The 228,570-nt window shown below is 71.2% G+C and carries 209 protein-coding genes, 1 pseudogene and 2 riboswitches (2 of these 212 cut by a window edge); of the genes and pseudogenes, 106 read left to right on the forward strand and 104 right to left on the reverse strand.

Going from position 1 to position 228,570, the window contains the following annotated elements; all coding sequences use genetic code 11:
• Positions 1-1,058: the end of an excinuclease ABC subunit UvrA gene (locus AB0A90_RS00840; protein ID WP_357239460.1), read on the forward strand. 1,237 nt of this gene lie to the left of the window's left edge; the window shows 1,058 of its 2,295 coding nt (coding positions 1,238-2,295); its start codon lies off the left edge, out of view; the stop codon is at positions 1,056-1,058.
• 24 nt (positions 1,059-1,082) lie between these two features.
• Here the strand turns inward: AB0A90_RS00840 and AB0A90_RS00845 are convergent, their stop codons facing one another.
• The 3 genes from AB0A90_RS00845 to AB0A90_RS00855 form a co-directional block, all read right to left on the reverse strand.
• Entirely contained in the window at positions 1,083-1,502 is a 420-nt protein-coding gene (locus AB0A90_RS00845) for a protein-tyrosine phosphatase family protein (RefSeq protein ID WP_357239463.1), read from the reverse strand.
• Positions 1,503-2,338: 836 nt separating this feature from the next.
• Complete coding sequence (locus AB0A90_RS00850; RefSeq protein WP_357239466.1) at positions 2,339-2,902, reverse strand: hypothetical protein; 564 nt, start codon at positions 2,900-2,902, stop codon at positions 2,339-2,341.
• 582 nt (positions 2,903-3,484) lie between these two features.
• Positions 3,485-4,279, reverse strand: coding sequence for a DedA family protein (locus tag AB0A90_RS00855; RefSeq protein WP_357239469.1), 795 nt, complete (start codon positions 4,277-4,279; stop codon positions 3,485-3,487).
• A gap of 112 nt (positions 4,280-4,391) precedes the next feature.
• On the opposite strand from AB0A90_RS00855, the gene AB0A90_RS00860 reads away from it, so the two are divergent.
• The 4 genes from AB0A90_RS00860 (at position 4,392) to AB0A90_RS00875 (ending at position 6,955) form a co-directional block, all read left to right on the forward strand.
• Complete coding sequence (locus tag AB0A90_RS00860) at positions 4,392-5,060, forward strand: carbon-nitrogen hydrolase family protein (protein WP_357239472.1); 669 nt, start codon at positions 4,392-4,394, stop codon at positions 5,058-5,060.
• A gap of 65 nt (positions 5,061-5,125) precedes the next feature.
• Positions 5,126-5,929 carry an alpha/beta hydrolase gene (locus tag AB0A90_RS00865; protein WP_357239475.1) on the forward strand — a complete coding sequence of 268 codons (804 nt, stop codon included), beginning with the start codon at positions 5,126-5,128 and terminating at the stop codon, positions 5,927-5,929.
• Between the two features lie 39 nt (positions 5,930-5,968).
• The gene (locus tag AB0A90_RS00870) at positions 5,969-6,409 is read left to right on the forward strand and encodes a VOC family protein (protein WP_357239478.1); all 441 of its coding nucleotides are present in this window, start codon (positions 5,969-5,971) and stop codon (positions 6,407-6,409) included.
• 45 nt (positions 6,410-6,454) lie between these two features.
• Positions 6,455-6,955: a DinB family protein gene (locus AB0A90_RS00875; protein ID WP_357239480.1), complete on the forward strand. Its 501-nt coding sequence runs from the start codon at positions 6,455-6,457 to the stop codon at positions 6,953-6,955.
• A gap of 9 nt (positions 6,956-6,964) precedes the next feature.
• Here the strand turns inward: AB0A90_RS00875 and AB0A90_RS00880 are convergent, their stop codons facing one another.
• The 8 genes from AB0A90_RS00880 to AB0A90_RS00915 all read right to left on the reverse strand — a co-directional run bounded on the left by AB0A90_RS00880 (position 6,965) and on the right by AB0A90_RS00915 (position 13,864).
• The gene (locus AB0A90_RS00880) at positions 6,965-7,840 is read right to left on the reverse strand and encodes an alpha/beta hydrolase (RefSeq protein WP_357239483.1); all 876 of its coding nucleotides are present in this window, start codon (positions 7,838-7,840) and stop codon (positions 6,965-6,967) included.
• Positions 7,841-7,945: 105 nt separating this feature from the next.
• Positions 7,946-8,587, reverse strand: coding sequence for a histidine phosphatase family protein (locus AB0A90_RS00885; RefSeq protein WP_357239486.1), 642 nt, complete (start codon positions 8,585-8,587; stop codon positions 7,946-7,948).
• Positions 8,588-8,620: 33 nt separating this feature from the next.
• Positions 8,621-10,075 (reverse strand): serine/threonine-protein kinase, encoded by a 1,455-nt coding sequence (locus AB0A90_RS00890; RefSeq protein ID WP_357239489.1) that lies wholly within the window; start codon positions 10,073-10,075, stop codon positions 8,621-8,623.
• A gap of 99 nt (positions 10,076-10,174) precedes the next feature.
• The gene (locus AB0A90_RS00895) at positions 10,175-10,378 is read right to left on the reverse strand and encodes a hypothetical protein (RefSeq protein ID WP_357239492.1); all 204 of its coding nucleotides are present in this window, start codon (positions 10,376-10,378) and stop codon (positions 10,175-10,177) included.
• A gap of 2 nt (positions 10,379-10,380) precedes the next feature.
• The gene (locus AB0A90_RS00900) at positions 10,381-11,424 is read right to left on the reverse strand and encodes a substrate-binding domain-containing protein (protein ID WP_357239495.1); all 1,044 of its coding nucleotides are present in this window, start codon (positions 11,422-11,424) and stop codon (positions 10,381-10,383) included.
• Positions 11,425-11,646: 222 nt separating this feature from the next.
• Complete coding sequence (locus tag AB0A90_RS00905; RefSeq protein ID WP_357239498.1) at positions 11,647-12,507, reverse strand: SAM-dependent methyltransferase; 861 nt, start codon at positions 12,505-12,507, stop codon at positions 11,647-11,649.
• An 86-nt stretch (positions 12,508-12,593) separates the two neighbouring features.
• Complete coding sequence (locus AB0A90_RS00910) at positions 12,594-13,481, reverse strand: helix-turn-helix transcriptional regulator (RefSeq protein WP_357239501.1); 888 nt, start codon at positions 13,479-13,481, stop codon at positions 12,594-12,596.
• A 143-nt stretch (positions 13,482-13,624) separates the two neighbouring features.
• Complete coding sequence (locus AB0A90_RS00915; protein WP_355031495.1) at positions 13,625-13,864, reverse strand: DUF397 domain-containing protein; 240 nt, start codon at positions 13,862-13,864, stop codon at positions 13,625-13,627.
• Positions 13,865-14,130: 266 nt separating this feature from the next.
• Between AB0A90_RS00915 and AB0A90_RS00920 the strand changes: the two are divergent.
• A pseudogene (locus tag AB0A90_RS00920) lies at positions 14,131-14,763 on the forward strand (GGDEF domain-containing protein); the annotation flags it as partial.
• A gap of 6 nt (positions 14,764-14,769) precedes the next feature.
• On the opposite strand, the gene AB0A90_RS00925 reads toward AB0A90_RS00920, so the two are convergent.
• From AB0A90_RS00925 to AB0A90_RS00935, 3 genes are read right to left on the reverse strand one after another with little or no spacing between them, the layout of a single operon-like run.
• The gene (locus tag AB0A90_RS00925) at positions 14,770-15,813 is read right to left on the reverse strand and encodes a phosphotransferase (RefSeq protein ID WP_357239505.1); all 1,044 of its coding nucleotides are present in this window, start codon (positions 15,811-15,813) and stop codon (positions 14,770-14,772) included.
• A gap of 55 nt (positions 15,814-15,868) precedes the next feature.
• Positions 15,869-16,342 carry an SRPBCC family protein gene (locus AB0A90_RS00930; protein WP_357239508.1) on the reverse strand — a complete coding sequence of 158 codons (474 nt, stop codon included), beginning with the start codon at positions 16,340-16,342 and terminating at the stop codon, positions 15,869-15,871.
• Complete coding sequence (locus AB0A90_RS00935; RefSeq protein WP_357239511.1) at positions 16,326-16,670, reverse strand: metalloregulator ArsR/SmtB family transcription factor; 345 nt, start codon at positions 16,668-16,670, stop codon at positions 16,326-16,328. The genes AB0A90_RS00930 and AB0A90_RS00935 overlap by 17 nt, the downstream gene beginning before the upstream one ends.
• 158 nt (positions 16,671-16,828) lie before the next feature.
• Between AB0A90_RS00935 and AB0A90_RS00940 the strand changes: the two genes are divergently transcribed.
• Positions 16,829-17,479 carry an NAD(P)H-dependent oxidoreductase gene (locus AB0A90_RS00940; RefSeq protein ID WP_357239514.1) on the forward strand — a complete coding sequence of 217 codons (651 nt, stop codon included), beginning with the start codon at positions 16,829-16,831 and terminating at the stop codon, positions 17,477-17,479.
• A gap of 57 nt (positions 17,480-17,536) precedes the next feature.
• Here AB0A90_RS00940 and AB0A90_RS00945 read toward each other — a convergent pair whose 3' ends face one another.
• A complete protein-coding gene (locus AB0A90_RS00945; RefSeq protein ID WP_357239517.1) occupies positions 17,537-18,028 on the reverse strand; it encodes a type II toxin-antitoxin system PemK/MazF family toxin in 492 nt (163 codons plus the stop codon).
• 65 nt (positions 18,029-18,093) lie between these two features.
• Here AB0A90_RS00945 and AB0A90_RS00950 point away from each other — a divergent pair, with 65 nt between their 5' ends.
• Both AB0A90_RS00950 and AB0A90_RS00955 read left to right on the forward strand, forming a co-directional pair.
• A complete protein-coding gene (locus tag AB0A90_RS00950; protein WP_357239520.1) occupies positions 18,094-18,609 on the forward strand; it encodes an NUDIX domain-containing protein in 516 nt (171 codons plus the stop codon).
• Positions 18,610-18,635: 26 nt separating this feature from the next.
• A complete protein-coding gene (locus AB0A90_RS00955) occupies positions 18,636-19,865 on the forward strand; it encodes a hypothetical protein (RefSeq protein ID WP_357239523.1) in 1,230 nt (409 codons plus the stop codon).
• 9 nt (positions 19,866-19,874) lie between these two features.
• Here the strand turns inward: AB0A90_RS00955 and AB0A90_RS00960 are convergent, their stop codons facing one another.
• Entirely contained in the window at positions 19,875-20,639 is a 765-nt protein-coding gene (locus tag AB0A90_RS00960) for an SDR family oxidoreductase (protein ID WP_357239526.1), read from the reverse strand.
• A 68-nt stretch (positions 20,640-20,707) separates the two neighbouring features.
• Between AB0A90_RS00960 and AB0A90_RS00965 the strand changes: the two genes are divergently transcribed.
• Complete coding sequence (locus tag AB0A90_RS00965) at positions 20,708-21,358, forward strand: helix-turn-helix domain-containing protein (protein WP_357239529.1); 651 nt, start codon at positions 20,708-20,710, stop codon at positions 21,356-21,358.
• On the opposite strand, the gene AB0A90_RS00970 is transcribed toward AB0A90_RS00965, so the two are convergent.
• The 6 genes from AB0A90_RS00970 to AB0A90_RS00995 all read right to left on the reverse strand — a co-directional run bounded on the left by AB0A90_RS00970 (position 21,359) and on the right by AB0A90_RS00995 (position 26,962).
• Positions 21,359-22,558, reverse strand: a complete 1,200-nt coding sequence (locus AB0A90_RS00970; protein WP_357239532.1) for an FUSC family protein — start codon at positions 22,556-22,558, stop codon at positions 21,359-21,361. It abuts the gene before it with no gap.
• 180 nt (positions 22,559-22,738) lie between these two features.
• Positions 22,739-23,254 carry a DUF2267 domain-containing protein gene (locus tag AB0A90_RS00975; RefSeq protein ID WP_357239535.1) on the reverse strand — a complete coding sequence of 172 codons (516 nt, stop codon included), beginning with the start codon at positions 23,252-23,254 and terminating at the stop codon, positions 22,739-22,741.
• Between the two features lie 42 nt (positions 23,255-23,296).
• The gene (locus AB0A90_RS00980) at positions 23,297-23,695 is read right to left on the reverse strand and encodes an NUDIX domain-containing protein (protein ID WP_357239538.1); all 399 of its coding nucleotides are present in this window, start codon (positions 23,693-23,695) and stop codon (positions 23,297-23,299) included.
• Between the two features lie 55 nt (positions 23,696-23,750).
• Positions 23,751-25,037 (reverse strand): hypothetical protein, encoded by a 1,287-nt coding sequence (locus AB0A90_RS00985; RefSeq protein WP_357240645.1) that lies wholly within the window; start codon positions 25,035-25,037, stop codon positions 23,751-23,753.
• A gap of 65 nt (positions 25,038-25,102) precedes the next feature.
• Positions 25,103-25,924 (reverse strand): sugar phosphate isomerase/epimerase family protein, encoded by an 822-nt coding sequence (locus tag AB0A90_RS00990; protein WP_357239541.1) that lies wholly within the window; start codon positions 25,922-25,924, stop codon positions 25,103-25,105.
• Complete coding sequence (locus tag AB0A90_RS00995) at positions 25,925-26,962, reverse strand: zinc-binding dehydrogenase (protein WP_357239544.1); 1,038 nt, start codon at positions 26,960-26,962, stop codon at positions 25,925-25,927.
• A gap of 115 nt (positions 26,963-27,077) precedes the next feature.
• Between AB0A90_RS00995 and AB0A90_RS01000 the strand changes: the two genes are divergently transcribed.
• Genes AB0A90_RS01000 through AB0A90_RS01015 form a run of 4 tightly spaced genes read left to right on the forward strand, consistent with a single transcriptional unit; the run spans position 27,078 to position 30,954 of the window.
• Positions 27,078-28,472 carry an extracellular solute-binding protein gene (locus AB0A90_RS01000; RefSeq protein WP_357239547.1) on the forward strand — a complete coding sequence of 465 codons (1,395 nt, stop codon included), beginning with the start codon at positions 27,078-27,080 and terminating at the stop codon, positions 28,470-28,472.
• On the forward strand, positions 28,469-29,428 hold the full coding sequence (locus AB0A90_RS01005) for a sugar ABC transporter permease (RefSeq protein ID WP_357239549.1): 960 nt from the start codon (positions 28,469-28,471) through the stop codon (positions 29,426-29,428). The genes AB0A90_RS01000 and AB0A90_RS01005 overlap by 4 nt, the downstream gene beginning before the upstream one ends.
• Positions 29,428-30,294 (forward strand): carbohydrate ABC transporter permease, encoded by an 867-nt coding sequence (locus AB0A90_RS01010; protein WP_357239552.1) that lies wholly within the window; start codon positions 29,428-29,430, stop codon positions 30,292-30,294. Before AB0A90_RS01005 ends, AB0A90_RS01010 begins: the two co-directional genes overlap by 1 nt.
• A 54-nt stretch (positions 30,295-30,348) precedes the next feature.
• Entirely contained in the window at positions 30,349-30,954 is a 606-nt protein-coding gene (locus tag AB0A90_RS01015) for a class I SAM-dependent methyltransferase (protein WP_357239555.1), read from the forward strand.
• Between the two features lie 124 nt (positions 30,955-31,078).
• On the opposite strand, the gene eccB is transcribed toward AB0A90_RS01015, so the two are convergent.
• Positions 31,079-32,455: a type VII secretion protein EccB gene (gene eccB, locus AB0A90_RS01020; protein WP_357239558.1), complete on the reverse strand. Its 1,377-nt coding sequence runs from the start codon at positions 32,453-32,455 to the stop codon at positions 31,079-31,081.
• A gap of 126 nt (positions 32,456-32,581) precedes the next feature.
• Between eccB and AB0A90_RS01025 the strand changes: the two genes are divergently transcribed.
• The gene (locus AB0A90_RS01025) at positions 32,582-33,301 is read left to right on the forward strand and encodes a spermidine synthase (protein ID WP_357239561.1); all 720 of its coding nucleotides are present in this window, start codon (positions 32,582-32,584) and stop codon (positions 33,299-33,301) included.
• A gap of 216 nt (positions 33,302-33,517) precedes the next feature.
• Positions 33,518-33,694, forward strand: coding sequence for a hypothetical protein (locus AB0A90_RS01030; RefSeq protein ID WP_238644885.1), 177 nt, complete (start codon positions 33,518-33,520; stop codon positions 33,692-33,694).
• A gap of 12 nt (positions 33,695-33,706) precedes the next feature.
• Here AB0A90_RS01030 and AB0A90_RS01035 read toward each other — a convergent pair whose 3' ends face one another.
• Positions 33,707-35,509 carry an acyl-CoA dehydrogenase gene (locus AB0A90_RS01035; RefSeq protein WP_357239564.1) on the reverse strand — a complete coding sequence of 601 codons (1,803 nt, stop codon included), beginning with the start codon at positions 35,507-35,509 and terminating at the stop codon, positions 33,707-33,709.
• Positions 35,510-35,663: 154 nt separating this feature from the next.
• Here AB0A90_RS01035 and AB0A90_RS01040 point away from each other — a divergent pair, with 154 nt between their 5' ends.
• From AB0A90_RS01040 to AB0A90_RS01055, 4 genes are all read left to right on the forward strand, one after another.
• Complete coding sequence (locus AB0A90_RS01040) at positions 35,664-36,086, forward strand: MmcQ/YjbR family DNA-binding protein (RefSeq protein ID WP_357239567.1); 423 nt, start codon at positions 35,664-35,666, stop codon at positions 36,084-36,086.
• 136 nt (positions 36,087-36,222) lie between these two features.
• Entirely contained in the window at positions 36,223-36,822 is a 600-nt protein-coding gene (locus AB0A90_RS01045; RefSeq protein ID WP_357239570.1) for a DUF4291 domain-containing protein, read from the forward strand.
• 78 nt (positions 36,823-36,900) lie between these two features.
• Positions 36,901-37,281, forward strand: coding sequence for a VOC family protein (locus AB0A90_RS01050; protein ID WP_357239573.1), 381 nt, complete (start codon positions 36,901-36,903; stop codon positions 37,279-37,281).
• Positions 37,282-37,318: 37 nt separating this feature from the next.
• Positions 37,319-38,014, forward strand: coding sequence for an alpha/beta hydrolase (locus AB0A90_RS01055; protein WP_357239577.1), 696 nt, complete (start codon positions 37,319-37,321; stop codon positions 38,012-38,014).
• Between the two features lie 69 nt (positions 38,015-38,083).
• Here the strand turns inward: AB0A90_RS01055 and AB0A90_RS01060 are convergent, their stop codons facing one another.
• From AB0A90_RS01060 to AB0A90_RS01070, 3 genes are all read right to left on the reverse strand, one after another.
• Positions 38,084-39,436: an MFS transporter gene (locus tag AB0A90_RS01060; RefSeq protein ID WP_357239580.1), complete on the reverse strand. Its 1,353-nt coding sequence runs from the start codon at positions 39,434-39,436 to the stop codon at positions 38,084-38,086.
• On the reverse strand, positions 39,433-40,050 hold the full coding sequence (locus AB0A90_RS01065; protein ID WP_357239583.1) for a helix-turn-helix domain-containing protein: 618 nt from the start codon (positions 40,048-40,050) through the stop codon (positions 39,433-39,435). Before AB0A90_RS01065 ends, AB0A90_RS01060 begins: the two co-directional genes overlap by 4 nt.
• A gap of 79 nt (positions 40,051-40,129) precedes the next feature.
• Entirely contained in the window at positions 40,130-41,779 is a 1,650-nt protein-coding gene (locus AB0A90_RS01070; RefSeq protein ID WP_357239586.1) for an LLM class flavin-dependent oxidoreductase, read from the reverse strand.
• 114 nt (positions 41,780-41,893) lie between these two features.
• Between AB0A90_RS01070 and AB0A90_RS01075 the strand changes: the two genes are divergently transcribed.
• Positions 41,894-42,478, forward strand: a complete 585-nt coding sequence (locus AB0A90_RS01075) for a MarR family winged helix-turn-helix transcriptional regulator (RefSeq protein WP_357239589.1) — start codon at positions 41,894-41,896, stop codon at positions 42,476-42,478.
• Positions 42,479-42,586: 108 nt separating this feature from the next.
• On the opposite strand, the gene AB0A90_RS01080 is transcribed toward AB0A90_RS01075, so the two are convergent.
• The 3 genes from AB0A90_RS01080 to AB0A90_RS01090 all read right to left on the reverse strand — a co-directional run bounded on the left by AB0A90_RS01080 (position 42,587) and on the right by AB0A90_RS01090 (position 47,068).
• On the reverse strand, positions 42,587-44,095 hold the full coding sequence (locus AB0A90_RS01080) for a phosphoesterase (RefSeq protein WP_357239592.1): 1,509 nt from the start codon (positions 44,093-44,095) through the stop codon (positions 42,587-42,589).
• 184 nt (positions 44,096-44,279) lie between these two features.
• The gene (locus AB0A90_RS01085) at positions 44,280-46,316 is read right to left on the reverse strand and encodes a Xaa-Pro dipeptidyl-peptidase (protein WP_357239595.1); all 2,037 of its coding nucleotides are present in this window, start codon (positions 46,314-46,316) and stop codon (positions 44,280-44,282) included.
• An 89-nt stretch (positions 46,317-46,405) separates the two neighbouring features.
• The gene (locus tag AB0A90_RS01090; RefSeq protein WP_357239598.1) at positions 46,406-47,068 is read right to left on the reverse strand and encodes a hypothetical protein; all 663 of its coding nucleotides are present in this window, start codon (positions 47,066-47,068) and stop codon (positions 46,406-46,408) included.
• A 429-nt stretch (positions 47,069-47,497) separates the two neighbouring features.
• Between AB0A90_RS01090 and AB0A90_RS01095 the strand changes: the two genes are divergently transcribed.
• The gene (locus AB0A90_RS01095) at positions 47,498-48,460 is read left to right on the forward strand and encodes a helix-turn-helix transcriptional regulator (protein WP_357239601.1); all 963 of its coding nucleotides are present in this window, start codon (positions 47,498-47,500) and stop codon (positions 48,458-48,460) included.
• Positions 48,461-48,511: 51 nt separating this feature from the next.
• Positions 48,512-49,171 (forward strand): DUF6624 domain-containing protein, encoded by a 660-nt coding sequence (locus tag AB0A90_RS01100; protein ID WP_357239604.1) that lies wholly within the window; start codon positions 48,512-48,514, stop codon positions 49,169-49,171.
• Positions 49,172-49,237: 66 nt separating this feature from the next.
• Here AB0A90_RS01100 and AB0A90_RS01105 read toward each other — a convergent pair whose 3' ends face one another.
• Positions 49,238-49,597, reverse strand: coding sequence for a hypothetical protein (locus AB0A90_RS01105; RefSeq protein WP_357239607.1), 360 nt, complete (start codon positions 49,595-49,597; stop codon positions 49,238-49,240).
• Positions 49,598-49,853: 256 nt separating this feature from the next.
• Between AB0A90_RS01105 and AB0A90_RS01110 the strand changes: the two genes are divergently transcribed.
• From AB0A90_RS01110 to AB0A90_RS01125, 4 genes are all read left to right on the forward strand, one after another.
• Positions 49,854-50,801, forward strand: coding sequence for an ion transporter (locus AB0A90_RS01110; protein ID WP_357239610.1), 948 nt, complete (start codon positions 49,854-49,856; stop codon positions 50,799-50,801).
• 77 nt (positions 50,802-50,878) lie between these two features.
• Positions 50,879-52,048: an acyl-CoA dehydrogenase gene (locus tag AB0A90_RS01115; protein WP_357239613.1), complete on the forward strand. Its 1,170-nt coding sequence runs from the start codon at positions 50,879-50,881 to the stop codon at positions 52,046-52,048.
• Complete coding sequence (locus AB0A90_RS01120) at positions 52,048-52,893, forward strand: PhnD/SsuA/transferrin family substrate-binding protein (RefSeq protein ID WP_357239616.1); 846 nt, start codon at positions 52,048-52,050, stop codon at positions 52,891-52,893. The genes AB0A90_RS01115 and AB0A90_RS01120 overlap by 1 nt, the downstream gene beginning before the upstream one ends.
• Positions 52,890-54,107 (forward strand): ferritin-like domain-containing protein, encoded by a 1,218-nt coding sequence (locus AB0A90_RS01125; protein WP_357239619.1) that lies wholly within the window; start codon positions 52,890-52,892, stop codon positions 54,105-54,107. The genes AB0A90_RS01120 and AB0A90_RS01125 overlap by 4 nt, the downstream gene beginning before the upstream one ends.
• Before the next feature lie 64 nt (positions 54,108-54,171).
• Here the strand turns inward: AB0A90_RS01125 and AB0A90_RS01130 are convergent, their stop codons facing one another.
• Together AB0A90_RS01130 and AB0A90_RS01135 are read right to left on the reverse strand one after the other, a co-directional pair.
• Complete coding sequence (locus AB0A90_RS01130; protein ID WP_357239622.1) at positions 54,172-54,522, reverse strand: DUF1330 domain-containing protein; 351 nt, start codon at positions 54,520-54,522, stop codon at positions 54,172-54,174.
• A gap of 126 nt (positions 54,523-54,648) precedes the next feature.
• Positions 54,649-55,239 (reverse strand): TetR family transcriptional regulator, encoded by a 591-nt coding sequence (locus AB0A90_RS01135; protein WP_357239625.1) that lies wholly within the window; start codon positions 55,237-55,239, stop codon positions 54,649-54,651.
• A 111-nt stretch (positions 55,240-55,350) separates the two neighbouring features.
• Between AB0A90_RS01135 and AB0A90_RS01140 the strand changes: the two genes are divergently transcribed.
• Positions 55,351-55,704 (forward strand): TraR/DksA C4-type zinc finger protein, encoded by a 354-nt coding sequence (locus tag AB0A90_RS01140; RefSeq protein ID WP_357239628.1) that lies wholly within the window; start codon positions 55,351-55,353, stop codon positions 55,702-55,704.
• Between the two features lie 152 nt (positions 55,705-55,856).
• Here AB0A90_RS01140 and AB0A90_RS01145 read toward each other — a convergent pair whose 3' ends face one another.
• Both AB0A90_RS01145 and AB0A90_RS01150 read right to left on the reverse strand, forming a co-directional pair.
• Positions 55,857-57,248 carry an FAD-dependent oxidoreductase gene (locus tag AB0A90_RS01145; protein WP_357239631.1) on the reverse strand — a complete coding sequence of 464 codons (1,392 nt, stop codon included), beginning with the start codon at positions 57,246-57,248 and terminating at the stop codon, positions 55,857-55,859.
• A 47-nt stretch (positions 57,249-57,295) separates the two neighbouring features.
• On the reverse strand, positions 57,296-57,793 hold the full coding sequence (locus tag AB0A90_RS01150) for an N-acetyltransferase family protein (protein WP_357239633.1): 498 nt from the start codon (positions 57,791-57,793) through the stop codon (positions 57,296-57,298).
• A gap of 94 nt (positions 57,794-57,887) precedes the next feature.
• Between AB0A90_RS01150 and AB0A90_RS01155 the strand changes: the two genes are divergently transcribed.
• The 3 genes from AB0A90_RS01155 to AB0A90_RS01165 are packed head-to-tail and all read left to right on the forward strand — an operon-like array spanning position 57,888 to position 59,738.
• Positions 57,888-58,229 carry a metalloregulator ArsR/SmtB family transcription factor gene (locus AB0A90_RS01155; RefSeq protein ID WP_357239636.1) on the forward strand — a complete coding sequence of 114 codons (342 nt, stop codon included), beginning with the start codon at positions 57,888-57,890 and terminating at the stop codon, positions 58,227-58,229.
• The gene (gene arsB / locus AB0A90_RS01160; RefSeq protein ID WP_357239639.1) at positions 58,226-59,338 is read left to right on the forward strand and encodes an ACR3 family arsenite efflux transporter; all 1,113 of its coding nucleotides are present in this window, start codon (positions 58,226-58,228) and stop codon (positions 59,336-59,338) included. Before AB0A90_RS01155 ends, arsB begins: the two co-directional genes overlap by 4 nt.
• Entirely contained in the window at positions 59,331-59,738 is a 408-nt protein-coding gene (locus AB0A90_RS01165; protein ID WP_357239642.1) for an arsenate reductase ArsC, read from the forward strand. The genes arsB and AB0A90_RS01165 overlap by 8 nt, the downstream gene beginning before the upstream one ends.
• 77 nt (positions 59,739-59,815) lie before the next feature.
• On the opposite strand, the gene AB0A90_RS01170 is transcribed toward AB0A90_RS01165, so the two are convergent.
• Both AB0A90_RS01170 and eno read right to left on the reverse strand, forming a co-directional pair.
• Positions 59,816-60,853, reverse strand: coding sequence for a hypothetical protein (locus AB0A90_RS01170; protein WP_357239645.1), 1,038 nt, complete (start codon positions 60,851-60,853; stop codon positions 59,816-59,818).
• A 111-nt stretch (positions 60,854-60,964) separates the two neighbouring features.
• Positions 60,965-62,230: a phosphopyruvate hydratase gene (eno, locus tag AB0A90_RS01175; protein ID WP_357239648.1), complete on the reverse strand. Its 1,266-nt coding sequence runs from the start codon at positions 62,228-62,230 to the stop codon at positions 60,965-60,967.
• Positions 62,231-62,348: 118 nt separating this feature from the next.
• Here eno and AB0A90_RS01180 point away from each other — a divergent pair, with 118 nt between their 5' ends.
• Positions 62,349-63,263, forward strand: coding sequence for a MerR family transcriptional regulator (locus tag AB0A90_RS01180; RefSeq protein ID WP_357239650.1), 915 nt, complete (start codon positions 62,349-62,351; stop codon positions 63,261-63,263).
• Positions 63,264-63,638: 375 nt separating this feature from the next.
• On the opposite strand, the gene AB0A90_RS01185 is transcribed toward AB0A90_RS01180, so the two are convergent.
• A complete protein-coding gene (locus AB0A90_RS01185) occupies positions 63,639-64,634 on the reverse strand; it encodes a ribonucleotide-diphosphate reductase subunit beta (protein WP_357240648.1) in 996 nt (331 codons plus the stop codon).
• Positions 64,635-64,681: 47 nt separating this feature from the next.
• A complete protein-coding gene (locus AB0A90_RS01190; RefSeq protein ID WP_357240651.1) occupies positions 64,682-67,006 on the reverse strand; it encodes a ribonucleoside-diphosphate reductase subunit alpha in 2,325 nt (774 codons plus the stop codon).
• Between the two features lie 195 nt (positions 67,007-67,201).
• A riboswitch (cobalamin riboswitch) is annotated at positions 67,202-67,419 on the reverse strand.
• A 564-nt stretch (positions 67,420-67,983) separates the two neighbouring features.
• On the opposite strand from AB0A90_RS01190, the gene AB0A90_RS01195 reads away from it, so the two are divergent.
• Together AB0A90_RS01195 and AB0A90_RS01200 are read left to right on the forward strand one after the other, a co-directional pair.
• A complete protein-coding gene (locus AB0A90_RS01195; protein ID WP_357239652.1) occupies positions 67,984-69,378 on the forward strand; it encodes an L-fuconate dehydratase in 1,395 nt (464 codons plus the stop codon).
• A gap of 9 nt (positions 69,379-69,387) precedes the next feature.
• Positions 69,388-70,110, forward strand: a complete 723-nt coding sequence (locus tag AB0A90_RS01200) for a FadR/GntR family transcriptional regulator (RefSeq protein WP_357239655.1) — start codon at positions 69,388-69,390, stop codon at positions 70,108-70,110.
• A 104-nt stretch (positions 70,111-70,214) separates the two neighbouring features.
• Here the strand turns inward: AB0A90_RS01200 and AB0A90_RS01205 are convergent, their stop codons facing one another.
• From AB0A90_RS01205 to AB0A90_RS01220, 4 genes are all read right to left on the reverse strand, one after another.
• Positions 70,215-71,033, reverse strand: coding sequence for an ATP-binding cassette domain-containing protein (locus AB0A90_RS01205; protein WP_357239658.1), 819 nt, complete (start codon positions 71,031-71,033; stop codon positions 70,215-70,217).
• Positions 71,033-72,085 (reverse strand): ABC transporter substrate-binding protein, encoded by a 1,053-nt coding sequence (locus tag AB0A90_RS01210; RefSeq protein WP_357239660.1) that lies wholly within the window; start codon positions 72,083-72,085, stop codon positions 71,033-71,035. Before AB0A90_RS01210 ends, AB0A90_RS01205 begins: the two co-directional genes overlap by 1 nt.
• A 40-nt stretch (positions 72,086-72,125) precedes the next feature.
• The gene (locus AB0A90_RS01215) at positions 72,126-73,133 is read right to left on the reverse strand and encodes an ABC transporter permease (RefSeq protein WP_357239663.1); all 1,008 of its coding nucleotides are present in this window, start codon (positions 73,131-73,133) and stop codon (positions 72,126-72,128) included.
• A gap of 319 nt (positions 73,134-73,452) precedes the next feature.
• Entirely contained in the window at positions 73,453-74,331 is an 879-nt protein-coding gene (locus tag AB0A90_RS01220) for an amidohydrolase family protein (protein ID WP_357239666.1), read from the reverse strand.
• Between the two features lie 290 nt (positions 74,332-74,621).
• A riboswitch (cobalamin riboswitch) is annotated at positions 74,622-74,696 on the forward strand.
• A 58-nt stretch (positions 74,697-74,754) separates the two neighbouring features.
• Here AB0A90_RS01220 and AB0A90_RS01225 point away from each other — a divergent pair.
• From AB0A90_RS01225 to AB0A90_RS01265, 9 genes are all read left to right on the forward strand, one after another.
• Positions 74,755-74,958 carry a CbtB domain-containing protein gene (locus tag AB0A90_RS01225; RefSeq protein ID WP_357239669.1) on the forward strand — a complete coding sequence of 68 codons (204 nt, stop codon included), beginning with the start codon at positions 74,755-74,757 and terminating at the stop codon, positions 74,956-74,958.
• Positions 74,949-75,719, forward strand: a complete 771-nt coding sequence (locus AB0A90_RS01230) for a CbtA family protein (RefSeq protein ID WP_357239672.1) — start codon at positions 74,949-74,951, stop codon at positions 75,717-75,719. Before AB0A90_RS01225 ends, AB0A90_RS01230 begins: the two co-directional genes overlap by 10 nt.
• Positions 75,716-76,321 carry a histidine phosphatase family protein gene (locus tag AB0A90_RS01235; RefSeq protein ID WP_357239675.1) on the forward strand — a complete coding sequence of 202 codons (606 nt, stop codon included), beginning with the start codon at positions 75,716-75,718 and terminating at the stop codon, positions 76,319-76,321. Before AB0A90_RS01230 ends, AB0A90_RS01235 begins: the two co-directional genes overlap by 4 nt.
• A 593-nt stretch (positions 76,322-76,914) precedes the next feature.
• A complete protein-coding gene (locus AB0A90_RS01240; protein WP_357239678.1) occupies positions 76,915-77,961 on the forward strand; it encodes a polysaccharide deacetylase family protein in 1,047 nt (348 codons plus the stop codon).
• A gap of 269 nt (positions 77,962-78,230) precedes the next feature.
• Complete coding sequence (locus tag AB0A90_RS01245; protein WP_357239681.1) at positions 78,231-79,649, forward strand: PQQ-binding-like beta-propeller repeat protein; 1,419 nt, start codon at positions 78,231-78,233, stop codon at positions 79,647-79,649.
• A 73-nt stretch (positions 79,650-79,722) separates the two neighbouring features.
• Entirely contained in the window at positions 79,723-80,826 is a 1,104-nt protein-coding gene (locus AB0A90_RS01250) for a DUF559 domain-containing protein (RefSeq protein ID WP_357239684.1), read from the forward strand.
• Positions 80,823-81,557, forward strand: coding sequence for a hypothetical protein (locus AB0A90_RS01255; protein ID WP_357239687.1), 735 nt, complete (start codon positions 80,823-80,825; stop codon positions 81,555-81,557). The genes AB0A90_RS01250 and AB0A90_RS01255 overlap by 4 nt, the downstream gene beginning before the upstream one ends.
• Complete coding sequence (locus tag AB0A90_RS01260) at positions 81,554-84,883, forward strand: DUF87 domain-containing protein (protein WP_357239690.1); 3,330 nt, start codon at positions 81,554-81,556, stop codon at positions 84,881-84,883. Before AB0A90_RS01255 ends, AB0A90_RS01260 begins: the two co-directional genes overlap by 4 nt.
• Before the next feature lie 9 nt (positions 84,884-84,892).
• Entirely contained in the window at positions 84,893-85,225 is a 333-nt protein-coding gene (locus AB0A90_RS01265; RefSeq protein ID WP_357239693.1) for a putative quinol monooxygenase, read from the forward strand.
• An 80-nt stretch (positions 85,226-85,305) separates the two neighbouring features.
• Here the strand turns inward: AB0A90_RS01265 and pdxY are convergent, their stop codons facing one another.
• On the reverse strand, positions 85,306-86,157 hold the full coding sequence (gene pdxY, locus AB0A90_RS01270) for a pyridoxal kinase PdxY (protein ID WP_357239696.1): 852 nt from the start codon (positions 86,155-86,157) through the stop codon (positions 85,306-85,308).
• Positions 86,158-86,294: 137 nt separating this feature from the next.
• Positions 86,295-87,089 (reverse strand): serine protease, encoded by a 795-nt coding sequence (locus AB0A90_RS01275; RefSeq protein ID WP_357239699.1) that lies wholly within the window; start codon positions 87,087-87,089, stop codon positions 86,295-86,297.
• Between the two features lie 343 nt (positions 87,090-87,432).
• On the opposite strand from AB0A90_RS01275, the gene AB0A90_RS01280 reads away from it, so the two are divergent.
• The 11 genes from AB0A90_RS01280 (at position 87,433) to AB0A90_RS01330 (ending at position 100,770) form a co-directional block, all read left to right on the forward strand.
• The gene (locus tag AB0A90_RS01280; protein ID WP_357239702.1) at positions 87,433-89,790 is read left to right on the forward strand and encodes an AbfB domain-containing protein; all 2,358 of its coding nucleotides are present in this window, start codon (positions 87,433-87,435) and stop codon (positions 89,788-89,790) included.
• A gap of 410 nt (positions 89,791-90,200) precedes the next feature.
• Positions 90,201-91,493 carry a cytochrome P450 gene (locus tag AB0A90_RS01285; protein ID WP_357239705.1) on the forward strand — a complete coding sequence of 431 codons (1,293 nt, stop codon included), beginning with the start codon at positions 90,201-90,203 and terminating at the stop codon, positions 91,491-91,493.
• Positions 91,494-91,741: 248 nt separating this feature from the next.
• A complete protein-coding gene (locus AB0A90_RS01290; protein WP_357239708.1) occupies positions 91,742-92,224 on the forward strand; it encodes a helix-turn-helix transcriptional regulator in 483 nt (160 codons plus the stop codon).
• Between the two features lie 252 nt (positions 92,225-92,476).
• Complete coding sequence (locus tag AB0A90_RS01295) at positions 92,477-94,867, forward strand: nitrate- and nitrite sensing domain-containing protein (protein ID WP_357239711.1); 2,391 nt, start codon at positions 92,477-92,479, stop codon at positions 94,865-94,867.
• 16 nt (positions 94,868-94,883) lie between these two features.
• A complete protein-coding gene (locus AB0A90_RS01300; protein WP_357239714.1) occupies positions 94,884-95,288 on the forward strand; it encodes a roadblock/LC7 domain-containing protein in 405 nt (134 codons plus the stop codon).
• 47 nt (positions 95,289-95,335) lie between these two features.
• Entirely contained in the window at positions 95,336-96,529 is a 1,194-nt protein-coding gene (locus tag AB0A90_RS01305) for an ABC transporter substrate-binding protein (protein WP_357239717.1), read from the forward strand.
• Entirely contained in the window at positions 96,526-97,422 is an 897-nt protein-coding gene (locus tag AB0A90_RS01310; protein WP_357239720.1) for a branched-chain amino acid ABC transporter permease, read from the forward strand. The genes AB0A90_RS01305 and AB0A90_RS01310 overlap by 4 nt, the downstream gene beginning before the upstream one ends.
• Positions 97,419-98,429, forward strand: a complete 1,011-nt coding sequence (locus AB0A90_RS01315) for a branched-chain amino acid ABC transporter permease (RefSeq protein WP_357239723.1) — start codon at positions 97,419-97,421, stop codon at positions 98,427-98,429. Before AB0A90_RS01310 ends, AB0A90_RS01315 begins: the two co-directional genes overlap by 4 nt.
• Positions 98,426-99,169 carry an ABC transporter ATP-binding protein gene (locus AB0A90_RS01320; RefSeq protein ID WP_357239726.1) on the forward strand — a complete coding sequence of 248 codons (744 nt, stop codon included), beginning with the start codon at positions 98,426-98,428 and terminating at the stop codon, positions 99,167-99,169. Before AB0A90_RS01315 ends, AB0A90_RS01320 begins: the two co-directional genes overlap by 4 nt.
• Positions 99,169-99,939 carry an ABC transporter ATP-binding protein gene (locus AB0A90_RS01325; RefSeq protein WP_357239729.1) on the forward strand — a complete coding sequence of 257 codons (771 nt, stop codon included), beginning with the start codon at positions 99,169-99,171 and terminating at the stop codon, positions 99,937-99,939. Before AB0A90_RS01320 ends, AB0A90_RS01325 begins: the two co-directional genes overlap by 1 nt.
• Before the next feature lie 27 nt (positions 99,940-99,966).
• Positions 99,967-100,770: a methyltransferase domain-containing protein gene (locus AB0A90_RS01330; RefSeq protein ID WP_357239732.1), complete on the forward strand. Its 804-nt coding sequence runs from the start codon at positions 99,967-99,969 to the stop codon at positions 100,768-100,770.
• 260 nt (positions 100,771-101,030) lie between these two features.
• Here the strand turns inward: AB0A90_RS01330 and AB0A90_RS01335 are convergent, their stop codons facing one another.
• The 3 genes from AB0A90_RS01335 to AB0A90_RS01345 all read right to left on the reverse strand — a co-directional run bounded on the left by AB0A90_RS01335 (position 101,031) and on the right by AB0A90_RS01345 (position 103,424).
• Positions 101,031-101,972 (reverse strand): hypothetical protein, encoded by a 942-nt coding sequence (locus tag AB0A90_RS01335; protein WP_357239735.1) that lies wholly within the window; start codon positions 101,970-101,972, stop codon positions 101,031-101,033.
• A gap of 257 nt (positions 101,973-102,229) precedes the next feature.
• On the reverse strand, positions 102,230-102,841 hold the full coding sequence (locus tag AB0A90_RS01340; protein ID WP_357239737.1) for a dihydrofolate reductase family protein: 612 nt from the start codon (positions 102,839-102,841) through the stop codon (positions 102,230-102,232).
• 40 nt (positions 102,842-102,881) lie between these two features.
• Positions 102,882-103,424: a DinB family protein gene (locus AB0A90_RS01345; protein WP_357239740.1), complete on the reverse strand. Its 543-nt coding sequence runs from the start codon at positions 103,422-103,424 to the stop codon at positions 102,882-102,884.
• A gap of 116 nt (positions 103,425-103,540) precedes the next feature.
• Between AB0A90_RS01345 and AB0A90_RS01350 the strand changes: the two genes are divergently transcribed.
• The 3 genes from AB0A90_RS01350 (at position 103,541) to AB0A90_RS01360 (ending at position 106,006) form a co-directional block, all read left to right on the forward strand.
• Positions 103,541-104,008 carry a MarR family winged helix-turn-helix transcriptional regulator gene (locus tag AB0A90_RS01350; protein WP_357239743.1) on the forward strand — a complete coding sequence of 156 codons (468 nt, stop codon included), beginning with the start codon at positions 103,541-103,543 and terminating at the stop codon, positions 104,006-104,008.
• A gap of 193 nt (positions 104,009-104,201) precedes the next feature.
• Positions 104,202-105,182 (forward strand): ATP-binding cassette domain-containing protein, encoded by a 981-nt coding sequence (locus AB0A90_RS01355; RefSeq protein WP_357239746.1) that lies wholly within the window; start codon positions 104,202-104,204, stop codon positions 105,180-105,182.
• On the forward strand, positions 105,179-106,006 hold the full coding sequence (locus AB0A90_RS01360; RefSeq protein ID WP_357239750.1) for an ABC transporter permease: 828 nt from the start codon (positions 105,179-105,181) through the stop codon (positions 106,004-106,006). Before AB0A90_RS01355 ends, AB0A90_RS01360 begins: the two co-directional genes overlap by 4 nt.
• 1 nt (position 106,007) lies before the next feature.
• Here the strand turns inward: AB0A90_RS01360 and AB0A90_RS01365 are convergent, their stop codons facing one another.
• Positions 106,008-109,187 (reverse strand): BTAD domain-containing putative transcriptional regulator, encoded by a 3,180-nt coding sequence (locus AB0A90_RS01365; RefSeq protein ID WP_357239753.1) that lies wholly within the window; start codon positions 109,185-109,187, stop codon positions 106,008-106,010.
• 113 nt (positions 109,188-109,300) lie between these two features.
• On the opposite strand from AB0A90_RS01365, the gene AB0A90_RS01370 reads away from it, so the two are divergent.
• The 6 genes from AB0A90_RS01370 to AB0A90_RS01395 all read left to right on the forward strand — a co-directional run bounded on the left by AB0A90_RS01370 (position 109,301) and on the right by AB0A90_RS01395 (position 116,306).
• Complete coding sequence (locus AB0A90_RS01370) at positions 109,301-110,134, forward strand: ABC transporter ATP-binding protein (protein ID WP_357239756.1); 834 nt, start codon at positions 109,301-109,303, stop codon at positions 110,132-110,134.
• 32 nt (positions 110,135-110,166) lie between these two features.
• Positions 110,167-111,150, forward strand: a complete 984-nt coding sequence (locus tag AB0A90_RS01375) for an iron-siderophore ABC transporter substrate-binding protein (protein ID WP_357239759.1) — start codon at positions 110,167-110,169, stop codon at positions 111,148-111,150.
• Positions 111,151-111,152: 2 nt separating this feature from the next.
• Positions 111,153-113,255, forward strand: a complete 2,103-nt coding sequence (locus AB0A90_RS01380) for an iron ABC transporter permease (protein ID WP_357239762.1) — start codon at positions 111,153-111,155, stop codon at positions 113,253-113,255.
• A 27-nt stretch (positions 113,256-113,282) separates the two neighbouring features.
• The gene (locus AB0A90_RS01385; RefSeq protein ID WP_357239765.1) at positions 113,283-114,188 is read left to right on the forward strand and encodes a siderophore-interacting protein; all 906 of its coding nucleotides are present in this window, start codon (positions 113,283-113,285) and stop codon (positions 114,186-114,188) included.
• A gap of 153 nt (positions 114,189-114,341) precedes the next feature.
• Complete coding sequence (locus AB0A90_RS01390) at positions 114,342-115,802, forward strand: SDR family NAD(P)-dependent oxidoreductase (RefSeq protein ID WP_357239768.1); 1,461 nt, start codon at positions 114,342-114,344, stop codon at positions 115,800-115,802.
• A 27-nt stretch (positions 115,803-115,829) separates the two neighbouring features.
• On the forward strand, positions 115,830-116,306 hold the full coding sequence (locus AB0A90_RS01395; RefSeq protein ID WP_357239770.1) for a heme-degrading domain-containing protein: 477 nt from the start codon (positions 115,830-115,832) through the stop codon (positions 116,304-116,306).
• 12 nt (positions 116,307-116,318) lie between these two features.
• Here AB0A90_RS01395 and AB0A90_RS01400 read toward each other — a convergent pair whose 3' ends face one another.
• Positions 116,319-117,695, reverse strand: a complete 1,377-nt coding sequence (locus AB0A90_RS01400; RefSeq protein WP_357239773.1) for an FAD-dependent oxidoreductase — start codon at positions 117,693-117,695, stop codon at positions 116,319-116,321.
• A gap of 177 nt (positions 117,696-117,872) precedes the next feature.
• Between AB0A90_RS01400 and AB0A90_RS01405 the strand changes: the two genes are divergently transcribed.
• The gene (locus tag AB0A90_RS01405) at positions 117,873-119,258 is read left to right on the forward strand and encodes a serine hydrolase domain-containing protein (RefSeq protein WP_357239776.1); all 1,386 of its coding nucleotides are present in this window, start codon (positions 117,873-117,875) and stop codon (positions 119,256-119,258) included.
• 92 nt (positions 119,259-119,350) lie between these two features.
• Complete coding sequence (locus AB0A90_RS01410; RefSeq protein WP_357239779.1) at positions 119,351-120,679, forward strand: alpha/beta hydrolase; 1,329 nt, start codon at positions 119,351-119,353, stop codon at positions 120,677-120,679.
• Positions 120,680-120,706: 27 nt separating this feature from the next.
• On the opposite strand, the gene AB0A90_RS01415 is transcribed toward AB0A90_RS01410, so the two are convergent.
• The gene (locus AB0A90_RS01415; protein WP_357239782.1) at positions 120,707-121,927 is read right to left on the reverse strand and encodes an MFS transporter; all 1,221 of its coding nucleotides are present in this window, start codon (positions 121,925-121,927) and stop codon (positions 120,707-120,709) included.
• Positions 121,928-121,968: 41 nt separating this feature from the next.
• Between AB0A90_RS01415 and AB0A90_RS01420 the strand changes: the two genes are divergently transcribed.
• The gene (locus AB0A90_RS01420) at positions 121,969-123,063 is read left to right on the forward strand and encodes an ROK family protein (protein WP_357239785.1); all 1,095 of its coding nucleotides are present in this window, start codon (positions 121,969-121,971) and stop codon (positions 123,061-123,063) included.
• A 36-nt stretch (positions 123,064-123,099) separates the two neighbouring features.
• Here the strand turns inward: AB0A90_RS01420 and AB0A90_RS01425 are convergent, their stop codons facing one another.
• Entirely contained in the window at positions 123,100-123,498 is a 399-nt protein-coding gene (locus AB0A90_RS01425; protein ID WP_357239788.1) for a MerR family transcriptional regulator, read from the reverse strand.
• A gap of 90 nt (positions 123,499-123,588) precedes the next feature.
• Here AB0A90_RS01425 and AB0A90_RS01430 point away from each other — a divergent pair, with 90 nt between their 5' ends.
• On the forward strand, positions 123,589-123,723 hold the full coding sequence (locus AB0A90_RS01430; protein WP_357239791.1) for a hypothetical protein: 135 nt from the start codon (positions 123,589-123,591) through the stop codon (positions 123,721-123,723).
• Between the two features lie 8 nt (positions 123,724-123,731).
• On the opposite strand, the gene AB0A90_RS01435 is transcribed toward AB0A90_RS01430, so the two are convergent.
• From AB0A90_RS01435 to AB0A90_RS01485, 11 genes are all read right to left on the reverse strand, one after another.
• Entirely contained in the window at positions 123,732-124,184 is a 453-nt protein-coding gene (locus AB0A90_RS01435; RefSeq protein WP_357239793.1) for a hypothetical protein, read from the reverse strand.
• Between the two features lie 85 nt (positions 124,185-124,269).
• Complete coding sequence (locus AB0A90_RS01440) at positions 124,270-125,247, reverse strand: hypothetical protein (RefSeq protein WP_357239796.1); 978 nt, start codon at positions 125,245-125,247, stop codon at positions 124,270-124,272.
• 32 nt (positions 125,248-125,279) lie between these two features.
• Positions 125,280-126,809 (reverse strand): plastocyanin/azurin family copper-binding protein, encoded by a 1,530-nt coding sequence (locus AB0A90_RS01445; RefSeq protein ID WP_357239798.1) that lies wholly within the window; start codon positions 126,807-126,809, stop codon positions 125,280-125,282.
• An 8-nt stretch (positions 126,810-126,817) separates the two neighbouring features.
• Positions 126,818-130,765 (reverse strand): ThuA domain-containing protein, encoded by a 3,948-nt coding sequence (locus tag AB0A90_RS01450; RefSeq protein WP_357239801.1) that lies wholly within the window; start codon positions 130,763-130,765, stop codon positions 126,818-126,820.
• Between the two features lie 23 nt (positions 130,766-130,788).
• Positions 130,789-131,793: a multicopper oxidase domain-containing protein gene (locus AB0A90_RS01455; protein WP_357239804.1), complete on the reverse strand. Its 1,005-nt coding sequence runs from the start codon at positions 131,791-131,793 to the stop codon at positions 130,789-130,791.
• A 318-nt stretch (positions 131,794-132,111) separates the two neighbouring features.
• Positions 132,112-132,951 carry an amino acid ABC transporter ATP-binding protein gene (locus AB0A90_RS01460; protein WP_357239807.1) on the reverse strand — a complete coding sequence of 280 codons (840 nt, stop codon included), beginning with the start codon at positions 132,949-132,951 and terminating at the stop codon, positions 132,112-132,114.
• A 5-nt stretch (positions 132,952-132,956) separates the two neighbouring features.
• A complete protein-coding gene (locus AB0A90_RS01465) occupies positions 132,957-133,751 on the reverse strand; it encodes an amino acid ABC transporter permease (RefSeq protein ID WP_357239810.1) in 795 nt (264 codons plus the stop codon).
• A gap of 77 nt (positions 133,752-133,828) precedes the next feature.
• Positions 133,829-134,647: a basic amino acid ABC transporter substrate-binding protein gene (locus AB0A90_RS01470; RefSeq protein WP_357239813.1), complete on the reverse strand. Its 819-nt coding sequence runs from the start codon at positions 134,645-134,647 to the stop codon at positions 133,829-133,831.
• A 175-nt stretch (positions 134,648-134,822) separates the two neighbouring features.
• Entirely contained in the window at positions 134,823-135,500 is a 678-nt protein-coding gene (locus tag AB0A90_RS01475) for a hypothetical protein (RefSeq protein ID WP_357239816.1), read from the reverse strand.
• Between the two features lie 157 nt (positions 135,501-135,657).
• Positions 135,658-137,934, reverse strand: a complete 2,277-nt coding sequence (gene katG / locus AB0A90_RS01480; protein ID WP_357239819.1) for a catalase/peroxidase HPI — start codon at positions 137,932-137,934, stop codon at positions 135,658-135,660.
• A complete protein-coding gene (locus AB0A90_RS01485) occupies positions 137,931-138,386 on the reverse strand; it encodes a Fur family transcriptional regulator (protein ID WP_357239822.1) in 456 nt (151 codons plus the stop codon). Before AB0A90_RS01485 ends, katG begins: the two co-directional genes overlap by 4 nt.
• 201 nt (positions 138,387-138,587) lie before the next feature.
• On the opposite strand from AB0A90_RS01485, the gene AB0A90_RS01490 reads away from it, so the two are divergent.
• The 3 genes from AB0A90_RS01490 (at position 138,588) to AB0A90_RS01500 (ending at position 141,586) form a co-directional block, all read left to right on the forward strand.
• A complete protein-coding gene (locus tag AB0A90_RS01490) occupies positions 138,588-138,995 on the forward strand; it encodes a YciI family protein (RefSeq protein ID WP_357240653.1) in 408 nt (135 codons plus the stop codon).
• Positions 138,992-140,134, forward strand: coding sequence for a sigma-70 family RNA polymerase sigma factor (locus AB0A90_RS01495; RefSeq protein ID WP_357239825.1), 1,143 nt, complete (start codon positions 138,992-138,994; stop codon positions 140,132-140,134). The genes AB0A90_RS01490 and AB0A90_RS01495 overlap by 4 nt, the downstream gene beginning before the upstream one ends.
• A 429-nt stretch (positions 140,135-140,563) precedes the next feature.
• The gene (locus tag AB0A90_RS01500) at positions 140,564-141,586 is read left to right on the forward strand and encodes a glycoside hydrolase family 11 protein (RefSeq protein ID WP_357239828.1); all 1,023 of its coding nucleotides are present in this window, start codon (positions 140,564-140,566) and stop codon (positions 141,584-141,586) included.
• A 111-nt stretch (positions 141,587-141,697) separates the two neighbouring features.
• Here the strand turns inward: AB0A90_RS01500 and AB0A90_RS01505 are convergent, their stop codons facing one another.
• From AB0A90_RS01505 to AB0A90_RS01545, 9 genes are all read right to left on the reverse strand, one after another.
• Positions 141,698-143,188, reverse strand: coding sequence for a protein kinase (locus tag AB0A90_RS01505; RefSeq protein WP_357239831.1), 1,491 nt, complete (start codon positions 143,186-143,188; stop codon positions 141,698-141,700).
• Positions 143,189-143,287: 99 nt separating this feature from the next.
• Positions 143,288-144,181 (reverse strand): SGNH/GDSL hydrolase family protein, encoded by an 894-nt coding sequence (locus tag AB0A90_RS01510; protein WP_357239834.1) that lies wholly within the window; start codon positions 144,179-144,181, stop codon positions 143,288-143,290.
• 122 nt (positions 144,182-144,303) lie between these two features.
• The gene (locus tag AB0A90_RS01515; RefSeq protein WP_357239837.1) at positions 144,304-144,978 is read right to left on the reverse strand and encodes a hypothetical protein; all 675 of its coding nucleotides are present in this window, start codon (positions 144,976-144,978) and stop codon (positions 144,304-144,306) included.
• Positions 144,979-145,022: 44 nt separating this feature from the next.
• Positions 145,023-145,637, reverse strand: coding sequence for a dihydrofolate reductase family protein (locus AB0A90_RS01520; RefSeq protein ID WP_357239840.1), 615 nt, complete (start codon positions 145,635-145,637; stop codon positions 145,023-145,025).
• Positions 145,638-145,804: 167 nt separating this feature from the next.
• A complete protein-coding gene (locus AB0A90_RS01525) occupies positions 145,805-147,250 on the reverse strand; it encodes a non-reducing end alpha-L-arabinofuranosidase family hydrolase (protein WP_357239843.1) in 1,446 nt (481 codons plus the stop codon).
• A gap of 160 nt (positions 147,251-147,410) precedes the next feature.
• Entirely contained in the window at positions 147,411-147,518 is a 108-nt protein-coding gene (locus AB0A90_RS01530) for a multicopper oxidase domain-containing protein (RefSeq protein WP_357239846.1), read from the reverse strand.
• Positions 147,493-147,648 carry a hypothetical protein gene (locus AB0A90_RS01535; protein ID WP_357240679.1) on the reverse strand — a complete coding sequence of 52 codons (156 nt, stop codon included), beginning with the start codon at positions 147,646-147,648 and terminating at the stop codon, positions 147,493-147,495. The genes AB0A90_RS01530 and AB0A90_RS01535 overlap by 26 nt, the downstream gene beginning before the upstream one ends.
• Positions 147,645-148,097 (reverse strand): DUF6220 domain-containing protein, encoded by a 453-nt coding sequence (locus AB0A90_RS01540; RefSeq protein ID WP_357239850.1) that lies wholly within the window; start codon positions 148,095-148,097, stop codon positions 147,645-147,647. Before AB0A90_RS01540 ends, AB0A90_RS01535 begins: the two co-directional genes overlap by 4 nt.
• Complete coding sequence (locus AB0A90_RS01545) at positions 148,090-149,097, reverse strand: carboxymuconolactone decarboxylase family protein (protein ID WP_357239853.1); 1,008 nt, start codon at positions 149,095-149,097, stop codon at positions 148,090-148,092. The genes AB0A90_RS01540 and AB0A90_RS01545 overlap by 8 nt, the downstream gene beginning before the upstream one ends.
• Positions 149,098-149,240: 143 nt before the next feature.
• Here AB0A90_RS01545 and AB0A90_RS01550 point away from each other — a divergent pair, with 143 nt between their 5' ends.
• The 3 genes from AB0A90_RS01550 to AB0A90_RS01560 all read left to right on the forward strand — a co-directional run bounded on the left by AB0A90_RS01550 (position 149,241) and on the right by AB0A90_RS01560 (position 151,833).
• Positions 149,241-150,362 carry a sensor histidine kinase gene (locus AB0A90_RS01550; RefSeq protein ID WP_357239856.1) on the forward strand — a complete coding sequence of 374 codons (1,122 nt, stop codon included), beginning with the start codon at positions 149,241-149,243 and terminating at the stop codon, positions 150,360-150,362.
• Positions 150,359-151,021, forward strand: coding sequence for a response regulator transcription factor (locus AB0A90_RS01555; RefSeq protein WP_357239859.1), 663 nt, complete (start codon positions 150,359-150,361; stop codon positions 151,019-151,021). The genes AB0A90_RS01550 and AB0A90_RS01555 overlap by 4 nt, the downstream gene beginning before the upstream one ends.
• 98 nt (positions 151,022-151,119) lie before the next feature.
• Positions 151,120-151,833 (forward strand): hypothetical protein, encoded by a 714-nt coding sequence (locus AB0A90_RS01560; protein WP_357239862.1) that lies wholly within the window; start codon positions 151,120-151,122, stop codon positions 151,831-151,833.
• A gap of 118 nt (positions 151,834-151,951) precedes the next feature.
• On the opposite strand, the gene AB0A90_RS01565 is transcribed toward AB0A90_RS01560, so the two are convergent.
• From AB0A90_RS01565 to AB0A90_RS01580, 4 genes are all read right to left on the reverse strand, one after another.
• Positions 151,952-155,731, reverse strand: coding sequence for a S8 family serine peptidase (locus AB0A90_RS01565; RefSeq protein ID WP_357239865.1), 3,780 nt, complete (start codon positions 155,729-155,731; stop codon positions 151,952-151,954).
• Entirely contained in the window at positions 155,728-156,915 is a 1,188-nt protein-coding gene (locus AB0A90_RS01570; RefSeq protein WP_357239868.1) for a CU044_5270 family protein, read from the reverse strand. Before AB0A90_RS01570 ends, AB0A90_RS01565 begins: the two co-directional genes overlap by 4 nt.
• A complete protein-coding gene (locus AB0A90_RS01575) occupies positions 156,915-157,526 on the reverse strand; it encodes an RNA polymerase sigma factor (RefSeq protein WP_357240656.1) in 612 nt (203 codons plus the stop codon). Before AB0A90_RS01575 ends, AB0A90_RS01570 begins: the two co-directional genes overlap by 1 nt.
• A gap of 277 nt (positions 157,527-157,803) precedes the next feature.
• Complete coding sequence (locus tag AB0A90_RS01580; RefSeq protein ID WP_357239871.1) at positions 157,804-157,974, reverse strand: hypothetical protein; 171 nt, start codon at positions 157,972-157,974, stop codon at positions 157,804-157,806.
• Positions 157,975-158,191: 217 nt separating this feature from the next.
• Here AB0A90_RS01580 and AB0A90_RS01585 point away from each other — a divergent pair, with 217 nt between their 5' ends.
• The 3 genes from AB0A90_RS01585 to AB0A90_RS01595 all read left to right on the forward strand — a co-directional run bounded on the left by AB0A90_RS01585 (position 158,192) and on the right by AB0A90_RS01595 (position 161,915).
• Positions 158,192-159,010 (forward strand): MOSC N-terminal beta barrel domain-containing protein, encoded by an 819-nt coding sequence (locus tag AB0A90_RS01585; RefSeq protein WP_357239874.1) that lies wholly within the window; start codon positions 158,192-158,194, stop codon positions 159,008-159,010.
• A gap of 63 nt (positions 159,011-159,073) precedes the next feature.
• The gene (locus tag AB0A90_RS01590; RefSeq protein ID WP_357239876.1) at positions 159,074-160,174 is read left to right on the forward strand and encodes a beta-eliminating lyase-related protein; all 1,101 of its coding nucleotides are present in this window, start codon (positions 159,074-159,076) and stop codon (positions 160,172-160,174) included.
• A gap of 157 nt (positions 160,175-160,331) precedes the next feature.
• Positions 160,332-161,915, forward strand: coding sequence for a gluconokinase (locus tag AB0A90_RS01595; protein ID WP_357239879.1), 1,584 nt, complete (start codon positions 160,332-160,334; stop codon positions 161,913-161,915).
• A 19-nt stretch (positions 161,916-161,934) separates the two neighbouring features.
• On the opposite strand, the gene AB0A90_RS01600 is transcribed toward AB0A90_RS01595, so the two are convergent.
• The 4 genes from AB0A90_RS01600 to AB0A90_RS01615 are packed head-to-tail and all read right to left on the reverse strand — an operon-like array spanning position 161,935 to position 166,050.
• Entirely contained in the window at positions 161,935-162,825 is an 891-nt protein-coding gene (locus tag AB0A90_RS01600; RefSeq protein ID WP_357239882.1) for an ABC transporter permease, read from the reverse strand.
• Positions 162,825-163,724: an ABC transporter permease gene (locus AB0A90_RS01605; protein WP_357239885.1), complete on the reverse strand. Its 900-nt coding sequence runs from the start codon at positions 163,722-163,724 to the stop codon at positions 162,825-162,827. The genes AB0A90_RS01600 and AB0A90_RS01605 overlap by 1 nt, the downstream gene beginning before the upstream one ends.
• Positions 163,721-164,833: an ABC transporter ATP-binding protein gene (locus AB0A90_RS01610; RefSeq protein WP_357239888.1), complete on the reverse strand. Its 1,113-nt coding sequence runs from the start codon at positions 164,831-164,833 to the stop codon at positions 163,721-163,723. Before AB0A90_RS01610 ends, AB0A90_RS01605 begins: the two co-directional genes overlap by 4 nt.
• Entirely contained in the window at positions 164,830-166,050 is a 1,221-nt protein-coding gene (locus AB0A90_RS01615; protein WP_357239891.1) for an extracellular solute-binding protein, read from the reverse strand. The genes AB0A90_RS01610 and AB0A90_RS01615 overlap by 4 nt, the downstream gene beginning before the upstream one ends.
• A gap of 185 nt (positions 166,051-166,235) precedes the next feature.
• On the opposite strand from AB0A90_RS01615, the gene AB0A90_RS01620 reads away from it, so the two are divergent.
• The 3 genes from AB0A90_RS01620 to AB0A90_RS01630 all read left to right on the forward strand — a co-directional run bounded on the left by AB0A90_RS01620 (position 166,236) and on the right by AB0A90_RS01630 (position 172,246).
• Positions 166,236-167,318, forward strand: coding sequence for a LacI family DNA-binding transcriptional regulator (locus tag AB0A90_RS01620; protein WP_357239894.1), 1,083 nt, complete (start codon positions 166,236-166,238; stop codon positions 167,316-167,318).
• 143 nt (positions 167,319-167,461) lie between these two features.
• On the forward strand, positions 167,462-170,920 hold the full coding sequence (locus AB0A90_RS01625) for an alpha-glucuronidase family glycosyl hydrolase (protein ID WP_357239897.1): 3,459 nt from the start codon (positions 167,462-167,464) through the stop codon (positions 170,918-170,920).
• 207 nt (positions 170,921-171,127) lie between these two features.
• Complete coding sequence (locus AB0A90_RS01630) at positions 171,128-172,246, forward strand: hypothetical protein (RefSeq protein WP_357239900.1); 1,119 nt, start codon at positions 171,128-171,130, stop codon at positions 172,244-172,246.
• Between the two features lie 100 nt (positions 172,247-172,346).
• Here the strand turns inward: AB0A90_RS01630 and AB0A90_RS01635 are convergent, their stop codons facing one another.
• The 6 genes from AB0A90_RS01635 to AB0A90_RS01660 form a co-directional block, all read right to left on the reverse strand.
• The gene (locus AB0A90_RS01635; protein ID WP_357239903.1) at positions 172,347-175,346 is read right to left on the reverse strand and encodes a glycoside hydrolase family 95 protein; all 3,000 of its coding nucleotides are present in this window, start codon (positions 175,344-175,346) and stop codon (positions 172,347-172,349) included.
• 522 nt (positions 175,347-175,868) lie between these two features.
• Positions 175,869-177,509: a lectin gene (locus tag AB0A90_RS01640; RefSeq protein ID WP_357239906.1), complete on the reverse strand. Its 1,641-nt coding sequence runs from the start codon at positions 177,507-177,509 to the stop codon at positions 175,869-175,871.
• Between the two features lie 307 nt (positions 177,510-177,816).
• Positions 177,817-178,824, reverse strand: coding sequence for a hypothetical protein (locus AB0A90_RS01645; RefSeq protein ID WP_357239909.1), 1,008 nt, complete (start codon positions 178,822-178,824; stop codon positions 177,817-177,819).
• A gap of 52 nt (positions 178,825-178,876) precedes the next feature.
• Positions 178,877-179,662: a tryptophan synthase subunit alpha gene (gene trpA, locus AB0A90_RS01650; protein WP_357239912.1), complete on the reverse strand. Its 786-nt coding sequence runs from the start codon at positions 179,660-179,662 to the stop codon at positions 178,877-178,879.
• Positions 179,659-180,849 carry a tryptophan synthase subunit beta gene (trpB, locus tag AB0A90_RS01655; protein ID WP_357240659.1) on the reverse strand — a complete coding sequence of 397 codons (1,191 nt, stop codon included), beginning with the start codon at positions 180,847-180,849 and terminating at the stop codon, positions 179,659-179,661. The genes trpA and trpB overlap by 4 nt, the downstream gene beginning before the upstream one ends.
• 141 nt (positions 180,850-180,990) lie before the next feature.
• Positions 180,991-181,788: a GntR family transcriptional regulator gene (locus tag AB0A90_RS01660; RefSeq protein WP_357239914.1), complete on the reverse strand. Its 798-nt coding sequence runs from the start codon at positions 181,786-181,788 to the stop codon at positions 180,991-180,993.
• A gap of 277 nt (positions 181,789-182,065) precedes the next feature.
• Between AB0A90_RS01660 and AB0A90_RS01665 the strand changes: the two genes are divergently transcribed.
• Positions 182,066-182,491 (forward strand): hypothetical protein, encoded by a 426-nt coding sequence (locus AB0A90_RS01665; protein WP_357239917.1) that lies wholly within the window; start codon positions 182,066-182,068, stop codon positions 182,489-182,491.
• Positions 182,492-182,560: 69 nt separating this feature from the next.
• Here AB0A90_RS01665 and AB0A90_RS01670 read toward each other — a convergent pair whose 3' ends face one another.
• The 5 genes from AB0A90_RS01670 to AB0A90_RS01690 all read right to left on the reverse strand — a co-directional run bounded on the left by AB0A90_RS01670 (position 182,561) and on the right by AB0A90_RS01690 (position 186,901).
• Positions 182,561-183,565 (reverse strand): hypothetical protein, encoded by a 1,005-nt coding sequence (locus AB0A90_RS01670; RefSeq protein ID WP_357239920.1) that lies wholly within the window; start codon positions 183,563-183,565, stop codon positions 182,561-182,563.
• A 103-nt stretch (positions 183,566-183,668) separates the two neighbouring features.
• Positions 183,669-184,556, reverse strand: coding sequence for a helix-turn-helix transcriptional regulator (locus AB0A90_RS01675; RefSeq protein ID WP_357239921.1), 888 nt, complete (start codon positions 184,554-184,556; stop codon positions 183,669-183,671).
• Between the two features lie 64 nt (positions 184,557-184,620).
• Positions 184,621-185,637 (reverse strand): ABC transporter permease subunit, encoded by a 1,017-nt coding sequence (locus tag AB0A90_RS01680; protein ID WP_357239924.1) that lies wholly within the window; start codon positions 185,635-185,637, stop codon positions 184,621-184,623.
• Entirely contained in the window at positions 185,634-186,515 is an 882-nt protein-coding gene (locus AB0A90_RS01685) for an ABC transporter ATP-binding protein (protein ID WP_357239926.1), read from the reverse strand. Before AB0A90_RS01685 ends, AB0A90_RS01680 begins: the two co-directional genes overlap by 4 nt.
• Complete coding sequence (locus tag AB0A90_RS01690) at positions 186,512-186,901, reverse strand: GntR family transcriptional regulator (RefSeq protein WP_357239929.1); 390 nt, start codon at positions 186,899-186,901, stop codon at positions 186,512-186,514. Before AB0A90_RS01690 ends, AB0A90_RS01685 begins: the two co-directional genes overlap by 4 nt.
• A gap of 290 nt (positions 186,902-187,191) precedes the next feature.
• On the opposite strand from AB0A90_RS01690, the gene AB0A90_RS01695 reads away from it, so the two are divergent.
• From AB0A90_RS01695 to AB0A90_RS01715, 5 genes are all read left to right on the forward strand, one after another.
• Complete coding sequence (locus tag AB0A90_RS01695) at positions 187,192-188,943, forward strand: hypothetical protein (protein ID WP_357240661.1); 1,752 nt, start codon at positions 187,192-187,194, stop codon at positions 188,941-188,943.
• A gap of 54 nt (positions 188,944-188,997) precedes the next feature.
• On the forward strand, positions 188,998-190,083 hold the full coding sequence (locus tag AB0A90_RS01700) for a glycosyltransferase family 2 protein (RefSeq protein ID WP_357240664.1): 1,086 nt from the start codon (positions 188,998-189,000) through the stop codon (positions 190,081-190,083).
• Positions 190,084-190,235: 152 nt separating this feature from the next.
• Positions 190,236-191,009, forward strand: a complete 774-nt coding sequence (locus AB0A90_RS01705) for a hypothetical protein (protein WP_357239932.1) — start codon at positions 190,236-190,238, stop codon at positions 191,007-191,009.
• Between the two features lies 1 nt (position 191,010).
• Positions 191,011-192,129 (forward strand): histidine kinase, encoded by a 1,119-nt coding sequence (locus AB0A90_RS01710; RefSeq protein WP_357239935.1) that lies wholly within the window; start codon positions 191,011-191,013, stop codon positions 192,127-192,129.
• Between the two features lie 51 nt (positions 192,130-192,180).
• Positions 192,181-192,825: a response regulator transcription factor gene (locus AB0A90_RS01715; RefSeq protein WP_357239938.1), complete on the forward strand. Its 645-nt coding sequence runs from the start codon at positions 192,181-192,183 to the stop codon at positions 192,823-192,825.
• 69 nt (positions 192,826-192,894) lie between these two features.
• On the opposite strand, the gene AB0A90_RS01720 is transcribed toward AB0A90_RS01715, so the two are convergent.
• A complete protein-coding gene (locus tag AB0A90_RS01720; RefSeq protein WP_357240667.1) occupies positions 192,895-193,278 on the reverse strand; it encodes a hypothetical protein in 384 nt (127 codons plus the stop codon).
• 319 nt (positions 193,279-193,597) lie between these two features.
• Between AB0A90_RS01720 and AB0A90_RS01725 the strand changes: the two genes are divergently transcribed.
• Positions 193,598-194,662, forward strand: a complete 1,065-nt coding sequence (locus tag AB0A90_RS01725; protein ID WP_357239941.1) for an SMP-30/gluconolactonase/LRE family protein — start codon at positions 193,598-193,600, stop codon at positions 194,660-194,662.
• A 41-nt stretch (positions 194,663-194,703) separates the two neighbouring features.
• Here the strand turns inward: AB0A90_RS01725 and sigJ are convergent, their stop codons facing one another.
• The 4 genes from sigJ to AB0A90_RS01745 all read right to left on the reverse strand — a co-directional run bounded on the left by sigJ (position 194,704) and on the right by AB0A90_RS01745 (position 199,436).
• Positions 194,704-195,624 carry an RNA polymerase sigma factor SigJ gene (sigJ, locus tag AB0A90_RS01730; protein WP_357239944.1) on the reverse strand — a complete coding sequence of 307 codons (921 nt, stop codon included), beginning with the start codon at positions 195,622-195,624 and terminating at the stop codon, positions 194,704-194,706.
• Between the two features lie 3 nt (positions 195,625-195,627).
• Positions 195,628-196,572: an NAD(P)-dependent oxidoreductase gene (locus AB0A90_RS01735; RefSeq protein WP_357239946.1), complete on the reverse strand. Its 945-nt coding sequence runs from the start codon at positions 196,570-196,572 to the stop codon at positions 195,628-195,630.
• A 120-nt stretch (positions 196,573-196,692) separates the two neighbouring features.
• Entirely contained in the window at positions 196,693-197,583 is an 891-nt protein-coding gene (locus AB0A90_RS01740; RefSeq protein ID WP_357239949.1) for an S-4TM family putative pore-forming effector, read from the reverse strand.
• 272 nt (positions 197,584-197,855) lie between these two features.
• The gene (locus AB0A90_RS01745) at positions 197,856-199,436 is read right to left on the reverse strand and encodes a right-handed parallel beta-helix repeat-containing protein (protein WP_357239952.1); all 1,581 of its coding nucleotides are present in this window, start codon (positions 199,434-199,436) and stop codon (positions 197,856-197,858) included.
• Positions 199,437-200,174: 738 nt separating this feature from the next.
• Here AB0A90_RS01745 and AB0A90_RS01750 point away from each other — a divergent pair.
• Both AB0A90_RS01750 and AB0A90_RS01755 read left to right on the forward strand, forming a co-directional pair.
• On the forward strand, positions 200,175-201,308 hold the full coding sequence (locus AB0A90_RS01750) for a pyridoxal-phosphate dependent enzyme (RefSeq protein ID WP_357239955.1): 1,134 nt from the start codon (positions 200,175-200,177) through the stop codon (positions 201,306-201,308).
• A gap of 193 nt (positions 201,309-201,501) precedes the next feature.
• Positions 201,502-202,644 (forward strand): hypothetical protein, encoded by a 1,143-nt coding sequence (locus AB0A90_RS01755; protein WP_357239958.1) that lies wholly within the window; start codon positions 201,502-201,504, stop codon positions 202,642-202,644.
• A gap of 63 nt (positions 202,645-202,707) precedes the next feature.
• On the opposite strand, the gene AB0A90_RS01760 is transcribed toward AB0A90_RS01755, so the two are convergent.
• Positions 202,708-204,081 carry a serine hydrolase domain-containing protein gene (locus AB0A90_RS01760; protein WP_357239961.1) on the reverse strand — a complete coding sequence of 458 codons (1,374 nt, stop codon included), beginning with the start codon at positions 204,079-204,081 and terminating at the stop codon, positions 202,708-202,710.
• Between the two features lie 185 nt (positions 204,082-204,266).
• Between AB0A90_RS01760 and AB0A90_RS01765 the strand changes: the two genes are divergently transcribed.
• Genes AB0A90_RS01765 through AB0A90_RS01775 form a run of 3 tightly spaced genes read left to right on the forward strand, consistent with a single transcriptional unit; the run spans position 204,267 to position 206,495 of the window.
• Positions 204,267-204,605, forward strand: a complete 339-nt coding sequence (locus tag AB0A90_RS01765) for a winged helix-turn-helix domain-containing protein (protein WP_357239964.1) — start codon at positions 204,267-204,269, stop codon at positions 204,603-204,605.
• Positions 204,606-204,608: 3 nt separating this feature from the next.
• Positions 204,609-204,884 (forward strand): hypothetical protein, encoded by a 276-nt coding sequence (locus AB0A90_RS01770; protein ID WP_357239967.1) that lies wholly within the window; start codon positions 204,609-204,611, stop codon positions 204,882-204,884.
• Positions 204,885-204,902: 18 nt separating this feature from the next.
• Positions 204,903-206,495, forward strand: coding sequence for a serine hydrolase domain-containing protein (locus tag AB0A90_RS01775; protein ID WP_357239970.1), 1,593 nt, complete (start codon positions 204,903-204,905; stop codon positions 206,493-206,495).
• Positions 206,496-206,532: 37 nt separating this feature from the next.
• Here AB0A90_RS01775 and AB0A90_RS01780 read toward each other — a convergent pair whose 3' ends face one another.
• Positions 206,533-207,483 (reverse strand): hypothetical protein, encoded by a 951-nt coding sequence (locus AB0A90_RS01780; RefSeq protein ID WP_357239973.1) that lies wholly within the window; start codon positions 207,481-207,483, stop codon positions 206,533-206,535.
• Between the two features lie 175 nt (positions 207,484-207,658).
• On the opposite strand from AB0A90_RS01780, the gene AB0A90_RS01785 reads away from it, so the two are divergent.
• On the forward strand, positions 207,659-209,938 hold the full coding sequence (locus AB0A90_RS01785; protein WP_357239976.1) for a UvrD-helicase domain-containing protein: 2,280 nt from the start codon (positions 207,659-207,661) through the stop codon (positions 209,936-209,938).
• Between the two features lie 6 nt (positions 209,939-209,944).
• Here the strand turns inward: AB0A90_RS01785 and AB0A90_RS01790 are convergent, their stop codons facing one another.
• Positions 209,945-210,610, reverse strand: a complete 666-nt coding sequence (locus AB0A90_RS01790) for a response regulator transcription factor (protein WP_357239979.1) — start codon at positions 210,608-210,610, stop codon at positions 209,945-209,947.
• Entirely contained in the window at positions 210,607-211,455 is an 849-nt protein-coding gene (locus tag AB0A90_RS01795; protein WP_357239982.1) for a histidine kinase, read from the reverse strand. Before AB0A90_RS01795 ends, AB0A90_RS01790 begins: the two co-directional genes overlap by 4 nt.
• Before the next feature lie 112 nt (positions 211,456-211,567).
• On the opposite strand from AB0A90_RS01795, the gene AB0A90_RS01800 reads away from it, so the two are divergent.
• Genes AB0A90_RS01800 through AB0A90_RS01810 form a run of 3 tightly spaced genes read left to right on the forward strand, consistent with a single transcriptional unit; the run spans position 211,568 to position 213,662 of the window.
• Positions 211,568-212,281 carry an ATP-binding cassette domain-containing protein gene (locus AB0A90_RS01800; RefSeq protein WP_357239985.1) on the forward strand — a complete coding sequence of 238 codons (714 nt, stop codon included), beginning with the start codon at positions 211,568-211,570 and terminating at the stop codon, positions 212,279-212,281.
• Positions 212,278-213,027: a hypothetical protein gene (locus AB0A90_RS01805; RefSeq protein WP_357239988.1), complete on the forward strand. Its 750-nt coding sequence runs from the start codon at positions 212,278-212,280 to the stop codon at positions 213,025-213,027. The genes AB0A90_RS01800 and AB0A90_RS01805 overlap by 4 nt, the downstream gene beginning before the upstream one ends.
• Positions 213,024-213,662, forward strand: coding sequence for a hypothetical protein (locus AB0A90_RS01810; RefSeq protein WP_357239990.1), 639 nt, complete (start codon positions 213,024-213,026; stop codon positions 213,660-213,662). Before AB0A90_RS01805 ends, AB0A90_RS01810 begins: the two co-directional genes overlap by 4 nt.
• Positions 213,663-213,784: 122 nt before the next feature.
• On the opposite strand, the gene AB0A90_RS01815 is transcribed toward AB0A90_RS01810, so the two are convergent.
• The gene (locus AB0A90_RS01815; protein ID WP_357239993.1) at positions 213,785-214,381 is read right to left on the reverse strand and encodes an XRE family transcriptional regulator; all 597 of its coding nucleotides are present in this window, start codon (positions 214,379-214,381) and stop codon (positions 213,785-213,787) included.
• A gap of 104 nt (positions 214,382-214,485) precedes the next feature.
• Here AB0A90_RS01815 and AB0A90_RS01820 point away from each other — a divergent pair, with 104 nt between their 5' ends.
• Positions 214,486-215,130 (forward strand): class I SAM-dependent methyltransferase, encoded by a 645-nt coding sequence (locus tag AB0A90_RS01820; protein ID WP_357239996.1) that lies wholly within the window; start codon positions 214,486-214,488, stop codon positions 215,128-215,130.
• Positions 215,131-215,164: 34 nt separating this feature from the next.
• Here AB0A90_RS01820 and AB0A90_RS01825 read toward each other — a convergent pair whose 3' ends face one another.
• A complete protein-coding gene (locus AB0A90_RS01825; protein WP_357239998.1) occupies positions 215,165-215,431 on the reverse strand; it encodes a hypothetical protein in 267 nt (88 codons plus the stop codon).
• A 116-nt stretch (positions 215,432-215,547) separates the two neighbouring features.
• Here AB0A90_RS01825 and AB0A90_RS01830 point away from each other — a divergent pair, with 116 nt between their 5' ends.
• Both AB0A90_RS01830 and AB0A90_RS01835 read left to right on the forward strand, forming a co-directional pair.
• Positions 215,548-216,408 carry an ATP-grasp domain-containing protein gene (locus AB0A90_RS01830; protein ID WP_357240001.1) on the forward strand — a complete coding sequence of 287 codons (861 nt, stop codon included), beginning with the start codon at positions 215,548-215,550 and terminating at the stop codon, positions 216,406-216,408.
• Between the two features lie 97 nt (positions 216,409-216,505).
• Positions 216,506-217,666, forward strand: coding sequence for a toprim domain-containing protein (locus AB0A90_RS01835; RefSeq protein ID WP_357240004.1), 1,161 nt, complete (start codon positions 216,506-216,508; stop codon positions 217,664-217,666).
• A 24-nt stretch (positions 217,667-217,690) separates the two neighbouring features.
• On the opposite strand, the gene AB0A90_RS01840 is transcribed toward AB0A90_RS01835, so the two are convergent.
• Positions 217,691-218,506, reverse strand: coding sequence for an NAD(P)-dependent oxidoreductase (locus AB0A90_RS01840; protein ID WP_357240007.1), 816 nt, complete (start codon positions 218,504-218,506; stop codon positions 217,691-217,693).
• A 125-nt stretch (positions 218,507-218,631) separates the two neighbouring features.
• Between AB0A90_RS01840 and AB0A90_RS01845 the strand changes: the two genes are divergently transcribed.
• The 5 genes from AB0A90_RS01845 to AB0A90_RS01865 all read left to right on the forward strand — a co-directional run bounded on the left by AB0A90_RS01845 (position 218,632) and on the right by AB0A90_RS01865 (position 222,555).
• A complete protein-coding gene (locus AB0A90_RS01845; RefSeq protein ID WP_357240010.1) occupies positions 218,632-219,042 on the forward strand; it encodes a hypothetical protein in 411 nt (136 codons plus the stop codon).
• 341 nt (positions 219,043-219,383) lie between these two features.
• On the forward strand, positions 219,384-219,899 hold the full coding sequence (locus AB0A90_RS01850) for a hypothetical protein (protein ID WP_357240013.1): 516 nt from the start codon (positions 219,384-219,386) through the stop codon (positions 219,897-219,899).
• Positions 219,900-219,949: 50 nt separating this feature from the next.
• Positions 219,950-220,474 carry a hypothetical protein gene (locus AB0A90_RS01855; protein ID WP_357240016.1) on the forward strand — a complete coding sequence of 175 codons (525 nt, stop codon included), beginning with the start codon at positions 219,950-219,952 and terminating at the stop codon, positions 220,472-220,474.
• 9 nt (positions 220,475-220,483) lie between these two features.
• Entirely contained in the window at positions 220,484-221,698 is a 1,215-nt protein-coding gene (locus AB0A90_RS01860) for an MAB_1171c family putative transporter (RefSeq protein WP_357240019.1), read from the forward strand.
• Positions 221,695-222,555: an oxygenase MpaB family protein gene (locus AB0A90_RS01865; protein WP_357240022.1), complete on the forward strand. Its 861-nt coding sequence runs from the start codon at positions 221,695-221,697 to the stop codon at positions 222,553-222,555. Before AB0A90_RS01860 ends, AB0A90_RS01865 begins: the two co-directional genes overlap by 4 nt.
• A 52-nt stretch (positions 222,556-222,607) precedes the next feature.
• Here the strand turns inward: AB0A90_RS01865 and AB0A90_RS01870 are convergent, their stop codons facing one another.
• Positions 222,608-225,244 (reverse strand): tetratricopeptide repeat protein, encoded by a 2,637-nt coding sequence (locus AB0A90_RS01870; protein ID WP_357240025.1) that lies wholly within the window; start codon positions 225,242-225,244, stop codon positions 222,608-222,610.
• A 410-nt stretch (positions 225,245-225,654) separates the two neighbouring features.
• Between AB0A90_RS01870 and AB0A90_RS01875 the strand changes: the two genes are divergently transcribed.
• The 3 genes in view from AB0A90_RS01875 to AB0A90_RS01885 are tightly spaced (at most 35 nt apart) and all read left to right on the forward strand, a layout consistent with a single transcriptional unit that may run on beyond the window.
• Positions 225,655-226,815: a ThiF family adenylyltransferase gene (locus AB0A90_RS01875; protein WP_357240028.1), complete on the forward strand. Its 1,161-nt coding sequence runs from the start codon at positions 225,655-225,657 to the stop codon at positions 226,813-226,815.
• The gene (locus AB0A90_RS01880) at positions 226,812-228,014 is read left to right on the forward strand and encodes a hypothetical protein (RefSeq protein WP_357240031.1); all 1,203 of its coding nucleotides are present in this window, start codon (positions 226,812-226,814) and stop codon (positions 228,012-228,014) included. The genes AB0A90_RS01875 and AB0A90_RS01880 overlap by 4 nt, the downstream gene beginning before the upstream one ends.
• Positions 228,015-228,049: 35 nt before the next feature.
• Positions 228,050-228,570, forward strand: the 5' portion of a protein-coding gene (locus tag AB0A90_RS01885; RefSeq protein ID WP_357240034.1) for a S8 family serine peptidase. Its footprint extends 2,878 nt past the window's final position; 521 of the gene's 3,399 nt are visible here — the first part of the coding sequence; it begins with the start codon at positions 228,050-228,052; its stop codon lies off the right edge, out of view.

Genomic DNA, 228,570 nt, shown 5'->3' on the forward strand with positions numbered 1-228,570 from the left:
TCGACCTCGGGCCGGGTGCCGGCACCGACGGCGGCCGGATCTGCTTCACCGGCGACGTGCCCGCGCTGCGCCGCTCCGACACCCTCACCGGTCGGCACCTGGACCACCGGGTGACCCTGCGCGGCCAGGTACGCCAACCCACCGGGCAGCTCGCCATCCGCCAGGCCGACCTGCACAACCTGCGCGACGTGGACGTGGACCTCCCGCTCGGCGTGCTCACCGTGGTCACCGGCGTGGCCGGCTCCGGCAAGAGTTCACTGATCCACGGGTCGCTGCGCGGCCGGTCCGGGGTGGTCATCGTCGACCAGTCCCCCATCCGCGGGTCCCGGCGCAGCAACCCGGCCACCTACAGCGGGCTACTCGACCCGATCCGTACCGCCTTCGCCAAGGCCAACGGCGTCAAGGCGGCCCTGTTCAGCGCCAACTCCGAGGGTGCCTGCCCGGCCTGCAAGGGAATCGGGCTGATCTACACGGACCTGGCGATGATGGCCGGCGTCGCCAGCGTCTGCGAACGCTGCGAGGGTCGACGCTTCACCGACGAGGTGCTCACGTACACGTTGCGCGGCAAGAACATCAGCGAGGTGCTGGCCATGTCGGTCACCGAGGCGTACGCGTTCTTCCCGGGTGGTCCGGCGCACCTCATCCTCGGCCGGCTGGTCGACGTCGGGCTGGGCTACCTCAGCCTCGGCCAACCGTTGACCACCCTGTCCGGCGGGGAACGGCAGCGACTCAAGCTCGCCATCCACCTGGCGGAGAAGACCACCACCTACGTGCTGGACGAACCCACCACCGGCCTGCACCTGGCCGACGTGGACCAACTGCTCGCCCTGCTCGATCGGATGGTCGACGCCGGCAACACCGTGATCGTCATCGAGCACCACCAGGCCGTCATGGCCCACGCCGACTGGCTCATCGACCTGGGGCCGGGCGCCGGCCACGACGGCGGCCGGATCGTCTTCACCGGCACGCCCGCCGACCTGGTCGCCCGTGGGGACACGCTGACCGCCACCCACCTGCGCGAGTACGTCAACGAACCGGCGGTGACCCGACAGGGGTAGGCGCCCAGGGGCGGGCGGTGCAGGTCAGGCCACGCGGCGCAGCCAGCGCCGCTGCCAGGGCGTCTCCACCGCCTTGGGGTGGTAACCCTCCCGGACCCACGACACCGCCCGCTCGGCCGGCAGGCCGTCGAGAATCGCCAACGCGGCCAGCGCGGTACCGGTCCGCCCCACCCCACCCCGACAGGCCACCTCGACGCGCGCACCGTCATGGGCGCGCCGCAACGCCGCCCGCAGCGCATCGAGGGCATCCGCCCGATCCGTCGGCACCCAGAAATCGGGCCACCGGATCCGCCGGTACGGCCACGCCGGAGCCGGACCGGGCGCCAACAGCAGGGCGAAGTCGGCGGGCGACGTCACCGTGGCGACGCGGCGCCCGCGTACCGTCACCCCGCTGGGGAGTACGAGCAAACCAGACTGCTCGGGCCAGGGCTGAGAACCGGTCACCCGAGCGATTATGCCGCTGCCGGACCGACAGGTGGGCACAGACAGCGCCGCCCCCGGCCCTGTGGACCGGGGGCGGCGCTGGTGTCGGTGTGCAGGTCGCCTCGCGGCGAGTGGCGCGACGCGGCTCCAGCCGAACGGTATTCCGCGAAGGCGATATTAGGTGAGGCCCGGGGACACTGAGTCACACCGACACCCTGCACAACCAACCGGATCCCCACGATGTTCCCCACGCCCATACCCACCGCCAAGCCGCCACACGACGGTGACGGCGGCGGAGCGGACGCGACGGTGCGTGGGGGGGTAACGGTCGCGGTGGCAGTCGCGGTCACGGCGGGCGGTCGCGCGGCGGTAGTCGCGTGCCCCTTGCCCTTGCCCTTGCCCTTGCCCTTGCCCTTGCCCTTGCCCTTGCCCTTGCCCTTGCCCTTGCCCTTGCCCTTGCCCTTGCCCTTGCTTACAAGATCGTGCTCGATCCTGGTTGTAGTGGCCACCGTTGCCGACCGAGGGGACTACAACCAGGATCGAGCACGATCGGTGGACGGTCGCGCAGTGGCGGTCGGCGGTCGGCGAGATCTTGGACAGTTACCGTTTCGCGCGAACGGAAACTGTCCAAGATCTCCGGACAACCACCGATCAGGCCGGGCAATCAACTCCCTGGCACGCCCGAGAGGTGCGTCGGGCACCTCACCGCTCAGCCGCGTTCGATCTCGGCGGAGCGGGACGCGGCCAGTGCGGTGGTCAGCGCGGAGCACCGACCGGGCGGCGGATACGCCGCTGGCCGGCACCCCGAATTGCGGGGCGCCGGCCAGCGGTCCGTGTCATGCGGCAGTGCGGTGGTGTCAGCTGTTCCAGTACTGGGCGACCATGTCAGTGGCCTGCTGCTCCCACTGGGCGTAGGCGTCCGGGTACGCCGACACCTGCACGGTCTGCGCGGCCTCGGTCAGCGGCATGTCCTGCCACCCGTCGACCTGCTTGAGGCCCTTGAGGAACGCGGTGGTGGAGTAGGCCGGGTCGGTGATCTGCTCCGGCGTACCCCAACCCGAACTCGGGCGCTGCTGGAACAGACCCAACGAGTCGTGGTCGTTCATGTCACCCAGGTGGCCGAGGTTGTCCAGCTTCGACTCCTGCAGGCTCGTCGCGATCGAGATCACCGCAGCCCGCTCGGGCAGGCCGGCCTTCTTCGTGGCGGCGATGATCGCCTTGACGTTGGCGGTCTTCTCCTCGTTGAGGTCGATGTGCGACTGGGCGCCCTGCGGCTTCGGGGCGGTGGTCTGCACGGCGGCCGCGACGGGCTTGCCCTCAACCGGGGTGGCGGCGTGGGCGGCGATCGGGCCGGCGAACACACCACCGGCGAACGCCAGACCAGCAACGGACAGCACACTCTTACGCATGATCGTGTTCATGGGGGTAGCTCCTTCGGGGGTAGGACACCCCGACCGCCAAAAGGGGGGAACGGCGGCAGGGTGTGAGCACCTCGTCCGGCGCTGCACGTTCACAAGGGGGAAGTCTGAGGGGTGACACCGTGTCGGGCGTCGGAGTCGGCGACCTACCGAGCGGAGGGCTCAGGGCGCCGGGGTCCAGATGTAACGACCGGCAGGCCAGGGTCATTCCGGGGGCGGCCCATCCATCGGCACCCACGTGAAGGCGATGCCCGCGGTCGTTCGTGGGGACTGCAACGACCCGACCGGGTCCCGCATTCCCACCCCCGGCGTGCCGGGCGGCGGGGCGGTGGTCCTGCGATCGTCAGGGTATGTAACGACCCCGACCCCGCCATGATTCCGGCCCACGGGTGCGCCCGACCACAGCCAGATACCACCCATAAGCGGACATTCAGCCCGAGCGCGCCCGGCACACCTGGACCGAACGCCCCCGTTAGCGATGATCAGCCAGGAATCGGCCAAACCGCGGCCAAGGGATATGAAGCCCAACGTTGAGCATCTTGTACGCCGGAGGGTGCGAGACGGCACCGATCGCGGCGGGCTGGGTCAGCGCGCGTTCGAGGTCCACGAACCGCTTCGGTACAGAGTGCCGCGCCCACCCGGATCAGGCACTCCGAGGACCGCCTCGTCACTCGCGGGGGCACCGGGACCGGCCGGTTCGGGGTTGCGGGCGGCACGGCGGGCGCGCAGCACGCGGGACCCGACGAACCAGGCGGCCACCGCCACGCAAACCACGATCACCACTTTCTGGAGTGTGCTCGCGTACCCCTCGACGAGGTGCCAGTTGTCGCCGAGCAGATAACCGGCGAGGACGAATGTGGTGTTCCAGATCAGGCTGCCCAGCGTGGTGTAGAGCAGGAACGTGCCCACCGGCATGCGCTCCACCCCGGCCGGGATGGAGATCAGGCTCCGGAAGATCGGGATCATCCGGCCGAAGAAGACCGCCTTCACACCGTGCCGGAGGAACCACGCCTCGGTCCGGTCCACGTCGCTGAGCTTCACCAGCGGCAGCCGAGCCACGATGGCGCGCATCCGGTCGCGGCCCAGCGCTGCGCCGACCAGGTAGAGCGCCAGCGCGCCCACCGCCGAGCCCAGCGTGGTCCAGAAGATCGCACCGACCAGACTCATCCGGCCCTGCGCCGCGACGAACCCGGCCAGCGGCAGGATCACCTCGCTGGGGATCGGCGGGAACAGGTTCTCCAGCGCCACCGCCAGACCGGCGCCCGGCCCACCGAGTCGTTCCACCAGGTCACTGACGTAACCGACGAGGCCGCCCTGCGGTGGTTCCGCTGCGGCGGTGGGGGTTCCGGTGGCGAGCAGGGCGTGGGACGTTCGAATCATGCGCCCACCGTACGAAGTAAACCTGAGAGCCGACCATGCGGTTGACCGCCCGGCTGCGCGAATCGACCACACCGGTGGAGGTGGGGAAAACCGCACCCCGCTACGGCTCGCGGTGGCGCAGCCGCTGTGCGTACCCCTGGATGTCGCGCAGAACGCGCGGACGCACGCCGCCGCGGTCCGCGCGGCGGGTGCCCGGGTGGTGGTCTTTCCCGAACTGTCCCTGACGGGGTACGAGTTGGAGGCGCCGGTCGTGCCGGTCGACGACCCGCGGTTGGCGCCTCTGGTCGAGGCGTGCGCCGAGACGGGCACGTTGGCCCTGGCCGGCGCACCGGTCGCCGGCGACCACATCGCGGTGCTGGCGGTGACCGGCGCCGGGGTGACACTGGCGTACCGGAAGATGTGCCTGGGTGCCGCCGAGGCCCGCCGGTTCCGGCCGGGCGACGCGCCGGCCGTGCTCGATGTGGACGGCTGGCGGGTGGGGTTGGCGGTCTGCAAGGACACCGGCGTCACCGCGCACGCGGAGCGGACCGCGGCGCTCGGGATCGACGTCTACGCGGCGGGTGTCGCGGAGTCCGCACGCGACGCCGCCGTGATGGAGCAGCGGGCGCACCGGATCGCCACCGCGCATCGGGTCTGGGTGGCGGTGGCGAGTTTCGCCGGCTCGACCGGCGGTGGTTTCACCGAGGCGGCCGGACGGTCCGGGGTGTGGACGCCGGAGGGCGAGGTCGTCGCGCGCGCGGGCACCGAGCCGGGAGAGTCGGTCGGCGCGAGCCTCGGTTGAACGGGCCGCCGACGTCGGACCCACCGCCTACCGTGGGGGCCACGTCATCGACACGAGGAGGCCCCATGGGCGAGGCCGTGATGACCGGCACGGTCCGCTCGGCGGACGGCACCAGCATCGCGTACGAGCGCAGCGGCACCGGCCCGCCGGTGATCCTGGTGGACGCGGCGGGCGGATTCCGCGAAATGGGTCCGATGAGGTCACTGGCCGCTCACCTGGCCAAGGAGTTCACCGTGCTGACCTATGACCGGCGGGGCCGGGGGCAGAGCACCGACACCTCGCCGTATGCCCCGCAGCGGGAGGTCGAGGATCTGCGGGCTCTGATCGACGACGCGGCCGGCGGGTCTGCCGCCCTGTACGGCTTCTCCTCCGGCGCGGTGCTGGCGTTGCTCGCCGCGACCGGTGGCCTGCCGGTCACCCGGCTGGCCGTGCTGGAGCCGCCGTTCGAGCAGCAGGAGCAGTCGCCCGACGAGCCGGACCTGGCCGCGGACATCACCGGGTTGATAGCCGACGGGCGACGCGGCGACGCGGTGCTGCACTTCCAGCGCAGCATCGGAGTGCCGGCGGAGATGATCGACGGCATGCGCGACGGGCCGGGATGGTCGGCCATGGAAGCCCTGGCACACACTCTGGTCTACGACCTCACCCTGCTCACGGCCCTGCCGGCCGAGGCACTGACCACACTCACGATCCCGACGTTGGTGCTCGACAGTGAGCAGAGCGACGCCCGGCTGCGGGGTTGGGCGCGGGGGGTGGCCGAGGCGCTGCCCGCCGGGCGCCACCGCACGCTGCCCGGCGAGTGGCACGGCGTGTCGGACGAGGTGCTGGCGCCGGTGCTTGCCGAGCACTTCGCCGGCCGCGCCGACTGAACGACGACGGGTGTCGTACGCCTCGGGCAGGATCAGCTGATGAGCACCGTCCCCTCCCGCCTGTCCGTGGTTACGCTGGGAGCACGCGACATCGGCGCGCTGCGGTCCTTCTACCGGTCCCTGGGGTGGCCCGAGCTGCCGGCCAGCGACGACGGCTGGGCGGCCTTCCTGCTCGGTGGCGTCCTGTTCGCGCTCTTCCCGTTGCCCGAGTTGGCCGCCGAGGCGGCGCCGGACGTGCCCGATCCGGCGGGACGTTGGTCCGGCGTCACCCTGGCGTGCAACGTCGACAGCCGCGACGAGGTCGACACGGCCTTCGCCGCGGCCGTCGAGGCGGGCGCGACGGTGGTGGCGGCGCCGACCGACCGGCCCTGGGGTGGGCGCTCCGGTTACATCGCCGACCCGGAGGGCAACCGCTGGGAGATCGCCTGGGCGGGCACGGCCCGCTTCGACGAGCGTGGTGCTCTTCTCTCCTTTGGCTGAGTGGCTGTGTTTGCGCCTCGACCCTGACCTTGGAATGCTCCGCGGGTGACTTCCTTACCGGAGACCTTCGCCGACGATGTCATCGACCAGCCGGCGCGGACGCAGATCGAGACATTTATCGACGAGCATCGCCGAGCGCTCAACGGCTGTCTGGACGGGCTGACCGAGGAGCAGGCGCGCCGCTCGCTGGTGCCGTCCCGGACCACGCTGCTGGGCCTGGTGAAGCACGCCACCGTCGTGGAGAAGGTCTGGTTCGACGAGGCCATCACGTGCCGGTCCCGCGCCGAGATCGGCATCCCCGCCACACCGGACGAGTCGTTCATCCTCGACGACGACGACACGATCGCGTCGATCCAGCGCGCACACCGCGAGGCATGCGTTGCCTCCCGCCGCGCGACGTCCTCGCTGGGCCTGGACGACATCCTGCGCGGCAACCGGCGCGGTCCGCTGCCGTTGCGCTGGGTGTACCTGCACGTGCTGCGCGAGCTGGCCCAGCACTGCGGGCACGCCGACATCCTGCGCGAGCAACTCCTGGCCGAGGAGTAGTACGGGCGGTCAGCCGGCGTCCAACACCTCCCGCAACCGTGCCGCGAACTCCTCCGGCTTGCCCGCGTAGCCGAACTCGCCACCGAGGAAGCCGCCGTGGTGACTCGGGAACACCACGGCCTCCTGGCCGAGCAGAGCCGCCAGGGCGAGGGCCGTCCGCGCGGTGTACGTGCCCGCCGACTCCTCGCCGACGGCGACCACGATCCGGGTCGGCGCCGAGGTGAGCCGGCTCGCGTCGGGACGATAGTCGCTGATCGCCCAGGACAGGTCCGACAGCAGCGGGTCGTCGCGGCTGCCGTCGTCCTCGGTGGACAGTCCGAACATCGCCGGGTCGGGGGCGGACTGGGCGAAGTAGGCGTCGGTGAACTCGCCCTGCCACGACGTCATCGCGATGAAAGCGGCCATGCCCGCACCGGCGCCCTTCGTCTGGTACGCCTGGTAGAAGTCGGCCCGAGCGCGTTCGGCAGCCCCGGCGTCGGGGAGCACGGCGTTGATCGGCGGCTCGTGCGCCACCAGTGTGACGACGTCGCCCGGGTAGGCCGCGACGAGTTCGAGGGCCGTCACCGCACCGCCGCTGCTGGCGAACAGGTCGACCGGACCGGCGCCGAGCACCTCGATCAGGTGGTGCAGGTCGGCCGCCTGCTGCTGCGGTGTGTGGTCGGTGCGGCCGTCCGTGCGGACGCTGCGGCCGAGGCCGCGCGGGTCGTAGGTGACGACGGTACGGTCCGTGAAGTGCGGGGCGAGCGCGGTGAAGCCCTCCGCCGTCATCGGTTGACCGATCATGAGCAGCACGGGGTGCCCGCCGGACGGCGGCAGCGGACCGCGGACGTCGTAGACCAGGTCGACGCCGGGCGCGGCGAGGGTGTGTGTCTGCGTTGTCGTCATGCCGGTGAGACTACGGCCGGCGCAAACCGGTGGGCGAGTACGCCGTGCCGGCGCGTCCTGGAGGACATCCAGGGCACGCGCCTCCCCCGGCACGGCGGTGCTGGATCACGCCTTGGCCCACCCGCCGGTGTCAGCGAAGCGGCGCAGCGTCCACCGGGCCGGCGGCCAACCGCCGGGGTCGTGATCGGTGGTCCATTCGGTGATCGAGGCCGGGGCGACGTCCAGGTCGAACGCCCGGAAGATCGGCTGCGCGGCGAGCGCGTGGAAAGCGCCCTCGACGGTCTCGCTGTGGCCGACCAGCACCGCGGTGCCGCCCCGGTGTCGATGCGCGATCTCCATGATCGCGCGGCTGACCCGGACCACCAGTTCGGCCCAGCTCTCGTTGCCTTCCTCGAACGGCCGGAACACACCCCCACCGGCCACCGCGTGTTCGGTGCGGAAGCGGGCGGTCGGCAGACCGTCGGCGTACGGGGGTGTGTGCCAGGTGCACAGACCGCAGTCGGCCACCGGTCGGACGCCGAGCGCCGCGCCGATGGGTTGCGCGGTCTCGACGGCTCGGCGCAGGACGGACGAGTAGACCGCGACCGGCCCGTCGGCAGCAACGTCACGGGTGAGCCTGTTGGCGAGGTCGTGTGCCTGCTCGTGGCCGAGGGCGGTGAGGCCGCGGCAGCCACGCGGTCCGCCCACGATTCCTTCGACCTGGTGAAGCGACTCGCCGTGTCGCACGAAGATCAGACGTGTCCGCATCGGCACATCATGCCAGCGGGTTCGTCAGCGGTATCAGTCGTCCGTACGGCCCATGGAGAAGCTGCTGGCCCGGGTCAGCAGCGCGTCCAGTTGGGCGCCCGTCTGCGCTGGCAGCCGGTCGCGTTCCACCAGCTCGGAGAGGTGTTCGCGCAGTTCGGCGACCCGCTTGGCCCGGTCCCTGGTGCGCCGGTTCAGGTCGTCGAGGTCGTCGCGCAGATCGTCGGCGGTCCTGGGGTCGACGTCGCCGCGGGCGACCGCCCCGGCGAGGACGGCGGCGAACTCGCTTGTCACCTCCCGAAAGCTGACCGGCACCTGCCCGGTGGTCGGGGGCGCGGTGCTGGCGCTGGGTCGGGGCGAGGAGGGTGCCGCCGGTGACGGCGAGTGCGTCGTGGGTGCGGGCTTCGGAGCGGAGGACGACGGCGGGGCGGCGGCCACCTGGGGCGAGGTGGGCGCACTCGGAGTGCCCCACGGACCCTCGGCGAGCAGGGCACCGACGCCGACCAGCACGGCGAGGCCGGCGGCGACCAGCACGACGAGGGGCCGACGCGACCGGCGGCGGGCCGGGGCGGCGGCGACCGGGGCAGGGCGGGCCGCCGAGCGGTCGATCAGGGTGGGAGGGTGCGCCACCGGCCGGACGCGCAGCAGTTCGGTGGGCGGCTCGACCGGCTGGCCGGCGCCGAAGCGGCGCGCCAGGTGCGCGGCACTCGGCCGGTCGGCGGGGTTGGCGGCCAGGCAGGCGAGGGTCAGCTCGGCGATGTCGGCGGGCAGGCCGGACACCCGCAGCGGCGGCACCGGAGTGCCGCGTCGGTGCACCTCGAGGGCGTCCTCCCAGCTCTGCACGGGCAGCGGCGCCTGGCCGGTGAGGGTGCGGTAGAGCAGCGCCCCGAGGGCGTACACGTCGCTGGCCGGATCGGGCGGGCCGGCGGTCAGCCGCTCCGGGGCGAAGTAGGCGGGGGTGCCCATCAACGGCTCGCCGGACTGGCCGTCGAGCCCGCCGAGCGCGGCGATACCGAAGTCGAGCACCTTGGCCCCGGTGTCCGTGAGCATCACGTTGCCCGGCTTGACGTCGCGGTGCACGACGCCGATGCGGTGCGCGGCGGCGAGCGCGGCGGCGATCTGCCCGGCCACCCGGACCGCCTCCGGCCAGGGCAGTGGCCCGCCCCGCAGGCGGTCGGCCAGGTTGTGACCGTCAACGAGTTCCATCACCAGGTACGGGACCACGACACCGCCGGCCAGTGTCGCCTCGGCGTAGTCGTACACCTGGGTCACGTGTGGGTGGGTCAGCCGGGCGGCCGCGCGGGCCTCGCGTTGGATGGTGGCCCGCAGTTGCGGGTCGGCGGCGAGTTGCCCGGCGAGGACCTTGATCGCGACCGGTCGGCCGAGCACGTCGTCGTCGGCCCGCCACACCTCGGACATGCCACCGAGCCCGATCCGCTCGTGCAGCACGTAGCGGTCGTGGAGACGGAGGGTGGGCGTGAAAGGTGACATGGCCTCACCAGTCTGCCTGGCCGAGCCTCACTCGACCACCCTCCGTGCCCGGACCCACACTGTTCGTCCCGTGCGTACCGGAAATGAGTTTCGGTCGGGTCAGGAGCAGCGCGGCGCGGCGGGCAGCGGTCGCGGCTGGATGCGGTCGGCGAGCCGGCGCAGGGCGACGGCGACGACGTGCCGGGTCGGGGCGAGCACGGCCGGACGGACGCGTTCGACCTGGACCGGGGCATCCGGTCGGGCCGAGTTGACGTGCCGGTTCATGGCGTCGAGCGCGGTGACGTATCCGGTGGGAAGTTCCATGGTCAACTCCTCGGGACAGGTCCGGTGGAGGTCCGGACGACGAGTGCGGTGGGCAACAACACATGGCCGGCCGCGGCGTCCGCGGGCGGGTCGAGCAGGAGTTCGGCGGCGATCCGGCCCTTCTCCTCGGCGGGCTGCCGGACCGTGGTGAGGCCAGCGGCGGCGGCCTCGGGGACATCGTCGAAACCGGTCACCGAGACGGCCGAGCGGGTGCCGTCCGGCCGCTGCTCCAGGGCGTCCAGCACACCGAGGGCCAGCACGTCCGAGCCGGCCAGCACGGCGGTCGGCGGCGTCGGTGAGTCGAACAGGCCGGCGACGGCGGCGGCTGCCGCCTGGCGGCTGTTGCCCGGGGCGTTGACCAGGGTCAGCTCGGCCCACTCGACGCCGACCTCGGCGAACGCGTCGGCGAATCCGGCGAGCCGGCCCCGGGTGGTGGGGTGCCCCACCTCGTGCACGCCGGTCAGGCGCAGCGGGCCGGCGGGGGCGTCGGGGACGACGGAATCGGCGAGCAGCGCCACCCGGCGATGGCCGAGGCCGGCCACGTGTGCGGCGACGCCATGCGCCGCGGCACGCTCGTCGATGCCGACGAACCGCTCGTCCGGGCCGGCGTCGTCGCGGGCGGCGGTGCTGACGTACGGCAGTCCGCGGGCGCGGATCACGTCCAACGCCCATTCCTCGTCGGCCACGCAGTAGACGCAGAATCCGTCGACCGCGGCGTTCTCCACCGCCCGCCGGGCGTCGGTCACGGCCGGCGGCAGCGGCACCAGCAGCATGCTGGTGCCGTGCCGCTCGGCGGCCACGCCGACCCCGGCGAGGAAGCGGACCGCGAACGGGTCGGTGAAGGCGTACGACAGGTGCGAGGTGAACAGCACGCCGATCGACCCGACGAAGCCCCGGCGCAGGGACCGGGCGGTGGGGTTGGGGCCGGGGTAGCCGAGTTGCCGGGCGGCGTCCAGGATCCGCTCGCGCAGGGTGGCGGAGAGCTGGTCGGGGCGGCTGTAGGCGTTGGACACGGTGCTGCGCGAGACGCCCACGGCGTCGGCCACGGCTTGCAGGGTCGGCTTCACCGGCACCTCTCTGTATCGATCCAGTCTGTATCGATACAGAGACTAGCTCGACCAGTCGGCGTCGGTCAATAGATGGATGCGACTCGGAGGTCGGCGATGCCTCTCAGGGCTGCCGCAACCCCCGGCGGCCAGCCGCTGAGTGCTGCCGCCACGTCGCTCAGCGGCAGCCGTCCGGCCAGCCGCAGGGTTGAGCCAGCCGGTTCAGGACAGGCGGGCGACCGCGCCCAACACGCTCACCTCGACGGGCGAGGGACGGGGCGGCGGTTCGCTCTCCGCCCGCCACTCGGCGACCGAGGTGATGCCCGGCTCGACCATGTCGAGATCGGCGAAGAAGCGGGCGAACTCGTCACGGCCGCGTAGGTTGATCAGCCCGTGCGGGCCACCTTCTCGGGCCTTCGCCCGGAAGTCCGCGGCGACCGCCGGCGGAAGGTAGTCGTGGGTGCCGTGCGAGGCGGCCAGGTAGCTGCCGGCCGGCAGCGCGTCGAGCAACTGCCGCACCAACGCGTACGGCTCGTCCTCGTCGGGCAGGAAGTGCAGGACCGCGACCAGCATGAGCGCGACCGGCTGGGACAGGTCGATGGTGCGGCTCAACTCCGGGTGCGCGAGGATCCGCTGCGGGTCGCGCAGGTCGGCGTCGATGTAGGCGGTGGCGCCCGCCGTCGAGCTGCTCAACAGCGCGCGGGCGTGGGCCAGCACGATCGGGTCGTTGTCCACGTAGACCACCCGGGTTTCCGGAGCGATGGCCTGGGCGACCTCGTGGGTGTTGTTGGCGGTCGGGATGCCGGTGCCGATGTCGAGGAACTGCCGGATGCCCGCCTCACGGGCCAGGTATCCCACCGCCCGCTGCAGGAAGCGGCGGTTTTCCAGGGCCGCGGTGCGGACGGTCGGAAAGGCGGCGGTTATCGCGTCGCCGGACTCCCGGTCGGCCTGGAAGTTGTCCTTGCCGCCCAGCCAGTAGTTGTAGCGGCGGGCCGGGTGCGGCACCGAGGTGTCGATCCGGTCGCTCGGCGACCCGGCCGTCGTGCCCGCAGCATCTGTCGTGCCCGCAGCATCTGTGGTCAAGGCAGCCCCCGCATGATCTGTCCACTGTCGCCGTTCGTCGACCATGGTAGTGCCAGGGCGGGTGGCCCCGTGGCCCCGCTCGACGATCAGGCGGGATAGAGGTCGTCCAGCAGTTGGCCGAGAATCTCCGCCGTACGCTCGGGTGGCTCGGCCTCGACACAGAGCCGTTCCATGGCCACCGCGTAGTAGTCCAGGTCGTCGCGTTTGTCGAGGTAGATCGCGCTGGTCAGTTGTTCGATGTAGACGATGTCGGGCAGCTCCTGGTCACCGAAGCGCAGGATGGTGAAGGCGCCCCCGGCGGCGGCGTGACCCCCTGCGGCGAACGGGATGACCTGGAGCCGGATGTTCGGTGACTTGGTCGCCTCGATGAGGGCGGTGAGCTGGGCGCGCATGACCTCGGGGCCACCGATCGGCCGACGCAGCGCCGCCTCGTCCACCACGGCCCAGAACTGTGGCGGGCTCTCCCGGTGCAGCAACTGCTGACGCTGCATCCGCAGGGCGACGCGTCGGTCGATCTCGCCCGGCCCGGCCGTGCCGTGTCCGAGCAGCACGACCGCCCTGGCGTACTCCCGGGTCTGCAGGAGGCCGGGCACGAACTGCACCTCGTAGCTGCGGATCAGTGCGGCCGCGGCCTCCAGGCCGAGGTACGACTGGAACCAGGTCGGCAACACGTCGCCGTAGCGGTGCCACCAGCCGGGGCTGTTGGCGTCCCGCGCGAGCTTGAGCAGGGCGTCACGCTCGTGTTCCTCCGTGACGCCGTACAGCGTCAGCAGGTCGGAGACGTCACGCTCCTTGAAACCGACCCGGCCCAGCTCCATACGGCTGATCTTGGATTCGGAGGAGCGGATCTCCCAGCCGGCGCCCTCCCGGGTCACCCCGCTGGACTCCCGCAGGCGGCGCAACTGGGCGCCGAGCAGCATCCGGAGCACCGTCGGCCCGGTCGTCGGACCACCCTCGGCAGGAACCATCGTCACGTGCAGACCTCCGGACACCAACCCGTGATGGCCAGACACCCCAGCCCGGCCGACGAGTAAGCATGCCATGGACCGACAGTGAGGTGAACTCATCCGGACCGGTGTTTCGGTCCCGTCGCCGGGACGCTCCCACTGGCGAACGGTCAGTTGATGAGGTGGTCGAAGTCGCCGTCGCGCGCGCCGAGCACGAAGGCGGTGATCTCGTCCACCGTGTAGATCAGTGCCGGCCCCTCGGGATGCCGCGAGTTGCGGACCGCGATGCCCGCCCCTTCGGGCAGTTCGGCGAGTTCGACACAGTTGCCGCTGGGGTTGCTGCGGCGGCTCTTCTGCCAGCTCAACGGAGGCAACTGGTGGATCGGTACGCCATTGGGTGGCTGCTGCATGGAGGCGTCTTTCTGCTCACGAGCCCGCCGGTGGCCGTGGGAGGAGCGGTGACGGCGAGAGGGGTGTCATATCGACGGTGGACGGTCATGCACGTGCATCTGCTATTGCATCTGCACCGGACGGCGAGCATGATAACGCACGTGACCGGTGGCCATCCGTTCACTTTGAGTTACCCCCACAGGGGCAACCATCAGGCAAAACGTGGCCCCGACGCGGCACGCCGCGTCGACCGAGGCAGGGGGCGGTCGAGGCGATGGGAGGGATCGTGCCCGATCCGATGAGTGTCGCGTCCGGCATCTGTGCCGCTGGTGCGCTGCTCTCCTCCTGGCAACTACGCCGGCGGGCGTTGCGCGCCGAGACCGAGATCGGGCACCTCCACGCCGAGCTGGCCGCCGAACGGCACGCCGCGAGTCACGACCCCCTCACCGGGCTGCCCAACCGCCGCGCCTTCTACCGCCTCGCGGCCACCCTGCTCACCGACGCGGCCGGCGAGCCGTTGATCGCCGTGGTCCTCGACCTGAACGACTTCAAACAGATCAACGACCAGTACGGGCACGCCGCCGGCGACCAGGTGCTGATCAGCGTGGCGGAGCGGCTCGCCGGCTTCGCCGGGGACAACCTCGTCGCCCGCCTCGGCGGCGACGAGTTCGCCGGGCTGCTCTCCACTCCCACCGTCGACCGGCGCTGGATCGAGCACGCCACCCGCCGCCTCAGTGAGACAGTCGCCGCGCCGATCCGGCTGAGCGGATGCAGCGTCCGGGTCACCGCGTCCGTCGGGCTCGCCCCGGTGACCGGTCCGGCCCAGCTCACCGACGCGCTCAGCCGTGCCGACGCGCTCATGTACCAGGCGAAGAGCCTCGGCGGCGCCCGGTCGCCCCGACAACTGGTGGAGAGCGCCGCGTGGTCAGGCGTCGGTCCAGCGCGGCGTACGGCTCGGTGGCGCGAGGTCACGCATCGCCGCGTCGGCGAGGGTGACCAGGCCGACCGGTGACACCAGCCCCCGCACGATCGCCGCGGCTCGATCCCGCTCGGCCGGGTCGGCGCCCGGGTCCAACGCCTGGCGGGTCCAGTCGCTGAGGTCGTCGAGCGCGCGGACCGCGAGGAACCACGCCAGGCGAGCCGGGTCGATGTCCGCCGGACCGTAACCGGCGAGCACGGCCCTCTGCTGCCCGGGAGTGACCGGCGCGAAGGCGAGCACCCCACCCCGGACGAACATCAGGTCACACTCGGGCGGCGCGAGCACGGCGTCGTCCCAGTCGATCAGCCACACCTGCCCGTCCGCGCCGAGCAACAGGTTGCCCAGGTGCGGGTCGCCGTGACAGACGACCGGCGCGGGGCGATCGCGCAGGTCGGCAGCCATGCGCTCCACCCCGCCGGTCAGTGTGCGCACCCGGTCGGCCACCGTGGACCACACCGCCGCGAGGTCGGCGAGCACCGGACCGGCGGGGTCGGACCGGTCCGGGTCGCGCAGCCGCTCGGCCATCGCGCGGGTCGCGGCGACGATCGAGGGGTACGCCGCTCCGCCCGGCGGCAGCAGCCGGCTCAGCTCGTCGGTCACCGGCACCGCGTGCACGGCCGCCAGCACCTCGCCGTACGCGTACCAGTGCGCCTCGGTCATCGCCCCGTCGAGCGCCCGCTGGTCGGAGACCCACGGCACCACCGAGAGGCGGTGACCGCCGTGGTCGACGGACAGCTGTCCGTCGTGGGTGCGCAGCGGCGCGGCGATGCCCGGCACGCCCTGTCGGGCCAGGTACGCCGTCACGGCCAGACCGGCCGCGGTGCCGCCGCCGCTCAGCTTGACCGCGTACCGAGTGCCGTCGACGGTGGACGCCAGCCACAGTCGGGCGCGCTCGTCCGCGCCGTGGGTCACCTGCTCCATCGTGGACAGTGGCAGGCCGAAGGCGGCCCGGACCTGCTCGGCCACCTGCCGCGGGACGTCCTCGGTCATGCGGACAGCATGCCAGCCCTCCCGGTCCACCGATGTGTGCCGGCCGCGCCCACGTTCAGCGCAGGGTGGCCAGGTGCCGGTCCAGCGCGGCATACGACTCGGCGGCGCCCTTCGACATGCCGGAGTCGACCACGCCGTCGCGCTCCTTCGTGGTGTCGTACCGAACGGTGACGGTGACGGTGGTGCGTCCCTCGTGCTCGGTGAAGACCAGTGTCTCCACCGCCACGTGGCCGGGCATGCCCTCGAACTCGAAGGTCTGCACGATCCGCTCCGGCACGACGATCTCCCGGAACTCACCGCGGAAGGCGTAGTCGTTGCCGTCCGTGGCGTGCTCGACGTAGCGGTAGTGCCCGCCCGTGCGGAAGTCGATGTCGACATCCAGCGGGTTGCCCCGTCCCCACCACTGCGTCAGGTGCTCGGCCTGGGTGTGCGCGGCGTAGACCACCTCGCGCGGGGCGTCGAAGGACCGGGTGAGGGTGACCTCCCGGTCGGACGGCAGGTCGACCGTCAGGTCAGGGAGCGTGCTCATGGTGGGTCTCCTTCAGGTCGCGGAGGTAGGTGTCCAGGGTGTCGTAACGGTCGTCCCAGAGCCGGCGGTACTGGTCGAGCCACTCGGCGAGCGTCCGCAGCGGCGCCGGGTCCAGCCGGCAGCGACGCCACTGTGCCTCGCGGGTCCGCACGATCAGGCCCGCCCGCTCCAACACGGCGAGGTGCTTGGAGACCGCCTGGACGCTGATCGGGAACGGTGCCGCCAGTTCGTTGACCGTCGCCGCACCGGTCGCCAGCCGGGCCAGGATGGCGCGGCGGGTCGGGTCGGCGAGCGCGGCGAACACGGCGTCGACAGGATCTGCTGTCATCTGTCGCTTTCCACCAGAGAGTTAATCAACCTGCCGGTTGAATATACAGCTCAGCGACCTCTCGTCAATGGTTTCGCCGCCTGCTGCGAGAGGAATGTCGGGGCCACTGTCCGGGTATGGGACAGCCACATCCCCGCCGACCACCCGGAGGAACCGACGTGGCGACCATTCGCGCCCTCGTGCTCAACTGCACCCTCAAGCCCTCACCGGCGCCGTCGAGCTCCGAGCAACTCGGTCGGGAGGTGCTCGCCGAGTTGGCCGCACAGGGCGTCGAGGGCGAACTCGTCCGGGTCGTCGACCACGGCGTGCGCTTCGGGGTGTCCACGGACGAGGGCAGCGGCGACGGCTGGCCGGCGATCCGCGCCAAGCTGCTGGCCGCCCAGGTGCTCATCATCGCCACGCCGATCTGGCTCGGTCAGCCGGCCAGCGTCTGCAAGATGGTCCTCGAACGCCTGGACGCCGAGTTGTCCGAGACCGACGCCGAGGGTCGGCTCCTGACCTACGGCAAGGTTGCCGGCGTCGCCGTCGTCGGCAACGAGGACGGTGCGCACCACACCATCGGCCAGGTGCAGCAGGCGCTCAACGAGGTCGGGTTCACCCTCGCCGCCGCCGCCGCGACCTACTGGGTGGGCGAGGCACTGCACACGGTGGACTACCGCGACGTCGGCCCCAAGCCCGACACGACCGGTCGTACCACGAAGGCCCTGGCGCTCAACACCGCACACCTGGCCCGGCTGCTCGCCGACCAGCCGTACCCGCCGCCGGACGCGCGGGGCGCGGCGGTCGGGCCGAGCCGCGAGCAGGCATGAGCACCGGGTGCGTCACTCCCGGTCCGCCTCGACAGGGGCAGCCCGCCGGGCGCGCGGTCAGCGCCAGCCGTAGCCGGCGCGCAGCGCCTGCCCGACCCGGTCGAACCGGGGCCGATCCAACACGGCGCCCTCGCGGCGGATGCTGTCCTCGCGCATGGTGAGCACCCGGTCCAGGCGGACCCAGCTCGGCCGGTTGTCCCGGTCCCACTCACCCGGCCCGAGCGCGAACCAGTGCCGCTGCCCGTCCCGCTCGCTCTGACTGGACAGCATCAGCCCGAACAGCGTCCGGCTGTGCCGTCCGACGACGAGCACCGGCCGGTCCTTGCCCTGCCGGGGGTCGTCCTCGTACGGCACCCACGTCCAGACGATCTCGCCCGGGTCGGCCTGACCGTCCCGCTCCGGGGCGTAGGTCAGCTCCCGCCGTTGCAGGGCGCTCACCTGACGGCGACGGGCCACCTGCGCGGGTGCCGGCCCGGTACGTCGGGGCGACGGGAGCACCGCGCCCACCCGGGAGATACGAGCCGCGACATTCCTCAACAGACCAGCCACGGCGGGCAGCCTACCCGCCACCGCACCAGCCACCGGCGTGGGAGTTGCTGCGGCAGACTGGGCCGATGAGTGCCATACCCGACGACCTGCCGATCCTCGAACGGCGTGCGGTACGGGTGGTGGTCATCGACCACGCCGACCGGGTGTTGCTGTTCCACACCCACGACCCGGACCATCCCCGGCTGGGCACCTGGTGGGAGCTGCCGGGCGGCGGCATGGACCCCGGAGAGGCCTACCGCGACACGGCCGTGCGCGAGCTGCGCGAGGAGACCGGCATCGTGGTCGCCGCCGACCAGGTGGGCGCGCCGATCTGGCGTCGGCGGGCAAGCTTCCTGCACCGTCAGGTGCGCCACATGCAGGACGAGGTGGTCGTCACGGTACGACTCGCGGGCCCCGGCCCGGACGTGGACGAGGCGCACCGCCTCGACTACGAGCGCGAGGACTACTTCGACTTCCGCTGGTGGCCGCTGCCGGAGGTGGTGGCCAGCCCGGAGCGGTTCTACCCCGGGCAACTCCCCCGGCTGATCACGCCCTTCCTGGCCGGCGAGGAGATCGACGAGCCGTTCGAGTTGTGGTCGTGAGCCGGGCCGGCGGGCAGAGTGGGGGCATGACGACCGATCTGCACGGGCCACTCGCCGCGTACGCCGCGCGGTTGCACGCCACGATCGGCGACCGGCACCACGTCGCCTCCCCGCTCGGCGCCTGGCTGCTGCTCGCGGTCTGCGCCACCGCGGCCGACTCCGACCCGGCCGCCGAGGACCTGGTCCGTGCTCTGGGCACCGACCTGGCCAGCGCGGCGGAGGTCGCCCGAACGCTCCTGGACGCGCCGCATCCGCTTGTCGCCTCCGCCACCGCGCTCTGGCACCGGGCGGGCCAGGGCGGCGGCGGGTCGCCTGGTTGGCGGGCCACGCTGCCCGCGACGACCGAGGTCGGCGCGCTGCCCGACCAGGCCGGGTTGGACGCCTGGGCGCGCGAGCACACCGACGGCCTGATCGACACGTTCCCCCTGAAGGTCGGCCCGGACGTGGTCTTCGCCCTGGCCAGCGCGCTGGCCACCCGCATCTCCTGGGCGACTCCGTTCGACCGCGCCGACGCCCGCGCGCTCGGTGCCGGCAGCGCCTGGGCGCGCCGGCTACGCCAGGTGCTGCGCAGTCCGAGCCAGGGCCACCGGTGCGCCATCGTGTCCGGCACACGGGTCGGTGACGTGATCGTGCACGCCGCACCGGCCCCGAGCAGCGACGGTGCGGGGCTGGTCGTCCTGTCGGTGGCCGCCGCACCGCAGGTGCCGCCCGCCGAGGTGTTGGCCGTTGCGTACGACCTCAGCGCCGGTGCGGCCGACGGCACACCACCGGCCGGCGGCCGATCGCTGTTCGACCTGCCGCTGGGCGAGACCCCACTGTGGATGCTGACGGAGGAACGGGTCCGGACCCGGGCCCGCGACGGCCGCGAGGAGCGGCACACCGCGGTGCTCCCCTGCTGGTCGGCCCGCAGCGAGCACGACCTGACCGCTCCGGCGCTGGGTTTTCCGGCGGCCACGGTGGCGCTGGCGAAGGCGCTGGACCAACCGGTGCGGAGCTTCGAGGCACGACAGACGGCGCTGGCCCGCTACGGCCGGTACGGCTTCGAGGCAGCCGCGGTGACCGGGATGTTCGGGGTGGTCAGCCTGCCGCCGGAGGGCGTGGCCCGCACCGCGGAGTTACGCTTCGGCCACCCGTACGCCGTGGTGGCCGTGGCCAGCGACGCCCGGCCGGACGGGACCGCCGGGCCGTGGCACGGGGTGCCGGTGTTCTCCGCCTGGATCGCCGACCCGGAGGAGCTGTCCGACTCCGCGACGTGAGCCTCGCGATCAGAGGCGCGGTCCGAGGAACAGGCCGCCACTCGCGTCGATGACCTGACCGGTGATCCAGCGCGCCCGGTCGGAAGCGAGGAACGCGACCACCTCGGCGACGTCGTCGGGCTCGCCCAGGCGGTCGAGCGCGGTCGTCCCACGGATGAGGTCGGTCAGGCCCGGCGTGTCGAAGACCGACCCGTTGGTCGCCGTCCGGGTGGCGCCGGGAGCGACCGCGTTCACCGTGATGCCCCGGACACCGACCTGGTTGGCCAGGGTCATGCTCATCGTCTCGACCGCGCCCTTCGTCATGGCGAAGGAGGTCTGCGCGGGGTTGGCCATCCGGGTCGCCACGGACGAGATCGTGATGATGCGGCCGCCGTCGCGCAGCAGCGACAGCGCCCGCTGGGTGATGAAGTACGGCGCTCGCACGTTCACCGCGAAGAGGTGGTCGAACTCCGCCCGCGAGGTGACGCCGAGCGGACCGGCCGGCGCGGTCGCCGCGTTGTTGACGAGGATGTCGAGTGGTCGCCCGGCCAGACCGGCCTCGACCCCCGCGAAGAGCGTCTCGACGTCGTCGTCCACCCCCAACTCCGCGCGGACGGCGAGCGCGGTGCCGCCGGCACGTCCGATCTCGTCGACCGTCGCCGTCGCACCGTCCTGGTCGGTGCCGAAGTGCACGAAGACCATCGCCCCCCGCGCCGCCAGCAGTGCCGCGATCGCCTGGCCGATGCCGCGCGATGCCCCGGTCACGAGAGCAGTCCGGCCGGTCAGATCACCCATGTCGCCACCTCAGATCTGGTAGTCGCCACCAATCTGGTAGTGACTATCACCGAGGTAGTGTCTAACACGTGCCCGACCAACGTTCAAGACTGCGAGACCAACGACGAGCTGACACGCAGCGCGCGATCCAGGCGCAGGCGGTACGGCTGTTCAGCGAGCGCGGCTACGACGCCACGACCGTGCACGACGTCGCCGAGGCCGCAGGGGTCTCCCCGATGACCGTCTACCGGCACTTCCCCACGAAGGAGGACCTCGTCCTCCTCGATGATCGCGGCCAACTCGTCGCCGAACGGATCGCCGCGGCACCGACCGCCCAGCCTCTGGTCCGGCGCATCGGCGGCGCCCTCATCGAATCGGCCGCGGCGTTGACCGGTGGGAGCCACCGGGACTTCCTGCTGGCCCGACTCCGCCTCATGATCTCCACTCCGGCGCTGCGGGCAAAACACCTGGACAACCAGTACGCCCTCCAGCAGGCCATCGTCGCCGCCGTCGGGGACGGTGCCGCCGACCCCGACGCGGCGTTCCGGGTCCAGGCGGCGGCGAGCGCCTGTCTCGCCGCCCTGCACACGGCGGTGGTGCGCTGGGCCGAGGACGACGGACGAACCGATCTGCCCGCACTGATCTCGACGGCACTCACCGCCGCCTTCGGCGACGACGTCGGGGGGCGCGCCGACCCATCGCACGGACGGCCCGACGACCAGTTCGAGACAGGGGCCTGATCATCCCGCGCTGACCGAGTTTTCGCCTTCCTCCGCCGCCTTGCGTACCGCGTCGTTGGCCGAGGTCGGGTCGTAGCCGGTGGCGCGCAGCAGGTCGCTGGCGGCAGTACGCAACTGGGTCACCACCGCGTCGCCGAACTCGTCGACCCCCAGCGCGCGGGCGCGACCAGCCTTGTAGACGGCCTCGCGTACCGCGTGGCGGGTCTTCTCGGTGGGACGCCCAGCGCGATGCTCGCGGCGCAGCAGCTCGACCGAGTCGGCGAACCGTCCGATGCCGGCGGGCAGGTCGGGGGGTACCGGCTCGTTGTACTGCAACGCCATCGCCGATCGGCGCGCAACTCCCCGGCTGTGCTCGATGACGCGTTCCACGTGCTGACTGGCGCTGGCGAACCGCTCCACATCCTGCCGGCGCAGCCAGCGGGCAGGGGCGAGGCTCACCACCTCCTCGGCGCCGCTGAGGGCCTCGTGCATCCGGTCCAGGGCCGGGCCCATCCCGCGCAGCGCGTCCAGGGCCCGAACGGCCCGTTGCTGGTCGCCGGTGGCCAGCGCTGCGGACACCTCCCGCAGTTGACCGGCGAGCCGCTGGTAGATCGGGGCCGCGTCCCGATCGAGGATGCGCATCGGGTTCAGCGGCACCAGCAACGCGACCACCACGAGGCCCACGGCGCCGCCGACCATCGCCTCGACGATCCGCGGCCATTCCAGGTCGTGCTGAGCCGGAGCCAGTGTCGCCAGCAGCACCGCCGTACCGCCGGCCTGGCCAACGGCCGCTCCGCTGCGCCCGAACAGCACGAGCGTGGCGAGGACCGCGCACCCGACGACGAATCCGGTCTGCCAGAACCCGGTGCCCAGGAAGCTCAGCAGGAGGTCGGTGGTGGCGATGCCGAGGCCCACTCCGACCAGCAGTTCGATGGTCCGGTGTGCACGTTGGCCAAGCGCGGCCACAATCGTGCCCACGGCGGCGGACGGGGCGAAGATCGGCGCCGGGTTGCCCAGCAGATCGTGCCCGATCGACCAGGCCAGAGCCGCGGCGAGTCCCGCCTGCACCGAGATCACCAGGGCGGCTTCCAGTTGACTCAGCCGCAGCCGACCCGCCCGGCCACCTCGACCACGGACCCGGGCAGCGGCGACCCTGACCCGTTCCCCCACACGATCGCGCCGTGGGCGGACGTCGTGCCGGCGGCGGCCATCGGGATCCACCGAGCACTCGTACCACGCGGCGGCCCGGCCGGTCCGGACATTCCCGACACCGGCGGCGCTGGCGGAGCCGTGATCGACTCGGGTTACCGGAAGCCGGGGTGTCCCGGTCGTCGCGATACCCCGACTTCAAGGAACGCGAGTGGATCTCGCCGCACCGGACCGGCCGGGCGGCGGTCCCGTTCAGGGCCGGGAGGGGTCGGACGCGAGTCCGCCTTCACCACCGCGTGGCAGTCGCGCCACCAGTTGCCGGAACTCCCGGACGGTCATCGCCGACCGCAACGTGCCGAAGACGGCGCCGGTGCCCGCTCGGGCGGTGGCCGGGTCCACCCCGGCGCGCTCACCCACCCGGCGCAGGAACTCCACCGGACCGGCGTCCGGCGGCGCAACCGCGGCGGTCCCACCGACATCCAGGCCCACCCCGGTGTCCAACCCGTCCACGCCACCATCCGGTCCGCCGAGCCCGGCCGGATCCAGGACAGGGCCGACCGTCCCCGCCGGGTCCGGGGCCGGGCCGGTCAGGTAGCCGTCGACCTCGTTCGGCAGGTGCCCGACGAGGTCGTCGGTCGCGCCGCCGGTCACCCGCTCGGCCAACGTCTGGAGTACGGCGCGGGCGAGGGCGGCGGCCTGCTCGGGCGGCAGGCCGGACCGGCGGGACACCGCGTCGGTGAAGTACGGGAACCCGTCGGGGTCGGTCACGTCCGGGCGGTTACCCCCGGCCGGCCGGGACAAACGGCGCCGTCAGCGGAGGAGGCCCTCCGCCAGCAGGTGGTCGAAGATGAGGTGGTCGACCGGCGAGGTGCGGTGCCGGTCGACGTAGCCGAGCCAGGCCATCTCGGCGATCTCGCTGGCCGGCCTCAGCTGTCCCTGGTAACCGGCCCGGTAGCAGGTCATCCGCACGGTGACACCACCCGCGTGCCCGTGCGCCTGAGCGGTGAAGGTACCCAGGTGCACCGCGTGGCGCACGTCCACCTCGACGCTCAACTCCTCGTCGATCTCCCGGCGCAGGGTCTCCAGGTCGCTCTCTCCCGGTTCCCGCTTGCCGCCCGGCAGGTACCAGACGTCCTTGCCCGCCGACCGGGTGCTCAGTACCCGCCCGTCCTCGATGAGGATCCAGGCCACCTTGTCGATCTCGCGCACGCCACCCCTCCCGGTCGAAGATCGGGCACGCTACCAGCAGGTGGCCGCCGTGCGATCACTCGGCCAGCAGGTCGAGCAGCAGCGCGGCGGTCCAGCTGAACGCCGGCGAGCCCAGCCCGGCGCCGGTGTCCGGGTGGAAGTACTCGTGGCAGCCCGCCCCGCCGACCAGGTCGATCATCGAGCGACGCAGCCCGGCGGCCAGCTCCGGGTGCCCGTGCGCGAGCAGCCCGCGCCGGACCAGCCAGCCGATGTTCAGCCAACTCGGCCCGCGCCAGTAGCGCAGGGGCTCGAAGTCACGCGCGGTGCGGTCGTAGGTGGGCAACGGCCGGTCCATGCGCTGGGCAACCCCGAACCGCGCCGACCGGGCCTCGACGACCAACGCGTCGGCCTGCCGCGCGGGCAGGTCCGGCAGGATCAGCGGCGTCAACCCGAGCACGGTACGGGCGCCGACCAACCGGTCGGTGCGCAGGTCACGGGGCTGGAACGTCCCGGTGCCGTGGTCGTAGAGCCGTCGGAGCAGCGCCTCGGTGATCTGGGCCGCGCGGGACCGGTGCGGCCCCGGGTCGGCGCCGACGAGCACGGCGATCTCGGCGAGGGCATGCTCGGCGGACCCGAACGCCGCGTTGAACAGCGGGCACTCCACCAGGAACGGGTGGTCGTCGGCCAGCCGGCGGTCGGCGTACCCGTGGTCCCGGTAGGCCGCGACGATCGCCAGGTAGCGCGCGTAGTCCAGGTCCGTGGGGCGGTGCGCGGCGTCGGCGTGCGCGGTGTCGTGCCGACGGTACGCCCGCATGACTGCCGCCTCCGCCGCGACCGCGGCCATTGGCTCGTCCCAGGCCGGGCTGTTGTCCAACCCGGACTCCCACGGGTGCACGATGCAGACCAGCCCGTCACCGGCCACGTCCCGTCGCGTCGCCAGGTAACGCTGTTGGGCGACAAGCGCGGGATAGAGCCGGCGCAGCGCGGCCAGGCCGGTGGGGTCGGGCGCCCGCTGGTACGCCAGCCACGCCGCGAGCGCGTGCACCGGTGGCTGGACCAGACCGGAGGTGTCCACGGTGGGCGTGCCCTCGACACTCGCCGAGCGCCACAGCTCCGGGCCGGGGAAGTACGTGCCGACACGCATCGCCGGGTTGAACACGATGTGCGGCACCCTCCCGTCGACCCACTGCGCTCGGAAGAGGCTCGTCAGCTCCCGCCAGGCGCGCTCGGGGCGCACCTGGGCCAGCCCGATCGCGATGAACGCGGAGTCCCAGCTCCACTGGTGCGGGTAGAGGGTGCGTGAGGGCACGGTGTGGTCCCGTTCCCAGTTGGCGTCGAGGGTGTCGACGGCGAGTTGGCGCAGCCCGGCGACGTCGGCCGGCCCACCGGTGCGGGCGGGGTCGGCATCGGCCGTCACACCTCCGGCGGTCACGCGGCGGCCTCGCGGGGCAGCGCGTGTCGCAGGACCGTCGCGGCCTGTTGCAGGGCACGGACCGGGTCGCCGCGCAGCCGACACTCCAACGCCAGCCAGCCCCGGTAGTCCAGCTCCAGCAGGGTCCGCACCAGTGCCGGCCAGTCCAGGTGCCCGGCGCCGGGCTGGAACCTGTTCGAGTCGCTGACCTGCACGTGCCCGAGGTACGGCGCGGCGCCCCGCAGCGCGCGGTGCATGTCGTCCTCCTCGATGTTCATGTGGAAGGTGTCGGCGACCACCCGGACCGACGGCATCCCGACGGCGGCGCAGAGCGCGACCGCCTCGTCGAGACGGTTGACCATGTGGTCCTCGTACCGGTTGAGGGGTTCGAGGAAGAGGGTGACCCCCTCGGCCCTGGCGTGCTCGCCCAACTGGCCGAGGGTGTCGAGGAGGACCTGCCGGTCGCCGGCGCGCGGACGCGGTGGCTCGAACGGTGGCAGCCGTCGGGAGAACATCCCCCAGGCCGCCGGGGTCATCACCCCGACGCCGCCCAGCTCGGCGATCACCGAGAGCTGCGAGCGCAGGTTACGGACGGCGTCGGCGGAACGGGCCGGGTCGAAGTCGCCGATGAAGTGATCCATCTCGACGCAGACGGTGGGCAGCACGACCCCGTCGGCGCGGGCCCGGCGCAGCTCCGGCAGCCGGTGGGCGAACGCGAGGTCTCCGCGTCCGCGTAGCTCGATGCCCTGGTAACCGAGGGCGGTCGCGAGCGCGAACTTCTGGGTCAGGTCGGTGCCCGGCAGGAGTTGTTCCTGACAGGCCAGCGCGATGGCGGTCATTTAGAACCTCAGCACCACTTGGAGGACGTCACCGGCGCCGCGATCGAGCAGCGCGAGGGCGTCGGCGACGGCGCTGGCGTCGACGATGTGGCTGACCAGCGGCATCGGGTCGAGGCTGTGCTCAGCCACCAGATCCATGAAGGTCTGCGCGACCCGGTCACCGGTCCACCGGCCGGCCATGCTCGGCGCGGGGGTGGGACCGGAGACCTGGGCGGCCACCAACTGGATGCGGTTGTGGTGGAACTCCTCGCCGAGGCCGAGCGCGTCGGCCTGGCCCTGGTAGAAGCCGGCGGCCACCACCCGGCCGGCGTGCGCGGTGGACCGGATCGCCTCGTGCAACGCCGGGTACGCGCCGGACAACTCCAGGCAGACGTCCGCGCCCCGACCGTCGGTGGCCAGACGTAGCACTGCCGCCGCGGATTCGGTGCGGGCGTCCACCGTGGATCGCGCCCCGTAGTCGGTGGCGTGTGTCAGCCGGCTGGGCACCGGGTCGACGGCCACCACCCGGGCGCCGGAGAGCACGGCGAGTCGGGTGGCGAGCAGCCCGATGACACCCTGCCCGAAGACGCCGACCCAGTCGCCGAGGTGCAGGTCACCGGCGAGTACGGCGGTCAGCGCGATGGCGCCGGGCCGGGCGAAGACGGCGGCGAGCGGGTCCAGCCCGGTGGGGAGTGGACGGACCGCGCCGGCGGCGAGCACCGCCTCGGCCCGGTGACCCCAGATGCCCCACACGAGTTGCCCCGGGCGCCGGTCGGTGACCTCCGGGGCGACCTCGACGATCTCGCCGACCTCTTCGTAGCCGAAGCCGATCAGCGGGTAGGGAACCGGGGTCTGCCGGGGGACGAACATCCGGGCGGTGTCGTCCCAGTCCTTGCTGAGCCGGGGATTGCTGCCCCGGTAGAGGGTCAGCTCGGTGCCGGCGGAGATGCCCGAGTAGCGGGTGCGGACCCGGACCTGACCGGGGCCGAGCGGATCTGGTGGGCAGGGCTCGAGGCTGATCCGTCGAGGCCCGGCGAGTGAGACGACCCAGTTGCCCATGTGTCACATCCCGGTTGCACTGGGCTCCAGGATAGCAAAAAATCGCCATATGTCTTGTCATTAATCTATCGATCGTGTTGAATCAGTCATGTACCCTTCGAGAGGAGTGCCACCGATGTCAGCACCTCCGAGGCGGATACTCGCCACCACCCTGATCATGGCACTGACTGCGTCCACCCTGCTGGCCTGCGGCGACGACCAATCAGACAGCAACAGCAAAAAGATCACCGTCTGGAGCCTGGAAGACGTCGCCGACCGGGTCACCGCCACCAAGGCGATCATCGCCGACTTCACCGCCAAGACCGGGATCCAGGTCGACCTCGTGACCGTCAACGAGGACCAGTTCCCCTCCCTGATCGCCGCCAACGCCGCCGCCGGCGACCTGCCCGACGTGGTCGGGTCGGTCTCCCTGGCCGGCATCCGTACGCTCGCCGGCAACGAGCTGCTGCACGCCTCGGCGAACGCGGAGGTCGTCGACAAGCTGGGCAAGCAGACGTTCTCCCCCCGGGCGTTGGAGCTGACCTCCGACGACGGCAAGCAGCTCTCCGTCCCCAGTGACGGGTGGGGTCAGCTGCTCGTCTACCGCAAGGACCTGTTCGCCGCCGCCGGCCTGCCCGCCCCGGACACGTACGAGCGGATCACCGACGCCGCGACGAAACTCAACACCGGCGGCGTCGCCGGGATCACCGCGGCGACCTCCGCCAGCGAGGTGTTCACCCAGCAGACCTTCGAGCACCTGGCACTGGCCAACGGCTGCCAGCTCACCGACGACTCCGGAAAGGTCACCCTCGACTCGCCCCAGTGCGTCGAGGCGATCCGCTTCTACGGCGACCTGATCCGCACCAGCTCGGTGAAGGGCGCCCAGGACGTGGACACCACCCGGGCCACCTACTTCGCCGGTAAGGCGGCCATGGTCATCTGGTCGCCCTTCATCCTCGACGAGTTGGCCGGGCTGCGCAACGACGCCAAGCCGACCTGCCCACAGTGTCAGACCGACCCTGCGTTCCTCGCGAAGAACAGCGGGTTCGTGACCGCGATCAAGGGTCCGAACGGCACCGAGCCGGCGCAGTACGGCGAGATCAGCTCGTGGGCGGTGCTCGACGGCGCGGTGACCGACCCGGCGAAATCCTTCGTGGAGTACATGCTCAGCGACGGCTACCCGCGATGGTTCGGCATGTCCCCCGAGGGGCGCTTCCCGGTGCGCAAGGGCACCACGGCCGAGCCCGAGGCGTACCTGACGGCCTGGAACACCAGCCAGGCCGGTGTGGACGCGAAGAAGCCCCTCGCCGACGTCTTCGGCGAGGAGGTGCTCGCCACCCTGCGCCGCAGTCCGGACACCTTCCAGCGGTGGGGGCTCACCCAGGGGCAGGGCAAGCTGGTCGGCGCCATGCTCGGTGAGCTACCGGTGCCCAAGGCGCTGACCGACGTCTACTCCGGCAAGTCCGACGCCGCGGCCGCCGCCGGCCGGGCCAAGAAGGACGTGGAAGCCATCAAGGCGGGCGTCAATTGACCACCACCGCGCCCGAGACCGGCCGCTCCCCCAACCGGGAGCGGCCGGGACGGGCCGGCCGCCGTCGCCCACTGACCCTGCGCCGCCGCGAGTCCCGTGCCGGGCTCGCGCTCGTCGCACCGACACTGCTCGTCACCCTCGCGGTCATCGGTATCCCGATCGTGTGGACCGTGGTGCTCGCCTTCCAGCGGGTCCGGCTCGCCACGTTGCGCAAGACCGGCCTGTTCGGCGAGTTCACCGTGGACAACTTCGACCGGGTGCTGCACACCCCCGGCTTCGCCGAGACGCTGTGGGTCACGCTGATCTACAGCATCGGCGGCACCGTCGGGTCGATCCTGCTCGGACTGGTGGCCGCGCTTGTCGTCCGCCGACCGTTCCGGGGCCGCACGCTGGTCCGGGCATCCATGCTGCTGCCGTACGTGGCACCGGTCGTCGCGGTGACGTTCGTGTGGCAGGTGATGCTCGACCCGCAGCTCGGCATCGTCAACGCGTGGGGCCAACGCCTGCTGGGCTGGGACACTCCGGTTCCGTTCCTGTCGCAGGAGTCGACCGCCCTGACCACCGTCATCGCCTTCGAGGCGTGGCGGTACTTCCCGTTCGCGTTCCTGTTCCTGCTGGCCCGGCTCCAGGCGGTGCCCGGTGAGTTGGAGGAGGCCGCCCGGGTCGACGGCGCGACCCCCACCCAGCGGTTCCGCCACATCCTGCTGCCCCAACTGCTGCCGGTGATCGCCCTGCTGGGCGTGCTGCGTTTCATCATGACGTTCAACAAGTTCGACGACGTCTACCTGCTCACCGGTGGCGCCGCCGGCACCGAGGTGGTCAGCGTCCGGGTGTACGAGTTCCTCACCGCGCGCACCGACATCGGCGCGGCCTCCGCGCAGGCGGTCGTGCTGGCCGTGGTGCTCATCGTGTTCGTGGTGATCTATCTGCGCTTCTTCGGACGGAGGGTGAGTTGATGGACCGGGACATGGTCGAGACGGTCAGCCTGCGTTGGCTTCGCCGCCTGGTGATCGCCGTGTTCCTGGTGGTCACCGTCTTCCCCTTCTACTACATGCTGGTGCTCTCGGTACGCCCCATCGAGCAGTTGCTGCTCGACCCCGGCGCGCTGCTCGTCGGCTTCGGTGAACTGACCGTGGCCACGTACGCCGAGGTCCTCAAGGCCACCGCCGACGGGGGCCAGGGGTTCCTCACCTTCATCCGCAACAGCGGACTGGTCGCGGTCGCGGCGACCGTGCTCACCCTGCTGGTGGCGATCCCCGGCGCGTACGCGGTGGCCCGGCTGCGGTTCTTCGGCCGGCGGCAGGTCGACTTCCTGTTCCTGGCGGTCTACCTGTTCCCGTCGATCGTCATCGCGATTCCCCTGTTCGTGGCGTTCAGCCTCGTCGACCTGCGCGGCTCGCTGTTCGGCCTGGTGCTGGTCTACATCTCGCAGACGCTGCCGGTGTCGGTCTACATGCTGCGCAACTACTTCGAGACGATCCCGGTCAGTCTGGAGGAGTCCGCCGCCATCGACGGTGCCGGTCGACTCGGCATCATCCGCCGCGTCAGCCTGCCCCTCGCGATGCCGTCGATCATGGCGGTCGCGCTCTACGACTTCATGATCGCCTGGAACGAGTTTCTCTTCGCCCTGCTGTTCCTGATCGACAAACCCAACCGGTGGACGGTGTCGCTGGGGCTGTCGCTGCTCTCCGACGGGGTGGAGGTGCCCAAGACGGTGCTGATGGCCGGGTCCGTCGTCCTCACCCTGCCCATCGTGATCCTCTTCTTCGCCAGCGAGCGGCTGCTCACCGAGGGCCTGACCAGCGGCGCGGAGAAGGGATGACCGTCTCCCCCGGGTCACCGGCCGCGCCCCCACCGGCCCGGATACGGTGGCCTCATGGCCAACCCGACCCGCTGGGCGACCGACACCGGCCCCGAGCACTCGCAGTGGTACATCGACCGGTTTCGGAAACTCGCGGCCGAGGGCGCGGACCTGGCCGGCGAGGCCCGACTGGTGGACACCCTCGTCGCGCCCGGCTCCCGGATCCTCGACGCCGGCAGCGGCACGGGCCGGGTCGGTGCCGCGCTGGCCCAGCGCGGACACACCGTGGTCGGGGTGGACGCCGACCCCGCCCTGGTGGCTGCCGCCCGCGCCGACTATCCCGGCCCGACCTGGCTGGTCGCCGACCTGGCCGAGCTGGACCTGCCGGCGATGGGTGAGGCGGAGCCGTTCGACGCGGCGGTGCTGGCCGGCAACGTCCTCGCCTTCGTCGCCGTCGGCACCGAACCGGAGGTGCTGCGCCGGGTCGCCCTGCACCTGCGGCCCGACGGTGTGCTGACCGTCGGCTTCGGCACCGAGCGTGGCTACCCCCTCACCGCCTTCGACGCCGACGCGGTGGCCGCCGGCCTGCGGGTGGAGCAGCGCTTCGCCACCTGGGACCTGCGCCCGTGGCGCGACGACGCGCCGTTCGCGGTCAGCATCCTGCGCCGTCCGGCCGACTGACACCCGACCGCCGCACGCTGCTTTCCGGTGATCAAGAGGTTTGCGTCAGGCTCACGCTCGGTTCTGACGCAAACCTCTTGATCACCGCCGCCACGCCGCCACGCCGCCGGCAGGCTTGGGGTTTTCAGGCGGGGGCGGCGACGGCCCGAGCGGCGGCCGGGTCCAGGGTGGCGCCGGCGGGCACCAGGCTGACCAGCCCCGCGGGCAGCCGCACCGGGCGCACCCCGCGATAGCCGAGCATCGGCAGCACCTCCCGGTCGGCCAGCACGTACCGTCGGCCCAGGTCGGTGACCACGGACACCGCGCCGCCGGACGCGCCGGGCGCCGCGGCGGCCTCGACCACCGCGCCGCGACCCGGCTCCACCACCACGTGGTCGGCCAGGACCGCGCCGTCGACGGGCGCGGTCCGCGGCGTGGCCGCCAGGTCCCGCAGCGGTACGCCCCAGCGCACCTCGGCAACCCCGCCGTCGTCGGCGACCCGGGCGCAGAGGTCCCCCCCGTCGCCGGCCGCGAGCCGGGGCGGGGTCGGCGGCGGGGCGTACGCGCCACTCGGTGCGAGGTCGGGCACCGTGGGCAGCGCGGCGAAACGACCCAACGTCATCGGCACCGGCTCACCCTGCCCGGTGCGCGCCAGCAACAGCCCGGCCTGCAACTCGGTGATGCCGGCCAGGCCGGCGTCGACGGCCACCGCGTACTGCCGACCGCCACCGGAGTTGCTCACCAGGTAGACCGTGCCGATCGCGGCGTCCGGCACCTGGGTGGCCGGCTGGCCCAGCCCGGGCAGTTCGAGCGGGGCGAGGTCGCTGCCGGCGGGCAGGGAGTTGAGCAGGGCGGGTGCCACCGCCACCGCCTGCGCGCGGGTGGTGGCGAGCGCCGCCAGCACCCGGCTGGGATCGCGGACGAGGTAGCGCCGCTGGTGCCAGACCAGGTGCAGCCCGCCGTCGGGGTGCCGCAGCAGCAACGCCTCGTCGCCCAGCAGTCGGCCGCCGTCGGGCTCGGTGCCGATCAGCAGAGCGGAGCGGGGCGCCTCGCCCGCCGGGGCCGTCGAGCAGACGGTCCACGCCGCCGTGGCCAGCCGACCGGGTGCGGGCAGCGAGTCCGGCGCGTCGGCGATACCCAGCGGCAGCCCGCGCGGGACGCCGTCGATCGTGCGTCGGGAGACCAGCACGGTCTTGGACTGGTCCGCGCCGACGATCAGCAGCGCTGAGGCGTAGTTGAGCACCGGGTGCAGCTTCTGCTCGCGGTAGACGAACCGCGCGCCGGACTCCTTCTCCACGATCACCGCACCCGGGTCGCGCCAACCCTTGCCGCCCCCGGCGAACAGGCCGTAGAGCGCGAAGCCGCCGAGCCCGATCGCCGCGACCAGGACGCTGGCCAGGCCGGCGCCGGCCAGCCGCCGAAACGGCGACTGCGCGGGATCGGTCTCGCGCATGACCAGAGCGGCGACCGCCCGCTGGACGCTGAACTGGTAGGAGTGCAGCTGGTCCTGCCGCGACGGCATGAGGTCCCTTCCGGTGGGTCGGCCGGGGCACAGAATATGCGGTGCGTCGATGTCTCGGGACCCTGCGTGTCCGGCTCGGGGCAACCGGTACCATCCGGGGACGAATCCGGCGGCGAGAGGGCACCCGTGGGCGCGCGTTTCGAGGAGCTGGCCTGGCGGGAGACCCCGATCGGCGCGATCAGCCTGCGCCGACGCCGGGATCCGGCCCTCCAGGTCGAGGTGTACGAGGTCAAACTCGACGACGAGTACCTGATGTCCAGCCTGTTCCCGGTCGCGGAGATCGAGCTGGCCCGGCTGGGTCTCGCCGCGGTGGCCGGCGACTCGCTCGACGTGGTGGTCGGTGGTCTCGGGCTGGGCTACACCGCCTGCGCGGCGCTGGGCGACCCACGGGTGCGTTCGCTGCTGGTGGTGGAGGCGATCGAGGACGTGATCGACTGGCACCGTCGGGGTCTGCTGCCGTTCGCGGCGGGGCTCGCCGAGGACCCCCGGACCCGGTTCGTGCAGGCCGACTTCTTCGCCGCGGTGGCCGGTGACGTCGGCTTCGACGCCGAGGCACCCGGGCGGCGGTTCGACGCCGTGCTGCTCGACGTCGACCACTCCCCGCGCAACGTCCTGCACCCCAGTCACGCGGCGTTCTACCCGCCGGCCGGGCTGCGTCGGCTGGCCGCCCTGCTGCGGCCCGAGGGGATTTTCTCGCTCTGGTCGGACGACCCGCCGGACACCGAGTTCACCGCGGCGCTCGCCGAGGTGTTCGTGGACGTGCGGGCGCACGTCGTGCCGTTCGCCAACCCGCTGACCGGCGGCGAGTCCGCGAACACGGTCTACGTGGCGCGCACCGAGGGCTGAACCGGCCGGGCCGACATGCCCACCGGCCCAGCCCCCCTTGATCGACTCGGTTTTCCGGCGATCGGGCCATCCCTGCGTCCTGGACACCCCGACAGCACGGAACCCGAGTCGATCGGCAGCAACGCATCGCACCTCGCGTGGGCATGGTGGCGGCCAGATCGGGAAAGGTCACACCGTGCCCGCCGCACCAGGCGCGGCCGGTTACCGGAGGTAGACATGCGTGCGCTGCTCTGGGTCGTCGGCGTGGTCGCCGGCGTGCTGATCCTGCTCGGGCTGATCCTCGAGGCCGTCCGCTGGCTGATCATCATCGGTCTGATCGCGCTGGTGATCGTGATCATCCTGGGTGTGGTCAAGGGCCGGCAGGCGATGCAGCACCAGAACCGCCGACGCTGACAGCTGACCCGGTCAGAACCAGTCCGGGCGCATGTCGAGGGTGGTGCGGTCCCGGCTGTCCAGCAGGTCGAACTGCGGACCGGTGCGGGGCAACTCGACCCGGAAGAAGTAGCGCGCCGCCTGGCGCTTGCCGGCGTGGAACGCGTCGCCGGCCTCCTCCGGCGGCAGCGCCAGCACCTGCTCCAACCACATCCACGCGATCACGACGTGCCCGACCGCCTCCAGGTAGGCGGTGGCGTTGGCCAGGGCGGACACCGGGTCACCGTCGGCCCACAGCCGACGGGTGACCGCGGTTGTCCGGTCCACCGCGGCGGCCAGCCGGTCCGCCAGATCGGCCGCCTCGCCGCCGACCTTTCGGCCCCGCTCGACCGTGTCGCCGATCGTCGCGGTCAGCTCGGCGAGGCCGGCACCGCCCCGCATGGTCATCTTGCGGCCCAGCAGATCCAACGCCTGGATGCCGTGGGTGCCCTCGTGGATCGGGTTGAGCCGGTTGTCCCGGTAGTGCTGCTCCACGTCGTGATCACGGGTGTACCCGGCGCCCCCGAGCACCTGGATCGCCAGGTCGTTGGCATGCAGGCACCACTGAGACGGCCAACTCTTCGTGATCGGGGTGAGCACGTCCAGCAGCAGGTGCGCGCGCTCGCGGTCCGCCTCGGCGGGGGCGGTGTGCTGCTCGTCGAGCAGCCGCGCGCAGTAGAGCACCAGCGCCAGCGCTCCCTCCACGTAGCTCTTCTGCGCCAGCAGCATCCGTCGTACGTCGGGGTGGTCGATGATCGGTACCTGCGCCGTGGCCGGGTCCTTCGCGCCGACCGGGCGGCCCTGCGGTCGCTCCCTGGCGTACGCCAGGCTCTTGAGATACCCGGTGTAACCCAGCGCGGTGGCGCCGGCCCCGACCCCGATCCGGGCCTCGTTCATCATGTGGAACATCTGGGCCAGCCCCTGGTGCGGCGGACCGACCAGGTGGCCGACCGCACCGGCGCGGCCGCCCGGGGTGTGCCCGCCGTCGCCGAAGTTGAGCAGGGTGTTCGTGGTGCCCCGGAAACCCATCTTGTGGTTGAGCCCGGCCAACACGACGTCGTTGCGGTCGCCGAGCGACCCGTCCGCGCCGACCAGCACCTTGGGCACGATGAACAGCGAGATGCCCTTGACGCCGGGTGGGCCGCCGGGGATCCGCGCCAGCACCAGGTGCACGATGTTCTCGGCCAGCTCGTGATCGCCACCGGAGATCCACATCTTGGTGCCGAACACTCGGTACGTGCCGTCCGCCTGGGGCTCCGCCCGGGTGGTGATGTCGGCCAGTGAGCTGCCCGCGTGCGGCTCGGACAGGCACATGGTGCCGAAGAACCGGCCGTCGAGCATGGGCCGGACGTACGTGTCCACCTGGTCGGCACTGCCGTGCGCCAGCAGCAGGTTGGCGTTGCCCAGGGTGAGGAACGGGTACGCGGAGGTGGCCACGTTGGCCGCCTGGAACCAGGTGAAGCAGGCCGCCGCGACGGCGTGCGGCAGTTGCAGGCCGCCGACCGAGGCGTCCAGCCCGGCGGTGAGCAGGCCGGTCTCGGCGAAACTGTCAAGGGCCGCGCGCACCTGCGGGATCAGCCGCACCCGCTGCCCGTCGAAGGTGGGTTCGGTGAGGTCGGCGGCGCGGTTGTGCGGGGCGAACTGCTCGGTGGCCACCCGCTCGGCGAGGTCGAGGGCGTCGTCGAAGGTCTCCCGGGAGTGCTCGGCGTAGCGGGGACGCTCCACGAGTTCGGACACCCGCAGCCACTCGTGCAGCAGGAAGTCGAGGTCACGGCGGGAGAGCAGGGTGGACGGCACGGCACTCCTCAGCGGGCACGGGGGCGGGTCGGGCCGGGGCGACGGCCCACGGTCGCCCCGGCCCATCCTGGCCGATCGACCGGGCGCGCACCACCGGCGCGGGTGGGGTTCCACGAGCGGAACTTGTCACACCGACCGCCTAGTGTCGGTGCCCGTGACCGCACCTGGAGACGTCCCACCCGAGGTCCTCGACCGGCTGCGGCCGATCTGCCTGGGGCTGCCGGAGACCTACGAGGAGCCCGCCTGGGTGGGTATCCGCTGGCGGATCCGCAAGCGGACCATCGCCCACGTGCGCAGCATCGACCCCGATCGCCAGCCGGTCCACGCACCTGCCGCCGCACTCGACGAGCCCGCCTGCCTGCTGACCTTCCGGTCACCACTCGACGAGATCGCCGGGCTCCTCGGCGCCGGGCACCCCTTCTACAAACCGGAGTGGAGTCCGAACGTGATGGGCATGATCCTGGGCGACGACACCGACTGGGAGGAGGTGGGCGAGTTGCTCACCGAGAGCTACCGCATCATGGCCCCGAAGCGGCTCGCCGCCCAGGTCGGTCCCCCGGTGCCGCCGGTCGGCTGAGCGCCGGCAGCACCCGGTGGCGAGCGGTTTCGCCGATCGGGGCCGGCCGGTCGAGGCGCTGCCGCCGGACCGGGATCCCCGCCCTGACGACGAAATCAGGTGGAGCGGGTGCGGTCCGAGGGACGACGATCGCGGCGTGTCCATTCCCATCCGCGAGATCCGTGCCCGTTACTCGGCCGACACGATCACCGTGTACCAGGCGTACCCACCGGAGATCGCGCTGCCGGCGGTGGCGGCCGGTCGGCTCGTGGCCCCCTTCAAGCGGGAGCGGATGACCTGGATCAAGCCCTCCTTCCGGTGGATGATGTACCGGTGCGGCTGGGCCACCAAGCCCGGCCAGGAACGCGTGCTGTCCATCGACATCACCCGAGAGGGCTTCGAGTGGGCGCTGGCGCGGGCCTGTCTGAGTCACTACGACCGGGGCCTGCACGGTGACCGGACGGCGTGGTCGCGACACCTCAGGACCAGCCCGGTACGCGTGCAGTGGGATCCGGAACGGACACTGCACCTGAGCGCGTTGCCGTACCGGTCGTTGCAGGTGGGACTCTCCGGCGAAGCTGTCGCCCGCTACGTCGACGACTGGACGGTCAGCGTCACGGACATCACCGCCACCGTCCACCGTGTACGGGACCTGGTTCGGGCAGCTGACGTCCGCGCGGCGACAGAGCACCTGCCGGTCGAACGGAGCTATCCACTGCCGACGCCGATCGCGGCCCACCTCGGTGCCAGCGGGTGATCGCCCGGTGGTCGCCGGCAGTCGGGTGCCAGGTGCCGCGTCGCGCGGCACGCGGGAGTCCTCGATATCCTGTCCGCCATGCATCGAAGCCGCGTGTACGCACTGCTGATCGACGCCCCCGAGGCGGAGGCGACCCAGGCGGCGGAGTTCTGGTCGGCGGCACTCGGCGTCAGCACCCGGTCCGATCCGGCGGAACCACAGTTCGTCGACCTGCACGAGGCCCTGCCGGGGCTGGTCACCGCCGTGCAGGCGGTGGACGACGCGCCGCGCTTCCACCTCGACATCGAGACCGACGACGTGTCGGCCGAGACCGCACGGTTGATCGGTCTGGGCGCCACCGAGGTGTCGCAGTGGCTTGAGTGTCGGGTCCTGCGGGCACCCGGTGGGCACCTCCTGTGCGTGCTGCCGGTGGCGAGTCCGCCGGAGGTCTTCGCGGCAGAGTCCCGCACCTGGCCCTGAAGCCGGGCTGTCACAGGGCGACGTTAGGGTCCCGGCCATGGCTGATTTCGTGTTGGTGGCAGGGGCGTGGCTGGGGTCGTGGGCATGGGACGAGGTGGTGCCACCACTGCGTGCGGCCGGGCACGACACCTACCCGTTGACGCTCTCCGGCCTCGCCGAGCGGCAGGGTGTGGCCGCTGGCCAGCAGACCCACGTACGCGACATCGTCGACGAGGTCGAGCGCCGCGACCTGCGCGACGTGGTGCTGGTCGGGCACAGCTACTCGGGCATCCCGGTTGGTCAGGCCGCCGGGCGGATCGGCGACCGGCTGACCAGGGTGGTCTTCGTCGACTCGGAGGTGCCGGTCGACGGCGCGTCGTTCGTGTCCGAGTGGTGGCAGGGGCCGGCGGCGCTGGAGTCGGTGCTCGCCGACAACGGCGGCAGTTGGCCGCCGCTCGGTGCGGCCGACTTCGACGGTCAGGGGCTCACCGACGAGCAGGTCACCCGCCTGGTCGACGGCTCCACGCCGCACCCGGGCGCCACGCTGAGCGAGCCGGCCGTGCTGACCCGGCCGCTGGGCGAGCTTCCGGCGACGTACATCAAGTGCCTGCTCGACGGGCCCGAGCCCAACGAGACCGTGGCCAAGCTGCTGACCAGCGACCAGTGGCGACTCGCCACGATGGCCACCGGTCACTGGCCGATGATCTCCCAGCCCACCGAGTTGGCCGAGCTGTTGCTGGCACAAACCAGCTGACCGGCGCACCGGACGTCCGCCCCCGCAGCGATTACGGCCCCGGCGGTCCGGGCGAGCCAGCCGGGCCGGTCAGGCCGTCTGGTCGTCGAGTGTCCTGATGTGGCGCACCGGCGACGCGAGCAGCCAGAGCACGGCGAGCACACCACCCAGGCCCGCGACGACCAGGGTCGGTCGAAGTCCGATGGTGGTGCCCAACGCGCCACCGACAAGCGCGCCGAGCGGTCGGATGCCGTAGTTGACCGCGCTGTACGCACCGGCGCGGCGTCCTCGCGCGTCGTCGGGAGTCACGGCGGTGAGGAGGGCGTTGAGGTTGACGTCCATCAGCATCACCCCAAAGCTGGAGACCAACTCGATGGCCGCCAGCATGGCGACCTTCGTCCACGTGGAGCCGGACACCAGCGCGGTCAGCGCCAGCGGCACGGGGAAGAGCACGACGCCGATCATGGCGGTACGCCCCAGTCCGATGGCACGCGAGATCCGTGGTGCGAGTGCCGCGCCCGCGAGCCCTCCGACCGCCCCGAATCCGAGGGCGACGCCGATCGCGCCGGCCGACAGGTCAAGTTCACGGCTGGCGTAGAGCACCAGCAACGCGCCGGAGATGAAGGTGAAGAAGTTGACGGTGCTGGTGCAGCCGAGCGCGGCCCGCAGCACCGGATGCCGCACCACCAGCACGAGCCCCTCGCGGACCAGGCCGAGAGTGGACGTCCGACGCGGCGGCGGAGGTGGCTCGGTCACCGGAATGCGGCTGAGCAGCAGCGCGGAGCCGAGGAACGACGCCGCGTCGACGACTATCGCGGCCGGTGCGCTCAGCGCCTGGACCAGTCCACCGCCGACGGCCGGACCGGCGAGGAACGAGAGTGACCGGCTCATGCTCAGCTTGCTGTTCGCGTCCACGTACGCCGATCGCGGCACCAGGGCCACGAAGAACGCCTGACGCGCCATGGCGAACAGCACCGCGCCGGTACCGGTGAGCAGTGCCACCAGGTAGAGCTGGGCGAGGGTCACCGCACCGAACAGGTAGGCCACCGGCAGGCTGAGCAGGACGGCGCCCCGGATCAGGTCCGCGATGATCAGGAGTCGCCGCTTGTGGGTGCGCTGGTCCACCCAGGCGCCGAGGAACAGGCCCAGCAGGTTGGGCAGCCAGATCAACGCGGTGAGGACGCTGACCTGCACGGGCGTCGCGGTGAGCAGGGTGACGGCGATCAGTGGCAGGGCCAGTTCGCTGATCCGGTCACCGAAATCGGAGATCGTCTGACCGATCCAGAAGGTACGGAAGCGCCGGTCCCGTCGCAGCACCGGCGGGGACACCGCGCCGGCGGCACACTCGGTGTCCGCGCCGGCGGCACACTCGGTGTCCGCGCCGGCGGCGCGCTCGGTCTCGGGGCCGGCGGCGCGCTCGGTGTCGGCGCCGGTGGTGTTCACGACGCGGCCGGGTCGTCGCCGGCCTGGGCCGGGTCGTCGTCGCCGGCCTCGGGCAGGAGGTAGCGCAGCATCCGGACGATCCGCGCGCCGTCCGGGGCGGATTCCTCCTTGCGCCGGACGTACGGGGCGATCAGCTCCTCGATCGACTCCTCAAGCTGTCGCAACTCGTCGGCGGTGGCCACGAACCGGGTGTCGGCGATGCCGGCCAGAGCACGCCACTCGGGGTCCAGCCGGGCTTCCTCGCGCAACAGCCACTGCTGTGGCGCGTCGGCGTTGCGGGCGAACATCTCGCCGCGCAGCTGGTGACTGGCGGACTGCCCCTCGACGCTGTCGGGCACGGTGAAACGGAAGCCCCGGGCGACGGCCTGCCACCAGCGTTCCCGTTTGCTGGTGGCGCCGTCCCAGTCGGTGACCAGCCCGAACGTCGCGAGGTGCCGCAGGTGCCAACTGACCACCGACGGTGTCGCGCCGACGTGCGGCGACAGCCCGGTCGCCGTGGCCGGGCCGTGCCGCTGAAGGTGTTCGAGGATCGCCAGCCGCACCGGATGGGCCAGTGCCCGCAACGCCTGCGGCTCGGTGATCTCGAAATCCCCGTACGGGTTCGTGAGAGACATGTTTCGAAAGTAGTCTCTCACGTCAGACTCGGCAACCCCGGACCCCGGCCACGGGCCGGGGCCACGGGACCAGTGACGATCAGGCGATGCCCAACCGCGCCAACGGCTCGACCAGCTCCCGCTCCTCGTAGCTCAGGTGCGACAGCAGGGCGTCGGTCAGCAGGTCCACCGCCGCCCGCAGCTCGGCGAGACCGTCCGGGGACCCGACGTACGCGACCAGGGCCTGGTCCACGCCCTCCAACACGTCGTGGATGACGTGGTGCTCCCGCTCCAGCCGGTCGACGACCGGGCCGAGTCGGGGGTCGCGTGCCCGCAACCGAGGAAACAACGACTGGTCCTCGATGGTGTGGTGGGTGGTGACGATCCGGCAGTACGACTCGCAGTAGACGCCGAGCGTCCAGCGGTTCTGGCGCATGGTCATGGTGTTGATGTGGGAGCGGGCCGCGCCGGCGTCGATCTCACCGGCCGCCACCTGCTCGATCAGATCGTGAATCTGGGCCAGCTCCGCACGCAGGCCGTCGTGGACCTGCACCAGGTGCGCCCCGGTGGCCTGCTCGTGCGGGGTGTAGGTGCGGTCCGGGTCGGGCGTGGGTCCGGTCGGCCGGGTCGACTCGTCCCAGACCTGCTGGTCGCTGCGCCGCACGCCGTCGTCAGGGGTCGGCACCACGGCGAACGCTCCCCCGGTCACGGTCGCCCGGCTCGGCCGCACCGCCGGCTCCGGCGCGCGCTCCGGCTCCGACGCACGCGAAGACTCCGACGCACGCGATGACTCCGACGCGGACGAGGACCCCGGCGCACGCGAGGACTCCGGCGCGCGCTCCGACTCCGGTGCCGCACCGCGATCACGCTCGGCCGCGACCAGTTCACGAACCGCCGGAGCCACCTCGCCGGCGAACCGGCGCAGGTCGTCGGGATCGTCGCTGCCGAGGATGAAGGTGCTGACACCCTCTTCCAGCGCCAACTCGGCCAGTTCCCGCGCCCACTGCTCGGCGGGTCCGTTCAGTGCTCCGCGCCCGACGGCCGAGAACTGTCCCGAGATGTTGAGCAACCGGCGGACGTCCTGCGGTGACCGGCCGGCCTCCCGGGCGGCGTCGTCGATCGTCGCGTTGCCCTTGGTCAGGTCGCCCGGCTGGAGATAGGTCAGCGACGGCAGCCATCCGTCTGCCCGGCGACCGGTGAGCTGGAGCATCCGGGGCTTGTACGCGCCCAGCCAGATCGGCACCGCGTGGGCCGGCGCCGGCCCGCGCTTGGCGCCTCGCACCCGGTAGAACTCACCATCGACACGGACGCCGCCGCGCGCCTCGGCGTCCCAGACCTGGCGGATGATCTCGATGGCCTCCTCCAACGCGCGTACGCCCTGGCCGGGGGTCAGGCGTCGTCCGCCCATCGCCTCGATGGCGTCCCAGAACGCTCCCGCGCCGAGGCCCAGACCGACCCGGCCGCCGCTGAGCAGGTCCAGGCTGGCCACACTGCGGGCGAGCACCGCCGGTGGGCGCAGGGGCAGGTTTGTCACGTTCGCCGCCACGTGCACGCGGCTGGTCCGGGCCGCGACGAAGCTCAGCAGGGTCCAGGTGTCGAGGAACGCGGGCTGGTACGGGTGGTCCTGGAAGGTGACCAGGTCCAGCCCGACCTGCTCGGTCAGGACGGCGAGGTCGACCGTGCGGGCCGGGTTGTCACCGCTGGGGGTGACGAACGATCCGAAGACCAGGTCATGGCCGTAGTCGCTCATCTGCGAGCCTCCCGATTCACGCGACGCCTCGAACGATGCGTCGTGACAACAACCTTATGTCACACAGAACATCTCCTGCCAACAAGATCTGTGTCACTGCGCTATTGTCGGGGAATGACGGGTGCCCCTCACCGGCCGGACCGGCCCGATCCGCTCGACGACGACCTGGGCTGGATGCTCGGGATCGTCTTCCGCGGCTACGTCCGGGCGGCCGAGCACGCGCTCACCGACTTCCCCGGCGGTCCCCGCGGCTACCAGGTGCTCACTGCGGCGATCACCGGGCCGGCCCGAAACCAGGGTGCGATCGCGGAGGAGCTTGGCATCGACCGCACCGTCCTCACGTACCTGATCGACGACCTGGAACGGCCCGGGTTCGTCGCCCGTCGGGCGGACCCGGCAGACCGACGTAACCGGCTCGTCGACGTCACCGACGTCGGCCGCGGCGCCTGGGAGCAACGGCGTCTGGCGCTACGACACGTCGAGTCGCACCTGCTGGGGACGCTCACGCCGGCCGAGTCGGCGACGCTGCGGGCACTGCTCCAGCGGGTCGCCTGCTCGGCCCAGGCGATGGACCCGCTGCGTGACCTCTGCGAGGCGGTGTCGCAGGTGCAACCCACGCCAGCGTCGAACCAGACCGAGGCCCCGGCCGGCCGCGGGCGCGGCGCCGCCCTCCGGGGCCGGCGCCGCAGCACCGACTGACCCCGACAACGGCCGCCGGCTGGAAACGCGACGCGGGCCCGCCCGGCTCCCCCGACGTGGTACGTCGAGCGCAGCCGGACGGACCCGCGGTGCCGCTGGCGGGTGGGATCAGCGCACGTGCACGAACACCGGGTTCGAGTAGAACCACAGGTCTTCCCACGGGCTCTCCAGCCCGTCGGCGAGCGGCTCGGCCTCGTCGGTGCTGGTGCCCCGCACCCGCGCGTAGGTGTCGGCCTCGACGTTGCGCAGCGTGTGCCGGATGACGTAGTCCTCGCCCTTCCGACGCCAGTCGCGCGGGCCGAACCGGGCCACCACCTTCGTGGTGGGGTTGGTGTCGGCGTCCAGGTTGGCGCTCGGGCCGGTGATCTGACCGACGATCAGGTCGACCCGACGGACCTCGGGGTGGTCCCCGTTCGCGTTCACGCCGCCCAACGGACGGAACGTGATCTCGATCTCGACATCGGTGCGGCTACGACGGCTGACCGTGATGGTCTCGCCCACCTCGGCGGTCCTGCCCTGGGACCTGGCGGTGACGTCGAGACTGCGGATCAGGTCGCCGGTGGTCACCCAGATCCGGCCGTTGCGCAGACCGTCCATGATGTCGCCGTAGTCCTGGCGGGCGTGGACGTAGGTCTTGCTGTACTCGCCCGGCCAGAAGTCGGAGCCGCCGCGGGTCCAGTGCACGTGCGAGTCGGAGGTCGCGGTGATCCACCAGCGCCGGCCCTCGCCGAGCAGGGAGTCCCACAGGCCGCCGACGCGAGCGGTCATCTGGTCGAAGCCGCCGTAGGTGGGGTGGTTGCCGTACCCGCCCCGCTTACCGCCGTTGAGCGGACCGGCCTGGTGCCCGGGCGCTCCCTCGAAGCCGATGTAGACGTCCGGCGCGGCGTTGTTGCCGTTGCGGAACTCGCGCGGGGTGTCCTGACCGTAGACGCCGAGACCGGGCGCCGAACGCGACGCGTGGTGGGCGATCACCAGCGGCTTGTGCGGCATGCCCCGGGCGACCTTGAGGAACTCCACCATCTTGGCCTCGGTGTCCCGTGCCGGGTCGGTGGGGAACGCGTCGTACTTGGCGAATCGGCTCTCCAGCTCGAAGAGCTGCTTCGCCTCGTCGTCGTGGCGCGGGATCATCAGCGTGTGGTGGTCCAGCGAGGGCGCGTCGAACTCCATGCCCCAGAACTGGAGCACCTCGGGGACCAGCTTGCGGGACCTCAGCAGGTCGGGGTACGCCTGCTCGATGTTCACCTTCGAGTGGGTCGGTCCACCGTGGTCGGTGCACATCGCCCAGGTCAGACCGAAGTTCTTCGCCATGATGGCGTTGGTGACGATCGGGTAGACCGCGTCCGCGCCCTTGTGGAAGACGATCGGGGACTTGGTGGTGTCGAACTCGCCGCTGTACTCCGAGTGGATGTGGTGGTCGCCGGCACGCCACACGCGGTTCTTGGAGTTGCTGCGGTCGCCCGTGTCGTCGCCCGGCCGACGGTCCTCGTCAGCCCACGCCGCGCTGGCGCCGACCAGCGGGCTGGCCGCGGCCAGCGTCGCGCCGACGCCCGCGTACTTGACCAGCTTGCGCCGGGAAAGCTGCGCGTGTTCGGTCTCTTCGGGTTGCTTGTCTCGCACTGCGGGCCTCTCCTCGATCAAGCGAATGCTCTTTCGATCAAGGAGCCTTGAAGAACGTGGTGAACATCCGTCGTACGGAGTGCGGGTCCACGATGAACACCGAGGCGTGACCTGCCAAAAGACCTGTTGACGATAGCAGCGGGTCACACCTCGACCGCACGTAGTGCCCGGCTCGGCCGGCCGGTCAGGGCACCTGCCGGGTGTTCCGGGGCGTCCGCGCGGTCGAAGGGTCGGTCGGCGCGGTGACCACCGGCGGCGCGACATCGACGGCGGGCAGCCCGGCAGAACCGGTGACCGGAAGGAGCAGCGCGCTGCGACCGAGGTCGACCTGCACGGTGGCGTTCCGGTCGGCGGACTCGGTGAACTGCGGGTCGCTCTGGCCGAGCACCAGCCCGAGCACGTGCCCGGCGGGCACCACCGCGTCGTACGCGTTCATCGGGACGGTCACCGTGTACCAGCGGTCGGGTCGCAGCGGCGTGGTGAACCGCAGTGAGCGGTGATGCGCGGCGTCGAGCCACCCTCGGGTCAGCACGGCGTGGTCGGAGACCGCGGTGACCTCCTCGGTGTCCCGGTAACAGGCGTCGTCGACGTCGGTGGAGGCGCCCCAGCAGGACTCGGTGTCCAGTGTCCGCACTCCCCCCGCACCGCTGAGCAGGATCCGCTCGGCGGTCCCGTAGTCGACGAGCCGGGCGGTCAGCTGGGTGGTCGGCCGATCCACGCGGATCCGCAGCCGCACCGACGGGCTGCCGGAGATCCGCAGCGCGCTGGGCAGCGCGCCGGAGAGGAAGACCAACCGTCCTGCGGTCGCGGTGTTCGGCGTGGCGACCAATTCGTCCTCGAACAACGACTCGTCGACGTACTCCTGTTCCTGACCCGGCCGCGCGCCGCGCCCGCCGAGCGTCCCGGTCACACCGTCGCCGGCGCCGAGGGCCACCCGTACGTCCCGGGTGCCGGGCGCGGGCCAGTCGCGCTGCGTTGTCCACGTGCCCGGCGCGGTCTCCAGGTCGACCCGCGGCTCGTCCATCACCCCGTTGCGCAGCCCCTGCAACCAATAGTCGAACCAGCGGTGCAGGGCGGCCACCCACTCGGCGCGTCGAACGTCGAACGGGTCCTGGTGACCGGTCTGGTGCAGCCAGAGCTTGCGGGGCACACCCTGCTCGGCCAACTCCTGCCACCAGCGGCCGAACTGGTTGGTCGTGACGTTCAGGTCGTTGAGGCCGTGTGCCAGGAAGACGCTGGCCCGGACCCGGTCGGCCGAGGGCCGGTAGTCCCGCCGCGCCCAGAACCCGTTGTAGTCACCGGTCTCCTCGGCGCTGCGCGCCCGCAGCCGGGCCAACACCTGCGCGCAGGCCTCCTCGGGGCGGCCGTTGACGACCGAGTGCAGGTAGCCGGGATAGTCGGTGGCGACCAGCGTCCCCCGGTAGCGCATGTAGTCGTACCAGCTGGAGATCGCCGAGATCGGCACGATGGTGGCCAGCCCCGCCACACCGGTGGCGGCGACCCCGTTGGCGACCGAGCCGTCCCACGACTTGCCGATCATGCCGACCTGCCCGGTGCTCCAGGCGGCGCTGACCGGCCGCCCTGCGGCGTCGTACGCGCGAGCCCGCCCGTTGAGCCAGTCGATCACCGCCGTGGCGCTGCCCACCTCGGCGGGACCGCCGACGTCCTCGCAGCCGGTCGACCGGGCGGTGCCCGCCAGGTCCACGGCGGCGAAGGCGTACCCGCGGGGGACGAAGTAGTTGTCGTAGAAGAGCGGGACCTTGGCGATCACGCCGGCCGAGTCGTACGTCTTCCGCTCGCCCTCGTTGCCCCGACCGCAGCAGAGGTAGTAGGGCGAGGCGTCCATGATGACCGGTACGCGTACCCCCGCGACGGCGGCCTCCCGGGGCCGGACGAGGTCCACGGCAACCCGGTCGGGCACCCCGTCACCGTCGCTGTCGGCACGGGTCTGGACCCAGACGCTCTCCCGGATCGCGTCGGCGTAGGAGTAGGCGGGGACGGTGTGGTCGCCCACCACGTGCGGCGGACGGGGGCGGGGCTGGGCCGTCGCCGTGGCCGCCGTCGGGGCGACTGCGCGGGCAGACGCGACCACCGGGGTCCCGGGTAGTGCGGCCACCAGAAGGCCGACCAGGACCGTGGCGACCCGTGCGCGGGTGCCGACGGACAACGGCGCGGACGTCATGATGTCCTCCCGGGCAGCGACACGAGTATCGGCTTTCATCGAATCGATGTTCGTCCAGCCTAGTGCCCGCGGCGGACCCCGGTGCCGGACAAACAGTCCTCGGACGACCGGGCGGCCTGACGGACTGCTCAGATCCGGGCGCGGGGCAGCCAACCGAGGAATCGGAGCCGGACCCGGGACAGCGGCACGTTGGGTAGATCCTGGGCGGCGGCGACCAGGCAGGAGCCCAGGTAGACCGCGAGGGCGGCGCGTGCTCCGCCGAACTCGGCGAGCAACTGGCTCTGCTTCGTGGCGCAGGGCCACTCCCCACCACATCCGGTGCAGGTCCAGCTCGGGGGGTTGGGGAGGTGCTCCGGCAGCTTCGTGCGGCGGTACCGGCCGACGACGCTGTTGTCCGCGCGCACGTCGCGTCGGCGCGGCATCGGGCGTCCGTTGCGGGGTGCGATCGGGCGGGCGGCCGGCAGGTAACGCCCGACGGTGCCGAGCAGTACCCCCACCCGGATCAGGGCGTCCGGCCCGACGTGGTGGGCCAGTAGCGCGGTCATCAGGTAGTGCCCCAGCAGGTCGAACGCCTCACGGCTCAGACCAAGGTCGCGGCAGAGGTCGACGAAGTTCGGCGTGGTCAGCGGCACCCGGTTGTCGAGTGCGCGGCGCAGCACCGCGCGCAGATCGGTCCCGAGTCGCTGCACCGCGTCGCTCTCGCCCAGCCCCAGGCTGTCCTCGTCCGTCACCCGGGCCAGCGCCTCCGCCACGGCCAGTCGAACGACGCGGTCGGGATCAGTACTGTCCAAGGCGCACCCCTTTCGTAGGCCGGTCGCCCGGCGGCGGCCCGATCGCCCTGCGCGCCGGGGAAATCATGAACAAGATTTCGCTGTCGCCCGCGGCGATGGCTAGGACAGCAGGCGCAGAACCCGCCGACGGGCTAGTCCGAAAGCGAAGTCGGCAGGCCGACACACTGCGGTGATTGGTAGGACGACCGACGACGATTGTCGTATGGTGATATTCCCATCTGCGGATATTGCATACTGCAATCTCCGCCCCGACCAGCTCAGTCACGACGCCACCTCGACCTGTCGCTGCCGTCCCGCTCGCGACGTACCACCTCACTGCACCGCCGGCCACCGCCGTGCCGAGACGACCCCGAGCACCCCGGCACGTTCGATCTGGCCGCCGGCACCAGTTCACCTCCCGGCGGCACCTCCACCGGACGGAGACAGCGGATGACGTCAACACCCGTGCAGACCCGACACTTCGACAGCCGAGACCCGGTGGCCATCCACGAGTTCCTGTCCGCGACGTACGACCCGAAGCTACGCCTGGACAGCAGGAACCGGTTCCGGCTCACCCATCACCGCGTCGACGCCGGCCCCTTCGCCATCGCGACCACGCGGCAGACCGGGCACCTCGACATCGGCGCCAGCACCCTCGACGGGCTGGTCCTCGGGCACACCCGCACCGCCCGCGTCGACCGCGTCTGCAACGGACCGGTCAACCGGTTCGGCTCCGGCGACGTCTTCCTCGTCACCAAGCCGGAGGAGCCCTGCACCGTACGGTGGTATCCCGGCGAGGTGGAGCTCTGCGTGCTGGATCTGGCGGTTCTGGAGCAGGTGGCCACCACCGCGCCGGCCCGCCGGCCCGGTCGGATCCGATTCACCGACCTGGGTCCCGCCGACAAGGCCCTCGCCCGGCAGTGGCGCACCACCACCAGCTACGTCAGCGACGTCGTACTGAACAATCCGTCAGTCAGCGCGCAACCGCTGGTGATCGGCAACGCCGCGCGGATGCTCGCCGCGGCGGCGCTCGCGGTCTTCCCGAACACCGCGTTCACCGAGCCGACCGCCGCCGACCGACACGACGCCAGCACCGCCACGTTGCGACGGGCGATCAGTTTCATGGAGGACTTCGCCGACCGGGACATCAGCGCGGCCGACATCGCCGCTGCCGCCGGCGTCTCGCTGCGGGCGGTGCAACTGGCCTTCCGCCGTCATCGCGGCACCACCCCGATGGCGTACCTGCGTCGGATCCGGCTCGCTCGGGCACACCGCGACCTGCTGCGCGCCGACCCCCGGCAGGAGACCGTTTCGGCCATCGCCAGCCGGTGGGGGTTCGCCAGCCACAGCAGGTTCACCGCCCGGTACCACGCCAGCTACGGCGTGCCGCCCCGCGAGACGCTCCATGCCTGAGGCCCGGCTCGCGCCTTGTGGGACCACCACGACGCGACGACAATCGGCGACGTGAAGCTCCCGTCGCCGGTCGCGGTGCCGCTGGTGGCGTTGCTGGCTCTCGCCGCCTGCGGCACCTCGCCCAGGTCGGCCGGCGACCCACCGAGCAGCGCGCCGCCGGCGTCTCCCACCGCGACCCCGTCCGCGTCGGTCCGCTCCCCCGTCGTCCGCTCCCCCGTCGCCTACGACCGCGCGCTGCACGACGAGTTGATCGCGATGCTGCACCGCGACCAGGCCGATCGCGAGGGCACGCCGCAGAGCGAGTCGGACCAGGCCCGCACCGCCCGCTTGAAGGACATCATCGGCACGCACGGCTGGCCGACCTTCGCGCTGGTCGGCGAGGACGGCGGCAACGCCGCGTGGGCGATCGCCCAGCACTCCGACCTGGATCCGGCCTTCCAGCAGCAGGCACTGGACCTGCTGCGCACGGCGGTGGCCGACCGACAGGCGTCGCCGGGCAACCTGGCCTACCTGGAGGACCGGGTCGCGGCGGGCAAGGGCGAGCCCCAGGTGTACGGGACACAGGTCCGCTGCGGTCCGGACGGCCCCGTGCCGGCGACTCCGATCCGGGACGAGCCGGGCGTCGAGCGACGCCGGGCCGACGCCGGACTTCCCACGCTGGCCAGCTACCTGAGTGAGATGACCACGATCTGTGCGCAGGACGTCAACTAGAGCGCCGTCCACCGTCGCCACCCGCCGCGGGGTGCGCTTCCCCGTCACCCGCCCGGCGTACGGCGTCTACTCTGCCTCGTCCTCCTGCTCGGTGAGCTCGGCCAACACGTCGGCGGCGTCGCGACTGCCCGCGTCGGCGAGCCGTCGAAGCTCACCGACGTCGACCCGCTCCGCTGCCAACTCGACGAGCTGGTCGACCGCGTCCCGGTCGCCCCGATCGGCCAGACGCCGCAGCTCGCCCATGTCGCCGAGCTCGCTGGCCAGCTCGACGAGTTGAGCCGCCGCGTCGGCGTTGCCGCTCTCGGCGAGCTGTCTCAACTCCGCCAGGTCACCTCGTTCACCGGCAAGCTCGACGAGCTGGTCGACCGCGTCCCGGTCACCGTTAGCGGCCCGTTCCCGCAGTTCGGCAAGATCAGATTCTGTCATCGCACACCTCCCGTCACCGCATCTCCGGCTGTACGGCCAGCCGGTTCCACCCACCACCGGAACCTAGACCAGTCGACGCCACGGCGGATGGTGGAACGTCCGACACCACGAGCGCCCGAGCGGGTCGTGCGCTCCCCCGATCATTGATCTTGGCTAGGCTGGTCGGCATGTCCGCACCCCGCCCGCACCGTCACGACGACGCCCGGGGACGGGGTCAGACGGTGGTCGTGGCATCCACGATCGAGCCGGCGGACCAGTGAGTGGCGCATCGGTGCCGGCCCAGCGGCGTGAGTCGACCCCACCCGATCAGCCCCGGTCCCGTTGGGTCGAGCAGTGTGCCCGACTCGCCGGGTCACGCCCCTTCGAGATCGTCATCGTGGTGGTCATCCTCGCCAACGGGGTCGTCCTCGGCCTGGAGACGTACGACGACCTGACGCCGGCGGGCACCGCACTGCACTGGCTGGAGCTGCTCTTCCGGGCCGTCTTCGTCGTCGAGATCGGCGTCCGGCTGGCGGCGTACGGCAGGCGTCCCCAGGACTTCTTCCGACACGGCTGGAACGTCTTCGACTTCGTGGTGATCGCGGCGATCTTCATACCGGGCCTGCACGGCGACCCCGCGCTGCTGCGCGTCGTGCGGGTCGCCCGGATGGTCCGGTTGGTGCGGTTCTCGCCGGGCCTGCGGACCATCGTCTCCGCGCTGTGGCGCAGCCTCCCGGGCGTCACCGGCTTCCTCGCCCTGGCCGTGGTGACCCTCTACGTCTACGGCATGGCCGGCTGGCTGATCTTCGGTAACCGCTATCCGGAGGAGTACGGCGACATCGGCAAGTCGCTGCTCACGTTGTTCGTGCTGTTGTCGCTGGAGACGCTGCCGGACCTCATCGAGCAGGGCATGGCCATCTCGCCGTGGACGCTGCTCTACTACGTCAGCTATGTGGTCATCACCGTCAACCTGCTGCTCAACATCCTCATCGCCGTCATCGTCAACTCGATGGAGGAGGCCCGCCGGTTGGAGATGACCGAACGACTGGCCCCCGACTACGACGAGGACGGCGACGGCGTACCGGACGAGGTGGACCGCATCGCGCTCACCCAACGGCTGGACGACCTGCGGGCGGTCATCGCCGAGTTGGAGCGCGAGTTGCGGATCGACCGGGACGACGGGCACGGCCGGCCGCACCGGGACGGCGCCCGCGCCAGACGGTGATCCGACGCTCGCGCTACGTGCTCCCGTTCGGATAGTGTCGACGACGGTCCCACCGCTTCGGCCGAAGGGGCACCAGCATGGCGAGCACTGTCGACAATGCCCATTCCCGCACCGACGTCGCGAGCACCCTCGGCACCGTCATCGACGACGTGATCCGACCGCAGGCGACGATCGTCGACCGGGAGGGGACCTTCCCCCGCTCGGGTGTCGACGCCCTCGCCGCGGCCGGCCTGCTCGGCCTTGCCTCCTCGACCGAGGTCGGTGGCGGCGGTCACGGCATGCGCGTGGTCGCCGAGGTCGTCGAGCGGCTGGCCGCCGAGTGCGGGTCCACCGCGATGGTGGTGCTGATGCACTACGCGGCGACCGCCGTCATCGAGGCGCACGGCCCGCGCGAGGTCCGCGCGGCCATCGCCACCGGCGGTCATCTCGCCACGTTGGCCTTCTCCGAGTACGGCTCCCGCAGCCACTTCTGGTCGCCGACCGGCACCGCGCGCACCACCGACGACGGCACGATCCGCCTCGACGCCCGCAAGAGCTGGGTCACCTCGGCCGGCGAGGCCAACAGCTACGTCTGGTCGAGCCTCCCGGTGGCCCCCGACGCCGGCCCGATGACGCTCTGGCTCGTTCCCGCCGACAGTCCCGGCCTGACCGTGACCGGCGATTTCGACGGGCTGGGCCTCCGCGGCAACGGCTCCCGACCGATGACCGCCGAGGGGCTCCGCGTCCCGTCGACAGCGATGATGGCGACCGACGGCGCGGGGCTGGACACCGCGCTCGGCGCGGGGCTGCCCTGGTTCCTGGTGCTCAATGCCGCGTTCTGTCTCGGTCTGGCCGACAGTGCGGTCGCCGAGGCTGGCCGGCATCTCACCGCGACGACGCTCACCCACACCGGCGCCGCCCTGCGCGACGCGCCCGTCACCCGCCGCGACCTCGCCCGACTGATGATCCGCACCGATGCCCTGCGTGCCTTCCTGGGTGACACCGTCTCCGCGCTGGAGACCGGCCGCGACGACGCCATGCTGCGGGTGCTCCAGGTCAAAGCCCTCGCCGGCGAGACCGTCGCCGACGTGACCGACGGCGCGATGCAGCTCTGCGGCGGCAGCGCGTTCCGCAGGGAGTTGGGCCTCGAGCGCCGTTTCCGCGACGCGCGCGCGGCCCGGGTGATGGCACCGACCACCGACGCCCTGCTCGACTTCGTCGGTCGGGTCGCCACCGGGCTTCCCCTCTTCGACGAGGCCAACCGCTGATGCCGGCGCCGGCCGTCCTGATGGGCGCGGTCGCGTACGACCCCAAGGTGGTGACCATCTGGGAGGGCTTCCGGGCCTGGCTGCGCGGGCGCGGCCTGGACTTCGACTTCGTCCTCTACTCGCACTACGAGCGGCAGGTCGAGGATCTCGTCGCCGGCCGGATCGACGCGGCCTGGAACTCGCCCCTGGCCTGGTTGCGGGCCGAACGCCTGGCGGCGGCCACCGGCACCGCCGTCCACGCGCTGACCATGCGCGACACCGACCAGGACCTCACCTCGGTCGTGGTGGTGCGCGCCGACTCACCGGTGCGACAGGTCGAGGACCTCGCAGGAAAACGGGTGGCTGTCGGCGCGGTCGACAGTCCGCAGGCGACCCTGATTCCGCTGGAGCACCTCGCGAGCGCCGGCGTCGAGGTCGACGTGCACCGGTTCGACGTCGGTGTCGGCCTGCACGGTGACCACATCGGCGGGGAGCGTGACGCAGCCCGCGCCCTGGTGGCCGGGGAGGTCGACGCCGCCTGCATGATCGACGCCAACCATCTGGCGTTCGCGCGGGAGGGCACGCTGCCGCCCGAGGGCACCCGGATCGTCGGGCAGACCGCGCGCTACGACCACTGCAACATGACGGTCCGCGGGCCGGAGTCCGCCGGGGTCCAACTCTTCGGCACGCTGCTGCTCGGCATGTCGTACGCCGATCCGCAGGTGCGTCCGCTGCTCGACCTGGAGGGGCTGACGGCCTGGAAGGACGGCCGCACGATCGGGTACACGCTGCTCGCCAGGGCGGTCGACGTCAGCGGGTTCTACTCTCCCGACGGGCGGGTGACGGCCACGGACTACCGGCCGTGAGCGGAGCACCGGCTGCCGACGTCGAGGTCCACCTCGGCGACCTGGGCTTCGGCCGGGGCGCGCACCTGCTGGTGCAACGTGCTCTGACCGGCCTGCGACCGGGAGGCCGGGTGGCGGTGCACGGCCGTGACCCGGCGCTGCGCGTACACCTGCCGGTCTGGTGCCGTGGCCGGGGTCATCGGGTCGAGTGGCCGGACCCGGGTGACCGGAGCGGCCTCGTCGCGGTGGTGGTCCGCGGATCGGCGGATGACGACCGCTGGTTCGGCGCGGAGCGGGCCGGGCCGGCCCTCCCGTCGGCGCTCAGCAGCCGTCCACCGGCGCGGTGGGGGCTCGGCGCCCGGGGCGCCCTCCTCGAAGCCGGTGGTCCGGAGGCCCGGTTCGACCTGGACGACCGCGACCTGGTGTGGGCCGACATCGCCCCCCACCTGTACGCGCAGGCCGCCGCCCGACAGTGGGACCCGCAGGCCGCGGTGCCGTGGGACGACCCGTTCGTGCTGCCGGCCGACGTCGAGGCCGCGGTGGTGCAGGTGATGACCTACCTGGTGGAGAACGAGCAGGCCGCGCTCGTCGTACCGGCCCGGTTCGTGGGGCGCATCCACCCGCACTTCCGGGAGGTGGTGCAGCTGCTGGCCGTGCAGATGGCCGACGAGGCCCGGCACATGGAGGTCTTCAGCCGGCGGGCGCTGCTGCGGGGGGCCGACCTGGGTACGTCCTCCGCTGGCGGTCGGCAGTCGCTGTTCACGCTCGTCGCGGAGTCGGACTTCGCCCTGGCGTCCTTCCTGCTCTCCGTGCTCGGCGAGGGCAGCTTCGTGGATCTGCTCTCGTTCCTGCACGAGAACGCCCCGGACCCGGTGACACGTCGGATCTGTTGGCTCGCCCGGCAGGACGAACGCCGGCACGTGGTGTTCGGCATGGCGCACCTGGAGCATCAGGCACAGCTCGACCCGCTGCTGCGAGATCGACTGCGGGCGGCCATCCACCGCCGCCACGACGCGCTCGTCGACACCGCCGGCCTCAACGCGGACGTCTTCGACGCGCTCGTGGTGCTCGCCTCGGGTGGCTGGCACCCGGACGAGGTGTCCGCCGGCCACGACCGGGTGCAGGCCCTGCAACACGCGATGGATCAGGGCCGCCAACGCCGGCTGGTACGGCTGGGCTTCCGGCCCGACGAGGCCGCCGCCCTCTCCGCCCTGCACACCCGCAACTTCATGTAGGCGATCCCCGCGCACGGCCACGGCGTGCGCGGGGATCGGGGTACGGCAGGTCAGGCAGCGCTGGTCACTGGCCGAGCAGGGTCCGGATCTGACCCGCGTAGCCGGCCACCGTGAAGTCCGGGCCGACGGAGTCCACCAGGATCAGGTCGTTGATGGTGTGCGCGACGCGCAGCGACAGGATGGCCTGGTATTCGGGCGAGTTGTACCAGGTCCTGGCGGTGTCGGCGTCCGGGAACTCGATCAGCACGACCGAGCCGGGCCAACTGCCCTCGATGACCTGCACCTCGGCGTCCAGGACGAGCCACTTGGCGCCGTACGGCTCGGTGGTGGCCTGCACCTGCTCCAGGTAACGCAGGGACTCCTCGGTCGGCACACCGCCGGGGATACGCAGGTGGTTGATCAGGTAGGTGCTCATGTCGCACTCCTCAACGTGGGTGTTGGGTTCTCCGGTCGCATAAGTACGACCGGTCTTCTTGGAACCGCTAGACGCCGCGGCAGCTGGCCTGACGCGCACGTCAACGCGGGTGGGGACCGACGTGGATCAGGTGAGGATCCGGGTCGTGGTGATCGTGAGGAACTCGTGGAGGGCGGTCAGGTCACCGGAGGCCTTCGCCCGCGCTGCCGCGCCCTCGTAGCTGGAGACGATGAAGCCGGCCAGGTCAGCGGCAGGCTCGTCACCGTGCAGCTCACCGGCGGCACGTGCCTGCTCGATCGTCACGGCGAGCGAGGCGACCCAGCGGCCGAAGCCGGCGTCGACGGCGGTGCGCAGAAGGTCGCTGTGCGCCGGGATCTCACTGGCGAAGTTGCCGAGCAGACAGCCCCGATCCCCCATGGTGTCGCCGAGGCCGGTGATGTAACGGAGGTGGTTGACGATCCGCTCGCGCGGCGTCCCGCCCCGCTTCTCGTCCAGCATCTCCAGCCCCATCGCCGCCGAGTATCGCGCCACCGAGTCGAGGGCGAGATCCTCCTTGCTGGCGAAGTGGTTGTAGAAGGTGCCCTTCGGCGCGCCGGCGGCGGCGACGATGTCCTGAACGCTCGTCCCGTTGTAGCCGCGCAGATGGAACAGATCCAGCGCGGCGTCGGACAACCGCTGCCTGGTCCCGGCGGAGGCCGGCGACTTGGGTCGTGGCATGTCGTGACGCTCCTTCGCTCGGGTGCTGGCTGACGTCCACCACGATATGACCGGTCGTCTCGGAATGCTAGTGATGTGACCACGGTCATCCCGGCAGTACCGTGGAGGACCATGACCAGCGACCCCAGCACGACCCGCGAGGCACTGCTGCGGCTGCGTGAGCAGACCGATGCCCAGGCCGCCGCCCTGGAGGGCGACCTGCGCAGCCTCTTCGAGGCGTCCCGGTCGTCGAACGCCGACGACGAGCACGACCCGGAGGGCAGCACTATCGCCTTCGAACGCGCCCAGCTCACCGCCGTCCTGGACGCCACCCGCCGACGGCTGGCCGAGCTGGACGTCGCGCTCCGGGGGATCGACGACGGCAGCTACGGCATCTGCGAACGATGCTCCCGACCGATTCCCGCCGAACGACTCCTCGCCCGCCCGTCGGCGCGGACGTGTGTCGCCTGCGCCAGCCGGCGGTGACGGGTGCCCGCCGGCCGGGGCGGTGGTCCGCCCCACGATGCCCCGGCCGGAGGAAGGCTCACGTCCGGGGCCGTTCTGCCCCGGCTGCCCGGCGCCTCGCCCTGATGACTCCGGGAGCCGCGCCCGCGCCGGGCACCGTCGTACCCGGTTGATCAGCTGCAACAGTCTCCTGCGGGCACGGCGGCGAGGGCGATGAGGCTGATCGGTGCGGACCGCAGCCCTGCGGAGATGCCGGTGGACTCTCCACGCCCCGTCGGGTCCGGCCCGCAGCAGTTGTCGCCGTTCACCACGTCGGCGGGGCTGCTGTTGCACACACCGGTCTCCGGCAGGTCGAGCTGGACGTCCCGAGCCGCCGCCCAGTCCCCGGCGAGAGCGGCGACCACGGAGCGGACCTGCTCGTAGCCGGTGGCCATGAGGAACGTCGGCGCCCGACCGTAGGACTTCATGCCGACGGCGTAGTAGCCGCGCTCCGGGTGAGCGAGCTCGTCCACGCCGTGTGGTGGAACGGTGCCGCAGGAGTGCTCGTTGGGGTCGATCAGCGGGGCCAGGGCGCGGGTGGCTCCCATGATCGGGTCCAGGTCCAGCCGCAGCTCGGCGGCGATGGTGTGGTCGGGGCGGAAGCCGGTGGCGGCGACAACGCGGTCGACGGTGATCGACTCGTCGGCGCCGGCGGCGTCGCGCACGACCACGCTCACGCGGCCGTCCGCCGCGGTGAGCGCCTGCACGGAGAACCCGGTGAGCAGCCGGATCCGGCCGGCGTCGACGTGCGCGCGCAGCCGCGAGCCGAGCGCGCCCCGCGCCGGGAGGGCGTCGGCGGTCCCGCCGCCGTAGGTTCGCGTCGGCGAGGCGGCCCGGATGGCCCAGGTCACCTCGGTGCCGGGCTCGGCGGCGGCCAGTTCCGCCAGGGACAGCAGGGTGTTCGCGGCCGAGTGACCGGCGCCCACCACCAGGGTGTGCCGACCGACGAACCGGTCCCGGTCGATGCCGAGCACGTCCGGCAGGGCGTGTTCCAGGTACGCCGTCGCGTCGGCTTCGCCCCGCGCGGGCAGGCCGGACGCACCGAGGACGTTTGGCGTACGCCAGGTGCCCGAGGCGTCGATGACGGCGCGGGCGCACAGTTCCTCGCCGTCGGCGAGGCGGAGCAGGAACGGTGTGGTGTCGCGGCCGGCGGTGCGCAGCCGGTCGAGGCCGAGCCGGCTGATCGCCTCGACGTGTGCCCCGTAGCGGACGTGCGGCCTGAGCTGCGGCAGCTCCGCGAGGGGTCGTAGGTAGTCGCCGACCAGCTCCGCGCCGGTGGGCAGGTCATCCAGGTCGGGGGCGACCCAACCGGCCGCGTCGAGGAGCCGACGGGCGGCCGGGTCGATGTTGTACCGCCAGGGTGAGAAGACGCGTACGTGCCCCCACTGCGCGACGGCGGCACCGGGGGCGTCGCCGGCTTCGAGGACGACGAAGGTCAGGCCCCGCTCGTGCAGGTGCGCGGCGGCGGCGAGGCCGGTCGGGCCGGCGCCGATGACGACGACGGGAAGGCCGTCCAGGGCGTTCATCAGGTGACTCCTCGTGGTGGTGGTCGGGTCGGAGCGGCGTGGGCTCATCAGGTGATGACGGGGCTGCGGCGTTCGAGGAGGACGACGTCACGCCATCGGTCGTGGTGGCGGCCGACCCGCTCGCGTACGCCGATGACACGGAACCCCGCGCGCTGGTGCAGCGTGAGGCTGGCGACGTTCTCCGGGAAGATCCCGGACTGGATGGTCCAGATGCCGGCGGCCTCGGTGGAGGTGATCAGGGCGTCCAGCAGCAGGCGGGCGACGCCACGGCCCTGGGCGGCCGGGTCCACGTAGACGGAGTGTTCGACCACGCCGGCGTAGACCGCGCGGGTCGAGGTCGGCGAGACGGCGATCCAGCCGACGATGCCGCCGTCGTGGTCGAGGGCCACGAAGCGGTGCTCGGCCAACCGTGCCGCGTCGAAGGCCGCCCAGGTCGGCGCCGTGATTTCGAAGCTGGCGTTGCCGGCGTCCAGACCGGCCTGGTAGATCGCCAGGACCCGGTCGGCATCGGTGTCGGTCATGGGTCGCACGGTGATGTCGACCATCGGCAGATTCCCTTCCGAGGAGATCAGACGACTGTCTTGACGTTCGTCGAATCAGACAGTTGCACACTGATTAGAGAAGTGTCAACCTAGAGCAATGTCGAATCAAGCAGCGCCGGAATGCTGCCCCTCGCTGACCGAGCGGCGCGTACCCGCCGAGGCCGCCGCGGTGCTCGCGCCCGCGTTCAAGGCCCTCGGCGACCCGGTGCGGCTGCAACTGCTGTCGATGATCGCCTCCGCCGACAGCGGGGAGATCTGCGTCTGCGATCTGACCCCCGCGTTCGACCTGACCGGCCCGACCATCTCGCACCACCTCAGGACGCTGCGCGAGGCGGGGCTGGTCGACGCCGAACGCCGAGGCACCTGGGTCTACTACCGCGCCCGGCCGGCCCTCCTGCGCCAACTCGCCGCGCTGCTCACCGTGGCACCGGCGACATGACAGCGACAATTCGGAACGACCCCGCCGAGAGCGCCGTCGGTGGCCGGCTCTCCCGACTCGACCAGTTCCTTCCCGTCTGGATCGGGCTGGCGATGGTTGCTGGCCTGCTCCTCGGTCGCCTGATCCCCGGCCTGGACAGCGCGCTGGAAGCGGTGACAGTCGGCGGAATCTCGCTACCGATCGCGATCGGCTTGCTGATCATGATGTACCCGGTGCTCGCGAAGGTCCGCTACGACCGGCTCGACACCGTCACCGGCGACCGCCGGCTGCTGATCTCCTCGCTGGTCCTCAACTGGGTCGTCGGCCCCGCCGTGATGTTCGCCCTGGCCTGGATCTTCCTGGCCGACCAGCCGGCGTACCGCACCGGGCTGATCATCGTCGGTCTGGCTCGGTGCATCGCCATGGTCATCATCTGGAACGACCTCGCCTGCGGTGATCGGGAGGCCGCCGCCGTCCTGGTCGCGCTCAACTCCGTCTTCCAGGTCCTCGCCTTCGGCCTGCTCGGCTGGTTCTACCTGTCCGTGCTCCCGCAGTGGCTGGGTTTGTCCGGCGCCGAGTTGACGATCTCCGCCTGGGACATCGCCCGCAACGTGCTCATCTTCCTCGGCATCCCGCTGCTCGCCGGCTACCTCACCCGCCGTCTCGGCGAGCGCACCAGGGGCCGCACCTGGTACGAGGCCCGCTTCCTGCCCAGGATCGGCCCGGCGGCCCTCTACGGGCTGCTGTTCACGATCGTGATCCTGTTCGCCCTCCAGGGAGACGCGATCACCAGCCGACCCCTGGACGTCGTCCGCATCGCCCTGCCCCTACTGGTGTACTTCGCCCTGATGTGGGCCGGCTCCTACGCCCTCGGCCGGGCCATCGGTCTCGGCTACGAGCGCACCACCACCCTCGCGTTCACCGCCGCCGGCAACAACTTCGAACTGGCCATCGCCGTCGCGATCGGCACCTTCGGCGTCACCTCCGGCCAGGCCCTCGCCGGGGTCGTCGGCCCCCTGATCGAGGTGCCGGTCCTGGTCGGGCTCGTCTATGTCTCGCTGTGGGCGCGTCGCTTCTTCACCCCCACCACCTCCGCAACCCGTAATCCGGAAGGCACCCGCCGTGAGTGACAAGCCCAGCGTCCTGTTCGTCTGCGTCCACAACGCCGGCCGGTCCCAGATGGCCGCCGGCTGGCTGCGCCACCTCGCCGGCGACACCGTCGAGGTCCGCTCGGCCGGCTCCGCGCCGGCCGAGACGATCAACCCCGCCGCCGTGCAGGCCATGCGCGAGGCCGGCATCGACATCACCGACCAGACCCCGAAACTCTTGGAGTACGCGACCGCGGAGTCCTCCGACGTCATCGTGACGATGGGCTGCGGCGACACCTGCCCGGTCTTCCCCGGCACGCGCTACGAGGACTGGAAGCTGGAGGACCCCGCCGGCAAGGACGTCGAGGCCGTCCGCGGAATCCGCGACGAGATCCGGGGCCGGGTGGAGAAGCTCCTCGCCGAACTGCGCCCCACCGCCTGACCGCGCCAGCGGTGATCGGGGAGCCAGACCTCGACGGCCCGCCGATCACCGCACCTGCCGACGAAGCCCTCGCCGCGCTACCGCCGCGCCTTCGCGGGCACCACCGTGACAACCTGCGTCCGGGTCGAGCTCTCGCCGATGAAGGGGTCGCTCGACCAGAAGCTGGTGTGCAGGTATCCCGTCTGGGAGGGCGCCAGGTCGAGTGCGAACCGCCCCTTGGCATTGGTGTTCACAAACCCGTACTGGTTGTAGCAGCCGTTGTCGTCGCACAGCACGAACAGGATCGCGAAGGCCTGGTTGGGGAGCGGTGCCCAACCGGACGGGGTGAGCCAGGACAGCCGGCCGCTGGCCCGGACGGTCTCGCCGGCGACGATGCGGGTGCGGTCCACCGTCGCGGTGACGCGCGTCTTGCGAGGCACGATCGGCAACTGGAAGTTGACCGGTTCAGACTGCTCGAAGCCGAGTTCGCCGTAGGAACCCGCGTACTGCACCATCACTTCCGAGTTGTAGGCGTACAGGGTGACGGTCCCGGTGAACGAACCGTCGGCCCCCGTACGCACCGGCGGAGAGCCGACGCCCGCGTTGATGTCGACAGGGACGTCGGCGAGCGGCCGGATCTCGCCGGTGCCCGGCCAGCGTCCCTTGAGCACACCTCGCGCGGTCACCTCACGGTGGTCGTAGTCGATGGTGCTGCGGTCGATGGTGACATCCTCCAGGAAGGTGGCGACCCGGTAGTTGAGCCAACCGGCGAAGTCCTCTCGTACGTGGTTGCCCGCGGTGTCGGTTACCTCGACGTGGACCCGGTGGTCGCCGAGCTCATCGAGGATCAACGGCGCCGGCGTCGCCCAGATGGTGGCGTCCGGCGTCTCCGAGTCGACGACGAAGTCCGAGGTCTGGGCGACTGGCACGTGCGCCTCGCTGACGATCTCCGCGCGAATCTCGGCGATCGGCTGCGTCGAGGTGATGGAGACGAACAATCTGCCCCGAACACCCTCCGAGGACCCGTAGGCGCTGTTGACCCGCAGGAGGTCGGCGGCCTGGGCAGGTGCCGGCGCGGCGCTGACGACCAGCGCCGCGCCGAGCACACTGGCAGCGAGAATTGACGTTCTCTTCATGGAACCCCCGTTGGAAGCCCGTCGAATCGACGGAAGCGAACCTCCAGTTATAGAGGCCGGGGCGTTGCCGTGCAATCGACGCAGAGTAACGAGGATGTCGAGGTCGTACTCTCAGCGACTCCCCGCGTAGACGGCGCGGTCGCCCAGCTCCTCCTCGATGCGGATGAGCTGGTTGTACTTGGCTGTGCGGTCCGAGCGCGACAGCGAGCCGGTCTTGATCTGCCCGCAGCCGACGCCCACCGCCAGGTCGGCGATCGTGGTGTCCTCGGTCTCTCCGGAGCGGTGTGACAGCACCACCCGGTAGCCCGCCTTGTGGGCGGCGTCCACCGTCGCGAGGGTCTCGGTGAGCGTGCCGATCTGGTTGACCTTGACCAGGATCGCGTTGGCGTAGCCGCCCTCGATCCCGTCGCGCAGCCGGTCGACGTCGGTGCAGAAGACGTCGTCGCCGACCAACTGCACCCGCTCCCCCGCCACCGCGGTCAGCCGCTTCCACCCGGCGAAGTCGTCCTCGGCCATCGGGTCCTCGATCGAACTGATCGGGTACCGGGCGAGCAGGTCCACCAGGTAGTCGATGTGCTCCTCGACGGTGCGCTGGCGCCCCTCACCGACGTAGTCGTAGACGCCGTCGCGGAAGAACTCCGAGCTGGCCGGATCGAGACAGATCGTCAGGTCGGTGCCGGGCTCGTACCCGGCGTCCTCGATGGCGCGCAGCACGAAACGCAGCGCCTCCTCGGCGTCCGTGACGTTCGGCGCGAAGCCGCCCTCGTCACCGACGTTGGTGCTGTGCCCGGCCGCCGCGAGGGACCTCCGGAGGGTGTGGAAGACCTCCGCGCCCATCCGGACCGCCTCGGCGAACGTCCGCGCGCCGACCGGGGCGATCATGAACTCCTGGAAGTCGAGCGGGTTGTCGGCGTGCGCGCCGCCGTTGATGATGTTCATCATCGGCACCGGCAGCAGACGGGCGCCGACGCCACCCACGTAGCGGTACAGCGGCTGCCGGTGTGCCGACGCTGCCGCCTTCGCGGTCGCCAGGGAGACCGCCAGGATCGCGTTGGCACCCAGCCGACCCTTGTCCTTCGACCCGTCGAGAGCGATCATCGTCTCGTCGATCAGCGCCTGGTCCTCCGCGTCGAGTCCGAGCACCGCGTCGGCGATCTCGCCGTTCACCGCGGCGACGGCCGTCGTGACGCCCTTGCCGTGAAAGCGCGTGTCGTCCCCGTCGCGCAGCTCGACCGCCTCGTTCGCTCCCGTCGACGCACCGGAGGGCACGGCCGCCCGGCCGGTCGACCCGTCGGCGAGGACCACGTCGGCCTCCACGGTCGGGTTGCCCCTGCTGTCGAGGATCTGCCGAGCCCACACCCGACTGATTGCCGTCATCACACACTCCCTGTTCAAGCTGCCTTTTCGCCGCCAGACTGGCAGGAAACGGCGGCCCTGGCACCGCGACGATCGACACGTTGACCCGTACCCCGGGGTGCGGGTTTAGGGTCGCGGGATGCGGGTGGGTGAGCTGGCACGACGGACCGGGACCACGGTCCGGGCCTTGCGGTACTACGAGTCGGCAGGGTTGGTCGTGCCCCGGCGGCTGGGCAACGGCTACCGGGAGTACGACCCGATCGCGGTGCGGCTGGTGGCCCAGATCCGCGAGTTGATGGCGCTCGGCCTCACCGTCGAGGAGACCCGACCGTTCGTCGAGTCGATCGCCGGTGGCGCCGACGACGCCGACGTCTGCGCGGCGGCGGTGGCGACGTACCGCAGCACCATCACCGGCCTGCAGGAGCGGATCGGCAAACTGACCGCCCAGCGGGACGCGCTGGACGCCCGCCTCGACGCGGCCGCGACCCAGGTCGTGCCCGGCAGCGCGGCGGTCGGCACCGACCCCGCCGCGCTGGTCGGCACCCGCCTGCCGCCCCTGTCCTTCTACGGGACCGACGGCCGCCCGGTCGACCTCGGCGCGCTCGGCGCCGGGCGCACCGTCATCTTCGTGTACCCCCTGACCGGGCGGCCGGGTGTCGACCTGCCCAACGGGCTGCTGGAGGTCCATGGCGCCCGGGGCAGCACCGAGCAGGCCGCCTGGTTCCGCGACCACCACGCGGAGCTCCGCGCCGCCGGCGCGGCCCGGGTGTACGGCCTGTCCGCGCAGTCGACCGGGTACCAGCGGGAACTCGCCCACCGGCTGCGGCTGCCCTACCCGCTGATCCCCGACCCGCGGCTGACGCTTGCCGACGCGCTGCGGCTGCCCACCCGCACCGCCGGGGACATGACGCTCTACGAGCGGTTGACGCTGATCATCGCCGACGGCGAGGTCGAACACGTCTTCCACCCGATTCCGGACCCGGCGTCGCACCCGCTGCACGTGATGCGGTGGCTCACCAAGCGACGCCAGGCCCCTGGCGCGGTCGCCGCCTAGAAGTCGTCGTCGAACTAGCCGCACTGCTCGGCGTCCATCGTTACTTCTGCAACATGATCGATGCGGCGTCCGCCACAACACCCAACGACCAATCGAGCTGACCGCATTCGCTCTGACTCGTGCACTCGAGGCAGCCGCCTGAACGCCACGGCTGGTCAAGTGCCCGAGTCCAGTGGGCATCAAGCGTCCGCATCGCGCATCAACCGGGTCATGACGATCCTCAAAGACCGCGAGTTTAGACGGAGTGACTGTCATCCACCCCGCACTACCTCGTCGATCATGGAGTTGTGGTGGGTGACAAAGTGCATGCACGACACCAAATCAGGCACCACAACTCCATGATCGGCGAGACCGCGGCCGTGGGTCGGTCGCCGCCTAGAAGTCGTCGTCGAAGGCGACGGTGCCTTCCACCCCGACCTGGTACGCCGACACCCGCCGCTCGAAGAAGTTGGACAGCTCCTGCACGTCCTGCAACTCCATGAAGCCGAACGGGTTGCTCGACCCGTAGTGCGGGGCGATGCCGAGCTGGGCCAGGCGGCGGTCGGCGACGTGCTGGAGATACTCCCGCATGTCGGCCAACGTCAGGCCGGGCACGCCGTGGCCCACCAGGTCCTCGGCGAACTGCACCTCGCACTCGACGGCCTCGACGAGCATCTGCCGCACCTGGTCGGCGAGGTCGTCGTCGAACAGGTCGGGTTCCTCGGCGCGGACGGTGTCGACGACGTCGAACGCGAACGCCATGTGCATCGACTCGTCGCGGAACACCCAGTTGGTGCCCGAGGCCAGACCGTGCAGCAGGCCACGGGAGCGCAGGAAGTAGACGTACGCGAAGGCGCCGTAGAAGAACAGCCCCTCGATGCACGCGGCGAAGCAGATCAGGTTGAGCAGGAACGTCCGGCGGTCGTCCCGGGTCCGCAGCTCCCGCAGGTCGTTCAGGGAGTCGATCCAGCGGAAGCAGAACTCGGCCTTGCGACGGATCGAGGGGATGTTCTCGATGGCGGCGAAGGCCTCGAAGCGCTCGGTCTCGTCGGGCACGTACGTGTCGAGCAGGTTGAGGTAGAACTGGACGTGCACGGCCTCCTCGAACAGCTGCCGGGACAGGTAGAGGCGACCCTCGGGGCTGTTGACGTGCTGGTAGAGGTTGAGCACCAGGTTGTTGGCGACGATCGTGTCGCCGGTGGCGAAGAACGCCACCAGACGGCTGACCAGGTGCCGCTCGGCCGGCGACAGCTTGTCCAGGTCGGCGAGGTCGGCGTGCAGGTCGACCTCCTCGACCGTCCAGGTGTTGCGGATGGCGTCGCGGAACCTGTCGAAGAAGTGCGGGTAACGCATCGGGCGGAGGGTGAGGTCCATCCCGGGGTCGAGCAGCATGTGCGTGGTCCTCGTGTCGGTGGTGTTGGCGTCGGCGGTGCGGGCGGTCACTGGCAGGCCTCGCACGACTCGGGGTTCTCCAGCGAGCAGGCCAGCGCCTCCGCGTCGACGGCGACGGCGACGGGTGCGACAGCACTGACGGTGGCCTGTTGGATCCGGGTGGCGGGCCGCGAGCGCAGGTAGTACGTGGACTTCAGCCCGGCCTTCCAGGCGTACAGGTACATCGAGGAGAGCTTGCCGATGGTCGGCGCGGCCAGGAACAGGTTCAGCGACTGGGACTGGTCGATGAACGGGGCACGGGCGGCGGCCAGGTCGATCAGCGCCCGCTGCGGCAGTTCCCAGGCGGTGCGGAACAACTCCCGGACGCCGGCCGGCAGCTCGGCGATGTCCTGCACCGACCCCTCCGCCCGCTTGATCGCCGAGCGGATCCGCTCGGTCCACAGACCGCGGGCCTTCAACTCGCGGACCAGAGCGGTGTTGACCTGGAGGAACTCCCCCGACAGGGTCTCGCGCTTGAACAGGTTGGACACCTGCGGCTCGATGCACTCGTAGCACCCGGCGATCGAGGCGATGGTCGCGGTCGGCGCGACCGCCACGAGCAGCGAGTTGCGCAGCCCGTCCGTCGCAACCCGCTGGCGCAGCGCGTCCCAGCGCGCGGTCTGCGTACCCTCGACACCCCACAGGTCCGGTTGGAGCTGGCCCCGCGCGGCCCGGGTCTGCGGGTACGCCGGGTGCGCGCCGAAGCGACGCGCCAGGTCGGCGGAGGTCTCCAGCGCGGTCAGGTACAACTCCTCGCTGATCCGGGTGGACAGCTCCCGAGCGGCCGGCGAGTCGAACGGCAGCCGCAGCGCGAAGAAGACGTCCTGAAGGCCCATCAGCCCGAGCCCCACCGGCCGCCAGCGGGGGTTGCTCGCCGCCGCCTGCTCGGTCGGGTAGTAGTTGATGTCGATGACCCGGTCCAGGAAGGTCACGGCGGTACGGACGGTGGCGCGCAGCCGCTCCCAGTCGATGCCGCCGTCGCTGAGGTGCGCGGCGAGGTTCACCGAGCCGAGGTTGCACACGGCGGTCTCGGCGTCGCTGGACACCTCGATGATCTCGGTGCACAGGTTGGACAGGTGCACCACGTTGCCGTCCTCGGCGGTCTGGTTGCACAGTCGGTTCGCGGCGTCCTTGAAGGTCATCCACCCGTTGCCGGTCTGGGCGAGGGTGCGCATCATCCTGCCGTACAGCTCCCGCGCCGGGACCTGCCGCACGTGGCGGCCCTGCGCCTCGGCCTGCCGGTACGCGGCGTCGAACCGCTCCCCCCACAGGTCGGGCAGCTCGGGTACCTCGTGCGGGTCGAACAGTGACCACATCTCGTCGGCCTCGACCCGGCGCATGAACTCGTCCGGGATCCAGTTGGCCAGGTTGAGGTTGTGGGTGCGGCGGGCGTCCTCGCCGGTGTTGTCCCGCAGTTGTAGGAACTCCTCGATGTCCGGGTGCCACGGTTCCAGATAGACGCAGGCCGCGCCCTTGCGCCGGCCGCCCTGGTTGACCGCGGCGACGCTCGCGTCCAGTGTGCGCAGCCACGGCACGATCCCGTTGGACTGCCCGTTGGTGCCGCGGATCAGTGCACCCCTGGACCGGACCCGGGAGTACGCGATGCCGATGCCGCCGGCGAACTTGGACAGGTTGGCGACCTGGGCGTACCGCTGGTAGATGGAGTCCAACTCGTCGCGCGGAGAGTCGACCAGATAGCAGGAGGACATCTGGGTGTGTCGGGTGCCGGAGTTGAACAGTGTCGGCGAGCTGGGCAGATAGGCCAGGCTGGACATCAGCCGGTAGAAGCCGACCGCCTCGTCCGGCGTCTGGGACAGCCCGCAGGCCACCCGGAGCAGCCAGTACTGCGGGGTCTCCAGCACCAGCCGGCTGGTGGGGTGACGCAGCAGGTACCTGTCGTACACCGTGCGCAGGCCGAAGTACTCGAATCGTCGGTCGCCGTCGGGATCGACAGCGTGGTCGAGCATCGGGGCGTGGGCGGCGACGAACGCGGCGGTGTCGTCGCCGACCAGGCCCTCGGCGTGGCCGATCCGGATCGCCGCGCTGAACGAGGTGACGCCCTGTCGACGCACCTCCTTGTCGACGTAGCCGGACAGCAGCCGGGCGGCGAGGCGCGAGTACTGCGGTTCCTCACCGATCATCTCGGCGGCGGTCTGGATGGAGAGCCGGTCCATCTCGGCCGTCGTCGCGCCGTCGTACAGGCCGCTGATCGTGCGGGTGGCGACCCGCATCGGGTCGACGTCGGCCAGGTCGTCGGCCCACCGCTCGACCGCACGGACGATCTTGTTGACGTCCACGGACTCGGTGGTGCCGTTGCGCTTGCGCACCTGCATCGGCGTGCGCCGGACGGCCGCGTCGCCGCTGACCGGGACTGCCTCGGTGACTGTCACCACTCACTCCTCGCGAGTTCGAGACCTGATGGCCCCTCGAACGCGTGGAGACGGACACCAACGGACGCCACGCCGGCACGGCGTGGGTCAGGTGGCGTCGGCCGTCCCACGCGGCCTCGGACCGCCGCCCACCCGGGTGCGGGTACGCGGCGCGCTGGCAGGTCTTCGGACTCGTGGGCACGACCGGGTTGGCCGGTCTCCTACTGGCCGTCGCTTCCCAGACCGCTTCGTGGCCCAGTGCTTCTGACGGCTGTCGTTCCCACTCACCGCTGCGGGACAGTCCCGGATTTCCACCGGGTTCCCTCTTGCCTCGACCACTCCGGATGAGCGGCCGAACCAGCTGCGTTCGACACCATATATAGGGACGCTGCGGTTGTCACACCCCACATGTCGGTCTCGGGCGTGTCGACGGCGACCTCCGTGACGGTCATCACCGGCCACGCCGACCAGGCCGAGTCGCGCCGGGGCGCGGTGGACCGACACCCGCGCGGCGCGCGGCACACGAGCAGGTGTCGACATTCGGAAAGGTGTGATGTATTAAGTCTTTAGATGTAAGGATCCCTACCTATACTTAGGCGTCAATGTAGTTATCCGGAGTGGACATCTAATCTTCTGAACCACTCCTCATATCTCGCACCACCGTCCCCATCGGGCCGGCGGTGCCGCAGCAGTGCCCGGGCCGACGACGAGGTGCCGCCCGTCGAAGGTGCCTACCAGCGCGGCGAATGTCGGCACCACCGCATTAAGGGCTCGCGGATCGGGTACGGCGATCACGGGGACCGCGCACCGACGAATCTCCAGCACGAAGAAACATTGGATGTCTTCGATACCCGACGGATCGACGTCGTTGACGCGTCGGATCGACCCTCCGTATACTCCCAGAGATCATCTGATCTTTAGCCTAACCGGGCGAGGAGCGCATGCCGCAGATCACCGCCGTCACTGTCGAGGACGTCCGCTTCCCCACCTCCCTGACCGCTGACGGCTCCGACGCCATGAACAAGGACGGCGACTACTCGGCGGCCTACGTCGTCCTGCACACCGACGGCGTCGACAGCAGCGGTGCGCCACTCGCGGGCCACGGCCTGACCTTCACCATCGGCCGGGGCAACGACATCGTCGTCGCGGCGGCCGTCCATCAGGCACAGCGCCTCGTCGGCGTGGACGTCGCGACGATGGCGGCGGACATGGGCGCGGTCTACCGTCTGCTCACCTCCGACTCGCAACTACGCTGGCTCGGCCCAGAGAAGGGTGTCGTGCACCTGTCGCTGGCCGCCGTCCTCAACGCGTCGTGGGATCTGGTCGCCCGGGTCGCCGACAAGCCGCTGTGGCGGCTGCTCGTCGACATGTCCCCCGAGCAGCTCGTCGACATCGCGGACCTGCGCTACCTGTCCGACGCGCTGACCCGGGACGAGGCGCTGGCCATCCTGCGGGCCAAGGAGAGCACGAAGGCGGCCCGTCTCGCCGAGCTCGACCGGACCGGCTACCCCGCCTACACCACCTCGGCAGGCTGGCTCGGCTACGGCGACGACAAGCTGCGCCGGCTGTGCCAGGAGGCGGTGGACACCGGCTACGGCTACGTCAAGCTGAAGGTGGGCGCCAACCTCGACGACGACATCCGCCGGTGCGGCATCGCCCGGGAGATCCTCGGTCCGGACCGCAACCTGATGATCGACGCCAACCAGGTGTGGGACGTCGGTCAGGCCATCGAGTGGGTCAAGGCCCTGGCGCAGTTCGAGCCACTGTGGATCGAGGAGCCGACCAGCCCCGACGACATTCTGGGCCACGCCGCCGTGCGCCGCGCCGTCGCTCCGATCGGAGTCGCCACCGGCGAGCACTGCCACAACCGGGTGATGTTCAAGCAGTTGTTCCAGGCCGAGGCCATCGACTTCTGCCAACTGGACACCGGCAGGTTGGCCAGCATCAACGAGATCGTCGCCGTGCTGCTGCTCGCCGCGAAGTTCGACATCCCCGTGTGCCCCCACGCCGGCGGTGTCGGGCTGTGCGAGATGGTCCAGCACGTGTCGGTGCTCGACTACGTGGCGATCTCGGGAGATCTCACCAACCGGGTCACCGAGTTCGTCGACCACCTGCACGAGCATTTCACCGACCCGTGCATCATCCAGGACACCGGCTCGGGCAGCGGTTACGTCCTGCCCAGCCAGCCCGGTTACTCCACCCGGATGCGCCAGGAGTCGGTCGAGCTCTACCGGTTCCCCGACGGCGGCTACTGGGCGGCGACGGACCCGACTACGGTGTCATCTTCGGAGCCGTACGTGATCGCGGGTGGGACGGCCACCCCCGCCGGCCGCTAGGGGGATGTCATGTCGCGCACCGACGAGGTGGTGAACGGCATCAAACGGATGATCCTCGAAGGGCGTTTCAAGCCCGGGGACCGGCTGCCCATCGAAAAGGACCTCGCCGAGTCGCTCGGCGTCTCGCGGGGCTCGCTGCGCGAGGGGATGTCGGCTCTGTCGATCCTCGGCATCGTCAATATCCGCCAGGGTGACGGCACCTACGTCACCAACCTCGACGCGCCGCAACTGTTGGCCCCGATGGGCTTCGTGGTCGACTTCCAGGGTCAGGGCGACCCACGGCACGTGCACATCGTCCGGCGGCTGTTGGAGTGCGAGGCCGCCCGCCTGGCGGCGACCAGGATCACCGACGAGGCCCTCGCCCAGGCGGGCGAACTGCTCGACGAGGCGGCGCGGATCGCCGGTCGGTCGCCGCAGGAGCACGAACGGATCATGGAGATCGACATCGCGTTCCACCGGATCATCGCGGTGCACGCCGACAATCCGGTGCTCGTCGGTCTCATCGAGGCGTTCGCCGGGCGCACCCTGCGCGGGCGGCTCTGGCGGAGCCTGCACGAGGAGGGCGCGGACCGGCGTACCCACGACGAGCACGTCGCGATCCTGAAGGCCCTGGTGGCCCGGGACCCCGAGCGTGCCCGGATCCGGATGGCCAACCACCTGATCGGGGTGGAGGAATCGCTGTACGGGCAACCCGCCGACGGTGACGCCAACGTCGAGCCGGCGCGGTTCTGAGCAACCACCTCGGCGTACGACGGCGCGCCGCGCACCCGCCCGGGGCCCGGCGGCTCCGGGGCGCGCCCTCGATCATGTGATCGCGCGCGCCCCGGCCGACGAGGTCAGCGGTCGTCCCGCTCTCCGCCGGTGCTTCCGGTCATCGCCGCGACCAGGTCGTCGGTGGTGACCTCGTCCGCGCGCAGCCGGGCCGCCCGCCGGCCGAGCCGCAGCACCTCGACCCGGTCGGCGATCTCGAGCACCTGCGGCATGTTGTGGCTCACCAACACCACCGACATGCCGGCGTCCCGAGCCCGCCGGACGACGTCGAGCACCCGCCCGGTCTGGACGACACCGAGCGCCGCGGTCGGCTCGTCGAGGATGACCACGTTCGTCGCCCAGATGATCGCGCGCGCCACCGCGACGCACTGTCGCTGCCCACCGGACAACATCGCGATCGGGGTGGTGACCCGGGGGATCCGCACGCCCAGTTCGTCGAGGGCCGCGGCAGCGCCCTGCCGCATGGCGCGCTTGTCGAGCAGCCCCAGCCGGCCGAGCGGTCCGGAGCGCAGGATCTCCCGACCGAGGTACAGGTTGGCGGCCACGCTGAGATCGTCGGCGACGGCCAGGTCCTGGTAGACGGTCTCCACCCCCGCACGTCGGGCGTCGACGGGCGTGGAGAACTGGACGGGACGGCCATCCACCCGGATCTCGCCCTCGTCGGGCGGGTGCACACCGGACAGTGTCTTGATCAGCGTGCTCTTTCCGGCGCCGTTGTCGCCGATCAGCGCGACGACCTCACCCCGGTGGACCGTGAAGTCGGCGCCGCGCAACGCCTCGACGTGCCCGAACCGCTTGACGATGCCACGGGCTTCGAGGACCGGTGGCTGCTCGGCGGTCGGTTGCGTGTCGCTGGCGGCGGTAGCCGTCGGGGTCGCGCCCATCACTGCACCGGCGGGTTGGCGCAGCTGGGCTCGAGCACCGCCTTGATCTCCGCGGAGTCGATGTTCTCCTTGGTGACGAACGTGACGCCGGTGTCGGCCGACGCCAGCGGCGCCTTGTCCCGCAGGTGCTTGACCATCTTGTCGACGCCGAAGTAGCCCATCTTGAACGGGTTCTGCACGACCAACGCCGAGATCTGGCCGCTGCGCACCCCGGCGATCTCGTCCGGGGCGGCGTCCCAGCCGATGATGACCACCTTGCCGGACTTGCCGGCCGCCTGGATGGCCTGCGCGGCACCGAGCACGCTCGGCTCGTTGGCCGCGAAGATGCCGGCGAGGTTGGGGTTGGCGGTGAGAATGTTCTCGGTGACGCGTCGTGCCTCGTTGACGTCGCTGCGGCTGGGCTGCTGGCCGACCAGCTTGAGGTTGGGATACTGGGCGAGGCCGGCCTTGAAGCCGTCCACCCGCTCGGTGTTGGTCTGCGATCCCGGCTGGAACTCGACGAGCGCCACCTGGTGGTTGCCGGGGCCGAGTTCGGTGGCGAGCAGCTTCGCCGCCTCGGTGGCCGACGCGCGGTTGTCGGTGGCGAACAGCGGCACGTTCGACGGCTGCGGGCTGGTGCCAGAGTCGATCATCGCGACCGGGATGTTCGCGGCGAGCGCCTTGTCGGTCGCGGGCGCCAGCGCGCTGGAGTCCGTCGCCGCGTACACGATGCCGTCGACCTTCTTGGTGACGAAGTTCTGGATCAGGTTGACCTGGCCCTCGACGTCGGTTTCGGCGGTCACCCCGTCCCACTGGACGGTGACGTCCCCCGCGCGCTGCGCGGCGCACTCCGCGCCCGCCTTCACGGTGTTCCAGTAGTCGGCACCGACGGCCTTCGGCACGACGGCGAGCTTCAACGGCCCGCTCGCGTCCTTCGTCGCGCCGTCGCCGCCGTCGCGAACCTCGACCCCGCCGCAGGCGCTGAGCAGAGCGGTCGCCGCGGCCGCGGCCAGAACCGCTCGTACACCCAGGATCGACCGTCGCGTCCGCCGGCTGGTGGTGGTGTGCGCCATGGTGTGTGTCCTTCCTCGTTCGGAGCCTCGGAATGGCATGTCAACCCCGTGATTCCAGCCGCCGGCGGCGGTACTGGTCGAAGTAGACGGCGGCCCAGATGATCAGGCCGACGATCACCTGCTGGTAGTGGATGCTGATGTCGAGCAGGACAGCGCCGTTGCGCACCAGCGCGATGAGGAACGCGCCGATGATGGTCCCGACGATCCGGCCCTGGCCACCGAACAGGCTGGCGCCGCCGATGACCGCGGCGGCGATGACGTCGAGCTCCAGGGAGATCCCGTAGTTGGGCTGGCCGGAGTTGACCCGGGACGCGGCGATCATGCCGCCCAGCCCGACCAGCACGCCCGCCAGCACGTACACGCCGGTCAGGTGACGCCCCACCCGGATGCCCGAGCGGCGGGCCGCCTCCAGATTGGAGCCCATCGCGTAGGTGTACTGGCCGAAGCGGGTCTGGGAGAGCAGGAAGGCGACCCCCACCGCGACCAGGACGGTGATCACCACGGCGAACGGAATGCCGAGGATCTCCCCGTTACCGAGCAGCTGGAAGGATCGGGGCAGGCCGTAGACGCCGACCGCACCGGTGATGATGAAGACGAGGCCGCGGCCCACGGACATCGTGCCCAGCGTCGCGATGAACGGCGGGATCCGGGCCACGGTCACCAGCAGCCCGTTCAGCAGGCCGGCCAGCGCGCCGACGCCGATCGCGACCACCGTCGCCGCCCAGAGCGAGAAGCCGAGGTCGCGGACGACCATCGCTCCCACGACGCCGGCGAGCGCGGCGACCGATCCGACGGACAGGTCGATGCCCTTCGTGATGATGACCATCGTCTGCGCCGTGGCGATGATGGCGATCACCGCGGTCTGCGCTCCGATGTTGAAGAGGTTGTCCGCGGTGAGGAAGTAGGGACTGGCGACGGTCAGCGCGACGAACAGGACGACGAGCGCGGTCGCGGCGGTCAGCTCGGAGACGGCGTGGGAGATCCGTTCGCGGAACCAGTCGCTGAGTTCGCCGCGCCGCGTGCCGACGGATGCCTCGACGGTACTCATCGTCGGATCTGACCTCCCCAAGCGTGGCGTCGGCGCGCGACGGGGGATTCCCCGGCGAGCCGGCAACCTCTGAGCCACCGCGCCTCCTCGGCGGGGTGCGCGGGCTCGTGCCCGCACACCCGTCGAGATAGGTCGGATGTTTCCCTCGATCAGGCGTTACCTTGCCACGCATTGACTCATGTTGCCAAGGTCTTACGGGCATGTTGTCGGGGTGACCCGGCACAGGCCCGGCATACGTCTGATCAAACTGGCACAACCTGCGGCTCAGCGACAGGCCCGGCCCGAGGTGCGGCCCGTCAGTCGGCGAGCCGCGGCGGCGTCACGCCGGGTCCAGCCGGTACGCCCGACGGGCCGTCCGCCCCCAGATCGCCGCCCGCTCGTCGTCGCCCAGCGGGTCCAGCAGTTCGGTGAGGGCCTCGACCCAGCGCGCGTACGAGGAGGCGAGCAGGCACACCGGCCAGTCCGAGCCGAACATCAGCCGGTCCGGGCCGAACGCGTCGAGCGCGTGCTCGACGGCGGGCCGGAGGTCGGCCGTCGTCCACGAGGGACCATCCACCTCGGTCACCAGACCGGAGAGCTTCGCCGTCGTGTTGGGCTCGGCGGCGAGCGCCCGCAGGTCGCGCGGCCAGTCGCCGAGGCCGGCGTGCCCGAGCGAGGGCTTGCCGAGGTGGTCCAGGACGAACCGCATCTCGGGCAGGTCGCGGACGAGCCGGGTGGCCGCCGGCAACTGGTGGTCGCGTACCAGCAGATCGAAGGCCAGGCCGGCGGCGCCCACCGCGGCGATGCCCCGCCGGATGTCCGGGCGGTCGAGGTACGCCGGGTCGGGCTCGGACTGGACGAGGTCGCGAATACTCACCAGTCGCTCTCCGCCGCGCGCTGACCGGAGCCGGTCGAGGCGATCGCCGACGTTGTCGGCGGCGAGGTCGACCCAGCCGACGACCCCGGCGATGAGGGGATCGTCAGCCGCGATGCCCAGCAGCTCGGGCGTCTCCGTCCGGACCGCGATGGACTGCACCACGACGGTCTGGGTGACTCCGGCGGCTCGGGCCACCGGAGCGAGATCGAGCGGGGTGAAGTCGTGGTCGATCGCGGCCATGGTGTGCGGATCGATCCAGGGCTGCGGGTGCCGGGCACGGACCCACAGATGGTGGTGCGCGTCGACGATGCCCTGGCCCGACGCGGCCTCGGTGCTCGTCATCGGACATGTCCTGGCGTGCTCACTGCTCTCCCCCACCCCGCCCAGTCATTGGTCTGACGTCCGGCTCGACTCGTTGTTACGGAACCGATCCGGCAGTTTGACCATGTTAGCGGTAACAGCACGCCGACGGGGTCGCCGAGCGGATGCTTTGGCGCAACCAAGCATCATATCTTTAGAATTTAAGCTTGTCGATACCGCTGCTCGTTGCGGGTTACTGGGCCGCCCAGGTCCCGGGTTGACCGCCTGCGGCGACACCGATACCGTCGACCCACTATCTGCGGAGACGCGAGGGAAGCCGGTGTGATTCCGGCGCGGTCGCGCCACTGTAAGCGGTCCCGCCTCAACGGGGCCGCGAGCCAGGACGCTCGGTCGTCCGCAGCCTTGCGATGGGGACGCGTCATCCCTGGGGAGGTTCGTGATCTTATGTCTACTTCCACGTCCAGCCAGCCGTTGGTCCGTCCCGCTGGCGATTCCCGTCTGTTGTGGACGGTGCTGGCCACCGTCGTGATGCTCAGCCTGCTGGCCTACCTCGTCGCCTTCGATCAGGGAGCAGTCTCGCGCAGCGGGATGTACCTGCACGAGCTGATGCACGACGGCCGGCACCTGCTGGGTGTCCCGTGCCACTGACGTCCACCACCGCTCCTCCGTTCGTCACCGTCCTCGTCCGCGGCCTGCTCGCCGGCCTGATCGCCGGCCTGCTCGCCGGGGCGTTCGCCTACGTCGCCGGCGAACCGCGCGTCGAGGCGGCCATCGCGATCGAGGAGGCGGCGACGCACGCCGAGCCCGCGGCCGGCGGGCACGACCACCAGGACGCCCTGGTCAGCCGCACCGGTCAGCGCGGAGGCCTGTTCCTGGCCACCGGCCTGTTCGGCGCCGCGATGGGCGGCCTGCTGGCCACCGCGTACGTCCTGCTGTCCCGCCGGCGACGGACCTACGACGACGGCCGCTCCGGACTGCTGCTGGCCGGCGCGGCGCTGCTCGGCGCGGTCATCGTGCCGTTCGTGAAATATCCGGCGAATCCGCCGGCCGTCGGCGACCCGGCCACCATCAACCAGCGCACCGTCACCTACCTGCTGATGGTGGTGCTCGGTCTGGTGGCGGTGTGGGCCGGCTCCCTCGGTTACCGCGCGGTCGGCAGCACGGCGCCGCTGTGGCAGCGCGCGGCCGCGGCCGCTGGCGGGTTCCTGCTGGTCGCCGTGGTGTCCTACGTGGTGATGCCCTCCTTCCAGGAGGTCCCGGCGGACTTCCCGGCGGCCCTGCTGTGGGACTTCCGGCTGGCCTCGCTCGGCACGCAGGTGGTGCTGTGGACCGGGATCGGCCTGGTGTTCGCGGCCCTGATGCACCACGAGCTGCGTCGCCGGACCACCACGGCGCTGCCGAGCAGGTGACCGCCACCAGCCTCCGGCTGGTCGCCCACGGTCACACCGTCGCCCTGCGTCGGGCCCGCTTCGGTGGGCCCGACGACGGCCTGGACGAGGGCGGCCTGCGTGCCGTCCGCGCCCTGGCCGACGCCGGCCAGGACCGGCGCGGGCACCTGAGTGCCGGCGACGCCTGCCTGTCGAGTCCGGCGGCGGCGGCCACCCAGACCGCCGACGCCCTCGGCCTGCACCCCACCATCGAACCGGCGTTGGCCGACTGTGACTACGGCGACTGGACCGGGCGGGCATTCGAGGAGATCGCCGTCGAGCAGCCGCAGGCACTGCACGAGTGGCTGGCCGCACCGGACTCCGCGCCGCACGGCGGCGAGTCCGTCGCCGCGGTACGGGACCGGGTCGGTCACTGGCTGGACGGGCAACGGAGCATCGGTCGGCGGATCACCGCGATCACCCACCCGCTGGTGATCCGGGTCGCGGTCGTGCACGCCCTCGACCTGCCGTTGGCGACCTACCGGCAGGTGGACGTGGAGCCGCTGGCGATCGTCCGGCTCACCGGTCGGGGGGCACGCTGGCAGCTCCGACTGGGCGCGCCGCGCGCCCACTTCCCGGCATGACCCGCTCGCGTCAGCGGAAGTCGGGGCATCCACGGTGTCTCGATGCCCCGCCTCCCGTCACACCGAGCCGATCAATGTCCGAACGCCGACGGCCGCGCCGCGCGCCGTGCCGCGCGCCGTGCCGTGCCGTGCCGTGCGCCGTGCCGTGCCGCGCGCCGTGCCGCGCTGTGATCAACTCGGTCTTCAGAAAGTCGCGGTGTCCGGGTTGGCGCGACACACCGAGGCTCAGAAAGCCGAGTCGATCACGGCGGGGCGAGACCGATCAGGGACCACCGATACTTCCGGCCTCCGTTCCGGATCATTCCGGGTGGCAACGCATCCGCCGGAATGATCCATTGTGGCTACGCACGACGCGCCCCGGCCGCTCCTGCCCGGTGAACATGGGATCGATCCCGAACGCTGTCGTTGACCGGTTCCGGAGCATTTCCGGAACTTGTTGACGCATCGGAAATCCCGCTGTAATACTCCGATCCATCGAGGTCAATGCCATCGGCTTCACGACGAATGCGGCTTGGCCTCCCCACCCACCCACACCTGACCGGACCGTGCCGCCCGCGTTCCGGGCGCGTCCGGCCGGCGAGAAGGGGCATCAGATGAACAAGGTCTCCCCCAGCACGGCCCCGCGGTCGAGGCGGTTGCGCGCGGCACTGGCCGCCCTCACCACCGCCGCCGCGATGTGCGGCGTCGTCCTCGCCGCCACCTCGGCCCCGTCGAGTGCCGCCACCTGCAACGGCTACGTCGGCCTCACCTTCGACGACGGACCGACCGGCAGCACCGGCGCGCTGCTCAACGTGCTGCGCAGCAACGGCGTACGGGCCACCATGTTCAACGTCGGGCAGAACGTCCAGAACAACCGGTCGGCGGCGCAGGCGCAGGTGTCCGCCGGCATGTGGGTCGCCAACCACAGCTGGAACCACGCCCACATGACCTCGATGAGCCAGTCCCAGATGCAGTCCGACCTGTCCCAGACCAGCTCGGCGATCCAGTCGGCCACCGGCGTCCGCCCGCAGTTGTTCCGGCCTCCGTACGGGGAGACCAACTCGACCCTCCAGTCGGTCGCGTCGTCGCTCGGCATGCGCCAGGTGATCTGGGACGTGGACTCACAGGACTGGAACGGCGCGAGCGTCAGCCAGATCGTGTCCAACGCGAGCCGCCTCCAGGCGGGTCAGGTCATCCTCATGCACGACGGGATCCAGAACACCCGCGACGCGATTCCCCAGATCATGGCCAATCTGACCAGCCGCAACCTGTGCCCCGGCATGATCTCGCCGTCCACCGGTCGGGCGGTCGCGCCCGACGGCACGACCCCGCCGCCGAGCACCGGCACCCCGCCGCCCGGCACGGGGACCCCACCGCCCGGCAACGGCAGCTGCACCGCGACGGCGACGACCCCCAACGTCTGGGGCGACCGGTACAACACGTCGGTGACGGTCAGCGGCGCCAGCACGTGGACCGTGGTGGTGGCCATCACCGCACCGCAGCGCGTCTCCACCATCTGGAACGGCACCGCCACCTGGGACAGCAGCGGCACCGTCATGACCATGCGGTCCAACGGCAGCGGCAACACCTTCGGCTTCACCACGATGACCAACGGCAACAGCAGCGCCCGTCCGCAGATCCGCTCCTGCACCGCAGGCTGACCCCACTCGGACCGCCTCGCCGTGCGGCGGGTGCCGCGGCACCCGCCGCACAGGCGCACCCCGCAGCCCGGTTGCCGTGGCGCTGGCCAGCGTCGCTGTCGACGTACGGGTGACGCAGATCGTCAACCAGACCGTCGGTGCGCACGCGGTGCTCCGGGACGACGCACTGAGGTGGCCGGGCGCCGATTCTGTCAGGGGCAGCCGTTAGCGTGTGGGCACTGTCGCCGCGCCGGCCGCTCAGGCCGATCGCTGACCCCTCGGAGGCCCCCATGTCCCAGGAGACGACCTACCTCGAACTGTCCGAAGTGGACGGTGCGCACAAGTTCTACGAGGTCATCGTCGACGACGCCACGCTGACCGTGCGGTACGGTCGGATCGGCGACCAGGGGCAGGTCAAGGCCAGCGCCTACCCGGACAACGCCCGGGCCCGAGCGGCCGCGGCGAAGAAGATCGGGGAGAAGGTCCGCAAGGGCTACTCTCCGGCGGTCCCCGGCGTCCGACAGAAGCGCACCGTCTCCCGGCGGCAGATCGTCAGCACCCGCTCCACCGCCCACACCGCCCCGGTGCTCTGGCGCTACGACTCCGGCGCTCCCGCCTTCGGCATCTTCGTCGACGGGCAGCACTGCATGGTCGGCAACGAGCACGGTGTGATCACCACGCTCGACCACGACGCCCAGGTGCGCGGCCAGGTCCGCCTCCCCGACGGGGTGAAGTGCATCGTCGCCGACGACGCCTGGGTCTACGCCGGCTGCGACGACGGCAACGTCTACGACCTCTCCGGCAAGGTCCCCCGGGTGGCGTACGCGATCGCCCCGGAGATCGACATCTACTGGCTGGACATCCACGACGGCGTCCTCGGCGTCTCCGACGCCGACGGCGGGATCACCGCCGTCGACCACGAGGACGAGTTCCTGTGGCGTCGGCCCGGGCGGGGGCGCTCGGCCTGGATGGTGCGGTGCGACGACGACGCCATCTACCACGGCCACTCGCAGGGCGTGACCGGCTACGAGTGGCGGACCGGCAGCGAACTGTGGCACACCAGGACCGGTTCGGTGCTCTTCGGCTGGCAGGAGCACGGCAGTGTGTTCGCCGGCACCAGCAGCCGCGAGGTGGTGCGGCTGTCCAAGGCGGGTCGCCACGAACGCACCTATCTGTGCGATGCCCCCGTCTTCTCCTGCGCCACGGCCGAGGGCGGCCGCTACGTCTTCGCCGGTGACAGCCAGTCCTCGATCTACTGCTTCGACGCCGCCGGCACTCGGCTGTGGAAGCTCGGCACCGGCTGCGGCTCGGCGTATTCGATGCAGTATCACGACGACCGGCTCTACGTCGTCACCACCGGCGGCCACCTCGCCTGCATCGACGCCAGCGAACCGGCGATCCGGGCGGCCCAGGCCGGGGACGTGCCCGAGGTACGCGACGTCAAGGCCCCCCGCCAGGCGCCACGGCCCGTCGAGCCGACGATCGTCGAGGTGACGAGCGACGCGGGCGGAGGCGTGATCGTGCAGTGCCTCGACGATCGGGGGCGGCTACGGGTCCAGGTGCTGTCCGACGGCTACCGGCGTGACTGGTCGGTGCAGTTCCCCAAGGGGATCCGCGAGCCGGGCGCCCGCTACCTGGTGACCGAGGTCCGCGAGTCCAGCCGCGGCGGGTTCTACCGGGCGTTCGGCGACATCCGCCGACTGCGCTGATTGCGGTCGCGGCACCCGGGCCGGCACATCGACGGGACACCGATCGGCCCCGCCGGTGTCATAGGGTGCCGCCATGGTGGAACCCGTCCGGGCCGGCGGCGGGGCCAACGGGGTCTGGTGGGCGGCCCCGCCCATGCGGCGGGTGAGTCACCTGCCGGCCGTCGACCCCGAGGTGCTGCGGGTGGCACTCGACCCGTTGCCGCCGGAGGCGCCGGCAGTCGTGCACTACCGGCCCACGGTGGTGGGTCCGCTCGGCGACCTGGTGGACGACCTCCTCGACCAGTTGGACACCGCGGCGCTCGCCATGTTCCCCAGTTGGCTGGCCGGCGCGGACCGTTTCGACAGCGACGGCACACTCGGCGTGGCGGCGGTACGCGCCCTCGCCTCCCGTGCCGCAGCCCGGTCCCGGCACTTCGGCCCGTTTCTCGCCGACCTCGCCGAGCGTGGGCTGCGCGGTCCGCGCCGCCCCGCCGGCCGGTCCCGCTTCGCCCCGGGGGTACGCGCCGCCGGTCTCGCCCGCGTGCTCGCCGAGGCGTACGACAGGGAGGGCTGTCTCCTTATCATCGCCCTGCCTGACCTGGGCGCGGATGCCGAGCGGACGCTCGTGGCCGCCGCCGAGTGGCTCGTGCGGCACGGCGGCTTCACCGTGTGGTTGGCCGGCGGGTTCCTGCGCCATGCCGACCGGGTGCGGTCGGTGCCGGTGCGGGTGCCCAGACGGTTCGCCGAGCTGGCCACTTCGACCGACCGGCCGCCGGCCACGTCGGCACGATCGGGCCCGACGGTGCTGGCCTGGCCGCCGATCGCCGGCGTCCCGCGGGGCGACAGCGCGGCCGAGCAGGCACTGGAACGCGCGCTCGCACCGCACGAGTGGGCGCGGGGCCGGCGGTGGAACCACACCTACGAGTGGCACGTGCTGGGTGCGTCGTACCGACTGGATCTCTTTTGGCCCGTCGAGGGTCTTGCGGTCGAGGTGGACGGCCCGGAGCATCGTGGGCGAATCGCTTTCGCCAACGATCGGCGGAGAGACGTGCAGCTGCAACTCCTCGGGCTGGACGTGCTCCGCTTCACCAACGAGCAGGTGCTCACCGACGCGCCGGCGGTGGTCGACGGGATCCGTCAGCTGCTGGCCCGGCGACGCGCGGACGGCACGCACACCGATGGAGATGAGAGATCATGACCAGCCCGGCGGACGTCCCGCACCTGACGCCGAACCAGATCAACGCCCTCGTGGTGCTGATGGTCGAGGCGCGCCGAGTCACCAATGTCGAGCTGAAGGAGCTGGCCGGTTTCACGCTGACCGGCCAGGACAACAAGAAGCTCATTGACCTGGGGTTGGTGGAGACCGATCGGACGCACCGGCCGTTCGCGCACGAGCTGACCGACGAGGGCTGGCGGGTGGCACGTCAGCTGCACACCGCCGCGCCGCCGAAGCAGGGCGGTTCGACGACCCGGTCGCTGTTCGTCGTGCTGTCCAACCTGCACCGCTCGCTGGACCGGCTCCGGGTCAGCCACGGCGACTTCTTCAAACACACCGAGGCAACGGCCCCGGCGACCAGCGAGCCGCGATCCGAAGCACCGGCGAAGGCAGCGACGACGGCACCCACGGCGGCAACGACGGTGGCGGCGGCAGCAGCACCCGCAGCGGCGGAGGTGGAGGCGCTGGTTCGTTCGGCGTACCGGGATCTCGCCACCGCGCCGGGCGACTGGGTCGGCCTCGCCGACGTCCGCGACCGGCTCCCCGACACCGACCGGGCCGCCCTGGACGCGGCGTTGCGGGCGATGGTCGGCCGGGACGACGTCCGCATCATCCCCGTGGCGAACACCAAGTCACTGACCGCACGGGACCGGGCCGCGGCCGTTCGCATCGGGAACGAGGACAACCACGCCCTGGCGATCGGCCCGGCATGATCTCCGACGACCAGCGGGCCGCGCTGGAAGCGGTGAGTCTCAACCCGGCGGTCACCCCGGACGACGTCTGGCGACCCAGCCCGCACAACGTGCCGGAGCTGCACGAGAAGGTGGCCGCGGAGATCCTGCGCGGGGTGGCGCGGGCCCGCACCGACGACACGAGCATGCCGCTCGGCGTGGCCATGCAGGGCCGCGCGGGCGCGGGAAAGACGCACCTGCTCGGGGCGGTGCGCGAGCGGATCCAGCGTGACGGCGGCTACTTCTTCCTCGTCGACATGGTCAGCGGCAAGACGTTCTGGGAAAGCGTCGCCCTGGCCCTGGTGGAGGGCATGGGTCGCGCCCACGTCGGCTGGGGCACCCAGCTGAAGACGTTCCTGCGCCGGCTCACCCCACAGCTCGGCCTGCCGGTGGAGGTCCGCGACGCGGTCGCCGGTGCACGACCGGTGACCCGCGCGCAGCTCGACGCCTTCATCCGGGCACTGCGCGCCCGGGACCGGGAGGTCGGGCGGGACGCCCAGGACACCGCTCGGGCGCTCGTCCTGCACGGTGCCATCGACTTCGAGGCACAGGACGTGGGGTACGCCCACCTGATCTCCGAACCGGGCGACCCGGCCGCGCGGGCGGCGTGGGGGTTGAGCGGCGCCATCCGCCCCCCGCAGCAGATCGTGCAGGACATCTCCCGGCTGATGGCCCTGACCCTGGACCCCACGGTGATCGCCGTGGATCAGCTCGACACGCTGTTCGCGCAAACCAGCACCTCACTGCTCAACCACCATCAGGGGCTGGAGGACGGGCAGGCCAGGGTGCTCGGTCCGATCGCCGACGGCCTCCTCAAGCTCCGCGACATCACCCGTCGTACGCTTGTCGTCGTCTCGTGTCTGCCGGACACCTGGGTGCTGATGACGCGTACGGTGCCCACTCCGGTCGGTGACCGGTTCCGGACGGCGACCCTGCCCGACCGGATCCCCACCCCGGAGATCGGGCAGGCCATCGTGGCGAAGCGCCTCGCCGCCGCGTTCGGGGGTCCGCGTTTCGTGCCACCCCATCCCACCTGGCCGATCGCCCCCGCCGCCTTCGCCGACGCGCCCACCCTGACGCCACGCGCCCTGCTGCGCCGGGTGGACCGGCATGTGGCCTGGTGCCGCGACCACGACGAGATGGTCGAACTCGACCGCCTTATCGACGGCACCGACTCGACGCCGACGGCGAGCACCGGGCGCGGTGCGACGGCGGATCCAACGACCGTCGAACGCCGCCTGCGCGAGTTGGACGAACGGTTCGCCGAACTGGTCGAGGCCGCGGATGTGTCGGCCGCCGTCGACCCGGCCGGCGAGGACGAGCACATGCCGCCGCTGCTCGCCGCCGGCCTGGCCGCCTGGATCGCCGAGCAGGCGCCGACCGGTGCCACCTACAAGTACGACCCGCCGCCGGGGCGCAAGCCCGCTCTGCACGGTCGGCTGATCGAGGTGCTCGACGAGGCCACCGAGAACGAGGCGCACTGGTGCTTCCGCGCCGTCGCGCACCCGAACGCCATCGCGGTGACCGCCCGGGTCAAGGCCGCCTGCACGCTCGCCGGACTGGACCGGGACCTGCCCCAACGGCGACTGATCCTGCTGCGCAACGGCGGGTGGCCGACGGGCAGGCGTACCACCGAGGTGTTGACCGGCTTCGACGCGGCCGGCGGCGTGCGGCGCGGGGTGCCGGAGGCGGACCTGCGGGTCTTCGCGGCGCTGCGGGTGCTGGCGAACGAGCCGTCCACGGCCCTGCAGGAGTGGCTGGTGTCGCGTCGTCCGGCCAGCGGCACCGATTTGTTCCGGGCGGTCCTGCCCGGCCCCGAGCAGCCCCGCGAGGACGCGTCGCCGGCAGCCCCCGACGACGGGCCGCCGCCGCCGCGAGGTGCCGAGCCTCCGTCGGCTGGTGCCGAGCCTCGGACGGCTGGCGACGCGTTTCCGGCGGGTGGCACCGGGCTTCCGGCGGGCGGCGAGGCCGGCCCGACCAGCGCGCCGGTCGACGACGGGACCGGTGGGTGGTCGACCGGCCCGACCGCCGCGGCCGGACCCGCTGACTCCGGCGACCTCGTGGTCGACGCCAACGGTGCGACCATCGGGCTCGGGCGGACGGTCGACGGCGGCCGTCCGTTCACGGTGTCCCTGGAATCGTTGCGCCGACACACCGTCGTGTTCGCCGGGTCCGGTTCGGGCAAGACGGTGCTCATCCGTCGCCTGGTCGAGGAGTGCGCCCGCGAGGGGGTCTCCGCGATCGTGCTCGACCCCAACAACGACCTCGCCCGGCTCGGAGACGCCTGGCCCACACCGCCGAGCGGCTGGGGCACCGGCGACGCCGAACGCGCCACCGACTACCTGGCACACACCGAGGTGGTGGTGTGGACGCCCCGCGTCACCGCCGGTCGGCCGCTGAGCTTCCAACCACTGCCCGACTTCACCTCACTGCGGGACTGGCCCGACGAGTTCGACCAGGCGGTCCGCTCCGCCGTGGAGGCGCTCGCGCCCCGCGCCGGCGTCGATCGGTCGAGCAGGCTCGCCCAGCAGGGCAAGGCCGTCCTCACCGAGGCCCTCCAGGCGTACGCGCGAAGCGGGTTGGTCGGTCTGCCCGGCTTCACCGAGTTCCTCACCGACCTGCCCGAGGGGGTCAGTCGGCTGGCCCGCGCCGGAAAGCTCGCCGAGGAGTTGGCCGAGGCGCTCAAGGCGGCGATGGTGACCGATCCGCTCTTCGGTGGGGTCGGCGCACCGGCAGATCCGGGGCTGTTGCTGACGCCGTCGCCGGGGCGGCGGGCCCGGGTGTCGGTGATCAGCTTCGTCGGCCTCACCTCCGACCACCAGCGGCAGAGCTTCGTCAACCAGTTGCAGATGGCGCTCTTCGCGTGGATCAAACGGCATCCCGCCGGGGACCGACCGTTGGGTGGGCTGTTCGTGATGGACGAGGCGCAGACGCTCGCCCCGTCGACGGGCACCACGGCCTGCACCGCCAGCACGATCGCGCTGGCCTCGCAGGCCCGCAAGTACGGGCTCGGGTTGGTCTTCGCCACCCAGGCGCCCAAGGGTCTGCACAACCAGATCTCCGGCAACGCGACGACGCAGTTCTTCGGGCTGCTCAACGCGCCCGCGCAGATCGACGCGGCCCGGCAGCTCGCCGAGGCCAAGGGCGGGCGGCTTCCGGACATCGGCCTGCTGAACAGCGGCGAGTTCTACGCCGCCGGGGAGGGATTCTCGTTCGTCAAGGTCCGTACCCCGCTGTGCCTGACCCACCATCCGAAGGCGCCGTTGACTCCCGAGGAGGTCGTCGCCCGCGCCCATCCGGCTGGGTAGCCTGAGCCCATGATCTTCATTACCGCCAAGTTCCGGGTCCTGGCCGAGCACGCCGACCGGTGGCCGCAGATCGCCGCCGAGTTCACCGAGGCGACGCGCGCCGAGCCGGGCTGCCTGTGGTTCGACTGGTCCCGCAGCGTGGACGACCCGACCGAGTACGTGCTGGTCGAGGCGTTCCGCGATGACCAGGCCGGCGCCGCCCACGTGCAGTCCGCCCACTTCCGTGCGGCGCAGGAGACCCTGCCGCCGCACCTGGCCGAGACGCCGCGCATCGTCAACGCCACCGTGGCGCAGGAGGACTGGTCGCTGCTCGGCGAGATGGCCGTACCCGAGGGCCGCTGAACGTCGCTCGGGACGCGGTCCCGGCCCGCTGACCATCGTCGCGGCCCGGGGCCGCCGCTGGCGTCTCCCGACCCGCCGCCTCAGCGCAGCCGGCGGGCGGTGAACCGGGCCGGCGGATCGGCGATCACGTGCTGCGCGGCGATCAGCTGGATCTCCCGGGTGCCCGCCGCGAGGGTCGCCTCCAGCACGGCGTAGACGGAGGCGATGGTGCGTTCCAGCGCCGTCGCCGGCGAGCCGGTCGTGCACAGGTGCGCGAGGTACAACGCCGCGGTGACGTCGCCCCCGCCGTTCGGGTTGATCGGCAGCAGCGGGGTGGTCACCGCCCAGGCGCCCTCGTCCGAGACGGCCACCACCTCCAGCGAGCCCGGCGGCAGGTCGCTGTGCAACACGCTGGTCACCAGGACGTGGCGGGGGCCGGTCGCGCGCACGACGTCGACCGCGTCGAGCACCTCGGCCAGCGAGGTCGTCGTCCGGCCGGCGAGGAAGTCCAACTCGAACTGGTTCGGGGTGATGATGTCCGCGCGCGGTACGACGGTGTCCCGCAGGTACTCCGGGATGCCCGGACGGACGAACATTCCCCGTCCGACGTCGCCCATGACCGGGTCGCAGCAGTACACCGCGGCCGGGTTGGCGGCCTTGACCTTCTCGACCGCGTCCAGGATCACCGCGCCCATGGCCGGGTCGCCCTGGTAGCCGGAGAGCACCGCGTCGGCGCTGCCGAGCACACCGCGATCCGCGATGCCCGCGATCACCTCGGCGACATCTGCCGCCGGCAGCATCGGCCCACGCCACGCGCCGTACCCGGTGTGGTTGGAGAAGTGCACGGTCAGGACCGGCCAGACCTCGTGCCCGAGGCGTTGCAGGGGGAAGGCCGCAGCGGAGTTGCCGACGTGACCGTAGGCGACCGACGACTGGATGGACAGGATCTTCACCGGCCCATCATCGCCGTCGCGGCCGGTGTCGCACACGCGGCCCGCCGAATCTGTCGGGTGGCCCACTCGCCGCCCACCCCGACGGCACGACGGGCGACCCGGACGTCGTCGTCCGGGTCGCCCGAGCGGTCGTACGGTCAGCCGCCGAGGCTCGCCGCGGCGGAGGCGATCGTCGAGGCGAAGTAGCTCACCTGGGTGTAGACGCCCGGGTAGTTGGGTCGGGCGCAGCCGTTGCCCCAGCTCACGATGCCGACCTGGATCCAGGCGTTGGAGGCGTCACGGCGGAACATCGGGCCGCCCGAGTCACCCTGGCAGGTGTCCGTGCCGCCGCCGGCGTACCCGGCGCAGATCTCCTGGGCGGGGATGAGGTCGCCGCCGTAGTTGGCGTTGCAGGTGGAGTCGCTGACAAATGGCACGTTCGCCTTCAGCAGGTACCGCTGCTGGCCACCGCCCTCCCGTGCGGCGCCCCACCCGGCGACGGTGAAGGTGCCGCTGTCGTAGGCGGTCGTGCTGGCGATCGGCAGCGTGCTCAGCCCGGTGACCGGGGTGGCCAGTCGGATCAGCGCCCAGTCGCGGCCGGCGCCGTTGTAGCCGGGAGCGCGGTAGACGTAGTTGGACCGGACGGTGATCCGGCTGGACGACTGGAGGTCGACCGTCCCGAGCGTCGCGGTGATGCTGGTGTTGGTGCCGGTCGACCCCACGCAGTGCGCCGCGGTGAGCACCAGTCGGGGGCTGTACAGCGCCCCGCCGCAACCCATCGAGAGCCGCACCATGAACGGGAACTCACCCTGAGCGGCGCGGGTGCCGCCGACGACGTTCGGCGTCATGGGGTTGTCGGCCGCCGCGGCCGGCGCGGTGAGAGTGAGGCTGGCCGCGGTCACCGCGGCCAGCGCGGTGGCCAACAGGCCAGTGAGGGTACGCCAGCGAACCATGCAGTCCTCCGCATCAGGATGGCACGCCTCGTGAGCGCACCCTATTCGCGATAGCGGTCATCATATTGAGAACTATGGATCTAGGGGGTCATCCTCTCTGGGTCGTACCACGGAGGCTATGGATCTCGGATCGGCGCAAAAGCGTTGACGGTGGACCCATCGCGGCCCTGTAACGTGGCAGACGCAATGGCGGATGTCGATGCGCGCGTCGGCGGCGGCGCATGGAGATCCCACCGGCATCCGTCGATGGCGCCCGTCCTCGTCAATGACCACCCGATGCCCACCACCCACGCGCTTCGGGCCCGGCTGCACCGCCCGCGGCGACTCGCCCTCCGGAGACGGCATGACTCGTCAGGTCCCCATCCGCCCCGCCCTGCCACTGCTGCTGCTCATCCTTGCCCTGGTCGTCGGCGTACTTGCCGCGCCGAGGCGGCCGGCGCACGCCGCACCGGCGAAGACGCCGCCACTGACCACACCCTGGACCAGCCAGGCCCTGGTCGGCACACCACTGCCCGAGTACCCGCGCCCCCAGATGACCCGGCCGGACTGGCTCAATCTCAACGGCGAGTGGCAGCTGCGCCAGTCGGCCACCGACGACGCCCCGCAGTTCGGTGTCAACCTGCCCGAGCGGGTCAACGTGCCCTTCCCGGTGGAGAGTGCCCTCTCCGGCATCCAGCGAGCCGCCAACGACAACCGCAACTACCTGTTCTACCGGCGCACCGTCACCATCCCGGCGAACTGGTCGGGTCGGCGGACCCTGCTGCACTTCGGCGCCGTCGACTGGCAGAGCACCGTCTGGGTCAACGGCGTCCGGGTCGGCGCGCACACCGGCGGCTACGACGCGTTCACCTTCGACGTCACCCCCCAGCTCACCGCCGGGACTAACGAGATCGTCGTCAAGGTCTGGGATCCCACCGACACCCGACAGAACGGCAGCCTGCCGGCCATCGGCAAGCAGACCAAGACGCCAAGCGGGATCTTCTACACCCCCAGCTCCGGCATCTGGCAGACGGTGTGGCTGGAGCCGGTGCCCACCGCGTCCATCAGCAGCGTGGACGTCTACCCGAACCTCGCCACCAACACCCTGCGGGTCCGGGTCTTCACCCGGGGCGACGTGAGCGGCCACCGCGTGCTCGCCGAGGCGCTGAACGGAAGCACAGTTGTCGGTACGGCCACCGGCGGCTTCACCGAGTTCAGCGTCCCGGTGCCGAACGCGCGCCGCTGGTCACCCGACGACCCGTTCCTCTACCACCTTCGAGTCAGCCTGCGGAACGCCGCAAACGCCACAGTGGACCGGACGGCGCACTACTTCGGCATGAGGGAGATCACCACCGGCCTGGTCAACGGGGTGCTACGCCCCAAGCTCAACGGCCAGTTCGTGTTCCAGGTCGGCACCCTCGACCAGGGCTTCTGGCCGGACGGCCTCTACACGGCGCCGACCGACGCCGCCCTCGCCTTCGACCTGCAGAAGCACAAGGACCTGGGCTTCAACATGGTGCGCAAGCACATCAAGGTCGAACCGCAACGCTGGTTCTACCACGCGGACCGCCTCGGCCTGCTGGTCTGGCAGGACATCCCGTCGCTGACCGCGCAGGACATCGACCCGACCGACGTCCAGCAGGCGCAGTTCGAGGCCGAGGCACGCGAGATCGTCGACGAGCACCGCAGCTCGCCCGCCGTGATCGCGTACACGCCCTACAACGAGGGCTGGGGCGAGCGATCCCTCGGCGACACCCGGCGGGTCGCGCAGAACATCAAGAACCAGGACCCGACCCGGCTGGTCAACCCGCACAGCGGCCACAACTGCTGTCAGTCCCTCGGCGACCCCGCCAACGGCGACATCGACGACTGGCACGTCTACCTCGGGCCGGACTCCCCCGTACCGTCGAGCAGCCGGATCGCCGTGCTCGGTGAGTTCGGCGGCCTGGGCCTGCACACCCCGGGCCACGAGTACAGCCCGAGCGGCGGCTTCTTCGCCTACGAGTGGCAGACCAGTTCGAGCGCCCTCACCGACCGGTACGTGGGGCTGGTGCAGGGCAGTCAGAACCTGATGCTCGGCAAGGGGCTCAGCGCGTCGATCTACACCGAGATCACCGATCTGGAGGGCGAGCTGAACGGGTTCCTCACCTACGACCGGCAGGTGATCAAGATGGATCAGGCGCGGGTGCGCGCCGCCAACACCGCCCTGATCAACGCCTCGAAGACCGTCGGCAGCTCGGCGCCGGTCGCCCTGCCGGTCAACGTCCGGCGGTCGTTGCAGGTGACCACGCCCGGCTTCACCAACCGCTACCTGCGGCACCGGGACAGTCTGGCCTACACCGAGGTGGTCGACGCCGCGAGCTCCAGCCTTCTGAAGGCCGACGCCACGTACACCATCCGGGCCGGCCTGGCCGGCACCGGTTGCTACTCGTTCGAGTCGGTCAACTTCCCCGGACAGTACCTGCGCCACCAGAACTCCCGGGTCCGCAACTCACCCGACGACGGCTCGGCGCTCCTGCGGGCCGACGCCACCTGGTGCGCACGCGTCGGACTGACCGGCACGGGCGTGTCGCTGGAGTCGTACAACTTCCGGGGCAGGTACCTGCGGCACTACGACTCGGAGATCTGGCTCAGCAACGGCACCGGCGGCGACGCGTACAACACACCGACGCGGTGGGCCGCCGACAGCACCTGGGCCATCGCCACCCCGTGGGCACCCTGACCGCGCCGGCGGCCACCACGTCGCGGTAGGACGTCGCGGGAGGCTCCGGCCTGGCGGAGAGCCTCCCGCGACGCGCGGGCCGCTGTGGCGGGTCCGGGCCTTCCCGCGCGGGCAGCGACCGGACGCGAGCGTCACCTGCCGTCCCCGAGGTCGTTTCCCCGGTCAGGAGGGAGAACGGCAAAGCGGCGGCAAGGACCGGGCCGCAACTTGCATCCGGCCGACCTCAGCGGTCCATTGCAATACGCAATCAGACCGACAATAAATAGATGTCTGCCAATCTTGACTTGCGCCGTCACTCAGCGCACCGTAAAGAGCCAGAGGCAGATGCGCGCCATTATCGGCCCGACTGACGCGGATCACCACATGGAGGCGCTGCCGGTTTTATCGCCGCGTTCACCAGGAGGCGTTCCATGCGGCTGAATCCGTTCGCCGGAGTTTATCTCACCGATCCGGCAAGCACGTGGCGGCGAATCCTCGACGACCCCGGCGAGGTGCACCACGCCGAGGATCTGGACCTCTGGTTGATCAGCAGGCACGCCGACGTCCGGCGCGCCCTCGCCGACGCCACGACGTTCACCAACGCCCTCACCCTCGCCCCGGTCTACCAGGTGTGCCCCGAGGCGACGAGCGTGCTCATGCAGCTCGGCGCGCCACCCACCACGGCCGCCGCGGACCCACCGGTGCACCCCCGCACCCGCCGGGCCCTGCGGGCGACCTTCGCGAACACCGCCGAGCGGGTCGAGACCGAGTACGGCGCGATCGTCCGACGGAGGGTCGACCAGCTGGTCTCCCGGCTCGCCGCCCGCCAGGGCGAGCGGGTCGACCTGATCCCGGAGCTCGCCACCGAGCTACCGCTGCTGGTGGTCCTGGACATCCTGGGGGTGCCCGACGGGGACGTCGCACGGATCCGGAGCTGGGCGGACGGTCAGATCGCTCTCGTCTGGGGGCAACCGGACCCGGCCGAGCAGGTACGCCTGGCGCAGGGCCTGCTGGACTTCTGGCACTACTGCGAGGAGCTGGTCCGCCAGCGCGTCGACGGTGGGCACCCGGGTGACGACTTCATTGGCCGGGCTCTGGCCTACCGGGACGGCGACGACGCCGTGCTGACCGTGCCGGAGGTGGCGAGCCTGGCCTTCAACCTCCTGGTCGCCGGCCACGAGACCACCGCCGGCCTGCTCGCGCACGCCCTCGACCAGGCCCTGTCGAGTCCTCGGCACTGGTCGGACCTCACCGCCGACCCGAGGGCTGTTCCCGCGTTCGTGGCCGAGACCCTGCGGTTCGCGCCCGCCATCGACGGCTGGCTGCGGGTGACAAGCCGCGACGTCACCGTGGGGACGGTGACGATTCCCGCCGGGGCACGCTGTCTGCTGCTGATCGGGGCGGCGAATCGTGACCCCGCGGTTTTCGCCCACCCGGACCAGTTCGCTCCGGACCGGGCGGACGTGGGCAATCACCTGTCGTTCGGCCACGGCCCGCATTTCTGCATTGGCGCGGGATTGGCGCGGCTGGAGGCCCAGATCGCCATCACCAGACTCACCGAAGCCATTCCCGGACTCCGCCTGGCGACCGCGCAACAGCGCTCGTACAAGCCCAATGTCGCGTTTCGCGCCCACCACACGCTGCTCGCGGTAATCGATATCGTGGCACCCGCCGACGTTCCGGCGACGCGCGGTGCGGCGACCCCGGAAGCGGCCGCCGCGTGACGTGGGTGTGCGCCGGCAGGCTCGCCGGCGCCCTGGGTGAGTGCGGGCCGGGCGGCGTCGCCCACCGCACCCGGCGCAGCTCGGCCCCGCCACGCACCTTTTCCGCTATGCCCGACGATTCAGGACGGTGAACGTCTTCACACCCATCGCATCCTGGGTTAAGAATTGCCACCTATGAATGTTCAGCTCATCGGCGAATCTCGATCTGGTGTCCGCTGCTGATTCCCCGTAGCCACGAAGGTGAGCGCATGGAGCACACGTCCCCGTCGAGCGCTGCTCCCTCTGCGGCCAGCGAGCGGTTCCGCTGGGAGCTGCGCAACTGCCGCGTTCGGCGGGGCCTGACCCAACGGGCCCTGGCGGATCGGGTGCGGTTCAGCCGGGAGACGGTGGCAGCTGTCGAGTCGGGTCGCCGGTTCGGCAGTCACGAGTTCGCGCTGCGCTGCGACGACGTGCTCGGCACCGGCGGCCGGCTCGCGGCGCTGTGGCCACAGGTGGCTGCCGAGCAGTTGGCGGCCGACGGCCGCCGCGGCCCCCGCGCCCCGCAACCACTTCGGCGGGATCCGCCGGTGCCGCGCCAGCGGGCTCGACGCGACGCGCGCGACCCGGGCGCCGTGGTGGACGCGATCGACGAGCTGCGTGAACTGATCGGTCAGGTACTCAACGGCCCACCCGAGCCGGACGACGCGCAGCGGCGACAGCAACGGGTGGACCCCCTCGACGACCAGCGCTGACCGCACCGTCCGGATCGGTCTCGCGGTGTCATCGGCCGCTGACATTGGGTACAGATGCTGGTACGGGCAGTTTGTACCACGGCCAGGTCTGGTCTACGAGCGCGGCGTCCGGCCGAATGGGACTTGCATTCGGCAACGTGCGGATAGACCGTCATCGACGAGTCGTGGGAGTCAATCTTGGCGTCGAGCACCCGGTCCCACGCGGCCAGACCCTACCCGACGCGCCGTCGCGGCTGGAAGATCTCCGGGCGGATGCGCCTCATCGTCGCGGCACCACTCGTCGCCGTGATCGGCTTCGCCGGTCTCGCGCTGACCGAGAGCGCACGCCAGACCATGCGCGCCAGCGACCTGCGGATCCTGGCACAGGTCGGCGCGGAGGCCGGTGACCTGGCCTACCGGCTGCAACGCGAACGCATCGCCGCCGCCGCCCTGCTCACCTACCCCACGCCGGAGCAGCAGGACACCTTCGGCGTGGAGTTGGCCGCCACCGACGACGCCGTCGCCCGCTACCGCGCACAGCGCGACCGGCTGCCCGCCGACGTCGGTGCCAACCGCGCCCTCCTGCGCCGCGTCGACGCGGCCCTGGACAGTCTCGCCCCGCTGCGCACCCAGGTACGCACCGCGGCGCACGCCTCGGTGTCCGCGATGACCTTCAGCTACCGGATCGCGATCGCCGACCTGATCAGCTTCCGGGAGAACATCTCGCACGGCGTGGTCGACGCCACCCTCGCCGACGGGATCCGCGCCTCGGCAGCCCTGTCGAAGACGGCCGAGGCGATCGGTCAACAGCAGGTTGCCGTGCTGCGCGCGGCGGTGGGCGGCGGCCTCACCCCCGCCATGCAGCAGGACATCACCGCGGCCCGGACCAGCTACACCGAGTCGAGCCTGTCCTTCCTGGCCCTGGCCCCGCCCGAGTGGAGCGTCTGGTGGGAGCAGGCCGGGACCGGCAAGGAGGCGCTCGCCCTGCAACGGATGCAGGACGAGGTGTCGCGGGCGCAGCCGGGGTCACGACTGCAACTGGAGACCGCCGGCTGGGTGTCCACCACCCAGGCGCGTGCCGCTCGCCTGGCCGACCTGCGCGCACGGGTCGACACCGCGGTCGGCGCCGACGTTCGGGCCGCGCACGGCGACCAGCGCCGCCGGGCCGTGGCCGAGGCGGTCGGTGTCCTGCTGGCACTGGTCCTCACCGCCCTGGTGACCTGGGCCGTCGCCCGGCAGATCACCCGGCGGCTGCGGCGACTACGGGACGCGGCGAACGCCGTGGCGTTCGAACAACTCCCCGCCGTGGTGGCCCAGCTCCAGCAACCGGGCAGCGCCGCCGTCGACCCGCACAGGCTCGCCCGCCAACAGGCCTCCGAAGCCCTCGAACCGTCCAGCGACGACGAGATCGGCGAGCTGGGCCAGGCGTTCAGCGCGGTGCACCAGGCCGCCGTGCGGACCGCCGCCGAGCAGGCCGTCATGCGCGCCAACACCGCCGACATCTTCATCCACCTCAGCCGCCGCGAACAGCGACTCGTCGACGCCGTACTGGCCCAGGTCGACCTGGTGGAACGGGACGAGACCGATCCCGACCGGCTCCACCAGCTCTACACGTTGGACAGCCTGGCGACCCGGATGGGACGGATCAACGCCAGCCTGCTCGTGCTCGGCGGCGTCGGTGTCGGTCGCGTACGCCAGCGCGACATCCCGCTGCAACAGGTGCTCCAGGCGGCGCTGTCCCAGATCGAGCACTACGCGCGGATCCGGCTCGGCATGATCGACGGAGACGTCGCCGTGGCGGCGAAGAGCGTCGACGAGGTCGTGCACCTGCTCGCCGAACTCATGGACAACGCCACGACGTACTCGCCGCCCGGCAGCGAGACCTGGGTGAGCGGTCGAAGCCTGGGTGACCGCGTCATCGTCCAGATCAGCGACGAGGGCATGGGCTTGTCCGGGCAGCGGATGCAGCAGCTCAACGAACTCCTGGCCAGCCCGCCGGCCATCGACGTGGCGGCCGTACGGGCGATGGGACTGGTCGTCGTGGGCCAGCTCGCGTCCCGGCTCGGCGCCACCGTCCAACTGCGACGCGGCCCCCGACGCGGCACCCTCGCCGAGGCGACGCTGCCCGCGGCGATCATCCGGTCGCTGCCACCGGAGGAGTACCTGCTCGCGCCCGGCCGCCTCTCGCGGCGGGCGGCGCGCACGACCAACCCGCCGCCGCCGTACCAGCCGCGTCCCGAGCCCACCGCCGGACGCCCACCGGCCGAGCGGTCCCTGCCGGCGGCGCCGGTGTTCCGACGGCCTCCCCCTCCCCCGGACCGGGGTGACGCGCCCACCGAGGAGTTGCTCATCTTCGAACAGGTCAACCACTGGTTCCAGACGGATGCCGCCGACGGCGCCGACGGCCGAGAGTGGTCCAGTCCCGCCGACGACGCCTGGCACACCGCCGCCCAGGCACACACCCCCGAGGTCGCCACGACCACCACGGCCGGCCTGCCCAAACGGGAGCCGCAACGGCACCTCGTGCCCGGCGCGGTGACCGTGCCCCAGCAGCAGCAACGATCCGAGTACCGCGATCCGGCCCAGGTGGCCACGGCGATGGCCGCGTACGCGCGGGGTGTGGCGAACCGGAGGCGCACCCCGATCAACCTCGGCAACTCATGACGCGACAGGAGAGCACGTGAGCGACCAACAGGATCTCGGCTGGCTGCTGGACAGCTTCGCCGCGCGGGCGACCGAGGTCAGCCATGCGATCGCCATCTCCAGCGACGGCCTGATGGTGGCCTCCACCCGTGACCTGCCCCCGGACCGCGCCGACCAGTTGGCCGCGACGGGCAGCGGACTGGTCAGCCTGCTGCGGGGGGCGGCGGCCTTCTTCGACGCCGGCGCGGTGATCTCCAACGTCACGCAGCTCGAAGGCGGGTTCATGTTCTCGATGGCCTTCAATGACGGCGCCTCGCTGCTGGTGCTCGCCGCACCCGAGTGCGACGTCGGCAAGGTCTCCTACGAGATGACCGAGCTGGCCAACCGGATCGGGGACGCCCTGACCCCCGCGGCCCGGGCCGCACTCGCCCGCAGCCGCTGACCGCCCCGGCGCCCCCACGCCGGAGACCCACTTCCCCTGGAGAAGACATGCCTCACACCACCTTTCGGCGCAGCCATGCCCTGGCCGCGACGCTGCTCGCGGTCGTCCTGACCGCCAACACGGCCTGCGGCGACGACGCGCCGGGCACGAGCGCCAGCGGCTCGATAAAGATCGGCCTGCTCGCGTCGCTGTCCGGGACGTACCAGGCGGTCGGTACGGAGATCCGCGACGGCTTCCAGCTCTACCTGGACACCCACGACGGCAAACTCGGCGGTCGACGGGTCGACCTCGTCGTCGCCGACGAGGGCAACGGCGCCCAGACCGCGGTGCCGGCAGCGACGAAGCTGCTCAAGCAGGACCGGGTGTCCGCGCTCACCGGCATCGTCGGTGGCGGCTCGGTCGCCGGAGTCACCCCGCTGCTCGACGAGACCAAGGTGCCGCTTGTCGGCTCCAACGGGCGACCGGAACTCAAGGACGTCTCCCGGGTCTGGCACACCTCGTACCTCTCCGACGAGCCCGGGGCGGCGATCGCCCAGCACGTCCGCGACAACGTGCAGGGCTCGGTGTACGCGATCGGCCCGGACTACCAGGGCGGCTGGGACGAGCTGCGCGGGTTCACCGACGCGTTCGGAAAGATCGGCGGGAAGCTCGCCAACGACGACGGCAAGACCACCTTCACCCCTTTCCCGGCCACCACCAACTTCACCCCGTACTTCGCCCGCATCAAGGCCTCCGGTGCCGCGGCCGTCTACACGTTCTACGCCGGCAGCGCCGCCGTCGACTTCGTCAAGCAGTACGCGCAGTCCGAGATCAAGGACGTCCCGTTGTACGCGGCCGGGTTCCTCACCGAGGGCGGCGTGCTCAACGCGCAGGGCGAGGCCGCGCGGGACATCTTCTCGGTGCTCAACTACTCGCCCGACCTGGACAACGCGGAGAACCGCGCCTTCGTGGCGGCGTGGAAGGCCAAGCACGACGGCTCACCGACCACCTACGCGCTCGCCTCGTACGACGCGGCGGCGGTGCTGGACCGGGCGATCGGCGCCGCCGGGAGCAACCCGACCCCGGAGGCCATCAACACGGCCATCGGCCAGCTCGGCCAGATCGCCAGCCCGCGTGGCACCTGGCAGTTCTCCACCACCACGCACTCCCCGGTGCAGAAGTGGTACCTGCGGCAGGTCCGCCAGGACGGCCGGGCGCTGTCCAACACCGTCGTGGGTGACCTCGCGACCGTCGGCCGGTGACCGCGGTGGCGGCCGGCCTGAACCGGATCGACCCGTACCTGATCCCGGCGCTGGACGGGGTCGCCTACGGGCTGCTCGTGTTCGTCGCCGCGTCGGGTCTGGTCTTCTGCTTCGGCGTCGCCAACATCCTCAACCTGGCGCACGGCCTGCTCTACGCGATCGGCGGCTACACCGCCGCGGCGCTGCTCGACGGTGGCTGGGCCAGCCTGGCGTTGGCGTTGGTGGTCGGTGTGCTGGCCGCCACCGCGGCGGGTGCGCTGGTGGCCGGGCTGCTCACCCCGGTCGCCACCGGCAACCACCTGGGTCAGGCGCTGCTGACGTTCGGGGTGGCACTGGCCGGCGGCAGCCTGCTCGTCGCCGGCTTCGGCCCCGACGATCCGCGGGTCCAGGTGCCGGCCGTCCTGGAGGGGTCGGTGGTTCTCGCCGGGCACCGCTACGCCGCGTACCGGCTGGTCTTCATCGTCGTCGCGGCGGTGCTCGCCGCCGCGCTCTACCTGGTGGTCCGGCGCACCCGGGCCGGGATGCTGGTCCGCGCGGCCGTCGACGACCCGGAGATGGTCGCCTGCCTGGGCGTGAGTCCCGCGCGGATCCGCACCGGTGTGCTCGCCGCCGCCGGCGCGCTGGCCGGCGCGGCCGGGGTCCTGGGCGCGCCGATCATCGGCCCCGGCACGGACACCGCCGACACCGTGCTGCTGCTGTCCCTGGTGGTCGTCGTCCTCGGTGGTCTCGGGTCGATGGGGGGCACCCTGCTGGCGGCGCTCGCGATCGGCGAGATCCAGACGCTGGGAGTGGCGCTGCTGCCGTCCGCCGCGCCGTTCCTGCTGTTCACCGCCATGGCGGCGGTGCTGGCGGTGCGGGCCCGAGGCCTGGCCGCGAACTGGAGGGCGGCATGAGGGACGCGGTGGTTCGGCGGGCGCGCGGCGCCGTCGCGGCGCTCGTCCTGGTCGTGGCGCCCTGGGTGGTCGACGACTACACCACGGCGATCCTCGCCCGGACGCTGGCGTTGGCCCTGGTCGGGGTGAGCGTGGCCCTGCTCACCGGCCTCGCCGGCATGCCCACCCTCGGCCAGACCGCGCCGTACGCGGCGGGCGCCTACGCCTGCGCCGTGGTCGGCAGCCGGATCTCCGACGTCGGCGTCGTGCAGGTCGCCGTCGCGGCGGCCGCCGGGGCGGTGCTGGCCGCGCTCACCGTTCCCCTCGTCGTGCACGCCCGGGGGGTGATCGTCCTGATGATCACGCTCGCCATCGGTGAACTCGCCGTCACCGTCCTCGGCCGGTGGCGGTCGGTGACCGGTGGCACGGACGGGCTGGCCGGCATCGCGGCGGTCCGCCCGTTCTGGGGGCTCCCGCCGCTCGCCAGCGACCAGGCGCGTTACCTGTACGCGCTGGTCGTCGTCTCCACGCTTGTCGGCGCGGTGCTGGTGCTGCTGCGGACCCGCGCCGGGTTGCTGCTGCGCGCCGCGCGGGACGACGAGACGCGGCTGCGGGCCAGCGGGCACCGGGTGCCGCTCTACGTGTCCGGCGCGCACGTCGCCGCCGGGGCGATCGCCGGTGCGGCCGGCTCGCTCCTGGTCGTCGCCCAGCAGTACATCTCCCCCGCCGACTTCGGCTTCGACACGTCCGCGCTGCTGCTGCTCGGTGTCGTCATCGGTGGCACCGCCTCGGTCGGTGGCGCCCTGGTCGGCGCGGTGCTGGTCATCGCGGCCCGGGACTGGTTGTTCGGGGTGCTGCCCGGCCACGCGCCGCTGGTGCTGGGGGTGCTGTTCGTGGCAACGGTCTACCTGCTGCCCAGCGGCGTCAACCGGGCCCGGGGCAGGCTGCGCCCGACGGACGCCCCGGCACCCCAGCCGGACCCGTCCGTCGCCCAGGAACAGGCCACCGTCGGGGAGCTGCGCCGATGACCAACCTGCTCGACGCCCAGGAGGTCAGCGTGCGGTACGGCTCGCTCGCCGCGCTCGACGGCGTGGACCTGTGCGTGCACGACGGCCAGCGACACGCGCTGATCGGCCCGAACGGAGCCGGTAAGACGACCCTGCTCAACGTGATCGGCGGGTCCACGAAACCGCAGCGCGGCACGGTGCGGTTCGACGGGCGGGACATCGGCCGGCTCGGCCCGGCGACCCGGGCGCGGCGGGGCATCAACCGCATCCACCAACGCCCCGCGGTCTTCGCGACGCTCACCGCGACGGAGAACGTGGTGGTGGCCGCGCTGCCGCGGGTCATCCCTCAGCGCAGGTGGTGGCCGGGCGGACGCCGGCGCGACGCTCAACACCGGGCCGGTCCACTGCTGGACCAGATGGGCCTCGCCGATGTCGCGGCGGTGCCCGCCGGGCACCTCGCCCACGGGCAACGACGCCAGTTGGAGATCGCGATGGCCCTTGCCGGTCGCCCCCGCCTGCTGTTGCTGGACGAACCGGCGGCCGGGCTGTCCGCCGTCGAGGTCGGCCGGCTCGTCGAGCTGCTCCAGGCACTGCCCCGCGCGGTCGCCGTGTTACTCGTCGAACATCGACTCGACCTGGTGTACGCCCTGTCGGACACGGTGACCGTGCTGCGCGACGGTCGCACGTTGGCCGCCGGGACGCCGGACGAGATCCGTACCTCGCCGCTGGTGCGGCAGGCCTACGCCGACGGGGTGGCCTGATGTTGTCGGTGGATCGGCTGTGTGCCGGCTACGCCGGAGGGATGGTGCTGCACGAGGTCAGCCTGCGGGTGCGCCCGGGCAGCATCCAGGCCGTGGTGGGCCGCAACGGTGCGGGCAAGAGCACGCTCGTGCACACGATCGCCGGGCTGGTACGTGCCTCCAGCGGTCGCGTCGAGATCGGAGGCGTGCACGTCGCCGGCCGACAACCGCATCGCATCGCCCAGTCCGGCGTCGGCCTCGTCCCGCAGGGCCGACGGGTCTTCTCTCGGTTGACCGTGGCCGAGCACCTGCACCTGGCGGCCGCGCCGTGGCGGGCCGCCGCCCCCGGTGGCGAGGGCTGGACGGTGGCCCGGACCCTCGAACTGTTGCCGAGGTTGGCGGTGCGGCTGCGACACCGTGGCTGCGAACTCTCCGGCGGCGAGCAGCAGATGCTGGCGATAGCCCGGGCTCTCCTCGGACAACCACGGGTGCTGCTGCTCGACGAACCGTGTGAGGGTCTCTCGCCCGATCTGGCGGCGCGGGTCCGCGAGCTCGTCAACGGTCTCGCCGCCGACGGTCTGACCGTGCTGCTCGTGGAGCAGCAACTCCAGTACGCGATCGAGCTCGCCGACCGGGTGGCGGTGCTGGAGTACGGCCGGGTGGTCTACGACCGGCCGACGGCCGAGGCTCGCGCCGACCCGGCGCCGCTCGCGGCGATGTTGAGCGTCGCCGCCGCCCCGGCACCCCCACCCAACCGAGCGGCCCCTCGGCTCTGGGCCGACACCCCGTAGTCACCCTTCTCGGAGAGGTAGACACCCATGACAACCGCGACGAGCGATGGCGCGTACACGTTCGACAACGGCGCACCCGACGCCGTTCCCCAGATGCACGCGCTGGAGTCCTTCCTGGACCCGATCACGACACGTCGACTGGCCAGCCCGGTGCTGCGACCGGGCGCGACCTGCTGGGAGGTCGGGGCGGGTGGCGGCTCGATGGCCCGGCGGATCGCCCGCGCGACCGGCGACCAGGGCCACGTGCTGGCCACCGACATCGACCCCACGCACCTCACGGCGGAGGGCAACCTGCACGTACGCCGGCACGACGTACGCACCGAACCGCCGCCCGGGGACGCGTTCGACCTGATCCACGCCCGGCTGGTGCTGCTGCACCTCCCCGATCGACGACGGGTCCTGCGCACGCTCACCGGCGCGCTCGCGCCCGGCGGGTGGCTGGTGGTCGAGGAGTTCGACTGCACCGCGCCACAACGGGTGCTGACCGCGCCCAGTGACGACGCCGCGAAGCTCTTCGCTCAGGTGATGGACGCCATGATGGGTGTCCTGGAGGACCACGGCGCCGACCTGGGCTGGGCGCAGGACGTGCACACCGAGATGGCCCTCGCCGGGCTGACCGACGTGGACACCATCACCCACTCGCAGAGCTGGGCCGGCGGGTCGACCGGCACGTCGCTCTACGAGACCAACTCCCGCCAACTGGAGCCGGATCTGCTGGCGGCGGGGCTGTCGCCCCAGCAACTGAACGCCTTCCGGCGGCTGCTGCGCGACCCCGGGTTCGCCGCCATGTCGTACCACTTCGTCTCCACGCGGGGTCGCCTGCCGAGCTGAGCAGGCGGACACCGCGCGGAGAGCGGTCGCGCCGTCCGTAGCTGTTCCGCCGCAGCACCTCCCCCCGCTGCGTAGCGGACAGCGCTAGGACGGCCTCGACCGCACCGGCCGGGCTCCCCGAGTGGGAGCCCGGCCGGCCCGCGCCGAGGCCGCAGCAGCGGGCCGCCTCGTGGGCGCTTGATCGACTCGGTTTCCTTGATGTCGAGGTGTCGCGGCCATCTGGATACCGCGTGGTCGCGGAAATCGATTCGATCACCCACTCAGCGAGGCATCGACTCCTGGTCGGGCAGGACGATCAGGTCGTCGGCGCGGGCCGCCAGCGGTGCCGTCGCCGCGTCGGGCCACACGAGATAACCCACCGGCGGACCCGACGACCCCCACGTGGCCCCGATGATCGTGGCCAACCCCGCGCCGTCCGGCGACCTGCGCAGGCGTACCCGGGTGCCCGGCGCGTGTCCGTCGTCGGCGACGATGAGCAGCGCGTCGAGGACCTGCCGGACACCGGCGACGGGCAGCCCCGGCACGTACGGCTCACCGGCGTACCCGACCCGCGGCGTCATCATCGTGCGGAGGAGCGCGCCCTGCCGGATCGCCTCCTGGCGGACCTGCCAGTCCGTGCTGTGTTCGCAGACGGTCAGCGCCGCCTCGATGATCGGCCAGAGCGCCAGGGGCTCCCGATCGAGTAGCCGGCGGGCCTCGCGATCCACTTCGGCGCAGGCCGTGTCGAGCGCGGTGTCCTCGCCCAGCTCCGCGATCCAGGCGAGGTCCCCCACCTCGGGCAGCAGCCCCGGCGACTCGGCCGCGATCACGATGTACAGCATCGCGAGCAGTTCCACCCGGCCCTCGCCGTGGTAGAGCGATCCCACCCCACTGCCCGTCCGCCCACGGCTGGGCGGGAAGCGCTCGGCGAGGTGCTGCGCGCGACCATGCGGCAGGGTGGCGCCCAGCCGGGTGTCCGACACCCGCTCTTCCAACGACCGCCGCTCACGGCGTTCGACGAGCAGTTGGCGATGCGGGTCGAACCCGATCGGATAGATCGTCCGCCCGTACGTGGCGAGGGTTTCGCCGGGGCGCAGACCCACCGACGCAAGGTGACGGGCAGCCACCGAGTAGGCGACACCGGCCTGGGCGGCGTGTTCCCGGATGGCGCGCTTGCGGGCACGGCCCGGGGTTGGGGTCCGCCGTGGTTGGTGATCGGACATGATGCCTCCGGTGCAGCCCCACGCACTCCACCGAGCAGGCGGCGTGACTGGCACGCCGGGAGTCGACACAGCGGCGCGGAGTCGGAGACTCTTGGCCCCAAGCATGCGGTCGGGCGTGGGCCACCACATCGGGCACGGGCAGGCGCTCTGCCGCCGCCAGCATATCCCGACTTCGACAATCGGCGCGGCCGTCCGAGCGCCGGCCGGTCTGCACGGCGGACGTCGAGTCCACCCTGCGGCCGGCCGACGCCGAGCGGTCACCTCGGGACGTGGAAACGCAGGTGCGTGACGTGTGGCGATTCGATCACCGCGGTGCGTAGGAGTTCGATGTGGTCGGTGCCGAGGTGGTCGAACAGGCGTGTGCCGGCACCGAGCAACACCGGTACGAGTTGGAGGTGGATCTCGTCCACCAGCCCGGCCTTGACGAACTCTCGTCCGGTGGTGGGTCCACCCATGATGAGGACGTTCCGGTCGCCCGCTGCCTGTCGCGCCTGGCGCAGCGTGCTGTGGAGTCCGTCGTCGACGAACGTGAAGACGTCGCTCTTCATCCGCAACGGGTCGCGTGACTCGCGAGTGACCACGAAGCACGGCACCGGGAACGGGGTGTCCTCCCACAGGTCCACACCGACGTCGAACGTCCGTTTGCCGATCACCACGGCGCCGGTCGTGGCATGACGCTCTCGTACCTGCGCGGCGTCGACCCCGACCGGGGTGACGCCGTCTGCGGCCACAGCACGATCCCCGTCAGCCTGGAACAGCCACTCGTGCAGCCGCTCGCCGCCCCTGCCCATCGGTTGTTCGCGGGTGACGTCAGGGCCGGCGGCGAAGCCGTCCAACGACACGCTCATGCTCAACACCGTGCGGCCCATCGGGCCCTCCTTTACCCGTAGACAATCGCCCAGCGGAGCGTCACGCTCCGTCCTGCCAGCGGTAGAGGTCGCGTAGCAGGGAAATCTCGGCGCCGTGATGGATCAGCTCCCTGTTGACGTGCAGGACGATGCCCTCCATGGGGAACCGTTCGGGACCCGCGGTGGGCGGGTTCTCCAGGTCACCGTCCGAGAGCTCGCGGACCCCCGCGTCCCATCTTCCGTACATCTCGTCGAGCTGTTTCAGCGCCTCGTCGGCGGTCCCCGCGTAGGCGAGCGAGTCGGCCTCCTGGCCGTCGAAGTGCCATTCGACCCGGTAGGCCAGGCAGGAGACGATGATGTGCGCCAGCCGCCAGGCAATGGTGGTCACCGGCGCGGGCACCGGGTCGGGGGACGCGGAGTCCATCGTCCACTCCCCTGGACCTGTCGACATCGGCGCGGACGACGTGCCACGTGGACGGATGCTCCAGCAGCCGCGCACCGGCTCCCAGAAGTACTCCTCGTCGGCAAGACCGTCCAGCCGGGGCCGCAGGTTCTTCTGCCAGTGCCGGTCCAACTGGTCCGCGATTCGCTCACTTCTTGTCACTTCCGCAACCTACGCCGTAGCGCTCGTGTACGGGAACGGCCGGGTCGCCGCATTGACCTCGTCCTGACTTGAGGTTCTAGGGTCGCGTTCAGTCGAGCACTCCCAGGAGGCCACCCGTGGCAACCCAGCCCCTGTCCGACGTCGAACTCGCGACCCAGCCCGCCGCGTACTGGACCGGCGTGGCCTACGAGGCACTCATCGCCTTCACGCGGGCCCGGCACGCCGAGTTCGGTTTCACCCAGCCCCAGTTCTGGTTGCTTCGCAACCTGTCCGGCAACGACATCTCGCCGGACGGTCACGGCATGACCATTCCGGAACTCGAGATGGCGATGAGCACCTACCTGAGGTCCGAGGACGATCTGGAGGCCGAGGCCGGCGTTCTGCTGGATCGGGGTTGGCTCACGCGCGACGACCAGCAGCGACTCTGGATCACCGACGCGGGCGAGGCGGCTCGCCTCGACCTCAAGCAGCACGCTCCGGCGATCCGTGCCCGCATCCACCAGGGGATCGCCGACGCCGACTACGTGACGGCCCTGAAGGTGCTCCGGCAGATGATCCGGAACACGGACGGTCCGGCGACCTGACCTGGTGCGTGCGCACGCGGCTTGATCGACTCGGTCTTCTCGAAGTCGCGGTGTCGCGGGCGGGTGGATACCGCGTCTTTCGGGAAGTCGAGTCGATCACCGCGCCGGGGCCGGAACCGCCGGTGTCAGCCGGTGTCAGCCGGTGTCGGTGGCGTGTCGGGGCGGTGTCAGCCGAGCCGTGCAGGCTGGGCGCATGACAGCTGACCTGGTGATCGAGGCCGAGGGCCTCGTGAAGACGTTCGGGAAGACGAGGGCGCTACAGGGCGTGGACCTCGCGGTTCCCCGCGGGACGGTGCTCGGGGTGCTCGGCCCCAACGGCGCCGGCAAGACCACCGCCGTACGCATCCTCTCCACCCTGCTGGCCCCGGACGGCGGAACCGCCCGAATCGGTGGTTTCGACGTGGTACGGGACGCCGAGCGCGTTCGGCAGAGCATCGGCCTCACCGGCCAGTACGCCTCGGTCGACGAGGACCTGACCGGGCGGCAGAACCTGGAGCTGTTCGGCACCCTGCTGGAACTGGGGCGCACCGGTGCCCGGCGGCGGGCCGCCGAACTGCTCGACTGGTTCGACCTGACCGACGCCGCGAACCGCCCGGCGAAGACCTACTCCGGCGGCATGCGGAGACGACTGGACCTGGCCGCCAGCCTCGTCGGCTCCCCCGACGTGATCTTCCTGGACGAGCCGACCACCGGACTCGACCCGGCCAAGCGCGAGGACATGTGGAACGTGGTCCGCTCGCTTGTCGGCAACGGCTCGACGGTGCTGCTCACCACGCAGTACCTGGAGGAGGCCGACGCGCTCGCCGACGCGATCACGGTGATCGACCACGGCCGGGTCATCGCCCACGACACGCCGGACGGGCTCAAGCGGGTGGTCGGCGGGCAGACCCTCGAGGTCCGGCCGACCGACGCGGCGCACCTGCCCCGTACTGCGGAGATCCTGACCCAGGTCGGCTCCGGCGCGACCGCCGACGAGATCCGGAAGGGCGTGCTCGCGGTGCCGGTCAGCGACGACGCGGCCCTGACCGAGAGCGTCGCGCGGTTCGCCGCCGCCGGCATCGCGGTCACCGAACTCTCCCTGCACCTGCCGAGCCTCGACGAGGTGTTCTTCACCCTCACCGGGCGTACGGCATCCGACGACGACACCACCCGCCCCACGGAGGTCGCGGCATGAGCACTCTGATCGACACGGCACCCACGAAGAGCCGCGCACTGTCGACGACGGCCCCGAACCCGCGGCCGTTCCGGCTGGTCCGGCACTCGTTGGCGCTCGCCAAACGCAGCCTGATCAAGACCTGGCGTACGCCCGAAGCGCTCATCGACGTCACCCTGCAACCGGTGCTGTTCCTCATCATCTTCGTGTACGTCTTCGGTGGCGCGGTCGCCGGATCGACCCACGACTACCTGCAGTTCCTGCTGCCCGGCATCCTGGCGCAGACCATCGCCACCGGCGCCATCGCGATCGGCGTCAACCTGAACACCGACATCGCCAAGGGCATCTTCGACAGGTTCCGGTCGTTGCCGATCCCCCGCTCCGCACCACTCGTCGGGGCGGTTCTCGGCGATGTCGTCCGGTACGTCATCGTCACGGTGTCGACTCTCGCGATCGGTTACGTGATGGGTTTCCGGATCGAGACCGACCTGTTCCGGGCGGTCGCCGGGTGCCTGCTCGCGGTGCTGTTCGCGCTCTGCCTGAGCTGGCTGCCGGTGCTGGTGTCGATGAAGGTGCGGACCGCGGGTGCCGTGCAGGGCGTGATGTTCGCGCTGATCATGCCGCTGAGCTTCGCGTCGAACGTGTTCGTCGGCGCGGACACCCTGCCCGGCTGGATGCAGGCGTTCGTGGACGTCAACCCGATGACCCACCTGGTGGCATCGGTACGCGGACTGTTCCTCGGCACCCCACTCGGCAACCACGTCTGGTGGACGCTCGCCTGGTGCGCCGGCTTCGTGGCGGTGTTCATGCCGCTGGCGCTGCGCGCGTACCGCAAGAAGATCTGACCTACGCGAGCAGGTCGTCCATCAGCTCGCGGATCCGGTTGACGGCCGCGACGGGTGGCCGCTCGCGCCACGCGGCCAGCAACGGCTCACGCTGCTCCTCGTTCCCGAGGATGGCGTTGAGCCGTTCGCCGTTCTCAAAGGGGAAGAACATCTCGATCTGGGTGCCGATCCGCTTCGCGAGCACGGCCAGTTCGCGGGCGGTGTCGGCGTCACCCCGGTACGCCGCGAGTTCCGCGCCGCCCGACGCCCACGCCCCGATCACCGGCAGGTCCCGCGAGGTCAGCGCGTCGTCGCGGGCGAGCGACAGCATCGCGGCCGCCTGGACGGTGACGTCGGCGCCCGACACCCGCCCGGCCTGGGCCACCCGCAGGTAGATGATCGCCGCCGTGGCCCGGAGCATCACGCGCGGCTGCGGCTGCGGCCCGACCCAGCCGGCGAGGACGCGCATCACCTCGTCGGCGTGGGCGAGCGTCTCGTCGTACCGCTCGCGCTGCCAGGCGAGATGCGCCAGGCCGAGCAACGCCTGCGCGGCGTCGATCTGCTCGGCCTGACCCAGCGCGGCCGTCTCGCCCAGTCGCCGCTCCGCGTCCGCGTCGCCGGTCAGGGCCAGCTGCACGTCCAGCCGGACCCGGATCGACCGCGCGTCCTGCGTGGCGCCGACCAACTCCATGTGGTGCACGCTGCGGGTCAGCCACTCGGCCGAACGGGCATCCCCGCTCGGGACGAGGAACTGCCCGACGGCACCGGCCGCCATCGCCATGCCCCAGTGGTCGCCGGCGGCCTCGAAGCGGTGGTACGCCTGCTCGGCGTCGCCGATCGACGCCTCCGGCAGGCCGCCGTTCTCCCGTACCGCCGCGCGCGCGAACAGCCCGAGCCCCTGCACGTACGGGTCCGGGTGCGCGACCATCTCGGTCGCGCTCTTCAGGCTCTGCTCCACATCGGACGCGTCGAAGCCGGGCAGCGCCGACGCGAGGGCGGTCAGTCGCGACGACACCTCGGCGGGACGTTCGGCCAGCAGCGTCCGCAGCGCCCGGCGGGCGAGCACGGCGGGCCGCAGGTCGGCGCTGACGCCGGCGTTGACGCTGATCACCACGCACATCCAGGCCAGCCGCTCGGCGTTGGGCAGCGGCCGGCCGCTGGCCGTGCCACGCAGGATCGCCGAGCGCGTCCGTCGCTGCGGGTCGTCGATGTGCAGCAGCCCGCGCGCCCAGGCCAGCACCTCCAGGTGCAGGCCCCGCACCGACCAGAGGTGGAACAGCGCGGTGGCGACGTCGACGGCGGCGGGCTCGTCGTCCGCTCCCATCGCCCACCGCAGGCCCGCGACCAGGTTGTCCTGCTCGGCGGCGCACCGGTGCAGTGCATCGACCTGGCCGGGGCCGATGAAGTGGCCGGCCAGTGCGACGGCCTGCTCCCGTGCCCAGCTGACCAGGCCGGCCATCGCCTGGTCCCGGTCACCTGCCGCGTCCAGCCGGGCCTCGCCGTACTCACGGACCGTTTCGAGCATCCGGTAGCGCGGCGGACCGTCCCCCTCGACCAGGGTCAGCAGGGACTGTTCGACGAGGGTCGCCAGGCCGCGACGGACGTCCGGGGTCTGCGCGACGGCGGCGGCGAGGTCCGCGGTGAACGGCGCGGGGATGACCGCGACCCGCTGGAGCAGGTGGCGGTCGGCGGCGGCGAGCAGTTCCCTGCTCCAGTCGACCAACGCCCACAGGCTCGCGTGCCGCTCCGGCAGGCCGCGCAGGGCGTCGTCGAGCAGCGCGAACCGGTCGGTCAGGCCGGCGAGCACGTCGTCGATCGGCATGTGCCGCAGTCGCGCGGCGGCCAACTCGAGTGCCAGCGGCAGGTTGTCGAGGCGGTGACACAGGGCCAGCACCCGCTCGGCGTCCCAGGTCGGCACGGCGCCACCAGCCCGGGCCCGGGACTCGACGAGCGCGAGCGCGTCGCTGTCCGGCAACGCGGTCAGCCGGTGCACCACCTCGCCGACCAGGCCCAGTGGGGCGCGGCTCGTCGCGAGCACCGCGACCTCGGGGGACGTCACCGCGACGAGGTCCGCGACGACGGCCGCCACCGCGTCGAGCACGTGCTCGCAGTTGTCCAGCACCACCAGCCCGTCCAGGTCCGGCGCCACCGCGCGCAGCCGCTCCTCGGGGTTGAGCACCCGCCGCTCCAGACCCAGATTGCCGCCGGTCGCCGTGGTGTCCGCACCGCCGAGCGCGGCGAGCACCGTGGGCAGCACCTCGTCGGGCGAGCGCAGGCCAGCGAGTTCGATGACGCGCACCGAGCGCCCGGCCGCGGCGGCGCGTCTCGCCACCTCGGCGGCGAGCCGGGTCTTGCCCGCCCCGCCGGTCGCCACGATCGTCACGACAGGTGTCTCGGCGAGCGCGTCGGTGACGGCCATCAGGTCCCGCTCCCGCCCGACCAGGGCGGCCATGGGACGACGCCACGCGGTGGGCAGCGTGATCCGCGCCGGTTGCCGGGGCGGCGCCGCGACGGGCGCTGCGGTGAGTTCACCGCGCAGCAACGCGAGGTGGACGCTCGTGATCACGGGCGACGGGTCGGTGCCGTACCGGTCGGCCAGCTCGGCGCGCAGCCGCTCGACCACCTCCAGCGCCTCCGCCTCCCGCCCCTGGGCGGCGAGCACCCGGACGAGCAGGGCTGCCGACGGCTCGTCCGGGGGCGTACGCGCGACGAGCCGGCCCAGGTCGACCTCGTCGAACGAACCCACACCGGCGAGTGCCGCCTGCGCGCGCAGCGCCGTGACATCCGCGAACAGGCGCGTGTCCTCGCTGGTGACCAGCTCCGGGACCTCGGGGAACAGGGCACGCGCCTGATCGGCCAGGCCGCGGGCGGACCGGACGTCGCCACAGTGGAACACGGTCCGCGCACGGTCGACGAGCGCGCGCGCCTCGACCGCGTCGACGGTGATCTCCTCGGCGGGCAGCCGGTATCCGCCCGGCACCGCGACCACGGGCAGCCCGAGACGACGAACCCGGGACACGAGCGCCTGGACGGCGCCTGTCGCGTCGTCGGGTGGCGTGCCGTCCCAGACGGCGTCCACGAGCAGGTTCACGGAGACCGCTCGCCCACGCGCGTCGACGAGCGCGCGGAGCACCGCCACGAGCCGTTCACCCCGAACGGGCCGGCCGTCGACGGCGAGTGGGCCGAGGGTCGCGATGTGCACGGACCCAGCATCCCTCACGCGCCCACGGGACCGACGACCACCGGTCCGCCCGGCTGTCGACGGGAGCGCGACCGGCTTGACAGGCCACAACGAGGTTAGGTTAGCCTAACCTCATGCAGAACGAGTTGGCGTCGGCCAACGGGGGTCGCAGCCTGTCCGGCGTCGACCTCCGTCTGGGCTACCACGGTGTGCCGGTGGTGCACGGTGCCGTGATCAACCTCCGCGCGGGCGCCGTGACCGCACTGGTGGGGCCCAACGGCAGCGGGAAGTCCACGCTGCTGCGGGCGCTGGCCCGGCTACACCCGATCGAGGCCGGAACCGTGCACCTCGCCGACGGCGTCACGGCCGCCAGCCTCCCGGCCCGCGAGTTCGCTCGTCGGGTCACCCTGCTGGCCCAGAGCAGGCCGGTGCCCAGCGGTGTCACCGTCCGCGACGTCGTCGGGTACGGCCGCCACCCCTACCGGGGGCGCTGGCGGGCGGAGGACCCGCACGGTCCCGCCGCGATCGCCCGCGCCATGGACGTCACCGGCGTCGCGACGATGGCCGATCGCCCCGTGGACGAACTCTCCGGAGGCGAGTTGCAGCGCGTGTGGCTGGCCACCTGCCTGGCCCAGGACACCCCGGTGCTGCTTCTCGACGAGCCCACCACGTTCCTCGACCTGCGTTACCAGGTGGAGATCCTCGACCTGGTCCGGGACCTCGCGAACGACCACGACGTCGCCGTCGGCGTCGTGCTGCACGACCTCAACCAGGCAGCCGCCGTGGCGGACGAGATCGTCCTGTTGCACCAGGGCCGGGTGCGCGCCACCGGCACCCCGGCCACGGTCTTCACCGAGGACGCCCTCACCGAGACCTACGGGATCCGCATCGAGGTGACCACCGATCCGGTCAGCGGACTGGTCACCACCCGCCCGGTCGGGCGGCACCCGATCCGCGCCCTGGTCTGAACACCCCTCATCCTCAGCAGAGAAAGACCGTCATGACCCGTACCCGTTTCACCGCCCTCCTCGCCGTCGTGGCCGCGCTGACGCTCGGCGCCTGCGGCACCACCGAGAAGGCCGCGGCCCCCGAGACCTCCTCCTCGGCGGCCGGCGGCCCGGTCACCCTCACCGACAGCCGCGGCAAGGAGATCACCCTCAAGGCCCCGGCGACCAAGGTCGTCGGGCTGGAGTGGGGCGAGGTCGAGATGCTGGTCAGCCTCGGCGTCATGCCCGTCGGCGTCGCCGACCCGAAGGGGTACGGCACCTGGGTCACCGCCGCGAAGCTCGACCCGAGCGTCAAGGACGTCGGCACTCGCGGTGAGCCCAGCGTCGACTCGATCGTCGCCCTCCAACCCGACCTCATCGTGATGGAGGACGACCGGGGCGCCAACCTGATCAGTCAGCTGGAGAAGTACGCCCCCGTCGTGGTCGCCAAGGGCAGTGACGCCACCGACAACCTCGGCCGGATGCGCACCGACCTCACCATGATCGCCAAGGCCGTCGGCAAGACCACCGCGGCGGAGAAGCTGCTCACCGACTTCGACGCGGCCATCGCCGACGGCAAGAAGAAGATCGCCGACGCGGGCGCCGCCGGCCGGCCGTTCGCCATCGCCGACGGCTGGAAGGAGGGCAGCACCGTCAGCATCCGGATGTTCGGCAAGGGCGCGCTCGTCTCCCAGATCGGCATCCAGCTCGGTCTCACCAACGCGTGGACCGGCAAGACCGACGAGGTGTGGGGCCTCGGCCAGACCGACGTCGAAGGCATGACGGTGCTCAAGGATCCCAACCTGCGCTTCTTCTACAGCGCATCCGACGGCGACGACGTGTTCGCCAACGGTCTCGCCGGCAACGCCATCTGGAAGGCGCTGCCCTTCGTCCGGCAGGGCAACCTGCACAAGATGCCCAACGGCATCTGGACCTTCGGCGGACCGCTGTCCGGCAAGCAGTACATCGACGAACTCGTCAAGACGTACGCGGTGTGAGCGTGCTCAGCGCACCCCCACGTCCGGAGCCGGCCACCCGGCCGGCTCCGGACGGCCGCCCGGCCGCGCCCCGCGTCGCCGTCGTCTTCGTCGCCGCGACCCTGCTGCTGCTCGTGGTCGGCGCGGTGCACCTCACCCAGGGCACCTCGAACGTCGGCGCCCTGGATCTGCTGCGGCTCGCGACCGGCGCCGACGACGAGACGGCCCGCGTCCTGATCGCCGCCCGGCTGCCCCGACTGCTCGCGGGGCTGGCCATCGGCGTCGCGCTCGGCTTCGCCGGTGCCGCGTTGCAGTCGATCGCCCGCAATCCACTCGCCTCGCCCGACACCCTCGCGGTCAACGCGGGCGCACACCTGGCGATCGTGTCGGTGGCCGCGTTCGGCGTCTCGCTGCCCGCGCTGCCCGCCGGCGGCCTCGCCTTCTGCGGAGGGTTGGCCGCCGCCGGCCTGGTGATGGCGATGTCCTCCGGCGGGCAGGCCGGCACCACCCGGCTCATCCTCGCCGGCTCGGCGACGGCCCTGGCGCTCGGGTCGGTGACCACCCTGCTGCTGCTCCTCTTCGAGCAGGCCACCATCGGCCTGTTCGCGTGGGGCAACGGCTCGCTGGTGCAGAGCGACCTGACCGCGCTGACCCAACTGGCGCCGGTGATCGTCGGCGCCATCGTCGTGCTGATGCTGCTCGGGCACCGCCTCGACATCCTCGCCCTCGGCGACGACACCGCCACCGTGCTCGGGCTCGACGTGCGGCGTACCCGGCTCACCGTCATGGTCCTCGCTGTGCTGCTGTCCGCCGCGGCCGTCACCCTCACCGGTCCGGTCGGCTTCGTCGGCCTGTGCGCCCCGGTGATCGTCCGGCTGCTCGCCCCCGTGGTGCCGGGGGTGCACCGGCACCGCATCCTGCTGCCGCTGTCCGGCATCGCCGGCGTCGTCATCGTGCTCGGCTCCGACGTACTGCTGCGCGCCGTCATGGGCGGGCAGGCCGGAGTCGACATCCCCACCGGTGTCGTCACCACCCTGTTCGGCGCGGCGATCCTCATCTGGCTGGCCCGCCGGCACCGCGACGCGGGCCCCACCCACCGCCCACCCGGCGGGCACGCGGCCGTCCGCTCCGCCGCGTTCCACCGCGGCGTCGTCGCCGTCGCCGCCGTGGTGACCGTCTCCGCCGTGGCGGTCGGCATGCTGGCCGGTGACACCTGGGTGCTGCTGGGTGACGTCGTCAACTGGGTCAACGGCAGCACCGGGCCGGCGTACACCTTCGTGCTGGACCAGCGGTGGCCGCGCGTCGCCGCGGCGGTCCTGGCCGGCGCGGCGCTCGCGGTGGCCGGCACCACCGTCCAGGCGGTCTGCCGCAACCCGCTGGCCGAACCGGGCATCCTCGGCATCACCGCCGGCGCCGGCCTGGGGGCCATCTCCCTGCTCACCTTCGTGCCGCTGGCCGGGGTGTGGGCCGTCTCCGGCGTCGCCGGGCTCGGCGCGATGCTGGCGTTCGCCCTGGTCTACGGCCTGGCCTGGCGCGGCGGGCTGAGCTCCGACCGGCTGGTGCTGATCGGGTTCGGCGCCTGGCAGGGCGGGATGGCGGTCATCACCTACCTGGTCGTCGCCTTCGACCCGTGGAACACCGGGAAGGCGTTGACCTGGCTGTCCGGCTCCACCTACGGCCGGACGCCCACCCAGGTGCTGCCGGTGCTGATCGCCCTGCTGGTGCTCACCCCGGCCGTGGTCGCCGCCCGTCGCGAACTCGACCTGCTGGCGCTGGACGACGACACCCCCCGGGTGCTGGGCGTCCGGCTGGAACGTACCCGGCTGGTCGCGCTCGGCGCGGCGGCGCTGCTCACCTCCACCGCGGTCTCGGCCGTCGGGGTCATCGGCTTCGTCGGCCTGGTCGCCCCGCACGCCGCGCGGGCGCTCGTCGGCGGGCGGCACTCCCGGGTGCTCCCGGTGGCCGCCCTGCTCGGCGCGGCGCTGGTCAGCGTCGCCGACACCCTCGGCCGGACGGTCATCGCTCCGGCCCAGGTCCCCGCCGGCCTGGTCACCGCCATGATCGGCGCCCCGTACTTCGTCTGGCTGCTGTGGCGCTCCCGCGCCGTGGCGAACAACCCCCGGTAGATGCCGGCCCGAGCCCGGAGAGGCACCATGACCGAGACCCTGCCCATCGCGCCCTGGCGCGTGTTCACCGTCAGCGTCCGCGCGGTACGCCGACTCAGCCCGTCCTTCACCCGGGTGACCTTCACCGGGGCGGACCTCGACCGGTTCGCGGACAACGGTTACGACCAGCGGATCAAACTGGCGCTGCCGCTGCCCGGTCAGCGCCGGGCGAGCCTGCCGGACGGCGCGGACTGGTACGCCACCTGGCGGGCGCTGCCGGACCACCTGCGCAACCCGATCCGTACCTACACCGTGCGGGCGGTCCGACCGCACCTGGCCGAGGTCGACGTCGACCTGGTGCTGCACGGCGACAGTGGCCCGGCGACGCGCTGGGCTCGGCGGGCCAGCGTCGGCGACGAGATCGCCCTGGTCGGGCCGGACGCCGGCTTCGACGGAAACCACGGCGGGGTCGAGTTTCGACAGTCGACCGGCGGCGCCCTGCTGCTGGCCGGGGACGAGACCGCCGTGCCGGCGATCAGCGGCATCTGCGAGCGGCTACCCCTCGACGCCCGGGGCACTGTCGTGCTGGAGGTGCCCGACGCCGCCGACGTGTTGCCGCTGGTGACGCCCCCCGGCATCGAGGTGCGCTGGCTGGCCCGGGCCACCGACGGGTACGGCAGCCGGTTGGTGCCCGCCGTCGTCGCCGCGGCCGGGGAGCTGCTGGCCCCCGACGCCTCGTCGGCCGCCCAGCCCGTGCCGGACGTGAACCTGGACACCGAGATCCTCTGGGAGGTGCCCGAGGAGGTGGCCTCCGCTCCGCTCTACGCGTGGCTGGCCGGGGAGGCGGGCGTGATCCGTCACCTGCGCCGGCACCTGGTCGCCGAGCGGGGTCTGGACCGGCGGGCGGTGGCCTTCATGGGCTACTGGCGGCTCGGCCACGTCGACGCGGACTGACCGCGCCGCGAGGCGCACCACGCCGGGCAGCGAGGCGCACCACGCCGGGCAGCCGCGAGGTGCGTCGAATGCCGCAAGGCGCGTACCGTTTCGGGTCGGACTTGGGGTGGACCGGCTGGAGCCGGCACGGGATACGGGACGAGACACAGACGCATGACGGTGGACAACATTACCGAAAACGGTCAAGAGGGCATTGACCGAAGCCGGCTGGAGGCCTGCCTCAGCGTCTTCGAGGCGTTGGAGGAGCTGCCCTCCGACCACCCGGACGTGGTGCGGGTGCAGCGGGCCACCGCCCGGCTCTACAAGGTGATCAAGCAGCGGCGGCGGGAGGAGCGGCGCGACGCCATCCTCGCCGCCGACCGCGCGGTGACGGAGGCCACCGCCACCGGCGCCCCGGGGCGGATCGACGACGAGACCCAGGGCATCCCGCTCGCGTCCTCCGCCGCGGGCGAGACGGCGGGTTTCCTGCACAACGCCCGCGGCTGCTACGTGTGCAAGCAGCGCTACCGCGAGGTGGACGCCTTCTACCACCAGCTCTGCCCGTCCTGCGCCGCGCTCAACCGGGAGCGCCGCGACGCCCGTACCGACCTGACCGGCCGGCGCGCGCTGCTCACCGGCGGCCGGGCGAAGATCGGCATGTACATCGCGCTGCGGCTGCTGCGCGACGGCGCGCACACGACGGTGACCACCCGGTTCCCGCACGACGCGGTGCGCCGGTTCGCCGCCATGCCCGACAGCGGGGACTGGCTGCACCGGCTGCGCATCGTCGGCATCGACCTGCGCGACCCCGCCCAGGTGATCGCCCTCGCCGACGACGTCAGCAGCCAGGGTCCCCTCGACATCCTGATCAACAACGCGGCGCAGACCGTCCGCCGGTCCCCCGGGGCGTACGCGCAACTCATCGCCGCCGAGGCCGCGGCCCTGCCGGACGGCCCGCTGCCGGAGCTGATCACGTTCGCCAAGCCGGACGGTCCGGGCGGCCCGGTGGGCAGCCTGACCGCCGGGCCACAGTCGACGGCGCTCACCCCGCACGCGCTCACCGCGCTGGCACTCACCAGCGGCTCCGCCTCGCCGGAGCGGATCGCCGCGTCCACGGCCATCGACGCCGGGGGTCTCGTGCCCGACCTCGACTCGGTCAACAGCTGGGTCCAGCGGGTGCAGGAGGTGGACCCGGTGGAGCTGCTCGAAGTGCAACTGTGCAACGTCACCGCGCCGTTCGTGCTGGTCAGCCGGTTGCGCCCGGTGATGGCGGCCGCGTCGGCCCGGCGTAAGTACGTGGTGAACGTGTCGGCGATGGAGGGCCAGTTCGGCCGCGGCTACAAGGGGCCGGGACACCCGCACACCAACATGGCCAAGGCCGCGCTGAACATGCTGACCCGTACCAGCGCGCAGGAGATGCTGACCGACGGCATCCTGATGACGAGCGTCGACACCGGCTGGATCACCGACGAACGCCCGCACCCGACGAAGATGCGGCTGGCCGACGAGGGCTTCCACGCCCCGTTGGACCTGGTGGACGGCGCGGCCCGGGTGTACGACCCGATCGTCCGTGGCGAGCTGGGTGAGGACCTGTACGGCTGTTTCCTGAAGGACTACGCGCCCTGCGCCTGGTGACCACCCGGTGCGACGAGAAGGAGAGTCATGACAGCCGATCGTGAATCGTGGCCGACGCTCGACGAGCTGCTCCGCGAGGAGGCCGAGCTGGAGCTCGCGGGTCTGTCCGAGACCGACGCGTACGAGCTGGGGCAGCTCGCCGTCGCCGCCGCCCGGGACCAGCGGTTGCCGGTCTCGGTGGGGGTGTGGCGGGCCGGTCGCCAGCTGTTCCACTGTGGCCTGCCCGGGTCGACGGCGGACAACGACGGGTGGTTGCGCCGCAAGGGCCGGGTGGTGATGCGGTTCGAGCACTCGTCGCTGTACATGGCGCGGTTGTGCCACGACAAGCAGGTGACGCTTACCGAGAAGTTCGGTCTGCCGGCCTCCCGGTACGCGGCGGCCGGCGGTGCGGTGCCGCTGCGCGTACGCGGCACCGGCGTGGTGGGCTGGGTCGGCGTGTCCGGGCTTCCCCAGCTGGAGGACCACCGATTCGTCGTCGACATCCTGCGCAAGCTGCCCCGCTAGCGCGGCCGCTCGTCAGTGGGCACGCCGGTTGGCCCGTAGTGCGCCGAGGAGCACGCCGGGCCGGGCCAGCGTGAGTGGGTGTTCCCGCATGGAGACGACCTGGTTGAACCGTCGGGCGATCGCCACGTCGGTGACGGTCGCGGTGATGATCTGGCGGCTGGCCCAGCTGGTGATCCGGTGTCCGCGCGGGTAGGGCCCGTCGACGTGGGGCAGCGCGAGGTCGGCCGTGGTCGACGTCGACCACGCGGCGTCGACCACGACCTTCTGCAACGCGAGGTACTCCCGGGCGGGGGCGGTCAGATCCGGGCGACCGCGCAGGTACGTCGCCAGGCAGGCCGCGTGCAGGGCCGCCGCCGTCATGCCCTGCCCGTACACCGGGTTGAACGAGGCGACGGCGTCGCCCACGCTGACGAGCCCGCCCGGGAAGCGCCGCAGCGCGGAGAATTCGCGCCGTCGACTGTCGGCGTGGTGGTAGGTCTGGACGTCGCCGATCATCTCCTGGTCGGCGACGTCGCCGAACTCGGGGGGGAACTGCTCCCGCAGTCGGCGGACGAAGTCCTCTGCCGTGGCGCCGGGGCGGTTGTCACCGTAGCCGGCCATCATGGCCATCCACCGACCGTCCTCGATGGCGAAGAACGCGGCGCCGGCGACGTCCGAGGCCATCCTCGGGCTGTTCAGCGCCAGGGCGACGGTCGAGGCCGGGGCCGTCGGCGGGCGCCGGAACAGGGCCGTCGCGTAGTTGAGGTGCACGGTCATCCGCCGGGTGGCCGGCCGCTCCCAGCCGGCCTGCTCCAGCCAGGCCGACAGCCTGCTCGACCGTCCCATGGCGTCCACCACGAGGTCACCGCTCTCCACGCCGGGCACCCCGCCGACGTCGCAACGGACCCCGGTGACCACGGTGCCGTCGAACACGAGACCGGTGGCACGGGCGGTGACCGTCTTGACGTTCGGCAGTCGCAGCACCTGTTGCCGGATCAGTCCCTCCAGGAGCGGCCGGCTGCCGGCCAGGCTGTCGGCGTCGTCGGGGACGACGACCCGCAGGCGACCGTCGAGGTAGTTGCGCCGAGACGCGGGTGGCGCCTCGACGACCCCGCGCGCCAGGGCCTCCTCGCGGAAGCCCGGAAACAGTCGCTCGAACTGGAGGGAGCCGCCGGGCAGCAGCGCGTGCAGCTGCGTCCCCTGGGGTACGCCGGGGCGCGCGCCGCTCACCTGCGGGTCGTCCCGGTCGATGATGACGACGCTGTCGGCGTAGTCGGAGAGCACGCGGGCGGCCAGCAGGCCGGCGACACTGCCGCCGACCACGACTGCCGTGCCCAGTACCGGGGACGGCTGATCCGGGGGCCGCACCGCGTTCAGCTCGGCGAAGATCCGGGCGCGGGAGAGGGGCATCGTGCTCTCCAAGGGTATGGATGGTCGGTCGGTGTGGCGCCCGCCGATCGTTGCACAACCACCGCACATTTACCGAACGTGTCTGCATGGTGACCATCTGTTGGCCGGTGGCGGGGCGTGACCGAGGTTGGAGGGCTCGGTTGGCGCACGTCGATGTCAACTGTCACGATTCCCGGCATGCCCATTGCGCGTCGTACTCTGCTCGGGGCCGGTCTGGCCGTCGCGACCTCCGCCCTCGCCGGCTGCGGTGACGACGGTCCGCCGAAGCCCGGTCCGGGCGATCCCGGCGGCGCGGTGACCGCGACGGACGCCGCCGGAAACCGGGTGGGCTTCGGCTCGGCCGGTGACACCACCGCCCCGTCCGGATCGCCGAGCGCCGCCGCGTCGCCGAGTGGCGGTGCCGTGCCAGCCGGCCAGGCCCGGTACGCGCAGGGCGTGACGGCGCTGCTCCGCAAACACCTCCCCGCCACCTCGCAGACCGTTGCGCACAAGGGCTTCCCCGGTGCGGTCGCCGTCGTCCTGGTCGATGGGAAGACGACCGTGCACACCGCCGTCGGGGAGGCGCTGCGCTACGGCGCGGGCCCGAAGCTTCTTACGGCGAGCCAGCGGGTCGCGATGCGTCCCGACTCCATCTTCGACCTCGCCTCGGTGACCAAGGTCTACACGGCCATCCTGCTGCTCCAGCAGGTCGACAAGGGCCGCGTCGACCTGGGCGCACCCGTCCGTGACTACCTGCCGGGCTTCACCGGAGCCGGCACCGAACGCGTCACCGTCGAGATGCTGCTGACCCACACCAGCGGCCTGCCGGTCGGCGCCAAGGTCACCGGCCTTGCCGACAGTGCCGCCCGCTGGAACGCCGTGCTCACCACCGGGTTGGTCTCCGGCGCCGTGCCCGGGGACACGTTCCGCTATTCCAGCGTCGGGCTCATGGTCGCCGGCCGAATCGTCGAGAAGGCCACCGGTCAGCGGCTCGACCAGGCGCTCAAGAGCAACCTCACCGGCCCCCTGGGCCTGCGCGACACCGGCTTCAACCCCAACACCTGGTTGTCCGGCACCGCGAAGGCCGATCGGCTCGTGGCCACCGACGCCCGCTCGTCGCGGGGCCTGCTCCGGGGCACCGTCCACGACGACGTCGCCAACCACCTCGGCGGCATCGCCGGCCACGCCGGCATCTTCGCGACCGCCACCGATCTCGCGGTCATCGGCCAACTGCTCCTCGACGGGGGCACCCACCAGGGCAAGCGGATCCTCGCCGCGGCGACCGTGCGCCGGATGCTCACCAACCAGAACGCCGGGAAACCCGCGGTCGACCCGGAGCGACCCAACCGGACCGCCGCGCACGGCCTCGGCGTCGTCCTCAACCAGAGCTGGTTCATGGGCCGACTCGCCTCGGCCCGGACCTTCGGCCACACCGGCTTCGCCGGCCCCTCGCTCCTGGTCGACCCCAACCGCAAACTCGTCCTCGCCCTGCTCACCAACCGCGCGCACCCCAACTGGAGTTGGGCCAATCCGGATCCGGTCCGGGCCGCGGTCGGCGACCTGCTCGCCAGAGAGGTCAGCTGACCACGGGCGGCAGGTATGGACCGCCGAACCTCACCCTGACACGATACTTGCGCTAGCAGTGCAAATACTTCGTCTCGTACGGTGGAGGACCGATGCACACGTCTCGCCGGAGATTGCTCGCCACGGTGGCCGGGGTCACGCTCGCCGCCGGTCTGTCCGTCGCCCCCGTCCCGCGTGCCGCCGAGGCCGCGCCCCCGCCGGCGTACCGTCCGGTGGTCTTCGTGCACGGCAGCGCCGGGTCGGCCGCGCAGTTCCAGTCCCAGGCCAAACGTCTGACCAGCAACGGCTACCCGATCGACATCATCGAGGCCCACGAGTACGACTCACCGAACATCGCCACGATCCTGCCCCAGGTGTACGCGGGACTCGACGCACGGATCTCCCGCCTGCTGGCCGCGACCGGCGCGGATCAGGTCGACCTGCTCGCGCACTCCCTGGGCACCTTCGTCATGCAGGGCTATCTCACCAGCTCACCGGCGCGGGCCGCCCGGGTGGCGCACTACGTGAACCTGGACGGACGCACTGCGGCGACCCCTCCCGGCGGGGTGCCCACCCTCGCGATCTGGGGTGAGGGCGATCCGGCCCGCGCCATCGTCGGCGCGACGAACGTGCACCTGCCCGACCAGTCGCACACCCAGACCGTGTCGTCGCCGGAGTCGTTCGACGAGATCTTCCGATTTCTGCGTGGTCGAGCGCCGCACACGACGCGGATCGTGCCGCAACTCTTCGGCACCGCCCGGGTGTCCGGCCGCGCGGTGCTCTTCCCGAGCAACGTGGGCGTCACGGACGCGACCCTGGAGGTCTACCCGGTCAGCCCGCTGACCGGCGGTCGACTGTCGCAGCGGCCCGCGCACCGGGTGCCGCTGAGCGGCGACGGCTCGTTCGGTCCCGTCCCGGTCCTCGCCACGGCCCGCTACGAGTTCGCGGTCGTGCGCCCGGGCGCGGCGACGCACCACTTCTACGTCCAGCCGTTCCGCCGCTCGGACTCGTTCCTGCGCCTGACGACAAGCGTGCCCGGCGAGGGCCTCAGCGCACTCGTCGAGACCAGCGACCGGCACACCGCGCTGACGATCCAGCGCCAGAAGGAGTGGTGGGGCGACCAGGGCGACGCCGGCGACCGCCTGTGGATCAACGGCAGGGATGTCCTGAACGCGGCGAACACGCCACGCGTCAAGAGGACGATCGCCATCTTCGCCTTCGACGACCACAGCGACGGCGTGACCGACCTGACCGCTCCGCTGCCGGAGTTCTTCAGCCAGACGTTCATCACCGGCGTGGACGTGTTCATCCCGGCCGCCCCGGCGCACCTCGGCCTCGTCGGGATCACCGTGGGTCAGCGCGGCGGCGGCTACGAGGTGGTCAACGTGCCCAACTGGAGGTCGAGCGCCCATCGGGTGACGGTGAACGTCGACGACTTCTGAACCGCCCGCCGCGGGCGCCCGGCCACCTCAGACGGTGGCCGGGACCCGCTCGCGCGTCCGTCGGCCGACGGCGAAGCTGACCAGCCCCAGGACCAACCCGAGGACCGCGAGGACCGCACCCACCCGGGCGGGCGCGAGGTAACCGAGCCCGGCGGCGATGGCGACGCTGCCCAGGGCGGCGCCCAGGCTGTTGGCGATGTTCATGGCCGACTGGTTGACCGCCGCACCCATCAACTGCGCGCCCGGTGCGACGGTGATCAGGCGGGCCTGCAGGACCGGGCCGAGGTAGAGGCTCGTCGCACCGACCAGGAACGCGCCCACGAACAGGCCGACCGGGTTTGACGCGACGAGACTGAACGCGGTGATGCTCACGATCATCGCGACGAATCCGATGACCATGCTGCGCCGCAGGTCGCGGTCCGCGAACCACCCACCGAGGGCATTGCCGACGGTCATGCCGAGACCCACCGCGACCAGCGCCCACGGCACCGTCGCGGCGGAGAGCCCGGCGACGTCGGTGGTGACCGGTGCGATGTAGCTGTCCACCGCGAAGAACCCGGCGAACCCGACCGCGCCCGTGGCGGCGACCAGCCAGACCTGCGAGGTGCGCAGCGACCGCAACTCGGCGGCCGGCGAGCCGTCGACCGCCGCGGCGACCTCCGGGACGACCGCCAGCACCGCCAGCAGGGTGAGCACGAAGACACCGGCGATGACCAGGTACGCGACGCGCCAGCTGGTCGCCTGCCCGAGGCGCGTGATGAGGGGTACGCCGACCACGTTGCTCACGGTCAGGCCGCTGAGCACGGTGGCGAAGCCGCGGGCCTCGTTACCGGGGCCCATCAGCGACGCCGCGAGCAGGCCGGCCGCGCCGAAGTACGCGCCGTGCGGAAGCGCCGCCGCGAACCGCGCCACCAGCACCAGCTCGAAGGTGGGGGCGAGCGCGGAACCGACAGTGCCGACGGCGAAGAGGACGAGCAGCCCGAGCACAAGCCTCTTGCGGGGCAGGCGTGCGCTCAGCGCGGCGATCAGGGGCGCGCCCACGACCACGCCGAGCGCGTACGCGGTGATCATCCAACCCGCTCGGGCGACCGCCCCGGACGACGACTGGGCGTACTCCCGCGAGAGCAGACCGCGCGCGATGTCGGGCAGCAGGCCCATCGCCACGAACTCGGTCAGGCCGATCGCGACGCCACCCAGTGCCAGGGCGACAAGCGCCGCCACCCGTCGACCTCTGCTCAACTCGATCACCGAGAAAATTTAGCAACAGCGTTGCGTAATAGGGTGTCGAGATGACTCGCATCACTGCGGACGTCAGGTTCCTGCGCGGCTACAACCAGGCACTGGTGCTGGGCGTGGGTCGTACCGCGCGATGCTTCGAGCGCTCGACAGTGGTCCAGGCCACCGGCCTGACCCCCCAGGCGGTCTCCAAGGTCATCGCCCGCCTCGGCGCCGACGGCCTGATCCGTCCCACCGGTGCCCGCCGGCCGGGCGTCGGCAAGCCCGCCATCGTCTACGAACTCGTCCCCGACAGCCGGTACGCGATCGGCGCCCACGTCGCCCGGCGCACACTGCGGCTGGTCCTGGTCGACCTCGCCGGCACCGTGCGCCGCTCGGCGGTCAGCCCGCTGCCCGGCGACTTCACCCCGCCGCACCTGCTCGACGCCCTGCGCTCCGGCATCGACACGATGATCGGCAGCACCGACGTCCGGAACCGACTCACCGGCGTGGGCATCGGCATGATCGGCCCACTGGACCACGCCCACGGCCTGGTCCGCGGCGCCCACGGTTTGCGGCACTGGCACGACGTACCGCTGCGCGAGATCGCCGAGAAGCACCTGGACCTACCCGTCCACCTCGACAAGGACGTCACCGCGGGGATCACGGCCGAAGCCTGGCGACACGGCGCGACGTTCGGCGACGCGGCGCTCATCATGATCGAGTCTGGGATCGGCGGGGGCTTGTGGCTGGGCGGCGCGGCCCACCGGGGCGCGCACACCAACGCGGGAGAGTTCGGCCACACCGTTGTCGACCTGGACGGTCCCCGCTGCGTCTGCGGCCGGCACGGCTGCCTGGAGATCGTGCACCGCCACGCCACCGAGGCCGGCGACCTGGCACGTGCCGCCCGCGTCGTGGCGGTGGGCGTCGTCAACCTGCTCCAGACCCTCGACCTCGCCCACGTGGTGCTGGCGGGCGCGGATCTCCTCCGGCACCCGGAGACCTATCTCGCGGCCGTCACCGAGGCCGTCCAGGCGGACGCGCGACGCGTGGACTGGCTCCGGACCCGGGTGAGCCTGTCCGGTCTCGGCGCGGACGCCATCGCCGCGGGCGCCGCCATGCAGGTCCTCGACCAGCACTACGGCATCCCCGAGCTGGCCCAGACCTGAGCGTGCCGACGGCACCCCGCGACTGCTGCCGGTTACTCAGTGGTGCACCGTCGCGGACACGAGGGTGTCGACCTCCGTCCGGGTGCAGCCACTCGCCGGGCTCTCGCTGAGGGTGATGACCGCCTCGAGCCGGTCCCTGGCCTGCCGGAGCTGGGCGATCTGCTGATCGATGCGGTCGCGTTCGGCGCGCAGCATGGCCCGGGACTCCGGGGTGTTGACGTTCGCGTCGACGCAGGGCAGCAGGTCCAGGATGGTACGGCTGGCGAGGCCGGCGGCGTACAGCGTCTGGATCAGGTGGACCCGGTCGACCGCGCTGTGCGGGTAGTGGCGCTGCCCGCCGCTGCTGCGAGCGGCCGTCAGGAGCCCCTGCTCCTCGTAGTAGCGCAGGGCCCGCACGGACACCCCGGTCTGCGCGGCCAGCTCACCGATGCGCACGGCCCCTCCCCCCGGTCGGTGACACCCGCCACACAACCTTGTCTCTCACGTCAGCGTCAGGTTTGAGCGTAGCTCGCGGACGGCTCGTCGGTGAACCTGCCAGGAGGCAACCGATCACGCAGGGCACCGGTTCGGATCGACGTCCTCGCCGACGAGTGGAGCGCGTACGTCAAGGCGTCCCTGGCCAACGACCCGAGCGAGTTCTACCAGCCGACCGGGCGGTAGCGGCGACGTCACTGGCAGACGACCCACTTGTCGTCCTCCTCGACCAGCGCCATGTTCTGCGTGAACCGCGCGCCCGTGGCCTCCTGGACCACCTCGACGGTGGCTGTCGCGGTGACCCGGCCGTTGTAGTTGTTGACGACCAGGCCGGTGATCTCGTAACTGCTGAACCGCAGTTGCGCAGCCTGGATCCGGGCGAAATCCTCCTGCGTCAGGTTCTTGCGCACCTTGGCGCACAGCCGCCCGTACGCGGCCGGGTAGTTGCCCGCCTGCATGTCGTCCGCGTACGCCGTGGCGGCGGCCCGGGCCGGTTCGACGTTGTCCCGGACGCCGCGGTAGATCCAGAAGCCGGCGCAGACGCCCACCACGCAGCACACCGACAGCAACGCGGCGACGACGATCAGGACCGTCCGAGCTGTGCGGTTGGGCTTCGGGCTGGGCACCATCATCGGCTCGTACGCCATGACCGGAGGGTAGACAGGCACAGCAAGCCCGTACCCTCCGCTGCCGGGCCGGACGCCGAGGGCGTCCGGCCCGGCGCGAAATCCGCTACAGGCGGGCGGTGCCGGCCGCGGTGGCCTCCTGAACCGCCGAGGTACGACGCAGCTCGGCCCGCTCGTCGCCCGCCTCATCGCGGTCCGGAACTGCCACCCGGGCCGCCCGGTTGGTGCCCGCCGCCGCCTGGTCACCGGTCACGCCGCCGCGGATCCGGTTGTTCGCGGCCACCTGGGCGGCCGGGTCGTTGCCCGTCACCGTCAACTGACCGTTGATGATGTTGTCGTCGACGGTGACACCGCCGGTGGTGCTGGTGACGCTGACGTCCGTGCCCCAGTAGCCGCCGGAGGCGCAACTGTCGAGGGTGCCGTTCGGGCCGAGCTGCACACCACCCAGGTTGCCGGCGAAGGTGGCCCGACCGCGCACCGCGCTGCCGCACACCACACTGCCGGTGGCGCTGTTCAGCACCGAGAGGGTGCCGTCGACGAACGAGTCGTGCACGTCGGTGTAGTAGGTGCCGGTGCTGCTGACGTTGCGCTGCACCTGCGTGCCCCGGTCGAGCCGGACCTCACCCGCGCCGGCGGTGACCGTCCCGACGATCGTCGACTCCTCCACGAACAGGAAGCTGTCGACGGTCGCGGTGCCCTTCGGCCGCACCGTCACGTTGCCGCTGCTGGCATCCTTGAGGAAGACGCCGTACCCGCCGGCGGCCAACACCACCTGGCCGTCGATCGTCGTCGCGGTGGCGTCGAGGTAGCCGTCCGCGGCGACGCGTACCTCACCGCTGACCCGGCCGCCGGCAACCACCAGGTTGGCGCCGGCCGCGACGGTGACGTTGCCGGTGATCGTGGTGCCGGTCAGGGCGCAGGACTCGCCGGCCGGCACGAGCAGGTCGTTGGGCACGGTCACGGCACCGCCGGTGCCGATGCAGTGGGTGACCAGGTCGGCGTGTGCGGTGGGCGCCACCGCCAGCACCGAGGCGGCGATGACGGCGCTCACGGTGGCCAGCTTGGCGACGGTACGTCCGGGCATCGTTGTACTCCCTGTCGATGAGATTCGAGGACTCATGCGCCGACGTCCGATCGGGCCGCGGCCCGGACGATGGCGCCCTGCTGTCGCCGGTTGAGCGTGCCGCCGGTCACGAGCGCGGTGGTGACCGCTTCGACGTGCCGGACGAAGTCGGCGTGACCGGGGTAGTCGGCGTGTTCGTCGATCAGATCGTTGATGGTGCAGCCGTCGCCGGTGTCGACGTTCGCCACTCCGGTGTCGTCACCGTCGATGATCACGGTGGCCCGGGTGTCCGAGGCGGGACAGCCGTCGCTGCCGTCGGCCACCACCGTGAACGTGGTGGACTGCTCGGCGGCGGCGTTCCCCGCGGTGTCGGTCGCCCGGTACCGCAGGGTGTGCGCGCCGACGGTCCGGACGACGACCGGGCTGCCGTACGCGGTCCAGCCACCGCCGTCGAGGGCGTACTCGATCGACGCCACCCCCGAGCCGTCATCGGTGGCGGTGACGGTGACTGTCGCGCCGCCGACGTACGCGCCGTCGTCGTTCCGGTCACCGGCCACCGTGGCGGCGACAGTGGGTGGGGTGGTGTCCTCGGCCTGCGGCTCCACGACGGTGAAGTGGGCCATCTGCTCGGCCGACGTGTTCCCCGCGACGTCGGTCGCCCGGTAGTGCAGCATGTGCATGCCCACCGTGGTCACGACGACCGGAGCCGTGTACGCGGTGAAGGCTCCGCCGTCCAGCGCGTACTCGATGGTGGCGACACCGGACCCGGCATCGGTGGCGGTCAGCGTGACGGTGGCCGTACCGAGGTAGTTGCCGTCGCCGTCCTGCTCGCCGGCCGGCGCGGCCGTGACCACCGGCGCGGTGGTGTCCTCCTCGGTCGGCTCGACGATGCGGAACGACACCGAGCCGACCGCGCTGGTGTTGCCGGCCTGGTCGGTGGCCCGGAACTGCACCGAGTGGTCGCCGACCGCGGTCACCGGCACCGGTTGGGTGTACGGCTGGAAGCTGGTGTCGTCGACCTGGTACTCGATGGTGTCCACACCGGAGTCGGTGTCGGTGGCCGTGACGGTCACCGTGGCCGCGCCGAGGTAGTTGCCGTCGGCGTCGCGGTCGCCCGAGACGACGGCGTCGACGGTCGGCGCCGTGGTGTCGCCGCCGCCTCCGCCGTCGGTGACGACGAGTTCGCCGACCATCTGGCTGTGGCCCGGGATCGCGCAGAAGTAGCGGTACCGGCCCGGCGTCAGGTTCACCGTCGCCTGGTGGCGGCCATCGTTGGCGTCGAACGGGTTGGCCAGGATGTTGAGCGTGACGTCGTGGTTGTAGCCCTCGGTGCTGGTGTCGAAGGTCAGCGTGTGCGGCATCCCGGTGGTGTTGCCGGTGGCCGCGCTGTTCTCCCAGATGATTGTTGTCGCGCCGGCCACCGCCTGGGCGGGGACGGACTTGTAGCGGGTGGTGTTGTCGTCGGCGGTCCAGGTCAACACCTGGTCCGCGGCGACACGCGGGGCGGCGCTGGCGGGCGGCGCGGCAAACGGGATCACCGTGAGCAGGAGCGCCGACAGCGCGGCCGTGAGTCGTCGGGTCATCGTTTCTCCTAGAGTTCCCGCGCGCGGATGTTGCGGAACTCGGCCAGGTCGTTGTCACCGTGGTTCTGCAGACCGATGAAGCCGCGCAGGAACTGCCGCAGATCGGTCGGCGGATCGCCGGCACGGGAGGACTGCTTGCCCGGCGTGTTGTCGAACTCGTTGATCACCACGCCGTTGCGGATCATCGTGTAGTGCTGGCCGACCACGCGGATCTCGTAGTCGTTCCACACGTTCTTCGGGGTGACGCCGGCCTGGGCGAGCGGCACCGAGTCGAAGTTGTAGACCGAACCGGTCTTCTGCGGCTCACCGGTCTCCCCGTCGTAGATCTGGATCTCGTGTCCGCAGTAGATCGCCATCCAGGCCGGCGAGGTCCGGGCCGACCCGACCGTGCCGCAACTGTCCGGTGGCCGCTGGTCGAGAGGGGTTCGCAGGTCCGGGAACCGGACGAAGACTCCGGTGTTGGCCCGTCCGGTGCCCGGCGCGATGTCCCGGAACTGCAGCTTCAGCGAGAAGTCGCCCAGCTCCTTGGTGTGCCAGAGCATGCCCAGGCCGCCACTGGAGCGCAGCGACCCGTCCGGCTGGATGCTGAACGATCCCGTCGGGGCCTGCTGCCAGCCGCGCAGCGACTCGGCGGTGCCGTCGAAGAGCGGCTCGTACCCGGTGTGTCCGGTGCGCCCGATCTCGGACGCGGCGGCCAGCCGGGTCAGCGTGCCGCTCTCGCGGGCGTTGAGCAGACCGTCGTCCTGCAGCGCACGGGTCACCGTGGTCACGTGGCGCACGAAACTGTTGTGGTCGGCCCAGGTGCTCTCGTCGTCGATCAGGTCGTTGACCGTGCAGCCCTGCCCGACCGTGCGGCTGGGCACCCCGGTGTCCGTGTCGCCGAGCCACACGTTCTGCCGGTCGTCCGGCACGGCGCAGCCCACCGTGACCGCGGTCTGCACCGTCGCCTTCTCGCCGTCGGCGTACGTGACGGTGAGCTTCGCGGTGTAGGTGCCGACCTTGGCGTACGTGTGCCGGGGGTTCACCTCGGTGGACGTGGCGCCGTCGCCGAACTCCCACCGGTGGCTGACGCCGCCGGAGCGCGCGCCGTCGAAGGCGATGGTCAGGGGCTTGTTCTGTACGGCCACCGAGGTCGCCGCCGGTGCCGGGGTGGGCGCGCCGCCGGCGTAGGTGATCCGGATCAGCTTCTGGTTGGGGTGCAGGCTGAAGAACCCGCCTCCGTAGTCCAGCAGGTAGAGCGCGCCGTCCGGGCCGAACTTGGCGTCCATCCAGCTCTGCAGCCGGGTGTCGCCGTTACCGCTCGGGATGATGGCGCGCAGCGTCTCGGCGTAGACCGGTGGCGTGGCCGTCGGTACGCCGGCCGGGTCGACGGTCACCGCGACCCGGTTGGCGGCGTTCGACTGGTCGCCGATGAACCACTTCTCGTCCCAGTACGCCGGCCACGCCACCGTGCTGTTCGGGTCGACCCGGTCGCGGTGGTAGGTCGGGCCGGACATGATGGCCTGCCCGCCGCCGCGCAGGTACGGCTGCGTGTAGGTGGCGTCGGCCGCCACGTAGGTGGGCAGGTCGCTGCCGTCGGTGCGCTTCGGGAAGACCGGGCCGCCGCCGTCCGGCGAATACCAGATCATGTTGTCCCGGGCCGCCGGGATGTCCACCAGGCCGGTGTTACGCGGGGACTCGTTCTTCAGGTTGTCGCAGTCGTACCAGCCGGTCAGCACGCTCGCGTCGGTGCTGCTGCGGTCCCGGTACGGCTGCCGGTTGCCCATGCAGTAGGGCCAGCCCTGGTTGCCGGCCGAGGTGATGATGGTGGCGGTCTCGTACTTGGCCGGGCCGAGTGTGGGGCTGGGCGACGAGGCGTCCGGGCCGACCCAGCCGGCGGTCAGCCACTGGTGCTCCGGGTCGATCTGCAGGCGGGCGATGTTGCGCACGCCCATCACGTAGATCTCCGGGCGGGTCTTCTCGGTGCCCGGCGGGAAGAGGTTGCCCTCCGGGATGGTGTACGTGCCGTCGGCCTCCGGGTGGATCCGGATGATCTTGCCAGCGAGGTCGTTGGTGTTGCCCGAGGTACGGCGGGCGTCCTGGAAGGAGATGCCCTGGTACTCCTGGGTCCAGTTGTTGCCGGAGTAGCCCTGGGATCCCTCGGAGGAGTTGTTGTCGCCGGAGCCGACGTAGAGGTTGCCCTTCGCGTCGAACGCCATCCCGCCGCCGGCGTGGCAGCAGCTGTGGATCTGCACGGGGAACTGCAACAGGTCCTTGCGGGTCGCCTGGTCGATGGTCTGCGCCTGCCGGTCGTAGGTGAACCGGGAGACGGTCCGCTGCCCGACCCGCTTGACCCGGTCGATCGACTCGTGCGGCATCCAGTAGACGTAGAGCCAGCCGTTCTCGGCGAACGCGGGGTCGGGCACGATGCCGAGCAGGCCCTCCTCGTTCTTCACCAGCTCGGAGCCGCTGCCCCGGTTGCCCATCACCTCCAGGGTGGTGAGCAGCTTGGCCTGCTTGGTCCGCGGGTCCCAGGAGTGGATGGTGCCGCAGCCCAGGCCGACCTTCGGGTCGTTCCAGTCCGCGATCGGTCCGCTCGGGCACGCCGCCTTGCCGACGTAGAAGACCGTGCCGTCCGGCGCGATGGTGAGCCCGTGCGGCTCGCCGATCTGGTCCAGCTGCCCGGTCTGGTTGGCCGCGGTGAGTCGCTCCACCTTGTAGTTCGCGGCGATGGTGGCCTGGCAGTCGCCGCGTACGCGGCCGGTGGTCCAGTTGAGCGCCCCGGCGAGGTGGGCGCGGAACGCCTCCTCACCGTAGCTGCCCTCGGTGTGGCCCATGCCGGTGTAGAACGACCGGCCACCGTCGTAGTCCCGGCACCAGGACACCGGGTGGAAGGCGCCGTTGGCGGCCGGCCCCGGGTTGTAGTGCCGCTCCTCGACCTGGGCGAGCGTGTGCACCGTGCCGATCGGGTTCGGGTCCCAGTTCTCCCAGCGGTCGGAGCGGGTGACGGTCAACGGCAGTGACGCCGTGGCCGGGTGTTTCCGGTCCAGGATGTCGACCACCGCGCGGTTCACCGCGGGCGGCTCGGGCGTGCTGGTGCTGCCGGTGAACAGGCGCAGATCGGCGAGCTGGATCAGCGGCTCACCGCTGTTCGCGGTGATGTTCAACCGGTAGCGGCTGAACTCCTGCGGCGTGGCGATGTCGAACCGGCGGGTCTGCAACCGGTCCCCGAAGGTCTGCCCGGTGCGTCGGTCCAGATCGGACCAGTTCTGCCCGTCGGTGGAACCCTGCAGGGTCCAGTCCTTCGGGTCCCGCCCGACGAAGTCGTTGGCCGACGTCAACGCGTACCCGGTGATCCGCTTGGGCGCGGCCAGTTGGTACGCCACCCAGGCCGTCGGGGTGCGGACCAGCCACTTGGTGTTGGCGTCGCCGTCGGTCAGCTTCTCCTTGGTCTCGGTCGGCGGGTTCTCGCCGCTGGCGGTCACCGCCGCCACCGGCTCGGCCGCCGGAATGGCGCCCGCCGGGCGGGTGCCGATCAGGCCGGTGAACCAGGCCGAGTCGACCTGGGCGCGGGCGGCGTCGGCGATGCCGACGAACCCGCCGCCGGCCTTCAGGTAGCCCTGTAGCGCCGACTCCTGGTCGCGGTTGAGCGCGGCGCCCGTCGCGGAGAGAAAGACCACGCTGCGGTACGCCGACAGCCCGGCCGCGGTGAAGACACCGGGATCCGTGGTGGCCGTGACATCGATGTCATGACCGGCACCAAGCTGTTTGATGGTGTCGACCGCGCGCGCCACCGGGTCCTGCTGCTCGGCCGCCGGGCCATGGAACACGAGGACCGCTGTCTGCTGCGCCGCCTGCGGGGCGGCTGCCGGTCGTGGCGCGGCCGCCGCTCCCGGTGCGGCTGCCGCCGTCGATGCCGGGATCAGTGCCGTGAAGGCCGCTATCGCGGCAAGGACTCGTCGTGGTTGTCTGGTCATCCCCGTCCCCACTTTCGGTTGGGTCAGCTTCCGTGCGTGTGGGTGTGGCCCTGGAACCGGTGGATCGCCTCCTCGGCGCCCGGCGGCATGCTGCCGTCGGCGTTGCGCACCAGGAAGATCCCGGCCATGCCGCCGTCCGAGTGGTTCTGCACGTGGCAGTGGTACATCCACGCCCCCGGTCCGACTCCCTCCCCCGCCAGCACCTGGAAGCCGAACGAACTGCCCGGATTGAGGTCCTTGTTGTCGATGACCAGGCTCGGGTCGGCCGGCCCCTCCAGCATTCCGGTGCGGTTGTCCGCCCAGCGGTGGGCATGCAGGTGGAAGGTGTGGAACAGGTTGCCGTGCCCGATGGCGATCCACTCCACCCGCTGGCCCAGGTTCGCCTCGAACATGGGCGTCTCCGGTGCCATCCGGTTGTTGATCGACATGTCGTGGAACACGACGGTGAACTGCTTCTCCGGCAGGATGTCGCCCCGCCGGCGGACGATGAGCGCGCCGTACAGCCCCTTGGCCACGCCTGCGGTGCCGTGGTCGGTGCCCATGGCGTGGTCGTGGTAGTGCCAGTAGCCGGCGCTGCCCGGCATGAACCGGCGGCCCGCCGCGGCGACCATCTCCCGCGAGCGCCAGACGTACGTCCGCGTCTCGCCCGGGTTGTTGAACGAGGCGTTCAACGGGCTGCCGTCCGACTCGGTGCTGTAGTCCACCCCGTGCGGATGGATGGAGAGCCGCTGGTTCGTGGTGTTGACCAGGGTGATCTCCAGGGTGTCACCCTCGTACATCTCCAGGAGTGGACCTGGCACGGTGGCCTGGCCAGGCGCCAGGCCGTAGCCGAACAGGCCGCCGGGCAACTGCTCGGCGTAGATGGTGACCTTCTTCGTGACACCGGCGGCGGCCCGTGCGGGGCTGGGGCCGAACGCGGTGCCGATCGCGGGGGCGGCTGCCCCCAGCGCACCGGCGGCGAGCGCCCCGGTGGCGATCAGGGATCTGCGGGACAGATGACGTTGGGAGCCAACGGCATGGTCGTCCATGGGTCTCCGTTCCCGACCGGGCGAAGACGCGACGAGGACAGGGTGCAACGACCGCCGAGCACGGGGGCGGCAGCACGACTGAGGTGAGGCTCGTCGCGGACTTTGCTCGGAAGACTCAGAGCTTTCGGTGGATGTCTGCAACTTATGTAGTCCATCGACGAAAGTCCAGGTCTGGTTGCAAAAAGATTACCTTGACATTACGACGTCTTTCGATTGACATGATCCTGACCTGCCGTCGCCCATCCGACGACGCACAGAACGACGCCGGGCCGCCTCAGCGATGAGGCGGCCCGGCGGACAGACGTACGGGAGGGATCGTCAGAGCTGACGGCGGTCGTCCGCCGGCAGGCCCGACGCCTGCGGCGGCTCCGGCGCCTGGTCAGGCTGACCGAGCTGCGCGACACGGGTCGGATCGAGGACCCGGGAGAGGAACGCACGGGTCCGCTCGTGCTTCGGGTTGCCGAGCACCTCCTGCGGCGGCCCCTGCTCGACCACCACGCCCCCGTCCATGAACACGACCCGGTCGGCGACGTCGCGGGCGAACGCCATCTCGTGCGTCACCACCATCATCGTCATGCCGTCCTCGGCCAGCTTGCGCATGACGGTGAGCACGTCCCCGACCAACTCCGGGTCGAGCGCGGAGGTCGGCTCGTCGAAGAGCATCAGCTTCGGTTCCATCGACAGCGACCGGGCGATCGCCGCCCGCTGCTGCTGCCCGCCGGAGAGTTGCGCCGGGAACGCGTCGGCCTTGTCGGTCAGCCCGACGCGGTCCAGGTTGGCCCGGGCGACGCGCTCCGCCTCGGCCCGGCCGCGCCGCAGCACCCGCCGCTGGGCGATGGTGAGGTTGTTCAGCACGGTCAGGTGCGGGAACAGGTTGAACGCCTGGAAGACCATGCCGATGCCGCGGCGCACCGCGTCGACCTCGACGTCCGGATCGGTCATCTCGACCCCGTTGACCCAGATCCGGCCGGCCGTGGGCTCCTCCAACAGGTCGACGCAGCGCAGCAGCGTCGACTTACCGGACCCGGACGGCCCGATCACGCAGACCACCTCGCCCTGGCCGACCTCGAAGTCGATGCCCTTGAGCACCTCGAGGGACCCGAAGGACTTGTGCAGGTCGCGGATCTCGACGGCCGGGCGGGGTGCAGTGCTCGTCATGCGGGTCACCGGGCCTTGGCGTAGCGGAGTTCGAGGCGGCGTACCACCTGGGACAGCGGCAGGGTGATGATCAGGTAGGCGAGACCGGCCACCAGCAGCGGGGTCGCGTTCACCCGGTCGTTGAGCATGTCCCGACCGAACTTCGTGATCTCGATGGTCTGCGCCGTCACGCCCAGCACGTAGGCCAGCGACGAGTCCTTGGTGAGCAGGATGAGTTCGTTGGTCAGCGGCGGGATCACGATCCGGAACGCCTGCGGAATGACGATCGTGCGCATGGCAGTGAAGTGCGACATGCCGAGGGTCCGGGCCGCCTCCATCTGCCCCTTCGGGACCGCCTGGATGCCGGCCCGGATGGTCTCCGCCATGTACGCCGCGGCGGTCAGGCCGAGACCGATCGCGATCGAGCCGAACACCCCGCCCGGAATCTCCCGCTCCGGAAAGGCGATCGGGATGCCGTACCCGACGAGGAAGAGCACCAGCAGCGCGGGCAGACCCCGGAAGAGCTCGATGTACGCCGTCGCCACCCAGCGGTACGGCGCGACCCGGGACAGCCGCATCAGCGCGAGGACGGTGCCGAACACGAGGCCGAAGGCGAACGCGCCAAGCGTGTACAGGACGGTGTTGCGCAGCGCGACGGTGATGATCGTCGGGAACATCGACTTGATGATGTCGACGCGGAAGAACGCGTCGGCCAACCTGTCCCAGTCCGCGGCGAAGAGCACCGCGGCGATGACGGCGATGAAGACCAGGTACTGGAGCCCGAGGGACAACCGCTCCCGCTGGCGGCGTCGCAGCTTCACGTTCGCTCGTTGCCTTCCCGGAGGTTTACCGACGCGCAGGGCACGCGGATCGCGTGCCCTGCTGGGGGGAGCTTCGATCAGGCGCTCGGCCGCTTGCCGATCCACTTCTCGTAGATCGTGTCATAGGTGCCGTCCTGCTTGGCCTTGGCCAGCGCCTCGTTGATCTTCTTGAGCAGCTCCGGGTTGCCGTCCTTCTTCACCGAGAAGCCGTACTGCTCACCGGTGTCGAACTCGGCGGCCACCTGGAACCCGCCCGGGTTCTTCTTGAGGTACTCGCTCCAGACCGGCAGGTCGTTGATGGCCGCCTCGACCTGGCCGTTGGCGACGGCCTGCTGCTCGGCGGCGAGGTCCTCGAACTCGACGAGCTTGAGACCCTTCTCCGCCTCGAACTTCTTGGCGTAGTCCCGACCGGTGGTGGCCGCCTGGACGCCGAGCTTCTTGCCCCTGAGGTCGTCGAGCGTCTTGTAGGTCTTGCCGGTCTTCACCAGCATCGCCTGGGTGGCGTCGAAGTACGGGTCGGAGAAGTTCATCACCTTCTGCCGCTCCGCGGTGATCGTCATGCCGGCGGCCGCCGCGTCGCACTTGCCGGTGTTCAGGTCCTGACCGGACTTGATCCCCTCGAACGGGGTGTCGATGATCGTCTGCTGCACGCCCAGGTCCTTGGCCACCAGGTCCATGATCTCGACGTCGAAGCCGGTCACCGTGCCGCTGGCGTCCTTGGACTGGAACGGCGGGTACGGCAGGTGGGTGCAGACGGTCAGCTTGCCCGCCTCGACCAGCTTGACCCCGCTCGCCTGGACCTCACTGTCGTCCTTCTTGGCGCATCCCGCGGTTACGGCGAGGGCGGCGACCGCCACGACGAGTCCGGCCTGCCGAACAACGCTCTGGAACCTCACTGCTGTGTCCCTCCGGTTCGGCTCGCCGGTCACCGGAAGCCAGGTTGGTGCTGAGACTTGAGACAGGCGACGGTACCTGATTCGGCGAGTCAGGCCCAGATCGCGCCGGGGTCGTTCGGCCGGTGGGGCGAGCATCGGCGGTTGGAGAATCCGACACCCGGGCAGCAACGAGGCGTCAGCCGCCGGTGCCCTCGGGCGCGCCGTCCGGAGTGAAGGCCCCGCCGTCGGGATCTGTGCTGAGGAACACGTGTTGATGGCCGTGGCCGGCATCGACGCTCACCTGGTCGAGCTGGGTCGCGGCGACCGACCAGATCGTCACGGCCTCGGCCGCCTGCCGCGCGGTGAGGTCCAACAGGGCGGCGCGTTGTGCCGCCGGCACGCTGGCCGCCAGCGCGTAGGAGTCGACGGCCAGGCCGGCCTGCTGGATCGCCCCGCGCAGCCCGCCGCGCGCCACGTTCGTGGCGGTGCTGCCCGACGGTGGGTCGGCGAACGGCTTGGCGGCTTCCCGCATGGTCTCCTGCCACCGCCGGGCCTGCGCCGGATCCGGTGCCCGCCCGGCTGCCGTGTCCGCCTTGAGGGCGGTCAGGACGGGAGCCACCTGGCCGCTGACCGTGCGGGCCGTCTCCGTCAGCTGCACGATCTGCTGCGCGTCCCGCTTCGCGTCGGCCTGTTTGATGCTCGCGATGGACGCCTCGGTGGCGTCCGGACGGCCCACCTGGTAGCCGATCAGTCCACCCACCAGGGCGGTGACCAGTGCGATCGCCCCGGTGACCGCCACGAGGCGCGTGGCCCGGCGGCGACGCACATCGGGGTTGTCGGACAGGTAGGAGGGCCGGCCGGTGCGGCGCGCCATCGCATCTCCTCACATCGATGGTCTGTGGGGCCACAGGTTAGCCGCCACACGTGACGCCCGTCGATAGGGCCGCCGGCATCGAGGTGGCGGTGACGCCGCCCAGAGCCCGACGGGCCCCGGCCGATGGCGATCGGCGGGGCCCGTCGGTGTCCGACTGTCAGGCGATGTCGAACCGGTCCAGCTCCATGACCTTGGTCCAGGCGGCCACGAAGTCGGCCACGAACTTGTCGCGGGCGTCCTGGCTGGCGTAGACCTCCGCGAGCGCGCGCAGCTGCGAGTTGGACCCGAAGATGAGGTCAACCGCGGTGGCGGTCCACTTCACCTCGTCGGTGGCCAGGTCACGGATCTCGTACACGTGCTCGTCGGACTTCGACACGCTCCACCGGGTGCCCGGGGAGAGCAGGTTGGCGAAGAAGTCGTTGCTGAGCACGCCCGGCCGGTCGGTGAGGACGCCGTGCTGGCTGCCGCCGGTGTTGGCGCCCAGCGACCGCAGACCGCCGACGAGGACCGTCATCTCCGGCGCGGTCAGGTTGAGCATGTAGGCACGGTCGATGAGGAGCACCTCCGGCTGGGTCTTCTCGCCCGACCGCAGGTAGTTGCGGAAGCCGTCGGCCCGGGGCTCGAGGACCCGGAACGACTCCGTGTCGGTCTGCTCCTGGGTGGCGTCGGTGCGGCCCGGCCGGAACGGCACGGTCACCTCGACACCGGCGTCCCGCGCCGCCTTCTCGACGGCTGCCGAACCGGCCAGCACGATCAGGTCGGCGAGCGAGATCTTCGCGCCGCCGGCGGCGTTGAAGTCCCGCTGGATGCCCTCCAGGGTGGTCAGGACGGTCGCCAGCTGCTCCGGCTGGTTGACCTCCCAGCTGCGCTGCGGCTCGAGACGGATCCGCGCGCCGTTGGCGCCACCGCGCTTGTCGGTGTGGCGGAAGCTCGCGGCGGACGCCCAGGCGGTGGAGACCAGCTGAGCGGTCGTCAGACCGGAGTCCAGGACCTTCGCCTTGAGCGCGGAAACGTCGGCGTCACCCACGAGCTCGTGGTCGACGGCCGGCACCGGGTCCTGCCAGAGCTGCGGCTCGGCCACCCACGGCCCGAGGAAACGCTCGATCGGACCCATGTCGCGGTGCAACAGCTTGTACCACGCCTTGGCGAAGGCCAGCGCGAACTGGTCGGGGTTCTCCAGGAAGCGACGCGAGATCTTCTCGTACGCCGGGTCGACGCGCAGCGACAGGTCGGTCGTGAGCATCGTCGGCCGGTGCTTCTTCGCCGGGTCGAACGGGTCCGGGATGATCGCCTCGGCGTCCTTGGCGACCCACTGCTTCGCGCCACCCGGGCTGGTGGTGAGCTCCCACTCGTAGCCGAACAGGATCTCGAAGAAGCGGTTGCTCCACTGCGTGGGCACGTCGGTCCACGTCACCTCGAGACCGCTGGTGATCGTGTCGGCGCCCTTGCCGCTGCCGTGGGTGCTCAGCCAGCCCAGGCCCTGCGACTCCAGCGGGGCGCCCTCGGGCTCCGGGCCGACGTGGTTGTCGGCGACGGCGGCACCGTGGGTCTTGCCGAAGGTGTGACCACCGGCGATGAGAGCGACGGTCTCCTCGTCGTTCATGGCCATCCGGCCGAAGGTCTCGCGGATGAAGTGCGCCGCCGCGGCCGGGTCCGCGTTACCGCGCGGGCCCTCCGGGTTGACGTAGATCAGACCCATCTCGGTCGAGCCGACGCCGGCCGCCATCTCCTTCTCGGAGGCGTAGCGCTCGTCGCCCAGCCAGGTGTCCTCCGGACCCCAGAAGATCTCCTCGGGCTCCCAGACGTCCTCACGACCGAAGCCGAAGCCGAAGGTCTTGAAGCCCATCGACTCCAAGGCCACGTTGCCGGCGAGCACGAGCAGGTCGGCCCAGGAGATCTGCTGGCCGTACTTCTGCTTGACCGGCCACAGCAACCGCCGGGCCTTGTCCAGGTTGGCGTTGTCCGGCCAGCTGTTCAGCGGCGCGAAACGCTGCCCACCGTCTCCGGCTCCACCGCGGCCGTCCTCGATGCGGTACGTGCCGGCGGCGTGCCAGCTCATCCGGATCATCAGGCCGCCGTAGTGGCCGAAGTCAGCCGGCCACCACTCCTGCGAGGTGGTGAGGACCTCGGTGATGTCGCGCTTGAGGGCCTCGACGTCGAGCTTGGCGAACTCCTTGGCGTAGCTGAAGTTCTCCCCCAGCGGGTTGCCCTTGGACGAGTGGGCGTGCAACACCGAGAGGTCGAGCTGGTTGGGCCACCAGTCCCGGTTGGTGCGCGGACGACCGCCGGTCTTCGGAGTCGGCGAGTCGATCGCCGGGTTCTCGCTCTCGCTGCCGTGCGCGGTCACCGAGTCGTGCGCGACCGGGCAACCCGCGGCTGCCTTCTGGTCCACGCCCTGCGCACTGGTGGGGCCGTTGTCCTGGGTGTCGCTCATGTACTTCCTTCCGAGCTTGCGGATCTCTGGGGCATGCGTTCGGTCGCGCAGTCGGGACAGATGCCCCAGTAGACGACCTCCGCCTCGTCGATCACGAAACCGTGGTCGACCGAGGCGGTGAGACAGGGGGCGTGACCGACGGCGCACTCGACGTCGGCGATCGCGCCGCAGGAGCGGCACACGACATGGTGGTGGTTGTCCGCGACCCGGGACTCGTAGCGGGCGGTCGCGCCGGCCGGCTGGATGCGCCGCACCAGACCAGCGTCGGTGAGCACGCGCAGCACGTCGTACACCGCTTGGTGGGAGACCGTGGGATGATCCGCCCGAACCAGCGCGATCACCGCGTCCGTGCCGATGTGCGGGTGATCGCGCAACGCCGCGAGCACCGCCAGTCGGGGCCGGGTGACGCGCAGCGAGGCGGCCCGCAGTTGCGCCTCGAAGTCGACCATCACCCGGCGACACTAGCCCACTATTCTGGAACCAATCAAGTTTCCGCCGGTTTCCGCGCCGCCGTGTCGACCGATTTCCGCCGCGCTGCGCGGCGAGAGTAAAAATAGTCCGGGCGGCCGTGTCGAGAACCGCCGACCGGCTCCGTCCCCGGGGTGCACGTGGCCACGAACGGCCGTACCCGCACCCGCACCGAGGAGAACACGATGGCGAAGTACCTGCTGCTCAAGCACTACCGCGGCGGCCCGACCGCGGTCAACGACGTACCCATGGACCAGTGGACGCCGGAGGAGATCACGGCGCACGTGACGTACATGCGGGACTTCGCGGCACGGCTCGAGCAGACCGGCGAGTTCGTCGACGGCCAGGCCCTCGCCCCCGAGGGCGCCTGGGTTCGCTACGACGGCGAGGGTCGCCCGCCGGTCACCGACGGCCCCTTCGCCGAGACCAAGGACCTCATCGCCGGCTGGATGACGATCGACGTCGACAGCTACGAACGCGCCGTCGAGCTTGCCGGGGAGCTGTCCGCCGCCCCCGGCAAGGACGGCAGGCCGATCCACGAGTGGCTCGAGCTGCGCCCGTTCCTGACCGAGCCGCCCACCATCACGGAGTGAACGAGGCGCTGATCCGGAGTCTCACGCCGAGCGTGCTCGGGGTCCTCGTCCGCCGCGGAGCCGACTTCGCGGCGGCCGAGGACGCCGTCCAGGACGCGCTGGTGGAGGCGGTCCGCGTCTGGGCGGTCGAGCCGCCACGGGACCCGAAGGGCTGGTTGGTCACCGTGGCCTGGCGCCGGTTCCTCGACGCGACCCGGGCGGACGCGGCCCGCCGTCGGCGTGAGGACCTCGTCGACGAGGAGCCCCCACCCGGGCCCACCCCGGCGGTGGACGACACGCTCCAGCTCTACTTCCTGTGCGCCCACCCGTCGCTGACCCCGGCGTCCGCGGTCGCGCTCACGCTGCGCGCCGTGGGCGGGCTGACCACCCGCCAGATCGCCCAGGCCTACCTGGTGCCGGAGGCGACCATGGCGCAGCGCATCAGCCGGGCCAAACGCACCGTCTCCGGGGTGCGCTTCGACCAGCCCGGCGACGTCGCCACGGTGCTGCGCGTCCTCTACCTGGTCTTCAACGAGGGCTACTCCGGCGACGTCGACCTCGCCGCCGAGGCGATCCGGCTCACCCGGCAGCTCGCGGCCGCCATCGATCACCCCGAGGTGGCGGGGCTGCTCGCCCTCATGCTGCTGCACCACGCCCGCCGCGCCGCCCGGACGGGACCCGACGGCAACCTGGTGCCGCTGGCCGAGCAGGACCGCGGCCGATGGAACACCGCGTCGATCGCCGAGGGCGTCGAGATCCTCCAGGCGGCACTCGCCCGCGACCGACTGGGCGAGTTCCAGGCCCAGGCCGCCATCGCGGCCCTGCACGCCGACGCGCCCACCGCCGAGGAGACCGACTGGGTGCAGATCGTCGAGTGGTACGACGAACTCGCGCGGCTGACCGACAGCCCGATCGTCCGGCTCAATCGCGCGGTGGCCGTCGGTGAGGCCGACGGCCCGCGCGCCGGTCTCGCGGCGCTCGCGGCGCTGGACGACGCGCTGCCCCGGTTCACGGCGGTCGCCGCGTACCTGCACGAGCGCGACGGCAGTGTGGCGACGGCCGCCCGGCTGTACGCCGAGGCGGCCCGGAAGGCGTCCAACCTGCCCGAGCGCGACCACCTGACCCGCCAGGCCGCCCGGCTCAACGCCCGCCGGGGCTGACCGGGTGCCCGGCCGGCTCGGCACCCGTCGACCGCCGGACCGATTGGGGTCCGGAAAGTCTCCGGAAGTTTCCGAACACCGCTTCCGGCAGCCTCTTCGGTCAGTGCCACTCAGCCACGGGAACCAGGGCTTCTGATCGATTACTGACCTGGTTAGACATCGGTCCGCAGCAGACCTTCGGTCACCACGAGGTTGCGGCTGTGTTTCCGAAAATTGTTGACAAGTCGACGGCCTGGTTAATACGGTCGCCATCGACGGGGCTCAATCGCCGTCAGCACAGTCACCGCGACCCACTCCTCCGGTCGTCGCGAAGAACGACCGGCACCACCACGCGGTACGACGCGGAGGGCCGTCCCAGGCCACCGACACACCCCGCGGGCCGTACCGCACTGCTGGCCCCCGCCAGCCGTCACCAGGAGGCACAGTTACATGACCGACACCAGCCACACCACACCGAGAAGGCGCGGCCGCATGCGGCTGCTTCTCGGCGCCGCATGCTCCGTCGTCCTGGCCGTCACCGGCACGATGACGGCCACCAACGCGTACGCCGAGGCCGACCGGACCCTCACCTCGAGCCTCACCGGCACCCACAACGGGTACTACTTCTCGTTCTGGAAGGACAGCGGCAACGCCAGCATGACGCTGCGCGCCGACGGCCGATACTCCAGCAGTTGGGACCGGAGCACCAACAACTGGGTCGGCGGCAAGGGTTGGGCCACCGGCAACCGACGGACGGTCAGCTACTCGGGCACCTACAACCCGGGCAACAACAACACCTACCTCGCCCTGTACGGATGGACGCGCAACCCGCTCATCGAGTACTACGTGGTGGAGAACTTCGGCAGCTACAACCCGAGCAGCGGCGCCACCCGGATGGGCACGGTCACCACTGACGGCGGCACGTACGACATCCTTCGCAGCCAGCGGGTCAACGCCCCGTCGATCGACGGCAACCAGACGTTCTACCAGTTCTGGAGCGTCCGCCAGCAGAAGCGTTCGAGTGGCACCATCACCACCGCCAACCACTTCGACGCCTGGGCCCGCGCCGGCCTGAACCTCGGCACCAACCACAGCTACCAGGTCATGGCCACCGAGGGCTACCAGAGCAGCGGCAGCTCCGACATCACCGTCCGGGAGGGCGGGGGCAGCAACCCGACCTCGGGACCCACCACCGGCAACCCGGGGACCGGCAACTGCAACGCGACGATCTCCGCCGGTCAGCAGTGGGGTGACCGGTTCAACCTCAACGTCGCGGTCAGCGGCACCAACAACTGGGTCGTCAGCCTCGGCCTGGGCGGCGGCCAGAGCATCCAGAACAGCTGGAACGCCTCGGTCAGCGGCACCAGCGGCACCGTCACCGCGACACCGAACGGCAACGGCAACAACTTCGGGATAACGGTCATGGCCAACGGCAACTGGAACTGGCCGACGGTCACCTGCCGTACCAGTTGAGCCTGCTCAGCGTCTGACAGCACACCACTGGCGTGGCGGCTCCGGCCGCCACGCCAGTCCGCGTCCTGGTACCACGTGGGGCCGGGCGGCGGGATCGATGGCCGTCGTCGGTCAGCCCTGCGGCGCCGTGGTGCCGCCGGCTGCCGACTCCCCCACCGTCGGTCCCTCGGACGGGTCCTCCCCGGCTTCCCCGGACGGGTCCTCCGTCGGCCCCTGCGTCGACTCTTCCGCCGGCCCGCCGGTCGACTCCTCCGTCGGCTTGCCCGTCGACTCCTTCGTCGGTGCCGCCGTCGGTCCGTCCGTCGGATCCGCCGTCGGTTCCGCGTCGGCGCTCTCGGACGTGGCGGGGGTGGAGGCATCCGCCCCGCTGTCGGCTGGCGGTGCGGACTGCCCTGCCGGCCCCGCGCCGGCGGGACGGGAGGCCGTCGGGGTCGGAGATCCGGAGGCGCGAACCGGCACGCCGGCGGAACTGTTCGTGGCCGGTTGGCCACCGCCGCCACCGGGGCCGGGGTCTCCCTGCGGCGCCACCGAGCGCGGCACCGCGGGAGGCGTCGAGGGTCGCCCGGTCGGGCCGGACATCATCCCGGTGGGATCGGCGAGCACCAGTACGGCAGCCCCGGCGGCCAACGCGCCGAACAGCACCGCGAGCGTCCGAGGTCCAGGGCCGGTCGCCCGACTCGGCGCGGCACCGACACCGGGCCGCCGCACGGCCGGGTGTGCCACACCGGCCTGGATCGCCGTCACCTCGGTGGCGGCCCGGAGCACCTCCGCGGAGGCGCCCGCGAAGGGCTGCGCCGCGATGGCCAGGTCCGCCGCCGACGGGAATCGGCGGGAGGGGTCCTTGGCCATCGCGGTGGCCACCAACCGCCGGACCGCCGCCGGGATGCCGTCGGGCAGCGGCGCGGGTTCCTCCTCCAGGTGCCGCAGTGCCACCGCGACGGCGTTCTCGCCCTGGTGCGGGGGCCGACCGGCGAGGCAGTGGTAGGCGACCGCCCCCAGCGCGTAGATGTCGATCGCCGGCGTCGTCTCGTTCTTCGAGACCTGCTCCGGTGCCATGTACAGGGCGGTGCCGACGACCTGGTTCGTCCCGGTCAGGCTCGCCGCCTCCGAGGTCACGGCAACCCCGAAATCAACGAGTACGACGTGCCCGTCCGGCTCAATGATCAGGTTGTTGGGTTTGACGTCACGATGGACGACCCCGGCGTCATGGGCGGCCTGGAGGGCACGGGCGGTCTGCGCGACGATCGACATCGTCTCGGCCACGTCCAGCCGGCCGACCTCGGCGATCCGCTCCGACAGGGGTTGCCCCTGCACACACTCCATCACGATGTAGGCGAGGACCGGCTCTCCGGACCGGGACACCTCGCCGTAGTCGTAGACCTGGGCGACACCGGGGTGACGCAGGGCCGCCATCGCGCGCGCCTCGCGGCGGAACCGCTCGCCGAAGCCGGCGTCGCTGACCAACCGGGCCTGCAGCATCTTGACCGCCACACAGCGGTCCAGGGTTTCGTCGACGGCCCGCCAGACGTCCCCCATACCGCCGCTGGCGATGCTTTCGACCAGGCGGTAACGGTCTCCGACGAGTTGCCCCATATCCGGCATGAGACCTCCGGTACCCCGGATCCGCCGATCCCAAGCACCCGATCGCCGACGCCGGCCCCGTCGCGGCGCGACGGGGCCGGGTCGCCCGGTTTCGAGCGGTCAGCTGTTCAGGCTGTTGAGCAGGGCGGTTGCCATGCCCTGTTCACCTCGGGCGTTCGGGTGGAAGGGGGCGGCCGAGTTCTGTGGCACCAGCCCCTCGATCCACCGGGTGCCGCTGCTCTTGCACGCGTCGCGCCCGATGGACGGGGCGTAGACGTCGGCGTAGGTGGCGCCGTTGGCGGTCGCCGTGCTCGCCAGCATCGCGTTCAGCGACTTCTCGACGCCGCGCAGGTACGGCACGTCCTGGTAGGCGATCGGAACGACCGGCCAGCAGCCGTAACCGCTGTCCGGCAGAATCGCCGGGTACCCGAGGACCACGACCCGCGCGTTCGGCGCGGCCTGCCGGACCGCCTGCAACACGGCCGTCACCTTCGGCGTGGCGGCGGTGATCCGTGCCTGCAACTGGTCGACGCCTCCGGCGGTGTAGCGGTTTTTGCACGGTGACCCGAGGGGGCTGCTGAGGCTCGCCTCCGCGCATTCGCCGATGATGCCGGAGAAGCCGATGTCGTTGCCGCCGATCTGCACCGTCACCAGGGCCGTGGTGGAGGTGACCGCGCTGAGCTGCGGTGGCAGCGTGCCGCCCAACGCGCCGCTGCCCCCGTAGAGGATGTCGTCGGTGGTGGCGCCGGAGCAGCTCACGTCGGCGACCGACGACGAGCCCGCGGCGGCGGCCACCAGTGACGGGTAGTTGCGGTTGGAGCGCAGACAGTTCAGGTCGACCTGGGTGGGGATGAGCGGACCTGAGGTGTACGAGTCGCCGAGCGCGACGTACCGGCCGGCGGGGACGGCGGCGCTGGCGGGTGTGGCGACGGTGAGCAGCACGCCGGCGGCGGCCAGGGTGAGTGCGGCCAGCCGGGTGGCTGCCCGCAGGCGGGGCAGGCGGGGACGGGTCATGACGCCTCCCAGAGGGATCACGGGGGTGGTGGTGCCGAGATCCTGTCGCCGACGACGACGAACGTCAATATTGATGACCCTCATTAATTGACGTTCCGAGGTGTGGGATGGCGCGGTGGTGCTCAGACCAGGGGCGCGTACCACTGGGCGCCGGTGACCCGGATCCGCCGGGCGGGGTCGCGATCCCACTCGACCCGCATGCCGTGCCTGCGCAGCACCGGGAACACGATGTCGTCCAGCAGGTGATCCAGGTCGGCCCGGTAGCTGGCCTGCTGCTCGGCCTCCGGCAGCTCGGCGAAGGCGGCCTCGTCGAAGCCGACAGTCGGGTAGGCGCCGTAGCCGAGGTAGACCTCCCCGTCCTCGCTGGCGACCAACCACCCGGTGTCCTGCTGGTGGTAGAAGAGATAGCCGTGCCAGTGCCGGGACTCGTCACACTCGTCATCGATCTCGGCGCTCGCGCAGCTGCCACAACAGCCGAAGTCCTCCCGGGCAACCACACCCAACTCGTTGAGCTCGGCGAAGGCGCGGGTGAGATTGCCGCGCACCTCACCCCACCCCCGCTGCTGCTCCTGCCGAGCAGCCAACGCCTTCGTGTACGCCGCGGCGAGCTCCTCGCCGGTAGCGCCGCAACGCTCGTCCTCGTCGTCGAAGACGTGGACGAACTCGTCGGCGTCGGTCACCCCCCGAACGATCCAGGCCCAGAGCGCGTCCTCGATCGCGGTGCGCCCCGGCTCGGGGATCCGATCGGTCAGGAACCGGGCGCCCTCGGGGCGGTCGTTGTGTGTCCATCCAGTCACGACGACGATCGTCACACGGGCCTACGACGTTCCCGCGACGGTGGCTACTGCCCGGCCGGCACCTGGTCCCTGACGTCGTCGTAGCCGGCCTTCCCCGGTGCCGCAGCCGGCGCGTAGATCACGCGCAGCACGCCCGTCGGAAACGCCTCGGTCGCCACCACCCGCAGGTGGTACGCCGTGTCACCCTCGTCGAACAGCTTGCGGCCCTTCCGCGCCGCCACCGGATGCACCAGCAGGCGCAGCTCGTCGACGAGCCCCGCGGCCAGCAGCTGCTGCACGACGGAGATGGACCCGGGGACGAGGATGCCGCGTACCCCGTCATCGGCCTTGAGCGACGTGACGGCACCAACGAGGTCACCGGCGATCAGCTCGGAGTTGCGCCAGGAGAACTCCAGCGGTTGGCGCGACACGACGACCTTGCGCACGTCCCCGAGTTGCTTGGCGAACGGTGCGTCCTCCCCGCCCGCGGCCTCACGCTCGGGCCAGGCGCCGGCGAAGCTGTCGTAGGTCTCCCGGCCGATCAGCAGCACGTCGGCGGTCTCGTAGTCCTCGGTGACGGCGCGGCCCATGTTCTCGTCGAAGTACGGGAAGTGCCAGTCGGGGTCGATCTCGGCCACCCCGTCGGCCGAGATGAACAGTGTGGAGATGACCTTTGCCATCGCGGAAAACCCTTCAGCTCAGGTGATGTCGCAGGTAGACCGGCGCATCATCCCAAACTCTCCCGTCAGCGTCCGCCCCTCATGAAGACTTCGGCGTTTCGCGCCCGTGCCGGCGGACGGGGTGGGCGGGCTCGGCGTTTCGCCGAGCCCGCCCGGGATCAGGAGTGTCAGCGCTGGAGGGTGAGCAGACCCGGCCGGTACGGCAGGAGGCCGTAGTCGACGCCGTCGGAGCTGGGGGAACGACCCTGGTAGAGCAACTGGAGGTTGCAGGCGTCGACCGTCATCGTCTGGTCGGCGTTGGTGCGCAGCAGCTCACCGTGGCTGATGTCGTTGGTCCAGGTGGCACCACTGTTGACCTTGCCGGCGAACGGGTTGCTCTGCGTCGCGGCCTGCGGCGTCCACGTACCGTTGAGGCTGGTCGCCGTGAACGAGCGGAAGTAGCGGCCGGTCGAGCCGATCGCCTCGACGATCATGAGGTACTTGTTCAGACCCTTCAGCTTGTAGACCTGCGGAGCCTCGAACAGGTTGTTCTGTGTGTCACTCATGATGGTCGTGTAACTGCTGCCGAAGTTGCCGGGGAAGTTCCCGATCGGCATGCTGGCCCGGTAGATCTTGCCGTTGTCGCCGGCGAAGAACAGGTACATGTTCGTGTCGTCGGCGATGAGCGCCTGGTCGATCGGCCCCGTGCCCGAACCGGTGATGCTCCCGGTGAACAGCGTCTGCGGCGCCGACCAGCCGTTCGGGTTGGTCGGGTTGGTCGAGGTCCGGTACGAGAACGCCGGTCCACCCCACTGGTAGGCGAGCACCCAGATGTTCTTCGGCGCGAAGTAGAACAACGACGGCGCGACGGTCCCCGAGTTCATCCCGGTCTGGGTGGCCGAGGCCATCTGCGAGTAGTTGTTGAAGAGGCTGAAGTTCATCGAACCCCAGCGGTCCCCGAAGTCGTGCGTGGTGGCGTAGACCAACTGCTGACCGTTGTAGGGCGCGACGGTGAAGTCCTTGAGCGACACCCAACCCGACTTCGGAGTCGCCAACACGCCACTCGACGACCAGCGGTACGTCGAGGGAAGGTCGCACGGGGTGGGCGGCGGGGTCGTCGGAGGCGGCGTCGTGGGTGGCGGAGTGGTCGGCGGCGGGCTCGTCGGGGGCGGGCTCGTCGGGGGCGGGCTCGTCGGCGGCGGGGTCGTCGGCGGCGTGCCATCACCGCACGTCACGCCGTTCAGGGCGAAGCTTGTCGGCGCGGGGTTGCTGCCCGTCCACGATCCGTTGAAACCGAACGACACCGTGGCGTTGGTGCCGATCGAGCCGTTGTAGCTCACGTTCCTCGCGGTGACCGCGGAGCCGCTCTGCGTCAGCGACGTGTTCCACGACTGAGTGACGGTCTGCCCGGCCGCGTACGACCACGTCAACGTCCAACTTGTCACCGGATCACCCAGGTTGGTGATCGCCACGTTGGCGCCGAAGCCGCCCTGCCACTGCGACGAGACGGCGTAGTTCACCGAGCAGCCGGCCGCTGCGGCACCGGCCGGCAGCGCCGCGACAACCGTCGCCGACACGAGCAGGGCAACGCCGGCCGACGCCAGACCGACATTGGTGAATCTGGATCTGGTCATAGAGCACCTTCCTGAGGGGACGGCGGCCATGCATTGGCGGCGGTCGCTGGCGCGGTCGCGTTTGTGAGCGTTAACAGGCCGCGACAGGTATGTTACGGGAGCGCTCCCATACCCTCAACCTTGAACTCACAACCTTCGATCCCCGGTGCCGCCCGGCGGATCACGAGTACCTGAGGTGCGTCGTCATGCCGGCGTCGGCGTGCGCCAGGTTGTGGCAGTGGTTGGCCCATACCCGCGGGTTGTCAGCCCGGAACGCCACCTCCCACACCTCCCCCGGCCGGACGTCGAACGAGTCCCGCCACAGCGGACTGCCGGCCGCCGGCCGCGCCGCCCAGCCAACCGGCGGTCACGAGGACCGCGAGCACGAGATCGACCGCGAGCAGCGAGCCGGTGGTCATGCCGGCTCTCCGCTGCGGACGACGGCGCCGGTGGAGTCGGCCGACTCAGGGTCGGACAGCTTCCGTGCCCCCTGGAGGACGGCGACCACGACGTGTACCGCGATGATCCCGTTGAGGGCGTGCAGCCCAGCGATGATCGGGCCGAGCGGGGTACTGACGCCCGCGGCGTCGGTGGCCGCGTTGGCGATCATGGCGAGGAGCGCCTGCACGACGACCAGACCGATCGGCAGAAGCGCCAACCCGATGAGCCGGCCCGACGCCCTGGCCAGTGCCGCGCACAGCGCGGTGAGCAGGGTGAGGGCCGGGATGACCGCCATGCCGTTGACGCTGTGCAGAACGTACGCGTCGTCGCCCCCGGGTCTGGCGAACCCGCCCACGGCGGCGAAGAGGAACTGCAGGACGAAGGAGACGAGCAACAGGGCGCTGCTGATGACGAATGCCTTACGCATGGTGGTCTCCCAGAGGGTGCGTCGAGGTCAGTGCCTGGGCGATGTGCTCGGTGGCGGTGATCGCCCCGAACGCGACAAGCCGCACGAGGTCGGCGTCGGCGGGATGGGAGAGCCGCCAGAGAGCGACGTCACCGACGCTTATCGCGCTGGGCGCGAACGCCGCCAGCAGGGCGATCCGCGTACCGACGCGGTCGGCACCCGGTACGTCCCGGACCAGGTCGACGGCCCAGTCCGCGGGCCGGGCCGGGAACCGCCCGTCCTCCCACCGCACGGTGGCCGTGACGGTCTGGCGTGCCACGTCGCCCAGCAGGTCCCCGCCGCGCCCGGCGGCGTCCGTCAGGGCCGCATACGCGACGCCGACCGGGCTGTCCCCCGCCCAACCGGGTGACGCCGTCGTGCCGGCGTCCAGGAGCGCGAGACTTCGGCCGGGTTCCTTCGGTTCCCGGGCCGCCCTGGCGGCGAGCCAGCCGCCGACCGACCGCACCACTGGGGAGCGTTGCAGTCCGCCGGGGAGCAGGTCGGGTTCGAGCAACGCGGACACGATCCGGTTGATGACGTGGAAGGCGAGCAGGGTGCCGGTGATCTCCGGGCGGTACGGGCTGGTCCAGCCGGTGGCCCTGGGGCTGCGGCTCGCCCGCGCCCAACCGACGAGCTCGGCATGCCGTGCCCCGGTCGGTGTCCCGTCCCGGACGACGGCCTCGGCGAGCTTCGGCTCGCCCAGCGCGTGCAGCAGCATCGCATGGGCGTCGACACAGAACTGACAGCGGTTGGCTTGGGACACCGCCGCCGCGACGAGTTCGCGCTCGACCCGGGACGCGTCCCCGGCGAGCAGGGCCTCGCGCATCAGTGCCCAGGTCGCGGCCAGCACCTCCGGCACGGCGGCGAGCACCTGGAAGGTGGGCAGTGGCCCGACGAAGTCGTCCGACATCTGCCGGTAGACCTCCGCGGTCCGGCCGGTCGCGGCCGAGGCTTTCACTGGGGTGGTGAAGCGGTATGTCATGGACTTGATGCTGGTGCCGGCGAGCTGGGAAAACGTCGTGCCGTCGCAGACACTTGACCGGGCGGCGCTACCGCGTCCGCGGTACGTCCGGTTACCGCGGTCGGTGGATGCCCCACCCGGACAACCCGTTCTACAGTTCGACAATGCGTCGCGACCTGCCGTACGCCCTCGGTGGCCTGGTCCTCGGTGCCCTCCTGCTCGGCAACGCCGCGCTCACCCCGGACGCCACGGTCGGGGCGCTCGATGTCGCCCTGGTGGTGGCCATGGCGGTAGCCGTGGCGGCGTGCCGGCGGTATCCGGTGGTGGCGCTGGGCGTCGTCACCGCCGCCATGCTGGCCGTCCACATCCGGGTGCGTCCGGGGGTCTCCGCCGCGTTCCCCGTGCTCGGCGCGGTGTACGTCGCCGGCTGGCGGGGGCACCGACTGGCCGCCGCCACCGCCAGTTTCGCCTTCCTCGGTGGGTTCCTCGCCCGGGACATCTGGTCGAGGCCGACCACCGGTCCCGCCCGGCTGATCGTCGATTGGACGGCCCTGATGCTTGGCTGGTTCGTGGCGGCCAACATCGCGGGGCTCGTGGCGCGGCAGCGCCGGGCGTACCTGGAGCAGGTCGAGCAGCGGGCGATCGAGGCCGAACGCACCCGCGAGGAGATGGCGTTGCGCCGCGCCGGGGAGGAGCGCCTGCGTATCGCCCGCGACCTGCACGACTCCCTGACCCACAGCATCTCGGTGATCAAGGTGCAGGCCGGGATCGCCGTGCACCTCGCCCGCAAACACGGCGAGCAGCCGTCGGCCACCCTGCTGGCGATCCAGGAGGCCAGCGGCGCCGCGATGCGGGAGCTGCGCACCACGCTTCACGTCCTGCGTTCACCCGCCGACGAGGACCGCGTGGGGCTGGCCCGGGTCGACGAGCTGGCCGAGCGGACCAGGGCGGCTGGCGTGCCGGTGCGGGTGGACGTCGCCGGTCAGCCCCGGGAGCTGCCCGACGAGGTCGACCAGGCCGGCTATCGGGTCATCCAGGAGGCGCTGACCAACGTGGCCCGCCACGCCGGCCCCGCCACCGCGCACGTCCACGTCGAGTACGCCCCGGCGCAGCTCACCATCTCGGTCGCCGACGACGGCCGGGCAGCACCGGCTCACCCGGTGACACCCGGCGTGGGGCTGCGTGGCATGCGGGAAAGGGTGAGCGGGCTGGGCGGCACCCTGCGTGCCGCCGCCGACGATGACGGTTTCACGGTACGGGCCACGTTCCCGCTGGAGCCCGCATGATCCGGGTCCTGCTCGCCGACGATCAGGCGCTGATGCGCGCCGGATTCCGCGCTCTGCTCGACGCGGAGGACGACCTGGAGCTCGTCGGCGAGGCCAGCGACGGTGCCGCCGCCGTCCACCTGTCGCGGCGTCTGCGCCCGGACGTGGTGCTCATGGACGTGCAGATGCCGGGGCTCGACGGTATCGAAGCCACCCGCCGCATCGCCGCCGACCCGGACCTCGCCGCGGTCCACGTCCTCATCGTCACCAATTACGGGCTCGACTCCTACGTCTTCGCCGCCCTGCGCGCGGGTGCCAGCGGTTTCCTGCTCAAGGACGCGGACCCCGCCGACCTGCTACAGGCCATCGCCGTCGTGGCCCGCGGCGACGCACTGCTCGGGCCGGCCGTCACGCGGACGCTGATCAGCGAGTTCGTGTCCGGCCCACCGCCGGCCGAGCCGGCGGCGGGGCGGGACGTGCTCACCCCTCGCGAGCGGGAGATCGTCGAGCTGGTCGCGGGCGGGCTGACCAACGACGAGATCGCCGCGCGGATGGTGATCAGCCCGTTGACCGCCAAGACACATGTGAATCGGGCGATGGCGAAGCTGCACTGCCGTGACCGCGCCCAACTTGTCGTGTGGGCGTACGAGTCGGGGCTTGTCACGCCGCGTCGTCGATGATCGTCAACGCGCTTCGAGGGCACCCGAAGGCACACGGGGTGGGGCCGACGCACTAGCATTGCCGCCGACCGACGACGGCTCTGCTGAAACGAGGCGACATGCGTTGGCTCCGGCGGTTGCTGGGCGGAAGGCGCGTCCAGCTCGATCCGGCACGACAGCAGGCGCTGCTCCGCGACGTGCAGCACCGGTACGGTCCCCACGCGCGGATCCGGTTCACCGAGCAGGTCGAGGCGCTCACCGCGACACTGGACAGCGACGACGGCCTGGTGGTGGCAGCCCAGATCGTGGGTCAGGTCGCCGACGAGGCGCATGTGGACCTGCAGTCCCAGGCACAGGAGATCCACCGACGGACGGGCCGGCGGCTGCTGGTGCACCGCCGCAACTACCGGCCGCTGTGGAAGGAGGCCGGTCCCGCGCTGCGCTGGCCGCTGTTCGCACTGCCGTCCGGCTTCCACCCGTACGCGCAGGTGGCCGCCGCTGTCACGGTGGTCGGCAGTCGGGCGCCCCGGCTCGACCGGGTGACCGACCCGAACCCGCTGCTGACCCGGGTGTTCGAGGTGCTCGACCTGACCACCGCCGGCTGGGAGTACGGCCGGGTGCGGGTGGACACCGACGCCGCCGCCCTGGCCGATGGGCTGATCTCCAGTGCCGGGCAGGTCCTCGTGGCCATGGACGACCCGCCGCGACTGCCGCCCGCCGTCCGTGAGCTGATGCGCCGCAACAACACGGTCGCCGTGCACGATCCGGCCGGGCCACGGGCCGTCGGCGGCATCAACCTGGGCGCGCGGATGCGGGAGGAGTTCCTGGTCTGAACGCCCCCGGGCGTTACGTGACCTGCCAGCGAGTCCGTTCGCGTACGGCCCGTTGCCCACGGGGTATCGGGCCGGAGACGGTGGGGATTCCGCACCGACGGAATCCCCACCCACCGCGTTAGCCGCCGACCCGGTACGCCCGGAGCACCGTCTGCTCCACCGCGTTGCCGTCCGCGTCGGCGGCGTTCGCCCGCAGCGACACGTGACCGGCACGGCGGTGTGGCACCAGCGCCAGCCAGCCTTCACCGTCCCGGCTGACCGGCACCGCGTGCCAGCTCCGGCCGTCGTCGTACGAGGCGGCGACAGTCACCGTCACCACCGGCCGCCCGGCCACCCCGCCCTGCCGGTGCACCGACATCCGCACCGGTCGGCGGTCACCGACCGACACGGTGTTGCGCAGGTCGACAGGTGCGTCGAGGAGCATTCCCAGCAGCGGCAGTGGCTGCCGGCCCGATACCGTGGCGGACCGGAAGGTCCACGACCCGCTGACCGTCGTGCTCGACCGCCAGGTCGGCGAGTGGTGCGTCGCCGAGGCGGTGAGCCGGTACGTCGCCGCTGCGGCCGGTACGGCGAACTGCCCCCGGCCGGGCTCGGCGACGGTGCCGAGAAGCTGCCCGTTCCGGTACAGGCTGGTGCTGCCCGTGGTGCCGTCATCGAACGCGTCAACGGGTCTCGGATGGCCGCTGGAGTCGCTGAACATCGGCAACATCACGTCGACAACGTCCCCCTGTCGGCTCACCCACGGCTTGCCGACGTTGTCCACGGTCGGCCCGGTCAACGCCGGCCCCACCACCGCCTTATCCCAACTGGTCGCCGGGTTGGCTCCCGGCCGCAGCCTCAGCTCCGTCCTCGCCACCGCCGGGAAGATGTCGTTTCCGAGCGAGATTCGCCAACTGCCCGGCGTGTAGTACTCGGTACGTCGCAGTGGCGCGAACACCGGGCTCGACGCAAACAACCCGTGGTACTCGTCGCCAAGCCGGAGACTCGCGCGGACCTGCCGTACCCCCTCGCCCGCGTCGTGGTAGCTGGTCGGGACGGCGGCCAGTTCCCCGGTCGTCGGCCGGTACGCCAGGTCCGCCGGGATCCCGCCCCGAACCTGGTAGCCAAGCTGGTAACGGTATGGACTGACCGGCTGCCCGGTCACGGTCGCGGTGAGTGTCCCCGCACCGGCGAGTTCGACGAATCGGTCGATCCCTGGATATCCGGGTCCCGAGCTGATGGTCGGCAGGGCGAGTGGCTCGCCCGCCCAACCGAACTGCCCGGTCGCCAGCAACACCATCCGGGCGCCCCGCTGCTGGAGCTGGCGTACCACCGGGGCCAGCGCGAACGGTTCCGCCTCGTCATTAGCTGAGGTGAGCACGGCGAGCGCGTCTGCCACGTCCACGTCGGGCAGTTCGCCGGTCGGACCGACCACGAGCCGGACGACCGGAAGTCGCGCGGTCCCCTCGAAGGGTGGTGTCGGCCCGGGCTTCCAGAGCCAGCCGACCCGAACCGGGAACCGTTCCGGTGCGGTCGCCGACAGTTGCAGCATCGGCCGTTCCAGAACCGCCATGTCGGTGAGGCTGAACTCCTCCGCGCTCACCCCGGGTGCGCTGCCCACCAGCACCTCGCCGAAGCCCGGTTCGACGATGTTCCCCATGCCGGTGTTGGTCGGGTCGCCGGACCACCGCCCGCCGATGACGATCTCGCGCAGCCCCTCGGTCGCGGCCGGCTGGTCGGCCACGCCCAGCGGTACCGCCCGGGCCCACCGGGCGTCCAGGGTCACCGTGGTGTCGTCGGCAAGCGTCAGACCCGGATAACCGAGTACGGCGGTCCGGAGCCCGCCGTTCGGCGGTGGCGGCAGATAGACGCTGGACAGCAGGGCGTACCGCCCGGCGGGCACCGACACCGAACCCGATCCCCACACGAAGTCCCGGAAACCGGCGTTCTGGGCGTCGATGCCGACGACCATCGTGGTGCCGCTGTCGCTGGGCCGGCCCTGCTGGTCCAGCAGTCGGACGGTGACCTCGTGCGTCTCGGTGGCCTGCCGCACCCCGACCGGGGTGCGGACGCTTGTCTCACCGGCGGTGGCGACCACGACCCCGCCGTACGTCCCGGCCCGCTGCCGCCCGGCGATCCGCACCGGGACGGCGGCGCTGCCCCGGGCCGGCACGGTGAGGGTCGTCGCGCCGAGCGTGGCCAGCTGCGGCGGGGCCGGCTGGCCGGCGGTGTCGGCCAGGCTCAGCGCCAGCCGCAGCGTGACAGGCGTCGACCCGTCGTTGCGGTAGGTCAGTTGCCGGGTGCCGCCCGGCGCCCCCCAGGGCAGATCCATGGCGAGGGACGCCACCTCGGCCCGCACCGGCTGGGTGACAGCCCGGGCCACGTCGATCCGACCGGCGCCGACGTCGAAGACCCGGGACTCCCGGGCCGGCGCGGCGGCGCCGACCAGGGCCGCCTTGAGCTGCGCACCGGTCCACTCGGGGTGCCGCTGCGCGAGGATCGCCGCCGCCCCGGCGACGTGCGGTGCGGCCATCGAGGTGCCGGAGAGCGGCACGTGGTCGGGGTGGCCGGCGATCCCCGGGTACGCCCCGGTCGCCCGGGCGGCCAGGATCGCCTCCCCCGGCGCGGCCAGCTCGGGTTTCGGTGCCCCGTCCCAGACCCGGGGTCCCCGGCTGGAGAACTCACTGATCCGATCGGCGGGGTCCACACTGGAGACCGCGAGGGCGGCGTTGGCGCTGGCCGGAGCCGACACCGGCGCGTACGCCCCCCGGTTGCCGGCGGCGGCCACGAAGAGGGTGCCGTGATCCGCGCTGAGCCGGTCGACCGCCTGGCTGACCGGGTCGGTGCCGTCGCTCGGGCCGCCGCCGAGGCTCAGGTTCACCACCTTCGCACCGGCCTTCGTGGCCGCCCATTCCATGCCGGCGAGAATCCACTCCTCGGATCCATCGCCGGAGTCGTCGAGCACCTTGCCCACCGCCAGCTTCGCGTCCGGGGCGACACCGCGATGCCGACCGGCCGCCCCCGAGCCCCCGACGGTCGCCGCCACGTGGGTGCCGTGGCCGAACCGGTCCTCGACGCTCCCCGTCCCGGTGAAGTCCTGCGCCGCCGATACCCGACCGGCCAGGTCCGGATGGTCGGTGTCGTACCCGGAGTCGAGGACCGCGACCGTGACACCCCTGCCGGTGTAGCCCGCCTGCCACGCCGTGGGTGCGCCGATCTGCGGCACGCTCCGATGCAGGCTCGCCCGGTAACGGGCGTTCAACCACACCTTCCGGACGCCGCCGCGGATGCTCCGGGCCGCCGGGTTCGCCTGGCGGACCAGGTCCGCCCAGAACCGGGCACCCGTCGCCTTCGGCTGGTCGTTCGCGGTCAGGTTCAACCCGGGCAGCACCCGGCGGGCCCCCGTTCCCGCCAACGGGACCGCCCGCCGGGCCTGGCCGGGGTCGGCGTACTGGACCAGCAACGGCAGCACCGGACTGGCGTTGTCGTCGTAGCCCTGCGCCAACAGGCCGGTGACGTCGAACAGCCGCTCGTCGAGCAGGTCCGCCCGGAGCAGGGGTACGGCGTCGGTGGGGACCACGTACCAGGCGCCGTCACGCTGGTAGCGGGCGTACGAGACGGCCCGGGGCCGGACCGGAGCGGTCCCGTCCCGCCCGGCAGCCGGCGCAACCGAGGGTTCGCCCTCCGGATCCAGCCGGACCACGTCCCCGGTTATCAGCGTCACCGTGCCGGCGGTCCTCGGCACGCCCCGCCCGGCACCGGCCGTCGCGCCGTCGCCGACTGCCCGCGTCGGCCCGGCGGAAGGGGCACCGGCCGCCGCGTACGACGGCACAACCGTGAGGAGCGACGCCACGGACAGTGCGACGGCCAGTAGTCGCCGTCCACCGCCGACCCGGAACCAGCCTCTCCCGGCGGTCATCGGACCTCACCGACCCGGTCGACGATGGTGAACGTGGGCACCTGTACTGCCACCACGGTCCCGGCCGGGATGCCGCGCTCCGTCCGGATCTGCACCGAACGGAAACCGAGCAGTTCACGCCCCGCGGCGTCGAAGACCAGTTCCTCCCGCTGGGCATCGTTGCCGGTCGACTCACCGTCGCGGCCGATCGCGACACCCTGCCGACCAGCCAGTTCGACCCGGCCCTCGACCCGTTCGACTCCGGGAATCAGTGCGACCGCCTGGTAGAGGGCCGCCCGAACGTCGGGAGGCACGATCGGGGCGACCTCCCGGAGCAGGTCCAGGACCCTGGTGAAGACCTGTCCGTCGGGAGAGTGCTTGTTCTGGTCGCCGACCGCCTCCCGCAGGGTGGCCAGTAGCCGGGCCGGATCGGTCGGCAGGCTCGCCAGGTACGCCGGCGTCGGCCGGTACACGTCGCCCGGGTCCCGGACCGCCGGGCAGCTCGCACAGTCGGCGGGCGGCTGGTAGTCGGGCGTCGGCCCGTACTCCTCGACCTCCGGCGGTGCGGTCAGGTCGTACCCGAGTTCGCGGGCGAGCTTGGCGTCGGCCGGGGTCAGCGGGGTACGGCTGACCCCCTCGGTGATGCGCGTCCGCGCCGACCGCAGGCCCTCCACGGTGGACCACATCTCGTGCCGGCGAGCCAGCCAGACCCTGGCCAGCGGCCCGGCGCCGTCGATATCGCCGATCAGCGACAGGGACCGTTCCTCGCCCACCCGGTAGATGAACTGCCCCGGCCGGGCCTCGGCAGCCCGGTCGAGCCGGGCGTTCGCGGCGACCAGCCGCAGCACCGTCCCGGCGTCGTCGCCGTCGCCGATCGGGACCGTGGCGGGGAGGCTGCCCACCCCACCCCGGTCCGGGCCGCCGGGAACCGTCGCCGGCCCGAGGATCGCCGGCACGACAAGCGCCGTGGCAACCGCAGCCGAGATGCCGAGCCCGCCGAGCGACACATGCCACCACCGGGCGCCGAGCCGGCCACTGCGGCCCGCCGGCCGGATACGCACCGCTGCGAAACGGCGACGCCACGGCGACGCCACGGATTCGGCCCGAGCCTGCACGAGCAGGGCCGCCCGGGCCCGCGCCGTCGCCTCGGCGGACGGTGCCGGAGCCTTCCCCAGTACGTCGCGAATCATCCGCACGTCGTCCATCACAGGTCCCCCAGGTCTCGATCGTGGCCGCTCGGATCGGTGTCGCCAAGCGCCTCGCGCACCTTGCGACGCGCCCGGCTGAGCCGGGAACAGACCGTGCCGTACGGAATTTCCAGGGCTGCCGCGACCTCGTGATAGGTGAGTTCGCCGAGCGCGACGAGCAGGAGTACGTCCCGGTCCCGGGCCGAGAGTGAGGCCAGTGCCCTGGCCAGATCGCGGTGCACGCTCTGCGCACTGACCATCGCGGTGATCCGCTCGTCGTGACCGACGACGGACTGGTCCTGCGGTGCCCGGGCCATTGCCCGGTAGCGCCGCTGCTCGCTACGCCGCTGGCGGCGGACGAGGTTCGTGGCGATGCCGTACAGCCACGCCCGGACGTGCCCGCCCGGTGCGTGCTCGGCCGGGGCACCGTCGCCGGCGGGGTCTCCCGCATCGAATCGGGTCCGTTTGGCGAAGGCGATCAGGAAGGTCTCCGCCGCCAGGTCGTCGGCGGCGGTCGGGCCGAGCCGGTTCGCGGCGAACCGGTGGATCTCCGGGTAGTACCTGTCGAAGAGCAGCGCGAACCTCTCCGGCTCGGCGCGCGACAGCCTGATCAGGACGACGTCGGCCACCGCGCCGAGGTCGTCGGGCGGGTCGGTGCCGGCCCGGGAGCCGGGAGCGACCGCACACACGGGTGGCCCGGTCACGAGAGGGTTCCAGTCATGGATCGTTGTCCTCCAGGGAGCGTCATGCGTCTGACACCCCTCTACGCCCGATGACAGCGATCCCCTTCACGCCCGGCGCCGGCTATCCGGAATCCATCGTGCAACCCCGCCACCTGGCGCACGGTTCCACGCTTCCTTCTTAGACGTCGAGCGCAGCCATCCCCGGTTGCGAACCCGCACGCTCTCAGGCCATCGCGCGCAAACTGGACCGCGCCGGCTGCACACGCCGTTGGACGCGCAACCCGGCCCCCAGGACGTAGAGGTCGCGCTTGGCCGTGGCCAGCCCCTTCGCGTCGAGCACGTACCCGGTGAGCCAGATCCAGTCGTTGTACGGGTCGGTCTCGCCGACAGACACCAGACGCAGTATCAACGCCCGGTCCCCCGAGAACTGCACCGAGCAGGCCGCCCCGGTCAGCACGACCTCGGCATGGCGGCGATCGACAACACCGTCGCCGGTCTGCGGCTAGCGGCCACCGGAATGTCGAACCGCAACGCCCGCTCGCCGGCATGGAGCGGGTATTCCTCGCGCCACCCGTCTCCGAGTGGTGACGCGGTGAGGCAGCATGACCGTCATGCAGACGGTTGTCGCGATCCGGCGTTACCCGCTCAAGAGCGCCCGGGGGGAGGCACTCACCGCGGCCGACGTCGAGCAGACCGGTCTGCGCGGCGACCGGACGTGGGCCTGTATCGACCGCGGCGACGGGACGGTCGGCAGCGCCAAACACCCACGACGATGGGGGCGCCTGCTCGATGTCGGCACGAGCATGCGGGACGACGCCCCGGAGACGACCCTGACGCTGCACGTCGACGGCACATCGGTGCCAGCCGGAAGCGCGGCGGCAGATGCCGCGCTCAGCAAGCACCTGGGCCGCCCGGTGCGGTCGAGCCGCGAGTTGCCGCCCGACGCGAGACTGCACCGGACGTTGCCTGACGACGTAGGCATGGTGCCCGATTGGATGGACGGCGCCCGGCCCGGTCAGGACACCATCACGGCGATCGCGGGCGCGGGGCGGGTGGGCCGGTTCGTCGACTTCGGCGCCGTTCACATCGTGACCACCGGCGCGCTGTCTCTGCTGGGTGGGCGCATGGGAGGTGGCAGTGTGGCCGCGACGCGGTTTCGTCCGAACCTGGTCATCGACGCACCGCGTGACCCGGAACCGGGGCAGGAACTTCGCCTGGGCGATGTCGTCCTCCGGGTGGTCCTGCCCACCCCGAGGTGCATCGTCCCCGGGCTTTCCCAGGCCGAACTACCGGCTGACCTCTCGGTGCTGAGCGCCCTGGCCCGGCACTACCGCATCCCGGTGGCCGGGCTCGGGCGGGCAGCCTGCTTCGGGACCTACGCCGATGTCGTCCAGCCAGGCCGATTCCGACTGGGGCAGGTCGTTCGTTGACGCTGATTGCCCGCCGCCGAAAACCGATTGGTCCCTGTTGCGCTGACATGCGACGATCCGCCGATGTCTGCCAACACCAGGCAGCGTCGGCTTGCCGCGCTGCGCGCCTGTGACCAGATTCTTTCCGGCATCCGGCCCACGACAATGAGGGAGCGGCTCGCGGACATGGACGCGGGCGGTGATCTGGACGGTCAGCCCGACTTCTACGGCGACGGTCCGGTGAACGCGCTGGAAGAACGCGTGGCAGGACTACTGGGAACCGAGGCCGCCGTCTTCTTCCCCACCGGCACGATGGCCCAGCAGGTCGCGCTGCGCTATGGCGCTGACCGCACCGGGCACCCGACGGTCGCTCTCCACCCGCTCGGCCACCTGGAGATGGACGAACGGCATGCCTACGCCCACCTGAGCGGTCTGCGCAGCACCTGGCCGACCACCGCGCCCCGCAACCCCACGGCCGAGGAGATCAACGCCCTCGCCGAACCCGTGAGCACCGTCGTCATCGAACTCCCGCTGCGCGACGCCGGCTTCGTCCTCCCCTCCTGGGACGAGCTCGCCGCCGCATCCGCCGCAGCGCGCGCCATCGGCGCCCGCGTACATGTCGACGGTGCCCGAATCTGGGAATCCACCCCACACCTGGCACACACCCTCAGCGAGATCGCCGACCTCGCCGACAGCACCTACGTCTCGTTCTACAAGACGATCGGCGGTATCAGCGGGGCGGCGCTCGCGGGCACCACGCAGCTCGCCTCCTACGCCCGCATCTGGCGGCACCGCTGCGGCGGCGAGGTGTTCCAGCAGTGGCCAGCCGCTCTGAGCGCACTCGCCGGCCTCGACCGGGAGCTGCCACGCATCCCCGATTACGTGCGGCACGCGCGAACAGTCGCCGCGGCACTCAGCGCGCTTCCCGGCGCGCGGGTGTATCCAGAACCGCCGCACACCCATCGATTCCGGCTCTGGCTGCCTCACCCGGCGCAGGCGCTCAACGACGCCGCGCTCGCACTCGCCGAGGAGGACAAGGTGTGGTTCGTCGCCGGGTGGCAGGACACCGCCGTGCCGGGTATGGCGATGACCGAGGTCACCGTCGCCACCCCCGCCCTCGAGTGGACCACCGACGACATCGCCGAGGTTGGTGAGCGCTTCCTCGGCCGCGTCGTCGGCCATTGACCCCGGGCTCTGGCGCCGCCGCCGGCACCAGTGGCGAGCAGAAGCACTCCGCGCCTCGAACAGTCATCGGCTCCACACCGCACTCGGCGGCCCACCCGGCACGACAACTGCGCGCAACCGCTTGCCCACCCGTCGAACACCGCTCGACCATGTGCTCATGGGGCCGGAGCGTCGTGTCATCCTCGGGGTCGACGTGGGCACCACCGCCGTGCGGGCGGGCGCGTTCGCGCTGGACGGCTCGGCCCGACACGTCCGGACGCGGGCGTACCCGCTGCTCCAACCGGTGCCAGGCTGGCAGGTGCAGGACCCCGACGTGCTGGTGGCGGCCACCCTGGCGGCGGTGTCCGCGTGTGTCGCCGACGTCGCCGGGGCGGAGGTCGTGGCCCTCGCGGTCAGCTCCCCCAGGTACGGCGTGATCGGACTGGACGCGACACTCAGCCCGGTGACGCCGCTGCTGACCGGGCGGGACACACGGTCCACGGACGTGGCCCGCGACCTGCGGATCTCCGGCCAGAGCCGGGAGCTGCACCGGATCACCGGCACGCCCGTGCACCCGGGAAGCCCGCTGTGCAAGCTGATCTGGTTTGCCCGCCACGAGCCGTACCTCTGCGCCGCGACGCGGTGGTGGATCGGCCTGAAGGACTACCTGGTCCATCGGCTGACCGGGACGTTGGTGACCGAGCTGTCGTCGGCGTCCGGCACCGGCATGTTCGACGTCCACCGGCGGGTGTGGAACGCGGGCGTACTCGATCTCGTCGGGGTGTCCGGCAGCCAACTGCCGCCGGTCCTGCCCACGACGGGCGTGTTGCGGCTCTCCTCGGCGGCCGGACAGGCGGTCGGCCTGCCATCCGGCACACCTGTCGTCATGGGCGCGGCCGACGGCCCGTCGAGCAGCCTGGGCATGGCGGCGATCGACAGCACCGTCGCCGGTCTGACGCTCGCGGCCACCGGTGCCCTGCGGACGGTCGTCGCGGCGCCGCTCGTCGACCCGGCGGAGACCTTCTCCTGCGCCGCGTTGACCGAGGACGCGTGGGTGGTCGGCAGGACGGTCAACAACGGCGGCAATGTCGTGCGGTGGGCCGGTAGCGCCGCCGACCCGGACCGCCGCGAGGCGTCCGATGACCAGCTCGCCGCACCCGAGTTCCTGGCCCTCGCCGAACGGGTCGCCCCGGGCAGCGACGGCCTCGTGATGCTGCCCTACCTGCTGGCCGAGCGGGCACCGGCTGTCGGTTCCGGCCCGCCGGGCGCGTATCTGGGCCTGCGGAGCGAGCACTCCCGAGGTCACCTGGTGCGCGCCGCGCTGGAGGGTGTGTGCCTGCACCTCGGCGGCGTCCGGGACCACCTGGCCGAGCTGACACCGGTCAGCAGCGTTCGGCTGGCCGGCGGCGCGTTCCGGTCTCCGCTGTGGCGTGCGGTGATGGCCGCGGTCCTGGACTGTCCGACCCAGGTGGTCGGCGAGGACGACGACGCCGCCCTCGGCGCGGCGGCGCTCGGGCTCTTCGCGATCGGCCTCGCCGCCGATCTCACCGAGGCCGTCACCCTGCTCAGTCCTGCGAGTGCCCGCGCCGAGCCGGTCGCGGTCGACCCGACCCTCGCCACGACCTACCGCGGGCTGCGCGCGAAGCTGCCCGCTCTCCGCACGGTCGCGGGCCGCGTGGGCGAGATCCTCGACGAGTTGGCGGCCGGCCCGGACGTCGGCTGGCGGGCCACCACGGCGTCCCGGGACGTGGTGGGCGGTTGACCGGGCCGCTCGCCGGGCGTCAGTGCTCGGGGTCCTCCTTGACCTGGGCCACGAGCTGGGTCGGGTTGACGTAGCGCAGGGCGACGACGAGCAGCACGAGCATCATCGACGTGTAGATGACCGCCATGGCGTCCACCGACTGCTGCGCCCGGATGCCGGACGCGGACATCGAGTAGTAGAGCGCCACGACGAGGGTCTGCGAGTCGGGACCCGCGGTCAGGAAGGTCAGCTCGAACATGCCGACGGTCCGGACGAGGACGAGGATCGCCGAGGCGAGGATGCCCGGCACGAGCAGCGGCGTGAGGACCCGGAGAAACACCGTACGCAGCCCCGCGCCGCACATCCGCGCGGCGCTCTCGATGCGCGGGTCGATCTGCTCGATGAACGGGGTCATGGTCAGGATGACGAAGGGCACCGAGGGTACGAGGTTGGCGAGCACCACCCCGGACATGTTTCCGGCCAGCCCGAACTTGTAGAGGACCGTCGCCAGCGGGATGCCGTACGTGATCGGGGGCATGAGGATGGGCAGCAGGAACACGAGGAAGATCAGCCGTTTGCCGGGGAAGGACCGCCGCGCGAGAACGTAGGCCGCCGGCACACCGATCAGCAGCGAGAGGCCCACGACGAGTACGGAGACCTCAAGCGTCACGACGATGACCTGCAGGAGCGCGAACTCGTCCCAGGCCCGGCCGTACCAACTCGTGGTGTAGCCGTCCGGGAGCCAGGTGTCGAACCAGCGCTCGCCGAACGAGCTGACCAGCACGGACGCCACGACGCCCAGCAGGTTGACGAAGAAGAAGATGACGACGCCCCACACGATCCAGGCGGCCGGCCGGGCGGCGAGGCGCCGACGCCGGTCGGTGCTGGTGGCGGTGGGTCGCGCCGGTGGCGCCTGGGTGATCGAGGCCATCAGCCCTTGCCTCCGGTGGCGCCGGTGTAGAAGCGACTGCGCGCGGCCAGCACCACCGCGATGACGACCAACTCGACGAAGCCCATGATCATGGCGATCGCCGACGCGTACGGGTAGTCGTACTGCTCGTACGCCGCCTGGTAGGCGGCGAGGGAGATGACCCGGGTCTCACCGGCCGGGTTGCCGACCAGGACGGCCGACGGGAACACGCTGAACGCCAGGACGAACGTCAGGCAGAACGTCGTGGCGAGGCCGGGCATCAGCAGCGGGAGGGTGATCCGGGTGAACCGGCGACGCCAGTCCGCCCCCAGCGTCGCGGCCGCCCGTTCCAGGGTGGGGTCGATCCCGGAGAGGTAGGAGAGCACCAGCAGGAACGCGAACGGAAAGCCGGTGATCACCAGCGAGAAGAACACACCCCAGTAGTTGTGGGTCAGTCGTACCGGCTCGTCGACGAGGTGCGTGGCGAGCAGGATCCGGTTGAACCAGCCGGTCGGGCCGAGGAAGTTCAGCAGCCCCTGGGCGGTGAGGACGGTGCCGAGCGTGATCGGCACGACCAGCAGCGTGGTGACCAGCCGCTTGCCCCGGAACCGGCCGCGCATCCGGTAGGCGATCGGCACGGCGGCGAGGACGTTCAGGAGCGCGGCGGGCAGCGCGATCCGCAGCGTGATCCAGATCGTGCCGCGCTCGTAGGCGTCGGAGAAGAACCGGGCGTAGTCGCTGAACGGCCCGCCGTTGGTCGGCTGGAACGACAGCGTCAACCCGTAGAAGAACGGATAGAGGAACAGGGCGATGACGAAGACCAGCGCCGGGACCAGCAGGAGGAGCTGACGGTCGATGCCCCGTTCGGCGAGACGGTGTTGCCAGTGCGCCGACGGTCGGCCGGACCCGGGGGCGGTCACCGTGTCGCCACCGACGCGTCGGCCAGGCGGTCGGTCTCCGCAGTCGCGCCGGCGGGATAGACCAGCAGCCGCTGCGGGTCGATGGCGAGCTTGACCTGGTCACCGGGTGCGATCCGCTGCTCGGTACGCAGGTGCAGCGACTGACCGGTGTCGGTGCGCGCCTCGGCCGCCAACTCGCGACCCTGGTACTCCACCACCTCGATCGTCGCGGACAGGGCGTTGGAGGTCCCCCCGGCCCCGTCGACGCGGATGTCCTCGGGGCGCACCGCGACCACCACGTCCGCGCCGTTCGCCAGGTCGCCGACGGCCTCGCCGAGCAGGCGTTGACCGGACGACTCGACAGTGGCCCGATTGCCGTCGCACCGCACCACCCGGCCCCGCCACAGGTTGCGGTAGCCCATGAAGTCGGCGACGTGCCAGTTCGCCGGGCGGGTGTGCAACTCGCGCGGCGACCCGATCTGCTGCACCCGCCCCTCCCGCAGCACCACCAGCCGGTCGGCCAGGGAGAGCGCCTCCTCCTGGTCGTGGGTGACGTACACGGTGGTGAGTCCCAGCGACTGGTGCAGTCGGCGAATCTCGGTCCGCATCTCCAGCCGCAGCTTGGCGTCGAGGTTGCTCAACGGCTCGTCCATCAATACCAGCGACGGCTCGAACACGACCGCGCGGGCGATGGCGACGCGCTGCTGCTGACCACCGGACAGCTGACCGGGCAGCTTGTCGACGTGGTCCTCCAGCCGCACCAGCCGCACCGCCTCCGCCGTACGCCGGCGCGTCTCCTCCTTCGGCAGCCGCCGCATACGCAGCCCGAAGGCGATGTTCGCCCGCACCGTCAGGTGCGGGAAGAGGGCGTAGCTCTGGAACACCATGCCGAAGCCCCGGCGCTCCGGCGGCAGGGTGTCGATCCGCCGCTCGTCCTGCCAGATGCTCCCCCGGGTCAACGGCAGGAGCCCGGCCAGGCAGTTCAGGGCTGTCGACTTGCCACAGCCGGACGGGCCGAGCAACGCGATGAACTCGCCCGTCTCGATGGTGAGGTCCAGCTCGGTGAGCGCGTCCTGACCGCCGAACCGACGGGACACCCCGTCCAGCCGCAGCTGGGAGAAGGCACTCATCCCTGCTTGACCTTCCCGCCGCCGATCTCGCGGTCCCACCGGTTGAACGCCGCCACGAGGCTCTTCGCGTCCAGCGGCACCTCGGTCGGGTTGCCGGCGATCAGCGCCTCGTACTCGGGGCGGCCGAACTCCCGGATCGCGTCCTGACTCTTCTGCGGCGCCGAGGTGAGCCCGACGTCCTTCACCGCCGGGCCCGGGTAGAAGTAGCCCTCGTCGTACGCCTTGGCCTGTTGCTCGGGAGTGAGCATGAACGCCAGCAGGGCCAGGACCGCCGCCTGGGTGTCGGTCGAGACGCCCTTGGGCAGCACGGCGTAGTGCGCGTCGGTGACCCAGTGGAAGCCGTCGATCGTGGCGATCCTTGCCTCCTTCGGCACCGTGCCCAGCACGCGGGGGTTGATGTCCCAGCCGGTCGTGCTGACGATCAGGTGAGCCGTGCCGTTGGCGAGGTTCTTCATCGTCTCGGTGGTGCCGGACGGGTAGTAGTCGACGTACTGGCCCAACTCCTTGAGGAAGGCCCAGGTCTTGTCCCACCCCGCGGTGGGATCCTTGGGATTGGCGTCGCCCAGGATGTAGGGCAGCCCCATCAGGAATGTGCGGCCGGGGCCGGAGTTGGCCGGCCGGGCGTACTGGAACTTCTTGGGGTTGGCCCGGGCCCAGGCGAGCAGGGCCTCCGCGGTGCTCGGCGGTGTGGCCAGTCGGGCCGGCAGATATTCGAGCAGCGGGCCGGACGGGTAGTAGGTGACGGTGACCCCGGCGTTGCCGGCGAGCTGTTGCATCGCGGCTGCCGGCGCCAGGTAGTTGCCCATGCCGCCGAGGCGGTCCTGGAAGGTCGGCAGCAGGTCGATCCAGAGGCCCTGTTCGATGCCCGCGGCCAGCCCGTCGACGCCGGTCAGCACGAGACCGATGTCCACCCGGTTCGCGCCCTGCTGAGCTTTGATCTTGCCGGACAGTTCCGGTGCGGGCGCCTTCGAATAGGTCACCCGGGAGATCACATCGGGGTTCTTGGTGACGAAGTCGTCGATCATCCCCTGGGTCAGCTGCAGATTTCCGGCAACGTCGAGGACGTTGAGTGTCACCGCCCGACCGGGTCGCTGCGGCACCTCACCCGTGGTGTCGCCGGTGGCCTTGCCGGGACCGTCCGGTGCTCCGCACCCGACCGCGCCCACGAGGAGCGACGATGCCGTGACCGCAAGAGCGCCGCGCCGCGTCATACCCATGAGCTGTTCCCTCCGCCAGGTGTCATCCCCGCTGATTCAGGCAGCCGGCATGGCGCGACGGCAATGGGTTGCCATGTATTGCCTCGCGCGAATGCGTCCGAGACACCGGTTTGTTGCGAGGGCATTGCCGAGCACTCACCGCCGTCATACCATGATCACGGCGCGTAGCCGGGAGGAGCATGCAGATGCCCGACCACACCAGGCCGCCCGACAAGAGGGTCACGATCTACGACGTCGCGAGCGAAGCCGACGTCTCACCGTCCACCGTGTCCCGTGCCTTCTCCAGGCCGAGCCGCGTCAACTCCGAGACCGCCGAGCGGGTCCGGCAGGTCGCGGAGCGGCTGGGCTATCGGACCAGCCCCCTCGCCCGCACCCTCAGCACGGCACGGACGCAGATGATCGCGATCGTCATCGCCGACATCACCAACCCGGTGTACGCCGAGATCGTGCGCGGCGCGCAGGAGGCGGCGACCGACGACGGGTACACCACCGTGCTGATCGACGCCCAGGAGTCGGACCGACGGGAACGGGAAGCGATCGAACGCACCATGTCCACGGTCGACGGCATCGTGCTGGCCAGCAGCCGGATGTCCGACTCGGCCATCCGGATGTTCGCCAAGCAACGGCCGGTGGTGGTCCTCAACCGCGCCATCGCCGACGTGCCCTGCGTCGTGACGGACAACCCCCGGGGTGTGCGGCGGGCCGTCGAACACCTCGGTGAGCTGGGGCACGACCACATCACGTACGTCGCCGGGCCGGAGGCCTCCTGGCCGAACGGCATCCGCTGGCGGTCGCTGCTCGAGGCCGGCATGGAGCTGGAGATCAAAGTACGTCAGATCGGCCCCTTCAGCCCGACCATCGCGGGCGGTGAGCGGGCCGCCGAGGAGTTGTGCGCGCGGCCGGCAACCGCCGTCCTCGCCTTCAACGACCAGATGGCGATCGGCCTCATCCGCGGTCTCGGTCTGCGGGGCGTCGACATTCCGGGCGACGTGAGCATCGTGGGTTTCGACAACATCGTCGCGGCCGACATCGTCACACCTGGGCTGACCACTGTCGCGGCACCGCTGTACGCGGAGGGCTCGGCCGCGACCCGCCACCTGCTCACGATGATCGAGGGGGCACCCGGGCACACCGGTCGACCGATGGTCCTGCCGGTACGCCTCGTGGTCCGCCACTCCACGGCCGCCCGCAACCCGAGCCCGGGTCGGGCCCGACCGCCCTGGGTCCGGCAGCGGCCGGCGCCCAACCCGGCGGCGCACCTGTGGTGAGGCCACCCGGCGACAAGAAACGACAACTCCTTGCCCAGGCCGGGGCACCCCGGACAGGATCGGCGCACCTTCCATTCAACTGCGTCACTACGTGCGTGCGCCGTCCCGATCGACGTCTCCGTCGGACTACAGAGGAGAAGGCAATGAACCGAGGTCCGGTGCCCAGGCTGCGGCGAGTCCTCATCGTGCTCGGCACGGCGCTCGCCACGGTCGCGGCCACCCTCGCCGTCGCCACCACGCCCGCCACCGCCGCCGAGTCGCCGGACGACTACAGCGGCTCCGACCTGTGGTTGCGATATGTGCCGGTCAGCGACGCGAAACTGCTGCGCGACTACCACCGCACGGTCACGACGATCGTGGTCGAGAACGCCGACGCCAACCCGGTCCACCGGCACACCACCGACCTCGCCATGGCGCCCGGCTCCACCGAGAAGCTGGCCGAGACCACCCTCGGCGCGGCCCGGGACGAGCTGGTGCGCGGCCTCGGCGGGCTCCTCAGCCGTTCGACACCCGTGACGACCGTCAGCGGTGACCGGGTCCCGGATGGTGCGGTCGTGGTGGGCACGCCGGCAAGCTCACCGCTGGTGCGCCGCCTCATCCCGGCACGCGACCTGGCCCGGGTCGGCGACGAGGGCTACCTCGTGCGCTCGCTGTCGCGCGGCAGGGACCGGTTCACTGTCATCGCCGGCAACACCGACCTCGGCGCTCTCTACGGGACGTACGCGTTCCTGCGGCTGATGCAGACGCAGAAGCCCATCGACCACCTCCGTGTCGCGGAGTCACCGAAGATCAAGCATCGACTGCTGAACAACTGGGAGACCGAGCGCCTCTACGCCGGCAACAACGCCTCCGGCATCGGCGGGTTGAACGGCGAGAGCGGGGCGATCTTCAACTTCGCGGCGACCGGAGCGACCGCCGGCGCCAACCTGCCCGTCATCCTCGACCGCTACGTCGTCGTGGCACGCGCGTTGGCGTCGCTGGGCATCAACGGCATCACCATCAACAATGTCAACGCCGACAACGCGTACCTGACGAGCGCTCGGATCGCGCAGGAGGCCGCCCTCGCCGACGCGCTGCGTCCGTACGGCATCAAGCTGGGTCTGTCGATCCGCTACACCGCGCCCACGGACAGCCGATTCGCGCCGGACACGCTCACCAACAGCCAACTCGATCCGTACGGCGCCGACTTCCGGGGTTGGTGGCACCGCCGGGCGGAGCAGATCCAGGCCGCCATCCCGGACTTCATGGGCTTCACCGTGAAGGCCAACTCGGAGGGCCAGCCGGGGCCACAGGACTTCGGGTACGACCACGGCGACGGCGCCAACGCCATCGGCGCAGCGGTCGCGCCACTCGGGATGACAGTGCACTGGCGGACCTTCGTCTACAACGCCGAGGTCGACAACGACCGTCTCAAGCGGGCCTACCTGGAGTTCGGGCCGATCGACGACGAGGTCCAACCCGACGGCAGCAGAGGGCGCTTCGCCGACAACGTGTTCCTGCAGACCAAGAACGGGCCACTGGACTTCCAGGCCCGGGAGCCCATCCACCCGATGTTCGGCCGGATGGAGAACACCAACCAGGCCCTGGAACTCCAGATCACCCAGGAGTACACGGGCCAGAACTGGATGCTGGCCTACCTCGGGCCCATGTACGAGGAGATCCTCAAGACCGACACGTACGCGACCGACGCGAACGGCAAGCTGCTCAAGAAGCGCCTGGTCGGCGACATCGTCGACGGGAGCGCCCAGCACCACCCGGACACCGCCATCGTGGGTGTCGCCAACCTCGGCAACGCCGACAACCTGACCGGGCACCACTTCGCCCAGGCGAACCTGTTCGCGTTCGGCCGGCAGGCGTGGAACTGGTCGCTCGACTCGGCGGACATCGCGACCGACTGGGTCCGGATGACCTGGGGCAACGACAGGCGTGTCGTCGACACCATCCGCAAGATGATGATGGGCTCGTGGGAGGCGCTGGTGAGCTACCAGACGCCGCTGGGCATCGGCCACCAGTTCGCCGAGGGCGTCCACTACCGTCCCGACCCGGCCGACTGGGCGGGCCGCGACGACTGGAGCCCGGTCTACTACAACCAGGCCGACAGCGTCGGCCTCGGCTACGACCGCTCCCCCACCGGCAGCAACCTGGCCGCCCAGTACTTCCCCCGACTCCAGCAGCGCTACGGAAACATCGACTCGGTCCCGGAGAACCTGCTGATGTGGTTCCACCACGTGCCGTGGGGCCATCGGATGGACAGCGGCCGACCGTTCTGGGACGAGCTGGTCTACCGCTACCAGATGGGCGTGCAGTACGTGACGTGGATGCGCGAGACCTGGGAGACGCTCCAAGCCGACATCGACGCACGCCGGTTCGCGGAGGTACGCGCCAAGCTGGCCGTCCACGAGGCGGACGCCGCCGACTGGCGGGACACGTCGGTGAACTACTGGAAGGAGTTCAGCGGGCGGGACATCCCGGTCGACGACGCGCCGCTCTCGGCGACGATCGTCGTGAACGGGAAGACGTTCGGCGGCTTCAACCTGTCCGACACCTCGTACACCATTCCCGTGCGGGCCGGAGGTTCCCCCACCATCACGAAGGTGCGGACGGCCGACCGGAAGGCGCGCTACCAGATCGTCTCCCAGGCGGCGAGCGTTCCCGGGCAGGCGGTCGTCAAGGTCACGACGGAGAGCTTCTTCGGCCCGCTGGTGAAGAACTACGTCTTCAACCTGGTGCCCGACACGACGCTGACGGCCCTACGCGTCGACGGCAAGCGCCTGGCCTCCTTCACGCCGACGGTGCTGCGGTACAACGCCCTCACGGCAGCCGGCACCACGACCGTCCCGACGGTCACCGCCAGCGCCGCCGACCCCGCTGCCACGGTCGCGGTGGAGCAGGCGACCAGCCCCACCGGGCAGGCTCGGGTCACCGTCACGAACGGCGCAGCCTCGTCGGTCTACACCGTGGACCTGAACACCACGAGCACCGGCAGCGACGAGTTCGACTCGGCCCAGCTCGGCCCGCAGTGGCAGTGGGTCCGGCCGGACGAGAGCCGGCGGCGTCTGGCCGACGGGTCCCTGGTCATCACCGCGCAGCAGGGTGATCTGCAGGGCAGCACCAACACCGCGAAGAACCTGGCCCTGCAGGACGTCGAGGGTGACTGGACGGCCGAGTCCAAAATCGTCTTCTCCCGCCCGCTGGCCGCCAACAACGAACAGGGCGGTGTCATCGGGTACGCCGACGACAACAACTACGTGAAGCTCGCCTGGGAGATGGGCAACGCGACCGCGGCCATCAACAAGGTCCGGCTCGTCTTCCTGCGTGAGCAGAACGGCACGACGTCGACCGTGGAGATCACCGGCGCGGACGCCCAGCGGATCGTCGGAGCCGACGGCGCGATCTGGCTCCGACTCACCAAGGTCGGGGACAGCTATCGCGCCTACTACTCGCGCGACGGGAGCGTCTACCGCTACATCGGCTCCACGACGTTGACCGTCGAGGCGACGAAGGCCGGGCTGCTGGCCTTCAACCGGGCCGGCACCTCCACCGACCTCGACGTCGCCTTCGACTACTTCCGGATCGAGAGCCGGGGCGAGCGCATCCGCTAGGTGTTCCGCACGTCGGCCGGGTCCGGTGATCTGCCGGACCCGGCCCGTACCAGCGTGACCTGCTCGGGAGTCGCAGCTCATCCGCACTCTCCTCCGGCGTCGACCATCGGCTCGAAGGCGCTTGACGGACGCTGCCGCTTGCTGGAAGGCGCGCGAGGGTGGGATTATCGCGGCCATGATCGAAAGAATCGAGTCCTCCGTCCGCCGGTGAGCGTGACGACCGAGCCTGGACTGCTCGGACCCCAGATCGCTCTGTTCGCACACGCTCTCCGTCTCCATCAGCGACATCCGGACGGTGTCCTGCCTCGCGACGGCGAGCCGTATCCGGACGATGACCGTCACCGCTCGCGGCCGTCATACCGGCGTGCGCGGGATCGACGACTCTATGGGGCCGATGTCGCTGTCATCCTCGACCGGCACTTCAGCCAGCCGGACGCACGGGCGAGTGAACTTGTCGGCACCCTCCGCGATGTCTACGTCCCGATCCATCGCAACGACCACATCGTTGCCGCGGCCCTGCGCGCGGATCGGGAGCGCATGCGGCAGGCCGGCCGGTGGTTGGTGCGGCACAGCAACGATCGCAATGCCGCCACGGTCGGGCTCACGCTGCTCGCCGCCGATGGGGCCGAGGACGACATCCCGCTGATCCAAACCATCGGCCTGCTGTCGAACCATTTCGGGCCGTTGGCCGCCGACGCGTTGCAGCGCCGCCGTGGAGGTACGGAAGCGCTGCAGTGGCTCGCCGAGCGCGTCGCCGGCTGGGGCCGGGTCTACGTCGTCGAGGCGCTGTGTCGACAAGGCGCCGCGAAATCCCGGGCCTGGCTCCTGCGTCGCGCCTGCGACGGCGACTACCTCAACGGCTACTTCGCCGGCAAGGTGGCCACCACAGCGCACCTGCACGAAGCGATCACCAGCACCGATGGCGACGACGACCTGATCGACCACACCGGCCGGCTACTGAGGATCATGGCCGACTGCGATGGCATGGGCATGACTCTCGAGCACTACCCGCCGGCACCTGCCGTATTGGCGGCGCACGCTGCCCACCTCGCCCGGCAGCCGCCTACAGCGAACCGGTACGTCGACGCCGCGATCATCGCCAACTATCTGACGGCCAAGCCTCCGAACCGGTGCGGCTGCACCACCGAGCAGCGGGACCACATCGTGCAGCGGTACCTCGCGGTACTCGACCGGCCGGAGTGGCACGCCGCGGTGCGTGCGGGCCATGGCCTGAACAGCGACTTCTTCGCCTGGTTCACCGGCCACGTAGCCGCGCGGCTACGTCTCGCCGCATTTTCCGACGTCGCGGAGAACGGCGAACGATGAACCACGCCGCCGATCGGAGAGAGGTGCAATAAGCCGCGACCGGGCCCGTCCCCAGGTGGGACGGGCCCGGTCTCGCTCCCCCGAGCGGGTTCCGTCGCCGTCAGCCCCCGATGGCGATGGCGAAGATGTGCATCGTCGATACGTTCGTCGCCGGCCGGGCGCTGATGTTGGGCAGCACGACCGAGGCGACCGCCTTGCTCTGCAACGCCACACCCACGTAGTAGATGCAGGCGGCGGTGTTCTGCCGCTGGTTGTTGGGCCGGTTCTGGTAAGCGGACACGATGGCGGCGGTTCCCGCGGAGCTCGGCCCGCCGTACCAGTCGGGCGTGCTCAGCGTGAACGTCTGGCGGGTGCCGTCGGCGTAGACCACCGTGCCCGTGCCCGACGGGGCGCCATAGGTGCCGGTCAGGAGGAAGCCGAGCGTCCGGCCCGTGCCGGTGACACTGATTGTCTGGCCCGAGGCGATGGCGTTGTCGGCGGCGCCCGAGCTGACGCTGGGCCAGCGGAAGTTGACGCCGTTGCGGCTCACCGTGCCGCCCGGGCTGGCACCGGCCGCGGCCAGGGCCTGCGCCGACAGCGACGCCCCACCGCCGTCGAAGTTGCCGACGTTGGTGTTGCTGTCGCTGGTGATGCCGACGTTGCTGAAGCTCTGCTCCAGCGTCGGCAGGGCGACGCCCGTGCTGGTGACCCGGTAGGTGCGCCCGGCCTGCACGGTGACCTCGATCAGGTCGGACTCGATCCGGGTGACCCGGGCCGCCGTACCGTCGGCGGTGTCGACCACGCTGACGGTGCCGGTGAGGATCCGGGACCGCAGGCGGACGGTGCCGGCCCGGTCCGGCCGCACGAGGATCTCGGTGGCCTGACCGCTCGCCCAGGTGACGTCGACCGTGTGCCCGCCCCGACCCCGCAGACCGGCGACCCGCCCACTCGGCCAGGCCGGTGGCAGCGCGGGCAGGACGTGCAGCTCGCCGGCGTGGCTCTGCAACAGCATCTCGGCGATGCCGGCGGTAGCGCCGAAGTTGCCGTCGATCTGGAACGGCGGGTGCAGATCGAACATGTTGGGCGCGAGCCGGGCGGTGGTGGCGAGGTAGCGGATCAGGTCGTGGGCCCGCTTGCCCTCCTCCATCCGCGCCCAGAAGTTGATTTTCCAGGCCAGCGACCAGCCCGTCCCGTCGTCGCCGCGCAGCGCCAGGGTCCGGCGGGCGGCCTCGAACAGCTGCGGGGTGCCGCGCTTGGTGATCTGGTTGCTGGGCGCCAACCCGTACAGGTGCGAGATGTGCCGGTGGTTGGGCTCGGTCTCCACCCAGTCGTAGAGCCACTCCATGATGTTGCCGCGTGACCCGATCTTCATGGGTGGGAGGCGGTCCCGGGTGGCGCGGACCTGGGCGCGGAAGGTGCTGTCGACGTCGAGGATCTCGCTGGCGCGGGCGCACGCGTCGAACAGGTCCCGCAGGATCTGGTTGTCCATCGTGGGACCGGCGCACACGCTGGCGTTCGCGTGGTGGCTGAGCTCCGGCGAGTTCGACGGGTTGGTCACCAGGTAGCCGAGGGTCGGCTCGGTCACCAGGGTGTTGAGGAAGAACTGCGCCGCGCCCTTCATGGCCGGGTAGTTCGTCCGGAGGAACTCGATGTCGCCGTTGAACAGGTAGTGGTCCCAGATCAACGTGGACAGCCAGGCACCACCGGTCTGCCACATGCCCCAGAACGCGCCGTCCACCACCGCGGTGGCCCGCCACGCGTCGGTGTTGTGGTGGGTGACCCAGCCACCGGCGGCGCCGTACTGCACCTGGGCGGTCCGCGTTCCGGTGACGGCGAGGTCTCGGACCAGGTCGAAGACCGGGTTGTGGCACTCGGCCAGGTTCGTGGTGTTGGCCGGCCAGTAGTTCATCGGCAGGTTGGCGTTGATCGTGTACTTCGAGTCCCAGGACGGGGCCAGCGAATCGTTCCAGATGCCCTGGAGGTTGGCCGGCTGGGTGCCGGGCCTCGACGACGAGATCAACAGGTACCGACCGAACTGGAACAGCAGCGCGGAGAACTGCGGGTCGTTGACGCTGTTGTGCTGGGCGATCCGGACATCCGTCGTCTGGTCGGCCGCGGAGGTCCGGCCCAGGTCGAGGGTGACCCGGCCGAACAGCGCCTGGTAGTCGGCCACGTGCCGGCTGCGCAACTGGTCGTAGCTGCTGGCCCGCGCGGCGGTGAGGCGCTGCCGGGCGATGCCCTGGTAGTCGCCTCCGACGTTGCGGTAGTTGACGTAGCTGGAGCCGATCGAGACCAGCAGGGTCACGCTGGTGGCGTTCGTGACCCGCAGGGTGCCGCCGGAGCTGGACACGCTGCCGCCGGTGACGGTGGCGTTGGCCAGTGCGAGGAAGCGGACCTGCCCGGTGACGCCCTCCATGTTCCCGGAGATGCCGTCGAGGCCGATCGTCGTGCCGTCCGGGCTGGACACCGTGGTGCGCTGCGGGCTGTCGAAGGTGGCGGTGAAGCTGATCGAGTTGCTGCGGTCGGCGGTCAGCCGCATCGCGATGACCTGGTCCGGCGCGCTGGAGAAGACCTCGCGCTGGTACCGGATGCCGTTCAGCACGTACGACGTCGTGGCCGTGGCGGTGGTGAGGTCGAGCGTCCGGTTGTGCTGGGACGCGCCGCTGGCGGAGCCGAAGGCGAGCCGGAGGTTGCCGACGGTCTGGTAGGCCAACTGCCCGCCCGGGTTGCCCATCATGGTCTGGTTGATGAGGTCCTGAGCCTGGGTCCACTGGTTCGCGTTGACCAGCCGCCGAATCTCCGCCAGCGCCGCCGCGCCCCGGGTGTTGCTGGGGTCGTGCGGGCCGCCGGCCCAGACGGTGTCCTCGTTGAGCTGGAGTCGTTCCGTGTCGACGTTGCCGAACACCATCGCGCCGAGCCGGCCGTTGCCGATCGGCAGCGCCCGCAGCCAGTCGGTGCCGGCGCCCTCGTCGTACCAGAGGGCGAGGTCACCGGCGGCCAGCACCTGCGGCGGCGCCACCGAGCCCGCTTTCGCCACGGCCGTCCAGGGCAGCGGCAGGAGGGCACCGCCCGCACCGGCCGCACCGATCTTGAGGGCTTGGCGTCGGGTCAGGTCTGACATCGATCCTCCAAACGGTGACCGATCCGGCCACCCCGATGCGTGACAACTGTGGTAACCGAGACGGGTCCGCTGCCCGGACCGACCACGACCTTGGGCAGCAGGCCAGCGTCGAGCCCCGAGTCGGGCAGACATCTGATGTGTTTCGCGAAGGTTACTCCGGCGCCACACAATCGGCAACGATCGATCGATGACGAGATCAGCGCGAGCTGCCCACCCGCCGGCAGGCTTCCGCTGGAGGTTGGCAGCGCACCGACGGGACCCGACAGGCCGGGGGCAGCGGAGAGGAGCCCGCTGGCGGCGCTTCAACGCCGTATACATCGGATGATGGGTGGCGAGCAGGCGAGGTCGGCGCAGCGACCGGTCTCGTCCGAGCACGGTTGGCGAAGTCGGTGCACGATGCTGGGTGGTCGCAGTTCGCGGCCATGCTGGAGTACAAGGCCGCCCGGCACGGGCGCACCTTCGAGCTCGCCCCTTCGGGGGTGTAGCAGACCGGAATCTCCGCCCTTCAGGACGGAGAGGGCGTCACACGAGGTCGAAGGACTCCCACGGACCGACCGCCGTGCGATTCGCGATCAACGGGTCGGCGCCGGCGTTGTCCGCGCAGACGTACCTGTCGTTCGCGCTGCTGCGGAAACTGACACTGCCGTCCGGGTTCGCCACCTGGGTGAACGTCTCCCAACCGCCGACCACGTCCCGGTCGGCCACCAGCGCCGCCGCGCCGGCCTGCTCGGCGCAGACGTACCTGCCGGTTCGGGCGGACCTGAGGGCCACGAGACCACCGCCGGCGTCGACGACGGTGAACTTCTCCGACGCGGTGGTCAGCGAGGCGACCAACGGTGAGCCGCCCACGAAGAGGCCGTTGGCGCGGGAGCGGACGCCGACCGCCGCGGTGGTGGGCGGAGTCGCGCCGAGCACCGGGGCGGTCGGCCGGTTCGCGGTCAACGCGATCGCGCCCTTGAGCATCCGGCCACCGTCGCCGGTGAGCCGCAGGTAGTAGTCCGCCGAGCAGGCCGTGCCGTCCTCATCCAGCGGCAGGAACGTCGAGCCGACCGGGACGAACGCGGCGCTCTCCGCGGTCTTGGCGATCTGGTTGCCCTCGTTGTACTCGTCGAACATCGAGATGTAGATCGCCGGAGCGCCCGCCCGGATCACGTTGTAGAACTGTCGCCACATGAAGTCACCGTGTGCGCGCTGCCGCTCCTGCAGGTCCCCGGGCAACACACACGGCTGGTAGTCGATGCCGTGCGCCACGCAGTCCCGCACGTCCGGCAGCGTGACGTTGGTGTAGAACCAGTCCGACCCGGCCTGGTCGCCGATCCGGCCGACCATCCAGGGCGAGATCATGTCGTACGCGTGGTAGACGTCGGCGAATCCGGCCCGCGAGTCCTGGGTGCCGTCGCTGTTGCGCCAGTGCGTCGGCGTGCCGCCCATGACGTACACGCCCTGTGCCTTGAACCAGGTGATCACATCGAGGCAGGCCGCCGCGCTCCACGGGTGGTTCTCGTCGTTGAAGCCGAAACCCCAGATCCCGACGACCGGTTTGCCGTTCTGCCTGGCGTACGCCGGGGAGGTCGTGTACGCCCTCATCTTGTTGACCCAGTCGTCCTTGATCTGCTGCTGCATCGTCGTCCAGCCGCTGACGTCGTACATGATGTAGAACTTGCGCCCGAACCGCTCGGCGGCGTTGCGCACCTTGATCGTCACGGCGTCGCGGATCGGGCCCTCCCCACCAACCGGGTTGAAGCGTTGCAGGGCCGCGGTGTCCAGCCCGTTCTCCTGCATCCAGCGGAAGTGGGTGTCCACGGTCTGCTGGTCGTAGGACGAGAACAGCGAGGCCGGCTGCCCGTTGCCCAGGTTCTGGTATCCGGTCTTGTACACCCGCTCGTAGTCACGCACGTCCGGCCACGACTTGAGGGCCTCGTTGACCGGCGAGGGCGTCTTCTGCCAGTCCTGGCCGTAGTGCCACCAGCCCGCCAGAGGGCTCCCGTCGCCGGCCCCGGTGAACCACCCCTGGTAGCCGACGGTGATCTTTCCGACGACATCGCCGGACGGGCTGATCGCGGCGGCGGGTTCGGCCGCGTAGGCGTCGAACGAGACTCCGGCGACGGAGACGGCGGTGCCGGCCACCGCGGTGCCGAGCAGGGTACGGCGGGACAGCCTCATTGGCGTTGGCAACCTTCCTCAGGGGACTTTGCCCGGATCGTCAAGCTAGCGACGATCCGGACGGGATGAGGTTAGTGAGCCGTTTTGCCAACTTCCAAGCTGAGCCACGAAACTTCAAAGAACCTTAAGAGTACGGGGAGCGTCCGCACGCGGATCGTCACGAGCATGCGACGGGTAGTGGCGGAAGCTCGGCGAAGGCAGCGCTCTCGAGCGCAACCCATTCGACATCCCGGAGGACATCGGGGACCAGGTCGGCTGTCACGACCGCCGAGCGGTTGGTGTCGACGTACCGCCGCCGTTGGACGCGCTACACCTCGACGGTCACGTCACCCGCCGGGCGGCGCCCGGCGCGTCGCCGGACGGTGGCCGCGATGGTCGCGAGACCGGGGGCGGCGCCGAGCAGCCAGATCGCGATCAGTGGCCAGTGGATCAGCGCACCCACCGCCCCGCGGATCTCCGGGACCTCCCCGACCGTGTACGAGGTCTCCGGGTCGGACGTTCGACAGGACAGCGAGTAGGCACCGGCGCTGGGCACGTCGACGGTGGCGACCCAGGCGTAGGAGGCCGCGTCGCCTCCGTAGCCGCCGGGTGGGATCGTCACCGGCTGCGCCCGCCGGGCGTTCGCGCCAGCGCCGGTGACCTCGCAGTCCGGATCGGCAGGTGCGAAACCCACCGCGTAGATCGCGTACCGGCCCGCCGCCGGCAACGTCAGGTGCCCGGACTCGCTGGCTGAGCTCGCGTACGGCCCCACTGCCCCGTATTCCCACTCGCCGTAGCGCACGGTGCTGCCCTCGGCCCCCAACTGCACCGTCAGCTGGGCCAGCAGGGCACCCACGACGACGGTGATCCCGCCCGTGACCAGACCGTGTCGCACCGACGGGTGGCTGCGGCGTGGGCGACCTCGGGCAAGGAGGTGGCCGACCACCGCGCCGCAGATCACCAGCGGTGCGCAGGCGATCACCACCCCTCGCCACGGGGCCACACCGGTGAGCGGGATGACCCACCGGTAGACGGCCATCGTCGCGGCCACGAACACCGCGCTGACCAGCGCTGCCGCCACCACGGCGGCCACCGGGGCCGAGGCGCTGCGACGCGGGGAGGCGGACCAGGTCCACCGGGCGGCCACCACGGCGGCGAGCACGGGCACCGCCCCGGCGATCCACCACAACGCCGCTGAGACCCCCGGGTCCTCCTCCCAGCGATGTGTCCACTCGAAGAAGACCAGCGGCGCCGGCACGGTCGCCAGCATCCACAGTGCCAGGATCTTCGGGCCGGGAAGTGTCCGACCCGCCACCCGCCAGGTAGCCGCGCTCATGCACCGATCATCGGGCAACGGGAGTCGTTCGCACCGCCTGGGGGGCGGGCCGTCACCGGCCGCCGGTCTCGTCCAGCGCCGTCCGGAGCTGCGTCAGGAAGTCACCGAATTGCACCGCCGAGGCCCCGTCCAGCACCCGACGCATCAGGGCCGAGCCCACCGCGACACCGTCGGCGTAACCACCGGCCTGGGCCGCCTGCTGCGGACCGGAGATCCCGAAGCCGAGGACCACGGGCAGATCCGTGACCTGTCGCAGCGACGTCACCAACCGCTCGCCGGCCGCGCCCACCGTCGACTGCTCGCCCGTGGTCGCCATGACACTGACCGCGTAGACGAAGCCCCGGCTGCGCGTGGCGATCTCGTGCAGGCGCTGCGGCGTGGTCGCCGGGGAGGCGAGCAGCGCGAGGTCGACCCTGTTGCCCGCCGCCGCGGTGGCAACCGGCTCGATCTCGTCGACCGGCAGGTCCGGCACGATCAGACCGTCCACTCCGGCATCGGCGAGCGCGGCGCAGAAGCGGTCGGCTCCGGCGTGCAGGACCAGGTTGGCGTAGGTGAACGCGATCAGCGGCACGGGCAGTGTGAGCCGGGTGACCTCGTCGAGGATCTGCCGGGTGGTGACGCCCCGCAGCAGCGCCCGGTGCGACGACTCCTGCACGACCGGTCCGTCCAGGATGGGGTCGGAGAACGGGAGGCCGATCTCGATGGCGTCGGCGCCCGCGTCCACGGCGGCCCGCAACAGGTCGGTCCAGTTCCCGGTGACGCCGCCGGTCACGTACGGCACGAGCAGCTTGCGGCCGGCCGCCTTGGCGGCGCGGGTACGGGTCTCCAGTGCGTTCACGACAGCTCCATCAGGGTGGCCATGTCCTTGTCGCCCCGCCCGGAGAGCGTGAGCATCACCGTCGAACCCGGGGGGACCGTGCCGTCACCGACGGCACGGATCACCCACGCGACCGCGTGGGCGGATTCCAGCGCGCAGAGGATGCCCTCCGTGCGGGCCAGCCGGTGGGTGGCGGCGAGCACCTCGGCGTCGTCCACGGTCACATAGGTGGCCCGGCCCGAATCGGCCAGGTACGCGTGCTCCGGTCCCACGCCCGGGTAGTCCAGACCGGCGGCGATCGAGTGGGCCTCGCTGATCTGCCCGTGCTGGTCCTGGAGCACCAGGGAGCGGAAGCCGTGCAACACGCCGGGGGTGCCGGCGCTGATCGCGGCGCCACCTGCCGCCTCGACACCGACCAGCCGGGCCGGCGTGTCGATGAAGCCGGCGAACGTGCCGGCGGCGTTGGACCCGCCACCGACGCAGGCCACGACGTAGTCGGGGGTGCCCGCGACGAGGTCGGCCGCGCACTGCGCGCGGGCCTCGTCGCCGATCACCCGCTGGAACTGGCGGACCATCCAGGGGTACGGGTGCGGACCCAGCACCGAGCCGAAGCAGTAGTAGGTGTCGTCGACGGAGGTGACCCAGTGGCGCAGCGCCTCACTGCAGGAGTCCTTGAGGGTTCGGCTGCCGGAGGTCACCGGCACCACCTCGGCACCCAGCATCTTCATCCGGAAGACGTTGAGCTGCTGCCGTTCGATGTCCTTCGCGCCCATCAGGACTGTGGTCGGCATGCCGAACAGGGCACCGGCGGTGGCGGTGGCCACGCCGTGCTGGCCCGCGCCGGTCTCGGCGATCAGTCGCCGCTTACCCATCCGCCGGGCCAGCAGCGCCTGACCCAACACATTATTGATCTTGTGGGATCCGGTGTGGGTGAGGTCCTCCCGCTTGAGCAACAGGTTGACGCCCAACTCCGCGGAGAGTCGCACCGCGGGCGTCAGTGGCGTCGGCCGGCCGACGTAGACGGAGAGCAGGTGGTTGAGTTCGCCCCGGAACAGCGGGTCCGTCCAGGCCTCGGCGAAGGCCCGCTCGACCTCGACACAGGCCGGAACGAGTGACTCCGGCACGAAGCGTCCACCGTAGTCACCGAACCTGCCGAGCGCCGAGGGCCGACGGGGGTCGACCTGAGCGGCTGGGCGTGCGGAGCGCAGGAGTTGGTCCACGACATCACCTCACAGTTCTAGAACGACAAGGTCTGTATAGCAGGGAAACCGGTCGCTGTTCTAGATCTGCTGGAAAATAGTTCTAGAACAGTTTCGGTGGGCGCGCGGGATGGTCCGCCACCCCTCCCGTCAGCCCTGCGGTGCGCTGCCGATTCCGGACAGCCCGGTGCCGTCGCCGACCGCGTAACTGACCTGATGGCCGCTGACCTCGCGAATATTCATGATCACCACGCTGTTTCCCGCGAGGATCGCGACGTCGACAACCAGCGGGCGTCGGTCGGCGTCGCGAGTGATCCGCTCGCTCCGCATCGCCGGAACGCCTTCGGGTAGTCCGAGCAGGTGGCCGATGCGCTCGGGCATCAGCACCGGTGAGATCGTCTCCTCGGCCTGCACGGCCACCGCGCCCGCCCGCTCGGCGAGCACGGCGTACAGCTCGTTCTTCTCGAAGTCGACGTCCCGGAGCAGACCACCGAACGGCTGCGGGAGGTAGGACACCTGATGAATCAGTGGAGCGCCCCGGACGACCCGGATCCGCTCCAGCCGGAGCACCTCGTCGCCCGTGGGAATGCCCAACCGCTTGGCGACATCGTCGGGCACCGCGACGGTCTTGCGGCCGAGCACCCGGGTCAGCACCTCGATGCCGCGCGCGCGCAGGTCGTCGGCGAGGCTACGCAGATTGCCCATCGAGTACGGGACCGGCATCGCCCGGACGTAGGTGCCCTTGCCCGGAAACTGCTCCACCAGTCCCCGGTCACAGAGCTCGTCCAGAGCCTGCCGCAACGTCATGAGGCTGACGCCGTACTCCTCGCTCAGGTGTCGCTGGCCGGGCAGCGCGTCGCCGGGAGCGAACTCGCCCCTGCCGATCCGCTTGATCAGGTCGTCGCGGATGACCATGTACTTCGGGGTCCTACCCGGAATGACGCGCATGCCTTACCCAGCCCTGAGAGTCGTGACGGAGCGGGTCGCGCCGCCCGGTGAGGTGCGGAGCGTCACGTCCTTCTACCGATGTCAGCGTATGGCCGACCTCCGTCACCGCCTACGCACGGGTCGCGCCGAGTGGCGGACCAACCGCCCGTGGGCGGTGGCGGGCCGCCACAGCCATGGACATCCCGCCAGGGCACGGCTCAAAACTTTACAGTTGTTAGGTGAGCGTGTAAGTTAACGGATGTAAGTTCAAATCCGTACCGCAGAGATGGGAATTCTCATGACGACCGCGACCGCGCTCCGCACCGACCACACCGCCCTCGCCCGCCCCGCCGATCGCATCGGTCGTGGGCTCGCGGCCGTCGCCGCCCTCGCCACCGTCGTGGCGTTCGTCAACGGGCTCCTGCTGACCCTCGACGCCCCCGACGACCGCCTGTTCATCGAGGGCTGGCGAGTCTCCAGCTTCGCCATCTTCGCCGGGCTCTTCGCCCTGCTCGCGTTCCGGCCACGCCAGTCGGCCGGCGTCTGGGAGATCGTGCTCGCCGGCAAGACCGCCCTCGTGGTGTTCGGCCTGGCGATCGGCGACGTCCCGGAGGCACGCCTCTCGGCCATCATCGACATCGGGCTGGTTGCCGTGGTCGCCGCGGCCTACGTGCTCTGCCGCGGCTGGCTGGCCTGGCGCCCCGCGACCAACCCGACCCGATGACGAAAGCCGAGCGCCCGCCACCGTCGCGTGACGGTGGCGGGCACCCCGATGATCAGTAGGGCTGACGGATCAGCACGACGGCAGGGTGACCAGCGCCAGGTTGGGGTCGACGCCGGTGGTGTACGCGGCACTGAGCACGTAGAGGGTGCGGCCACGGACGGCCACCGAGGTCGGGTTCTGCAACCCGTCGGCACCGCTCACCAGCGTTCGCGAACGGCCGGCGGCGTCGATGCTCACCAGCGTGTTCGGCCCGTTGAGGGCGGCGACGACCTGGTGGTCGCCGGCGCCCACGAAGGCGAAGTCGTCGATGCCGACCAGGCCGGTCGCCACCACCCGGACGGGTCCGGGACGGCCGTGCCGCAGCGGGATGCGCAGCAACGTTCCCTGGTCGAGATTCGTCACCCAGATCGCGTCGGGGCGTACCTTGAGGCCGTTGGCACCGAGGAAACCCGTCGAGGCGAGTTCGGGTGCCGAGGACCAGGTCTCGGCACGGCCACCTTCCAGGGGGACTGTCGAGATCGTGCCGAGCACCGAGTCGGTGAGGTAGAACCTGCGCGTCACCGCGTCGTACGCCAGGCCGTTGGGCAGTCCGGCAGCCGGCAGGGCGGCGATGCGCTGCGGTGCCCGGCCGGGGCGCAGCCGGTACAGGCCGGTGGTGGCGGCGTCACCGCTGGCGTAGAGGAAGTAGAGAGTGCCGTCGCTCATCCGGACGATGCCGGTGGTCAACGCGAACGCGAGCACCGGCGTGTTCACGCCGCCGTCGGCCGGTGCGGGCAGGGTCGCCAGGATCCGCGTCGCACCGGACGGGCTGACGGCGGCGACCTGTCTTGCGGCCGCGAAGGTGACGTACGCCGTGCCGTCCGGACCCAGCGCGATGTTCTCCGGCATCTGCCCGTTCGCCAGATCGAAGTGGACCGCGATCCGCGAGGGCAGCGGCGCGGTCGACGGCGCCGCCAGTTCGACGGCGGTCAGCCGTGCGGTCCCCGCCTGGGCGACGCCCGACGGTGCGACCGTCACGACGCCGACCCCGGCCGCCGCGAGAGCTACTGCGAGGGTCATCATTCTCTTGCGCATTTCTGTTCCTTTCGAAATAGCCGAATTGATTCGGCTGTCGTGGGCGCGAAGGGTCCGGCGCTCCTTTCGGAGCACCTCGTTTCGCGCGGTGGAAGAAGGGGCGCTAGTCGCGCATGACCGGCTGCTGGCGCGTGCCGGCGCGGGAGGTGACGGCGCCGTGCACGAGCAGCGTCATCGCGGCGTGCGACGCCGAGCCGGGTTCCGTGGTGGCGACGACGACCGTCTGACCGTCCTCGGTCTGCAGGGCCTGCTGGGTCACGGTCATCGCGCCGACCAGCGGGTGGCGCATCTCGTACCGGCTGCCGCCGCCGGCCTTGACCCGGTGGTCAGCCCACATGGTGCCGAACTCCGGGCTCCGCACCGTCAACTCCCCCACCAGCGCGGCCAGCAACGGATCGTTCGGGTGCTGCCCGGAGACCATCCGCAGCGTCGCCACCACCACGCGGGCCTTGGCGGGCCAGTCCACGTACAGGTCGCGGGTGTGCGCGTCCAGGAACACCAGCCGTGCCATGTTCGGGCGCTGGCTCGGCCGCTCGGGGATCCGGTGGTCCAGGTGACCGGCGAAGAGGGCATGGCCCCCGATGGTCCAGGCCAGCACGTCGGCACGACGACCGAGCACCAGCACGGGTACGTCACCGAGCGTCGCGACGAGTTGGCGTACCGCAGGGCTCACCCGCTCCGGCGGCGGACGCCGCACGGCGGACCGGCGACGGGTCCCGGCCGCGAGTTCGCTCAGGTGGCGACGTTCCGCCTCGTCGAGTCGCAGTGCCCGGGCGAGCGCCTCGAGGACCTCGGGTGAGGCGTTGACGGCCTGCCCCTGCTCCAGGCGCGAATAGTACGAGGCGCTGACACCGGCCAGGAGGGCCAGTTCCTCCCGGCGCAACCCTTGGACGCGGCGCCGGTCGCCGTACGTCACCACGCCGGCGTCCTCCGGGCTCAACTGGGAGCGTCGGGCCTGGAGGAAGTCGCCGAGCTGTCCTCTCGCGTTCATGACTCGAAGTATTGCGACCTCGCCTCGCCGCAACCACATCCTGCCAGGGATAGGTTGAAGCCGGTCAGACCAGCCGGCGCCTGATCCACCAGAGGGAGAACAGCGACAGTGCGGCGGTCAGCGCGAACAGCACGCCGAACTCGCGCCATTGCAGGATCCAGAACCTCGAGCCGGGCACGTAGACCACCTCCTGTCTGAGGTTCTGCTTCTCCAGCCACCTCGGGCACGTCTCGCGGTCCCGGGGGGCCAACGGGCCGCACTGGGTCATGTCCGCCGGACCTCGGAACTCCGCTCCGGTCGCGGTGATCGTGGTGCTCGACAGGACCCAGTCGCCTCTGCGGTCGGGCTCGAGTTGGATCCTCATCTCCCCGCTGTCGGGGCTCAGCGACAATCCGTACTCCCCGTCCACCCGCAGCGGGGTGACCGTGGTGCTCGGCTGGGCCAGCCAGGGGCGCACCACGAACGGCGCGGCGATCTGGAGGCTGACGATGACCAGTAGGGTCACCGCCATCGCGGCGACGGTCCGCCGCAGCAGCAGCCCGGTCGTGACACCCACCAGGAACGCCAGCGCCGCATAGCCGACCGGCACGATTCCTCGGGCCGCGAACACCAACGGGTTCATCCGGTCCGCCGTGGCTCCGTCGATCGGCTGCGCCCATCTGCTCAGCATCAGGCTGAGCAGGCCCGCGCCGAGCGCGGCGGCACCGCCGCCCACCGCCAGCTTCACCAGCAGCCATCGGCCACGACTGACGGACTGGCTGAAGACCATCCGGTACGTGCCGGACTCCAACTCCCGGGCCACCAGCGGCGCCCCCCAGAAGATGCCCACGAGGGCGGGCAGCAGATACAGGACTGCGATGGCTGCGATGTGGAACTCGCTCGCCCACCCCGGTTGCAGTGCCTGGAGGAAGGCTTCGCCCGCGGCGCGGCAGGCATCGCCCTGGCAGCCGGTGTATCCGGTCTGCGAGGCCAGTTCCGTCACCTCCGACCAGGTCAGCGCCAGGCCGCCCAGGACCACCACCAACAGGGCGCCGGTGGCCAGGGCCGGGATCCGGAACTGCCGCCAGGTCATCCAGATCATCGCTGTCCCTCCAGCATCCGGTCCGGCCCGTTGCCGGCGGCTCCGCTCATGTACGCCAGCACGATGTCCTCCAGGTCGAGCCGGTCGACCTGCCAGGACGGGTCGTCGATCGGCGCGGTGCTGCGTACCACCAGGGTCGACTGCACGTCCGTGTGACTCTGCTCCACCAGGGCCCGCCCGACGCCCAGGTCGGTGGTGTCGCGCCGCTGGCCGACCAGGCGGTGGTGGGTGGCGAGCAGGTCGTCCACGTCGCCGGCCACCCGTACCCGAGATTCGACAAGCACGATCAGGTAGTCGCAGACCCGCTCCAGGTCGGCGACCAGGTGCGAGGACATGACGATGCTCATGCTCTGCTCGGCGGTCAGTTCCATCAGCCCCTGCAGGAAGTGGCGCCGGGCGAGCGGGTCGAGTGCCGCCACCGGCTCGTCGAGCAACAGGAGACTGGGCCGCTTCGCCGCGGCGACGGTCAGTGCCAGTTGGGCGCGCTGGCCGCCGGAGAGCTTGCCGGCCTTCTGCGCCGGGTCCAGGCCGACCTGGGCGATTCGTTGCTCGGCGAGCGCAGCGTCCCAGGACGGGTTGAGGTGCGCGCCCATCAGCAGGTGGTCCGCGACGGTCAGGCTGGGATAGACCGGGGTGTCCTGCGCGACGAACCCGACCCGCGGCGACCCGCTGACCGGCCGCGCACCGAGCACCTCGATCCGCCCCGCGGTCGGATCGAGCAGCCCGCAGGCCAACTGCAACAGCGTGGACTTACCGGCGCCGTTCGGCCCGACCAGGCCCACGACGTGGCCAGCCGGGATGTCCAGGGTGCAGTCCCGGAGAGCGGTACGCCGTCCGTACCGTTTGGTCAGACCGTCCGCGCTCAGCGCGTTAGTCATGCTCGGGCCTCCGAAAACGCCCGAAAACTGCTCAGGAAGAGCGCCTCGATGCTCTCGTCGTCCAGGCCCGCCTCCCGAGCCTCGGTCAGCCAGCGCGTCAGGTCCTGCCGCAGCGGTTCGTGCTTGCTCAGCGAGTCGCCGCCCAGCGTGCGGGTGACGAACGTGCCCAGCCCTGGCCGGGCCATGACCAGGCCCTCGTACTCCAGCTCGCGGTACGCCTTGGACACCGTGTTCGGGTTGATCGCGACCCGGGCCACCACCTCCTTGATGGTGGGCAGCTTGTCGCCCTCGTTCAGGACACCGAGCCGGAGCGCGTGCCGTACCTGCTGGATGAGCTGCATGTACGGCGCGACCCCGGATCGCAGGTCCAGGTGAAACTCGATCACCTCACCACCTCAATCTACTAGGTGCCTAGTAGATTAGGGCAATCGTGAGCGGCCCGCCAGCCCTCGCCGGACCGCCGTGCGGAATGAGCCGGCGACCGCCCGGCCGGCCGGCCCGATCGCGTCGTGCGCCGCCACGATTGCGTTGGTAACGATGGGCGGGCCACGCCACCCCGTGGAACCATGCTTCGGACACATGTTGGACAATGCCCAGGTCATCGGAGAGGATCTATTCCGTGAATACCCGCTCCACCGCCGCTCAGCGAACCGCCGAAGACGCGAGCCCGGACCAGATCGCCGACGACGACCGGACACCGGACGGGCGGGGCCGGTGGCGCTGGGCGCGTCACGAATGGACCCTCGCAGCACTGGGCAGTCTGCTGCTGTCGGTCGTGCTGACCTGGCCGACGATGCGACACCCGGCGAGCACGATCCCCAACGACCTCGGCGACCCGACGTTGCAGGCGTGGCAGGTCGCCTGGTCGGGCCACGCTCTCCTGAACAGTCCGGCCAACCTCTGGGACTCGAACACGTTCTTCCCGGAGAAATACACGTACGCCTACAGCGACACCCTGCTCGGGTACGCCCCGATCGGGATGCTCGGCTCCGGCTTCGAGGCGGCCGTGATCCGGTACAACGTGCTCTACGTGCTGCTGCACGCGCTCGCGGCCTTCGGGGCGTACGTGCTGGCGCGGCAGCTCGGCGCGAACCGGTGGGGCGGGGCGGTCGCCGGGATCGCGTGGGCGTTCGCGCCCTGGCGGTTGGCGCACGCCGGTCACCTCAACATCCTGTCCAGCGGGGGCATCGCGCTGTGCCTGGCGATGCTGGCCCGTGGACACGGCTGGTCGCTGCGCCACGGTTACCGGCCGGAGCGACGGCGGCCCGGCTGGGCGTTGGCCGGGTGGCTCGTCGCCGCCTGGCAGGTCACGCTCGGTTTCGGCATCGGGCTACCGCTTGTCTACTTCCTGCTGGCCGCGGTGCTGGTGGCAGCCGGCTGTTACGGCTGGTCCTGGTGGCGCAAACGGGAGCGCCCGCCGTTCGGTCGGCGGTTGCTGTTCGCGGATCTGGGCGGCGGTGCCGTGTTCGGCGCGGTGACGGTGCTGCTCGGTCTGGTCTACCTGCGCGTCGTCGACCTCAACCCGCAGGCCGAGCGGGGGCTGGAGTGGACGAAGATGTTCTCCCCTCCCCTCATCGGGTTCGTGACCGCACCGGGTGACTCGTGGTTGTGGGGTGAGCGGCACGCCGCCGCACGCGAACAGCTGTCCTGGCCGCCGGAGATGGCGCTGCTGCCGGGGATCACGCTCATCGCGCTGGCCGCGGCGGGACTGTTCATCTCGACGTACCGGGCGCGGCACCGGGTCGCGCTGGGCCTCGGCGTGCTCGGCACGGTGCTGTTGGGCCTGGGCTCGACCCTCGGCGGTGACGGAGACCCTGGCTACCTGACCCTGTCCACCGCCCTGCCGGGCTGGGACGCCCTGCGCACCCCGGGCCGGATGATGCACTGGACCAGCCTGTTGCTGGCGCTGCTCGCCGCCGGAGCGGTGACGGCACTGGCCGAATCATCGGGTCAGACCTCGGCATCGTCGGACCAGCCCTCGGCCCGCCGCTGGACGCGGGCGCTCATGCCGGTGGTCCTGCTGGTGCCGCTGGCCCTGGTCACCCTGGAGGGCGTCAACCGGACACCCCACCCGACGGTGACGGCGCCACCGGCCGCGATGCGGGCCGCGCAGGACCCGATCCTGGTGCTGCCCGCGGGCGGCGTGGGCGATCTGACGTACATGTTGTGGACGACCGACGGGTTCCCGCGGGTGACCAACGGGCTGGCCGGGTTCGAGCCGGTCAGCCAGGCGCAGACCCGGGTCGCGGTGGCATCGTTCCCCGACGCCGGCAGTGTGGCGTACCTGCGCGGGATCGGCGTGCGGTCGGTGGTGGCCGTGCCGGACCGCACGGCGGGGACGCCGTGGGACGGCATCGCGGCCCGGCCCATCGACGGGCTGGGCATCACTCGGGAGGATCTCGATGGCACGCTGCTCTACCGCCTCTGATCGGGAAGGCGCCGCGAGCCCGGACGGCGGATGCCCGATCACCGGCCGGGCGGGGTGAGCAGGGTGCGGTTGTCCATCGTGGTGCCCTGCTTCAACGAGGAATCGTCGGTGGAGCGGTTGCACGAGACCGTCACGGCCACGCTCGCCGAGCTGTCGGACCTGGACGTCGAGGTGGTGTACGTCGACGACGGCAGCGAGGACGGCACCCTCGAGGCGTTGCGCCGGCTCGCCGCCGCCGACCCGGCGGTCTGCTACACGTCGCTGAGCCGCAACTTCGGCAAGGAGGCGGCGATGCTCGCCGGCCTGCAACGGGCCACCGGCGACGCGGTCGTCATCATGGACGCCGACCTGCAACACCCGCCACGGCTGCTGCCCGAGATGGTGGCTCTCTACCGGCAGGGCTTCGACCAGGTGATCGCCCGCCGGGACCGGCGGGGTGACCGGTTCGTCCGCATGGTCGCCTCGCGGTCCTTCTACCGTGTGATCAACTGGTGGATCGACGTGCGCCTGCAGGACGGGGCGGGCGACTTCCGGCTGCTGTCCCGCCTGGCCGTGGACGCGATCCTGGCGATGCCGGAATACAACAGGTTCTCCAAGGGACTGTTCTCCTGGATCGGCTTCCGCACGGTGGTGGTGGCCCACCGCAACGAGACCCGGCAGACGGGGCAGAGCAGGTGGACGTTCGGCAAGCTGTTCAACTACGCGTTCGACGGCCTGCTGTCGTTCAACAACCGGCCCCTGCGCCTGGCGATCTACGGCGGCATGTTCCTCACCCTCATCGCACTCGTCTACATGGCCTGGGTGGTCGCGGACGCCATCGAAAAGGGCATCGACGTTCCCGGGTACACCACCATCATCGTCAGCGTGATCGGGCTCGGCGGCATCCAGATGACCATCCTGGGGGTGATCGGGGAATACATCGGCCGGATCTACTACGAGACGAAGCGCCGGCCGCACTATCTGGTGCAGGAGACCGAGCGCCTGGTCACCGAGACCGGCGAGTCGCCACGGATGCCGTCGCAGCCCGCGGCGCGATCGACCGATCGGGGCCAGCAGGCGGTGCCAAACCGGGACGACCCGTTCCGCCGGCCCTCCCCGCGACCAGCCGCCGGAGAGGCGACGACGGGCGACGCCGGCTGAGCCCCGTGACAGTGGCCGGTTCGACGAGGGCACCCGATCCACGCGGGTCATGCGAGACTCGTGCCGGCACGACGGATCCGGGGAGGGCAGCGGGTGGCTGGGCGCCCGGCGAAGAGCGACGCCTGGGACTCCTACCGGACGAGGTCAACTGGATGTTCCGCACCCATTCCCACGAGTGGGCGCCGCCGGCCACCGGCTCGTTCCCCGTCCTGGTCGGCTCGCCACCACCCGGGGTGATGCGGTCGGCGTACACCGGCATCGCCGAGGAACTGGCGAGCCGCGGATACGTGGTCGTCACCGTCGACCACCCGTTCGACGCGCCGGTGGTCGACCTCTATCCCACCCGGCGGGTGATCGAACCCACCGACGCCGTCGCCACCGTCGGGCGTCTCGACGCCGACACCACCAGGATCGCCGACCTCGAGTACGTCACGAGGAGACTCTCCAGCCTGGACCGGCCGGTGAGCCGCGTGATGGACCTGCGGCGGGTCGGCCTCTTCGGGTGGACCGGCTCGGACGCCAGACAACGAGCGCACCTCGCCGGGCTGCCCGGAGTCTCCGCCGTCGCGGACCTGACCGGCACCGCCGACGTCACCGACACCGGCATGGTGCCCCTGCTCATCATCGGAGGTTCGCCCATCGGCACGCACCGCGACCTCCCACGCTCCGGCTGGCGGGCGAGGGTCACCATCCCCGGCGCGTCTCCGCGGTCGCTCACCGACGACGGGGTGATGTTGGCACAGATCGCGGAGCGCTACCCCCGCGTCGAACCAGTCGTGTGGCGGGACGTCGGGGAGGTGCACGCGTTGGCCTACCGCACTGTCCGCCGCGCGCTGGTCAGCTTCTTCGACCACCGGGTCAACGGGGCGCAGGCCGGCACGATCGTCGTGGAATCGGGCGTGACAGTTGATCTGGTCTCGTCGTGAGATGCTGACCGGCGTGAAGCGGCTCGCCGCGCTGGCCGCCGGGATCGTCACCGTCCTGGCGCCCTGGTACGGCCAGCCGACCCCGCTGCGGCTGACCGCCTGGGTGTCGGTCCTCGCCGCGACACTGGCGATCTGGGCGCCCCGACTGCCCCGGGTGCCGCTCGCCGCTCTGGCGGCCGTCGTCTCGCTGGGCGGGAGCCTCTGGGCGTGGCGGTGGCTCGGCTACGACTTCGTCGACGACGGCAGCGACTCCAGCAAGCTCCTGCTGTGGACCACGATCGACGTCGGCGCGCTGACCACCCTCGCGGTCGCGCTGAGCCGCGGCGCCGGCCGGGCCGGCCGGCTGACCGGGGTGCTCCTGCTGCTGCCCGGGTCGGCGGTCGGGTTCCGACTCCTGCCCGACGCCGCCGTCGGCGAGCAGTTGTTCCTGGGTGCCCTGGGTGCCTCCACGGTGCTGGCCGGAGCGCTGCTCGGTCGCTACCTCCGCGGCCTCGACGAGCTGCGGGCGACCGTTGTGGAGCAGGCGCGGTCCGAGCAACGCCGCCAGCTCGCCGCGGATCTGCACGACTACGTCGCGCACGACATCGCCGGCATCGCGGTCCTGGCCCAGTCGGCTCGGGTGGTCGGCGCGAGCGACCCGGGAGCGCTCGTCGCGCAGGTCGAGCAGGCCGCCGCCCGGGCGCTGCGGCGTCTCGACCGCAGCATCCGGCTGATGCGGGACGACGGACACCCGACCCACCAGTACGGCCTCGCCGACGTACCCGACCTCGTCGACGCCCACCCGATCCGGGTCGAGCTGACCATGGCGGTGGCGGGACACGGCGACATCTCCGCCGCGGTCCAGGCCACGGCGTACCGGGTGATCGTCGAGGCCCTCACGAACGTCGCCCGGCATGCCCGCACCGCCGTCGCGGTGCGGGTGTCGGTGACCCAACGGGAGGGACACCTGGACCTCGTGGTCGCGAACGAACTGACGGCCGGAGCGACGCCGCCACGGGCGGAGGGTCAGGGCACCGGCCTGGCCTCCCTCCGGGCCCGGGTGGACGCGCTCGACGGCACCATGCGTGCCGGTCGCGAGCAGGGATCGTGGCAGGTACGCGTCACCCTCCCCCTACACTGAGTCGATGCCCACGCTGACGCGCCTGCGGCTGGGTATCGGGAAGGCGACGTCATGACCACAGTGGTGATCGCCGACGACCACGACATGGTCCGGCACGGTTTTCGCATGGTGCTGTCGGCGCAGCCCGACCTGACCGTCGTCGGCGAGGCCGGCAACGGCAACGTGGCCTGGGACCTGGTCTGCCGCCTGCGCCCCGCGGTGCTGCTGGCGGACATCAGGATGCCCGGCATGGACGGCCTCGAACTCGTCCGACGCGTAACGACCACCCCCGCGCTGGGGACGAAGGTGATCGTCGTGACCACCTTCGACGAGGATGACTACATCGGCCGGGCGTTGCGGGACGGGGCGAGCGGTTTCCTGCTGAAGGTCTCGGCGCCCGGGCTGCTCGTCGAGGCCGTCCGAGCCGCGCTGGCGGGCAATGCCCTGATCAGCCCCGAAGTCACCGTCCGCTTGCTGGAACGGCTCAGAACCGATCGCGAAGCCCTCCAGGCGGACCCGCCCCTGACCGCCCGCGAACGGGACGTCGCCACGCTCGTGGCTCGCGGGCTGAGCAACGACGAGATCGGCGCGGAACTCCACGTCTCGCCGGGCACCGTCAAGACCCACGTCGCCCACATCTCCCTGAAGCTCGGAAGCGTCACGCGCGTCCGCATCGCCGCCTGGGCCTGGGAATCCGGCCTCGTGTCCCGCTCCTGACCGGGACACGGTACGAGCGACGGACCGGCCGAATCCACCGCACGGCCGCGTCGGGCGCGGGTGGCCGGGTCAGCCGTCCGGGGTGAAGAGCCCCTGGATGCCGACGACGATCGCGATGAGACCGAAGATCGCGAGCAGGAGGCGGACCCCGGTCGCTCCGGCCGGCTGCTCGCCACGTGGCGCCGGCCGGCCGGTCAGCCGCTCCCACAGCAGGGCGAGCCCGACGCCGATCCCCACCACCTCGAAGTGGAACACCCGGGGTCCGGACACCAGGTGGACGATGAGGTAGTAGCCGCCGGTCACGAGCGCCACGACGCCGACCACCCAGGCGATCGGGGCGGCCCGACCGGCGAGGCGTCCCAGGTCGTCGCCGACCCGCGGCAGCAGCCGCAGCACGGCGACGGCGAGCAGGAAGCCGCCGACGATGTTGGCGAGGTCGAGCAGCAATGCCATGATCACGATAGGTCTCCGTTGATCGAGGGTTCAGCGGGTGGGAGCGTACCCATGGACCCGGGTCGTTGAAACGATCCAGAGTCCGGGACCAGCGCGGTACGACCGGGCGAATATTCCGCCCATCGTTTATGCATTGACCAGCATCTTTGTAATAGCGGGCAAATTAACCGCCGCGAAACAGATGCGACACACTCGATCGTCACCTAGGCTGCCGGGTGACACATCGACTGCCCGCACCCGCAACGTGCTGGTCCCCCGCGTCCTCGCACACCGCCTACCGCCGGTCCACGCAAACGGCCGACGCCGATTGGAGCATTAGATGACCTGGCGTCCCACCATTGCCGCACTCGCCGGACTGTGCCTCGCGGTCGGCTCCGCGCCGTTCGCCACCGGCGCCGCCGCCACACCTTCGACAGCCGTGGACGCCGCTCCGGTCGGCGCTCACGCCGCGCTCGCCGGCCCGCCCGGCGCACCGTCCGGGGTCTGCCCGACGGGGGTCGGATACGGATCACCGCTGCCGGCGAGCTCCCTGTCGGCCACGAAGATCCAGGGTGGGTTCTCGTTCCTCGAAGGGCCGGTCTGGGTCGCCGACGGCGGCTACCTGCTGATGTCCGACATGGCCGCCGGCACGGGTCAATACAATGTGCAGCCGTCCACGATCCGCCGGTTCACCCCGCCGGCGACCTTCGACACGTTCATCGCCAACGCCGGCAGCAACGGCCTGGCACTCAGCGCCGACTCCCAGCAGATCATCGCGGCCACCCACGACCAGCGAAACGTGTCCGCCTACCGGCTGAGCGACTCCTCCCGCAGCACCGTCGCGGCGAACTACCAGGGCCGGGCGTTCAACTCACCCAACGACGTCGCGGTCCGGTCGGACGGCGTCGCCTACTTCACCGATCCCAACTTCCAGCGCGGCAACCGCGCCGACCAGATGAACGGTCGCACAAGCGTCTTCCGCGTCTCCGGCGGTCAGGTGTCGCTCGTCGACGACCGGCTGCGCCAGCCCAACGGCATCTCGCTCTCACCCGACGGGACGGCGCTCTACGTGGGCGCGTACTCCGAGAACAAGATCTACAAGTACGCGGTCGCTGCCGACGGCAGCACCGGCGCCCGCAGCGTCTTCGTGAACTACATCGGCGGTCCGGACGGCGGGACGATCGACTGTGCCGGCAACGTGTACTGGACGTCGGGTTTCGATGGTCAGGTCCACGTCTACTCCCCCACCGGCACCCAGCTCGGCACGATCCGGGCCGGCAACTCCGGCACCACGAACGTCGCCTTCGGCGGTCCCGACCGGCAGACCCTCTACATCACCTCCGGCCAGCGCAACGACTCCGGCCTCTACAGTGTGCGGCTCAACATCCCCGGATACCCGTACTGACAGTCGCCGAGGGGCGCCCGGGTGACACCGGGCGCCCCGGTTCAGGAGTGCTGACGGCGGCCGGCGCGGATCCGCGCACCGAGGTCGCTGACCGGGTCGAGATGACGCAACTTGTCGGGGTTGACGATGGAGTGGATCGCCTGGATCGCACCGTCGGCGATGTCGAGGCCCACCACGCCGAAGAGCCGGTCCCGAGAGTCGAAGATCAGCGCACCGGGCCGGCCGTTGACCTCGGCGATCCGCATCCGTACCCCGCCGTGCGGCGCCACCACGGACATCGCGGTCGCCAGATGCCGTGCCACCCGCTGCCGGCCGTTGATCGGCGACGCCAGCGCGGGAACCTTCCCGCCCCCGTCGCCGTGCAGCACCACGTCCTGTGCCAGCAGCGCCTCCAGCGCCGGCAGGTCACCCTGTTCGGTGGCGGCGACGAACCGCCGAGCCAACTCGTCGCGCTGCCGCCGCGAGGCGTGGTAGCGAGGCCGACGCTCCTGGAGGCGGACACGGGCCTTCGCCACCAGGTGCCGGGTACTGTCGACGTCGGTGCCGAGGATGCCGGCGACCTCGACGTACGGATAGTCGAACACCTCCCGCAGCAGGAAGGCGGCCCGCTGCCGGGGCGACAGGGTCTCCAGGAGTACGAGGAACGCCAGCGACAGTGCGTCCGCGGTCTCCGCCTGGTCGGCGGGTGAGGCGTCGGTGACCACCGGCTCCGGCAGCCACTCCCCGACATACCGTTCCCGCCGCGCCCGCGCCGAGCGGAAGTGGTCGATGGACAACCGGGTGACGAGCGTGGCGACGTACGCGCGCGGCGAGGTGAGCTGCTCGTTGCGGCCCAGCGTCTGGTGCATCCGCAGGAACGCCTCCTGCACCACGTCCTCGGCCTCGCTCACACTGCCGAGCATCTGGTACGCGATGGCGAACGCCCGCGGACGCAGCTCGCCGTAGAGATCAGCGGACGACACCGCTCAGCCCAGCCCTTCGACGAAACCGTTGCGCCAGCTCGGATACCGAGGCGTCCACCCCAGCTCCCGTTTGGCCTTCTCGCTGGAGATGCCTCGGGCCCGCGTCATCAGATCCACCGGAGCCGCGCCGGCCACCGCGCGCACCAGCCACGCCGGAAGGCGGCGCGGCGGCTTCGCGCCGAGCACGCGGGCCAGTTCCGGCAACCACTGACCCACCGGCGCCGGATCGTCGTCGGCGACGTGGTAGATCCCGCGCCGGCCGCGTTCGACGGCCGCGACCGTGGCCGTCGCGGCGTCGACGATGTGCACGAGCGACACCACCCCGGTGCCGCCGCCGACGACCGGGACCTTCCGGCGGCGGATCAGGCTGGCCATGCGGGCGTCCGGCGCGAGTTCCACACCGGTCCCCGGGCCGTAGAAGCCACCGTAGCGAAGCACGATCCCCTCGGCCCAGGTGATGGTGGTGACGGCGGTCTCCAGGTGGCGTAGCGCCGCCACGCTCTCCTCGGCGTCGGCCGGCGGGCGGGGCTCGATCCGGCCGTTCTCGTCGACCACCGGCCCGCCGGTGCGTTCCATCCACGAGGCGTTGCTCTGCGCCACGAACGCGCGTACCCCGATGGCGCGCGCGGCGGCGAGGAGGTGGTCGGTGCCCACGGTGCGCAGCCGATCGGTGGCGGCGGCCATCCGCTTGGCGTGTCGAAAGTCCGGCGGCCCACTCAACGCCGTCAGCTGATGGACGACGACCTCCGGCTCGGCCTTCGCCACCGCATCCGCCACCGAACCGGGGTCCAGCGCGTCGACGACGACCGGATCGGCGCCCAGTGTCCGCAGGGCGTCGAGTTTCGCGGCCGAGCGGGTCGTCCCGACGACCTCGTGACCGTGTGCGACGAGTTGGGTGACCAGTTGGCGGCCGATCGCGCCGGACGCGCCGGCGAGGAAGATCTTCATGACGTCTCCGTCCACTTGAACCTGTCAACAGAGACGAGACGGCCCGGCCCCCCATGAACGACAGTTACCCAGCTCACACCTCAGCAGCAGCCGAGCCGGTGCCACGGACCAGGGGTGACGCTAGGAAGGAGCGCCAACCCGCTGTTCGAGCACCTGCATCTTGTAGCGGAAGTCGGTCAGATCGTCGTCGTGGAAGAGGTGGAAGAACCACTGCGGCATCCGCGGCTGCTGCCGGCGGGCGACGAACAGCACATCCTGCACCTGCCGGGCGAACACGGCGAACGCCTGGTCGTCCGCGATCACGTCCGACGGTTCCTCGGTGACCGCGCGCACCAGGCCGAGGACCCGGGTGCGGTCGCGGGTGGTCAGGATCTGCGCGCGGGCCATGTCCGAACAGGACAGCAGCAGACCCAGCGATGGCACGAACCAGACGCCGACCAGGCTACCGACCGTGCTCTCGGTCGTGAGGCCCACGGTCACACCCACGACACACCAGACCGCGACGACACCGAGCAGCACGGCAGCGAAGCGTCGCCGGACCCGCGAGCCCCACGCCAGGTTCTGCTCCAGACAGAAGAGCACGTCGTACGGAGCGGCGACGGTCGCGACGAGGTAGTAGTCCCGCAACCGCGTCTCGTCGCCGCGGAAGCGCCGGCTGAGACGGCTCAACTCGTCCTCGGACAGCCGCTCACCGACCAGGACCGCGTTCCACGGCAGGTCGAACAGGTCGGTGTCCAGCATCTCCTGCAACGTCGCGCTGACGTGCAGGTGCCGACCGATCAGGGGAGCCAGTACGACCGCGTACACGCCGGCCCAGAGCGCACCGATGATCGAGACAGCGGGTTGCAGCGGGGGTAGCGCCACCTTCGCCACCACGCCGAGACTCGCGACGGCCAGTGACATCAACAGACTGACCGCCTGGGCGCGTTGCGTGTAGCGGTGTGCCACCGCGATGGCCCGGAAGAGGATCAGGGAACGGTCGTTGTTCTGTGACTGGTTGATCCGCCGCATGCCTGCCAATGGAACCTCCGACCGTCAGGCGGTCCACCCCTGCCACCAGATGGTGACACGATCAGCGATCGAGGCGCTACCGTCCGTGTGATCGACGACTCCGACGACACCTCACGTCGCCACGTGCTGTCGGCCCCGGCTCCCCAACCACCGGAACAGCACACGCATCCGGTCCCGCCACGGACCCGATCAGGTGATCGAACCCGGACGGGACCGGATGCCCCGTACCGCTGTCGGTGCTGTTGCCCTCGACGAGCCGAGCGGCCAGATGATCAGCCGAAGCAGTTGGGGACGGGCGGCGCGCTGGGCGTGCAGTTGGTGGGCCGGTTCGCGCTGATGACCGACTTCTCATCCACGGTGACCTGACCGCCCTCGTTGAAGACCCCGCCCGGCGTCAGGGCCGAGACGTTCTCCGTCACCGTGGACTCGGTGAGGTTGACGGTGCCCCTGTTGTAGATCCCGCCGCCGCGCGAGTTCGTGCCGACGGCCTTGTTCCGGTTGATGTGGGTGTGCCGCAGCACGACGATGCCGCTGCCGACGTAGACGCCGCCGCCGTGCTCGATCGTGCTGAACGTGCTGGCGGCGTTCTCGCTGATCTGGCTGTCCTCGACCACGAACCGGCCGATCTGGTTGAAGATCCCGCCGCCGCGTTGGCCGGCGCTGTTCCGGCTGATCTTGCTGTGCTCCAGGTGGAAGATGCCGTCGCTGAAGATTCCGCCGCCTTCGCTGCCTGTCGCGTTCTCGCTGACCTCGATGTTCCTCGCCGTGGTGGTGGCGTTGATTCCGCTGCGGATGCCACCACCCCGGAAGCCCGAGGTGTTGTGGTGCACGCGCACGTTGTCGAGCACGGCGACGCTGGAGTTGGACAGCCCACCACCCGTGCCACCGATCGGCAGGACGGTGACAACGCCGATCGTGTTGTTGTCGCTGATTCTGGTGTTCCGCACGGTGAGGTTGCCGTTGTTGTAGACGCCCCCACCGTCGTACAGGGCCGCGTTGTCACTGATCTTGCTCTCGTCGTCCCCGTGCTTGTCGCGGTCCTTGCCGTCCCGGTCCTTGCCGTCCCGATCCTTGCCGTCGCGGTCCTTGCCCTCGCCATGGTCGCTGCGGCCGAGGATCCTGGTATCGCCGTAGTTGGCGATGCCGCCGCCCGAGCCGTTGGTCCGGTTGAAGACCACGTCGGTGTTCTCGATGGTGGCCCGGCCGCCGATGTCGATCCGGATTCCACCCCCACCGCCGCCGATCCCGCTCGTGTCCTGGCCACCCTTGATGGTCACGTCGCGGAGCTGGAGGTCGCCGCCGGCGCCCACCTCGAGGATCCGGAACGGTGCGGCGTTGGCCGCGCGGACGATGGTGGCGCCGTTCCCGTCGATCGCGACCCGCTGAGTGATGATCGGCAGGCCGATGGGACCGTGGGGCACGGGTGGTTGAGGTGCGGACGCGTTGAGCGTGTACGTGCACTTCCCGGCGAGCTTGAGGGTCGCCCCGTTGCCGGCGTTCGCGCGGACGAGCGCCGCGATCAGCTCGTTGGCGCCACACGGCACGTCCGTGACGTGGTCGCCCTCGCCGCCCCGGTGGTCGTCGTCCTTGTGGTCCGTGCCGCCCCGGTCCTGCCCTTTGTTGTCGTCGCCGGTCAGCCGGCTGGTGCTGCCGGCGAGGACCTGCTCCCCGGCGTTCACCAGGCTGCTGCCGCTCGCTCCGAGCGCTCCGGTCACCCCTGTCGGCGCGCTGACGGCGGCCAGCCCAGCCACCCCGGCCACTCCGGCGACGAGCCACCGTGCCCGCCGCCTCCTGGCGGGAGGTGGTTGATCTGCCGCTACCTCGCTGACGTTCGGGTGTCGATGGTTGGACATCGAGCTACCTAGCCCTTCTCCCTACACCATGTCTCCGCACGTAACAATCCGCGCAGACAGCGACAAATCGGGTGTCGCTCCCGACATGAACGTAGTGGAGCAGGACTCGCGTTAACCGGTCTTATGCGAAGAAGTCCTACATTAGGTGCAGATACCCCCAGCGCTCCGGCCGCGCCACCACGCGCGCTCCCGCGCTGGCAGCGCGCCGCGGCAGAGCCGGCCGGCGCCGGCAGGCCAAACAGGCCGACGGTCAGCCGCTTCGCCGGTTACCCCACTGGCGCGGGCTCTGGACCGAGCCCCGGCCGCCGAAGTGCTGACCCTTTCCATGCGGTTGGGGTGAGGCGACCTTGCCCTTCGCGCGTCGGGCAGCCCGATTCGCGGGAGCGGCAGGCTGGTCGGCCTCGGCCGTGGTTTCGGCATCCGCCTCGTGGTCGTCGTGAGCGGGCTCAGGCTCCGGCATCGGTATCTCCCTGGATCTGGGGCGCCCCATGGACCATCGATAGCCGACGGACGCGACTGTGGTCGACGCCGGGGTGGGCGCCTGCAGGATATCGCAACCCTCAGCCCGCCCCGTCGACGGTTGCCCGCTGGCACCGCGACGGCGCTGGAGGGCCGAGATTTGTGGTTGCAGTGGTTCCCTGATCAGGAGCAGGCCGACCCGGATCAGGACATTGGGGCAGCCAATGACGGACGTGCCTGGTTTGATGGAACGCCGCACCGCTGTGCACGGAGGACGTGATGGGGAACTACAGCGAACCGCTGCTGCTGGACAGGAGCGGCAACAGCTACCCGCTCCATGACCGGCGCTGGCGCGGCGACGACGACAGCCCTCTCATGCTGTCACCCCTGTCCGGGTTGATGCCGGAGCAGATCGACCAGGGCGAGTGGTCGCTGTGGCGCTACCGTTCCGTCCTGCCCGTCGACCCTGACTACCGCGTGAGCCTCGGCGAGGGCCTCACACCGATGGTCGCGCTGGGCTGGGGCGAGCACCGGGTGCACTTCAAGCTGGAGTGGTTCAACCCCACGTCGTCGTTCAAGGACCGCGGCGTGTCGGTGATGGTGTCGCACCTGCGCTCACAGGGTGCTGACCGCGTGCTCGAGGACAGCTCCGGCAATGGCGGTGCCGCGGTCGCCGCCTACGCCGCCGCGGCCGGCCTACGTGCCAAGATCATCGCACCGGCGGCGACGAGCGCACCGAAGATCCTGCAAGCACGTGCCTTCGGCGCGGAGATCGAGCTTGTTGGTGGCACCCGCGACGAGGTCGGCACGGAGGCCGTCCGACAGGCGGAGCAGATCCCGTACGCCAGCCACAACTGGCACCCGATGTTCCTCCAGGGCACCAAGACGATCGCGTACGAGATCTGGGAGAGCCTCGGCTTCACCGCCCCGGACAACGTGGTGCTCGTCGCCGGAGCCGGCAGCCAGATCCTCGGCTGTGACATCGCCTTCTCCGAGTTGCTCGCCGCGGGACAGATCGACCGACTACCCCGGCTGCTCGTCGGGCAGCCCGAGCACTGGTCCACCATCGCCGACACCCTCAACGGTGTCGACCGGGCCGGGCGCGGCGAGCGCGTGCCTACCATCGCCGAGGGTGCCTCCATCGCCACCCCGGTACGGCTCCCCGAGGCCGTCGAGGCGCTACGTCGCTGCGGCGGCGCGGGTGTCGCCGTTCCAGAGGAGCAAATCCACGCCGCGGTCCGCGCCCTGGCCGCCCGCGGGCTGTACGCCGAGCCGACCAGCGCCGTCGCGGTCGCCGCACTCGACCACTTCATCTCCAACAGCACCATCACTCCCGATCAGACGACCGTCGTCGTACTCACCGGCTCGGGGCTCAAGTCCGCCGACAAGATGGCCAGCCTGATCCCGGCCTGAGCCGGACGCCCACCTGCCACCCACCACCGGAGAGTCCGACCAGTACGGCTGACCAGCCCACCTCTGCCCCGTGGCCAGACGTGGACCTGCGCGACCTGCGCCTGGCGGTGGGTGCTTCGCGAACCCACGACGTTGCGGTACCTCGCGGTCGCACCTGCGGAGCCAGGGGTCGACCGTCGACTATTTTGGCATCGTGACACTGGTGCAGGCAGTCGAGATCGAGGACTACCGTCCCGAGTATTCACTCCTTGTTCTGGTGGATCCGAGCGTGGAGTGGGGTCACGAGGATCCGGAGGTGCCCCGGCACCGTGATCGCGGCGGTCGGCCGACCGGGACGTTCGCCGGAACCGGCGCCGGCTGGGTCACCGCTCAGGCGCCGGGCCTGGCTGATCATGCGGTACGTCTCGAGCTGCACGACGGTCCGCCGCCCACTGATCACGAGGAGTTCGACGATGTCCTGGAGGCGTCGTACCGTTCGAGCTCTGGTGGGTTGTCGGTCACCACACTGACCGGCGGCGTCGGTCCCGCCGACCTCGACCTCGGTGCTGCGCAGTGGTATCGGGTGCGGGTGGCGCGCGGGCAGGCGGGCACGGAGAGCACGTCCGGCTACACCTGGGTGCTGCGGTTCTGGGCCGATCCGGTAGTTGAGCCGCCTGTCTGGCTGGCCCGCGGCCAGTCGGCGATCGCTGGCCCGGACAACGGCTGGCACTCGGCGCTGCCGCGCTGGGTGACGGAGGTGGCGGACATCGCCGCCAACATGGCGCGGCGGCTCGGGCGACCGGTAACCCCGCAGCAGGTCGAGGACGGCTTCCACTCGCCTCCGTCGTATCCGGTCGGTTGGCTGGGCGAACCGTTGTGGCCGCGTCCGTCAGCCACCGGCCACGTCGCGCCCGGGTACCGCGCCCGGGAGGCTGCGGAGCAGCGCCGGCTCGACGAGATCGTGGCCGAACTGGGCGTGCCTCCCGTACGTCGCAAGCGGGACGTGTTCCCGCTGCTGGTCGCTGCCGGCATTCTGGTGTGCGAGGGAAACGCCTACCGGGCTGGCCAACCCGCCCGGATCGACACGGTTCTGTCGTTGCCTCCGGATGAGGTTGCGGCGGTTCGGCAGCGGGACTTGCGTTGCCGCTACGACGCTGTCGCCCAGGATCTCGAAGCGGTACTGCGCTGGACACCCCGGACTCCGTTGGAGACCACGCCGGCAGAGCTGGCGCAACGGCTGCTGGTGAGCGAGGTGGAACTGGGCGAGGCGCTGGCCTACGCGGAGGAGACCGGTTTGGTGCACACCGAAGACGGACGCCCGCTGCGGCTGTGGCTTGGCCCCCGGGGCACATCCTGAGCCGGCCGTTCCCGCCAACCTCGGCGGAGCCACGGCGCCCACGAGGTCGGTGCGCTCGCGAGGTCAGCCGGCCCGCCAACCGGCCGGGTTGACACCGCCGGGCACCGGCGCCGCAGGGTCGTAGGGCTGCCGGGTGAAGACGAAGGTGCCGAGATCGAGGTGGGTGACGACGCCAGCCGCGTCGCGGTGCACTCGCAGCCGTTCGCCGGCGAAGTAGCCGTTGAGCCCCTCCCAACCACCGTCGCCGGTGGGGCGCAACCGGGTGCCGCGCCCGCCGGCCAGCGGGACCAACTCCACGAAGTCGTCAGCCTGCGGGCGCAGCAGATAAGGGGCCGGCCCCCAGTACCACGGGCCGGCGAGGTCCAGTAGCTGTGGGTCAACTGCGGGCAGCGGTCGCCACGGCGCAGGGATCCGCGGCTCCCGCTCGGCGACCGTGTGCAGCAGATCAGCGGCGAGAGTGCCGGCGGACAGGCCGGCGGTCACGTTGGCCATGACAACCGCGCCCAGAGCGTCCTCGGGGCTGACCCACACGGCCGCGACGAAGCCCGGCATCGAGCCGGTGTGCCCGGCCAACAGCCGGCCGTCGCGGCGCAGCAGCTGCATGCCGAGCCCGTAGCCGCTGTCCCAGCCCGCCGCCTCCGGTGGGCTCGCCGGAGTGCGCATCTGCGCGACGGTGTCCGGGTGTAGCACCCGGTCGTCGCCGTCGATGAGGAACGCGGAGAACCTGGCCAGATCCGTCACGGTCGACCACAGTTGCCCGGCAGGCGCCATCAGACCGGTGTCCACCGCGGGCTCCGCAAGGAGCACATCGGCCCAGGGATGCACTGCCCAGCCGGTGGCGTGCGGTGCGACCGGCAGCAGGGTGGTGCGGGTCATCGCGAGTGGCTCCAGTACCTCGCGCCGCAGCACCTCGCCCCACGCCTGACCCCGTACCTGTTCCACCAGCGCGCCGAGCAGCGCGTAACCGGGGTTGGAGTAGTGAAGGCGCTGTCCAGCCGGATGCACCTGCGGATCGCTGCCCAGCACGTCGGCCAGGTTGGGTCGCAGCGTGCCCGGGGTTCGTTCCCACCACGGGCCGGGCGCCTCGGCGATCAGCCCGGCGGTGTGCGCCAGCAGCGCACCGATCGTGGCCTGGCCCGCCGCCGTGCCGGGCAGATGCTCGGCCAGCGGGTCGGTGAGCGCGAGTCGCCCCTCGTCGCGCAGGCGCAGCACCAGCACCGCCAGGAAGGTCTTGGTGATCGAGCCGATCCGGTATTGGAGGTCGCCATCCGGCACCTGGCCGTCCACCGTTCCCCACCCGTCCACCCACACCGGACGGCCAGCACGCACCACGGCAGCGACGACTGAAGGCGCCCGACCCGCCGCCTGACCGGTGGCCAGCCGGTGAACCAGCGCACGTCGGGTCTCGGGCAGCAGCGGCGGCGGGATCGGTGACATGTGGGCAACCTATCTGGCGGCCCCGGCCCACAGAGCTCCGTCCCGCTCCGACGAGGCCGGATCCGGGCCGGCGAGTGCCCGCGGTGCCCGGGACGGCGTTGACACCCACCGAAGCGCGGTGTCAGAATTCCTTTACACCCCCGTGTCAGAGAAATCTGACACCAGTGCCGAGGAAGGATCCCCGGATGAGCGGCACCCTGCGGACCGGTGACGAGCTGGTGTCGCTGCTGGCCGCGCTGGCCAGCCCGCACCGACTGCGGATCCTTGCCGCGCTCAGCCAGGGGCGCACCTACGTCAGCGAGCTCGCACGGCGGCTGCAGATGAACCGACCGCTGCTCTACATGCACCTGCAGAAATTGGAGGCAGCCGATCTGGTGACCGGCGAACTGGTCACCGCACCGGACGGCAGCTCGGTGAAGTATTTCCAGGCCACGCCGTTCACGGTGTCCCTGGACCTGGCGGCGGTCGCGCTGGCCGCGCAGACCCTGACCGGCGCGGAGCCGGCCAGAGAACAGGAGAAGTGAGCAATGACCCAGCTGATGGCGTCGGACATGGCGCAGACCTCCACCATCGCCTCGGCGGTGATCGTGGCGACGGTGATCGTCGTCGCCGGTCTCGTCGGGCTCGGCCTCTATCGCGCCCGTTACGCCGCGACGCGGGAGGAGGGTTACCGGCTGCTGGCCGAACGGAGCGCCGACGGAGGCCAGGCCGTGGCGGACGAACTCACGCGCGTGCGGGCAGAACTCGGCGAGGTCAGGCATCGGTTGTCCGCGCTGGAGAAGCTCCTGAGCCAGATCGGCTGACGCGGAAGGGCGTGCGACATGAGCGGATGGATCCGATTACGACGGCAGGCCGGGCGTCTGGTCGCGGTGGCCGGCTGCCTGACCGTGCTGGCCACGACGGCCGCGCCGGTCGCCGCCGACCCGTTGCTCAACCGCGTCGCACCCGGCGACGAGTTGGCCGCCGCCGAGGACTACCTGCGCGCCTACCAGGAGCAGACCAGGGCACCCGGGCTGGCGTACGCGGTGGTGCGCGGCGACACGGTCCTCCGCAGCGGCGCCTGGGGCGTCGACGGCGACGGCCGCCCGATGACCGCACAGACACCATTCCTGCTCGGTTCGACGAGCAAGTCGTTCACCGCACTCGCTGTGGCGCAACTGGTCGAGGCCGGCCGCGTCGACCTCGACACCCCGGCGGCCACGTACCTGCCCTGGCTGGCACTGGGTGACGCGCACACCGCGCGGACGGTCACCGTCCGCCAGCTGCTGACCCACACCAGCGGCCTACCGGAAGTCTGGAGCACCGGCCTGACCGACCGCTACGACAACCGACCTGGCGGCCTGACCCGGTCCGTGCGGGACCTGGCCACCCTGCGACCCACCGCCGCCGTCGGGCAGCGCCACGAGTACAGCGACGCCAACTACATGATTCTCGGCGCGCTCGTCGAGGACGTCACCGGCGACACCTTCGGCGCCTACCTGCGCCGCCACGTGCTCGACCCGCTCCAGATGACGCACTCCGCGGCCACCGTCGACGAGGCCCGCGCGGTCGGAATTCCGCCCGGGCACCGCTTCTACCTGGGCCAACCACGGCGCTTCGCCGCGCCGTTCGACACCGCCGGAGTGCCGTACGGCTTCCTCGCCGCCAGCCTCGACGACCTGACCCACTACGCGATCGCGCAGCTCAACGGTGGCCGCTACGGCAACACTCGAATTCTCGGCGCCGACCGCACGACACAGATGCACACCGGCACCGTGTCCACAGGTCACGGCAGTTACGGGTTCGGCTGGAGGAACAGCACCCTCGACGGCGTCGGCACCCGCATCGTCTGGCACGCCGGCGCGACCCCGGACTACTTCGCCCACCTCGTGCTCGCACCCGAGTCGAACCTGGCCGTCATCATCATGACCAACATCTACGGTCTGCCGATGGATGCTCCGCTCAGCGCCGGAGCGTTCAATCTCGCCCGGATCCTGCACGGCGCCACGCCCACGGCCGCCGCCCCCGACCCGGTTCACCGCTGGGCGCTGACCGGCCTGCTCGGCGTCGCCGTGCTGCTGATCACCGTCCTGGCCTGGTCCTGGACCCGCCTCATCCGCCGACTCCGGCACGGCACCATCCCGCCGGCCCGCTCACGCGCCCGTTCCCTCATCGCCACCACCGCCTGGACCGGCGGTTCCGCCGCTGTGGCAGCCGGCGTCGCCTGGACGCTACCGTCCTTCTGGCAGGGCGCTGACCTTGCCAAACTCCAGCTGTGGGCACCCGATATCGGCCACGCCACCATCGCCGTGGTCGCCCTGGCGATCGCACTCGCCCTGACCCGACTGGCCGTCGGCCTGTCCAGCATGGTCCCCTCCCGTCCGACGGCCACCGACCCGACAAGGAGTCCGCAGACGGTCGTTCCGACCATCTGACGCGATGCATCCCACCGTCCGCCGCCGCCAACGGCGTTCAGCTCTGCTGGTAGTTCACGGCGGCGAACCCGCACGGTTGGTGCAGGTGCAGGTAGTAGGCGCCCTCGCCGTACTCGTCCAGGTCCGCGCCGCCAAGCAGACCCACGTAGTCCATCGGTTGGCGGCAACCGGGGCAGTCGGCGTGCTCGGCGTCCTGGATCCAGTCGGGGGCACCGCCCAACGTCGAACCGCCCCGACCCCACGCGCTGGCCTGGTAGGGACTCCCCCGCGCCGGCCCCAGGACCGGCACCAGCGTCGGCAGGTCCTCCGGTTCGGTGGAACCGAGGTAGCTCGGGCGGGTGTTGCCGGGCCACCACTTGGTGGTGCCGGCCGGAGTGACCTGGCTGTACAGCGTCGCGTAGCCGACGCACCAATAGCAGGTCTCGATGACCAGCCGGCCGGACCAACCCGTGTGGGCCAGCGCGGCGCCGACGGCAGGTTCCGCGGTGTCGAGCTCCGCGGCCGTCCACAACGGCGACGCGCACCACGGACAGGTGGGGCCGTCCACGCGCCGCGGTGTCTCGCGCATGACCCACTGGTACGCGATGCCGCCGCACAGGTCCCGGCGGCTGCCGTCCGGCCCGACCGTCCAGCCGCCCTCCTCGGCGTACCTCAGTGCACTGACGTGCAGTTCCTCGGCGCCGGCCGGTGGTTGTGTCGTCCAGCGACGCAGGGCGCTCACGGCCAGCGGGTGAGCGGTGTGCGCCAGGATGACGAGAAGCTCGTTGAGGTCGTCCGGCGTCGTGCCGCCGTCGATCCGCTCGATGACCCGGCGGACCACGTCGACCTCCGCCGCCCGGTACAACGTCGCCGGCCACAGCACGTCACGATCGAGCAGGTCTCCGAGGTGCGGAGTCAGCCTTCCCGGGTCCGCGTCCGCGATCGCGGACAACTCCTCGATGGCGTCGTCATCCTCGACGGCCGCTTTCTCGATCAGCTCCTCGATCACGAGGGGATGGTAGTCACATCGATCAACCGGCGGGTGCCCCGGTTACCGCGTGACCAACGGGGCCATAGGAATGTCCGCGTTCAGATCAGATAAGGACCGAACTGTCAATAAGCGAATACGGATTGGAGGATGCCACCGGGGCCGTATTCGCAAGGCATTGAGATTTCCGTCTCTGGTGACAGGATTCCTGGCCGAGGAGGAGAATGAGTTCTATGCTCGCCCGGGAATAGGCTGCGGGCTCATCCGCGGCCCAGGGCCACAAGCACAGGGATTGCGAATGCGCCAGGATTCTGCTCTGCACCACGGCACTGCTGGCGAAGGCGAAGGCACACCCGAGGGCGAATCACCAACTGCCACGGACGACGTCGCCCGGCGATCAGCGGTCGCTGAGGAACAGGCATTTCTCGACCTGGCCACGGCCCGGCGCGACGGCTTGGCCGACCACCTCCGGGTGGAGCTTTCGGCCGAAGCTTTGGACGCGGTGGAACAGGCCCGGCAGCGCATGCTCGGTCAGCGGTACGAAGAGCTGCGGCAAGCACGGGAAGGGCTGGTCTTCGGCCGCCTCGACGGCCTTGACGGCACCGTGCGACACGTCGGCCGCATCGGTCTTCGCGACGACGGCGAGGACGATGAGCCCCTGCTGGTGGACTGGCGTGCTGCCGCGGCGCGACCCTTCTACACCGCGACGGCCGTCGACCCGCAGGGCCAGGCCCGGCGCCGGCACATCCGCACGAGCGGATCGACGGTCGTCGGGGTCGACGACGAGCCACTGGACGGGACCCTGTCGGCGGAACTCGTCGGTGAGGGCGCTCTCCTGGCCGCCCTTGACCAGCGACGCACCGGCCGCATGTCGACGGCGATCGCCACGTTGCAACGCGAACAGGACGACATCATCCGGGCCGAGGCGACCGGTCCGCTGATCGTTCAGGGCGGGCCCGGCACCGGCAAGACCGTGGTCGCCCTGCACCGGGTCGCCTACCTGTTGTTCGCCCGCCGGACAATTGCCGACCAGGCGGTCCTGGTCCTCGGCCCCTCGCCACGGTTCCTCGAGTACATCGCCCAGGTGCTGCCCGCGCTCGGTGAGACCGCGGTCGTCTCGGCGACCTGCGACACCCTGTTGCCGGGGATCCGGGTGGGCCGTGACGAGAGCCGGCAGCTCGCCGAGATCAAGGGCCGCGCCCTCTGGCAGTCCACGTTGGAAAGCTACGTCACGTCGCTGCTCCCCCGGCCCCGTGAGCTGAAGCTGCGCTGGCAGGGCGAGTTCTACGCCATTCCCGCCGAGACGGTGGCGCAGGCGCTCGCCTCGGCGGTGCAGGGCCGGCCGTACCATCGCGCCCGCGCGGTCTTCGCCGAGCAGCTGCACCACCTCCTCGCCGACGCCGTCGTCGAGCAGCGCGAGACGCTGATGGACGAGATGGAGGAGGGCTTCGAGGACATCCTCGCCCGCGTCGATCGGGGCATGGCGCGCGAGCACCACTCCGGCCGGGCTTCCACCGGCAGTGACGTCGACGGCGTGTTCTCCGAGGAGGAGGTCGAGGATCTTCGTTCACGGATCGCCGGAAGCGCCAGCATCGCCCGGTTCGTCGAGGCCTGGTGGCCCACCCTCGACCCCGAAACCCTGCTGGGCACCCTTCTGACCGACCGCACCCTGCTGGCCCGGCTCGCCCCGCAGCTGTCCCCGGCGGAGATCACCGCCGTCTCGGCCGAGCCGACCCCGTGGGCACCGAGCGACATCGCCCTGCTCGACGCCCTCGCCGACCTGCTGGGCGAGGTCGCAGCCCCGCAACCACAGGGCGAGTTCGTCGCCGAGCGCGCCCGCCGACAGCGCGGCTGGGTGTACGGCCACGTCGTCATCGACGAGGCGCAGGAGCTGTCCGAGATGCAGTGGCAGATGGTCGTGCGACGCTGTCCCAGTCGCTCCATCACGGCGGTCGGTGACATCGACCAGGCGGAGGCGGCGCACCGGCACCGCAGCTGGGCGGAAGCGGTACAGGCTGTTTTCGGAGACCGGTGGACCGCCGCGACACTGACCATCTGCTACCGGACCCCGCGGGAGGTCATGGATCTCACCGGGCCGGTCCTGACGAAAGCTGGCAGCCACAACGCGCCGCCGCGGGCGGTACGCTCCTCCGGCATCGCCCCCTGGGAGCTCACCACCACCCCCGCCGAGCTTGCCGACACGGCCGTCGAGGCGGTGCGGGAGCTTCGGCAACGGTGGCGTGGCGGCACGGTCGGCGTCATCGCCCCCGCCGACCGCGTCAACGAACTCCTGGCCGTGCTGAACGACGTGCCGGTGCTCACCGCGACCCAGGCCAAGGGTCTGGAGTGGGACGCGACGCTCCTCGTCGATCCCCAGGGCATCGCCGCCGAACCGCGCGGCTGGAACGGCCTCTACGTCGCGCTCACCCGGTGCACCCAGGAACTCGGACAGGTGATCCTCGCGCCGCCGACGTAGCTCGATTCAGCGGCGTGGCCGCACCAGGCCCGCGTCGAACGCCGCGATCACGAGCTGCGCCCGATCCCGTACGGCCAGCTTCGCCATCAGGTGCGTGATGTGCGTCTTCACCGTCTTCACCGAGATGACCAGCGCGGTGGCGATCTCGTCGTTCGACAGGCCGCCACCGATCAGCGTCAGCACCTCCACCTCACGGCCGGTCAACCGCCGCAGCGCCGGCGTCGGTCGATCAGGTCGGGGCGCCGTGACGTAGTGCGCGACGAGCCGGGTGAGGATCGACGGCGCGAACAGCGACTCGCCGCGGTGCGTACGACGGATCGCCTCGATCAGCTCGTCGGGGCGGGCGTCCTTGAGCAGGAAACCGGACGCTCCCGCGTGCAACGCCTCGTAGACGTACTCGTCGAGCTCGAACATGCTCAGGACCAGGACGCGGGCGGTGGACAGAGCGGGGTCGGCACAGATGCGCCGGGTGGCCGTGAGGCCGTCCAGGTGCGGCATCCGAACGTCCATCAGGACGACGTCGGGGCGGGTGGTACGGGCGCACGCCACGGCCCGCGCGCCGTCACCTGCCTCGCCCACGACGGCCAGGTCGGGCTCGTTGTTGATGATCATGGCGAGGCTGTGGCGCAGCAGCGCCTGGTCGTCCACCAGCAGCACCCGGATGTCGCTCACGCCGCTTCGTCCCGGATCCGCGCGGTCAGGCGGAAACCCCCGTCGACGCGCTCCGCCGACAGGGTGCCGCCGAGACTAGCGACCCGCTCCCGTAACCCGGCCAGCCCGTGTCCGGCGCCCGGCGAGGCCCGCCAACCGTCGAGTGACGGGCCGGTGTCCGCCACCGTGACCACCACGTGGGTCCCGTCCCGGTACACCCGTACCCGCGCGTCCGTCGGCCCCGCGTGCCGCGCGGCGTTGCTGAGCGCCTCCCGCACGGTCTTGCAGACAGCAACCTGGACGCCCTGCGACACCGGGCCGAGCGGCTCGACCGTCAGCCGCGCCCGGACCCCGGCCAGCGACGCCCCGTGCACGATGCCGGGCAGGTCGTCGAGGTTGTCCACCGGCGCACGGAGGCTGGCGGCGGACGGCTCCCGCAGGACGGTGAGCATGCGGCGTAGCTCGGCGGTGGCGTGCCGGCTCGCGTCCTCGATGTCGGTGAGTGCCACCTGCACCTCGGTCGGCTTGGGTAGGTGCCGGGTGGCCGCCGCGCGGACCGTGATGAGACCCAGTCCGTGCGAGACGATGTCGTGCAGGTCGCGGGCGATCCGCAACCGCTCGGCGAGCACCGCCTCGGAGGCGGCCCAGGCGGTCAACCGCGACTCGTAGGCGGTGCGGTCGGCGCGGGACCGCCGCACCGCCCAAATCGCGGCCGCGACAGCGCCGCCGACGATCAACGACGGCAGTACGACAGCGAGCGGACCCTGCGTGCCAACCGTGCACATGGCCATCACCAGCACGCTGACCACCGCGGCGACCACCGGTACGGTCCTGGTCCGCCCGGAGGGGCGCGGGTGGACGTTCACCTCCCCGACTGTAGTTCTCAGACCAGGGTCTGACGGTCCGTGGACCGACCGGGCCGGCGGGATCCGAGGACGGTCCGATGTGTGCGGGCCTGAGCACCTGTTGACTCGACCCATGATCACGATTGATCGCCTCAGTAAGACCAAGAACGGGACGCGGATCCTGCACGACGTCACCTTCGAGGCCCGACCCGGCCGGGTCACCGGCTTCCTCGGGCCGAACGGAGCCGGCAAGACGTCGACGCTGCGGATCCTGCTCGGCCTGGACAGGCCGCAGAGCGGGACCGCGCTGATCCGCGGACGCCCGTACCGGACACTGGACCGCCCGCTGACGACTGTCGGTGCCCTCCTCGACGGCAGTGGCGCGCACCGGGCTCGCACGGCCCGTGCCCACCTGCGCTGGGTGGCCGCCAGCAACGGCCTCCCGGACTCCCGCGCCGACGAGGTGCTTGAGACCGTGGGCCTGACCGGCGACGCGCGCAAGCGGGCCGGCCGCTTCTCCCTCGGCATGAGCCGCCGGCTCGGGCTCGCCACCGCGCTGCTCGGTGACCCGGAGGTGCTGGTCCTGGACGAGCCGGTCAACGGGCTCGACCCGGCCGGGATCCGCTGGATGCGCGGATTCCTGCGCGACAGCGCCGCACAGGGCCGCACCGTCCTGCTGTCCAGCCACCTGATAAGCGAGTTGGCGGAGACCGCCGACGACGTCGTCGTGATCGACAAGGGTCGGATCGTGACGCACGGCAGACTCGCCGACGTCACCGGCGGTCACCGCACCCTGGAAGACGCCTTCTTCGCGCTGACCGCCACCGAGGCGGGTGGCCCGTGGTGAACCTGGTCCGCGCCGAACTCCGCAAGCTGCTCGGCCTGCCCACCGCCTGGGTCGGTCTGGTGCTGGGCACACTTGTCGCACCGGTGGTCGTCCTGCTGAACGCGCCGTACACCCGCCGCGCGATCGCCGCCGGCACGCTCACCGACACATCCGACCTGGGCCTGCGCGACCTGGGTATCGGCCTCATCGGTCCGATGGTCCTCGGCGTCATCGTGGTGAGCAGCGAATACACGTCCACCAGTCGGGACGCCCCCGGTGCCCGCCAGCTCACCGCCACGCTCGCCGCGGTCCCCCACCGGCTGCGGCTGCTCGCGGCGAAGACTGTCGCGCTGGTGCTCGTCGTCGCGACACAGGCAGCTGTCACGACCGCCGCCACCCTCACCCTCACCCAGGCGCTGCACGGCGAACATGTGCCGATACCCGCTCCGGCTCGAGTCGCCGCCGCGATCCTCTACTGGACGCTCACCGCGCTCCTCGCGTACGCGATCACGCTGATCACCCGCAACGGCATCGTGCCGCTGACCCTGCTGATCATCAACAGCTCCGTCGTGTCCGTGTCGTACCTGCTGACAAAGGTCACCGACCTCGCCTCCTACCTGCCGGACATCGTCGGAGCGCAGATGTTCATCCGCGGGTCGGACTTCCCCGTCGAGGTTCCTCCGGTGACCGCCGGTCTGGTGATGACGGCCTGGATCGCCGCGTTGCTCGCGGTCGGCGCCGTCCTGTTCCAGCGGCGCGACGCGTGAACACCGTCCGCGCCGAACTGCGGAAACTGCTGACCCTGCCGTCGTTGCGGCGGACCGCGCTGCTGACCTGGGCCGCCACCGTCCTGCTGACGTACGCGTACGCGTCCGCCGAGTCCTCCGGCGGGAAGCTCGGCGACGCCGCCCTGGCCCCACTCGGCTACACCCAGGCCGGTTTCCTGGTGCTCGGCCTGCTGGCCGCCACGTCCGAGTACCAGGAGGGCGACCAGATCCGGACCACGCTGCTCGCGATGCCCCGCCGTCTGCCACTACAGGCGGCGAAAGCCCTCGCGCTGGCTGCTCTGACGCTCCCGGTGGCCACCGCGACGGCGGCCACCAGTTCCCTGCCGGCCGGGGAGGCGGCCCGGATACCCGCCGCGGCCGCGTACCTGACGCTCACCACACTGCTGGCGGCGGCAGTCGCCACCGTCGTCCGCCGTGCCGTGCCCGCCGCGATAGCGCTGCTCGGTCTGTACTTCGTCGCCGGCCCGCTGCTGCGGGCCGGATCCCCCGCCAGCGCCGCCTACCTGCCGGACACGGCCGCCCTCGACCCGCCGCACGGCGCCGCCGCCACGATCGTATGGACGGTCTCCGCTCTCACGCTGGCCGCGCTGACGTTCCGTCGCCGCGACGCGTGACACCCCGGTCGTCCGCCGCGTGACGTGGCGTGAACCGGACCCCGGCATCGCGGTGTTCGCCCTCGCCCGGAGCCCACCAGCCCCGCCGCGCTGGTTGCCGGCGGACGCCGGCGGACGCGTCGCTAACTGGATTCGTGCCGCTGGGGGGCGGCGCGGACGTGTGCGCGCTCACCCTGTTTGCCGACGAGGCTGAGGAACTCCACGGGTCCTGAGCTGGTGGCGCCGAACCAGTGCGGGGTGCGGGTGTCGAACTCGGCGACCTCGCCCGGTTGGAGGATGAGGTCGTGCTCGCCGAGCACGAGTCGAAGTCGGCCGTTGAGGACGAACGCCCAGTCGTAGCCCTCGTGGGTGCGCAGGTCGGGTTCAGCGTCGTCGCGCCCGGCGGGGAGGACGAACTTGTAGGCCTGGATGCCTCCGGGCCGGCGGGTCAGCGGCAGGATCGTGGAGCCGTCGCTCGTGGGCAGCGGACGCATGTTGATGCGTGGGTCGCCGGTCGGCGGCGCGTCGACGAGTTCGTCCAGGGTGACGCCGTACGCGCGGGCCAGGGGCAGCAACTGTTCGAGGGTGGGACGCCGGAGGCCGGCCTCGAGCCGGGAGAGGGTGCTTGTCGAGATGCCGGTCTCCGCGGCGAGGTCGGTCAGCGTGATGTCGCGGCGCTGCCGCAGCTGCTTGAGTCGCGGCCCGACGGCGTCGAGGGTGCGGTCCGTTGACTCGTCCATGGCCCCAGTTTGCCATTTGGCAAAAAGTTTTGCGGATCCGTCCGCTCCTGGTCACTGTTGAGCGGCTGCGGCCACGCCGGCCACACCACCAAGGGAGACGCGCGATGACGCACTCGTTCGACAAGGAGTACTGGGACCAGATCTGGGACGGCGATCGTGCCACCGCCATGGCCACCAGCCCACCCAATCCGCACCTGGTGCGGGAGGTCAGCGACCTTCCGCCCGGAACGGCCCTCGACGTGGGCTGCGGCGGCGGGGCCGAGGCCATCTGGCTCGCCACCGAAGGCTGGCAGGTCACCGCGGCGGACATCGCCACCGCAGCACTCTCCCGCGCGGCCGAGCGCGCCGCCGCCAGCGGCGTCGCCGCCCGGGTGCGCTGGGTCGAGGCGGACCTGTCCAGGTGGCAGCCGGACACACGGTACGACCTGGTGACCACCCACTACGCGCATCCCGCGATACCGCAGTTGGACTTCTACGACCGCATCGCGTCCTGGGTCGCCCCCGCCGGCACCCTGCTCATCGTCGGCCACCTCCACCACCAGGATCACGCCTCCGGCGCTGGGCATGGGCACGATGAATCCGAGCCGCCCGCCTCGGCCTCGGTGACCGCCGCCGACATCACCGCGCGCCTCGACCCGCTCGTCTGGGAGGTCGTGACGGCTCGGGAGTCACACCGGGCCATGCCGGGGCACGGCGGCCACGCAGTCTCGATCCACGACGTCGTCGTGCGGGCCAGCCGCCATTCCTGACCTGCGCAGCACTCGGCCGATGGACTCCTGACATCTACCGTTGGGGTGGGAGACGTGTTCGTCTGGTGGAGATGGCCATGATTTCGGCAACGGCTTCGCGCCAGTGCATCGCCTCGCGGTCCGTGCCGAGATGGAGGTGCTCGGCGCAGAACCAGTAGGCGTTTTCCGGGTGGCCGACCCAGCTTGCGGCCGCGCGCCTCGCGAATGCTGCCTTCTCCTCAGCGTCCACGGCGAAGTACACCACAGTGAATTCGGTCGCGCTGTCGGTCGATCCACAGACCAGGCAGTTCGGGGGCATCATCCGGCAATTGTGCCCCGGAGCGCGTGTGGTTTGTGGGTCGGTTGGGGGTGCCACGCAGTGATGCCGATCGACTACCAGGTGGTGTCCGTTGCGGTGGCTGCGGCAGGATGTATCAGATGATGTTGCTGGTCCCCGCGCACCCCCTCCGGCCGCGCCGGCCCGACGACCACTTCGCGTCCGAGGCGCACGCGGCTCGCGCCGCCGGGATCGACGTCGCGGTGGTCGACCACGACGCGGTGGCCCGCGACGATGCGCAGGCCGCGGTCACGGCCGTGCCCGCCGGCGGCGTCGCCGTCTACCGCGGGTGGATGCTCCACAGCGACAGGTACGCGGGCTTCGCCGACGCCCTCACCGCCCGGGACGTGACCCTGCGCACCAGCGCGGAGCAGTACCGCCGCGCCCACGAACTTCCCGGCTGGTACGACGGCCTCGCCGCGGTCACCCCCACCTCCACCTGGACGACAGGCGCGGAGCGGACCGCCTTCGACCAGGCCCGGACCAGGCTCGGTGGCGGCGCCGCCGTGCTGCGCGACTACACGAAGTCGATGAAACACCACTGGCACGAGGCAGCGTTCATCCCCGACCTCACCGACCCCGAGGCCGCCTGGCAGGTCGCCACCCGATTCCGGGAACTCCGCGCTGACGACTTCACCGGCGGCTTCGTCCTGCGCGCCTTCGAGCGCCTCACCACCGCCGAGGCACGCACCTGGTGGATCGGCGGCGCCTGCGTACTCGTCGGCGCTCACCCCGACACCCCCGACGACCTCCCACCCACCGGCCTGGACCTCACCACGCTCACTCCCCTGGTCGCCGCCCTCGACCTGCCGTTCGTCACCATCGACCTCGCCCGTCGCGACGACGGCGTCTGGCGGGTGATCGAACTTGGCGACGGCCAGGTCAGCGACCGACCGACGAGCATCAGCGCCGACGACTTCGTCACCGCGCTCTGGGCCGGCGGGGTGCCCCAGCGGCAGTAGACCGCGCTCGCCGTGACCTCGTCGCGCGGGAGGCCTCGCACAGCGGTCGTGGCGAGCGAGGACCGGTTGACGCTAGCGTGGATGCCGGAGGTGGGCCATGGGTGCTCCTCAATCCCATCATCCCCCGGTACCCGGCAGCGGTCCCGAGTTCGCGCGGCTGCTGGCGGCCGTCGAGGCCGCGGTGACGTACTACCGCGCCCAACTGAGACAGACCGACGGCCCGCGCGCCTATCTCGCCCAACGCGGCCTCGGTGTCCTCCTACGACGGGAGTGGCCGTGGCGGGTCGGATACGCCCCACCCGAGTGGAGTTCGCTGACCGACCACCTGCTCGCCGCCGGCTTCACGGCGAAGGAGTTGGTCAGTGCTGGCCTGGCACAGCGCACCCGGTCCGACCCGAACCGGCTGATCGACGTCTTCCGCGACCGGATCATGTTCCCCGTGCGGAATCCCGCCGGGCAGGCCGTGGCGTTCCTCGGCCGATGCCGCCCTGCTTCGGTGGTGCGCGTACCCAAGTACATCAACAGCCCTCGGACCGCGATCTACGACAAGGGCCACCTGCTGTTCGGCATCGCCGAGCAGCAGGAGCGTCTCAGCGCGCGATGGACACCGGTCCTGGTCGAAGGGCCGGCCGACGTCCTCGCGGTGTGGCTGTCCTACTCCCGGTCGGGGGCCTCGGGGGCGGTCGCCCTCGCGCCCTGCGGCACCACACTGACCGACGACCAGGCCGCGACACTGCGGAATCTGCCCGGCGCCGCGCAGGGCATCGTGGCGGCTTTCGACGCGGACCAAGCGGGCTCCCGCGCCGTGGACCGGGCCTGGCGCCTGCTGCGGCAGCGACCCCTGCCCGGCCCGCTGCTGGTGGCCGAGTTCGCCGCCGGCGCCGACCCGGCCGACCTGCTCCGCCGGCCGAACGGCAGGGCTCAGCTGCGGGCCGCCCTGCGGCGGCGGGCCCGGCCCATGCTGGACGCGGTGCTCGACCACCGCCTCACCCGACTCGTCGAGCGCCATCCCCGCCTGCTGGAGGACGTCGACGGCCGGTGCGCGGCCGTCCGCGTCCTGGTGCCGCTGCTGTTTCAGGCCGCCAGCCCGGATGACGCGATCCGGCTCGCCCGACGCATCGTCGCCCTGACCGGGGCCGGTGTCGACACCGTCGCGATCGCCGCGGTCGCGCACCTGGAGGACGCGTTGCAGGATCTCGACCCGTTCACCGAGGCCAGGGCGAAACAGGCGCGGCCGGAGAGCACGGACGGTTGGTGACCTGTCGGCCGAACCGGCCCAGCTTCACGACGGCTGATCGTACGCACCCGTGGCAGGGGACGACGCGACGTGGCGGAGGGAGTATTCGGCGCTGGTGTAGGCACCGCCCTGAAAGGCGGCCACGTCGATCGGCGCATCCGAACCGGGCACCTGATCGGCGAAACTCTCCGCGTTGTCCACCGGCAGATAGCCAAGCCGCGCTCCGGCGGTGGTGTCCCAGAACCCGCGGGTGTTGGCGGAAACGGCGTAGGCGGTCGCGAAGTGGACGTCGGGCGCGGTGATGGCCGCGCGAATGAAGCCACAGCCGTCGCGTGGGCTCAACCAGGTGGCCAGATACCGGGTCTCGGCCGGCTCGTCCTCGAAACTGCCGATGCGCAGGCAAACCACCGAAACCCCGAACTTGTCGGCGTACAGGCGTCCGAGCGCTTCCACGGCGACCTTGCTCACCCCGTAGAACCCGTCCGGCCGAACCGGCGCGTCCGGTGCGACGACCTGCCCGACCCGGTAGAACCCGGTGACACGGTTGCTGCTGGCCAGCACCACTCGCCCGACCTCTTGCCGGCGGGCCGCCTCCAGAACGTGGTAGGCGCCCAACACGTTGCTGTCCAGCAGGTCGGCCAGGGGCGCCTCATCCGGGAGCCCGGCCAGATGCACCACGGCGTCCGCCCCCGCCAGGGCCGCGACGACAGCGTCCAGGTCCGCCAGATCCAGTTGAAGCGCCCGCTCTGTCGGTGCTAGTGGATGCACCGCAACCCGGTCGACCAGCACGAGTTCGCGAACATCGCCACGTAGCTGTTGGCGGACCGCGGAGCCGATCCGACCTGCCGCACCCGTGACCACGACCGTGCCCAGCTGTGAACTCATGACCCACATCCTGATGGCACCCTCCGACAACCCGACGCCCCGGCTGGGCCGGCCATCGACTCGGGCCGCCTCGCCCGGCGCGGACGTAGGAGGATGTCGCGGTGGCCGATGAGCAACGCGTCTTCCTCAATCCGCCGCCGTCGACACCGGCCGAGGTGTACGCCGCGTTCGACCGTGGTGATCTGCCCGCCGCGCTGGACGCCATGGTCGGCACCGCGCTGTACGGCGACGGAGACTGGCGGGAGGCGCAGGAGCTGCATCTTCGGCTGCTCGAACACGAGGATCACGAGGCCAGCGCCCTCGCCGCTACGTGTCTCGGGCATCTCGCGAGGGTCTATCGTCGACTGGACGAACGCCGGGTGGTCGCCGCCCTGCGCCGAGCGCTCGCACTGCCCCACATCAGTGGCACCGCCGAGGATGCCCTGGAGGACATCGGGATGTTCCTCCACCCGCGCCGGACCCGGTGGCGCCGACGGGCTCGGACCGCGATCCGTCCCTGGAGTTGGATCTGACGCCACGGCAGCAGGATGAGCTGGCCGGCGTCCGGGGGTGCGGGTGCCGGTGGCGTCCGCCCCTCCGCCACCGGCGAGCCGCGTCAGCAGTGCTGCAGGAGGAGTCCCCCCGTCCTGCTCCTCGCGGAGCTGACCCCTCCCACGGCTCCTCCCCGTTCGGCTGGCGGACCTCGGGTTCGCCCGCCACGCAACGGGTGTTGAGCATTTTGGCTGAGCGCTCAACACGCGTTGCTCCAAACAGGAGCGAGCATACGCTCACGTTCCGTGCACGTGTCAACATCTGTTTTGTAACGGCATGCATCTGCGACACTGTCGTTTCGGTGCCTGGAGGGTGAAGAATCATGGCCGACGATCGACACGCAGAGCGGGAGTTGCCGCCCCTCGACACGCTGGCCGCGAGGCTCGAATACCTGTTCGACGAGATCCGCCCCACCCGGGATGAGCTCAGTGACTCCGACGAGCCCGGTCGCAAATACACCAACAAAGAGATCGCCGACAGGATCAACGACGCCGCGGCCGAGACGGGCGTCACGATCAGCGCCGCCTACATCGGAGAGTTGCGGCGCGGTGTGGCACGTGATCCCCGCACCTCGCACGTGCGCGCCCTGGCCGCCGCCTTCGGCGTGAACTCGGGCTACTTCGTCGACGACGCGGCGGCCCGGCGGATACAGGACCAGATCACGCTCCTCAACGAGCTGCGTCGGATGGACGTCAAGCAGGTGGCGCTGCGCCAGGTGCTCGCCGACAACGGGCTCTCCGCGACCGACACCCAGCTCATCGAGCAGATGGTGGTGCGCCTGCGGGCCGTGGCCGAGAATGCTGCCGCAAACGGATCCGCGCCCGGCGAGCGCAGATAGTGGTGCACATCCTTCGGTGGGAGTACGTCGACGAGCAGGGGAACGCTGACGTGAAGTTGTACCGATTGCGCAAGCGCTGCGAGCGGATCGTCGCCGAGCTCGAGGTGCCGGAGCCATTCGACATCCAGACACTGTGCGACGCGCTCGGCGAACGCCGCGGCCGGCCCATCCACCTGGTGCCGATCAAGCTGCCGGCGCAGACGGTGTGCGGAATGTGCGTCCCGACCGGCGACTTCGACGCCATCTTCTTCGAGCAGGACACCTCGCCGCTGCACCAACAGCTGATCATCGGCCACGAGCTGGGTCACCTGCTCGCCGGTCACCAGGCGACCGAGGTACTGGACGCGAACGCGTCCCGACTGTTGCTGCCGGATCTCGACCCGCAGCTGGTCCAGCGCAGCCTCGGCCGCAGCAACTACGCCGCGGCCGAGGAACGCGAGGCGGAGATGATCGGCTCGGTGCTCCTGCGGCGGCTCCGTGGCGGGCGCGGCGACGTGGACGACGAGCCGCTGGACAGCCAGGACGCCGAGCTGTACGGCCGGTTGCGGCACTCACTCGAGCACCCGCACTGGTAGGGCACGACGATGGACACCGCCCTGTACACCGTGTGCGCCGTGGCCGGCTGGATCGCCGTCGGCTACATGGTGCGACTCCAGCGCCGGCACCCGAGCCGTGCCCGCCGTGCGATCTGTGTGGGCCTCGGGGCGTTCGCCGCCGGGATCACCGCCGCCATCCCACCGATCGCGACCGCGATTGATCAGGCGTCCGGCCTGCCCAACCTGGCCAAGGTCATCTCTCACGGTTGCGCGCTGACCATTTCCGCCAATGCCGAGATCATGCTCCTGCACCTCGCGCTCCCCCCGACGAAGGCCGCCGCCCGGGCCCGCGTGTGGGTGTGGGTCACCGGGCTCGCGTTCCTCGTCATGGCCGGCCTCTTCGCCTACACCCTCGGCTACGACGACCCGGTGCTCCTGACCGTCGAGTACGCGACCGACCCCGTCGTGACCGCCTACCTGCTGATCTTCCTGATGCTCGGCTTCTTCGCCTACTGCTACGACATCACCCGGCTGTGCTGGGGCTTCGCGAAGATCTGCGGTCGACCCTGGCTGCGGCGCGGCCTGCGCATCACCGCGGTGGGGGCGGCCTTCGCGCTGCTCTACAGCACCAACAAGATCGTGTACCTCATCGCCTACTGGGCCGGCTACCAACCCACCGGCGAGCGGCAGATCGCCGCAGTCCTGGTGACCATCGGCGCGCTGCTCATCACGATCGGCCTCACCATGCCGGCATGGGGACCCACCCTGCGGATCACGCGACGGTGGGAGGACTTCCGCTCCTACCGGCGGCTGGAACCGCTCTGGCGGGACCTCATCGCGGCCCTGCCCGAACTGGAACTCGACAGCGCCCTACGCCGGCCCCTCACGGCGGTGCGCGACATCGACTACGCGCTGACCCGCCGGGTGGCCGAGATCCGCGACGGCCGCCTGGCGCTGCGCCCGTACAGCGACGTCGGTGTGACGGCGCTGGCGGAGCAGTTCGCCGAGCAGGCCGGACTGACCACGCGGGAGCGGCAGGCGGCCGTCGAGGCGACACACCTGGCCTGCGCGCTGCGTCGGCACGGCTCAGGTCTCGTGGCCGCCACTCCGCACCCCGCGGACGAGTTGCACCGCCCCGACGATGGTTACGCCGGCGAGGTGGCCTGGCTGACGCTCGTCACCGACGCCTACGCCCACTCGCCGGTGGTGGCGCAGACGCTCGCCGCGACCGACAAGCTCACCACTGGAGACGCCCACCGATGAGAGGCCGCTACGCGAACCTGACCCATACCCGTGCTCTGGACCCGGAGCGCGACTACCTGGACATCTACCAGACCATGCTGCGTCTCGAGTTTCCGTGGGACCTGAAGCTCGGGCTCAACCTGGCCTTCAACAGGTCCTTCTCCATCCCCGCCATGGCCGCCGTGCACACGACCACCGGTGAGCTGACTGAACGCACCCAGAAGCGGATCGACGACACCGGCCTGCTGATGTACGAGATGGTGCTCAACGGGTTCGAGCAGCCTCGGGGTCGGGACGCGTTGCGGCGCGTCAACCAGATCCACCGCCCGTACGACATCAGCAACGACGACTTTCGCTACGTCCTGGGTTGCCTCGTGGTGGTTCCGACCCGGTGGTTGCAGGCGTACGGCTGGCGCCCGCCCTGCTGCCACGAGCGGCAGGCCACGTACCTGTTCTACCGGGAGCTGGGTCGGCGGATGGGGATCACGGACATCCCCGGGTCGTACGACGAGTTCGAGACCTGGTTCGACGCCCACGACGCGACTCACCTCCAGCCCAACGACGACGCGGCGGTCATCGAGCGGGCCACCCGGATGCTGATGCTCACCCGGATCCCCCGGCCGCTCGCACCGCTGGGAAACGCGCTGGTCAGTGCGATGTACGATGCGCCGCTCCGCCGCGCGATGCGGGTTGACGCGCCACCGTGGGCGGTCCGGGCTGGCCTGCACGTCGCGTTGAAGACGCGCGCGAGGGCGCAGCGGTGGTTCGGAGCGCCCCGGACGACGGCGTTGTTCGCCGACGGGATCACCACCAAGAGCTACCCCGACGGGTACGAGATCAGCCAGCTCGGTCCGCGGCCCGACGGCGTACCCGATTGACGCCCGCCGCGGCGGTGGCCGGTCGTTCACCTCGCCGGCCACGCCGCGGTGATCAACGGCAGCTCACGGTGCTCACCAGGAGCTGTCCCGTCAGGTCCGGGCTCCCGTGCCCGACGCCCTCGCTGTCGGGGGAGGTGAGGTGGGCACGAATCTCTTCGGCCTCGGGCATGTCGAGGTCGGTGTAGAGGGTGAGCGCCCGCTGGAAGTGGTCACGGGCGGAGGTGGGAGCCCCGAGAGCGCGGTGGACGTGACCGAGGCCGGCGTGGGTACGGGCATGCTCGTGATACGCGCCGATCTCGACGACGATCACGTGTGCCGCGCTGTGGTGGGCGAGGGCGTCGGCGGCGTTGCCCGTGACGCGAGCCGCCTCGGCGATCCCGTTGAGCGCGCTGGCCTCCCCGTACCGTTCGCCGGTCTCGCGGAAGATGTCCAGCGACTGCTGGTGATGGCAGCTGGTCTGGCCGAGACGGGTGTGCAGCGTGCCGAGGCTGTTCAGCGTCCACGCCGCACCCGTGTGATTGCCGAGCTGGCGGTACATGGCCAGGGCCCGCTCCAGATGGATCCCGGCGGCCCGGTGCCGACCCAGCCGGATCTCGATGTCGCCGAGGGTGTTCAGTGTCCAGGCTTCGCCGGTACGGCCGCCGAGTCGCTGGAACAGGATCAGGGACCGTTGCACGTGCTCGGCGGCCAGCCCGTACCGACCCAGTTGCGCTTCGACCTCACCGAGGTTGTTCAGCGCGTGTGCCTCCCCGGCGTGGTGGCCGGCCTGCCGGAACAGGGCCAGGGCCTGACGGTAGCTGGCAGCGGCGGACCGGTTGCGGCCGAGCTGCGACTCGATCACACCGACGTTGACAAGCGCGCGGGCTTCACCGACCTGGTCGCCGACCCGTCGAAACAGGCTCCGGCCCTGCTGGAGGTGCTCGGTGGCCGGCCCGTACCGGCCGAGTTGCGCGTAGGTGGCGCCGAGGCTGGTCGAGGCGTGGGCCTGTCCGGCTGAGTCACCGGCACGGCGGGCGGCGGTACGCGCGTGCTCGTGGATGGCCAGGGCGTCAGTGGGATACCCACCGTGCAGGTACTGGAACAGACTGGCCGACAGTCGGGTGGTGTGGGCTGGCCAGCCGTGGGCGGCGGTGTGCGCGGCGACGGCGACCAGAGCCGGGCGTTCGGTGTCCAGCCAGCCGCGGGCGGTGTCCGAGTCGAGCGGCGCCGCGAACGGCGCGCCACCGGATGACGCCTCGCGGTGCGCCCCGGCCGGGTACAGGACGTCCATGGCCGCGGCGGCGGTGGCCACGTAGTAGTCGAACAGGCGGGTCAGGGCGGCCCGCCGTTCGGGTGGTGGGTCCTCGTCACCGCACCGGCTGGCGGCGTACGCGCGAACGAGGTCGTGCAGGGCGTACCGGCCGGGGGCGACCTGTTGCAGCAGGTGGTCCCGGTGGAGGTGGCGCAGGTGGACCTCCGCGTCGGACGGGCGGACGCCGGTGAGGGCGGCGACGGCCCGGGCGTCGAAATCATCCCCGGGGTGTGCCGCCACGAGACGCAGCAGCCGTCGCCGCTCGGTGGGCAACTCCCGGTAGGAGAGGTCGAACGCGAGCTCCACGCTGACGTCGAGACGCCGCTGGTGGTGACGCTCGTCGAGCCGGTCGGCGTGATCGGTGAGGGTCCAGCCGGAGGTGCTTCTGAGGTGCGCGTTGACCAGCCCGAGCGCAAGGGGGAGGTGGCCGCACCGCTGCGCGATCCGGGCCACCGCGTTCGGGTCGGGACCGCCGGGCAGGGGCGGGCCACCCCCGGCGAGCAGCGCGGCCGACTCGTCCGCAGTGAACAGGCCCACGGTGAGCAGCGTGGCGTGTGGTAGTTCGCTGAGGTCGCGTCGGCTGGTGATCAGCACCGGACAGCCCGGGATGCCGGGCAGCAGCGGGCGGGCCTGTTCGGCGTCGCCGGCGTTGTCCAGCACCACCAGAGTGCGGGTGCCGACCAGGAGGCGGCGGTAGGCGGCAACCCGGGCAGGCAGGTCGTACGGGATCTGCTGGCCGGCGACGCCGAGCAGGCGCAGGAAGCCCTCCAGGACCGAGGCCGGATCGGCCGGCGGTTGACCGGGGTCGGGGTGGAATCCGCGCAGGTTGACGAAGAGGATCCGGTCGAACGGTTTCCGCCGGTGCAGGGCATGCGCGGCGTGGATGGCGAGTTGGGTCTTGCCGACGCCCGCCATGCCCTGGATCGCCAGCACGACCGGCCCGCCGTCCAGGTCGCCCCTGCGCAGCTCCCGCCGGAGCCGGTTCAGCGCGGCGGTACGACCGACGAAGCCGACGAGGTCCTGCGGCAGGTTGTCCTGCACCCGTACCTGCGCTGCCGCCCGGGCCTCCCCGCCGACGACTCGAAGCGCCTGCCGCCACTGCGCCACGTACCCGACGTCCGGATGCAGCGCTTCGACAACGGCGATCACCAGATCGGTGTTGAGCCGCCTTCGCCCGCCCTTGAAGCAGTCGGCGACGGTCGTCCTGCGGGCCAGCACACCACCGGTCCGGCCGGTGGCCTTCCCGGCCGCGTTGATCCGAGTCTTGATCGTGTCGTAGGACGGGTCACCAGCCCAGACCTTCAACATCCGTAGTCGTTGGGCCACCTCGTCCAGTGAGTCGGCAGGTCCGGGATCCGGCGGAGCCACACCGCCTCCACTCGACAGCGACTCGGTCACGGCGGCTCCTGGACGGTCCTGATCTCGGGCTTGTGCTCCTACTAGACCCCTGCGGTCCGGCAGCGTCACCTGATCTGTCCTTGATCCGCCGAGGGAACCGGAGCCACCCGTGGTGGCCGTCCGGGATCGTCCGGGATTTCCCCACGGCCCGGCGGCCCGCCAGAGACTTCACCGAGGTGCTGGTCCGGGCACCGGCGGACTCCGCCGGTCACGGCCGGGCCGGTCGGAGAACCCGGGAGGGAGGTGTCGCCATGAAGATCCAGATCCGTCGTCTCGAGAAGATCGAGACCACTGTCATCTGCGCTTGCAGCCCCTGCACGGACTGCTGACCCGAGTGTCCTGGTCACCGCCCGTCCGGGCGGTGACCAGGACCGCCACGACGACCTGAGCACCCGAAGGAGTGAGTACGGATGAGGCGACCCCGAATCAAGAGCGTGTTCCCACCCATCCCGCTGGGCGACGGCCGCATCCGCATCGGCGGCGGCGACTACGGCATCGCCTCGGAGATGGTCGACGACGAGCGCGGCAACACCTGGCACCTGTTGAACCTGCTGGACGGCACCCGGACCCGGCAGGAACTGGCGGAGGCGATGGCGGAGCACGATCCGGGCATCACCGCCGTCGACGTCGACGACTCCGTCGACGCGCTGATCGGCATGGGCTTCGTGGAGGACGCCGCCGTGCCCCCGCCGGCCCGGCTGCCCGCCGTGGAACGCGAGCGGTATCGGCGCAACCTGGAGTTCTTCTCCTACTTCCACAAGCCGCCGCTGACCGCGGCCGACTTCCAGCTCCGCCTGCGCGACGCCCGGGTCACGGTGCTCGGGATCGGCGGCCTCGGGTCGTACGTGGCCATGAGCCTGGCCGCCATCGGGGTCGGCGACATCCTGCTCGTCGACGACGACGACGTGGAACTGATGAACCTCAACCGCCAGGTGCTCTACACCGACGCCGACGTCGGACAGCCCAAGGTGACCGCCGCCGTCCGCCGGCTGGCCGAGATCAACCCGCACGTCAACATCAGCGCGCGCAACGCGCGGGTCGACGGGGTGGAGGCCGCCCGCGCCGCCATGACCGGCCGAGACCTGGTGATCTGCGCCGCGGACCGGCCCCGACTCACGCTCTACCAGTGGCTGAACGAGGCTGCCCTGCGGGAGGGCACCGCGTGGATGCGCGGTTCCAACGACGGGCTCACGGTCAGCCTCTTCCTGCACGTGCCCCACCAGACCGCCTGCTTCCAGTGCGTCGAGCAGGACGCCGCGGCCAACCATCCGGAGTACACGCCGATGGCCGAGTACGTGGTCGGGGTGATCGGCGACCGGACCATCAATCCGTGCAACGCGCCGATGGCCGGGATGATCGGCAACCTGGCCGCCCTGGAGGCCGTCAAGTACCTCACCGGCATGGCGGAACCGGTCATCGTCGGCCGGAAGCTCGTCGTCGACGTGCACCGGATGGAGACGCAGTTCGCCGAGGGCACGCTGCTCGACGACTGCGCCGCCTGCGGCCCGGATGGTCGGGTCCCCCGCCCCGGCGACCTGCGGGCCACCGTCGCGTCCGGGTCCGCGACGTGACCAGCGCGCTCACCGACACCGCGGTCGTCCGGCTGTATCCGCTGCACATCGGCGAGAGCGAGGACGGTGTGTGCGAGGTCGGCCGGGTCGACACCGGTGACTTCGTCGAGCTGCCGGCCGAGGGCGTCGACCTCGTCCGGTGGCTCGGCGCGGGACTACCGCTCGGCGAGGTCCGTCGGCGGTTCGCCGACCGGTACGGCACCGAGCCGGACCTCGCCGACTTCCTCGACGGCATCGCGTCCTGCGGCTTCCTGCGCGTGGACGCCACGACGGGTGAAGCAGGCGCGCCGGCGACCGGCGCGACCGCGGACCGCCGGGGAATAGCGGTGCTGGCGAACCTGCCGCCGCACCGGGTGTCCTGGCTGCTCGCGCCGCCGATGCGGCTGCTCTACGTCGGCGGTTGGCTGACCGTGCCGGTGCTGCTGGTGCTCGTACCCTCGCTGCGGCCCACCCCGGCCGACGCGTTCCTGCTGGACGGGGTGCTGGCCAACGCCCTGGTCGTCGCGATGGTGGCCTGGATGCTGGTGCTGCTGCACGAGTTGGCGCACGCGGCCACCGTGCGGGCGCTGGGCGTCACCGGACGGCTCTCCATCAGCCGAAGGCTGTGGTTCCTGGTGGCGCAGACCGAGATGTCAGCCGTCCGGTCCGTGCCCCGGCGGCGCCGTTACGCCCCGTACCTGGCCGGGCTGACCTGGGACCTGCTGCTCATGTCGGTCTGCCTGGTGCTGCAACTCGCAGGGATGCACGAGCGGCTGGTGCGCGGCGTCGTCTACACGCTCACGCTGTCGGTGGTCTACCAGTTTCTGGTGTTCATGCGCACCGACATCTACTACGTGCTGGGCAACTGGCTGCGGCTGGGCGACCTGATGGGTGACACCCGGCGGTGGCTGGCCAACCAGCTGCGGCGGCTGGTCGGCCGCGACCCCGGACACGACCTCGGTGGTGTGCCGTCCCGGGAACTGCGGATCATCCGCTGGTACGCGCCGTTCTACCTGCTGGGCTCGCTCGCCGTGACCGCAGCGCTGCTGGCCCTCACGGCGCCCGCCATGGTCACGATGGTCCGGCTGGCCGTCGATGGGATCGACGCCCCGGTCGACGGGCTCGCCTTCTGGAACGGCGTCGGCTTCCTCGCGCTCGTCGCCCTGCAACTCGCCACCTTCGGCTGGGTCCTCGTCACCGAACGTCGAACCGCCGCCTGATCGGCTCGTCCACCGCAGCCCACCACCACCAGCACGTGAGGACGCCCACCGTGCCACTGACCGCCCCGCACCGACTGCTGGCCGCCCTCCTGACGCCGACCCTGGCCACCGGACCGGTAGCCGCCATGACCCCACCGGCCGTGGTCGACGCCGGACCGGTCCGGGCCGTCATCGTCGTCCTCGCCGACCAGCACGACACGGCTCCCGGGCGACTGTTCGCCGACCGGGCCGCCCGGATCACCGCCGACCAGCAGCCGATGCTCACCGACCTGCGCCGCGTCGGGGCCACCCGGGTGGCGCCCTTCCGCCTGGTGAACGCCATCGCCACGACCCTGCCGGAGCGGGCCGTCGCGGAGCTGGCGACCCGACCCGGGGTGCGGGCCGTCCTGCCCGACGCCCCGCTGCGACTGCGCCAACCGGTCGCCCCGACCCGGCCCGCGCCACCGGCTGGCGGGGCCGCGGCGGGTGCTCGCGGCTGTGCCGGCCCGGATGGGCCGCCGCTGACCGAACCGGAGGGGCTGGCGTTGACGCGTACCGTCGGCTCGCCCGGCGCCCA

Origin of the sequence: Micromonospora sp. NPDC049204, from assembly GCF_040647935.1 — a bacterium.
Lineage (GTDB): Bacteria > Actinomycetota > Actinomycetes > Mycobacteriales > Micromonosporaceae > Micromonospora.

Bases quoted from the DNA above. Each gene is read 5' to 3' on its own strand.
- AB0A90_RS00850 (WP_357239466.1), bottom strand. From the start codon at position 2,902: ATGAACACGATCATGCGTAAGAGTGTGCTGTCCGTTGCTGGTCTGGCG.
- AB0A90_RS00855 (WP_357239469.1), bottom strand. From the start codon at position 4,279: ATGATTCGAACGTCCCACGCCCTGCTCGCCACCGGAACCCCCACCGCC.
- AB0A90_RS00865 (WP_357239475.1), top strand. From the start codon at position 5,126: ATGGGCGAGGCCGTGATGACCGGCACGGTCCGCTCGGCGGACGGCACC.
- AB0A90_RS00870 (WP_357239478.1), top strand. From the start codon at position 5,969: ATGAGCACCGTCCCCTCCCGCCTGTCCGTGGTTACGCTGGGAGCACGC.
- AB0A90_RS00880 (WP_357239483.1), bottom strand. From the start codon at position 7,840: ATGACGACAACGCAGACACACACCCTCGCCGCGCCCGGCGTCGACCTG.
- AB0A90_RS00885 (WP_357239486.1), bottom strand. From the start codon at position 8,587: ATGCGGACACGTCTGATCTTCGTGCGACACGGCGAGTCGCTTCACCAG.
- AB0A90_RS00890 (WP_357239489.1), bottom strand. From the start codon at position 10,075: ATGTCACCTTTCACGCCCACCCTCCGTCTCCACGACCGCTACGTGCTG.
- AB0A90_RS00895 (WP_357239492.1), bottom strand. From the start codon at position 10,378: ATGGAACTTCCCACCGGATACGTCACCGCGCTCGACGCCATGAACCGG.
- AB0A90_RS00915 (WP_355031495.1), bottom strand. From the start codon at position 13,864: ATGCAGCAGCCACCCAATGGCGTACCGATCCACCAGTTGCCTCCGTTG.
- AB0A90_RS00925 (WP_357239505.1), bottom strand. From the start codon at position 15,813: ATGACCGAGGACGTCCCGCGGCAGGTGGCCGAGCAGGTCCGGGCCGCC.
- AB0A90_RS00930 (WP_357239508.1), bottom strand. From the start codon at position 16,342: ATGAGCACGCTCCCTGACCTGACGGTCGACCTGCCGTCCGACCGGGAG.
- AB0A90_RS00935 (WP_357239511.1), bottom strand. From the start codon at position 16,670: ATGACAGCAGATCCTGTCGACGCCGTGTTCGCCGCGCTCGCCGACCCG.
- AB0A90_RS00950 (WP_357239520.1), top strand. From the start codon at position 18,094: ATGAGTGCCATACCCGACGACCTGCCGATCCTCGAACGGCGTGCGGTA.
- AB0A90_RS00955 (WP_357239523.1), top strand. From the start codon at position 18,636: ATGACGACCGATCTGCACGGGCCACTCGCCGCGTACGCCGCGCGGTTG.
- AB0A90_RS00960 (WP_357239526.1), bottom strand. From the start codon at position 20,639: ATGGGTGATCTGACCGGCCGGACTGCTCTCGTGACCGGGGCATCGCGC.
- AB0A90_RS00990 (WP_357239541.1), bottom strand. From the start codon at position 25,924: ATGACCGCCATCGCGCTGGCCTGTCAGGAACAACTCCTGCCGGGCACC.
- AB0A90_RS00995 (WP_357239544.1), bottom strand. From the start codon at position 26,962: ATGGGCAACTGGGTCGTCTCACTCGCCGGGCCTCGACGGATCAGCCTC.
- AB0A90_RS01000 (WP_357239547.1), top strand. From the start codon at position 27,078: ATGTCAGCACCTCCGAGGCGGATACTCGCCACCACCCTGATCATGGCA.
- AB0A90_RS01010 (WP_357239552.1), top strand. From the start codon at position 29,428: ATGGACCGGGACATGGTCGAGACGGTCAGCCTGCGTTGGCTTCGCCGC.
- AB0A90_RS01015 (WP_357239555.1), top strand. From the start codon at position 30,349: ATGGCCAACCCGACCCGCTGGGCGACCGACACCGGCCCCGAGCACTCG.
- eccB (WP_357239558.1), bottom strand. From the start codon at position 32,455: ATGCCGTCGCGGCAGGACCAGCTGCACTCCTACCAGTTCAGCGTCCAG.
- AB0A90_RS01030 (WP_238644885.1), top strand. From the start codon at position 33,518: ATGCGTGCGCTGCTCTGGGTCGTCGGCGTGGTCGCCGGCGTGCTGATC.
- AB0A90_RS01050 (WP_357239573.1), top strand. From the start codon at position 36,901: ATGCATCGAAGCCGCGTGTACGCACTGCTGATCGACGCCCCCGAGGCG.
- AB0A90_RS01055 (WP_357239577.1), top strand. From the start codon at position 37,319: ATGGCTGATTTCGTGTTGGTGGCAGGGGCGTGGCTGGGGTCGTGGGCA.
- AB0A90_RS01065 (WP_357239583.1), bottom strand. From the start codon at position 40,050: ATGTCTCTCACGAACCCGTACGGGGATTTCGAGATCACCGAGCCGCAG.
- AB0A90_RS01070 (WP_357239586.1), bottom strand. From the start codon at position 41,779: ATGAGCGACTACGGCCATGACCTGGTCTTCGGATCGTTCGTCACCCCC.
- AB0A90_RS01075 (WP_357239589.1), top strand. From the start codon at position 41,894: ATGACGGGTGCCCCTCACCGGCCGGACCGGCCCGATCCGCTCGACGAC.
- AB0A90_RS01085 (WP_357239595.1), bottom strand. From the start codon at position 46,316: ATGAAAGCCGATACTCGTGTCGCTGCCCGGGAGGACATCATGACGTCC.
- AB0A90_RS01095 (WP_357239601.1), top strand. From the start codon at position 47,498: ATGACGTCAACACCCGTGCAGACCCGACACTTCGACAGCCGAGACCCG.
- AB0A90_RS01105 (WP_357239607.1), bottom strand. From the start codon at position 49,597: ATGACAGAATCTGATCTTGCCGAACTGCGGGAACGGGCCGCTAACGGT.
- AB0A90_RS01115 (WP_357239613.1), top strand. From the start codon at position 50,879: ATGGCGAGCACTGTCGACAATGCCCATTCCCGCACCGACGTCGCGAGC.
- AB0A90_RS01120 (WP_357239616.1), top strand. From the start codon at position 52,048: ATGCCGGCGCCGGCCGTCCTGATGGGCGCGGTCGCGTACGACCCCAAG.
- AB0A90_RS01130 (WP_357239622.1), bottom strand. From the start codon at position 54,522: ATGAGCACCTACCTGATCAACCACCTGCGTATCCCCGGCGGTGTGCCG.
- AB0A90_RS01135 (WP_357239625.1), bottom strand. From the start codon at position 55,239: ATGCCACGACCCAAGTCGCCGGCCTCCGCCGGGACCAGGCAGCGGTTG.
- AB0A90_RS01140 (WP_357239628.1), top strand. From the start codon at position 55,351: ATGACCAGCGACCCCAGCACGACCCGCGAGGCACTGCTGCGGCTGCGT.
- AB0A90_RS01145 (WP_357239631.1), bottom strand. From the start codon at position 57,248: ATGAACGCCCTGGACGGCCTTCCCGTCGTCGTCATCGGCGCCGGCCCG.
- AB0A90_RS01150 (WP_357239633.1), bottom strand. From the start codon at position 57,793: ATGGTCGACATCACCGTGCGACCCATGACCGACACCGATGCCGACCGG.
- AB0A90_RS01155 (WP_357239636.1), top strand. From the start codon at position 57,888: ATGTCGAATCAAGCAGCGCCGGAATGCTGCCCCTCGCTGACCGAGCGG.
- arsB (WP_357239639.1), top strand. From the start codon at position 58,226: ATGACAGCGACAATTCGGAACGACCCCGCCGAGAGCGCCGTCGGTGGC.
- AB0A90_RS01170 (WP_357239645.1), bottom strand. From the start codon at position 60,853: ATGAAGAGAACGTCAATTCTCGCTGCCAGTGTGCTCGGCGCGGCGCTG.
- eno (WP_357239648.1), bottom strand. From the start codon at position 62,230: ATGACGGCAATCAGTCGGGTGTGGGCTCGGCAGATCCTCGACAGCAGG.
- AB0A90_RS01180 (WP_357239650.1), top strand. From the start codon at position 62,349: ATGCGGGTGGGTGAGCTGGCACGACGGACCGGGACCACGGTCCGGGCC.
- AB0A90_RS01185 (WP_357240648.1), bottom strand. From the start codon at position 64,634: ATGCTGCTCGACCCCGGGATGGACCTCACCCTCCGCCCGATGCGTTAC.
- AB0A90_RS01190 (WP_357240651.1), bottom strand. From the start codon at position 67,006: ATGCAGGTGCGCAAGCGCAACGGCACCACCGAGTCCGTGGACGTCAAC.
- AB0A90_RS01195 (WP_357239652.1), top strand. From the start codon at position 67,984: ATGCCGCAGATCACCGCCGTCACTGTCGAGGACGTCCGCTTCCCCACC.
- AB0A90_RS01200 (WP_357239655.1), top strand. From the start codon at position 69,388: ATGTCGCGCACCGACGAGGTGGTGAACGGCATCAAACGGATGATCCTC.
- AB0A90_RS01205 (WP_357239658.1), bottom strand. From the start codon at position 71,033: ATGGGCGCGACCCCGACGGCTACCGCCGCCAGCGACACGCAACCGACC.
- AB0A90_RS01210 (WP_357239660.1), bottom strand. From the start codon at position 72,085: ATGGCGCACACCACCACCAGCCGGCGGACGCGACGGTCGATCCTGGGT.
- AB0A90_RS01215 (WP_357239663.1), bottom strand. From the start codon at position 73,133: ATGAGTACCGTCGAGGCATCCGTCGGCACGCGGCGCGGCGAACTCAGC.
- AB0A90_RS01220 (WP_357239666.1), bottom strand. From the start codon at position 74,331: ATGACGAGCACCGAGGCCGCGTCGGGCCAGGGCATCGTCGACGCGCAC.
- AB0A90_RS01225 (WP_357239669.1), top strand. From the start codon at position 74,755: ATGTCTACTTCCACGTCCAGCCAGCCGTTGGTCCGTCCCGCTGGCGAT.
- AB0A90_RS01240 (WP_357239678.1), top strand. From the start codon at position 76,915: ATGAACAAGGTCTCCCCCAGCACGGCCCCGCGGTCGAGGCGGTTGCGC.
- AB0A90_RS01245 (WP_357239681.1), top strand. From the start codon at position 78,231: ATGTCCCAGGAGACGACCTACCTCGAACTGTCCGAAGTGGACGGTGCG.
- AB0A90_RS01250 (WP_357239684.1), top strand. From the start codon at position 79,723: ATGGTGGAACCCGTCCGGGCCGGCGGCGGGGCCAACGGGGTCTGGTGG.
- AB0A90_RS01255 (WP_357239687.1), top strand. From the start codon at position 80,823: ATGACCAGCCCGGCGGACGTCCCGCACCTGACGCCGAACCAGATCAAC.
- AB0A90_RS01260 (WP_357239690.1), top strand. From the start codon at position 81,554: ATGATCTCCGACGACCAGCGGGCCGCGCTGGAAGCGGTGAGTCTCAAC.
- AB0A90_RS01265 (WP_357239693.1), top strand. From the start codon at position 84,893: ATGATCTTCATTACCGCCAAGTTCCGGGTCCTGGCCGAGCACGCCGAC.
- AB0A90_RS01275 (WP_357239699.1), bottom strand. From the start codon at position 87,089: ATGGTTCGCTGGCGTACCCTCACTGGCCTGTTGGCCACCGCGCTGGCC.
- AB0A90_RS01280 (WP_357239702.1), top strand. From the start codon at position 87,433: ATGACTCGTCAGGTCCCCATCCGCCCCGCCCTGCCACTGCTGCTGCTC.
- AB0A90_RS01285 (WP_357239705.1), top strand. From the start codon at position 90,201: ATGCGGCTGAATCCGTTCGCCGGAGTTTATCTCACCGATCCGGCAAGC.
- AB0A90_RS01290 (WP_357239708.1), top strand. From the start codon at position 91,742: ATGGAGCACACGTCCCCGTCGAGCGCTGCTCCCTCTGCGGCCAGCGAG.
- AB0A90_RS01295 (WP_357239711.1), top strand. From the start codon at position 92,477: ATGCGCCTCATCGTCGCGGCACCACTCGTCGCCGTGATCGGCTTCGCC.
- AB0A90_RS01305 (WP_357239717.1), top strand. From the start codon at position 95,336: ATGCCTCACACCACCTTTCGGCGCAGCCATGCCCTGGCCGCGACGCTG.
- AB0A90_RS01315 (WP_357239723.1), top strand. From the start codon at position 97,419: ATGAGGGACGCGGTGGTTCGGCGGGCGCGCGGCGCCGTCGCGGCGCTC.
- AB0A90_RS01320 (WP_357239726.1), top strand. From the start codon at position 98,426: ATGACCAACCTGCTCGACGCCCAGGAGGTCAGCGTGCGGTACGGCTCG.
- AB0A90_RS01325 (WP_357239729.1), top strand. From the start codon at position 99,169: ATGTTGTCGGTGGATCGGCTGTGTGCCGGCTACGCCGGAGGGATGGTG.
- AB0A90_RS01330 (WP_357239732.1), top strand. From the start codon at position 99,967: ATGACAACCGCGACGAGCGATGGCGCGTACACGTTCGACAACGGCGCA.
- AB0A90_RS01335 (WP_357239735.1), bottom strand. From the start codon at position 101,972: ATGTCCGATCACCAACCACGGCGGACCCCAACCCCGGGCCGTGCCCGC.
- AB0A90_RS01340 (WP_357239737.1), bottom strand. From the start codon at position 102,841: ATGGGCCGCACGGTGTTGAGCATGAGCGTGTCGTTGGACGGCTTCGCC.
- AB0A90_RS01355 (WP_357239746.1), top strand. From the start codon at position 104,202: ATGACAGCTGACCTGGTGATCGAGGCCGAGGGCCTCGTGAAGACGTTC.
- AB0A90_RS01360 (WP_357239750.1), top strand. From the start codon at position 105,179: ATGAGCACTCTGATCGACACGGCACCCACGAAGAGCCGCGCACTGTCG.
- AB0A90_RS01370 (WP_357239756.1), top strand. From the start codon at position 109,301: ATGCAGAACGAGTTGGCGTCGGCCAACGGGGGTCGCAGCCTGTCCGGC.
- AB0A90_RS01375 (WP_357239759.1), top strand. From the start codon at position 110,167: ATGACCCGTACCCGTTTCACCGCCCTCCTCGCCGTCGTGGCCGCGCTG.
- AB0A90_RS01385 (WP_357239765.1), top strand. From the start codon at position 113,283: ATGACCGAGACCCTGCCCATCGCGCCCTGGCGCGTGTTCACCGTCAGC.
- AB0A90_RS01390 (WP_357239768.1), top strand. From the start codon at position 114,342: ATGACGGTGGACAACATTACCGAAAACGGTCAAGAGGGCATTGACCGA.
- AB0A90_RS01395 (WP_357239770.1), top strand. From the start codon at position 115,830: ATGACAGCCGATCGTGAATCGTGGCCGACGCTCGACGAGCTGCTCCGC.
- AB0A90_RS01400 (WP_357239773.1), bottom strand. From the start codon at position 117,695: ATGCCCCTCTCCCGCGCCCGGATCTTCGCCGAGCTGAACGCGGTGCGG.
- AB0A90_RS01405 (WP_357239776.1), top strand. From the start codon at position 117,873: ATGCCCATTGCGCGTCGTACTCTGCTCGGGGCCGGTCTGGCCGTCGCG.
- AB0A90_RS01410 (WP_357239779.1), top strand. From the start codon at position 119,351: ATGCACACGTCTCGCCGGAGATTGCTCGCCACGGTGGCCGGGGTCACG.
- AB0A90_RS01420 (WP_357239785.1), top strand. From the start codon at position 121,969: ATGACTCGCATCACTGCGGACGTCAGGTTCCTGCGCGGCTACAACCAG.
- AB0A90_RS01435 (WP_357239793.1), bottom strand. From the start codon at position 124,184: ATGGCGTACGAGCCGATGATGGTGCCCAGCCCGAAGCCCAACCGCACA.
- AB0A90_RS01440 (WP_357239796.1), bottom strand. From the start codon at position 125,247: ATGCCCGGACGTACCGTCGCCAAGCTGGCCACCGTGAGCGCCGTCATC.
- AB0A90_RS01445 (WP_357239798.1), bottom strand. From the start codon at position 126,809: ATGACCCGACGACTCACGGCCGCGCTGTCGGCGCTCCTGCTCACGGTG.
- AB0A90_RS01450 (WP_357239801.1), bottom strand. From the start codon at position 130,765: ATGACCAGACAACCACGACGAGTCCTTGCCGCGATAGCGGCCTTCACG.
- AB0A90_RS01455 (WP_357239804.1), bottom strand. From the start codon at position 131,793: ATGGACGACCATGCCGTTGGCTCCCAACGTCATCTGTCCCGCAGATCC.
- AB0A90_RS01460 (WP_357239807.1), bottom strand. From the start codon at position 132,951: ATGACGAGCACTGCACCCCGCCCGGCCGTCGAGATCCGCGACCTGCAC.
- AB0A90_RS01475 (WP_357239816.1), bottom strand. From the start codon at position 135,500: ATGGCGCGCCGCACCGGCCGGCCCTCCTACCTGTCCGACAACCCCGAT.
- katG (WP_357239819.1), bottom strand. From the start codon at position 137,934: ATGAGCGACACCCAGGACAACGGCCCCACCAGTGCGCAGGGCGTGGAC.
- AB0A90_RS01490 (WP_357240653.1), top strand. From the start codon at position 138,588: ATGGCGAAGTACCTGCTGCTCAAGCACTACCGCGGCGGCCCGACCGCG.
- AB0A90_RS01500 (WP_357239828.1), top strand. From the start codon at position 140,564: ATGACCGACACCAGCCACACCACACCGAGAAGGCGCGGCCGCATGCGG.
- AB0A90_RS01505 (WP_357239831.1), bottom strand. From the start codon at position 143,188: ATGCCGGATATGGGGCAACTCGTCGGAGACCGTTACCGCCTGGTCGAA.
- AB0A90_RS01510 (WP_357239834.1), bottom strand. From the start codon at position 144,181: ATGACCCGTCCCCGCCTGCCCCGCCTGCGGGCAGCCACCCGGCTGGCC.
- AB0A90_RS01520 (WP_357239840.1), bottom strand. From the start codon at position 145,637: ATGGCAAAGGTCATCTCCACACTGTTCATCTCGGCCGACGGGGTGGCC.
- AB0A90_RS01525 (WP_357239843.1), bottom strand. From the start codon at position 147,250: ATGACCAGATCCAGATTCACCAATGTCGGTCTGGCGTCGGCCGGCGTT.
- AB0A90_RS01535 (WP_357240679.1), bottom strand. From the start codon at position 147,648: ATGACCACCGGCTCGCTGCTCGCGGTCGATCTCGTGCTCGCGGTCCTC.
- AB0A90_RS01540 (WP_357239850.1), bottom strand. From the start codon at position 148,097: ATGCGTAAGGCATTCGTCATCAGCAGCGCCCTGTTGCTCGTCTCCTTC.
- AB0A90_RS01545 (WP_357239853.1), bottom strand. From the start codon at position 149,097: ATGACATACCGCTTCACCACCCCAGTGAAAGCCTCGGCCGCGACCGGC.
- AB0A90_RS01550 (WP_357239856.1), top strand. From the start codon at position 149,241: ATGCGTCGCGACCTGCCGTACGCCCTCGGTGGCCTGGTCCTCGGTGCC.
- AB0A90_RS01555 (WP_357239859.1), top strand. From the start codon at position 150,359: ATGATCCGGGTCCTGCTCGCCGACGATCAGGCGCTGATGCGCGCCGGA.
- AB0A90_RS01560 (WP_357239862.1), top strand. From the start codon at position 151,120: ATGCGTTGGCTCCGGCGGTTGCTGGGCGGAAGGCGCGTCCAGCTCGAT.
- AB0A90_RS01565 (WP_357239865.1), bottom strand. From the start codon at position 155,731: ATGACCGCCGGGAGAGGCTGGTTCCGGGTCGGCGGTGGACGGCGACTA.
- AB0A90_RS01570 (WP_357239868.1), bottom strand. From the start codon at position 156,915: ATGGACGACGTGCGGATGATTCGCGACGTACTGGGGAAGGCTCCGGCA.
- AB0A90_RS01585 (WP_357239874.1), top strand. From the start codon at position 158,192: ATGCAGACGGTTGTCGCGATCCGGCGTTACCCGCTCAAGAGCGCCCGG.
- AB0A90_RS01590 (WP_357239876.1), top strand. From the start codon at position 159,074: ATGTCTGCCAACACCAGGCAGCGTCGGCTTGCCGCGCTGCGCGCCTGT.
- AB0A90_RS01595 (WP_357239879.1), top strand. From the start codon at position 160,332: ATGGGGCCGGAGCGTCGTGTCATCCTCGGGGTCGACGTGGGCACCACC.
- AB0A90_RS01600 (WP_357239882.1), bottom strand. From the start codon at position 162,825: ATGGCCTCGATCACCCAGGCGCCACCGGCGCGACCCACCGCCACCAGC.
- AB0A90_RS01610 (WP_357239888.1), bottom strand. From the start codon at position 164,833: ATGAGTGCCTTCTCCCAGCTGCGGCTGGACGGGGTGTCCCGTCGGTTC.
- AB0A90_RS01615 (WP_357239891.1), bottom strand. From the start codon at position 166,050: ATGGGTATGACGCGGCGCGGCGCTCTTGCGGTCACGGCATCGTCGCTC.
- AB0A90_RS01620 (WP_357239894.1), top strand. From the start codon at position 166,236: ATGCCCGACCACACCAGGCCGCCCGACAAGAGGGTCACGATCTACGAC.
- AB0A90_RS01625 (WP_357239897.1), top strand. From the start codon at position 167,462: ATGAACCGAGGTCCGGTGCCCAGGCTGCGGCGAGTCCTCATCGTGCTC.
- AB0A90_RS01635 (WP_357239903.1), bottom strand. From the start codon at position 175,346: ATGTCAGACCTGACCCGACGCCAAGCCCTCAAGATCGGTGCGGCCGGT.
- AB0A90_RS01640 (WP_357239906.1), bottom strand. From the start codon at position 177,509: ATGAGGCTGTCCCGCCGTACCCTGCTCGGCACCGCGGTGGCCGGCACC.
- AB0A90_RS01645 (WP_357239909.1), bottom strand. From the start codon at position 178,824: ATGAGCGCGGCTACCTGGCGGGTGGCGGGTCGGACACTTCCCGGCCCG.
- AB0A90_RS01660 (WP_357239914.1), bottom strand. From the start codon at position 181,788: ATGCGCGTCATTCCGGGTAGGACCCCGAAGTACATGGTCATCCGCGAC.
- AB0A90_RS01665 (WP_357239917.1), top strand. From the start codon at position 182,066: ATGACGACCGCGACCGCGCTCCGCACCGACCACACCGCCCTCGCCCGC.
- AB0A90_RS01670 (WP_357239920.1), bottom strand. From the start codon at position 183,565: ATGCGCAAGAGAATGATGACCCTCGCAGTAGCTCTCGCGGCGGCCGGG.
- AB0A90_RS01675 (WP_357239921.1), bottom strand. From the start codon at position 184,556: ATGAACGCGAGAGGACAGCTCGGCGACTTCCTCCAGGCCCGACGCTCC.
- AB0A90_RS01680 (WP_357239924.1), bottom strand. From the start codon at position 185,637: ATGATCTGGATGACCTGGCGGCAGTTCCGGATCCCGGCCCTGGCCACC.
- AB0A90_RS01685 (WP_357239926.1), bottom strand. From the start codon at position 186,515: ATGACTAACGCGCTGAGCGCGGACGGTCTGACCAAACGGTACGGACGG.
- AB0A90_RS01705 (WP_357239932.1), top strand. From the start codon at position 190,236: ATGTTCCGCACCCATTCCCACGAGTGGGCGCCGCCGGCCACCGGCTCG.
- AB0A90_RS01710 (WP_357239935.1), top strand. From the start codon at position 191,011: ATGCTGACCGGCGTGAAGCGGCTCGCCGCGCTGGCCGCCGGGATCGTC.
- AB0A90_RS01715 (WP_357239938.1), top strand. From the start codon at position 192,181: ATGACCACAGTGGTGATCGCCGACGACCACGACATGGTCCGGCACGGT.
- AB0A90_RS01720 (WP_357240667.1), bottom strand. From the start codon at position 193,278: ATGGCATTGCTGCTCGACCTCGCCAACATCGTCGGCGGCTTCCTGCTC.
- AB0A90_RS01725 (WP_357239941.1), top strand. From the start codon at position 193,598: ATGACCTGGCGTCCCACCATTGCCGCACTCGCCGGACTGTGCCTCGCG.
- AB0A90_RS01735 (WP_357239946.1), bottom strand. From the start codon at position 196,572: ATGAAGATCTTCCTCGCCGGCGCGTCCGGCGCGATCGGCCGCCAACTG.
- AB0A90_RS01740 (WP_357239949.1), bottom strand. From the start codon at position 197,583: ATGCGGCGGATCAACCAGTCACAGAACAACGACCGTTCCCTGATCCTC.
- AB0A90_RS01745 (WP_357239952.1), bottom strand. From the start codon at position 199,436: ATGTCCAACCATCGACACCCGAACGTCAGCGAGGTAGCGGCAGATCAA.
- AB0A90_RS01750 (WP_357239955.1), top strand. From the start codon at position 200,175: ATGGGGAACTACAGCGAACCGCTGCTGCTGGACAGGAGCGGCAACAGC.
- AB0A90_RS01760 (WP_357239961.1), bottom strand. From the start codon at position 204,081: ATGTCACCGATCCCGCCGCCGCTGCTGCCCGAGACCCGACGTGCGCTG.
- AB0A90_RS01765 (WP_357239964.1), top strand. From the start codon at position 204,267: ATGAGCGGCACCCTGCGGACCGGTGACGAGCTGGTGTCGCTGCTGGCC.
- AB0A90_RS01770 (WP_357239967.1), top strand. From the start codon at position 204,609: ATGACCCAGCTGATGGCGTCGGACATGGCGCAGACCTCCACCATCGCC.
- AB0A90_RS01775 (WP_357239970.1), top strand. From the start codon at position 204,903: ATGAGCGGATGGATCCGATTACGACGGCAGGCCGGGCGTCTGGTCGCG.
- AB0A90_RS01800 (WP_357239985.1), top strand. From the start codon at position 211,568: ATGATCACGATTGATCGCCTCAGTAAGACCAAGAACGGGACGCGGATC.
- AB0A90_RS01815 (WP_357239993.1), bottom strand. From the start codon at position 214,381: ATGGACGAGTCAACGGACCGCACCCTCGACGCCGTCGGGCCGCGACTC.
- AB0A90_RS01820 (WP_357239996.1), top strand. From the start codon at position 214,486: ATGACGCACTCGTTCGACAAGGAGTACTGGGACCAGATCTGGGACGGC.
- AB0A90_RS01825 (WP_357239998.1), bottom strand. From the start codon at position 215,431: ATGATGCCCCCGAACTGCCTGGTCTGTGGATCGACCGACAGCGCGACC.
- AB0A90_RS01830 (WP_357240001.1), top strand. From the start codon at position 215,548: ATGATGTTGCTGGTCCCCGCGCACCCCCTCCGGCCGCGCCGGCCCGAC.
- AB0A90_RS01835 (WP_357240004.1), top strand. From the start codon at position 216,506: ATGGGTGCTCCTCAATCCCATCATCCCCCGGTACCCGGCAGCGGTCCC.
- AB0A90_RS01850 (WP_357240013.1), top strand. From the start codon at position 219,384: ATGGCCGACGATCGACACGCAGAGCGGGAGTTGCCGCCCCTCGACACG.
- AB0A90_RS01860 (WP_357240019.1), top strand. From the start codon at position 220,484: ATGGACACCGCCCTGTACACCGTGTGCGCCGTGGCCGGCTGGATCGCC.
- AB0A90_RS01865 (WP_357240022.1), top strand. From the start codon at position 221,695: ATGAGAGGCCGCTACGCGAACCTGACCCATACCCGTGCTCTGGACCCG.
- AB0A90_RS01875 (WP_357240028.1), top strand. From the start codon at position 225,655: ATGAGGCGACCCCGAATCAAGAGCGTGTTCCCACCCATCCCGCTGGGC.